This is a genomic window from Variovorax sp. DAIF25 (assembly GCF_050711835.1).
GTDB lineage: Bacteria > Pseudomonadota > Gammaproteobacteria > Burkholderiales > Burkholderiaceae_C > Variovorax.
Map to the genome: position 1 here is coordinate 6,399,265 of NZ_CP136636.1, position 227,398 is coordinate 6,626,662.

Below are 227,398 nucleotides of genomic sequence, written 5' to 3' on the forward strand. Positions count from 1 at the left end.
TCGGGCCGGTCGCTGTGGAAGGTGGCGGCCAGGTTGAACTTGTCGCCGCCCTTGAGCGGGTAGTGCACCAGGTGGCAGTTGGGGCCGACCCAGATGCACGGCGCGGTGAAGCGCAGCGCCTCGGGGAACTCGGCCGTGTCGACCACCGCGCGGAACACCACATGGCCCGACACCCGGATGCCGTCGCCCACGTACTGCTGGCGCACCACCGAGCGCACGCCGTCGCAGCCGATCAGCGCCTGGCCCTCGTGGCGCCCGCCCTGCGCGTCGATCAAGGTCACGCCCTCCGCGTCCTGTTCGATCTTCACGCCTTTGGTCGAGGTCAGGAACTCGATCTGGCCGTCGCGCGCCGATTGAACGCCGTCGAGCAGCGCGCCATGGATGTCGGCGCGATGGATCACCGCATAGGGATTGCCGAAGCGCTCGCGGAAAGCGTCGGCCAGCGAGATGCCCGCCACGCGCCGCGCATCGAGCGCGTCGAACATCACCATCTCGTCGGTGTAGACCGCCTTGGCGCGCAGCTGCGCGCCCACGCCGAGCGCATCGCAGGCCGCGAAGGCGTTCGGGCTCAGCTGGATGCCGGCACCGATCTCGCCGATCTGTCCGGCCTGCTCGATCACCTTGACGCGGAAACCCTCGCGCACCAGCGCGAGCGCCGCTGCCAGCCCGCCGATGCCGCCGCCGGCCACCAGCACCGGCCGCGTGTCTTTCGCAGCGCCCATCTCAGTTCAGCCCGAACAGCCGGCGCGCGTTGTCGCGGCCGATCTTGCGCCGGTCGTTCTCGCTGATCTCGCAGCGGTCGAACCAGCGCGCCGCGTCCTCGTGCTTCTCGAACGGATAGTCGACCGAATACATGATGCGGTCCGATCCCACCTCGAGCAGGGTCGACAGCAGCGTCGGCGTACGGAAGTTGCCGCTGGTCGTGATGTGCACGTTGCTGCGCAGGTAGTCGCCGATCTCCCTGTCACAGGGCATGCCGCGGCGGCCCTTGCGCAGGATGTGGTCGACGCGCCAGATGTTGAACGGAATGCCCTCGCCGAAGTGGCCAAGGATCATCTGCAGTTCGGGATGGCGGTCGAACAGGCCGCTCGACAGCAGGCGCAGCGCATGGATGCCGGTCTCCACCGCGAAGGCCCAGGTCGGGCCGGTGAGCCAGTGCGCGCCTTCGTAGATCGGCTCGCGCGGCAGCAGCGGGTCGCGCGGATGCATGTAGAAGGGCTTGCCGAGCGCCGCGGCGGCACGCCAGAAATCGGCGAAGCGCGGATCGTCGTAGTAGACGACCGTCTGCTCGTCGCCCACCTGCGAGAAGCCGTTGACCAGGAAGCCGTGGAAGCCCAGTTCCTTCACGCAGCGCTCGAGTTCGCGCGCCGCGGCCTCGGGGTCCTGCAGCGGCAACGCCGCGAAGCCGCCGAAGCGCGCGGGATGGCGGCGCACCTGCTCGGCCAGCACGTCGTTGGCGCGCTTCGCGACCTCCACCGCGCGCTTCGCGTCGGGAATGCCCTGCACCGCGGGCGAGTTCAGCGAGAGGATCGAGAAGGCCGTGCCCCACTGGTCCATCTGCTCGAGGCGCTGCTGCTCGAAGTCGAGCAGGTTGCCCTTCAGCGTCTGCCACACCTCAGGCCGTGCGTAGACCTGCGAGTCGGCGATCGTCAGGTCGATCGCGAAATGCTCTTCGAGCGCAATCTTGTCTTTCATGGGGTGTTCACTCCGGTTTGATGTTCAGCTTGTCGAGCACGTCCTGCCAGGTCTTGCGGTCCTCGGCGATGTAGCGCGCCAGTTGTTCGGGCGTACCGGGGCGCGGATAGGTGCCGAGCTCGCGCGACTTGGCGACCACCTCGGGCAGCAGCAGCGCCTCGTTCATGTCCTTGTTGAGCTTCGCGAGCACCTGCGCGTCGACGCCCTTCTTCGCGATCACCGCGAACCAGCCGTGCGCCACCGCGCCGGGCACGGTCTTGCTCGCGAGCGGGAAGGCCTCGAGGCCGGGCTCCACGCGGTCGCCCATGCTGGCCAGGATGCGCATGCGGCCACCCTGCACGTTGCCCGCGACCACGTTGTAGGTCTCGACCATCATCTGGGTCTGGCCGCCGAGCGTGGCCTGCATCGCCTGCGCGCCGCCCGGGTAGTGCACCTCGAGGAACTGCGCGCCCGACTGCAGCCCGAGCAGCGCCGAGGCCAGGTGCGGCGCCGTGCCGCGGCCGTTGTCGGCCACCTCGACGCCCTGCGGCCTGGCGCGCGCGGCCGCGATGAAGTCGGCCAGCGTCTTGTGCGGCGAGTTGCCGGGCACCGCGAGCATGAAGGGCGCGACCGCCGCGAGCGTGACCGGCACGAAGTCGCGGTTGAAGTCGTAGCTCACGCCCTTGATCGTGCTCGGCGCCACCGAGATCGCCGAGCCCTGCACGAAGCCGAAGCTGTAGCCGTCGGCGGGCGCGGCGAGGATGCCGTTCATGCCAATCACGCCGCTGCCGCCGGGCTTGTTGTCGACGATCACGCCCTGCCCCCACTTCTCGCCGAGCTTCGCGCCCACGAGGCGGATCAGCACGTCGGGCGCCGAGCCGGCCGGGAACGGCACGATGAAGCGCACGGCCTGGGCCGGCCATTTCGTGGCCGTCTGCGCCTGCGCCGCCGGCAGCGCCGAGGCAAGGGCCAGCAGGGCCGCGACGGCGTGCCTGCGAGAGTGTCCGAGGCTCATCTTCTTGTCTCCATTTACTTGATTATTCAAATAAGTGGGCGGACTATATACTTGAACAATCAAGCATGTCTAGATGAAAACCCCAACTTCAGAACACGACCTCGAAAAGGCCATTCCCTTCCTGCTGGCACGCGCCGGCGCGCGCATGGGCAATGCCTTCGCCAAGGCCCTCAAGCCCTATGGGCTGAGCCTCAGCGAGTGGCGCGTGTGCGCCTCGCTGCAGCACACGCCGCGCCAGACGCTCTCGGAGCTCGCGACGCACGCCTCGACCGACCTGTCGGCGCTGTCGCGCATCGTCGACCGGCTGGCGGCCAACGAGCTGGTGATGCGGGAGAAGTGCGACACCGACAAGCGCGCGGTGCGCATCGCGCTGACCGAGCGCGGGCTCGCGCTCACGCTCGAGCTGATTCCGCTCGCGCAGCACTACGAGGCGGTCGCGATCTCCGACTTCAGCCCGGCCGAGGTCAAGACCCTGCGCGCGATGCTGCTGCGGCTGTACGCGAACGCGACGCCGCTGGCCTGAGGGGTTGGCTCAGGCCGGTTCGACGCGCACCGTCGAGGCCGCGCGCGCCTGCGCGATCGCGAAGCGCACCGGCAGGAAGCGCTCGATCACCGCGCAGTTGGTGCGCGTGTGCTCGGTCACCTCGCTGCAGGTGAACGCCGCGCCGCGGCCGCTCTGCCAGGTGGCCAGCGCCAGCAGCAGCGCGAGCTGGTCGGCCAGGTGCGGCCCGACGGCCGCCTCGCTCTTGAGGAAGCCGCGCAGCTCCTTCACCAGCGCATGCGCCACCTGCTCGGCGCTCAGCGTCTTCTCGCCGAAGGCCGTGAACACCTCGGTCACCTCGGCATGCACCAGCGTCGCGATCAGCGCATTGCCCGGGCCCTCGTTCTGCCGCGTGGCACCGTAGCGCAGCTGCTCGCCGGTCCAGCCCATCGCCGCGCCCAGGGTCTCGAGTTCGCGCGTCATCACATGGCGCGCGATGCCCGGCGCCAGGCACTCGGCGTGGCGCTCCAGCGCCTCGCCGCGCGAGAGCAGGTCGAAGGGCTGCAGCGCACCGGCCGCCGGCACGATGTCGGCCTCGACCTCGCCACCGCCGGCCGGATAGAAGCCATGGCGGCGCAGCTGCAGTCGCAGGTCGGCACCGAGCCGGCGCACCAGCGGCGCGAAGGCGCGCTCGAGGAAATGGAACGGCGGCGCCATCGGGTTGTGCGTGCCGCCGCTCAGGTGCAGCCGGCTCGCCGCGCCGGCCAGCAGCAGCGGCGGCAGCACGGTCTGCAGCACCAGCATGCAGCTGCCCGCGCCCGAGATCGCGAAGCGGTACTCGCCCGCGTGCACTGGGCCCGGCGCGAAGCGCAGCGACTGCGAACCGAGTTCGGCGCCCTCGACGGCCGCGCCGCTGATGGCGGCCGCCGCATTCACGCACGCGAGGTGCTGGCGCATCAGGCCCGGCTTGGCTCGGCCCGCGCGAATCTTCTCGATGGCCATGGGCCGCCCCGTCACCATCGACAGCGCGAGGCTGGTGCGCAGGATCTGGCCGCCGCCCTCGCCTTGGGAGCCGTCGAGCACGACGGCCTGCAATGGCGCCGCATGCGCCTGTTCTCGTTGGATTTCTTCTTCTTTCATGGCTGTTCTTCTCGTAGTCGGCGCGGTCCTCGCGCGCCCCTGTTCCCCGTTGTCCTTGCTGCGTCCTCAGCCGCAACCCTGCGACTCGTGGCGCACCGCGCTCTTCGCATCGCCGCCCCCGAAACGCAGCACCGTGTCGCTGAGGAAGGCATCGAGCCCCGACGCATCGGCCGGCGGCAGCGCCGTCACGGGCTCGGCCGCATGCGCGGCCAGCTCCGCCTCGATGAAGGCATGGATGCCCGGCCAGCGCGGGCTGGTCGCGGCCTCGCCGGCGCGCATCTTCACCTCGAGCAGCGCGTTGATCTCGTCGATCAGCGCGGCATCGCGCACCGCATCGAGCGTGTGCTGCGCGAGGTCGGCGAAACGCATCGGCGGCACGCCGGGCCGCATGCGGATCCAGCGCGCGGCCAGCAGCGGGCGCAGCACGTAGAGGTACTTCTTGTAGCGCACCGTCTCGGCCTGCAGGTGCTCGCGGAAGTTCTTCTTCGCCATCGAGGCGTAGTGATGCCAGCCGCGCGCATTCGAGAACACCGCCTCCGACAGCGCGCGGAAACGCGGCATCGCCTGCGCGTCCTCGCGGTAGACGATGGGCGAGCGCAGCCACTCGAGCAGCGTCGGGTTCGATTCGCGCATCAGTCCCAATGCCTTGCGCAGGTCCCAGCCGTTGATGTCGAGCTCGCCACTGATCGGCAGCTCGATCACGTCGCGGCGCGGCGTCACCGTGAGGTACCACGGCAGGCGATTCACGTAGATGAAGCGCACGTCGTAGTCGCTGTCGGGCGAGGCGAAGCCCCAGCCGCGGCTGCCCGATTCGCAGGCGAACAGCACCGTGACCTCGTGCCGGGCCTCGATGGCGGCGAGTTCCTCCATGATCTGCGCGCGCATGGCGGGCTCGACCGGGTGGGCCGAGCGGATGCGCTCGTCTTCATGTCGTTGCGGTTCCATCGTTGTACTTTCCCTGTCGTTCATCATTCAATCCGTCGTGCTGGCCATCACCGCGGCCAGCGTGCCGCGCCGCGGATTCCACACGGTGAAGCACCAGATGCCCCACCACTCCTTGCCGTCCTCGAAATACGCGCTCCACAGACTGCGCTCGGGCTCGCGCTCCGGATCGCCGACCCAGTCGATCAGCACGAGGCCCTCGTCCGGCAGCAGCCCGATGGCCTCGCAGAAGCGCGGGAACAGCGAGGCCCGCTCGGCTTCATCGGCCACGGTCAGCGGATAGGGCGGATCGCCGAAGGCCTGGCAGAGCCACTCGAACCAGTCCACCTCGTCGAGGTCGCGCGTGTGCGCGACGCGATGCTTCGGTGGATAGCTGTCGGCCGCGACCACCGCCGCCGCGTCGAGCCGCGTCGCGCGTGCGCTCGCCACGCCGAAGGCCCGTTGCGCATCGAAGCTGGCCGGCTGCAAGGACGGGTTCTTTTCCATGGCCTCGCGCCAGTGGCGTTCGGCCCGCGCCATCGTTTCCTCGCCCAGCCGCCGCAGCACTTCGCGGTGATGCGCTTCACCCACGGCCGTTGCCTCGCCGGCCACGCGGCAGACGATGAACTCGAACACCACGCCCACGCGCTGCAGCATGGCGCGCAGCGCGTCGTGCGCCGCCGCCTCCCCCGATGCCATCGGCACGACCTCGTCCTTCGCTGCGCTCATTCCGGCTTTCTCCCGAATCGTTGGGCCCACTGGCGGACCTCCTTGTCCGCATGGGCGTTCAATGCCGCGACCTGCGCCGGCCCGGGCGCGAGTCCCAGGCAATGCGCCATCGCCAGCCATCGCAACAGCCGATGATGCCCTTCACCGCGCCGCGCGAACTCCGCCTCGCCGCATGCCGCGAGGCGCGCCGGCGGAATGGCGGCCAGGAAGGCACGCCAGTTCCACGGGCTCGCATGGCCGCGCAGGCAGGCTTCGAGCGCCCATGCCTCGTCGGCCGGATGGCGCAGCTTCGCGGCCAAGGCCTCGGCCGCCACCTGCGCGCCCTGCCGCTCCCAGCTGTTCCATGACGGTTGCCAGGCATCGACCAGCGCGCGCAGGCGCGCGAGATCGACCGCCGAACCCCAATGGCCCAGTGCCTCGACCGCCAACGTGCGCAGGCCCCACCACTTGCTCTCGAGCGCGGCATCGACCTCGGCGCGCGCCGCAGGCGTTGCGGGTGCGTCGGCGAACGCACGCAGCCGTTGCGACATCTCGCCGAGCAGGTTCGCGCCCTCGCCGTCGCGCGAGGCGGACCGCGCCGCGCGCAGCGCCCGTCGGCATGGCAGGCAGCGCACCGCGCGGCTGTCGATGCTGGCGTGCATCGTCTCGTACCACCACTTCTGCTGCTTCGCCGTCCACACCTGCTCGGCGCCGCAGTCGCGGCAGGTGAAGGCGCGGTCGACGTAATAGGTGGGCAGCGCGCCATAGGTGTTGTTGTGGCGTGCCAGCACCGCCACGTCGGCAGGCTCGAGGCCCGGCGCGCGCCGCGACAGCAGGTGCCGCTGGTCGGGCAGCCGCAGCTGCGCCTCGATGCGCGCCGCGCGCTCGAGGCGGCGGCCGCGGATCTCGGCGCGGCGTTGCTTGTTGCTCTTCATCTCGTCGTCCTCGTCCGGTCTCTCTGAAAAAGGGAGGCCGATCGAGACGACCTCCTTGCACTAACCCTTCACGCACACCACCTGCTTGAGCGTGTAGACCACCTCCACCAGGTCCTTCTGCGCCTCCATCACCGCGTCGATGTCCTTGTAGGCCATCGGGATCTCGTCGATCACGTCGGCGTCCTTGCGGCATTCCACGCCCTCGGTCGCGGCGATCTGGTCGGCGATCGTGAACAGCCTCTTCGCCTTGGTACGGCTCATCTTTCGACCGGCGCCGTGGCTGCAGCTCATGAAGCTCTCGGGGTTGCCCTTGCCGCGCACGATGTAGCTCTTGGCGCCCATGCTGCCGGGAATGATCCCGAGCTCGCCGGCCTTCGCGCTCACCGCGCCCTTGCGGGTCACGAGCACGTCCTCGCCGAAGTGCGTTTCGCGGCTCACGTAGTTGTGGTGGCAGTTCACCGCTTCCACGTGCGCCTCGAAGGGCTTCGTGATGACCTTGCGCGCGGCCGCGACCACGCGCTGCATCATCACCTCGCGGTTCGCACGTGCGAACTTCTGGGCCCAGCCCACCGCGCGCACGTAGTCGCCGAAGTACTGGGCGCCTTCCTCGAAGTACGCCAGGTCCTGGTCGGGCAGGTTGCGCTGGTGCAGCTCGGCGTCCTTCTTCGCGAGTTCGATGAAGTGCGTGCCGATCGCGTTGCCCACGCCACGCGAACCCGAGTGCAGCATGAACCACACCGAACCCGCCTCGTCGAGGCAGACCTCGATGAAGTGGTTGCCGGTCCCCAGCGTTCCCAGGTGCTTGTGGTTGTTCGTGTTCTCGATGCGCGGGTAGTCCTCGCAGATCGCATCGAACTCATCCACCAGCTTGGCCCAGGCAGCGTCGGTTTCGTCGGGCGGCGTTTCCCACGAGCCCTTGTCGCGGCCCATGCGCTTGGGGTTCGAGCCGTGCGGCACGGCCTTCTCGATCGCCGAACGCAGCGGGCCCAGGTTGTCGGGCAGGTCGTTGGCATGCAGCGTGGTCTTGCACGCCATCATTCCGCAGCCGATGTCCACGCCCACCGCGGCCGGGATGATGGCCTTGAAGGTCGGGATCACCGAACCCACGGTCGCGCCGATGCCGTAGTGCACGTCGGGCATGGCCGCGATGTGCTTGAACACGATCGGCAGGCGGGCCGCGTTCTCGAGTTGCTTCTGCGCCTCGTCTTCCACGGGCACGCCGCGGGTCCACATCTTCACGGGCACGCCGTTGGTCACTTCGTGCAGCTTGTAGTTCTGTTCTTTCATTTTTTTCTCTCTCTGTTTCTCTGTCTATTCTTCAACGGTTCGTCGATGGGCACGAGAACATCGTTCGGATCGCATGGCGCACGCCATCAAAAAAAGAGGTGACAAGGAACGGCAGGTCGTTGACTGAGCTATCTGCCGAAACAGACCGGGAGTCGGACCCGGGACCTTCATGGCCAGGACCATGACGCTCTTACCTGTAGACCTGCCTGCATTCACCCCACAAACACGATGGATGCGTCCTTGGCGACAAGGTGTTGATGAAACATTTTTCTTCCTGCTCTGCCATTGAGCTACGGCTTCTTGCGAAGCCGGCAGGAGTCGAACCCGCGACCTGGAAATTACGATGTAGTTCCATCGGCATTCGCCAAGAACACGCCCAAAACCATTCACAAAAAAAGCAGCGACCAGGGAGTCGGCGAAAAATTTCAAGCTGCTCTGAACCACTTGAGCTACGGCCTCCCGGCCGGCGGGATTCGAACCCGCGGTCACGACGTGCGCGACAGGCTGTATTTCCGCTCGCATTCGCTGCAAAAAACCAATCCACGAAGCAGTGCGACGAGGATGGCAAGACATGGACCACGCCGGAGAACCGGCGCCGGGATTCGAACCCTGGTCACACCTGATGTAGTCCTGCCTGCATTCGCACTTTCAACAAGAGCCTCCGTCCGGCGACAAGAAGATGATGTGAGGCGAACATTTAGGAGATGTACTCACACCTGCATTCGCCGGACGACGGCATCAATCGATTCCTCGGGTGGTGCCACGAGCCGAGCCCGCGGCACCTCCTCTCTTTCAGACCGAGCTTTCCTCGATCACACCCACCCAGTGGTCGGCGCCCAGGCCACCCGCGGCATACACCGCCAGCAGCTTGAACACCTCGTCGCTGAAGCCGCCGATGTTCAGCACATCGTCGCGCTCCTGCGCCTGGGTGGTCGCATAAGGCTGGATGTCGATGCACACCAGCCGCGCCTTCGGGTTGCGCTGCTTGAACGCCTCCCACTCCTGCATCGTCGCGGTGCCACGACCCCGCGCACGGTCGGCCCACGATTCGTTGTCCGACACCAGCACCACCAGATCGGCCTGCGCCTTCTCGCGGTTCAGCCACGCCAGCGGCGCGCTGCACGAGGTACCGCCACCGCCCACCGCCGCCAGCTTGGCCGCGTTGGTCATCACCGAATCGCGCGGATTCAGCTGCAGCGAAACCACCTTCGTCTCGAAGGGCAGCACACGTGCATCCGCATTGCGGCGCAGCACGGCGGCGGCCACCAGCGCGGCCACGTCGATGCAGCGCACCGCCGAGGTCGCCGAACCGCGGTAACCCGTCACCGCCGAGCTCATCGAGCCCGACACGTCGGGGCACACCACCACGCGGCCCTCGAACTGCGGCACGTTGGCCAGCGCGAGTTCCATCGCGTCCTGCAGCGCGTCCTTCACCACGTGCGGCACCTCGGCACCGGTTGCGGTGTAGGCCGCCATCAACTGGTACGGCAGCACACGCGCCTTGGCCACCGCCTGCGGGTCACGCAGCTTGGCGGCCACCGCTTCCGCGAGGCCAGGCAACGCAAACACGCCATGGCGGGCGAAGGTGTTCAGGTTCTGACGCACCATCTGCCACGAACCACGCTCGGCGATGCGAGCCCAGGCCTGCGCGTCCAGCTCCAGCGCGGTCTGCATCTGGAACGGCACGTCGGGCACGTCCTGCGTACGGTCGCGCTTGAAGCGTTCGAAGGCCTGCGTGGCCGCAGGCAGTGCCTCCAGCGCATACGGACGATCGATCAGCCATGCGAACCATGCCGCGCGCCAGGCCTCGGTGGGCTTCGGATGCACCATCTTCACCACGTCGGCCAGCGAAGGCGCGTTGCCCACCGCGGCATTCAGCAGCTGCGCCTCGGTCGCCGACAGCAGCCATTGCTGCACCAGCTTCTTCGGACGCGTACCGAGCGACTTGCGGCCCACCGCGCCCGAACGCAGCATCTGCACGAAGTTGCGCAGCATCTTGCCGTTGTCGATCACCTGCGGGAACACCTTGGCCAGCAGCGACACGTCGCGCACCGCCAGCGTCGCGGCCAGCAGCGCCGGCATGTCCTTCATGTGGCCGGCACGGCGCGCGTACACCGCCGTCTTGGCCACGAACACCGGGTCGACCTGCGCGGCCAGCGCCAGCACCGCATCGAGCTGGTCCTGCGCCTGGGCGTAGAAGGTGTTGTTCAGGCAACCGGTGGCCGCCAGCTGCGCCAGCCGATGCTTGGGCGACAGCTCGTAGGCGGCACCGCCCGCTTCGTTGCGGGCCGTGGCCTGCGGCAGCAGCGCGCCGCGCAGCGTTTGAAAGAGTTGAAGGTTGGCCATGCTGACTTCTCCTTGTGTTCGTTGTCTTCTGGATCGTTTGTCTTCTTGAGTGAGCTTCTTATTGCAACGCGTGTGCCAGCCTTGCCTGCACGGACTCGATGAAGTTTCAACTCGTTGATTTCATTAGATATTTTTTCTTTCCGGCCTGATTTCAGCCTACAAGCACGTGACAGACTTCTGCGGTTTCTTATAATTTTGGCTAGCCATTTATCCAAAAAATGAAGAAACCCATCGTCGTCATCGGCTTCCTCGGCACGCAGCTCGACGCCGGCCAGGGCGCCGGCCGCTGGAGCAAGTGGCGCCCCACCGTCTCGCTCGCGCAGCACGAGGACATGGTGGTGGCGCGCATGGAGCTGCTCTACACGCTCAAGCACAAGACGCTGGCCGAGCTCGTCAAGGCCGACATCGCGGCCGTCTCGCCCGAGACCACGGTCAACCTGGTGCCGATGGACCTGGCCGACCCGTGGGATTTCGGCGAGGTCTACTCGCGCCTGTACGACTGGGCACGCGCCTACCCCTTCGACACCGAGCGCGAGCAGTACTGGTCGCACATCACCACCGGCACCCACGTCGCTCAGATCTGCATGTTCCTGCTGTCCGAGTCGCGCACCATCCCCGGCGTGCTGGCGCAGACCTCGCCGCCGCGGCGCCAGCGCGAGGGCGAGGCCGGCAAGTACGTGCTGATCGACCTCGACCTCTCGCGCTACGACGTCATCGCGCGCCGCTTCGATGCCGAGCAGCGCGACGCGGTCGCCTTCCTCAAGAGCGGCATCGCCACGCGCAATGCGCGCTTCAACGCGCTCATCGACGAGATCGAGCGCGTGGCGGTGCGCTCGCGCGCGCCGATCCTGCTGGTGGGGCCGACGGGCGCGGGCAAGTCCTTCCTCGCGCGGCGCATGTTCGAGCTCAAGCAGTCGCGCCACCAGGCCACGGGCGCCTTCGTCGAGGTCAACTGCGCCACCCTGCGCGGCGACGGCGCCGCCTCCACGCTGTTCGGCCACAAGAAGGGTTCGTTCACCGGCGCCGCGAGCGAGCGCGCCGGCCTGCTGCGCACGGCGCACCAGGGCGTGCTCTTCCTCGACGAGATCGGCGAGCTGGGCCTCGACGAGCAGGCCATGCTGCTCAAGGCGATCGAGGAGAAGCGCTTCTTCCCCGTCGGTGCCGACAAGGAGGTCGAGAGCGACTTCCAGCTCATCGCCGGCACCAACCGCGACCTGCGCAGCGACGTGGCCGAGGGGCGCTTCCGCGAAGACCTGTTCGCGCGCATCAACCTCTGGACCTACGACCTGCCGGGCCTCGCGCAACGCCCCGAGGACATCGAGCCCAACGTCGACCACCTGCTGGCGCTGCATGCGGCCGAGAACCACCGCGTGGTGCGCTTCAACGCCGAGGCGCGCGCCGCCTACCTGCGTTTCGCCCAGAGCCCCGAGGCGCTGTGGAGCGGCAACTTCCGCGACCTCTCGGCCAGCGTCACGCGGCTGGCCACGCTGGCCGATGGCGGGCGCATCCCGGTCGCGCTGGTCGAGGCCGAGATCGCGCGGCTGCGCTGGCTGTGGAAGCGCGCGCAGCCGGCGCTGTTTGCGGGCGAGTCGCAGGCTGCCGACCTCGATGCGTTGCTCGGCGAGGCGCGTGCCGGCTCGCTCGACCTGTTCGACCGACTGCAGCTCGAGGCCGTGCTGCGCGTGTGCCGGAAGTCGCGCAGCCTGTCGGAGGCCGGAAGGCAGCTGTTCCAGGCCTCGCGGGCGCAGCGCAGCGTGGTGAACGATGCGGATCGGTTGCGTAAGTACCTCGCGAAGTTCGGGCTGGATTGGGGCAGCATGGCGAACGCCTGACCAGAAACCATGAGAAAACTCCAACCCTTCCTCAGCTGGGTCGTGTCGAACCGGCACCTCACCGCCTTCGTTCTCCTCGTGATTGCGGCAGGGGCACTCAAGTACCGTGCCGACACGCCGTTGCCGTTGCCCACAGGGCTCCAGCATCAAGCAGTGACGATCACCTATCTCGGCCCGCTCACCCTGAGCCGCAGTCGCTCGGGAAGAAATGCCGGCACGACCCATTTCGACGGTGGGTACGGTGTGGGGATTCCGAACGAACTCGAAAAGAACTCACTGCTACAACGACTCCAGCCGGAAATCTATTTCCAGTTCGCGGAAGCGCTGCGCGTGAACGAGGATGACATCGCGCGCATGCACGAGGCCGGCAACTCCTTCACGCTCAGCACCTGGCAAGGACAGATCGTTGCAGTCGCGGGGCCTCGAGGTCCGCTCATCCCCTATGAGCGCTATGCGGAACAGATCGAGCGTTCGAAGCGCATTGCATTGATCGTGGCCATCTGCATCGCCGCGACTGCCGTGGCGACCTGGATTGCATCGTCGATGGCGGTGCGACGTGCCCGCCACGCCGCGTCTTCGTAATGAAAGCAGAAACCATATGACCGAGATCTACATCAGCACCGACGTCGAATCCGACGGTCCCATCCCCGGCCCGCATTCGATGCTGAGCTTCGGCTCGGCCGCCTACACGGCCGACAAGAAGCTGGTGTCCACCTTCAGCGCCAACCTGCACACCCTGCCCGGCGCCGAGGCCGACCCGAAGACCGCCGCGTGGTGGCAGACGCAACCCGAAGCCTGGGCCGCCTGCCGCAGCGACCTGCAGGAGCCCGCGCATGCGATGAAGAACTACGTGGCCTGGCTCCAGGGCATGAAGGCGCGGCCGGTCTTCGTGGCTTACCCGGCGGGCTTCGACTTCCTGTTCGTCTACTGGTACCTGATGCGCTTCGCGGGCGAGAGCCCGTTCAGCCATTCCGCGCTCGACGTCAAGTCCTTCGCCATGGCCCTGCTGAAGACCGACTACCGCGACAGCACCAAGCGTGCGATGCCGCGGCGCTGGTTCGACCCCGGCCTGCCGCACACCCACGTGGCGCTCGACGATGCGATCGAGCAGGGCGCGCTGTTCTGCAACATGCTGGCGGAAAGCCGCGTCGCCACGCCATGAGCGTTCCACGCCGTCTCGCGCGCCTGGCCGGCCGCGCACTGCTCGCGCTGCCGCTGCTGCTGCTCGGCGGCTGCGTCGAGTCGATGTTCTACTACCCCGACCGCGTGCGCTACGAAACGCCCGACGCACTGGGCCTGCGCTACGAGCGCGTGCACTTCCAGAGCACCGACGGCACCGCGCTCAGCGGCTGGTTCATTCCGGCCGCGGGCCGCGCCGATCCGCGCGAGGCCAAGGGCACGGTGATCCATTTCCACGGCAATGCGCAGAACATGTCCTCGCACTGGCGTTTCGTCGCCTGGCTGCCGAAGCAGGACTTCAACGTGTTCGTGTTCGACTACCGCGGCTACGGCGACTCCGAAGGCAAGCCCGAGCCCCGCGGCGTGTTCGAGGACTCGGGCAGCGCCATCGATCACGTGCGCTCGCGCGCCGACGTCGATCCCGCGCGCTTGCTGGTGTTCGGCCAGAGCCTCGGCGGCACCAATGCGATCGCGGCCGTGGGCGCGGGCAACCGCGCCGGCGTGCGCGCGGTGGCGATCGAGTCGACCTTCTATTCCTACGCGTCGATCGCCAACGACAAGGTCTCGGGCGCCGGCCTGCTCGTGGGCGATCGCTACGCCGCCTCGAAGTACGTGGCCGCCCTCTCGCCGATCCCGCTGCTGCTGATCCACGGCACGGCCGATGCCGTGATCCCCGTCGACCACTCGCGGCGCCTGCTGGCCGATGCGCGCGAGCCCAAGCGGCTGATCGAGGTGCCCGGCGCCGGCCATCTCGAGCCGATGAGCGAGGCCCGCTTCGGCACCACCTACCAGCGCGCGCTCGCCGAGTTCTTCGAAGCCGCGCTGGCGACCGCCCCCATCGCACCCACCCCGCCCGCCCGATGAAGCACTTCGACGCCGCCGCCACCCGTGCCCCGCTGGGCTTCGAGCGCCTCGTGCCCGCGCTGCGCGCCGCCTTCGCGGCCGAGGCCCAGGTGCCCCCGCGCCACGTGCACACCATCGACAACGCGAGCGGCGACAAGGGCACCGTGCTGATCATGCCGGCCTGGAGCGAGGCCGGTTTCCTCGGCATCAAGACCATCAACATCTTTCCGGGCAACGGCGCGCGCGGCCTGCCCGGCCTGCATGCCACCTACGTGCTGTACGACGCGCGCACCGGCGTGCCGCTGGCGCTGATGGACGGCGACGAGCTCACGGCCCACCGCACGGCCGCGGCCTCGGCGCTCGGCGTCTCGTTCCTCGCGCGCGGCGATGCGCGGCGGCTGCTGGTGCTGGGCACCGGCCGCATCGCGCGCATGCTGCCCGCGGCCCATGCGAGCGTGCGCCCCATCGAGGAAGTGACGGTGTGGAACCACCGCCCCGAGGGCGCCGAGGCGCTGGCCGCGCAATGGCGCGCGCAGGGCTGGAGCGGTGCGCGCGCGGCCGCGCCAGGCCCCGAGGGTCTCGAGGCCGCCGTGCGGCAGGCCGACATCGTCAGTTGCGCCACGCTGGCCACCGCGCCGCTGGTGCGCGGCGAATGGCTCGCGCCGGGCTCGCACCTCGATCTGATCGGCAGCTTCACGCCCGCCATGCGCGAGGCCGATGCGCAGTGCTTCGCGCACGCGCGCACCTTCGTCGACACGCCCGAGGCGCTGACGAAGGCCGGCGACCTGCTCGACGCGATCGCGGCCGGCACCCTGCGCGCCGAGGCGGTGCAGGGCACGCTGGCCGCGCTGTGCCGCGGCGAATGCGGCGGCCGCACAAGACCCGACAGCGACGAGCGCACGGTCTTCAAGGCCGTCGGCAGCGCGCTCGAGGACCTGACCGCCGCCACGCTGGTGTGGCAGTCGTCGTCGGCCGCAGGCTCGCTGTAGACCTATGACTGCATGGCACGCCTAGTGCTTATGGCCAGTCGGCGTCTCGCGATGGCGCGCGCATACGTCAAGCGACGGATGGCGCGCCGCGCGAACGGCCGTTAATCTGGCATTGCACACAGGGAGACCCACGCATGCTCACCATCGTTCAGAAAGCCGCCATCCTCGGCAAGGCCGGCATCGACGTGCCCGCGCGCCCCGAGGACGACCTGTCGACCCAAGTGGTCACGGGCTCGCCGGTGAAGGCCGAGGGGATTTCGCAGCAGGCCCACGACTGGGGCCGCGCCATCGAGACGCTGTACGTGAGCTACGTGGCGGCGCGCGCCGCCAAGAGCCTGCGCGACGCCGAGGAGGCGCGGCAGAACGCCATGCTGCGGCGCATGGCCTCGGGCACGCCGCCGCGCACCTCCTTCGCCTGAGGAAACACCGGGCTCTCGGCCCAGTCGTCCCCCGTTTCTTACTTGCCCTGCGCCGCGGTCAGCGCCGGGTTCTGCATCGTCGAGATCACCTTGCTGTTCACGCGCGAACCGCTCACCACGTTCTGGTCGGGCGCCGAGGCGGCCGCCACGGCTTCGTTGTAGACCTTCGCGGGATCGGCCATCGGCTTCACCGTTTCCGGGCCGCGCGAGCCACGGGTCACGTTCTGGTCGGCCGCGTGGGCGGTGGCCACGGCCTGCTGGTACATCGCATCGGGATCGGCCATCGGCTTCACCGTTTCGGGGCCGCGCGAGCCGCGGGTCACGTTCTGGTCGGGCGCGTGGGCCGTGGCAATGGCTTCGGCTTCGACGGCTTCGCGGCTGCGGCCGCCCGTGGTCTGGGCCTGGACGGAGGCCACGGCCATCACGGCGAAAGCGGCCGCGAGGGCGAGTTGGTAAGAGGTCTTCATGTCGGTTGGATGTCAGAGGAGTTGTTTGGACAGGGTTTTCTTCTAGGGGAAACCCTGAATCACGGTAGTCCTCCTGTAAGGCGAATTGATGACGTCCCCGGACGCGTGCAGGTTGCCGGGGAGCGCGCCAGCCGAGTTGGGCGGGTTCTGCTAGTCAGGGCATCGGCGCGGCGACGGGAGCGGAGAATCGGCCGCACCCCGCATCGGAGGCCTCTTCCCCCTTTCCTGGTCCATGAAGCCATCCACCCGCCGCACGCAAGACACCACCCTTGCCCGCAACCCGTGGGCACGCCTGTGCCTCGCTGCCTGCCTGCTCGCTCTTGCCAGTCAGGGCCGCGCCCAACTCTCGGTGCTGTCGCCTGCCCGGGCGCCGTCGACCACCGATCGCAACCTGGGCAGCCTGGCGCGCACGAAAAACATCGGGGACCTGCCGGCACCGTCGTCGCCGATCGCGCTCACGCTGGGCAAGACGACCCGGCAGGAAGCCGAACTCGCCTGGATCGCGCAAGACAGCAGGATCGTCCGATCGGGAACCATGGGCGTCGGCGGCAGCGGTCTGGCCGACTATCACGTGCGCCGCAGCGTGCCCGGGATCGTGCTGGTCGACGTGGCGGGCGTCGACTTCGAGGGCTTCACCGTGGCGCGTTATGCGTTCATCGAAGACCTGCTCTACGCCGTCGAGACCCCGCTGCATGCCAGGACGCCTCGCAGCGAGACCCCGTTCAAGGCACTCGATGCAACGCAGTTGCAGGAACTGGCCAGGACGCTGGAGACACGCCATGGTCCACCCACGCGAAGGACCTTCAGCCGACGCGCCGGCAATGAACCCGATGTGCTGACCTGGGACACGGAGCAAGGCACGCTGGAGCTGGTGACCAACGACTTTCTCGCGCACCTGGGTCAGTGGGATCCCGCACTGGAAAGGAAGGCGAAGGCCTTGCGGCGGGCAGCTTGCGATCAGGCCCCGGCCTGCTGACGGCACAGGCTCGGGAAGATGGCAACGGGCGTCTCGCGGGACGCCCGTTGCCGCTTCAGCAGAGAAGGCCCTTGCAGTCGTACGAGGTGGTGAAGATCATGTAGTAGCGATTGTTTTCCTGGTACTGCTGGAAAGGCCTGCTGCCCAGCGCACCCTCGCGGTTCAGGATCTTCACGAAATCGCTTGCCTGCTCGATGCTGCCCGGTTCCGCCGTCGATGTGTATTCCGTGGCGTAGTACTTGAACGTCGATTTCTGGGAGTCGTCCCGTACGAACAGGCCCAGGGATATGCCATCGATGCCGGCGCCGGTCCCAGCGTATTTCTTGCCGCTCGCGCCCCTTTCGGTTCCCTCCGCGATGAAGCCGGCATAGGTCGTTGTCATGGGAAGGAATTCGAAAGAGCACCGTGCCGTGGTCGGCTTCTCGCGGCCGAGCACCAAAGCCCCCCAAACGTCGCTGCCCGGCACCATGGTGGCGGCGCAGTATCCCTGCTGTCCAAGTCTGTTCACGGACTCCAGGAAGGATGCCATTTCCGCGCGCTCCCGCGGCAGCTTGCCGGCATCGATGTACTCGTACCGGACGTCCTGCCCGACGTCCTTGCTGAAGATGGTCTTGTACGTTCCCGCGTCCAGGGCAAAGGGATTGCCGCTGATCCGATAACCCTCAGCCCCCTGCGACTGGAGGCTGGCCAGCGACAAGGCCTCCGTCGCCGGTACCGTGCGATGCAGATACGCGGCCGTCGTTCCTTGGCGTCGATAGACGGCGCGGCCTTCGATGGTCGGCGATACCCTCAGCGGTATCGTGAGATCGAGAAGATGGCCGGCCATCTCGGAGCCTTGGAGTTCGGTCATGAACGCACTGAAGTCCAGGGCGTTCGCACTCCCGAGCTTGAAGGAATAGGGCGTCGTCACCATCGGACGCTCCGGCGGATTCGTTTCGGGATCGGTCGGACCCGGCTCCGGATCCGAAGGCGCCGGTGCCGGCGCGGGTCCGGCGGCGCTCGGCGGAGGCGCCGCGGGGAGCATCGGGAAGCCACCGCCCCCACCCCCTCCTCCACCACCACACGCCGTGAGCATCACCAACGCGCCGAGCATGATCGGCGACAGCCTGCGAACTTCCTTCATGAGACTCTCCTCGCTCCATTTGAATTTGTAGTCCAAATCTTACAAGGGAGACGATCGAAGCTCGGGAGATGCGCTCATCAGGCTGCGGTGATTTCTCCATGACCGTTGCACCCGCTCCACGCCTCATTCCACCGAAGGATGGTCAGGCCCGCGGTGCTGTAGTAGGCGGTGTCGCGTCACGGCCGCCCTTCCCGTAGGTCGCCCGGCTCCCATACGTCGCCTTCGCCCGATCCACCCCCTTCTGCGGCAGCAGTTGCAGCTTCCTGCAGTTCGCGCACTGGTACAGCCGCATCCAGGGAAAGACCCGCATCCAGGCCGAGCGCTCGACGCGGCCGAGGTGATGGATGCTGCAATCGCAGGCGGAAAAAATGGAGCTCATGGTGGCCTCGGAGGTGCGCGTTCAGGCGGTCGCCCTGTCGCGCACCCTGGAGCGACGAGCGATGGATTCGATGGGACGTCCGGCTTCGCGATGGCGCTGTCTTTTCTGCAGCGTTCGCCAGGCCCGACAACACCGCGGCGATGGTCGAAACGACACCGCTCGCCGCGTGACTTCGATGCTAGGAATCGGGCCTTCGCGACGCACGCGCGATCGCATCGCAACTGTGTGGCGGTTCACAGCTCGCCCCAAACAGGCGGGCGGAAAACAACGGCCACGCACGGTGCGCGCATCGCCTCACTTCGTTCCCGGTCCGCGCTCGCCCGAGGTCCGCAGCAGATCGAGTTCGTCGGGCGCGATGAAAGGCGTGTCGCCCTCGCGCTCGTCGGCCGCCGAGTGCGGCTCGAGCGACTCGAAACTGCCATGGTCGGTCGATGCGAAATCGGCCACCACGTGGATGCCGTGCTCGTCCTTCCACAGCAGGCCGCGGTTCTCCATCTCGCGCATGGTCTTGTTGACGACCTCGCGCGACAGCCCCGCATACGACGCGATCACGGCCTGCGAGATGCGCTTGTCGAAGCCGCCGGTGTCGGCCGGCGCGAGCTGGGTCAGTTCGTAGAGCACGCGCGCGACCAGGGTCTCGGAGGTGAGCGAGGAGATGCGGCGCAGCTGGCTGCGGATGATGGTCATGCGCTTGACGGTGAGCTCGAGCAGCTCGAGCGCCACCGACGGATGCCGGGCGCAGATGTCGTGCAGGGCCGCGGCGGGAATGAGGTAGACCGAACTCGGCAGCGCGGCCACGAGGTTGGCCATCGACTGGTAGCGCGCCTCGTCGAGCGTGGGACTCAGGAACAGGTCGCGCGGGCGCACGAAATCGGTGGTCACGCCCGCGCTGCCGCCGTTGCCGCCGACCACCACGCGCAGCAGTCCCGAGGCGACGAAGTAGACCTTGTCGGTCCACTCGTCCATCCGCAGCACGGTCTCGTTGCGCCGGAAGGATCGCAATTCGCTGCGCGCGACCAGCGCCACGCGCTCCGCCGCCGGGACGTTTCGAAAAAGGGAATGCAGATACATGGTCGGAAACTGGCTCCATCCGATTCGCTTCCCCGGGGCGGGACATGCAAGGTGGCCCGAGCGGGAGGCAGGGGGAATGGCGCGGCCGGGATGGCGGCCGTGTGCGCGGGCGACGGAGGGGGCGCACCGCGCCACGGACGGATGCCGGCGCTAGGCGAAGGAGTCCGGCACGCCACGAGGTCGCGCGCGGTCGGCGTCATCCGAGCCATCGGAGCCCTCCGCGTCCTCCGTGCTTCTCGCGCCATCGGGCAGCGCGTCGTCGGCCTGCGCCCGCGCGCCCGTCGCGCACGCCGCGCACACCGAACGCACGGCGCGCAGCGCGGGCGAATCGCGCAGTTCCTGCTCGCGGATCGCGGCCTCGAGCGCCAGGTACTGGTCGCGCGCCAGCAGCTTCTCGCGCGCACGCTCGCCCTGCAGCAGGACGCCGTGGCGCATGACCTCCTGCAGCGTGTGCTGCAGCACGTCGATCTGCGCGCCCAGCCGCGCGAGCTGCAGATGGAAGTCGGGCGAGGGATTCACGCGCGTCCCCCGGGGCCGCGCGCGAGCGTGCCTTCGTGCAGCGGCGCGCCGGCGGGAATGCCGCAGCCCTGCAACCATTCGGCGCCGGCGTCGAGCGCCATGCGGATGTCCTCCTCGCGCTCGATGCCGTCGACCACGATGGAGGGCGCGAAGCTGCCGCACAGCGCGAGCATCTCCTCGAGCAGCTCGCGGCCGAAGCGGTCCTCGCGCGCGCGCCGGATGAAGACCGGGTCGAGCTTGATGATGTCGGGCCGGCAGACCTTGGCGGCGGCGAGGTTGCCGGAGTCGCCGCCGAAATGCTTGATGGCGACGCGGCAGCCGCAGAGCTGGAGCTGCAGGCAGAAGTCGCGCACCGATTCGAGATCGGGCAGCGTGGGCTCGCCGGCGATCTCGATCACGAGGCGCGCCGCCAGCTCGGGCTCGCGCCGCAGCAGCACCATCAGCGAGGCCCACCAGTGGTCGCGCCGCGCGCTCTGCGCCGAGATGCTCAGGCCCAGGCGCACGGTGCCGCCCAGGCGCAGTTGCCGCACCACGCGGCCGGCCGCGAGGTGGTCGAAGGTGCGCACCAGGCCCAGCCGCTGCAGGCAGGGCATGAAGAGTTCGGAGCGCAGCGCGGCGGCGGCATGCGGCTCGCCCTCGGTGTGGAAGCGCGCCTCGTGATAGAGCGGTGCCGCGAAGGCGGCGGCCTGCGCCGGCGCCCCCACCACGGGATGCCATTCGATCGCGAGGCGCCGCGCATGCAGCGCGTCGCTGACCTGCAGCGCGATGTCCATGTCCTCGCGGTAGAGCCGCTGCCAGCCCTCGGTCTGCGCGAGCTGGAAGTCGGGCGCCGGCTGCGCGGCCCACAGCCGCAGCTCGACCTCGGCCTGGCTCATGCGCCCGGGGCTGGGCGCGTCGCTCCAGCCCACGTGCAGCTGCACCAGCGCGCGCGTGTCGCGCAACTGCACCGGCATGCCGCCGAGGCCCGTGAGCAGGCTCTCGAGCCGGGCCGAGGCGCCCTGCCGCGCCTGCGCGTCCTCGACCGGAAACGCCGGGTTGCTCCACAGCAGGAAGCAGTCGTGCCGCAGCATGGCGAGGTCGGCGTCGGCCACGCTCACGAAGCTCGTCAGCAGGCGGTACTTGATCTCGATGCTGGCGTGCAGCGCGAACTCGGCGCCGTAGACCTCCATGAGCTGCGGCAGGTTCGCGATGAAGACGAAGGCACAGGCCCGCACCGGCGCGCCGGTGCCGGACGGCAGGGGCGCCGACGGAACGGGGAACTGCGCCACGGGCCCTTCGCGCGGCCCGCCACGCGGCGCGAACGGCGGCGCATGGCGCGGCGCGGCCAGGTTCGGACGCCGGATCCCGTCGAAGCCCGCCCGCAGGCGAGCGACCATGGGCGCGACGATGGACCGCACGACATGACCGGGCCTTGGCGTCGGCAAGGCAAGCGCCACGGGGCTGGTGACGCGATCACGTACGGCCATCTGGTTTCCTCCGCTAGGTAAGTTCGCCGAACCGCAACACGCTGGGGTGGTTCCACTGCCGACGCGAGGTCGGCCGTTGCACGTTCGAAAACGGGCCGTTATGCGGATTGCGCATGAGATGCTTAAACCGAAATGAATACTACGGATCCCGGTAGCAACCCGCATTAACTTTCTGGTGACAAATGTGTCCTAGCTCACAGGCGCCGCGGAGCGGGGGCTCAAAAAAACCGCCGGCCGGCCGAAAACACCGGGTCGACGCACGGACCCGGCCCGGCCGGGCCCGCCGGCTGGCGCGATCCGCCGTTCGATTGGCGCAATCGGATTGGCAAGGCCGCGGTGCGCCGCGCACACTCCCGCCCATCGCGGCCGCTCGAAGCCGCACGGAGTCCGCCCCATGCCCGCCCTCAAACGTCGCCATTTCCTGCTCGGCACGGCCGCCACCCTCGGTGCGCTGGTCGTCGGCTGGTCCGCCTCGCCCACGCGCCAGCGGCTGACCACCGCCGAGCCGCTGCCTGCCATGGCCAGCGGCCAGGTGGCTCTGAACGGCTGGGTCAAGGTGTCGCCCGACGACACGGTCACGCTGATGATGGCCGCGGCCGAGATGGGTCAGGGCATCCACACCGGACTGGCGATGCTGCTGGCCGAGGAGATGGATGCCGACCTCGCCCAGCTGCGGCTCGAGCAGGCCGGCTACGACCCGATCTACAACAACCAAGCGGCGCTGCTCGACAACCTGCCGATGTTCAAGCCCGACGACGACGGCGCGCTCAAGCGCGGCACCCGCCACGTGGTCAGCAAGCTGCTGCGCGAGGTGCCCGGGCTCTGGGGCAGCGGCGGATCGTCGGGCATCGTCGACCAGTGGACGCCGCTGCGCGAGGCCGGCGCCTCGGCGCGCGCGATGCTGGTGGGCGCCGCGGCGGCGGCCTGGGGCGTGCCGGCGGCCGAATGCGAGGTGGCGGCCGGCCGGGTGTCGCACCCGGCCTCGCAACGCAGCGCGCGCTTCGGCGAACTGGCGGCACGCGCGGCGACGCAGCCGCTGCCGGCGCAAGTCGTGCTCAAGGATCCCTCGCGCTACACGCTGATCGGCCGGCCGGTGCACCGCCTCGACAGCGCCTCCAAGCTCGACGGCTCGGCGCGGTACGGGCTCGACGCGCTGCCGCCCGACGGCTTGCTCTACGCCACGCTCGCGATGTGCCCCACGCTGGGCGGCCGCGTGGCGCGCTTCGACGACACGGCCGCGCGCGCGATGCCCGGCGTGCGCAAGGTGGTGGCGCTCGCGCCGGTGGGCGGCGGCCTGGGCTCGGGCGGCATGACCTCGGGCGCGGTGGCGGTGATCGCCGACACGCCCTGGCATGCGATGCGCGCGCTCGACAAGGTCGCGATCGACTGGGACCACGGCGCGGCCGCCAGCCTGTCGAGCCGCGCGCTGATCGACCAGCTCGCGCAGAGCCTCGATGCGCCGGACCAGGCCGACGCGCACCTCGAGACCGGCGACGCCGACGCCGCGATGAAGAGCGCCGAGCGCACCATCGAGGCCGAGTACCGCGTGCCCTTCATCGCGCACGCCACCATGGAGCCGATGAACTGCACCGTGCAGTTCAAGGACGGCGCGGCCACCGTCTGGGTCGGCGTGCAGGGGCCGGGCATGCTGCGCGGCGGCATCGCCAAGGTGCTGGGCATCGAGGCCGCGAAGGTCGACATCCGGCTGGCCTACCTCGGCGGCGGCTTCGGGCGCCGCTACCTCGGCGACTTCGTGATGCAGGCGGCGGCGCTGGCGCGCGAAACGGACGGCATGCCGGTGCAGTTGATGTGGTCGCGCGAGCAGGACATGGCGCACGACTACTACCGCCCGGCCTACGTGGCGCGCAGCAAGGCCGGCTTCGATGCGCAGGGCCGGCTGGTGGCCTGGCGCGTCGACACCGCGGGCTCGAGCCTGGGCTCGCCGGCCTTCCTGAGCGCGGCGGCCGAGGGCACGGCCACCACCGCCTACCGCTTCGCCAATGCGCGCGTGGCGCACCGCACGATGGAGTCGGCGGTCACGGTCGGCATCTGGCGCTCGGTCAACCATTCGCAGAACGGCTTCTTCACCGAGAGCTTCATCGACGAATGCGCGCATGCCGCGGGCCAGGACCCGGTGGCGTTTCGCCGCGCGCTGCTGGCGGGCAGCCCGGCCGAGGCGCGGCACCTGGGCGTGCTGCAACGCGTGACGGCGATGTCGGGCTGGGGCACGCCGCTGGCGCCCGAGGCCGACGGCACGCGCCGCGCGCGCGGCCTCGCGCTGCACCGCAGCTTCGGCAGCGTGGTGGCGCAGGTGGCCGAGGTCTCGCTGACGCCCGAGCGGGAGATCCGCGTGCGGCGCATGTACTGCGCGGTCGACTGCGGGCTGGCCGTGAACCCGAACCTGGTGCGCCAGCAGATGGAGAGCGCGATCGTGTTCGGCCTCTCGGCCGCGCTGCACGGCGAGATCACCATCGAGCGCGGCCAGGTGCAGCAGAGCAACTTCCACGACTACGCGCCGCTGCGCATGAACGAATGCCCGCAGATCGAGATCGCGATCGTGCCGAGCAGCGCGTCGCCCACGGGCGTGGGCGAGCCGGGCACGCCGCCGGTGGCGCCGGCCGTGGCCAACGCGGTGTTCGCGCTCACCGGCCAGCGGCTGCGTTCGCTGCCGCTGCGCCTGGCCTGAACGCACGGCACGATAGAAAAGGAAGGAACCCCATGACCACCACGCTCCAGATCAACGGCCGCCCCGTCGCCGTGACGGCCGAGGACGACACGCCCCTCCTGTGGGTGCTGCGCGGCGAGCTGCACATGAACGGCACCAAGTTCGGCTGCGGCAAGGCGCTGTGCGGCGCCTGCACCGTGATGCTCGACGGCGAGGCGGTGCGCTCCTGCGCCACGCCGCTGTCGGCCGTGCAGGGCCGCGCGGTGTCGACCATCGAGGGCGTGAAGGGCCCCGAGATCGACGCGCTGCGCCGCGCCTGGACCGAACTCGACGTGGTGCAGTGCGGCTACTGCCAGAGCGGCCAGCTGATGTCGGCCTGCGCGCTGCTGCGCCACACGCCGAAGCCCAGCGACGCCGACATCGACGCCGCGATGAGCGGCAACATCTGCCGCTGCGGCACCTATCCGCGCATCCGCGCGGCGATCCACCTCGCGGCGGGCGACGACCGGCGATGACCCAGCGCCCGCCCGACCTGATCGTGGTGCCCGCCGTGATGCAGCAGCGGCTGCGGCTGCTGGGCTTCGACACGCAGTCGATGCTGCGCCGCGCGGGCCTGCCGGCCGACCTGTTCGCGAGCGGCAAGGCGCGCATCACGACGCGGCAGATGTTCGCCGTGTGGGACGCGCTGGCCGCGATGAACCCCGATCCCGCGCTGGGCCTGCGCATCGGCGCCGAGGGCGCGACCGAGCACTACGACATCGCCTCGATCGCGGCGCTGCACTCGCCGAACTTCGGCGAGGCACTGCAGCGGCTGTCGCGCTTCAAGCGGCTGACCTGCCCCGAGGTGATCCGCATCGAGCGCGGCGACGGCGAGGTCCGCGTGCGCTTCCACTGGTTCCTGGTCGAGGGCCATTCGCCGCAGCTGCTGACCGACGGCACCTTCGCGTCGGTGCTCGAGCTCGCGCGGCGCGGCACCGGCACCCGCGTGGTGCCGCGCCGGGTGGAGCTGGTGCGCGCGCACACGAGCGCGCAGGCCGCGATGCTGGGCGCGCATTTCGGCTGCGCGCCGCGCTTCGGCGCCGCGGCCGACGTCATCGTGTTCGACGAGGCGCTGCTCGCGCAGCCCTTCGTCACCCACAACCAGGACCTGCTCGCGGTGCTGCTGCCCGGCCTGGAGGCCGCACTGGCCGCGCAGACCCCGGCCGCCTCGCTGCTCGACCAGGCGCGCGCCGTGCTGGGCCGCACCCTGCGCGGCGAGCGCCCGAGCATCCAGACCGTGGCGGCCGAACTCTGCGTGAGCACGCGCACGCTGCAGCGCCGGCTCGAGGAGGCCGGCACCAGCTACCAGCGGCTGCTCGACGAGGTGCGGCACCAGGCCGCGCGGCAACTGCTCGAGGACACGCAGCTCGAAGCCGGCGAGATCGCCTTCGTGCTGGGCTTCGAGGAGCTGAATTCGTTCACGCGCGCGTTCCGCGGCTGGGAGGGGACCACGCCCGCGCGGTGGCGCACGGCGCAGGCGCGTGCGTCCTGAGAAGGGTTGCTAGAACACGCGCCCGCTCTCGCCCGGCGGCGTCACCACGTCCCGCCGCAGGCTCCAGATGCAGGCCGCCAGCTTGAGCAGCCGCTCGACCTTGCTGTCGTGGAGCTCGTCCGCCGGGTCCTCCTGCGCGATCAATTCGGCGATCTGCTCGATCGCGAGCGCCGGCGCGAAGCCCAGCCCCTTTCTCGCCATCTCCATCGCCGTCGCCATCACTTCTGTCTTTTTCATGGGCATGCGTACGCAGCGGCCGCGTGGCCGGATTCGAAAGGTCCGTGTCCCGGGGTGGATCGATGCGGCATCAGGCGCGGCGCTTTCGCACCGCCGTGCCCGAAGGCGTGAGCATCGCGGGTTCGGTGTCGAGGTCGGCCGCGTCGGTCACCCGGCCGTCGCGGTCGTGCTGCACCAGCAGGCGCCGCGCGCGCTGCCACAGCGTGAGGCGCTGCGGCGCCAGCGAAGTGTATTCGGCCAGCTGGGCCACGGTGCTGTCGGGCGAGCGGCCGCGCGTCTCCTCGTCGGCGATGGCGCGCCGGCGCACCGGTGCGAGCAGCAGCATCAGCGCGAAGATGCCGAGCACCGACAGGGCGTAGAGCGTGAGCAGGTTCGAGCCCTCCACCGGCCGCCAGACCTGGAAGAAGTGGCGCCAGGCGTAGAACACCACGCCGACCCAGAACGCGGCCAGCAGCAGCGGCCGCGCGATGCGCAGCCACACGAACATGAACAGCGCGCCCTGCGGCGTCTTGTGGCGCATGAAGGCGCTCAGCGGCATGCGCGCGGCATCGAGCACCGGCACCTCGCCCTGCGGCTCGGCCCATTCGCGCTCGCGCGGCGGCGCCTTGCCGTTGGGCCGGGGCGGCACCGCGCCCAGATCCAGGCCCAGGTCTTCATTCATGCTCGATGGCACGGACGGATGCAGTCGATCGTTCATTCGCTATCACTCCTCTGTCGGGGCTGGTCCACCGGGCGCGCTTGCCCTTGCGCCGCAGGATCGTGGCCGGCAAGGCCACGACCGTGGTGAACATGTTGATCATCCAGAAGGCAAGCGGATACCAGATGGTCCAGACCAGGTAGCGCAGGATGTCGCGGTCGTAGTGGCGGTCGATCCACAGGCTCACGCCCATCTGCAGCATGCAGGTGATGCCCAGCAGCATCCCGTGCCACTCGGGCCAGAAGCCCACGTACTGCCACTCGGGCGGCAGGAAGCGCCGCACCAGCGCGAGCACCAGCACCGCGAACATGGCGTAGGCCCAGACCACGCTGGCCAGGTACTCGAGGAACACCGGCCACATCATGAAGTTGCGCGGCTTGAGAACCTGGCCCGTGTAGCGCAGCAGGGTCTGGATGCCGCCGGTGGCCCAGCGCTGGCGCTGGCGGTAGAGGCCGCGCACGGTCTCGGGCATCAGGATCCAGCACAGCGCGCGCGGCTCGTAGCGCACGCGCCAGTCCTTGAGCTGCAGCTTCCAGCTGATGTCGATGTCCTCGGTCATGACGTCGGGACTCCAGAAGTCGACGTCGAGCAGCGCGTTGCGGCGGAACATCGAGAGCACGCCCGAGACCGTGAACAGCCGCCCGGCCAGCTGCTGGGTGCGCTTGATGAGGCCGATGTTGGAGGAGAACTCGCCCACCTGCATGCGCCCGAGCAGGGTGGTGCGGCCGCGGATGCGCGGGTTGCCGGTGACGGCGCCCACGCGCTCCGAATGAAGCATGTGGGTCAGCATCCAGGCGATGGCATCGGGGTCGACCAGCGCATCGCCGTCCACGCCGAGGATGTACTCGCCGTTGGCCAGCACCGCCGCGGTGTTGAGCGCCACCGCCTTGCCCTGGTTGGTGGCGTGGTGCACCACGCGCAGCTGGCCGTAGCGCGCGGCCAGCGCATCGAGGATGGCGCCGGTGTCGTCGCTGCTGCCGTCGTTGACCGCGATGACCTCGTAGTTCGGGTAGTGGCTGCGCATCAGCTGCTCGATCACCTCCTGCACGCGCTCGCCCTCGTTGAAGCAGGGCACGATCACGCTGACCAGCGGTCGCTCGGGCAGCAGCGGCAGCGGATCGATCCGCCGGTGGCGGCCGCGCTCGAACACCAGCGCATGCGCGATGCCGCCGGCCATCCAGACATAGGCCGCGAGGAAGGGGTAGTAGAAGACGTAGTTGAGCAGGGCCCGCACCACGTCGGAACCGAAGAATTCGGGGTTCATCGCGCGGCTCCCGGTGCGGTCGGCGCGGAGGCCGGGGCCGGCTTGGCGGGCGCGAGCGCCGGCGGCGTCTCGAGGCCGTCGACCTTGCCGCCCGCGAGGTTGGCGCGCACCGAGAGGATGTCGCGCACCGTCACCAGCGGCGGCTCGCCCGCGAGGAAGTCGTCGGGATAGAGCGCGACATGGCGCGCGCCCAGTCGGTGCAGCAGGGTCCACTGCGCGGCCAGCGTGTCCTTGTCGACCATGCGGCCGCTGCGCCAGTCGCGCGCCTGCAGCTCGAACACGGTGCGCGCCAGGCCCTGCGGCTGCGCCGCCACCTGGCGGAACAGCGCCGCCAGCCAGGCCTGCGGATCGGCCGCCTGCTCCATGAAGGGCATCGCCATCACGGCGGTGTAGTCGTAGGCCTGCAGCGACTGCGCGAGGTCCTGCGCGAACCACTCCTGCGCCGCGGGCTCGAGCACCGGGCGTGCATAGAGGTTGCGCGCGGTGAGCAGGCGCGGCTGCCAGTCGCGCGCGCGCTGCGCGAGCTCGAGCGTGAAGTCGGTGAGCTGGCGCGTCTTCCACACGGTCCAGCGCGCGCGCAGCGCGGGATCGGCGCGCACCGCGCTGAGGTCGGCCGGCAGGCCCTGCGCGGCGAGTTCGCGCAATGCCGCGGGGCTGGCGTCCTCGTCGTCGCTGTAGGTGGCGTCGTCGTGGAACAGCAGGCCCGCGATCGGCGTGTTCTTCGCGAGGTCCTCGTAGATGTCGCCGATCAGCGCGCGCACGCGCGCATCGGCCGGCGAGAGCCGGTGGTAGCGCGTCTGGTCGCGCGCCGCGGCCGAGGCGGGTTCGAGGTGCGTCACGCGCACGTCGGCCAGCGGGTGGTTCGCGGGCAGCTGGAACGCGAGCACCGGCATCCAGGCATACACCTCGACCCCGGTGCGCGTGCGCAGCTGCCAGGCGACGCGGTTGAACAGGTCGGCGCGCATCGGCAGGTGGCGGTTCGGGAAGTACAGCGCATCGGCGGCGCCGTCGCCATCGGGATCGGCGAAGGCCTGCAGGTAGACGGCCGAGGGGCCGACGGCCTGCACCCGGTCGAGCAGGCGCGAGAGGTTGGCCTCCTGCTGCGCCGGGTCGGGGTCGTAGATGTGGTCGAGGTCGATGTGCATGGCGCGGTGCAGCGCGCGCGGATCGGGCCGCGCGGGCGCGCGCAGCAGGCTGAAGTCGGGCACGGACATGTCGTAGGTGGCCAGGCCGCGGCGGATGGTCTGCAGCGGCACCTCGGGCGTGTTCGCGCCCTCGTCGAGCGTCAGGGTGATCGGCATGCCGGCGCGGTCGGCCGCGCGCAGCGTCTGCTTGTTGTAGGCGCCGTAGGGCCACACCATGGCGCGCACGCGGGTGCCGGTCTGGGCCTCGATCAGGCCGCGGCTGCGGCGCAGGTCGGCCTCGACGCGCGCGATCCAGGCCGCGTCGTCCTCGTAGCGGCCGGTGGCGCTGTCGTAGCGGTGCGTGACGGCCGCGGGCTGCAGGTTGCCCTGCGGATTGCCGGGCACGCCGGTGTGGATCGCATCGCCATGGCTCGCGAACTCGACCAGGCCCGAGGCGCCCATCTCGCGCGCCTGGCTCCAGGTGATGAAGGCCTCGCGCTTCAACGGGTTGCGCGCGCCGTAGCCCGCGACCACCTGGCCGGGCGGCACCTCGAGCCAGCCCGTGACCAGCGCCATCACGGCCGGATAGCCGAACTGCTTCAGCAGCGGATAGACCTTGGTATAGAAGCTCTCGTAGCCGTCGTCGAAGGTCAGCAGCACGGCCTTCGAGGGCAGCGGCCGGCCGCCGGCGCGCGCGTCGACGATCTGCTGCAGGCTCACCGGATGGTGGCCCGAGCTGCGCAGCCAGGCGAAGAAGTCGGCCACGGTGCGCTCGTCGAGCGCGGTGGGTTCGGGCTCGTCGACGAAGCTCTCGCGCACGTTGTGGCGCACGTCGTGCAGCGCGATGGCGCGGAAGCTCTTGCCGTCGTCTGCATCGGGCGCCGGCAGCGCGGTGGCGCGCGGCAGGCCCTGGGCCAGCGCGGCGCCGGCGAGCAGCGTGGCGAGCAGCAGCGCGAGCAGGCGCAGCGCCATCGGAATGGACGTCTTGTTCTTCATTGGAACGGCACCGACAGGTTGAGGTAGACGAAGCGGCGCCGCTCGCGCACGCCGTCGTAGGGATGGCTCGCGATGCCCAGGCCGTAGGCCAAGGTGGCCGAGCGGCCGAACACCCATTCGTGGCCGTAGCGCAGCGACCAGAGCGCGCCGCCGCCGAAGCCCTGCTGGCGGTAGCTGCCGGCCTCGAGTCCGAACACATGCGAGAAGCGGCGGTCGTCGCGCTTCCAGCCCAGGTACTTGCCGGTCAGGCCGACCTGCAACGCGCTCTCGCTGCGCGGCGCGAAGTAGTCGACGTCCTGGCGGTCGTAGCGCCCGGTCTCGCCGCTCAACGTGCCTTCGAGCTGGAAGCGCGGGCCGCTCACGAGGCGCTCGCGCCAGCGCAGGCCGAAGCCGTCGCGCGCATTGCCGTCGCTGAAGTCCATGCGCTGGTAGCGGGCCTCGAAGGCGCGCGACTCGTTGACCACGTAGGTGGCGCCGAGCTCGGCCGAGCGCGCGCCGACGTTCGCCAGCCGCGCCTTCCATGGCGTGTCGAGGCTGTTCGAGTCGAAGCGCGCCGAGAAGCGCCAGGCATCACTGGCGCGCCAGTCCACGCCGAGCGCGAGGCCGGTGCGGTAGCGGCCCTTGTCGGCCTGGTGCAGCTCGGCGCTGGCGCGCCAGCGGCCCTGCAGGTATTCGACGCCGACGCCGGTGCGCGACAGGTCGATGTTGCCCAGCGAGGTGTCGCCGCGCGCGAACACCTGGCGGAAGAACAGGCGCCAGCGGTCGTCCCACAGCGGCGACGAGAGCTTGGAGTCGACGCGCCAGTCGCGGTCGGCCAGCACGCTGCTGCCGTGGCCCTGGCCGTAGTCGGCCTCGACGTCGAGCCGCGCCGCGTAGAGCGTGTCGCGCTGCGCGACGGCATTGCGCACGGCGATCGATTCGGGCGCCTCGGCCTGCAGGCTCTCGGTCAGTTCGCGGCCGGCGCGCATCTCGCCGGCATCGAACAGCGCGCCCGCGTAGCCGGCACGCGCGGCCACGTCCCACGGATGGTCGACCAGCGTCTCGCGGTAGCGGCCCAGTGCCTCGTCGGGCTTGTCGCGCAGCTTCATGGTCTCGGCCAGGCCCGAGCGGAAGCCCGCGTTGAGCGGCGCGAGCGAGGTCAGGCCGCGGAAGCTGGTCTCGGCCTGCCAGGGCCGCTCGGTGTAGAGCTGGTAGAGCGCGCGCAGGTTGCGCACCTCGGCGTACTCGGGATTGGGCCGGCCCTGCTCGGGCGTGAGCCGCAGCATCGGCGGCGTGGCCTGCTCGAGCTTCTGCAGCAGGGCCTCGGCGTCCTCGAAGCGCGCGGTGTCGAGGTAGGCATAGACCAGGCCGGTATGGGTGTCGCTGGGCACGGGGATGGCATCGCCGCCGCGGCGCAGCGCCTCCTCGTAGATCGGCACGGCGAGGTCGGAGCGGCGCTGCTGCTGGTAGGCGCCGGCCACGTCGGACAGCGCGTAGTAGGGCAGCGGCTGCTGCGGATGCTCGGCCTGCCAGCGCTCGTAGGCCACGGTCACTTCGGGGAAGCGGCCGCGCGCGGAAACGGCGAGCAGATGGTCGGCATAGAGGCGCAGGTACAGCGCCTTCCAGCGTTCGAGCTCGTCGGCCTCACCGGCCTGCGTGGCGCGCTGCACCGCATCGGCCGCGGCCTGCAACTCGTTCGGATAGAGCGGCAACAGCGCATCGATGGCCTCGAAGCGCTCGGGGCCCTCGCCGCCGCGCTGGTCGCGCTCCGCGATGGCCCAGCGCAACCGCTGGCCCAGCGCCTGCTGACGCAGGCTCGCGAGCTCGAAGGCACTGAAGCTGCCGGGCGTGGCGCGCTCGGCGGCCTCGGCCTGCGCCAGGGCCTCGGTCAGCGAGCCCTGGTCCTCGAGCGCGAAGGCGTTCTCGCGCCGCACGATGCGCTGCGTGGGCTGCAGCGCGGTGAGCTGCAGTTGCAGGATGCGGTCGTCGACGCGGCGCGCGGCGATGAACGCGGACTCGAAGGCGTAGTTCGCGAGCCGATCCAGCGGCACGGCGCGCGCCCATCCCACGGATTCCCGTGGGCTGTCGACCTGCAGTGCCCACACCACGCCGTCGGACGCGAGGCGCTCGCGCTGGGCCGCGGTCGCGGCGCGCGGGAACCAGGCCTGCAGCGCATCGAGTGCCTCGCGCGGCGTCGCCTTGCCGGCGCGGATGCGTTCGACGAGCGCGTCGTGCGCGGCGGCGTCATAGCCGGCCGGTCTGTCGGCCCCGGAGAGGGCGGCGGGTGCCGCGGCGCCGGGCCGCTCGACCTGCGCCCTGACCTGCGTGCTCGCACCCGCCCACGCCACGGCGACGAGAAGCGCCGCGGCGGAGAACCTGAAGGTGGAGGGGAAGAAGGTGGCGGGAGGGTTGGAGCGCGCGGGGTGTGTGACAGCGTGGTGGTGGTGGTTTTTTCTCAAGATCGAGGAAAAAGGAGCGATTGGTTATTGGCCGCAACCATATCGCCCGCCCCCGGAACCACGCTGTAGGACGCGCTCAGGAAATAGTCAAAAGACTTCGTTGTTCGGTAAGAGACCGTAAAGCCTTCATCCGGTGAATCCAATCGCTCCCACGCTGCGTACGCCAGGGGCGTACGCAGCGTCACGCAGGCTCAGTCGAGCGATACGTTCGCTTTCCGAATGACATCCGTGAAACGGGTGGTTTCGGCCGCGACGAAGCCATTGAACTGCTCGCGCGTGGTCGGGAAGGGCTCGTAGCCGAAGCTCTTGAACTTCTCGAGCACGTCGGGTTCGGCCAGGCCCTTCTCGATGTCGCGCTTGATCTTGTCGGTGACCGCGGCCGGCAGGCCCTTGGGCACGGCGATCGCGTTCCAGCCGATCACCTCGAAGCCCTTGGGGCCGCCCGACTCGCTCACAGTGGGCACGTCGGGGAAGGCCGCCACGCGCTGCGGCGCCGCGGCCGCCAGGAAGCGCAGCTTGCCGGCGCGCTGCAGCGGGCCGGCGGTGGCGCTGCTGCCCAGCGCGAAGGCCAGCTCGCCGGTGGCGACCGAGGTGTAGAGCTGGGTGGTCTCCTTGTAGATCACGTGCTCCATCTGCGTGCCGGTGGCCGACTCGAACAGCTCCGAGCCCAGGTGCACCGGGTTGCCGACCGACCACGAGCCGTAGTCGAGCTTGCCGGGGTTGGCCTTGGCGTCGGCGATCAGGTCGCCCACGGTCTTGTACTTGCTGTTGGTGGCGACGGTGAAGAAGAAGTAGGTCTTGAACAGCGGCAGCAGCGCGTCGAAGTCCTTGGCCGTGTCGTAGGGCAGCTTCTTGAACAGCGCCGGGTAGGCGGCCAGGTGCACGTTGTCGAGCACGATGATGTCGTGGCCGTCCTTCGCGCCCCGCTTGAAGGCATCGATCGCGATGAAGCCGTTGCCGCCGGGCCGGTTCTCGACCACCACCGGCTGGCCCCAGGCGCGCGACAGCTTGTCGGCCACCAGCCGCGCCACGCCGTCGGGACCGCCGCCGACCGGGAACGGCGTGATGATGCGCACCGGCTTGCTCGGGAAGGCCGCCTGCGCGGTGGCCAGGGACGGCAGCAGGCCGGCCGCGGCCAGCGCGAAGGCGGCCAGGCCGAGGGCGCGGCGCGCCTTGTTCGATGTGGAAACCATGATCCTCTTTCTCCTTTTTGGTTGAAAAAAATGCCATCGGGCCGCGGGTGCGGCAGCCGATGGCTTCAAGTCGATCGATCGCGCGGTTGTTGTTGTCGGGTGTGGCCGATCGATCGACGGGGGTACGGTTCAGGTTGGACGCGGGCTCAGACGCGCTCGAGGATCAGCGCGATGCCCTGGCCGACGCCGATGCACATGGTGCACAGCGCATAGCGGCCGCCACTCTTGTGCAGCTGGTTGACCGCGGTGGTCGCGAGGCGCGCGCCGCTGGCACCGAGCGGATGGCCCAGCGCGATCGCGCCGCCGTTGACGTTGACGCGCGCGTCGTCGTCCGAAAGGCCCAGCAGGCGCAGCACCGCGAGGCCCTGCGCGGCGAAGGCCTCGTTGAGCTCGATCACGTCGATCTGGTCGAGCGTGAGGCCGGTGAGCGCCAGCACCTTCTGCGTGGCGGGCGCCGGGCCGATGCCCATGATGCGCGGCGCGACGCCGGCGGTGGCCATGCCCACGATGCGCGCGCGCGGCGTGAGGCCGTGCTTGGCGGCGCTGGCCTCGTCGGCCAGCAGCAGCGCGCAGGCGCCGTCGTTCACGCCGCTGGCATTGCCGGCGGTGACGGTGCCGTCGGGCCGCACCACGCCCTTGAGCTTGGCCAGCGCTTCGAGGCTGGTCTCGCGCGGATGCTCGTCCTTGTTCACGACGATCGCATCGCCCTTCTTCTGCGGCACGCTCACCGGCACGATCTCGGCGTCGAAGAAGCCGGCCTTCTGCGCGGCCACGGCGCGCAGCTGCGAGTTCAGCGCCATCCGGTCCTGCGCCTCGCGCTCGATCTTGTAGTCGGTGGCCACGTTCTCGGCCGTCTCGGGCATCGAGTCGACGCCGTACTGCGCCTTCATGAGCTTGTTGACGAAGCGCCAGCCGATGGTGGTGTCGTAGACCGCGTTGTTGCGGCTGAAGGCGCTCTCGGCCTTCGGCATCACGAAGGGCGCGCGGCTCATGCTCTCGACGCCGCCCGCGATCATCAGGCCGGCCTCGCCGGCGCGGATGGCGCGCGCCGCGCTGCCCACGGCATCGAGGCCCGAGCCGCACAGGCGGTTGATGGTGGCGCCCGGCACCTCGATCGGCAGGCCGGCCAGCAGCGAGGCCATGCGCGCGACGTTGCGGTTGTCCTCGCCGGCCTGGTTGGCGCAGCCGTACAGCACGTCGGTCACGGCCTGCCAGTCGACGTTCTTGTTGCGCTCGATCAGCGCCTTGAGCGGCACCGCGCCGAGGTCGTCGGTGCGCACGCTCGAGAGCGCGCCGCCGTAGCGGCCGAAGGGAGTGCGCACGGCGTCGCAGATGAAGGCTTGGTTGGTCATGGTGTGTCTCTATGAGGAGTGAATACGGGAGCGGGAACCGAACGCAGAGGTCGCGAAGGTTGCGCAGAAGTCGCAGAAGAAAAACCAAAAATGTTTTTGGATTCTTCTGCGACTTCTGCGTAGTTTTTGTCTTCCTTCTGCGTTCGGCTGCCCGTCTTATACGGCGATCGGCAGGCCCACGAGCTTCTCGAGCTCCGCATGCGCGAGCCCGTCGACCTTGTCGACCAGCTTCAGGCCCTGCGGCGTGCATTCGAGCGTGGCGAGGTCGGAGTACACGCGCTTCACGCAGCCGATGCCGGTCAGCGGGTAGCTGCACTGCGCGACGATCTTGCTCTCGCCCTTCTTGGTCAGCAGGTCCATCATGACCCAGGTCTGCTTGGCGCCGATCGCGAGGTCCATCGCGCCGCCCACCGCGGGAATGGCGCCGGCCTCGCCGGTGCTCCAGTTCGCGAGGTCGCCGGTGGCCGAGACCTGGAAGGCACCGAGCACGCAGATGTCGAGGTGGCCGCCGCGCATCATCGCGAAGCTGTCGGCATGGTGGAAGAAGGCACCGCCGGGCAGCAGCGTCACCGGCTGCTTGCCGGCGTTGATCAGGTCGTAGTCCTCCTCGCCGGCCTCGGGCGCGGGGCCCATGCCGAGGATGCCGTTCTCGCTGTGCAGGATGACCTCGCGGCCGGCCGGCAGGTGGTTGGCCACCAGCGTGGGCTGGCCGATGCCGAGGTTGACGACGGCGCCGTCGAAGATGTCCTGCGCCACGCGGGCGGCCAGCTGGTCCTTGGTGCGACGGGTGTAGCTCATGGTCATGCCTCCTTCTTGAAGCCGCCGGCCTGCGTGGCGACGCGCTCGATGCGCACCACCTTGTGCACGAAGATGCCGGGGGTGACGATGGTTTCGGGGTCCATGGTGCCGAGCTCGGCGATGTCGTGCACCGTGGCGATGGTCTTCTTCGCGGCCATGGCCATCACCGGGCCGAAGTTGCGCGCGGCCTTGCGGTAGACCAGGTTGCCCCAGCGGTCGCCGCGCTCGGCCTTGATCAGCGCCACGTCGCCGTGGATCGGGTACTCGAGCACGTACTGCTTGCCATCGATCTCGCGGGTTTCGCGGTTGCCCGCGAGCTCGGTGCCGTAGCCCGTGGGGCAGAAGAAGGCGCCGATGCCGGCACCGGCCGCGCGGATGCGCTCGGCCAGGTTGCCCTGCGGCACCAGCTCGAGCTCGAGCTGGCCGCTGCGGTAGAGCGCGTCGAAGACGTGGCTGTCGGCCTGGCGCGGGAAGCTGCAGATGATCTTGCGCACGCGGCCGGCCTTGAGCAGCGCGGCGAGGCCGGTGTCGCCGTTGCCGGCGTTGTTGTTGACCACCGTCAGGTCGCGCGCGCCCTGCTCGATGAGGCCGTCGATGAGTTCGCCGGGAATGCCGGCGGTGCCGAAGCCGCCGATGAGAACGGTGGCGCCATCGGCCAGGCCCGCGAGGGCATCGGCGATGGAGGGCGCGATCTTGTCGATCATGGATCTGTCTCCGAAGAAGGATGGTGGAGAGGCGGGAAGACGGGTTGTCGCTGCGCGTCTTGGGGGAAATCTATTTTGTTCGTATATCGAACATCTGTTCGTATAATGAATTCTAGAGAGGATCCACACCCATGGCAACCCGCCCCCTTGCGCCCACCGAGACGCCCGCCCCCGGCGACAGCTACGTGCAGTCCTTCGCGCGCGGCCTGCAGGTGATCCGCTCGTTCAGCGCGAGCGCGCCGCACCAGACGCTCAGCGAGGTGGCCGCCGCCAGCGGCCTCACGCGCGCGGGCGCGCGCCGCATCCTGCTCACGCTGCAGACGCTGGGCTACGTGGTCAGCGACGGCAAGCTGTTCACGCTCACGCCGCGCATCCTCGACCTGGGCTTCGCCTACCTGTCGTCGATGCCGATCTGGAACCGCGCCGAGCCCGTGATGGAAGCGCTGGTGCAGCAAGTGCAGGAGTCGTGCTCGGCCGCGGTGCTCGACGCCACCGACATCGTCTACGTGCTGCGCGTGCCGACGCAGAAGATCATGCGCATCAGCCTCGGCGTGGGCTCGCGGCTGCCGGCCTACTGCACCTCGCTGGGCCGGCTGCTGCTGGCCGACCTGCCCGACGAAGAGGTGCGCGCGCGGCTCGAGGCCTCGGCGATCGAGCCGCTGACCAAGCACACGGTGACCGACATCGACGCGCTGCTGGCCAAGGTGGCGCAGGCGCGGCGCCAGCAGTGGTGCCTGGTGAACCAGGAGCTCGAGGAGGGCCTGATCTCGGTGGCCGCGCCGATCGTCGACCGCGCGGGCCGCATGGTGGCCGCGCTCAACATCAGCGGCCAGGCCAACCGCACCAGCGCGAAGGTGATGCAGGACAGCATGCTGCCCGCGCTGCGCGAGGCGGCGCAGCGGATCTCGAGCCTGCTCTGAGCGAGCGCGCCCGGTGCGCAAGGCCTTCACCGGACTGTCATCGCCGCTCTCTAGATTCCCGCGGCACAACAACCGGGGGATCAGCCATGTCCATCACGTCCGGCCGCTTCGCGCGGTCCGTCCTGTCGCGCCATCTCGCCGCGGCCCTGTCCACGATCGCGCTGCTCGCCGCCTGCGGTGGCGGCGATGGCGGCGGCATCGCCTTCCCGGTGCTGCCGCCCGCGCCGGCACCGGCCCCCGCGCCGCCGGCCCCGCCGCCCGCGGCCGAAGGCAAGGGCCTGCCGCACCAGCTCACGGGCTGGGCCTCGCTGTCCGACACGGCGCGCTGGAGCGGCCCGACCTCGGGCCAGTTCATCACCGCCGCGCTCGGCGTGGCGCCGCCCTTCGTCAACGGCCAGCCGATCCCGGGCTTCTCGGCACTGCTGAAGAACGACGACGGCAGTTGGACCGCCCTGCCCGACAACGGCTATGGCAGCAAGGGCAACTCGGCCGACTTCGTGATCGGCTTCTACAACGTGAGCATCGCGTTGCGCACCACGGCCGACGGCAGCAGCCGCCCGGGCGCGATCACGGTCAACCGCCACGTGGCCTTCAACGATGCCAAGGGCTTCCTCAAGGACGGCAAGGGCGTGGATCTGAAGATCACGGCCGACTTCGCCAACTACCAGACGCTGTCGGGCAACACCCTGGTCGACAGCGGCATCGCGGTCGATGCGCGCATCCGCAGCGGCCGGCTGCTCACGGGCTTCGACCTCGACGTGGAATCGATCGCGCGCGCACCCGACGGCAGCTACTTCGTCGGCGAGGAGTTCGGCCCCTACATCCTGCATTTCGACAAGGACGGCACGCTGATGGCCGACCCGGTGCCGCATCCCTTCCTGCGCAGCCCCTCGCACCCCGAGGTGATGGCCGGCACCGTCAGCTCCACCTCGCTGTCGAGCCGCGGCTTCGAGAGCCTGGCCTTCAACGCCGACCGCAGCCGGCTCTACGCCGTGCCCGAGGCCGCGCCCTCGCTGGCGTCGCTGCGCCCGGTGGCCGACGACGAGCGCTACCTGAACTTCTTCGAGTTCGATCCGGCCGCGATGCTCTACACCGGCAAGACCCTCGTCTACAGGAAGGACGGGCCGGCCAAGGACAACCAGATCGTGATCGGCGACATGACGAACGTCGGCGGCAGCCGCTTCGTGCTGATCGAGCGCGACAGCCTGTTCGGCACCAAGGCGGTGGTCAAGCGCCTCTACCTCGTCGACCTCGACGTGAAGGACGCCGACGGCGCGCTCAAGAAGACGCTGCTGGTGGACCTGCTCGACATCGCCGACCCGAAGGGCATCGGCGGCCCGCTGCCCAACGTGGCGGCCGGCCGCTTCAGCATGCCCTTCGACTCGATCGAGAGCGTGGAGGTGGTGGACGCGCACACGCTCGCGGTGGCGATCGATTCGAACTTCCCGACCGAGGACGGACGCCTGCCGGGCAACCCCGACGACACCGAGGTGATCACGATCCGCTTCGACCAGGCGCTGTTCGACCGCGCCGCGAAGTGAGCCGAGGGACGGTGGCGTCTCAGGCGCCGCCGTCCTCCATCTCGAAGGGCGCGACCTGCCGGCCGTCGATGTCGGTGAAGCCGTACTCGCGCGCGAGGTCGCCCACGCGCAACGCGCGGCCGGTCTTGTGCATCACGTTCGCGTCGCCGGCCAGCGCCACGATGGCACGCCCGATGTAGCGCGGCGATTCGGTGCGCGCGAGCGCGGGCCGCTCGTGCCAGTGCGCCTCGTCGGTCTGGTGGCCGGCCAGCACGAACTCGGTGCGCATCCAGCCCGGCGACACCGCCACCGAGGCCACGCCGTGCGCGCGCAGGTCCTGCGCCATGCCGAAGGCCAGCCGCGTCATCGCGGCCTTGGCGAGGTCGTAGAACAGGCTGCCGCGCAGGTAGCGGTCGCGGTCCCAGAAGGTGGTGGTGGCGATCAGGCCGTGGCCCTGGCGCACCAGCAGCGGCGCGGCGCAGCGGCTGGCCACGAGATGGTTGCGCACGCCGCGGTCGAACATGGCCTCCCAGTTCGACAGCGGATGCTCCCAGAACGGCGCCTCGAACACGCCGTTGAAGCTCTCGTGGCCGCCCCAGGCGTTGTTGACCAGCAGGTCGAGCCGACCGGCCTCGCGCTCGACGCGCGCGAACAGCGCCTGCACCTGCGCTTCGTCGGCATGGTCGCAGCGCACCGCCACGCCCTGGCCGCCGAGGCGCGTGACCTCCTCGGCCGTGTCCTCGATGCTGCCGGGCACGCGCTGCATGCCGGACAGCGCAAGGATCTGGCCGTAGCTGTCCGCGGGCTGCGCGCGCGTGCTGCGGCCCGTGACATAGACGGTGGCGCCGGCCGCGCCGAGTTCGAGCGCGATGCCGCGCCCCGCGCCGCGGCTCGCGCCCGTGACCACGGCCACGCGGCCTTGCAGGGAGGGCAGTGCATTCGCACCCGTGGGCTGGTCGGTCATCGGTCGGCTCGCTGAAAAGGAAAGAAGCGCCGAAGGTAGCGCCGCCTCACGCCGGCGTCTTGGAAGAACCCGCAATCGCGCGGCCCAGGAACTCGGTGGGCGTGACGCCGCACAGCGCGCGGAACTCGTTGACCATGTGCGACTGGTCGTAGAAGCCGCTGTCGACCGCGACCTCGGCCCAGGCCGGCATCGGCGTCGCACGCAGCGCGCGCAGGCAGCCATGCATGCGCGCGAGCCGGCGCCAGGCGCGCGGCGAGAGGCCGACCTGCGCATGGAACAACTGCTGCAGCCGGCGCTCGCCCAGGCCCACCGCCTCGGCCACCTCGCGCAGCGGACGCCGGCCGGCCGAGGCCGCGATCAGCTGCGCGGCCTGCAGCGCGCCCGGATGCAGGCCCAGCCTCGCCTGCGCGCGGCCGTCGGCCTCGGCGAGGCGGCGGCACAGCGCGGCATCGAGCAGCGCGACGCGCGCGGCATCGCTGGGGGCGTCGGCCATGCGTTCGAGCAGTTGCGCACCGGCGCCGCGCCAGAGTTCGTCGAGATGCAGCACGCGGCCCGCGAGCTCGCCCGCGGGCAGGCCGAGCAGCAGGGCCGCGGCACCGGGCCGCAGGGTGATCGACAGGCCTTCCATGCGCTTGCGCAGCCGCACCAGCACGGCTTCGGCCGAGGCGCCGATGGCCTCGACGGCCAGGCCCTCGACGCCGTTGGCCGAGGGCGCGTCGCCGAGGTTGAAGACCAGCCGCGCGGCACCGTCGGGCAGCACGCGCTCGAGCACCTCCTCGCCCTCGGCGAAGCGCTCTCTGTAGACGAGGATGTTGGCGACATGCGGACGCAGCGGCGCGCTGGCGGCGAAGGAGCGCACCGCGCTACCGGGCGCGTCCATCGGCGGCCCGAGCACGGGGCCGTCGTCGAGATGGAGGAAAAGGCGCTCGCTCATGCCGGTCGGTCCGGTATCGGGCCGGCCAGCATGCCACAGGCGACGCTCAACCCTCGGCGTGGATGCCCTTCATCAGGATCACGCCGCCCAGCCGCGCGGTGTCGGCGCGCATGCGGCGCGCCAGCGCGTCGGGCGAACCGGGCTGGGCCTGCCAGCCGGTCTTGAGCAGCGCCTCGCGCACCTCGTCCGTGCTGATGACCTCGACCAGCGCGGCATTGAGCCTGGCCAGCGCGGCCTTGTTCATGCCCGCGGGCGCGGCCAGCGCGGTCCAGATCTCGAGGTCGGCGCCGCGCACGTCGGCATCGCGGATGGTCGGCAGATCGGGCACCAGCGGGCTGCGCTCGGGCGAGGTCACGCCGATGGCCTTGAGCTTGCCCGAACGCACGTGCGGCATCGCGAGCGCGGGCGGCAGCAGCGCGAGCTGGATCTCGCCCGCGAGCAGGCCCGCGATCACCTGCGGATTGCCGGTGTAGGGCTTGTGCTGCGCGGTGATGGCCGAGCGGCTCTTGAGCAGTTCCATGCCCAGGTGGCCCACCGTGCCCACGCCCGGCGTGCCGTACTTGCCGCCGCTGCCGAGGTTGCGCACCCACAGCAGATGGTCGGCCGCGGTCTTGCCGGTGGCATTGCCCGAGACGGCCAGCACCAGCGGCGCGGTGCCGACCATGCCGACCGGCGCGAAGTCCTTCTCGGGATCGAAGGAGAGCTTGGGATTGAGCAGCTTCGCGATCGTGAGGTTGCCGTTGATCAGCGCGCCGATGGTGTGGTCGTCGGTGGCCTTGGCGACCTGGTCGGCCACGATGTTGCCGCTCTCGCCGGGCTTGTTCTCGACCAGCACCGGCTGACGCAGCAGCTTCGAGAGCGGCTCGGCGATGGCGCGCGCCAGCAGGTCGGGCGAGGCGCCGGTCGGGAAGCCGACCAGCAGTTTCACGGGCTTGGTGGGCCAGGCGGCTTCGCCGGCGCGCGGCTTGTCCTGGGCCCAGGCACCCTGGGGAAGAAGGGAGGCGGCCAGCGCTGCGGCGCCACCCTCGAGCAGGCGGCGTTTGGTGATCGTCACGGGAGGAACTCCGGATGTAAGCGGCGGAGCAACAATTGTAAACAGATCGTTACATGAATGCTGCGACGCAACGCGAAATCACGGTTCCCTGGCGACCAGCCTGCGTTGCGTGGGAAACAGCGACCAGCCCCAGCGCTGCTGCGCGAAGCCCCACAGCCCCTGCTTGAAGAACAGCGTGGCCACGATCGCGAGCAGCCCGAGCCCCAGCAGGTACCAGGTGCCGTAGTCGCTGAGGAACTTGTTGAGCGCCCAGAAGACGAGCGCGCCGACCAACGGCCCTTCGATGCGGCCGATGCCGCCGATCACCACCATGAAGATCGCGAACGCGCTCCAGTTGACGCTGAAGGCCGCGTCGGGGCTGATGCGCAGGTTGCCGACGAAGTACAGCGCCCCCGCGAGCCCCGCGCCGAAGGCCGCGACCCCGTACACGGCGAGCTTCATGCGCGCCACCGGCACGCCCTGCGACTCGGCCGCCACTTCGTTGTCGCGGATCGCCAGCAGCGCCAGGCCGCGCTTGCTGCGCAGGAACAGGTAGACCAGCGCCACCGCCGCCACCACGCAGCCCAGCGCCATCCAGTAGGTGACGCTCTCGCGCGTGGCCTTGTCGATGCCGCGCAGCGCCGTCAGCGTGGTGCCCGAGCCGCCGCCCACCGCCGACACGTTGGCGAAGCTCAGCCGGAACACCTCGGCGATGACCCAGGTGCCGATCGCGAAGTAGCCGCCCGAGAGCCGGAACGCGATGAAGGAGACCGGAATCGCGACCAGTCCCGCGGCCAGCGCGCCCAGCGGGATCGCGACGAAGGGATTGAGCCCCGCGAAGTTGCCGAGCACCAGCATCGCGTAGCCGCCGACGCCGAAGAAGGCCTGCTGCCCGATGCTGACCATGCCGCCATAGCCCGCGAGCAGGTTCCACATCATCGCGAAGATGAAGTAGCAGGCGATCTCGACGAACTCGCGCATCCAGCTCGACTCGCCCCACAAGGGCAGGCTGGCGGCGACGAGCACCAGCACGATGCCGACGACGAGGGCGCCGCGGCTCGCGGCGGTGGCGCGCTCGACCGCGACGAAGGAAGGGGTGGCGGGGATCGTCATCGGCGTCATCCGCGTGTCTCGGGAAAAAGGCCCTGCGGCCGGAACACGAGCACCGCGAGGAACACGATGTGCCCGAACCAGATGCCCCAGCCCGGATCGAGGCGGAAGCCCACCTGCTGCGCGATGCCGAGGATCATGGCGCCGGCCAGCGTGCCCCAGAACGAGCCCATGCCGCCGATGATCACGGCCTCGAAGGCGAACAGCAGCAGCAGCGGGCCGTCCGAGGGCGACACCGTGGTGCGCATGCCCTGCAGCGCGCCCGCGATGGCGATCAGCACGAAGGCGATGGCGGTCGCGAGGGCATAGACCTTCTTCGCATCGAGCCCCATGAGCTCGGCGATCTCGCGGTCGTCCGACACGGCGCGGAACGACCGGCCCAGCGCGGTGTGCGCGAACAGCCATTGCAGCGCGCCGGTGGCCACGAGCGCCACGGCCAGCACGATCAGCGGCAGCACGCCGAGCGACAGCGATTCGCCGAGCGCCAGGCCGCGCGTGCCGAGGCCGCCGGTCTCGATGGCGCGCGGATCGGCCGAGAACAGCTCGAGCAGCAGGTTCTGGATCACGATCGACAGGCCGAAGGTGACGACCAGCGAGGGCAGCGGGTCCTTGCCCAGCGTGCCGTTGAGCACCCAGCGCTGCAGCGCGTAGCCGAAGCCGAAGGCCACGGGCAGCACCGCGAGCGCGACCAGCCACGGCGCCGCGGCGCCGGCCAGCGACACGCCCGCGATCACCGCGAAGGCGCCGAGGATGATGAAGTCGCCCTGCGCCGTGTTCGTGAGCCGCATGACGCCGAACATCAGCGACTGGCCGAGCGCGAACAGCGTGTAGAGGCCGCCGAGCAGCACGCCCTGGAGCAGGGTCTCAAGCATGGGCCGCCTCGATGCCGAAATAGGCCTGAGCGATCCGTTCGCGCGTGAGATCGGCCGACAGGCCCTCGAGCGACACGCGACCTTCCTGGAAGCAGTAGACGCGCCGCGAGACCTGGCGCGCCATCGTCACGTCCTGCTCGACGATCACCACCGTCATGCCCTCGGCCGTGATGCCGGGCATGGCCGCGTAGATCTCGCGGATGACGACCGGCGCGAGGCCCAGCGAGAGTTCGTCGCACAGCAGCACGTCGGGATTGCTCATGAGCGCGCGGCCCAGCGCCACCATCTGCTGCTGGCCGCCCGACAGCGAGGTGCCGGGCTGGCGGCGCTTCTCGGCCAGGATGGGGAACAGGCCGTAGAGCCGCTGCAGGTTCCACGGGCCCGAGCGCCCCGCGGTGGCGCCCATCAGCAGGTTCTCTTCCACGCTGAGGCTGGGAAACAGCCGCCGGCCCTCGGGCACCAGCGCCAGGCCGCGCCGCACGATCTCGCCGGGCGGCAGGCCGCCGATGGGCTCGCCCCTGAAACGGATCGCCTCGCGCGGCGCGCGCACCAGGCCCGTGAGGCTCTTGAGGAAGGTCGACTTGCCCGCGCCGTTGGCGCCGATGATCGCGACGAGTTCGCCGGCGGCGAGCGCGAAGTCGATGCCGAAGAGTGCCTGGGCATCGCCGTAGAAGGCCTGCAGGCCATGGGTGGTGAGCAAGGCGGTCATGGTCTTTGCTCCCTCCCCCTCTGGGGGAGGGCCGGGGTGGGGGCAAACGGCGTTGGCTTGGTGGCGCTGTCGTGCCCCCATCCCAGCCTTCCCCCAGAGGGGGAAGGAGCTATGCGGTGCGCGCTCATGCTTCCATCCCCATGTACACGCGCCGCACCTCCGGATCGTTCATCACCACGCGCGGTTCGCCCTCGGCCAGCTTCTGCCCGAAGTTGATGACGAACAGCCGGTCGGCCAGCGACAGCAGCGCATGCACCACGTGCTCGATCCAGATCATGGTCACGCCGCGCGCCTTGATGCGCCGCAGCTCGCCCACCAGCACCGCGGCCTCGGGCTCGGTGAGCCCGCCCGCGATCTCGTCGAGCAGCAGCAGCCGCGGCTTCGTCGCGAGGGCGCGCGCGAGTTCGAGCCGCTTGCGGTCGAGCAGCCGCAGCCCGCCGGCCGGCGCGTTCGCCTGCGCCATCAGCCCGGTCTGCGCCAGCACCTCGTGCGCCGTGCGCCAGGCCTCGCGCTCGGTCTGCTGCCCGCCGAAGCAGGCCGCGGTCACGAGGTTCTCGAACACGCTCATGTTCCCGAAGGGCTGCGGCACCTGGTAGCTGCGGCCGATGCCGGCGCGGCAGCGCTGGTGCGGACGCAGCCGCGTCACGTCGCGACCCGCATAGTCGACCCGGCCCGCATCGGCGCGCACGTCGCCCGAGATCAGGTTGAACAGCGTGGTCTTGCCCGCCCCGTTGGGGCCGAGGATGCCCAGCGTCTCGCCCTCCGCCACCGCAAGCGTGATGCCGTCGGTGACCTTGAGCGCGCCGTAGGACTTGCTCACGCCATGCAATGCCAGCAGCGCCATGGCGGTCAGAGCGCGCGCAGCTTGCCGCCGGTGGGAATGCCCGGCGCGGCCTCGTTGTTCACGAGGGTGAGTTCCACCTTGTACTTCGTGCCCTTGCCCCACTGGCCGAGCACCAGCGGCGTCTTGCTGACATTCTTGAACGGCCCCTGGCCGCCCCACTTGACCGGGCCGACCACCGACTGGATCGAGGTCGCGGCCACGGCATCGCGCACGTCTGCGGCCTTGAGCGACTTCGCGCGGCCCAGCGCGTTGGCCGCCACCTCGAACAGCGCATGCGCGAAGCCGATCGGCTGCGTCCACTGCTTCTTCGTGCCAGCCTCGTACGCCTCGGCCAGCGCCTTCGCGCTCTGCTTCGTGAGGCTCGACGCGAAGGGATGCGAGGGGCTCCACCAGACCTCGGTCGAGAGGCCGTCGCCGAGCTCGCCCAGCGCCTCGATCGCGCCCGGGAACAGCAGCGCCTTGCCGAGCGTGATCACCTTCGGTTTGAAGCCCTGCTGCCGCGCCTGCGTGAGGAAGGTCTTGGCATCGGGCGGGATCACCACGCCGGTGACGATCTCCACGCCCTCCTTCTTGAAGGCCGCGATCTGCGCGCTGAAGTCCTGCGTGCCGTTCTGGAAGCGGCCCGGGTCGGTGAGCGTGAAGCCCATCTGCGCGAGCGGCTTCGGAAAGCCCAGCTCCTTGTCGCCCCAGGCGTTGCCGTCGCCGTCGTTCGGGAACAGCCCGCCCACCTTCTTGTTGGTGACCAGCGTCTTCCAGCCGCTGGTGAAGTTGGCGATGACGTCCTCGAGGCCCCAGAACAGGTGGTAGGTCCAGTCGAAGCCCTTGGCCGGATCGCCCTTGCGGCCGAAGAACCAAGGCTGCCACGGCACCACGCTCGAGATGCAGGGCACCTCGTTGAGCTCGCAGGCATCGCTGACCGGGTTCGCGGTCTCGGGCGTGCCGGCCGTGAGCACCAGCGCCACCTTGTCCTTGAGGATCAGGTCGTTCGCGACCTCGCCCGCGCGGTTGGGGTTCGACTGGCTGTCCTTCAGCACGATCTGCACCGCGTACTTGCGGCCGCCGACCGCGATGCCGTCCTTGAAGGCGGCCTTCATCTGGTCGATGACCCACTTGTCGGCCTCGCCGAAGGGCGCGAGCGGGCCGGTCTGCGGCGACACGTAGCCGATCTTGAGCGTGTCGGCCGCGAACGCCAGCGGTGTCGCGCCCGCGGCGACGAGGGCCGCGGTGGCCTGGGTGAATTGCCTGCGATTGAATGTCATGCCTGTCTCCTGTTCTTGTGTCTGCGGATGCCGCTCTGCCGAAACTCAGCGCGCGAAGTGCGGCGGTATCCGCGCGTCGACGTTGACCCACACGCTCTTGACCTGCGTGTACTCGCGCATCGCGTCGAAGCCCATCTCGCGGCCGTAGCCGCTCTGGCCCACGCCGCCGAAGGGCGAGCCGGGGTTCACGCGCTTGTAGCTGTTGATCCAGACCATGCCGGCGTGCAGCTCGCGCGCCACCTTGTGGGCACGCTGCAGGTCCTTCGTCCACAGGCCCGAGCCCAGGCCGTAGTCGGTGCCGTTGGCGATGCGCATCGCCTCCTCGTCGTCCTTGAAGGTCAGCACGGTGACGAACGGACCGAAGACCTCCTCCTGCGCGACGCGGTCGCGGTACGACTTCGCGCGCATCACGGTGGGCTCGACATAGCAGCCCTTGGCGAGATCGCCGCCCGGCGACCGGCCGCCCGCGAGCAGCTCGCCGCCCTCGCCCTGCGCGACCTCGACGTAGCCCAGCACGCGCTCGCGGTGCTGGGCGCTGGTCAGCGGGCCCATCTCGGTGGTCTCGTCGAGCGGATTGCCGAGGCGGATCGACTTGGCGAGCGGAACGAACTGCGCGAGGAATTCGTCGGCGATCCGCTCGTGCAGCATCAGCCGCGAACCCGCGATGCAGGCCTGGCCCTGGTTGTGGAAGATGGCCCAGGCGCTGCCGTTGACGGCGGCCTGCAGGTTCGCGTCCTCGAACACGATGTTGGGCCCCTTCCCGCCGAGCTCGAGCTGCACCTTCTTGAGGTTGCCCGCGCTGGCCTGCACGATGCGCCGGCCCGTCGCCGTGCTGCCCGTGAAGGCGATCTTCGCGATCTCGGGATGCTCGGCGATGTACTGGCCCGCCACGCTGCCCAGGCCCGGCAGCATGTTGACCACGCCGGGCGGCAGGCCGGCCTCGGCCATCAGCTCGGCGATGCGCAGCGAACTCAGCGGCGTGATCTCGGCCGGCTTCATCACGATGCAGTTGCCGGCCGCGAGCGCGGGCGCCATCTTCCAGCTCGTGAACATCAGCGGGAAGTTCCACGGCACCACCTGGCCGACGATGCCCACGGGCTCGCGCAGCGTGTAGTTGAGGAAGCCTTCCTCGACGGGAATGGTCTCGCCCTGGAACTTGTCGGCCATGCCGCCGAAGTAGCGGAAGCACGCGGCGGTGCGCGGCACGTCGAGCCGGCGCGAATCGCGGATCGGATGGCCGGTGTCCAGCGATTCGAGGCGCGCGAGCTCCTCGGCGTTGGCCTCGATCAGGTCGGCGAGCCTGAGCAGGATGCGGCCGCGGTCGGCGGCGGCCATGCGGCTCCACGCCGGGAACGCGCGCTTCGCGGCGGCGACGGCCTTGTCGACGTCGGCCTTGCCCGCGAGCGCGACATCGACGATCGGCGTGTTGTCGTGCGGGTTCAGGGTGGCGAGGGTCTCGCCCGATTCGGCGTCGACGAAGCGGCCGTCGATGAAGAGCTGGTGGCGGATGGAAGCAATGGGCATGAGCATTCCTCTCCCTCCCCCTTTGGGGGAGGGTTGGGGTGGGGGCTTCTTCGAAGAGGGCGCGGGCTCGCAGAGCCCCCACCCCGGCCCTCCCCCAGTGGGGGAGGGAGACAGGCAGGTCAGAACTGCACGGGAATCTCTGGTGACTCGCCCTTCTGGATCTCGTACACCAGGCTCGGCGAGCCGTTCTCCCACACCAGCAGCATCGAGCGCTTGGGGCTGAAGCCCTGGTGGCGGCAGTAGGCGGGCATGGCGGCCATGTCGCCGGCCTTCATGATCACGCGCGCCATCGGCTTGCCGGTGTTCTTGTCGCCGCAGTCCCAGTGGATCTCGTCGGTCATCTGGAAGAACCACTCGACGCGGTCGTTGCCGTGGATGATCGGCAGGATGTGCTCCTCGGTCGTCGGGCACATGTAGCTGTGCTTGACCACCGAGGTGAAGCTCGGGTTCCAGGTCACCTGCGAGCGGCTCAGGAAGCCGAAGAGATTGAAGGCATGCACCTCGTTCTCGAAGCCGGGCTCGGGATGCAGCTCGGGCTGGTCCTGCGGCACGTCGGCGAAGGCGCGGTTGACCGGCGCGCCGCGCTCGTCGCTGCGCAGGTCGAGGTCGCCCTGGAGGCCCACGCAGCGCGTGGCGAGTTCGCGTGCCCGCGTGATCTTGGCCGTGTTGTTGCCGTTCTTGCGGCCGTAGGGCGAGCCGGTTTCCTGCGGCGCGGCGAAGGGATCGAAGCTCTGGTTGGTCCAGTCGTCGAGCATGGCCTCGAAGGTGGCGCGGATCTGGGCGCTCGGGAAGTTCTCGAGCAGGTCGATGCCCGCATCCTTCATGGTGCCGTTGAAGCTGCCGGCATAGAGGTCGACCGAGTCGTAGTGGTTGACGGTGCCGAACACGCTGTCGAAGTTGACCCAGCCGTAGAAGAAGCCCCAGGCCACGTCGCGCATCAGCGCGCGCAGGTAGTTGCCGGCATCCATGGTGTGGCTCATCGGGCGGCCGTCGCGGGTCTGCCAGCCGATGTGGACGAAATACTCGTCGCGGCGGAAGCGGAAGCTGCCGAGCGAGAAGTCCTTGTAGCCGAGCGTGGCGTCGGGTTGCGAGGCGATGACTCGGGCGAGTTCTGCGGGTGCGTTCATGGCGTGCGTTCCTCTTTCGATGCGATCAATGCGATTGGCAGATCTCGGCCCACTTCTCGACCGACAGCTCGCCCTTGCAGGTCTGCAGCACGATCACGCCGGGGCGTGCGCTGCGGAACTGGTAGGCGGTGTTCTTCGGCAGCAGGCCCTGGTGGCCGCGCGAGAGCTTCATCCAGCCCATCTTCTTGCCGCGCGGCTCGCCCTCGACCTGCACGGCGCCGTTCTTCTCGGGGTCGGCCACCTTCTGGGCCGTGTCGAGCTGCACCAGGTGCACCTCGACCTCGCCGTCCATCACCAGCGCGAACTCGTCGTGCGCACAGGTGAACCAGGGCGAGTGGCCCTCGGCGCGCAGGGTCTCGAGCACGTAGATCTGGTTCTGGCCGAACACCACCTTCTCGTAGGGCCGGCTGTTGTTCGCGATCTCGAAGCAATTGGAGAAGGCGTAGTGGCGCACGTCGTCGGCGATCGGCTCGACGTGGCCTTTCTCGTAGTGGGCGAGCGAACCGAAGCGGGTGCGGTAGGCGGGCCCTTCGTGGACTTGGTGGGTCTGGGCGGTCTGGGTCATGGCGGTCTCCTTGGTTCTGGCTTGGACCGAACTCTAGGAAACAACCGGGGGGGCCGGTAGGGACCAGATTGGAAGAGGATTATTCGCAGACTCCGAATAATCGCTGGGGTTTACCCGGGAACGCGTGCCCTCACTCGATCAGTTCGGCCGGGATCATTCCGCGCTCGATCAGCGTGGCGTCCCAGGGCGGCACGCGCGTGAAGCGGGTCGCGATGTGCTCGATGAACAGCCGCAGCTTGAGCGCGTTGCGCGAGGTGCCCGCATAGACCGCGCTCAGCGAGAACGACGAGAGCTGGTGCTCGGGCAGCACCACGCGCAGCTCGCCACGCGCGATCGCGTCGCCCGCCACCAGCGTGGGCAGGCAGACGATGCCCGCATGCTCGAGCGCGTACTCGCGCAGCAGGTGCACGCTGTTGGTCAGCAGCGCGGCCGCGAGGTAGATGGTGGTCTGCTCGCCCTGGTGATGGAAGGTCCAGCGGTCGCGCGTGGGATAGCCCGAGTACAGGCCCAGCTTGTGGCGGTGCAGCTCGCGCGGGGTCGCGGGCGTGCCGTGGCGCTCGAGGTACTCGGGCGTGGCGCACAGCAGCCGGCGCACCGGGAACAGCGGGCGCGACACCAGTTCCTCGGAGGCGGCCGGGAAGATCTGCAGCGCGCAGTCGACGCCGGCCTTGACCGGATCGACCACCGCGTCGCTCACGATCAGCTCGAGGTGGATGTCGGGATAGGTGGTGTGGAACTCGCGCAGCAGCGAGGCGAAGCGCCCGAGCACCATGCCCGTGAGCGCATGCACGCGCAGCACGCCCGAGGGGGTGCCGCGCGCATCGCGCATCTGGTCGACGATGTCGTTGGCGCGGCCCACGAGCTCCACGCAGTCGCGCAGGAAGGCCTGGCCCACGTCGCTGAGCCGCACCACGCGCGTGCTGCGGTGGAACAGCGGCGCGCCGAGGAACTCCTCGAGCTGCTTGACGCGCGTGGTGACCACCGAGTTCGCCACCCGGAGCTGGCGCGCCGCCTCCGCAAAACTCTGCGTCTGCGCGACGCGCACGAAGGCTTCGATGCTCTGGAGGCGGTCCATGGCGGGACTGTACTGTGCGGGCCCCGCGGCCGTACCCCGGGGCGACGCGGGGGTGCGCGCAGGGCCGCACTTATGATCGCCGCCACCTCGCGCGGGCCTCACGGTCCGCGCGGGCTCATACGGGAGAACACAACGACATGGCAACGGACTCCACCGCGCCCACCCTCGCCTCGCGCACCGCCGCCGAGGAACCCACGCTGCGCCGCGCGCTCGGCACGCGCCACCTGACGATGATCGCCATCGGCGGCTCGATCGGCACCGGCCTGTTCGTGGCCTCGGGCGCCACGGTGTCGCAGGCCGGCCCGGGCGGCGCGCTCGCGGCCTACCTGCTGATCGGCGCGATGGTCTATTTCCTCATGACCAGCCTCGGCGAGCTCGCGGCCTGCATGCCGGTGTCGGGCTCGTTCGCGACCTATGGCGCGCTCTACGTCGACGAGGGCTTCGGCTTCGCGCTCGGCTGGAACTATTGGTACAACTGGGCCGTGACCATCGCGGTCGAGCTCGCGGCCGCGCAGCTGGTGATGCAGTACTGGTTCCCGGGCACGCCGGCCATGCTGTGGAGCGCGCTGTTCCTCGGGCTGATGTTCCTGCTCAACGCGATCTCGGTGCGCGGCTTCGGCGAGGCCGAGTTCTGGTTCGCGCTGGTCAAGGTGGTGACGGTGATCGCCTTCGTGGTGGTCGGCGTGCTGATGATCTTCGGCATCCTGCGCGGCGACCGGCCCGCGGGCTTCGGCAACCTCACGCTCGGCGACGCGCCCTTCGTGGGCGGCCTGCCCGCGATGATCGGCGTGGCGATGATCGCGGGCTTCTCGTTCCAGGGCACCGAGCTGATCGGCGTGGCGGCCGGCGAATCGGCCAACCCCGCGAAGAACATCCCGCGCGCGGTGCGCCAGGTGTTCTGGCGCATCCTGCTGTTCTACGTGCTGGCGATCGGCGTGATCGGCGTGCTGATTCCCTACACCGACCCGAACCTGATCAAGACCGATCTCCACGCCATCGGCGTGAGCCCGTTCACGCTGGTGTTCCGCCACGCCGGGCTGGCCTTCGCGGCCAGCGTGATGAACGCGGTGATCCTCACGGCCGTGCTGTCGGCCGGCAACTCGGGCATGTATGCCTCGACCCGGATGCTGTTCAACCTCGCGAAGGACGGCCGCGCGCCGCGCTGCTTCGCGCGGCTCACGCGCACGGGCGTGCCGCTCAATGCGCTGCTCGCGACCACCGCGGTCGGCGCGCTGTGCTTTTTGACCTCGCTGTCGGAAAGCCAGGGCGTGTACCTGTGGCTGCTGAACCTGTCGGGCATGACCGGCTTCGTGGCCTGGCTCGGCATCGCGGTGAGCCACTACCGCTTCCGCAAGGGAATGATGGCGCAGGGGCTGGACCTGTCGCTGCTGCCCTACCGCTCGCCCTTCTTCCCCTACGGGCCGCTGTTCGCCTTCGGCCTGTGCCTGGTGGTCACGCTGGGCCAGAACTACGCCGCCTTCACGGGCGGGCACATCGACTGGATCGGCGTGTTCTCGACCTACATCGGGCTGGTGCTGTTCGTGGCGGTCTGGTGGGGCTACCGGCTGGCGCGCGGCAGCCGCTTCGTGGCCTACCGCGACATGCATTTCCCGGCCCTGCTGCGGCCGGCGCTGGGCCATGGGCTGGCGCCGACGGACAGCGGGCAGGAACGCGGCGCGGCGTGAAAGGCCCGGCACCACGGTTTTCGGTGGTCGATGCCGCGGGGAATGAAACGGCGTTGCAGGCACGCCGCAGCGGCGCCCTCGGTGTGTCTGAAGGTTAACTGCCCCACTTACAATCCCGGGCGCATCCCCTTTCCTCTCCCTCACGAGGCCTCGTCGCCATGCCCAAGAGCCCCCTGCGCACTCCTTTCAGCCTGACGCCCGTCGTGCGCGCCCTGTTCCTGGCCGCCGCGGTCGGCGCCACGGCCCTGCCCGCGCTGGCGGCGCCCGAGCACGAGGAAGTCGACCGCCTGATGCAGGCCGGCAAGCTCGAGGAAGCCTCGACCAAGGCCGACGCCTTCCTGAAGGACAAGCCGCGCGACCCGCAGATGCGCTTCCTCAAGGGCGTGATCCAGCTCGACACCGGCAAGCGCGCCGAGGCGATCGCGGCCTTCACCCAGCTCACGCAGGACGCCCCCGAGCTGCCCGAGCCCTACAACAACCTCGCGGTCATCTACGCGAGCCAGAACCAGTTCGACAAGGCGCGCAACGCCCTCGAGAGCGCGATCCGCACCAATCCGAGCTACGCCACCGCCCAGGAAAACCTCGGCGATCTCTATGCGCGGCTCGCGAGCCAGGCCTACAGCAAGGCGCTGCAGCTCGACCAGAACAACACCGCGGTCGCGCCCAAGCTGGCGGTGATCCGCACGCTGTTCGTGCCGGCCGTGCCCGGCGCCAAGCCGACCGTGCTGGCGGCAGCACCCGAGGCACCGCGCCCGGCACCGGCGGCCCCGGCCCCCGCCCCGGTCGCGAAGGCACCCGCCCCCGCTCCGGTGCCCGTCGCGGCCCCCGTGCCGGCGCCAGCGCCCGCACCGGTGGCCAAGGCCCCGGCGCCCGCACCTGCACCGGCACCGGCCGTGGTCGCCAAGGCCCCCGAGGCTTCGCCCCCGGCCGCCGCACCGGCCGCGCCCGCTGCTTCGTCGAGTGCCAACGCGGAAGTCGAATCGGCCGTGCGCGGCTGGGCGGCCGCCTGGGCCGGCCAGGACATGGACCGCTACCTCGCCGCCTACGGCAGCGACTTCACGCCCGGCGGCGGCCAGAGCCGCAAGAACTGGGAAGAGGAACGCCGCGCGCGCATCGTCGGCAAGTCCAGCATCAGCGTGAACCTCGAGAACCTCGTGATCCAGGTCAACGGCCAGTCGGCCACCGCCAAGTTCCGCCAGGTCTACCGTGCCGACAACCTCAACATCTCCAGCCGCAAGACGCTGGAACTGCAACGCTCCGGCGGTCAGTGGCACATTCGCAAGGAAAGCGTCGGCGGCTAGTGGCAGACATCGTCCGGCGGGGCCGGCCTCAGATCCCAGAACTCCGGCGCGGCGGGAGCCTCCTTGCCGCGCTGATGGCCGCGTCGGCCCTCGTGCTCGCCATGCCTGCCGGCGCCGCCGGCAGCACGGGCAAGACCGCGCATGCCAAGACGGCCGGCGCCAAGTCGGGCAAGAGCGCTGCCGGCAGCAGCCGCTCGGCGCAGAAGGAAAAGGCCGGCGCCAAGGAAGTGCGCGGCACCCGTGAATCGCGCAGCGTGCGCGAAGCCCGGGAGGCACGCGAAGCCCGTGACGCCAAGGGCGGCAAGGCCCAGGCCCGCCTGAAGAAGGGGGCCGTGGCGACCGCGGCCGCCGCGGCGGCCGGCACCGCCGCCGCTTCCTCCGAAGCCCGCAGCGCGCGCAAGACGCCGCCCGCGGGCGCGATCCAGGAAGCCGGCAACGCCGAGGCGCGACTGATCGCGATCTACGAACTCTTCGGCCGCGGCCAGCCGCGGCCCGCACTGGCCAAGGCGCGCGAACTGGTGCGCGACTACCCGAATTTCCAGCTCGCGCAGCTCGTGTACGGCGACCTGCTCGCCTCGCAGGTGCCGGCCGTGCACAGCCTCTCGGACGCCGCCAGCGTGGCGCGCCTGAAGGGCAATCCGGCCATGGCCGAGCTGCAGGAAGAATCGCGCCGCCGCCTGCAGGCGCTGCGCGAACGGCCGCCGCCGAACACCGTGCCCTCGCAATTCCTCGAGCTGTCCACGCGCAGCCGCTATGCGATCGCCATCGACGCCTCGCGCTCGCGCCTGTACCTGCTCGAGAACGGCGACAAGGGCCTGAAGCTCGTGGCCGACTACTACATCTCGGTCGGCAAGTCGGGCATCGACAAGGCGATCGAGGGCGATGCGCGCACCCCGCTGGGCGTGTACTTCATCACCAGCAGCCTCGATCCGAAGTCGCTCAAGGACTTCTACGGCGCCGGCGCGCTGCCGATCAACTACCCGAACGCCTACGACCAGCGCCGCGGCAAGACCGGCGGCGGCATCTGGCTGCACGGCACGCCCTCGCAGCAGTACGCGCGCGCGCCGCTGGCCAGCGACGGCTGCGTGGTCATGGCCAATCCCGACCTGCGCCAGCTGCTGCGCAAGGTGCAGATCGGCGCCACGCCGGTCGTCACCGCGCGCAGCCTGCAATGGATTTCCCAGCCCCAGGCCGAAAAGGATGCCCAATCCTTTACCAGCGCGATCAATGCCTGGAAAGACGCCCGGACCCAGGGAAATGAAGCGCAATTGAAAAAATTCTATTTGCCGGATTTTCAGCGCCAAGCCAAAAAATCGGCCGACGGAATTTCAATTGTCCGCGACGAAATGGAATACGCCCAGGGCCGGCGTATTCAGTTAAAGGATGTTTCCTACCTCCATTGGCGCGACAGCGACGACACCATGGTTGCCACTTTCGGCGAGGTGTTCGAGGGGGAACGCAGCGGACGCACGCGCCGCCAGTACTGGCTTCGCCAAGGCGGCGAGTGGAAGCTCTTCCACGAGGAAATCCTGGGCTGATCCCCCTTCGCAGGCAGGGTTGAGGCCCTGAACCTGTGATTTTTTGCGCACGGTCCAACCCTTTCTGGACTGTTACATCTGACCGTTTTCGGGTCGTGTCACGTAACACGTAACACGCATGTACCCGTAACGCGCCACTCTCGCGCACCCCTGTTCCGTAACACTCCCTCCCGTCTTCATGGGATGTCGGTGCACGCCTACAGAGGGAAAAATCGTTTCCGAACTGTTACTCAGCGTCTCTGACCGACCGGTCAACCGATGTCCGTGGGAGTTGGCAGCCATCGTGCTAGCAATCCTTGACTAGCACAGCGGAACTCCCTTCCATCGGGTTTGCCTTGTTGATACACAGAGTTACGCCGGATAACATTCGCACCGCCAGCCCTTGTTAACGACTTTTTCTGAAAGGTTAATCATGCTCAACGCTATTACTCGTTTTATTCGTGATGAAGAAGGCGCAACCGCCATCGAATACGGAATCATTGCAGGCCTGATGGCCATGATCCTTCTCGCCGTTTTCGGCAAGGACACCACCAGCGGTGTCGGCGCGATCTTGAAGGGAATTTTCGACAAGATCAAAACCAACGTCACGCCCACCTGATTGCGCAAATCCTGCATGCACCATCTGTGGTTGTTGTGGCTTCTATTTGTCGCGGTCTATGACGCTCGTCAACGGCGCGTTCCCAACTGGCTGGTTCTGGCCGGTGCGGGCGCTGCCGTGGGAGCACTCGCGATGAATCTGCAGCCCTTCAGTACCGGATGGCAGGACGCGTTGGCAGGTGCCGCCGCGGGGTTCGCCTTTCTTCTGCTCTTCTACATCGCCGGTCTCATGGGAGCCGGCGATGTGAAGTTCGCCGGTGCACTCGGCCTGTGGGTGGGCATGTCTCCCCTGCTCCCGATCTGGATCGGTGCCAGCCTGATCGCTGGCGTGCACGGCCTGCTCTGGTTGTTCCTGCAACGCTGGCCCGTATTTCCTCGTCTCGCCCTGATGCTGTCGGCCAACCCCAATGCCAAGAATCAGGGTCCTGGCAAGCGGATCCGACCCATTCCCTACGCGACCTATCTCGCCCTGGCCGCGGCGGTCTGGATGGTCTGGGGGCGACAGAGTTAGACGTTCCGCCTGCTCGTTGCCACAGGCCTTCTTCCCGACATCGATCGCCTGACCACCTTTCCCATTCCGACGCAGCCTCATGATCAACTTCACCAAAATCATTGCCGCCCTTCTGGTGCTCTTGGCGATCCTTCTCGGGGGCTATGCCTGGATGCTGAGCCGCCAGCCCGCGCCGCAGACACCCGCAAGCGCTTCGTCCGCACCCGCGACCGCCAAGCCCTCGGACAAGGCGCAGGCGCCGACTTTTGCCGTGGTCGTTGCCGCCAAGCCGCTCGCGGCCGGACAGGAAATCCCTGCCGACGCGCTGCGCGTCGAACAACTCACGATCAATCCCGCCGGCGCGTTCAAGGAGACGAGCGCGCTGGCCGGCCGGGTGCCGGTGATCGACCTCGGCGAAGGTTCTCCCTTGCTCGAAGCACAGCTCGTCTCGGGCCTGGCGCTGCGCGTCGAGGAAGGCGAGCGCGCCGTGGCGATTCGGGCCGACGAAGTGATGGGCGTGGGCAACAAGGTTCAGCCCGGCGACTTCGTGGACGTCTTCGTGATGCTCAAGTCCGACGGCAAGGACGTGGACCGCAGCCAGGCCCGGCTGCTGATGGCACGCAAGCGTGTGCTCGCCTTCGGCAACGCCTCGGTGGACGGCATGTCTTCCAAGGCGCCGGTGGACAGCCGCAACGGCGGCAATCCCGCCGTGCAACAGCGCAACAACGAGCCGCCGCGCACCGCGGTGCTCGCCGTGCCCGTGCAGGACATCAACCGCCTCACCTCGGCGGAATCCACCGGAAAACTGCTGCTCGCGCTGCGCAATCCGCTCGACACGGCCATGCCCGATCCGGCCCTTTTCGCGGAACTGCCGACGGCGCTTCAACCGCAGCCACCGAAGCGCGGCGAACCGCCGCGTCCGCCGCTCGAGGGCCTGGACCTGGCACAGGCCGGCTTGACGACCTCCGACCTGGTGTCGGGAGGCAGTGCCGGCGCACGCCGTGCAGCCCCGGAAACCCGCGCCGTCGCAAGGACCGCTCCGCGCTCGTCCGGCTCCGGCGCGAGAGCGGGCCTCGAGGTGGAAATGATCCGCGGCGACCGCAGCGAGACCGTTCGCTACTGAATCGAACAGCATCCAACGACCTTGCCCTGAAAGCAGATCCATGCCGGACACCAACCGCTCCCCGACCATCCACACCGCCCGCCGCCTTCCACGTCTGTTGCGGCCTTCGGTGCTGGCTCTCTGCCTGGCGGCACCCGCAGCCTGGCCGCTGGCCGCATCGGCACCGGAAACGACGGCGGGCAACACGACGCCGTTCGTGGTCGCAGCGGGCACGCAGCGGGAGCTCCTGATCGAACGCGGCGTCGACCGGCTCGCCATTGCCGACGAGGCGGTCGCCGGCGTCACCGTCACGCGCAAGACCTCCGGTTCTCCCGCCGCGCGCCTGCTCGTGACGGGCAAGACAGCAGGCCGCACCACGCTGATGGTCTGGGAGAAGGGCCAATCCGCGGCAACCACGTACACCGTGGACGTGCAACGCCGAAGCACCGCACTGGCCGGCTCGATGGAAAGCCTGCCGGACTACCAGCGCGCGCGGGAAACCGCGCTGCTGTCCACGCCGGAGGAAAAGCCCACCGTCATCGACCGTTCGAGCGTCAACGTGCGCAGCCACACGGTACAGGTGGCCGTGAAGGTGGTGGAGTTCAATCGCAGCGTGCTCAAGCAGGCGGGCTTGAACCTCTTCAGCACCCGTACCAATTCGCACGGCTTCAGCTTCGGCGTGTTCACGCCCAGCTCCTTGACCAAGGCCACCTTCGGCGGCGACGGCTCGATCACCAGCGAATACAACCTGCCCCTCGCGCAGGCCTTCGGCCTGTTGCTGAACTTCGGCAAGGCGGGGATCGGCCTCAACGTGGGCTTCCTCGAAGGCAACGGCATGGCCCGCGTCCTGGCCGAACCCACGCTGGTCGCCATGTCGGGCCAGAGCGCGAGCTTCCTCTCGGGCGGCGAGCTGCCGGTCCCGGTTCCCCAGGGCCTGGGCTCCACGGCCATCGAATACAAGCCTTTCGGCATCGGCCTCAAGCTGACGCCCACCGTGCTGTCGAACGATCGCATCGCGCTCAAGGTCGCGCCCGAAGCCAGCGACCTGGACTACACGAACGCCTCGAGCATCAACGGCGTCGCGGTTCCCGCGATCACCACGCGGCGCGCCGACACCACGGTCGAACTCGGCGACGGCGAGAGCTTCATCATCGGCGGCCTCGTCAGCCGTTCGACCACGTCGAACGCGGACAAGGTTCCGCTGCTCGGCGACCTGCCGGTGCTCGGCAGCTTCTTCAAGCAGACCAAGTACCAGATGAACGAGAAGGAACTCGTCATCATCGTGACGCCGCAGCTCGTGAAGCCGATCGCGCGCGACACCGACCTCACCCCCTACCTGCCAGGTACCGCGGAACAGCGCGATGGCGCCGTGTGGCGCTCCTACCTGCTGGGCCCCGCCGGAGGCAACGTCGTCCCCGGTTTCTCGCGCTGACAAGGACGACCACGAGCGTGCCGCCAGACGCCATGAATGCTCCCCGCGACAGCCTCCCCGAGATCGGCGCAGAGACCTACCTCTTCGCTTCGCCGAGCAACAGCCACATCACGTGGCTGACGGATGCGCTTGGACGGCAAGGTACCGTGGTGATGCTGTCGCCCGACGTCAAGTCGATCGACGAACGCATCACCTTGCTCGGACCGGTGGCCGTCTTCATCGATTTCTCCGGCGACAACACGGCGGCGGCCGCCGATCTGCACCAGCACCTGCGGCGCGACTGGCCCACGCTGCCGGTGCTGGCCACCGGTGTCTCGGCCGAGCCGGCCTCGATGCTCGCGGCGTTGCGCGCAGGGGTGGACGACTTCATCGACATGGCGGCACCGCCCGCCGAAGCGGTCAGCACCCTGCGCAAGCTGCTCGATCGTCGCAGCACCCAGCAGAACAACGGCACGCGCGGCTGCACGCTCGCCCTGCTCGGTGCGCGTCCCGGTGTCGGCGTGACCACGCTCGCGACCAGCCTGTCGCTGCTGCTCAACGAGCAACTTGCCCAGCCTGCCGCCCAGCCCGGGCCGCGCAGCGCGCGCCACGGCGTCGCGCTCCTCGACCTCGGCCTGCCGGCGCGCGATGGCCTGCTCTATCTCGGCACCCAGAGCGGTTTCAGCTTCGTGGATGCCGTACGCAACCTGCGCCGGCTCGACCAGACGCTGCTGCACACCGCGCTCGCGCACCACGGCAGCGGCACCGCCGTGTTGCCGCTGCCCGTGAGCCTCGCGCAGATGCGCGAGATCTCCCACTCCGACTCGGTCGCGCTGATCAAGCGGCTCGGCGACTTCTTCGATTTCCAGATCGCCGACCTCGGCGGTTTCTCGACCATCGACTTCGTCGCGCAGACGGTCAAGGAAGCCAACAGCACCTGGATCGTCTGCGACCAGAGCATCGGCGCCATCGTCTCCACCGCGAGCATGCTCAAGGAGCTGCGCACGCGCGGCCTCGAGACCGACCAGATGTCGCTGGTGGTCAACAAGTTCGACAGCCATGTCGGCCTGTCGGCCAAGGACATCGCCGAGCGGCTCGAACTGCCGCTGCGCCATGTGCTGCCCGCGCGCAGCACGCAACTGCTGGCGGCCGCGAGCCGCGGCGAAATGCTGGTGCGCACCGCGCGCAACGACGCGTACTCGCAGGCCATCGCCGGCCTCGCGCGCGGACTGCACCAGGAATACACCTCTGGCTCCAGCCAGCAGCCGGTGAAGGATCCGCGCTGGACGGCGCTGATGTCGAAGGTCACCGGCTTCCGCAAGAGCTCCACCCAAGGTTGAACAGCCCATGTCCACCGATATCGAATTCGCCGACGACGACCAGGCGTTCGTCGGCTCCCAGCAGTTCCAGGACATCAAGAGCTGGACGCACGATCACCTGCTCAGCCGCATCGAGGAGCTGGGCGCGGAGTTCGGCCGCTGGTCGCGCGCCTCGATCCAGCAGTTCGTCGAGCTCGAAGTCGACAGCTTCGTGCGCCTGCGCCGCGTGCCGATCAACGACCGCGAGATGCAGCTCATCTCGGATGCGCTCACCAAGGAACTCGCGGGCTTCGGTCCGCTGGAAGACCTGCTCAACGACCCCGCGGTCGAAGACATCCTGATCAACGGCTACCAGAACGTCTACGTCTCGCGCCACGGCATGCTGGAGCGCGAGACGCTGCGCTTCGCCGATTCCGAGCACGTGATGCGCATCGTTCGCCGCATCCTGGCGCCGCTGGGACGCCGGCTCGACGAAGCCAACCCGATGGTCGACGCGCGCCTGCCCGACGGCGGCCGCATCAACGTGATCATCGAGCCGCTCGCGATCGACGGCCTGTCGGTCTCGATCCGCAAGTTCCGCAAGGAGCCGCTCACGCCGGCCGACCTGGTGAAGCTCGGCACCTTCGACGCCGGCATGGCGCAACTGCTCGAGATCGCGGTGCGCGCGCGCTGCAACGTGCTCGTGAGCGGCGGCACCAGCTCGGGCAAGACCTCGCTGCTCAATGCACTGGCGAGCTTCATCCCGGCGCGCGAACGCGTGATCACCATCGAGGACACGGCCGAACTCTCGCTGAGCACCAGCCACGTGGTGCGGCTCGAGAGCCGTCCCGGCGGCTTCGACGGCCAGGGCGTGGTGTCGATCCGCGACCTGCTGCGCAACAGCCTGCGCATGCGGCCCGACCGCATCATCGTGGGCGAAGTGCGCGGCGCCGAAGTGATCGAGATGCTGCAGGCGATGAACACCGGCCACGAAGGCTCGATGGGCACGATCCACGCGAGCTCGCCGCGCGAATGCCTCTACCGGCTCGAGATGCTCGCAGGCTTCGCGGGCTACCAGGGCAGCGAAGTGAGCCTGCGCAGGCAGATCGCGAGCGCGATCGACTTCATCGTGCAGATCGGTCGGATGTCGAACGGGCAGCGCCGCATCATCTCGCTGAGCGAAGTGACAGGCGTGAACGACAACGTGGTGGCGATGCAGGAGCTGTACCGCTACGAACCCGTCGTCACGCCCGACGGCGAGGAGAAGGACCGCTGGGTGTCGCTGGGCATCGCGCCGCACTCGCCGAAGATCACCCGCTTCCGGCAGGGACTTGCGCGTGCCGCGCAGGGAGAACGCCGTGCGTGAAGGGCTGCTCGTCGTCTTCGTCATCGCGTTGCTGCTGGCCGCGGCCGGCCTGCTGCTCTGGATGTGGGCGGCGAACCGCCAGGTCCGCAAGGTGACGGGCGAGCATCTCAAGCAGCAGATCGCCTCGAGCCTGGCCTCGCCTGCGAACCCGTTGCTCGGACCGCTGCGCGACAGCCACGCATCGAACCTGGCCGGCACACCGTTGTCCGATCCCTGGATGGACGCCGCCACGGCCGAAGCACAGGATACGGCGCCCAAGAAGCACTTCGAACGACTCGTTCCGGGCTGGCTGGAGGGCGTGGTGAGCGGTTCGAAGCTTGCGCTCATCGCCTTCGTCATCGCGGCGCTCGTGATCCTGTCCGGCACGCTCGGCGGCTGGCCGGCGGCATTGGGCGCGCTCGTGTTCCTGCTCGTTCTCGTGACATTCGGGCTGTGGTTCCGCCTGCAAAAGCACCGGCGGCAGATCGTGAGCCAGTTGCCTGCCTTCATCGACGGCATGGTCCGCCTCATCACCATCGGCAATTCGACCCAGGCGGCCTTCCAGCTCGCGATCGCATCGACCCGCGCACCGCTGCGCGGTCACCTCGACCGCGCAGCGACCCTGGTGCGCGCCGGCGTCGATCTGGATCACGCGCTTCACCAGGCGGCTGCACGCGTGCGCATCGAGGAGATGTACCTGCTCGCCTCGATCCTGGGCCTGGGCGTGCGCTATGGCGGTCGTGCCGACCTGCTGCTCGAACGGGTCGCCAACTTCATGCGCGACCGTGAACAGGCCCAGCACGAACTCGTGGCGCTTTCTGCCGAAACCCGGCTCTCGGCCTGGATCCTCGGCCTGCTGCCGGTGTGCGTCGGCGCCGTGATCATCACGCTGAATCCCGCCTACTTCCTGCGCATGTGGGACGACGCCACCGGGCAGTACCTCGTCATCGGCGCGGTGACGCTGCAGGTGTTGGGCGCGCTCCTGCTCTATCGGCTCGCGAGGCTCGCATGACATCGACGCAGATCGCCACCCTGAGTCTGGGACTGCTCGCCCTCGGCATGCTGCTGATCGCGGGCTTGCTGGTTGGACGCGAAGTGCAGCGCACGCGACGCGGCGAGGTGCTGGGACGCGCGATCCGGCGCAGCACCGACGACATCGCGGCACCGGCCGCCGCCACGACCGATGGGGATCCATTCGGCGCGGCACGCAACGAGGCGGAACTGCCCTTTCATTGGCTCGACAGCCGGCTCGGTCGCGCCCTGGTGGCCGACGAAGACCGCAAGCTGATCGACCAATGCGGCTTCTCCTCGCTGCGGGCCCAGCTGATCTTCCTGGTGATCCGCATGACCCTGGCCACCCTGCTGCCGCTCTTGTTCTTCATCGGCTGGAGCAAGGATTTCTCCGTCGGAGAAGACCTGGCCATCGGCATGGCGGCGTTCGTGTTCGGGTTCATGGCCCCCAAATGGGTGCTGTCGCGGATGGCGGCCTCGCGCCGCGAGCGCGTCTCGCAGGAACTCCCGCTCTTCGTGGACCTGCTGCGTCTGCTGCAGGGCGTGGGCCTGAGCCTCGACCAGAGCCTGCAGATCATGGCCACCGATTTTTCCCACGTGCTGCGGGTGCTCGGCTACGAGCTCGCGATCGCGAACCGGCAGTATGCACAGGGGCGAACGCGCGAGCACTCGCTGCTGCGGCTCGCCACCTTGCACGGCAGCGAGAACCTGACCGGCCTGGTCGCGTTGCTCGTGCAGGTGGACAAGCACGGAGGCGCCGTTCAGGAGCCCTTGCGCCAGTACAGCGACCGGCTGCGCGAACACCGCCGCTCGGAACTCAAGGAGCGCATCGGCAAGATCACCGTCAAGATGACCGGCGTGATGGTCGTGACCCTGCTGCCGGCGCTGGTCATCATCACGGCGGGTCCGGGCTTCCTGGCCGTCATTCGTTCGCTAGGAGCACTTGCGAAATGACATCCATCGCCCCCACCTCCCTGCCCCGCCGCCGACAGCGCATCGCCGCCGGTGCCGCCGTGCTGATCCTCGCGCTCGCAGCCGGCGGTTGCGCATCGACGAAAGATGGCTATGCGGGCATCGCCGAGGGCCAACAGCGCCAGGCGGCCGAAGCGGCGGCCCTCTCCAAGGAGAGTGCCAACATCGATACGCAGGCCACCTACCTCGGCCTGGTCGACCAGATGCAGCAGGAAGGGCTGTGGTTCGCATCGCTGGCCCACATCGACGCGCTCGAGCAACGCTGGGGCGTGACGCCGGAAACCACGCGCACGCGCGCCGAGGCCCTGCGCCACTCGGGACAACCACAGGCCAGCGAAGCCGCCTACAAGCGGCTCATGGGCACGAAGCTGGAGGCGGCGGGCTATCGCGGCCAAGGGCTGCTGGCCGGCGAACGCGGCGACTTTCCGGAGGCGGTGCGCCTGCTGAAGGAGGCGCAGCGGCGCACCCCCACCGACGCCCTGCTGCTCAACGACCTCGGCTACGCGAACCTTCGCGCCGGCCTGTTTTCCGATGCGCGACTGCCCCTGATGCAGGCTTTGCAGCTGCGTCCGGACAACGTGCAGGCACAAGCGAACCTGGCGCTCTACTTCGAAGTGACCCAGCAGGCCGATCAAGCCCGGGCCTTCATGGATGCCAGCAAGCTCTCGCCCGCGACGCGCAGTGCGGTTCAGGACAGCGCGCGGCAGTTGATGGCGGCAGCGGCGCCGATCAGCCGCCCGCAGGCACAAGACCTCCAGCCCAGGACCGACACCCCGGCCGTCGACGAGATCTCGACCGCCGACGGAGCCGAACCTCTTTCGTTGAAGGCCTCCCGCTCCACATCGCTGTCATCGACACGATCGACTCCCAGAGGAACACCATGAACACCTTTTCTCTCCGTTACCCATCCTGGCTCGCGCTCGGCCTGGTTGGCGCCTCCATGATCGTGCTTCCAGCCTCCGCACAAGTCGCCGAGTCGAAGGCCGCCGCACCGAGCACAGCGACCTCCGAACCCTCCGCCCAGGCCAAACCCGCCGTCGAGGCCGCGACCTCCGCGCCTGCGGCCGCTGCGAAGCCGGCCATGGAAGTGCCGCCAGCGACCGACACCGCGGAGACCGCCCCCGCCGAGTCCTATGACGAAGCCTTCGACGCGCCGCCGCTCCAGGTCGGCGACGCGACGATGAATCTTCTCGCCTGGCAGAGTTCCGGCGCCATCGCCTCGCAGACGCCGCGGCGGATCCCCGGCGACATCGCTCGCCGCAGCTACGAGCGCTACCTGAAGAGCTTCGAGCACACGATCCCCGAATACATGGGCTCGTCCTTGAACAGCTCGACCGGCGGAGCAGCGTCGGGCCAGGCGAGATAAGCCGCCGGCTTGTCCGCTCCAGGAGTCCGTCATGAGGAAGAACGACCGTCGCCCCCCGGCCAGATTGCAGGCAGGAAACTACGCGATCGAGTTTTCGATCGTCTTCGTCATCCTCTTCACGATGCTGTACGCCATCGTGTGCTATGCCATCTTCTTCACCGTGCGCTTCAGCCTCCAGAACGCGGCGGAGGATGGCGCCCGGGCCGCGCTCGCCTATCAGACGACCTGGCCGAACCGGAAGACCGCGGCGGAAACCCTCACGCGTGCGCGCGTGCCTTCCTGGCTCACGATCGCCAGCGACGGCGTCGTGGCCAAGCGCTGCCAGATCAAGGCCAACGGACAGAGCGACTGCGACTCGCCCACCTGCGGTGCCGTCTGGGAAGCCCGTTGCCAGGTGGTCGTGACCATCACGGCCTCGCAGCTTCGCTCGCTGCTTCCACCGCTGCCCCCATTTGCGGTGCCGGACACCATCGTGGGCCAGGCCAGCATGCTGCTGGACGGGAGAACGCAATGAACCGAGCCGCTCGCACCACCGGTCGCGGTACGCGCAGGAGCCAGCGCGGGGTCGCCGCCATCGAATTCGCGTTCGTCTTCATGATGCTGTTCTTCATCATCTACGGCATCGCGACTTTCGGTGCCGTGCTCTACATCCAGCAGGTGATCTCGCGCGCTGCCGAGGACGGAGCGCGCGCCGTCCCGATGCTGCTGTCCCCGCCGCTCACCGCCAACGACACCCGGGTGCGCGACACCGTCTACGACTCGCTCGCGGCCGCGCTCGTCGCTCCGGTCGGATCGAGCGCCACGCCGCAGAGCCGCCGAATCTGGATCGCGGCGAATGCCACCGTGAACGTGACGATCACCGCGGCGGCTGGCGGCGCAAGTCCCAGCGCCGTCGTTTCGGTGACCTATCCATATTCCGCCAATCGCTTGCTGCCCTCTCTTCCCGTGCTCGACACGAGTCGCTGGATGCCCGACAACCTCAGCAGCCGCGCGACCGCCGCCATTCCTTCGTGAAGGAGCTTCACTTGAACGCGCAACCCATCACGATGCCTCGCCGCCCACGCCGTGGAGGTTCCGTACCGGCACGCCGGCGCGTCCGCGGTAGCGTGATCGTCAATGCGGTGGTCGCCATGCTGCTCGTGCTCGTGGTCCTGATCGGCACCGAACTCGGTTATCTCTTCTACATGAAGCGCGAGCTGCAGAAGGCCGCGGACCTCTCGGCATTGGCCGGCACGCAGATTCTCAAGCCCGCCAATTGCGCGACGGCAACCGATGTCGCGTCCACCAATGCGACCAATAACCTCTCGTTTCTGACCCCCGCCCAATTCCAGTTCAAGGCGACCTGCGGCGTCTGGAATCCGGCCACGCTTCCAGGGCCCAAGTACTTCAGCAGCGGGGCGGGGGCCGGCGCGATCAACGCCCTTCATGTGGAGATCACCGGCAGCACGGCGCTCCTGTTCCCCAACATCGGTGGCAACAGTGTTCGCACGCTCAAGGTCGAGGCTTACGCCGTCAAGGACACGCCGCTGGCCGTCTTCAGCGTCGGCTCCAAGCTCGTGGACATCAATCCCGAGGCACCACTGATCTCGCTGCTGAAGTTCGTGGGCGTCGACCCCAACGGTACCTGCGTCGGCTGCTACACCGGCCTGGCAGGCGTGAAGATCACCCCCGGAGGGCTACTGGAAAAGCTCGGCATCCCCGTGGCGGCGGACATCAGCGTCGCCGACCTCAACACGCTGCTGGCTGCCAACAAGGTCGAGCTCGGCAAGTTGCTCAATGCGATCGTGCAACTGGCCGGTCAGGACTCACTGCTCGGGGTGAATGCGCAACTCATCAATTCGTTGGTGAGGGCAGGTCTCAGCCTGGACAGCCTGCTGGTTCAGCTGGGAAGCAACGCCACGGCGGGCGGGTTGTTCGCGGAAATCAAGGCACCGACCGGCGGCTCGGCACTCAATGTTCAGCTCGATGCCTTTGACTTGATCAAGACCTCACTGGGCGTCGGCACCAAGGAGCACGCCGTAGAACTGGGGACGGGTATAAATATCCTGGGCCTCTCCGTTTCTGTCGAGGCGCGAGTGATCGAACCGCCATCCATCGGTATTGGCGATGTGGGAACAACCGCCTACAACTCGCAGGTTCGAGCATTCATCCAGATCAAGACAAAACCCGACGAACTTCTTGGCGCTCTGCTTGGTGCCCTGAACACGCAGATCAATCTGCCGATCGCGATCGATATCGTGAATGCCTTTGGCAAGCTGACTGCCATCAATTGCGATGTCACTCCCTACCAGGCCACCGTCGAGGTGCAGGCGCCGATTCTTCGTGCATGCATCGGCCAAATCTCGTCCTCGATACTTTGGTCCAAGGCCGACGTCTGCTTGCCATCGAATCTGGGGTCGATGAGCTTCGTGAGACTTCTGGGCATCGACCTCTTGAGCGGCAAGGTTGCGATACCGGCCTTGAATTCGATCAACGAAGTCACCCTCCCCGTGGGCGCCACGAAGACGACGAACAGAAATCCGCTCGTCATCGGTGATACGGTACAAGACTTGGTCGACCAACTGCTCAAGCTGCTGTTGGGGCGGGGAACCAATAACGTCGACCCCGCCGCGCGCGCCTCCACGCCCGATATCGCGGCACAGTTGGCGAACTACTACCTCGGCAAGGCAGGTGGAAGTGTTTCCAGGCTTCGCTCGCTGATGGAGCAGGACAACTTGGTCTGGAATCGTCCCGTGCTCGGTCTCTTTTCCAAAACCATGGCGCAGGAATGGGAGGACAAGGTCAATGCGTCTTCGTTTTTGGGAGGATGTGGCGGGAGCCTGGCTGGCTCCTGCGCTCGCAATGCATTGATTCAGTCCCTTCAGACGCGCAACCAGGACGGCTTGGTCACCGGCCTTCTCAAGGGCCTGCTCGATCTTGTTTCGGGTCTGCTCAATCTTGACGTCGACGGCAACGGCACCCCTCTTCTTTCGGCGGTGCTAGGCCCTATCGTCGAGTTGCTCAAGCCGCTGCTCAACTCGATCGGCTACCTTCTCTCCAACTTGCTGGGCGACACTTTGGGACTGGAACTGGGCCGCACCGATGTGCACCTTCAGTCCGTGAGCTGCCAGAACTCAAGGCTGGTCTACTGACGCAGCAGCGTCCGAAGATGCATACGGGCCATTCAAACCACAGATGAGCGCTTCCCCCAATTTCGACGAACTCGACCTCTTTGTCTGGGAAGGAAAGGCCGACATCCTCGACCGCATCGCCCGCTGCATGGCGAGCTTCGATGTCGAGGTGATCCGGGCCGACGGCATGCCCCCGCCTTCGCAGGACCGCACGGCGGCGATGCGGCCGTCGGTGGCGATCATCAGCGTCACGGTCATCGATGGCGGCGGGCTGCCGCAGGCGACCGAGCTGCTGCAGGGCATGCCGGTGATCTGGGTCGCGGCGGCCTCGCGCGAGCGCGACTCGCGCACCTATCCGCCCGAGTACCTGCACGTGCTGCCCTACGACTTCACCTGCGCCGAGCTGCGCACGATGGTCGCGAAGCTGGTGCGGCAACTGCGCGCGCGCGACGTGGCGCCGCAGCCGCTCGACGAGCTGGTGGCGCACTCCGAAGCGATGAAGTCGCTGCTGGCCGAGGTCAATGCCTTCGCCGATTGCGACCACAGCGTGCTGGTGCGCGGCGAGACCGGCGTGGGCAAGGAACGCATCGCGCAGCAGCTGCACCTGGGCCACCAGAACTACAGCAAGGGCGCGTTCGTGGCGGTGAACTGCGGCGCGATTCCCGACGGGCTGTTCGAGTCGCTGTTCTTCGGCCACGCCAAGGGCTCGTTCACGGGCGCGGTGCATGCGCACCGCGGCTACTTCGAGCAGGCCACGGGCGGCACGCTGTTCCTCGACGAGATCGGCGACCTGCCGAAGTACCAGCAGGTGAAGCTGCTGCGCGTGCTCGAGGACGGCGCGGTCACGCGGCTCGGCGCGACCTCGCCGATCCGGGTCGACTTCCGGCTGGTGGCGGCAACCAACCGCAACCTGCGCGAGATGGTGGCCAGCGGCGAATTCCGCGCCGACCTGTTCTACCGCCTCGCGGTGATCGAGCTGCACGTGCCCAGCCTCGAGGAACGCGGCGAGATCGACAAGATCGCGATCTTCAAGGCGCTGCTGGCCAACGTGCTGGGCGACCAGCTCGAGGTGCTCGGCGAAACGCCGCACTGGCTCAGCGACGCGGTGGCCGAGACCTACTTCCCCGGCAACGTGCGCCAGCTGCGCAACCTCGCGGAACGCGTGGGCGTGATCGCACGGCAGCTGCACAGCTGGGACCAGCACCTGATCCAGCGCGCGATCGCGCTGACTCGCGGCACGCCCGCGGCCACCGGGCCGGGCGGCGGCATGGGCCTGGGCGCGAACGCGGTGGGCACCAGCAGCGCCTTCGATGCCGCCGGCGGCGATCAGCGCAAGGGCTGGAACGGCAGCGAACGCAACCGCATCATCGCGGCGCTCGAGATCAACGACTGGAAGCGCCAGGACACGGCGCAGCACCTGGGCATCAGCCGCAAGGTGCTGTGGGAGAAGATGCGCAAGTACCAGATCCTCGACGGCGAACCGGGCATTCCGGAAGACGCCTGAGCGGCAACGCGGCCGCGCGCCGACGCGCCGGCCGCCCGCCTTTCCTCTTCGTCAGTTGGTGGTCGGCAGGCGCTCGGCGCGCCGCAGGGTCACGGGCTGCGCGTTCTGCGAGCGGTCCACCGACGCCTCGGTCGCGCAGGTCGAATTGCTCGCCAGGCACGGGCCGCTCAACAGGCCGTCCTCGGTCAGCACGGTACGGCTCGGCGCGCCGAAGACGCGGTCGACCCATTCGTTGCTGCCCTCTGCATCGATGCGCAGCTCGCCGGTGGTGCGCGCCAGGCGCAGCTCGTTGACGCGCAGGTCGAACACGGCATCGACGTAGTCGAACAGCAGGTTGTAGTACTCGAGCTGGGCATCGAGCACCTGCGGCAGGGTGTCGCGGCCGAACTCCAGCAGGCGGCGGCGGCCGCGGAAGGCCTGGCCCGAAGTGCTCACGGCCTCCATCAGCTGGCGCTCGCGCTCGCGGCCCGACACGGTGCGCGACCACGAGGCACTGGTGAGCTCGAACAGGTTGAGCTTCACGCCCTCGAGCTTGGCTTCCTGGTTCTCGACCTCGGCCATGGCGGTGCGCACGCGCAGCTGCCGGTCGAAGCCGCTGCCGAAATTCCAGCTCAGCTCGAGCGCGGTGCGCGTGGGATCCTGCGGCGACACGCCGCGCGGGTCCTTGCTCTTCACGATCACGGCATCGACGGTGGGCCAGATGCTGGCCTCCTGCTGCTCGACCAGCGCCTTGGCCTTGTTGATGCGGCCCTGGGCCTCGGCGATCTCGGTGCTGCGTTCCTCGGCGCGGCGCAGCGCCTCGGCCTGCGAATCGATGCGCCACTGCGGCGGCGCGGCCAGCACCGGCAGGTTGCGCGTGATGGGCGTGAACTTGAAGTAGCTGCGGAACTTGGCGATGGCCTCGTCGCGCTGGGCCTCGAAGTCGGCCTCGCGCGCGGCCACGCTGGCGCGGCGCGCGCTGGCCATGTTGAGGTCGTTCTCGCCGGTGGCGCCGAGCGCGACGCGGCGCGCCTCGGCCTTCGAGAGCTCGGCCACGATCTCGGTGGAGCGGTGCGCGATCTCCTTCTTGAGGTCGAAGCGCTGCACCTGCAGGTAGGCGGTCAGGGCATCGAGCACCACCTTCTGCGAGGTGGTGGTGACGGCCTGGCCGTCGGCCTCGTTGCCGGCCTCGGCGGCACGGATCGAGGCGCTGATCGCGCCGCCGTCGAGCAGGCTCATGCGCGCCTCGGCGGTGATCACGTTGTAGCTCTGGGTCTGCGCGTTGGCGGCGCCGCTGTTGTAGTTGCCCGAGGAGGTGCCGACCTTGAAGCGCGGATAGCGCGCCTTCTTCGCCTGGTCGATCTGGAAGCCGCTGGTGTTGGCGGCCGCCTGCGCGGTCTGCACCTCGGGGTATTCCTGCGACAGCACGACCAGCGCCTGCTTCACGCGCTGCACGTAGCCGGCGGTGCCGATCGAGGGCGCGGTCAGGCGCCGCGCGAGCATCAGCGAGGGCGGCGGATCCTGGGGGCCCTGCGTCTCTTGCGCCATCGCGGTGGGCGGCAGCGCGAAGCTGGCGCACAGCGCCGCGCACAGCACGCCGGTGCCCGCCGGGCGCCGGCCGTTGGTCGTGCGGCGCTTCATGGTTCGCGGAAGGCTTCGCGCCGCAGCTTGAGCACCGGACGAAGGATGTACCAGATGAAGGGATCGGTGCCGACCTTGAGGTCGACCTCGGACTCCATGCCGACGGTGATGCGGTTTTCCTTGTGGCCGACGAAGGACTTGTCGGTGCTGATCAGGAGCCGGTAGTACGGCGCGCCGTTGGCGATCGCGGGGTCGCGGTCGGCATCGGCCGCCACCAGCGTGACCTTGCCCTCGACGGCGCCGTAGCGCAGGTAGTCGTAGGCGGTGATCTTGACCGTGGACTGCTGGCCGACCTCGACGAAGCCGCGGTCGTTCGGATTGAGCCGCGCCTCGATCATGATCTCGTCCTTGTCGGGCACCACCTCGAGGATGGCCTCGCCGGGCTTCACCACCCAGCCGGGACTGCCGCTGCGCAGGCCCTTGACGATGCCGTCCGACGGCGCCTTGACCTCGGTGCGCGAACGCTGCGTGCGGGCGCGCGCGAGGTCCTCGCTCAGGCTCGCGAACTGGCGCTCGACGGTGGCGAGCTCGTCCGAGGCGCGGCGCCGGAAGCGTCCCTCGGCCTCGGCCATCTTGGCCTGTGCCTCGGTGATCGCGGCGTTGGCCGAGATCACGCCCTGGCGCGCCACCGCGAGTTCGCTGCGCGCGGCCTCGGCCTGGCGGCGCTTCTCGAGCACCTCGACCTGGCCGACCAGCTTCTCCTTGAGCAGCTGCTCGGACACCTCGAGCTCCTTCTGCATCAGGTCGAGCCGGTCGCTCAGGCCCTTGACCTTGGCCTGCTGCTCGAGCTGCCGGCTGCGCGCGGCCTCGAGGCCGGAGATGGCGCCGGCCATCACGCCGCGTTGCTCGAGCGCGCGCGCGTCGTAGGCGCCGGTCTCGCCGGCGTACACGCCTTCGTCGATGTCCTTGGCGAAGGTGTCGCGCTTGAGCGGCTGGCCGCGGCTCTCGGCCAGCAGGCGCACGCGCGTGGCCTGGGTGGCGGCATAGCGCGCGGTCAGTTCCTCGAGGTTGAGGCCGCTGCCGCCGAGGTCGATCTCGACCAGCGACTGGCCCTGCTTGACGTGGTCGCCTTCCTTCACGAGCACGGCGCTGACGATGCCGCCTTCCAAGTGCTGGATCGACTTCACGCGGTCGGAGGGAATCACGCGCCCGGGCGCGACCACGACGGTCTCCATCGGGAAGCCCAGGCCGACCACCGCGAACACGCCGATCAGGCCGCCGAGCAGCCACTGGCGCCGGCGGCCCTCGGGCGTGATCTGAGCGGCGCGCTTCTGGTCTTCGGTCTGCAGGACCTGCGGCAGATCGGCTTTCAAGATCTCGTCTCCCCTGCGGGCACTCGGTCGTCGCACTCGGTCATCGGTCGATCGGTCCAATCCATAAACAAATTCAGCGCATCAGGCGATCGAGCGGGCGGCGGATTCGCCATCCTCGCCACCGCCTTCGGGCAGCGCCACCAGCGCCTTCTTCACGCCGAACAGCTTCGGCACCATCACCGCGGCCGTGCCCTGTTCGACCGAGCCTTCGCCGGTCACGTGGTAGACATGGCTGGCGGCCGAGACGATGCGCAGCGAGTGCGTGACCACCACCACGGTGCGCACCTTGGCCACCGCCAGCAGCGTGGCCAGCAGCGCGCGCTCGCTCTGGAAGTCGAGGTCGTTGCTGGGCTCGTCGAGCACCAGCACCGAGGGCTTGCGCAGGAAGCTCATGGCCAGCGCGAGCTTGCGGCGTTCGCCCACCGACAGGCCGGTGCCGCCCTCGCCCACCATCGAGCGGTAGCCGTCGGGCAGCCGCGAGATGAAGTCGTGCGCGCCCGAGAGCTTGCAGGCCGCGACGATCTGCTCGTCGCTCTGGCCCGGCGCGGTGCGGCGCATGACGTCGATCAGCGAACCGCCGAACCAGTAGACCTCCTGCGAGAGGTAGCTGATCCAGCGCGACAGCTCCTCGCGGCCGAACTGCGAGAGGTCGTATTCGCCGATGCTGACGACGCCGTGCGTGGGCGTGTACAGGCCCGAGAGCAGCTTGACCAGCGTGGACTTGCCCGCGCCGTTGCGCCCGACGATGACGTGCAGGCCGCCGGGGCCGATGTCGAGGTCGAGGTTCTCGATGACCGCCTTCTGCGCGTTCTCGGTGAAGCTGAAGCTCACGTCCTTGAGCGTGATGCGGCCCAGCGGCTGCGGCAGGGCCATGCCCACCGGCGGCTTCTCCACCGGCTCGCCGAGCACGGTCTCGAGGCGCTTGGCGGCTTCCTTGGCGGTGGCCAGCGAGCGCCAGTTCGACACCAGGCCGGCGATCGGCTGCAGTGCGCGCAGCGCGAGCATGTTGGAGGCCACGAGGCCGCCGACCGTCATCCACTGCTCCATCACCGAGATCGCGCCCACCGTGACCACGATCACCGAGAACACGGTCAGCAGCACCGTGGTGCCGTCGCGCGCGGTCTCGATCTGGCCGTTCTTGGTGAAGCTCTCGGTGAGCCAGTCGTTGTAGGTCTTCTGCCACATCTCGATGATGGGGCCGTCGTTGGCCTGCGACTTGAGCGTCTCGCGCGCATGGCAGATCTCGGCCGTCATGCGGTCGAGGCCGCGGCCGCGCTGCACTTCCTCGACGCGGCCGGCGCGCACCTCGTCGGCCCACCACCAGGCGAGGAACGAGAGGATCGCGAGGAAGGCCACCACCACCGGCAGCACCGGCAGCGCGACGATGCCGATCACCACCAGCCCGAACACCGCCATCGGCAGGTCGAAGATCGATTGCGCGAGGCCGCCGGTGACGGTGCCGCGCACCGAGCCGACGTCGCGGAAGTACAGGTGCCACACCGAGGCCGGCCGCGCCTCGAGCGCGCGCAGCGGACGGCCGAGCATGGAGCCCATCAAGGCGCCCGAGACGCCGTGGTCGATGATCGCGCCCGCGTTGCGCAGCAGGCGCGAACGGCGCGTGCGCAGCCAGAACTCGATGCACAGGAAGAACAGGATGCCGCTGACCAGCGCCGCCAGCGTCGAGACGCCGCTGCGCGAGAGCACGCGGTCGTAGACCTGCAGCAGGAAGATCGAGGGCAGCAGCCCGAACAGGCTGATCGGAATGGAGCGCCAGGCCGCGCTCTTGATCAGCGGGTAGGCATCACGAAACGCGGTGTGGAGGGCGCCCGCATAGGGACTGGCACCGGGCTCCACGGGCCGCTCGGCGACCAGTTGAGTGGGCAGGAGAAACTTGATCATGGGCGAAAGCCGATCCCGTCAGGCGATGACGCAACGGCTTCATTATCAACTGTTACCCGACTGTTACAAGGCAATATTTCACTCTAGAAAGCAGTGCAATTCGAGGCTTTGGTCAGGGGTCGGTCAGACCCTGTCGCGGCTCGATGCGAGACGATGTCGGTGGGCAGGACGACGGTGCTGCAAGCGACCGTCTTCCGAGTATTCGCGGCCTGCGCGGGTTCGCCGTCTCCGGGCAAACCCCGGTCCAGCAGGATCGCGACATTGACGCACAGCAGCATGCAGACGACCCACGCGCACAGCAGTTGGGCCCAGCGGGTCCACCAGCGGCGCGCCGGGGCGGCCTCCTGCTGCGCGGGCAGATGAAGGAGTGCATCCAGTCTGGTCATGGCAGTGCTTTCAAAACCCGGGCCAGCCGGGACAGACCCACGCCCGCGGAGCTTTTCGCGAGCACCCAGTCGCCGGGCTGGAGCAGGCTGCCCAGCGCGGTCGACAAATCGGAGACGTCGACGAACCAGTGCGAACGCACCTTCGAGCTGATGCGCGCATGCAGGGCCCGCATCAGCGGTCCGCACAGCAGCACGCGGTCGGCCTGCGTGGCCAGCAGCTCGGGCTCGAGGTCGAGGTGATGGCGCTGGGCCGCCGGGCCCAGCTCCTGCATGTCGCCGAGGATCGCCACGCGGCGCGCGGGCTCGCACGGCGCCTGCGCCAACAGCTCGAGCGCGGCGCGCATCGAGCTCGGGTTGGCGTCGTAGGTCTCGTCGATCAGCTTGAAGCTGCCGCCGCCGATGTGGATGGTGTGCAGCGCGCCGCGCCCGCCGGGCGGCTCGAACTGCGCGAAGGGTTCGACCGCCGCGGTCAGCGGCAACCGCAGCGCGGTCAGCGCGGCCAGGCCGGCGACGGCGCTCATGCCCATGTGGCGACCGGGCGCGTTCAGCCGCAGCTGCAGCGGCTCGCCGGCCACCATCGCCTTCACCTCGCCATGGTCGAACGAGACCAGCCGCACGTCGGCCGCGCGGTGCTCGCCGTAGCTCACCACCTGCAGCTGGCGCTCGGCCGCGGCTTCGGCGAACACCGGGTACTCGACCATGTCGCGGTTCAGCACCACGCTGTCGCCGGCGGTCATGCCGAGGAAGATGCGCGCGTCCTGCCGCGCGGCGGCCTCGGCCGGGCCGCGGTGCTTCTGCGCCGCGGCCGAGGGACCGGTGATCACCGCGAGCGTCGGGCGCACGAGCTGCGTCGACGCGGGCAGCTGCGACTGGCTCATGTCGAGCACCCAGTAGGCGGCGTGGCGCGGCAGGCAGGTGAGGTTCCAGGCGATGCCCGACGGCAGGCTGATGCTGCCTTCGGGCTGGCCGACCTCGCCCCACACGGTGAGCGCGCTGGCCATCATGGCCGCCACGGTCGCGCCGGCGACGCCCTGCCCCACCACGGCGCAGACGCCGCCGTTGAACTCGGCGCGCGCATGGGTGCCGAGCTGCAGCACGGCCTGCGGCAGGTCGGCCACCTTGAGCACCGGCACGCGCTTGTCGAGGTGCGGCTTGGGATCGACGCACAGCACGGCGGCCGCGGGCTGCAGCACGCCCTTGAGCGCGACGGCCGCGAGCGGCGCCTTGGCGTTGCGCGTCTGGTTCTCGAACACCACGCGGCCCTTGCGCAGGAAGGAGCGCTGCGCGACGCCGCTGGCGCGCCAGCCGTCCTCGGGCTTCACCACCCATTCGCCGCCGGTCACGCGCGCCATCTCGCTCGCGGTCCAGGTGCCGCCGTCGTCGCGCGGTCCGCCCTGGCCGACCGAGATGCCGCCACCGACCACCGCGCCGGCGCCCGCGCCATGCAGCGTGCGGCGCTCCACCAGGTAGCGGTGGAAGGCCACGAAGCCCGAGACGTACTGCTCGACATCGTCGATGCGCACGCGGAACGCGTGGTGGCGGATGAAGAACGAGCCGACGATGGTCGAGGGACGACGGAAGTACATCGCCATCTCGGGCCAGAAGTAGCCGTTGAGCAGGTAGTGCGCGCGGTAGTCGAGCGCGCGGTAGAACTTCTCGACGTCGAGCTCGTCGAGCAGGTGCCGCATCGCGGGCATGCCCTCGAGCCGCTGCAGCATCTGCTGCGCGGCCAGCATCAGCTCGAGCAGCGTCGGGAAGGTGGTCTTGCGGTCGAGCACGAAGTCGAGGTAGCCCGCGACGTTCTGCAGCCCGAAGCGGAAGTAGCGCTCCTGCGGGCTCCAGCGCGCGAGCTCGTTGACGCAGCAGCTCAACCAGTGGTCGTGCGCCTGCCAGTGCTGGCTGGCGATGAAATGGTCGAAGGCCTTCTCCACCACGGCCAGCCACTGGGGATCGCGCGTGAGGCCGTAGAGGCGCAGCAGGCCGTAGGAGGCCTGGCCGTCGTAGTAGATGATCCGCGAGGCCTGCTTGAGCGTCAGGTCGTTCGCATGGATGACGTGGTTGAAGCGGCCCGTCGCCGGGTCCTGCAGCGAGGAGATGCCCAGCGCGAGCTTGTCGAGCAGCGGCAGCCAGCGCCGCGTGTCCATGGCCTCGCAGTACTTCACGAGCGCCAGCACGCAGGCCGCGTTGCCGCCCAGGCGGATCTCGCCGCCGGTGTCGACCAGGAACGAGATGTCGCGGCCGTCGGCGAGCTTGTAGTCGCGGATCAGGTGGTGCACCAGGCGATCGAGCGCGCGCTCGATGGCCGCGCGCAGCGTCTCGTCGCGCGTGATCTCCCACGCCTCGATCATGGCGTAGAGCGCGCTCGCATGGCGCATCGCGTCGTAGGTCGGGATGCGCCGGTCGAAGCAGGGGAAGTAGCCGTAGACGAACAGGCCGTCGGCCTGCACCTGGCGCGCCAGGTACGAGGCGCCGCTGCGCACCAGGTCGAGCGTGGACTGCGGATTGAGCGCGGGCAGCTGGCGCCGACCGGCATCGAGCCCCGTGCCCACGAGCTTGTGCACCACGCCGTCGGGCTGGCAGAACAGGCCCACGGTCGCCAGCAGGAACACCGGCTGGTCGCCCGGCAGGTCGAGCGAGAGCCGGCGGCCGAAGCGCGCATCGGCATAGAGCTCGAAGTTGCGCGGGTTCACCACCGCGTGCGCGATGGTCGAGTCGCCGCTGAGCATCGCGTTCGCATTGAGCTCCTGCTCGGTGAACGCGAGCTCGAAGTCCTTGTCGAAGGCCAGGCCGAGGCGGAAGTAGTTGCGCTTGACCGACGCCAGCTGTCCCTTGAACTGGACCCAGTCGATCGGGCTCGCGCCCTCGACCCAGTCGATGCGCAGCCAGGGCGAGACGATGCCGTGCTCGCGCACCCAGCGCTCGACCTGCTCGGCGCCTTCGCGCCAGGCGGTCTCGAGCACGGCCGCGCGGGTGTGCACCACGTGCGCCCGCTGCGTGCCGTCGCTCACCGAGAAGAACAGCGTGAAGGCCGGGTATGGCGCCGGCAGCGCCGCGCACACCGAGACGAGTCGCTCGTGGCAGGCGTGGAGCTGATCGGAAAAGGACATCATTCGGCCCCGGTCGAAAACGGGCAACCGGCCCTCTTCGTCATGCGTTGCCGCGATGACTCGGAAGACCGGGAGCTGCCATCGAAGGCATCGCAGTTCCCTGGTTCAGCGGTAGCTGAATTCGGCGCGGCGATTGAGCTGGTAGCCCTCCTCGGTGTTGGCAAGCGATGCGGGTTTTTCCATGCCCCAGCTGATGGCTTCGAGCCGTTCGGCGGGCACGCCCAGCTGCGTCAGGGCGCGCTGCACGGCTTCGGCACGGCGCTGGCCCAGCGCGAGGTTGTATTCGCGGCCACCGCGCGAGTCGGTGTGGCCTTCGAGCACGACGCGGCTCGTCGGGCGGTTGCGCAGGAAGCTGGCGTGCGCCTCGACGATGTTGCGGTACTCGGGCTTGATGTCGTATTTGTCGAAGTCGAAGTACACGATCTTCGACACGCCGGCCGGGCCGTTCTGCACCGGCGGCGGGGGCGGCGGCTCGACCTTGGCGACCGCGCTCGCTCCCTTGTTGGAGTAGTAGTAGGTCGCGTCGTCGCGGCCCTGCTTGGGCCCGGTGCCGCAGGCGACCAGGCTGGCGCCCAGTGCCGCGATGGCCAGTATCCGGAAACTCGTCTTCATACCGTTCCTTTCAGAGGACGGACCGTTGCCGGTCCGTCCTTTCTTCTGCTGCTCGTTCTCTTTTTTCCGTCCACTGTCCGTGACCGGATCAGCCCAGCAGGCCGTGCAGGATGTTGGCGACCGGGGTCACCACGTTGCCCACCGTGTGCTCGACCTGGCTGGTGATCGGGGTCACGACCTGGGTCAGGTTGGTACCCAGGGCGTGGTCCACGCCGTCCAGCACGTTGGCCACCGTGTCGACCACCGGCGCCGCGGCACCGGAGGCGCCCGCCAGGATGTCGGTCACCGGGGCCAGCGCGCCGGCGCTGGTGCCGGTCAGCGAATCGACCACCGGCGTCGCGCCACCCGTCAGGCCGCCGAGGATGTCGGTGACCGGCTGCAGGATGTTGGCCAACGGGCCGTCGCCGCCGAGCGAGCCGAGCAGGCTGCCGACGAGGCCATCGTTGCCCAGCAGGCCGCCGACCAGGCCGTCGTTGCCGAGCAGGCCACCGACCAGGCCGTCGTCGCCGAGGACGCCGCCGAGCAGGCCGCCTTCGCCGCCGCCGAGCACGCCACCCAGCACGCCGCCGTCGCCCAGCACACCGCCGAGCAGACCACCGTCACCGCCGAGGACACCGCCCAGCAGGCCGTCGTCACCCAGGATGCCGCCGAGCAGGCCGCCTTCGCCACCGCCGAGCACGCCACCCAGCAGGCCGTCGTCACCCAGCACACCGCCGAGCAGACCACCGTCGCCACCGAGCACGCCGCCCAGCAGGCCGTCGTCGCCGAGGACGCCACCGAGCAGGCCGCCGTCGCCACCGAGCACGCCACCCAGCAGGCCGTCGTCACCCAGGATGCCGCCGAGCAGGCCGCCGTCACCACCGAGCACGCCGCCCAGAAGGCCGTCGTCACCCAGGATGCCGCCGAGCAGGCCGCCGTCACCACCGAGCACGCCGCCCAGAAGGCCGTCGTCACCCAGGATGCCGCCGAGCAGGCCGCCGTCACCGCCGAGCACGCCGCCCAGCAGGCCGTCGTCGCCCAGGATGCCGCCGAGCAGGCCACCGTCGCCACCGAGCAGACCGCCCAGCAGGCCGTCGTCGCCCAGGATGCCGCCGAGCAGGCCGCCGTCACCGCCGAGCACGCCGCCCAGCAGGCCGTCGTCGCCCAGGATGCCGCCGAGCAGGCCACCGTCGCCACCGAGCAGACCGCCCAGCAGGCCGTCGTCGCCCAGGATGCCGCCGAGCAGGCCGCCGTCACCGCCGAGCACGCCGCCCAGAAGTCCGTCGTCACCCAGGATGCCGCCGAGCAGGCCGCCGTCGCCACCGAGCAGACCGCCCAGCAGACCGTCGTCGCCCAGGACACCACCCAGCAGGCCGCCGTCACCGCCGAGCAAGCCGCCCAGCAGACCGTCGTCGCCCAGGACGCCACCCAGCAGGCCACCGTCGCCGCCGAGCAGACCGCCCAGCAAGCCGTCGTCACCCAGGACACCACCCAGCAGGCCACCGTCGCCGCCGAGCAGACCGCCCAGCAAGCCGTCGTCACCCAGGACACCACCCAGCAGGCCACCGTCGCCGCCGAGCAGACCGCCCAGCAGGCCGTCGTCGCCAAGGACGCCACCCAGCAGGCCGCCGTCACCGCCGAGCAAGCCGCCCAGCAGACCGTCGTCGCCCAGCACGCCACCCAGGAGACCACCGTCACCGCCGAGCAAGCCGCCCAGCAGACCGTCGTCACCCAGCACGCCACCCAGGAGGCCACCGTCGCCGCCGAGCAAGCCGCCCAGCAGGCCGTCGTCACCCAGCACGCCACCCAGGAGACCACCGTCACCGCCGAGCAGACCGCCCAGCAGGCCGTCATCGCCTAGCACGCCACCCAGCAGGCCACCGTCGCCGCCGAGCAAACCGCCCAGCAGGCCGTCGTCACCCAGGACGCCACCCAGCAGGCCACCGTCGCCGCCGAGCAGGCCGCCCAGCAGGCCGTCGTCGCCCAGGATGCCGCCGAGCAGACCACCGTCGCCGCCGAGCAGACCGCCCAGCAAGCCGTCGTCGCCAAGGACGCCACCCAGCAGGCCGCCGTCACCGCCGAGCAGGCCGCCCAGCAGACCGTCATCACCCAGGACGCCACCCAGGAGGCCGCCGTCACCGCCGAGCAGACCGCCCAGCAGACCGTCGTCACCCAGCACGCCACCCAGCAGACCACCGTCACCGCCGAGCAAGCCGCCCAGCAGGCCGTCGTCACCCAGGATGCCGCCGAGCAGACCACCGTCGCCGCCGAGCAAGCCGCCCAGCAGACCGTCGTCGCCCAGCACGCCACCCAGCAGCCCATCGCCGCCGATCAGATTCGCCACGCCATCGGTCAGGAAGTCGACCTGCGTGCCCACCGCGCCCAGCAGTGCGTCGGTAGTACCGGCGCCCAGCAGCTGGTCGGTCAGCGGGCTCAGCAGGCCGCCCAGGCCGTCGGTGACCTGGCCCACGAGGTCGTCCACCGGATCCAGCACGTTCGGGTCGTTCGGCGTGAAGGTATCGCCGAGCACCGGGCCCAGCAGGCCGCTCACGGTATCGGTCAGGCTGTCGGTCAGGCCGACCACCGGGGCGAGCACGTCGCCCAGGCCGAGCTCGCCGAGCAGGCCGTCGTTGAGACCGTCGACCAGGCCGCCGACGATGCTGTCGGTCGGGTCGAGCAGTTGGGCACCCGTGCCGCCGCCACCGCCGTCGAGCAGGCCACCGAGCAGACCGCCCAGCAGGCCGTCTTCGCCGATCAGGCCACCGACCAGACCGTCTTCGGCCAGCAGGCCGCCGACCAGGCCGTCCGGACCCAGCAGGCTCGGCACCAGGCCGTCCTCGCCGAGCAGGCCGCCGACGATGCCGTCGTCGCCCAGCAGACCGCCGAGCAGGCCGTCGTCACCGAGCACGCCACCGAGCAGGCCGTCGTCGCCGAGCAGGCCGCCCAGCAGGCCATCGCCGCCGATCAGGCCACCGAGCAGACCGTCGTCGGCCAGCACGCCGCCGAGCAGGCCGTCGTCGCCGAGCAGACCGCCCAGCAGGCCGTCGTCGCCCAGCAGGCCACCGAGCAGGCCGTCGCCACCCAGCAGGCCGCCGAGCGGGCCGCCGGCACCGAGGATGCCGTCGTCGCCGAGCACGCCACCGAGCAGGCCGTCGTCGCCGAGCAGGCCACCCAGCAGGCCGTCGTCGCCCAGCAGGCCGCCGAGCAGACCGTCCTCACCGCCGAGCAGGCCGCCCAGCGGGCCGTCGGCCAGCAGGCCACCGACCAGGCCATCGGGGCCCAGCAGGCTGTCCACGATGCCGCCTTCGCCGAGCAGACCGCCGGCGAGGCCTTCGCTGCCCAGCAGGCCGCCGAGCAGGCCGTCGTCGCCGAGCAGGCCACCGACCAGGCCGTCTTCGCCCAGCAAGCCGCCCAGGGCGCTGTCTTCACCGATCAGGCTGCCCAGCAGGCCGTCGGAACCGAGGGCCGGGCCGAGCAGGCCGCTCAGCAGGCCGCCTTCGCCGCCCACGCCGCCGAGCAGGCCGCCGTCACCCAGCAGGGTGTCGAGCAGGCTGCCGACCGCGGTGCCTTCGCCGATCAGGCCACCGACCAGACCGTCGTCGCCGAGCAGCTGGCCCACGAGGCCGTCTTCGCCGAGCGCGCTGCCCAGCAGGCTGCCTTCGCCGAGCAGGCCATCGACCACCTGGCCGATGGTGCCGTCGGTGCCCAGCAGGCCGTCGACGAGGCCGTCGATGCCCAGGCCGGTGGTCACGCCACCGAGCAGGCCATCGCTGCCCAGCACGTTCTCGAGCGCGTTGCCCAGGGCGTCGGTGACGTAGTCGACCTGGCCGTTGAGCGAGCCGATCAGCGCATCGGTCACGCCGTTGCCCAGCAGGGCATCGACGACCGGAGCGACCGCGCCGCCCACGCCGTTGGTCAGGTTGTCCACGGCCGTGTCGACCGGATCGAACTCGTTCGGATCGTCGGGCGTGAACTCTTCGCCGACGATCGGCGAGAGCACGTCGTCGAGCAGGTCGGTGACGCCATCGACCACCGGCTTCACCGGGTCGAGCGCGCCGCCCAGGCCGAGGGTGTCGTCCACGGCATCGATCACGTGGTTGACGAGGCCGTCGCCCGGATCGAGGAGGTGGTCTGCGTCTGCGTCTGCGTCTGCGTCTGCGTCGGCATCGGCGTCAGCGTCTGCATCGGCGTCAGCGTCAGCGTCAGCGTCTGCATCGGCGTCAGCGTCAGCGTCCGCATCGGCGTCAGCGTCCGCATCCGCATCCGCATCCGCATCGGCATCGGCATCGGCATCAGCGTCCGCATCGGCGTCGGCGTCGGCGTCTGCATCGGCGTCAGCGTCAGCATCAGCGTCTGCATCCGCATCGGCATCGGCATCGGCATCGGCATCGGCATCGGCATCGGCATCGGCATCGGCATCGGCATCGGCATCGGCATCGGCATCAGCGTCCGCATCGGCGTCAGCGTCCGCATCTGCGTCAGCATCCGCATCTGCGTCAGCATCCGCGTCCGCGTCGGCATCAGCATCCGCGTCGGCATCGGCGTCCGCATCGCCATCGGCATCCGCGTCCGCATCGGCGTCCGCGTCGGCATCGGCGTCGGACTCACCCACGCCGGGAATCTGGAAAGGAATGAAGCCACCATCGCCACCACCGCCGCCGCTCAGTGCGGCACCCAGTGCGGCAGCGCCCAGCGCGCCGAGGGCGAACTCGCCCAGGCCGATGCCGCTGCCGGCAGCGAGCTTCTTGGTGACGGCCAGCGCGGCGGCATCCGCATCGCTGTCGGGCGGCGTGACCTGCAGGTCGCCCGAGGCCACGTCGACGTTCACCTGCTCGAGGCCGCCAGGCAGCTTGGTGGAGCCCACGGTGGCATCGGTGCCGCCGGTGAAGACGCCGGCCAGCGGCGCCTTGTTGCCGGCCGAGCCGGGGAACAGGACGTTGGCCTGGCCACCGTCGGGAACGATCACGCGATCGCCGGCCATCAGCGAATGGCCGCCGTCGACGGGAATCGACACGCCATCGCGCATGACGACCGTGCCCGGCGTAGCATTGGATAGCGATCCGATGCTGGCGGGCCCCGTCGCGACAGGCGCGGAGGGTGCGACCACCGGTGCCGAGCCCATGGGGGCGATCGGCGTTGCGGTGGCCTGGGCGATGACCACTGGAGCAACGCCGTTATCGGCAGTTCCCGCGGTCGAAGGGGTCGATGCTTGTGGTGCAGTCATGGCGGCCTCTGTGACAAAAGATGGAACTACAGGGGCAACTTGCGTGCCGCCTTTTCGCGGCCTTGCACCCACTGCCCATCGACCGCCGCAACTCGTTGATCTGCTTGGGTTTTTCTTTCAAATCAGTCCTTCGCGAGACGGCTTGCGAGGGCTTTCACCGAGGTCTTTTCTCGATTCGTTACGTAACGATGTAACGTGTGCGCCCCGGAACGCCGGCCCGACCCCAGGGGTTTTCGGCCGACACGCGCAAGCGCCACGGACCTGCGTTACGCGTCATCGCCGCGCACGTGCCCACGGCCTCGCGGCCTGCGTCCCCTCCGCTTCTTCTCTGCCTATCTATATATGTTCAATCCCTCCCAGGAAGACGTGCGCCGCTTCTTCTGCGACGTGTACGCCAAGCACCGCCAGGGCCTGCCGATGGAAGCACTCGAGACCATCGCCGCCGGCTGGATCGAGGCGCACCCCGAGTACCACGAGGACCTGCTCGATGCCGACGCGGCGGTGGCGCGGGTCTACGACGGCGCGAACGGCCGCGAGAACCCGTTCCTGCATCTGTCGATGCACCTGTCGATCAGCGAGCAGTGCTCGATCGACCAGCCGCGCGGCATCCGCCAGGCGGTCGAGCTGCTGGCCGCGCGTCGCGGTTCGCTGCTCGATGCGCATCACGAGGCGATGGAATGCCTGGGGCAGATGATGTGGGAGAGCCAGCGCGCGGGCCGCCCACCGGATGGCGACGGCTATGTCGCCTGCGTCCAACGCCGCGCCACGAAGGACTGAGGCCGACTACCCCGCCGACGCCCCGCGCCGCCGCGCCGGCAGCGAGCCCTGCGGCTTCGCGGCCTCGCGCAGCAGCCCCGCCATCGCGGTACGCAGTGCCGAGGGCTCGGCATCGCTGCGCTGCAGCAGGCCCACGGGCTCCTCGGTGCCGGCGGTGTCGATGCGCAGCCGCACCATGCGGCCGTCGGCCAGCTCGCCGCGCGCCGCGCCCAGCGGCGTGATCCACACGGCGTCCGACAGCGCGACCAGCGCGCGCGCCAGCGCGACGTCGAGCGTCTGCAGCGTGTTGGCCGGCAGCGCGAGGCCGCGCGCCGACAGGAAGCTCTCGGTGTTGTGGCGCGGGATCGTGCCCTCGCCGTAGACCATCAGCGGATAGTCGAGCACGGCCTGCACCGACACCGGCCGGTACGCGAGCGCATGGCCGGTGCGCACCGCGAACACGAGCGGCTCGGTGTGCAGCAGCTCGAAGCTCAGTCCGCCCATCAGCCGCGGATCGCTCATGCGGCCGACCACCAGGTCGAGCTCGCCGGCGCGCAGCTCGTCGAGCAGCACCGGGTTGGCCGCGCTCTTCGCCACCACCTGCACCGCGGGCCAGAGGCCGCGCAGCCGCGCCAGCGCGGCCGGCAGCAGCGCGGGCGCGACGCTGGGCAGCGCGCCGATGCGCAGCCGCTCGACGCGCCCCGCGGCCGTGGGCGCGATGGCCTCGGCGCTGGCATCGAGCGCCTCGAGCACCTTGAGTGCGTGCGCGAGCAGCTGCTCGCCGGCCGGCGTGAGCCCCTGCACGCCGCGCCGCCCGGCGCTGCTGCGCTCGACCAGCCGCGTGCCGGCGATGCCCTCGAGCTCCGACAGCGTCTTCGACACCGCGGGCTGGCTCAGCGCCAGCCGCTCGGCCGCGCGCGCCAGGTGGCGCTCCTGCGCCACCGCCACCAGGCAGCGCAGGTGGCGCAGCTGCACGTTGCGCACGAAGTCCAGCCGCAGGTCGCTCGTCATCGGCCCCTTGTCCTTTTCTTCTGGATTACCAATGGTTATTGAAACGGAATCAATCTTCAATTTACATCATCGAAGCGGGATTCCAGAATGCGCCCATCCGGACCCGGTCCGTCCCACGACAGGAGACAACAGGCATGTTGACCAAGACCCAGCCCCAGCTCACCCCGCGTGACTGGGACGCCCATCCCAGCTACGTCTACCCCGGCTACAAGTCGACCGTGAAGCGCGGTCCGCAGAAGCCGCTGATCCCGTTCAAGGCCTCGCTCGGCGAGCTGCAGCAGCCGGTCTACGGCCACGAGAGCATCGGCGAGTTCGACCACGACCTCACGCGCAATGCGCGCCGCAACGGCGAGCCGCTGGGCGAACGCATGATCCTCACGGGCCAGGTGCTCGACGAGCGCCGCCGCCCGGTGGCCAACACGCTGGTCGAGCTCTGGCAGGCCAACGCCTCGGGCCGCTACGTGCACAAGGTCGACCAGCACGATGCGCCTCTGGACCCCAACTTCCTCGGCGCGGGCCGCTGCCTGACCGACAGCGAGGGCCGCTACCGCTTCCTCACGATCAAGCCCGGCGCCTATCCCTGGGGCAACCATCCGAACGCCTGGCGCCCGCAGCACATCCACCTGTCGCTGTTCGGCCAGAGCTTCGCGAGCCGCCTGGTCACGCAGATGTACTTCCCGGGCGACCCGCTGCTGCAGTACGACCCGATGGTCACCGGCACGCCCGAGCGCTACCGCAACCGGCTGATCGCCGACTTCAGCCTCGACATCACCGAGGAAGGCTATGCGCTCGGCTACCAGTTCGACATGGTGCTGCGCGGCGCCGACGAAACGCCGTTCGAGAACCGCTGAGCGCAGAAGGAAAGAGACACGCCATGAGCAAACTGATGAGCGCCCAGGAAGCCGACTTCGGCCAGACGCCCTCCCAGACCGTGGGCCCCTACTTCGCCTACGGCCTCACCGCCACGCAGTACGGCTACGACTTCGACCAGCCCTTCGACGCGGTGCTGGCGCTGGACGACGCCGCCGGCGAACGCATCCGCCTCGAGGGCCGGGTGATCGACGGCGACGGCAATGCCATCAACGACGCGCTGGTCGAGATCAGCCAGCCCGACGGCGAGGGCCGCTATCCGCAGACGCCGGCGCAGGCGCGCGAACTGGGCTTTCGCGCCTTCGGCCGCGTGGGCACCGGCACCGACGCGCAGAACCGCTTCGTGTTCCACACCGTGAAGCCCGGCGCCGAGTCGTCCGGCGAGGCGCCGCACATCAACGTGATCGTGCTGATGCGCGGCCTGCTGCTGCATGCCTTCACGCGCGTGTACTTCAGCGACGAGGCCGAGGCCAACGCCAGGGACGCGGTGCTGCAGAGCGTGCCGGCCGAGCGCCGCCACACGCTGGTCGCGCAGCGCATCGAGCGCGGCGGCGCAGTGAGCTACCGCTTCGACATCCGCATGCAGGGGGCGGAGGAAACCGCCTTCTTCGACGTCTGAGCGCCTGAACCCGAAGCCGGCCACCGCGCCGGCTTTTTCGTACCCGGACTTCTTCTCTACAGCGCGGCAGCCGCAAGGCGGCCGCGCGCTCGCCGCTGCGCAACGCAAAACCATTCCAACACGGAGCAACGCATGTCCTCCCCCTCGGCTTCGCTGGACGTCCAGTCCTTCCTCGACCGGCATCCCTTCTCGGCCTTCCAGTGGCGCATCTTCGCGCTGAGCTTCCTCGTGGTGCTGCTCGACGGCTTCGACACCTCGGCGATCGGCTACATCGCGCCCTCGCTCGCGAGCGAATGGGGCGCCAGCAAGATGGCACTCGCGCCGGTGCTCAGCGCGGCGCTGTTCGGGCTCGCGGCCGGCGCGCTGCTGGCCGGGCCGCTGGCCGACCGGCTCGGCCGCAAGCGCGTGCTGGTGGGGGCGGTGCTGGTGTTCGGCCTGGGCTGCCTGGCCTCGGCCTTCTCGCAGAACATGCCGCAGCTGGTGGGGCTGCGCTTCGTCACCGGGCTCGGCCTGGGCGCGGCCATGCCCAACGCGGTGACGCTGATGAGCGAGTACTGCCCGAGCCACCGGCGCGCCACCATCACCAACACCATGTTCTGCGGCTTCCCGCTGGGCGCGGCGCTCGGCGGCTTCCTCGCGGCCTGGATGATCCCGCACCTGGGCTGGCGCAGCGTGCTGGTGCTCGGCGGCATCGCGCCGCTGCTGCTGGTGCTGCTGATGGCGGTGCTGCTGCCCGAGTCGGCGCGCTACATGGTCGCGAAGAAGTACGCCGCCGAGCGCATCCGCGCCGTGCTGCGCCGCATCTCGGAGAGCGCCGCGCAGGCGCGCGCCTTCACCCTCACCGAGGCCGGCCCGGCGCCCGTGGACGGCAGCGGCGGCGGCCTCGCGCTGGTGCTCTCGCCGCGCTACCTCGTGGGCTCGGCCATGCTGTGGATCGCCTACTTCATGGGGCTGGTGATCTTCTACGCCATGATCAACTGGATGCCGATCCTGTTCCGCGAGGCCAACGTGCCGCCGCAGACCGCGACCGTGATCTCGGCGCTGTTCGCGCTCGGCGGCGTGGGCGCCATCTTCTTCGGCTGGCTGATGGACCGCTTCAACGCCAACCTGGTGATCGCCACCGGCTATGCGCTGACCGCCGTCAGCGTCTACCTGATCGGCCAGTCGCTCGGCAGCCTCGCGGCGCTGGTGCTGACGGTGCTGCTGGGCGGCACGCTGATGAACACCGCGCAGTCCTCGATGCCGGCGCTGGCCGCGGCCTTCTACCCGACGCAGGGCCGCGCCACCGGCATCGCCTGGATGCTGGGCCTGGGCCGCTTCGGCGGCATCGCGGGTTCGTTCCTGGTGGCCGAGCTGGCCAGCCGGCAGCTGGGCTTCGCCCAGATCTTCGCGGTGCTGGCGGTGCCGGCGCTGATCGCGACCGTGGCGCTGCTGGTCAAGCAGGTGGTGCACCCGCATGCGGCCGATGCCGGCCGTGGCGCCGGGGCGGTGGCCGGGCACTGAGCACGCCCGCCTTCCGGAAAGCAAAAAGCCCGCGTCCGCGGGCTTTTTGCTTCTTGCGCGGGGCCGGCGGACCGGCTCGCCCGCTGTTACTTCTCGGCGTGGTGGATGCGCGACTCGGGCACCGTCTTGAGCTCGCCCGGCACCGAGGCGATGTAGCTCGCGAGGGTCTTGAGCTCGGCGTTGCTGAACTTCTTCGGCTCGACCTGGCCGGCCATCACGGCGTTCGAGCGGCCGAGGTGGATGTTGTTCTTCACGCGGTAGGACTTCAGCGCCACGAACAGGTAGTCGGCATGCTGGCCGGCCAGCTTGGGCACGGTGCCGTCGTTCGGGGTGTTGAAGTTGGCGCCGTGGCACTTGGTGCAGCTGTTGTCCTCGCCGTTCTTCTTGATCAGCGCCTGGATGTTCTCGGGCATGGCCTTGGCCAGCGCGGCCGGGGGCGCGTCGCCTTCCTTCACGCCGAGCTGGCTGTAGTAGGCGGCGAGGTCGGCGATGTCCTGCTCGGTGAGCGTGTCGGCGATCGCGCGCATGGTCGGGTGCTTGCGGTCGCCGCCCTTGTAGGCGGTGAGCGCCGCCGTGATGTACGTGGCGCTCTGGCCCGCGATCATCGGCACCTTGTGGATTTCAGGAAAGCTGGCCTGGTAGCCGATGATGCCGTGGCAACCCACGCACATCTGGACCTTCTTGGCGCCGTCCTGGGGCTTGCCCGTGACTTGCTGGGCTTGTACCGACACCGTCCCGCAAGCGACAGCAAGGGCAAACATCGTGGTCAACAACTTGTTCATTTTGCGCGCACAATCTCGTGGAGATACCGTTTTTCGAACCAACTTTCGATTATATGCAAGGCTCCCGCGGGCGCCTGTGCGGGCCGACCCGAAGGACGCACGTTGCCGATCGAGTGTGTTCTTTTCTCCACCACAGCCTCCCGTTCACGCATGAAATTCAAGGGCTCAGACAACTACGTCGCGACACAGGACCTGATGCTCGCGGTCAATGCCGCCATCACCCTCAAGCGCCCGCTGCTCGTCAAGGGCGAACCCGGCACCGGCAAGACCATGCTGGCCGAGGAAGTGGCCCAGGCGCTGAACCTGCCGCTGCTGCAGTGGCACATCAAGTCGACCACCAAGGCGCAGCAGGGCCTCTACGAGTATGACGCGGTGAGCCGCCTGCGCGACTCGCAGCTCAAGGACCTGGATGGCGGCGAGCGCGTGCGCGACATCCACAACTACATCGTCAAGGGCGTGCTGTGGCAGGCCTTCACGGCCGAGCAGCCGGTGGCGCTGCTGATCGACGAGATCGACAAGGCCGACATCGAATTCCCGAACGACCTGCTGCGCGAACTCGACCGCATGGAGTTCTACTGCTACGAGACGCGCGAGCTGATCCGGGCCAAGCACCGCCCGCTGGTCTTCATCACCTCGAACAACGAGAAGGAACTGCCCGACGCCTTCCTGCGCCGCTGCTTCTTCCACTACATCAAGTTCCCCGATGCCGAGACCATGCGCAGCATCGTCGACGTGCACTTCCCCGGCCTCAAGCAGGAACTGCTGGCCGCGGCCATGAAGACCTTCTACGACGTGCGCAACCTGCCCGGCCTGAAGAAGAAGCCCTCGACCTCCGAGCTGCTCGACTGGCTCAAGCTGCTGGTGGCCGAGGACATCCCGCTCGAGGCGCTGCAGAGCAAGGAAGACAAGGTCGCCGTGCCGCCGCTGGTGGGCGCGCTGCTCAAGAACGAGCAGGACGTGACCCTGTTCGAGAAGCTGGTCTTCATGCAGCGCAACAACCGCTGAGGCGCCAGTCATGCCTGTGCGGCCATCGCCCCCCGTCGGCCAGCTGCTGGTGCTGGGCGTGGCCCAGGCCGTGCTGTTCGTCGCCGGCGCACTGCTCGGCCGCTGGATCGGCCTGTACTTCGGCCTCGATGCCTTCGGCCCCAACGGCTACGGCAACCGCGAGATCTTCGGCATCCTGCTGATCGGCCTCGGCGGCGGCGCGGGCGTGCAGCTCGCGCGCGCCTGGTACGACCGGCGCTACGGCAAGCCGGCGCCCTGAACGACACGAGACACCGCGCAACCATGGCTTTCGTCGAACCCGTCACCCTGACATCGCGCGGCCTCGCGCTGGTACCGCTCGCGCTCGCGCACGAAGAGGGCCTGCGCGCCGCGGCCGCCGACGGCGAGCTCTGGAAGCTGCGCGTGACCTCGGTGCCCGAGCCGCAAGATACGCGCGCCTACATCGAGACCGCGCTCAAGACCGCCGACCGCTTCGCCTTCGCCGTGACCGAGGAAGCCACCGGCACCGTGCTCGGCAGCACCAGCTTCCACGACATCCTGCCGGCCGTGAAGCGCGTGGAGATCGGCTACACCTGGTACGCCAAGCGCTGCCAGCGCACCCACGTCAACACCACCTGCAAGCTGCTGATGCTCACGCATGCCTTCGACACCCTGGGCTGCAACGTGGTGGGCTGGCGCACCGACAACTTCAACCACGCCTCGCAGCGCGCGATCGAGCGGCTGGGCGCGAAGAAGGACGGCGTGATCCGCGGCCACGCGATGCGCCGCGACGGCACCATCCGCGACACCGTGATGTACAGCCTGCGCGCGGGCGAATGGCCCGAGGTCAAGGCGCAGCTGCTCTACCTGCTGGACAAGCCGCGCGACTGAAACCCCCAAGGAGCGTTCCATGCTCATCGATTTCTTCTACACCCTGCGCTCGGCCAAGCTGCCGGTCTCCGTCAAGGAATACCTGACCCTGCTCGAGGCGCTGCAGGCCGACGTGGTGGGCCCGAATTCCGACGACGCCTATGGCCTCGACGACTTCTACTACCTCTCGCGCACCGCGCTCGTGAAGGACGAGAAGCACTACGACAAGTTCGACCGTGCCTTCGCCGCCTACTTCAAGGGCGTGGAGATGCTGACCGACTTCACCAAGGAAGTGCCGCTCGACTGGCTGCGCAAGACGCTGGAGCGCGAGTTCTCGGCCGAGGAAAAAGCCAAGATCGAGAAGATGGGCTGGGACGAGCTCATGGAGACGCTCAAGAAGCGCTTCGAGGAGCAGAAGGAGCGCCACGAGGGCGGCAGCAAGTGGATCGGCACGGGCGGCACCTCGCCCTTCGGCCACGGCGGCTACAACCCGCAGGGCATCCGCATCGGCGGCGCCGGCAAGAACAAGAGCGCGGTCAAGGTCTGGGACCAGCGCGCCTACAAGGACTACGACGACACGCAGGAACTGGGCACGCGCAACATCAAGGTCGCGCTGCGCCGGCTGCGCAAGTTCGCGCGCGAGGGCCACGAGGAAGAGCTGGACCTCGACGACACCATCCACTCGACCGCGGCCAACGCCGGCTTCCTCGACATCAAGATGCGGCCCGAGCGCCACAACAACGTCAAGGTGCTGCTGCTGATGGACGTGGGCGGCACGATGGACGAGCACATCCAACGCGTGGAGGAACTGTTCTCGGCCGTGAAGACCGAGTTCAAGCACCTGGAGTTCTACTACTTCCACAACTGCGTCTACGACTTCATGTGGAAGAACAACCGTCGCCGCTTCTCGGAGAAGTTCGCGACCTGGGACATCCTGCGCAAGTACAACAAGGACTACAAGCTGATCTTCGTGGGCGACGCGACCATGAGCCCCTACGAGATCCTGCAGCCCGGCGGCAGCGTCGAATACAACAACGAGGAAGCCGGCGCCGAGTGGATCCAGCGCCTCACGCACGCCTTCCCCAAGTTCGCCTGGATCAACCCCGAGCCCCAGGGCGTGTGGCAGTACCGCCAGAGCATCTCGGTGATGCAGCAGCTGATGTCCAACCGCATGTACCCACTGACCCTGCGCGGCCTCGAAGAGGCGATGCGGCTGCTGTCGAAGTAGCCCGAAAGACCTGCCGGAATATCCGGCCTTGACGGCCTCCTAGCCCCGGCCACGCGGGCCTGGCGGCCCGCACATCCATGTATCCGAACGCGTCCGACACGGACGCGCCGGATCATGCTGTCAGAATCGTCGCCCATGTTCAGGGTGGTTCGTGTCGTTTTGCCGGCGTGTTGGCCGGCATTGCTTTTTTCCGGCGTCCTGCTTTTGCAAGGCTGCAGCCTGCTGCCGAAAAAGGACGCGGGCGACTCGGCCGCGTCCACCCCCGCGCTGGTGAGCGACGGCGGCGACCGCGCGGCCGCGTCGTCCACGGACGGCGAGAAGGAGGACAAGGACGGCAAGCGCCGCGATGCCTTCTCGGTCGACGTGCGCGGCCCCGACAGCGTGCGCGAGTACCTCTCGCTGCACCTCGAGATCCAGCGCTACAAGACACTCGACGACCTCGGCGCCACCGAGATCTCGCGCCTGATGGTCGCGGCCGAGGCCAATGCGCGCGAGCTGCTCGCCACGCTGGGCTACTTCACGCCCGCGCTCACGCTCGAGCTGCACGAGACGCCCGCGAGCGACAAGGCGCCGCGCGAGATCGTGGTCACCGTCGAGCCCGGCGAGATCACGACCGTGAGCAACGTGCAGCTCAGCTATGCCGGCCCGATCGCCGACGACCCGAGCGCCGAATCGCAGCGCGACACCATCCGCACCGCCTGGGCGCTGCGCGCGGGCCAGCCCTTCACCCAGCAGGCCTGGGACGACGCCAAGGCGGTTGCGCTGCGCAGCCTCACGGCCAAGCGCTTCCCCACCGGCAACATCGAGATCAGCCGCGCCGAGGTCGACGCCGACCGCCACGAGGCCCGCCTGAGCGCCACCTACCAGTCGGGCCCGGCCTACAAGTTCGGCCCGCTGCTCTTGCGCGGCAACCAGCGCTACAGCGCCGACGGCATCCGCCGCATCGCGCAACTGCCCAGCGGCGCCGACTACGACCAGCAGAAGCTGCTCGACGCCCAGCAGCGCCTGGCCAGCAGCGGCTACTTCGATTCGGTGTTCCTCACGCTCGACACCGAGAGCGGCACGCCGCTGGCCGCGCCCGTGATCGCGCAGTTGCGCGAGGCGCCGCTGCAGAAGGTGGTGCTGGGCGTGGGCTTCACCACAGACAACGGCCCGCGCCTGTCGATCGACCACATCCACAACCAGCTGCCGCTGCTGGGCTGGCGCGCGGTGTCGCGGCTGTCGGTGGACCGCGACATCCAGTCGCTGGGCACCGAGTGGAAGGCGATCCCCGGTGACGACGGATGGCGCTGGTTCTCGGGCGCCGAGCTCAAGAGCGAGCAGTCGGGCAGCTACGTGGTCGACAGCGGCCGGCTGCGCGGCGGGCGCAACAAGACCAGCGACCACATCGACCGCAGCTATTTCCTGCAGTACGACTACGCGACCAACCGCGGCACCGATGCCCCGCCCTCGGCCTCGGCCGTGACCGCCAACTGGGGCTGGACCGGGCGCTACTTCGACGACAACGGCTCGCCGCGACGCGGCTACGGCCTCGCGCTCGAACTGGCCGCCGGCTACACGCTGACCGGCCAGCAACTGCCGTTCACGCGCACCTACGTTCGCTGGCTCGGCATCGTGCCGGTCGGCTGGGCCGACGGCAAGGACGCCGCCACGCTGGCGCGCCGCAGCCGGCTGCAATTGCGTGCCGAGGCCGGCGCGGTGGTCGGCAAGGACTCGGCGCAGATCCCGTCCACCCTGATGTTCCTGACCGGCGGCGACACCACGGTGCGCGGCTACGCCTACCGCGACATCGGCACGGTGCGCGCCGACGGCCAGACCGTGGCGGGCCGCTACCTCGGTGTGCTGAGCCTCGAGTGGCAGCGCCCCTTCGTCTACAAGGACAAGCTCACCGACTTCGAGAGCGTGGTGTTCGTCGACGCCGGCGCGGTGGCCGACAAGCCCAGCGAGCTCAAGCCCAAGGTCGGCGTGGGCGTGGGCACGCGCTGGCGCAGCCCGGTCGGGCCGGTGCAGGCCGACCTGGCCTATGGCGTGGACACGCGCAAGTTCCGGCTGCACGTGCGGCTGGGCTTCACCTTCTGAGCACGATGGCGAACGCAGCGACCGAGACCTCCACCCCGCCCACGCCGCCGGCCCGGCGCTCGCGCACCCGCCGCGCCCTGCGCGCGCTGGCCTGGACCGTCGCCGGCCTGTTCGTCGCGCTGCTGCTGGTGCTCGGCGCCGCCTGGTGGTGGCTGGGCTCGAACCAGTCGCTGGCCTTCGCGCTCGCCAAGGCCGCGGCCTACCTGCCGGCCGGCCAGACGCTCGAGAGCCGCGAGGTCACGGGCTCGCTGCGCACCGGCGGGCGCATCGGCTGGCTGCGCTGGCAGAGCGAGAGCCTCGCGGTCGAGGTGCACGAGGCGAAGATCGGCTGGCAGCTCGCGCCGCTGTTCGAGCGCAAGGTGCAGCTCGGCGAGGTGCATGCGGCGCAGTTGCTGATCGAGCGGCGCGGTGCGCCCAGCGACAAGCCCGCCGAGCCGCTCGAGAAGATCGTGCTGCCGGTCGAGGTCGACCTGCCGTTCCGCATCGACGACCTGCGCTGGGCCGGCCCGCCCGCGCTGCAGGCGCAACGGCTCGCGGGCCACTACCGCTACACCGGCGGCGAGCACAAGCTCGACGTCGACGGCGTCGACATCGCCGAAGGCCACTACAGCGCGCGCGTGAAGCTGCAGGGCGCGGCGCCGATGGCGATCGAGGCGACGCTCGACGGCCGCGTGAAGGCGCCGCTGCCCGAGGAACGCAGCCTCGAGGTGCTGGCCAAGGCCGGCATCCAGGGCACGCTCGCGGGCGCCGACGCGCGCCTGAACGTCCAGGCCGAACTGGCGCCGGCCGAACCCGATGCCGACGCCCCGATGGAGGCCAAGCTCGAGGCCACCATCGCGCCCTGGCAGCCGCAGCCCGTGATCGCGGCCAAGGCCGACCTGCGCAACGTCGATGCCGCGAGCCTGTGGCCCGGCGCGCCGCAGACGCTGCTCACGGGCAGCGTCGCGCTCGAACCCGATGCCGCCACCGGCCCCGCCGCCTGGAAGGCCCAGGCCGACCTGCGCAACGCGCGGCCCGGCCCATGGGACCAGGGCAAGCTGCCGCTCGAGCAGCTGCAGGCCCAGGTCGGCTACGACGGCACCCACTGGGACATCCCGCAGGCCACGCTGCGCGCGGGCGGCGGCCGCATCGAGGCCGCGGGCCGCTGGAGCCCCGCGCCCGCGCCCTGGCAGGCGCGCGCCGAGGTGCAGGGCGTGCGGCTGGGCGCGCTGTACAGCGAACTCTCGGGCGCGCCGATCAGCGGCCGCGTCACCGCGCAGCAGCGCGATGACGACAACGGCGGCATCGGCTTCGACCTCGCGCTGCGCGCCGAGGGCGGTGCCGGCAGCAAGGCGCTGCCGGGCTTCGGGCTCGACCGCGTGCTGGCCCAGGGCCAGTGGAAGGACCAGGTGCTGGACCTGCGCACGCTGCGCATCGATGCGCAGCGCGCCAGCGTCGAGGGCAAGCTGCAGGTGCGCGTGGCCGAGCAGGCCGGCAGCGGCAACCTGAAGCTCGTGATGCCCGGCGCCGAAGCCCAGGTCGACGCCCGCATGGCGCCCGCGCAGGGCACGGGCGAGCTCAAGGCCCGCATCGACGACACCGAGGCCGTGCAGCGATGGATCGAGAGCCTGCCCGAGATGGCGGGCCTGTTCGCGGGCCGCAGCGCGAAGGGCTCGGCCCGACTCGACGCGAGCTGGCAGGGCGGCTGGCAGAACTTCCAGCGCCGGCTGCAGAACCCCGCCGCGCCGCTCGCGCGCGGCAACGCCGAACCCAGCCTGAAGGCCAGCCTCGCGGTGCCCAGGCTCGACCTGCAGCTGCCCGCGGCCCAGGCCGGCGCCGCTGCAACCCAGGTGCAATTGAGCGCGCTGCGCGCCGAGCTCGCGGGCAGCATCGCGCAGGCCACGCTGTCGCTGCAGGGCGAGGCCGCCACCGGCACGCAGAAGCTGGTGCTCGACACGCGCGCCAGCGGCGGCCTCGCGGGCGCCGGCCAATGGCGCGCCGCGCTCGCCAGCCTGCGGCTGCAGGCGCAGGACAGCGCCCAGCCCGCCACGCAGAAATCGCCCTGGGTGCTCGAGCTCGGCCGCGAGGTCACGGCCACGGTGCGCACCGGCACCGACCGCCTCGAGGTCGAGGCCTCGGCCGCCGGCGCCACCCTGCGCGGGCCCGTGCCCGGCACGGTGCGCATCGACTGGCAGCCGCTGCGCTTCAGCCAGAGCGGCGCCGCCGCCAACCGCGTGTTCCGCGTGCAGTCGAAGGGCGAGCTCAAGGGCCTGCCGATGGCCTGGGCCGAGGCCTTCGGCGCCAGCACCACCTTCGGCGAACTCGGCATCAGCGGCGACCTGGTCTTCGACGGCGACTGGGACATCGATGCCGGCGACACGCTGCGCGCCCAGGCCCGGCTCGCGCGCCAGAGCGGCGACATCCGCGTGCAGGCCGGCGAGGCCGCGCTGATCACGCGCATCGAGAGCCGCGGCACCGGTACCGCGAGCGAACGCAAGATGAATTCCAGCGAGGCCGGCCTGAGCCCCAGCACGCCGGCCGGACTGCGCCGCGCCGAGCTGCGGCTCGACGCCCAGGGCGAGGCGGTGCGCGCCACGCTGGCCTGGGACAGCGAACGCGCGGGCCAGATCGATGCCGAGGCCGGCACGCGCTTCCAGCAGCGCGCCGGCGGCTGGCAATGGGTACCCGACGCGCCACTCACCGGCCGCATCGCCGCCAGGCTGCCGAACCTCGGCGTGTGGTCGATGCTCGCGCCGCCGGGCTGGCGCGTGGCCGGCACGCTCGACGCCAATGCCACGCTCTCGGGCAGCCGCGCGGCGCCGCGCTGGAACGGCACGCTGGGCGCCGACAAGCTGGCGCTGCGCGCGCCGGTCGAGGGCCTGGACCTGCGCGACGGCCGGCTGCGCGCCAAACTGTCCGGCGACCGCGTCGAGATCGCCGAGTTCACGCTCAAGGGCGGCGCCGGCAGCACGGCGCGCATCGCGGGCCAGAGCGGCAACCGCAGCACCGCGGCCAGCGAGGCCGGCACCGATGGCGGCACCCTGAGCGCGCGCGGCGAACTCAACTGGTCGGGCGCGGGCACGGCCGCCGGCGCGCCCGGCATCCGCATGGCGCTGCAGGCCGAGCTGCGCGCGCTGCGCGTGCTGGTGCGCACCGACCGCCAAGTCACGCTCTCGGGCGACCTGCAGGCGCGGCTCGAGAACCGGCAGTTCATCGTGCGCGGCAAGCTCAAGACCGACCGCGCCGTGATCATCCTGCCCGACGAAACCGCGCCCAGCCTCGGCAGCGACGTGGTGGTGCGCTCGGCCGCCAAGGACCGCGAGGCGGCCGAGGCGCGCGAGCGCGAGGCCGCGCGCAGCGATGCGCAGGCGGCCCAGGCCGCGAAGCCGCAGACCGCGAAGCCGCCCGACATCGCGGTCGAGTTCGACCTCGGCGACGACTTCGCGGTGCAGGGCCGCGGCATCACGACCCGGCTCGAGGGCCAGCTCGACATCCGCAGCACGCGGCTCGATGCGCCGCCGCGCATCACCGGCGAGGTGAAGACCGTGAAGGGCCAGTACCGCGCCTACGGCCAGCAGCTCGACGTGGAGACCGGCATCGCGCGCTTCAACGGCCCCTACGACAACCCGCAGCTCGACATCCTCGCGATCCGGCCCAACATCACGCAGCGCGCCGGCGTGCAGATCAGCGGCAGCGCGCAGTCGCCGCGCGTGAAGCTCTATTCGGAGCCCGCGCTGTCCGACGCCGAGACGCTGTCGTGGGTGGTGCTGGGCCGCGCCTCGGCCACCAGCGGCGGCGAGTCGGCGCTGCTGCAGCAGGCCGCGCTCTCGCTGCTCGGGCGCATCAGCAAGGGCGCCAGCGGCGGCAGCCTGGCCAGCCGCTTCGGCCTCGACGAACTGGGCTTCAAGGGCCCGGGCAGCGGCGGCGACGTGCGCGATTCGGCCGTCACCTTCGGCAAGCGGCTGTCGAAGGACTTCTACGTCACCTACGAGCGCAGCATCGGCGGCACCTTCGGCACGCTGTTCATCTTCTACGACCTCACGCAGCGCCTCACCCTGCGCGGCCAGGCCGGGCAGACCAGCGGCCTCGACCTGATCTACACCGTGAAGTACGACTGAGGTACGCATGCGGCACATGCCGCATGCGCGAAGCCGCGTTTCGTACGGGACTTCGATCTTGACCCCGCGATGGCGCGTGATAAGAATCATCGAAGACGCCTTCCAAGGAGCCGACGATGAACGAGCACGGAGACAAAGGCGGGAGGAACACGGCATCAGACCGTCTGGCAGACGATGCACCGCAGGGCGACGAGACCCGCATCGCCTGGTTGCGCGGCGCTTTCCGCGCCACGATCGCGATCGTCGCCGCCATCGCGGCGGCGGCTTCCGTTCCCCATTGGGGCGGCGACAGCTTCCCCATCACCAGCCTCGTCATCTACGTCGCGGGCATGGTGTTCGTGGCGATGCCGCTGGGCCTCTACTACGAATCGCTGCTGCAGGCGCACGAGCGGCGCCGCGCGCGCAATGCCGAGCGGCGCGAGGCGAAGGCCTTGTCGCACGCGGCGGTTTAGCGGGGTTTCAACCGGCGTCGCCGCCGCCTTGCGGATAGAGCAGCTTCGCCTCGGCCACCATGTGCCCGCCATCGGGCAGGAGCCGGGCGCGGTGGTCGCGCACGGCCGTGGCCACGATCGGCAGCATCGCCTGCGCCTTGCCCTGGTCGAAGCTCTCCACCAGCGCCAGCCGCATGCTCGGCGCCCAGAAGGACTTGAGGTGCGCCGCGATGGCCTGCGTGGCCGCCCCGGCATCCGACGGGGTCTGGGCCTCGAAGAAGGTGCCGATCTGGTTGGCCATCTTGATCAATTGCACCGACTGGTCATGCATGCGCTGTGTCTCCGCTCGTTGTCGTCGTGAGGTTGTTCGTCATCAATGCGGGCGCTGCCCGTAGGCTCCGGCCGCCGCCGGCACCGAGTCGGCCGGCAGCCGCTGCGGGTGGCTGTAGACCCCCAGGTCCTCGCGCCGCGCGAAGCCCACCAGCGTGAGCCCGGCGCGCTGCGCGGTCTCGACCGCGAAGGAGGTCGGCGCCGACACCGCCGCCAGCAGCGAGACGCCGGCCATCGCGGCCTTCTGCACCATCTCGAAGCTCGCGCGGCTGGTCACGGCGATGAAGCCCGCCGCGGCATCGACCTCGTTGGCCGCGAGCGCGCCCACCAGCTTGTCGAGCGCGTTGTGGCGGCCCACGTCCTCGCGCAGCCACACCACCTCGCCGTCGGCCGAGCACCAGGCCGCGGCATGCACCGCGCCCGTGGCTTCCTGCAGGGTCTGCAGCGACTGGAACTGCGCCATCGCGCGGCCGATCGCGGCGCGCTCGAACGACGGCCCCGCGGCCAGCACCGGCAGTTCGCGCGCCACCTGCGCCAGGCTCTCGGTGCCGCACAGGCCGCAGCCGGTGCGCCCGGCCAGCGAGCGGCGCCGCTGCTTGAGGCGCGCGAACGCGGCCGCCGAGACCTCGAGCCGCACCGTGATGCCGCGCTCGGCGCTCTCGATCTCGCTGCCGTAGAGCTCGTGCGCCGCGTCGAGGATGCCCTCGCTCAGCGAGAAGCCGAGCGCGAAGTCTTCCAGGTCGAGCGGCGTGGCCAGCATCACCGCGTGCGAGATGCCGTTGTATTCGAGCGCCACCGGCACTTCCTCGGCCACCCAGTCCTGCACCGCGAACGGCTGGCCGCCGCGCACGCCGCGCACCGGCAGCAGCCGCGCGCCTTCGCAGAAGGCGGCCGTGTCGGCGCTCGCGAGCGGCAGGGTGGCGATGTTCATGGCGCAGCGCTCCCGTGCCCTACTTGGCCGGCACCGTCTCGTTGGACGGCGAAGGCGCCGAAGCCGCGTTGAGCAGCTCGTTCTGCACCCGGTTGAAGCGGCTGTACTCCTGCTGCCAGGCCGAGGGCTGCATCACCGGCATCACCTGCACCGCCGTCACCTTGTACTCGGGGCAGTTGGTGGCCCAGTCGGAGTTGTCGGTGGTGATCACGTTGGCGCCCGACTCGGGGAAGTGGAAGGTGGTGTAGACCACGCCCGGCTGCATGCGCTCGGACACCGTCGCGCGCAGCACCGTCTCGCCCGCGCGGCTCTGGATGCCGACCCAGTCGCCGTCCTTCACGCCGCGCTCCTCGGCGTCGTGCGGATGCAGCTCGAGCCGGTCCTCGCCATGCCACATGTTGTTGTCGGTGCGCCGCGTCTGCGCGCCCACGTTGTACTGCGACAGGATCCGCCCGGTGGTCAGCAGCAGCGGGAAGCGGCGCGTGACCTTCTCGTCGGTCGGCACGTACTGCGTGACGATGAAGCGTCCCTTACCGCGCACGAACGTGTCGATGTGCATGGTCGGCGTGCCCTCGGGCGCCGCGTCGTTGCAGGGCCACTGGATGCTGCCGAGCTCGTCGATGCGCTTGTAGCTCACGCCATGGAAGCTCGGCGTCAGCGCGGCGATCTCGTCCATGATCGCCTCGGGGTTCTTGTAGCTCATCGGGTAGCCGAGCGCGTTCGCCAGCTTCACCGTGACTTCCCAGTCGGCCAGGCCGGCCTTCGGCGGCATCACCTTGCGCACGCGCGAGATGCGGCGCTCGGCGTTGGTGAAGGTGCCGTCCTTCTCGAGGAAGGAGGAGCCCGGCAGGAACACGTGCGCGTACTTGGCGGTCTCGTTGAGGAAGATGTCCTGCACCACCACGCATTCCATCGCCATCATGGCGGCGGCCACGTGCTGGGTGTTGGGGTCGGACTGCACGATGTCCTCGCCCTCGCAGTACAGGCCCTTGAAGCTGCCGCCGATCGCGGCGTCGAACATGTTGGGAATGCGCAGGCCCGGCTCGGGATCGAGCTGCACGCCCCAGGCGGCCTCGAAGGAACCGCGCGTGGTGCTGTCCGACACATGGCGGTAGCCCGGCAGCTCGTGCGGGAACGAGCCCATGTCGCACGACCCCTGCACGTTGTTCTGCCCGCGCAGCGGGTTCACGCCCACGCCCTCGCGGCCCACGTTGCCGGTGACCATCGCGAGGTTGGCGATGCCCATCACGGTGGTCGAGCCCTGGCTGTGCTCGGTCACGCCCAGGCCGTAGTAGATGGCGCCGTTGCCGGCGGTGGCGAACAGCCGCGCGGCGGCGCGCATCTCGGCGGCCGGCACGCCGGTGAAGGCTTCCGTGGCCTCGGGCGACTGCTCGGGGCGCTCGACGTAGGCCTTCCATTCGGCGAACGAGGCCGTGTCGCAGCGCTCGGCCACGAACTGGTCGGCCATCAGGCCTTCGGTGACGATCACGTGCGCCAGCGCCGTGACCACCGCCACGTTGGTGCCGGGGCGCAGCTGCAGGTGGTGCGCAGCGCGGATGTGCGGCGACTTCACGATGTCGATGCGGCGCGGGTCGACCACGATCAGCTTCGCGCCCTGGCGCAGCCGCTTCTTCATGCGCGAGGCGAACACCGGGTGGCCGTCGGTCGGGTTGGCGCCGATGACCATGATCACGTCGGACTTCTCGACCGACTGGAAGGTCTGCGTGCCGGCCGATTCGCCCAGCGTCTGCTTCAGGCCGTAGCCCGTGGGCGAATGGCACACGCGGGCGCAGGTGTCGACGTTGTTGTTGCCGAAGCCCGCGCGCACCAGCTTCTGCACCAGGTAGGTTTCCTCGTTGGTGCAGCGCGAGGAGGTGATGCCGCCGATGGCGTTGCGTCCGTACTTCTCCTGCAGGCGCTTGAACTCGCCGGCCGCGTAGTTGATGGCCTCGTCCCAGCTCACTTCCTGCCACGGGTCGGTGATCTTCTGGCGGATCATGGGCTTGAGCATGCGGTCCTGGTGCGAGGCATAGCCCCAGGCGAAGCGGCCCTTGACGCAGGAGTGGCCGTCGTTGGCCTTGCCGTCCTTCCACGGCACCATGCGCACCACCTCGTTGCCCTTCATCTCGGCCTTGAAGGCGCAGCCCACGCCGCAGTAGGCGCAGGTGGTGATCACGCTGTGCTCGGGCTGGCCGAGCCAGATCACCGACTTCTCCTGCAGGGTGGCGGTGGGGCAGGCCTCGACGCAGGCGCCGCAACTCACGCACTCCGATTCCATGAAGGGCTGGTCCTGGCCCGGCGACACGCGCGACTCGAAGCCGCGGCCGCTGATGGTCAGCGCGAAGGTGCCCTGGGTTTCCTCGCAGGCGCGCACGCAGCGATTGCACACGATGCACTTGGAGGGGTCGTAGGTGAAGTACGGGTTCGACTCGTCCTTCTCGCTCTTGATGTGGTTGGCGCCGTCGAAGCCGTAGCGCACGTTGCGCAGGCCGGTCACGCCCGCCATGTCCTGCAGCTCGCAGTTGCCGTTGGCCGAGCAGGTCAGGCAGTCGAGCGGATGGTCGGAGATGTAGAGCTCCATCACGCCCTTGCGCAGGTCCTGCAGCTTCGGCGTCTGGGTGCGCACCTTCATGCCGGCCTCGGCCGGCGTGGTGCACGAGGCCGGGAAGCCGCGGCGGCCCTCGATCTCGACCAGGCACAGCCGGCACGAGCCGAAGGGCTCGAGGCTGTCGGTGGCGCACAGCTTGGGCACCTGGATGCCGGCGTCGACGGCCGCGCGCATCAGCGAGGTGCCGGCCGGCACGGTGACCTCGGTGCCGTCGATCTCCAGCGTGACCTCGCGCTCGGATTCGCGCTTGGGCGTGCCGTAGTCGGTTTCCTTGAGATGGTTCAACATGTCTTTGCTTTCTCTGGGGGCTCAGGCGGCCTTGCGGTCGGGTGCCTCGATGCCGAAGTCCTGCGGGAAGTGGTCGAGCGCGGAGAGCACCGGGAACGGCGTCATGCCGCCCATCGCGCACAGCGAGCCATGGACCATGGTGTTGCACAGGTCGCGCAGCAGGATCACCTGCTGCGGCCGGTTCTGGTTGCCGCGGATCTTGTCGATGACCTCGACGCCGCGCGTCGAGCCGATGCGGCAGGGCGTGCACTTGCCGCACGACTCGAGCGCGCAGAACTCCATCGCGTAGCGCGCCAGCTTCGAGAGGTCGGCCGTGTCGTCGTGCACCACGATGCCGCCGTGGCCCACGGTGCCGCCGACGGCCGCGTAGGCCTCGTAGTCCAGCGGCAGGTCCCACTGCGACTCGGGCAGGTAGGCGCCCAGCGGGCCGCCGACCTGCACCGCCTTGATCGGCCGGCCCGAGGCCGAGCCGCCGCCGTAGTCGTAGAGCAGTTCGCGCAAGGTGACGCCGAAGGCCTTCTCGACCAGCCCGCCGTGCTTGATATTGCCGGCCAGCTGCATCGGCAAGGTGCCGCGCGAGCGGCCCACGCCGTAGTCGCGGTAGAAGGTGGCGCCGCGCGCCAGGATGATCGGCACGCTGGCCAGCGTGATCACGTTGTTGATCAGCGTGGGCTGGCCGAAAAGCCCCTCGATGGCCGGCAGCGGCGGCTTGGCGCGCACGATGCCGCGCTTGCCCTCGAGGCTCTCGAGCAGCGCAGTTTCCTCGCCGCAGACATAGGAGCCGGCGCCCTTGCGCACCGCGAGCCGGAAGCGCTTGCCCGAGCGCAGCACGTTGTCGCCGAGGAAGCCCGCGGCCTCCGCATGGCGGATCGCCTCGTTGAGCGCGGCGATCGCGTGCGGGTACTCGGAGCGCACGTAGATGTAGCCCTGCGTCGCGCCGGTGGCGATGCCCGCGATGGTCATGCCCTCGATCAGCACGAAGGGGTCGCCCTCCATCGTCATGCGGTCGGAGAAGGTGCCCGAGTCGCCCTCGTCGGCGTTGCAGACGATGTACTTCTGCTCCGACGGCGTGTTGAGCACCGTCTTCCACTTGATGCCGGCCGGAAACGCCGCGCCGCCACGGCCGCGCAGGCCCGAATCGAGCACCTGTTGCACGATGTCGGCCGGCGCCATCGCGAGCGCGGCGCGCAGGCCCGCGTAGCCCTCGTGCGCCTGGTAGTCGGTCAGCGACACGGGGTCGGTGATGCCGACGCGCGCGAAGGTCAGGCGCTCCTGCTTCTTGAGGTAGGGAATCTGGTCGGTGGGACCGAGCGACAGCGGATGCGAACGCGCGCCCGTGCCCAGCCCGGCATCGAACAGCGCCGGCACCTCGTCGACCGTGACCGGGCCGTAGGCCATGCGGCCCGCGGGCGTCTCGACCTCGACCAGCGGCTCGAGCCACAGCATGCCGCGCGAGCCGTTGCGCACCAACTCGATCGCGAGGCCGCGCGCGGCGGCCTCCTGCGCGATGCGCTGGGCCACGGCATTGGCGCCGACCGCGAGCGCCGCGGAGTCGCGCGGCACGTAGATCTTCACCGTCGCGTTCATGCGCAATCTCCCGCCTGTGCGACCAAGGTCTCGAAGCGATGCGGCGTGACGCGCGCATGCGGCTCGTCGTCGAGCGTCATCGCGGGCGAGGAGGCGCACAGGCCGAGGCAGAACGCCGGCTCGAGCGTGAAGCCGCCGTCCTTCGTGGTGCCGTGCACCGCGCAACCCAGGTGCTTCTCGGCATGCGCGAGCAGCGCATCGGCGCCCATGGCCTGGCAGGCCTCGGCGCGGCAGATCTGGATCACGTGCCGGCCCGGCGGCTCGGCGCGGAAGTGGTGGTAGTAGGTGATCACGCCATGCACCTCGGCGCGCGAGAGGTTCTGTGCGTCGGCGATGGTCTGCACCGCATGCGAGGGCACGTAGCCCAGCGTGTCCTGCACCTCGTGCAGGATCGGCAGCAGCGCACCCTGTTCGTCCGCATGCGCGGCGAGCACGCGGCGCACCTCGGCCAGTTCGTCGGCGGCGGAAAGTCGCAGGGCCTCGCTCATTGGCCGGCCTCCACGCATGCCGCGGGTGCGGCCAGGTGCGGTGCTGCGTACGCGTTCAGCGCTTCTGTTGTCATGGTCCCGTCCGATCTGGTGCCGTTGCCGGTCCGCCGCTGTCTGCCTGCCGGCGGATCCGTTGTCATCGTGGCGTCGATTCGCGCTCGCCTCCCTGTGCGGGGACCGGGAGCCGCGCGCGGTCATCTGCCTCGGGATTCACTGTCGAGGAATCGCGCGCGGATGACCTTGACGCAGGTCAATTTCCATCGAAACAGGGGGGATGCGAATGCGAGCGAGCCCTGTGAAAAGGACCCTGTCGCTGGGCCGCGGCCGGAATATCCGGAGGCCTCGTGGGGACGCGTGCGAACCGTTCGCAACACCGAGGTATTCCGCGCGCGAATCCGTCGCGGCGTGCGGGAACACAAGGAGAAGAAAGAACGCGGGGCCGTTAGCGCCGGCGGCCCCGCGCGGATCAGCGCGCGGCCAGTTCGCGCGCGCGCTGCACGAGGCGCGCGGCCTCGGCATCGTCGACCTGGCCCGTGACCTTGGCCGGGCGGCCCGAGATCAGCGAGCGGTCGGGAAAGACCTTGCCCTCGGTCAGCAGCGCGCCGGTGGCGACGATGCATTCGCGCCCCACCACCGCGCCGTTGAGCGCCACGGTGTCCTCGCCGACCACCGAGCCGTCGCCGATGGTGCAGCCATGCAGCATCACGTGCCGCTCGACCGTCACGTCGGCGCCGATGGTCATCGGGAAGCCGGGGTCGGCATGCAGCATCACGCCGTCCTCGAGGTGACTGCCCGGGCCCACCGTGATGGGCTCGTTGTCGCCGCGCAGCACGCAGCGCGGCCCGATGCTGCTGCGCGCGCCGAGCACGACCTGACCGATCACGCTCGCCGTGTCCGCCACGCGCGCGCTGGCGTCGATGGACGGTTCATGTTCGTCGAGTCTGTAGAGGGTCACGCCGTTCTCCTGGACAAAGGCGTCGATGGTAGCGGCTCGCGACCCGTCGGCGCTCAGTGCGGGAGTTCGCTGCGTTCGATGTGCTTGCGGCGCATCGGCCGCAGCACGAACCAGGCCATCAGCGCGGCAACGGCATTGACGCCGCTCGCGACGAAGAACACCGCCTCCCAGCTGCCGGTGCTCGCGGCCAGCACGCTCGACAGCGGCACCAGCAGCGAGGCCGTGCCCTTGGCGGTGTAGAGCATGCCCGCGTTCGAAGCCGCGTACTTGCCGCCGAAGGTGTCGGCGCAGGTCGAGGGGAACAGGCTGTAGATCTCGCCCCAGGCGAAGAACACCATGCCGGTCAGCACCACGAACAGCAGCGGGTTGTGGCCGTACTTGTAGAGCATCAGGATGCCGACTGCCTCGATCGCGAAGGCGATGAACATGGTCTGCTCGCGGCCGATCTTGTCCGACACCCAGCCGAAGAACGGGCGCGTCAGGCCGTTGAGCACGCGGTCGATCGCCAGCGCGAAGGTCAGCGCGGGCAGCACCAGGCCCATGATGTTCACCGGCACGTCGATGATCTTGAAGTCCTTGGCGATCGGCGCGAGCTGCGCGGTTGCCATCAGGCCGCCGGCGGCCACCATCACGAACATCGCGTACATCACCCAGAACACGGGCGAGCGCAGCACCTCGGAGGGCGCGTAGTCGCGCCGCGACTGCTGCACGTTGCGGGTGTTCACGGCCTTCGAATGCTCGGGCGCGCGCGTCAGCATCCATGCGAGCAGGAACACGATCAGTCCCTGCCCGATCCCAAAATACAGGAAGGCGGCCTCGTAGCCGCTGTTCTTGATCATGGCCGAGATCGGGATGATGGTGAGCGCCGAGCCCGCGCCGAAGCCGGCCGCGGTCAGGCCCGCCGCGAGGCCGCGCCGGTCGGGGAACCACTTGAGCGCATTGCCCACGCAGGTGCCGTAGACCGCGCCCGCGCCGATGCCGCCGATGGCCGCCGCGATGTAGAGCACCGGCAGCGAGGCCGCGAAGGAGTTGATCACCCAGCCGATGCCGCAGAGCACGCCGCCCACCAGCACCACGGGACGCGGGCCGAAGCGGTCGACGAGGTAGCCCTCGATCGGCACCAGCCAGGTCTCGGTGAGCACGAAGATGGTGAAGGCCACCTGGATCGCGGCGCGGCTCCAGCCGTGCTTCTCCGCGATCGGGTTGACGAACAGGGTCCAGCCGTATTGGAGGTTGGCGATCATCGCCATGCACACGATGCCGATCAGGAGCTGCCCCCATCGGTAACTGTGCGAGCGCTGCGCCGCCGCGGCGCCAGAGTGTCCCGAGGGGGAATAGATCGCGGGGTTCGCACCCGCGATCGTGGTCGTTTGCCGAGTCATTGAATGTCCTTCATCTTTGTGTTTGAGTTGAAGTCCGGCGGATCGCATCGAGGCGCCGCCGGTTTCGTTCCGAGTCACCGGTCCCCGAAGCAGAGATGCGAACAAGTACGGCGTCGCATCACGCAATCGACACGCTTCGGCTGATCCTCCGGTCCCGTCGGCCCCGCTTCGCGACACCGTCGACCCGCAGCCTCCTGCGTGCGGATGACTGTCGGGTGCAGCGACCCAAAAACTCTTGATCCTCGTCAAGTTCCCTCGAAGGGACCCGGTCGCGGACCCCCGTGGATTCCCTAGCATGGTCGTCTTAGCATGCGATGAGAACGCGCGCGACGGCGCACGGGTCGCGCGACGCGAGGCGCGGCTTGATGCAAGTCGGTGGCGTCTTCGGCAGGTTCCTCGCGATCACCTCGACCGCGTCGCAGCCCACTCTGGAGTGCCTCCGCGCGCCCTGCTCGCGAAAAGGGCATGTCACTCGTGGTTTGCCCTAATCCAGGGTAAACCCTATAATTCGGAGGTTCGCATTCCCACCCACCCGTATTCGGAGCACATCCATGAACAACACCGCACTGAATTCCGCCGCCCTCAAGGCCCCCTCCTTCGCCTCGAACGGCGTGCTGCGCGACCTGATCGCCGCGCTGCCGATCGTGATCTTCGCCAAGGCCGTGCGCGCCGCGCTGCAACAGCGTTGATGCCCGGAGCCCTCGAGGCTCCACCCCGAAGAGAGAGCGCCGCGAGCGCTCTTTTTTTCGCCTTCAGATCGCCGGATCGAAGGGCACGATCTGCGAGATCAGCGCGGTGCCGTCGTTCAGCAGGAAGTCCTTGAAGGCCTGCGCCACCGGCGGCAGCCGCTTGCCGCGGCGGTGCACCACGTACCAGTTGAGCATCAGCGGAAAGCCCTGCACGTCGAGCACCCGCACGCTGCCCGCGCGCAGCTCCTGGCTGATGGTGTGGGCCGACACGAAGCTCACGCCCATGCCCGCGATCACCGCCTGCTTGATGGTCTCGGTGCTGCGGATCTCCATCGCGATGTTGATCTCGGACAGCGCAGCGCCGAAGCCCTCCTCCATCGAATGCCAGGTGTCGGACGCGCGCTCGCGCACCACGAAGGGCTCGCGGATCAGCCGCTTGAGCGGCACGCCCTTCACGCCCACCAGCGGATGCGTGGGCGCCGCGATGATCACGTAGGGATGCGGCGCGAACGGCTGGTTCAGCGTGTCGAGGTCGGTGGGCGGCCGCACCATGATCGCGAGGTCCGTGAGGTTCTCGGCGATGTGCGTGAGCAGGCCCTCGCGGTTGTGCACCGTGAAGTTCAGGGTCACGCCGCGATGCCGGCCCGCGAACTCCACCAGCAGGCGCGGAAAGAAGTAGTCGCCCGCGCTGATCACGCCCACGTTGAGCTTGCCGCCCGAGATGCCCTTGAACTGCAGCATCGCGTTCTCGGCCGCCTCGAACTGCTGGATGATCGCGCGGCTGAGCTGCAGCAGCTCGGTGCCCGCGGCCGTGAGGTAGACCTTCTTGCCGAACTGTTCGAACAGCGTGTTGCCGGCGTGGTCCTCGAGCTTGCGCACCTGGGTCGACACCGCGGGCTGCGTGAGGTGCAGCTCCTCGGCCGCGCGCGAAAAACTCAGGAGCCGCGCCACCGCCTCGAAGACCTTCAACTGGCGCAGGGTCGCGTGCTTCATGGGGATTCCTGGAGAACTGCTTCGTTCGGAAGTCCCATGCTATGGCCGGCGGCGCGCGCGCCGCATGACCGCGGTCAAGTATTCGCGATCAGGAATGGTTTGGAATACGCGCGACGTGCAGCAGGTTGGTGGTGCCCGACTGGCCGAAGGGCAGGCCCGCCACCACCACCACCTTCTGGCCGGGCTGCGCGAAGCCCTCGGCATGCGCGGTGCGGCAGGCGCACTCGATCATCTCGCCCACGTCGTGCACGTCGTCCACCAGCACCGCATGCACGCCCCACACCATCGCCATGCGGCGCGCGGTCGCGATGTCGGGCGTGAGGCTCAGGATCGGCACCGCGGGCCGCTCGCGCGCCGCGCGCAGGCTGGTGAAGCCCGAGGAGGTGTAGGTCACGGTGGCGGCCGGCGCGAGCAGCGCGGCCACCTGGCGCATCGAGGTGCAGACCGCGTCGGCGGTGGTCGACTGCGCGCTCTCGTGCGTGGCGTCGATGCCGGCGCGGTACGAGGGATCGGCCTCCACGCGCGCGACGATGCGGTCCATCATCGCCACCGCCTCGAGCGGGTACTTGCCCGAGGCCGACTCGGCCGAGAGCATCACCGCGTCGACGCCGTCGTAAACGGCGGTCGCCACGTCCGACACCTCGGCGCGCGTGGGCACCGGCGCGGCGATCATCGACTCGAGCATCTGCGTGGCCACCACCACCGGCTTGCCGCGCAGCCGGCAGGCGTGCACGATCTGGCGCTGCAGCTCGGGCACGCGCTCGGGCGGCAACTCGACGCCGAGGTCGCCGCGCGCGACCATGATGCCGTCGCAGCGCTCAACGATGGCATCGAGGTGCTCGATCGCCGCGGGCTTCTCGAGCTTGGCCATGATGGCCGCGCGCGTGCCGATGATCTCGCGCGCCTCGTCGATGTCCTCGGGGCGCTGCACGAACGAGAGCGCCACCCAGTCCACGCCCATCGCGAGGCCGACGTCGAGGTCGTCGCGGTCCTTCGGCGTCAGCGGCGAGATCGGCAGCAGCACGCTGGGCACGTTGACGCCCTTGCGGTCGGAGATCGGGCCGCCCACCAGCACGGTGGTCTCGGCGAAGTCGGCGCCGTGGCGGTCGACGCGCAGCCGCAGCTTGCCGTCGTCGAGCAGCAGCTCGGTGCCTTCCTGCAGCGCCGCGAAGATCTCGGGATGCGGCAGCGGCGCGCGGCGGCCGTTGCCGCTCGCGCGGTCCATGTCGAGCCGGAAGCGTGCGCCCGCCTCGAGCTGCGCGCGGCCGCCCTCGAAGGTGCCCAGGCGCAGCTTCGGCCCCTGCAAATCGAGCAGCACGCCGATGGGCCGGCCGAATTCCTTCTCGAGCCGGCGGATGGTCTCGAGGCGGCGCGCATGGTCGTGCTGCGTGCCGTGGCTGAAGTTGAGGCGGAACACGTCCACGCCACGCTCGAACAGCGCGCGGATCGCGGGCTCGTCGGAAGTGGCGGGACCGAGCGTGGCCACGATCTTGGCGCTGCGAAGGCGTCGCATGGTGTGGGTGTCCTCAGGCGAGTTCGCGCAGCCGGACCTGGCCGCGCTGTTCTTCCATGGTCCGCGCGAGCAGCTTCACGAGCGAATACACGGTGTCGATGTGGGGAGTCGAGGTCTCGGTGAGCCGCGCGAGTTCGACCACCGCGCCGACCAGTGCGTCGATCTCGGGCGCGCGGCCGGCCTCCACGTCCTGCAGCATCGAGGTCTTGTGCTTGCCGACCTTCTCGGCGCCGGCGATGCGCTTCTCGAGCGTCACGCGGAACTCGATGCCGAGCTTGTGCGCCACGGCCTGGGCCTCGCGCATCATCGCGGCCGCGAGTTCGCGCGAGGGCGGGTATTGGCAGATGTCGACCAGGGTCGAGTGCGAGAGGCTGCTGATCGGGTTGAAGGTCAGGTTGCCCCAGAGCTTGAGCCAGATCTCGGCGCGGATGTTGTCGAGCACCGGCGCCTTGAAGCCCGCGTTGGCGAAGCAGGCCGCGATGCGCTCGACGCGCTCGGTGGTCGCGCCGTCGAGCTCGCCGACCGGGAAGCGGTCGCCCTCGATGTGCTTGATGACGCCGGGCGCGATCAGCTCGGAGGCCGGATAGACCACGCAGCCGATCACGCGCCGCGGCGGGATCTTGGTGTTGAGCACGCCCTGCGGGTCGACGCTGCGCACGGTGGTGCCCTCGAGCACGCCGCCGTGCTTCTGGAAGTACCAGTAGGGAATGCCGTTCTGCATGGTCACGACCGCGGTCTCGGGCCCGAAGAGCTTGGCCACGTCGTCGGCCACGGCCTCGACCTGGTGCGCCTTCATCGCGAGGATCACGAGGTCCTGCGGCCCGGCCTCGTCGTAGCGGTCGGTGGCCCGCACGTTGCGCGCCACCTGCTCCTCGCCCTCGGCCGACACCAGCTTGATGCCGTTGGCGCCGATGGCCTGGAGGTTGGCGCCGCGCACGATGAAGGTCACGTCCTCCCCGGCCAGCGCGAGTTTGGCGCCCACCAGGCCGCCGATGGCCCCCGCGCCGATGATTGCTATCTTCATGTCGATCCCCAAGAGTTGAAATTCTTCGCGTCAGCCGAAACGATTGGATAGACGACCAATGCCGTCGATCTCCACTTCGACCAGGCTGCCGGGCTTCATCGAGCCCACGCCCACGGACGTGCCGCACAGGATCACGTCGCCGGGATGCAGGCTCATGTCCTGCGAGATGAGGCTGACCAGCCGCTGCACGGAGAAGCGCATGTCGCTGATCGGATAGTTCTGCCGCTCCTCGCCGTTCAATACGGTGCGCACCACCAGCGTGGCGGGATCGAGGCCGGTGGCGATGACCGGGCCCATGGGGCAGAAGGTGTCGAAGCCCTTGGCGCGCACCCACTGCGCGAACGAGGCATCGCGATTGAGGATGTCGGCCACGGTGACGTCGTTGGCGCAGGTGTAGCCGAACACGTGCTCGAGCGCGCGTTCCTCGGAGACGGCGGTGGCGGTCTTGCCGATCACGATGCCGAGCTCGCCCTCGAACACCACCTTGCCGTCGCACAGCGGCTTGCGGATCGGCGCCTCGTGCGCCGAGAAGGAGTTCGGGGCCTTCAGCAGGTAGAGCGGCTCCTCGGGCACGGCGAGCTTGAGCTTCTCGCCGAGCGCGTGGAAGTTGTTCCACAGTGCGATGACCTTGGTCGGCTCGCTCGGCGACAGCAGGCGCAGGCCGGCCAGCGCGAACACGCGGCCGGTGGGCTCGGGCGTGCCGTACATGTCGCCGCGGTACTCGCGCACGGCGTCGTCCTCCAGGGTGCCGAAGGCGGCTTCTCCGGCGTGTTCGAAACGGACCCAACGTTGTGGCATGTTGTGCTTTCTTTTGATGCTGTGAATGCGGGTGGGCCGACAGGCGCTGCGCGAGTGCGGGGCCTAGTCGAACGGCAGGTAGTCGGGGACGACCAGCGAGGCCAGCAGCTTCCCCATCTCGGCCGGGTTGTCGGTCACGTGGATGCCGCAGGCCTTCATGACGGCGAGCTTCTCCTGCGCCGTGCCCTTGCCGCCGGAAATGATGGCGCCCGCATGGCCCATGCGCTTGCCGGGCGGCGCGCTGGCGCCGGCGATGAAGCCGACCACGGGCTTGCGCATGTGGGCATGGATCCAGCGCGCGCACTCTTCCTCGGCATCGCCGCCGATCTCGCCGACCATGATGACGGCGTCGGTGCGCGGGTCGTCGTTGAACATCTTCAGCACGTCGATGTGCCGCAGCCCGCCGACCGGATCGCCGCCGATGCCGACCACGGTCGACTGGCCGATGCCGAAGCGCCCGAGCTGGCTCGCGGCCTCGTAGGTCAGGGTGCCCGAGCGCGAGACCACGCCAATGCGGCCGCGCTGGTGGATGTGGCCCGGCATGATGCCGATCTTGATCTCGTCGGGCACGATGAGGCCGGGGCAGTTGGGCCCGAGCAGCAGGGTCTTGCGCCCTTCCATGCGGCGGCGGGTACGGATCATGTCGCGCACCGGAATGCCCTCGGTGATGCAGATCACGAGGTCGAGCTCGGCATCCACCGCTTCATCGATGGCCGCGGCGGCGAAGGCCGGCGGCACGTAGATCACCGAGACGGTGGCGCCGGTGCGGGCCTTGGCTTCCTTGACGGTGCCGTAGATGGGAATGCCGGCCATGGCCTGGCCGGCCTTCATCGGATTGACGCCGGCGACGAAGCAGTGGCGTCCGTGGCCGTACTCGAGGCAGGCCTGGGTATGGAACTGGCCGGTCTTGCCGGTGATGCCCTGCGTGATGACGCGGGTGTGGCGGTTGATGAGGATCGACATCTTTTTCCTTTACCGCTCTGTGAGGTCCGCTCTTGTTTTGTTGGAGCTGCTGTTCGGGGCGCGTGCACAGGACAGCGGGTACTTCCCTCCGCGAATGTCCCCCGCCTTCGGCTCCTCCTTTATTTCGCTGCGGGAAGCACCCACTGCCCTGTGCACGGAGACGCTGCGGTGGTGCCGGCCGATCAACTGCTGCGCGTCTGGCGCGCGTCGGCGGGGTACTCCCCGCAGCGAAATCAAGGAGGAGGCCGAAGGCCGGGGGACATTCGCGGAGGGGAGTACCCCGTCGGCGCGTGCCCGCAACGAACGACAAAAAGCTCGCCCCAAAAAACAGCGCCAATTCATCGCTGCCCCTTAGGAACCCGAGCCACGACAACCGCCTGCCGAGCCGCCTCGCCGATATCCTCGGCCCCGATGATCTGAAGCTCCGACTGCGCGAGGATGGTCCGCCCCAGGTCCTCGTTCGTGCCCTTCATGCGCACCACCAGCGGCACCGACAGGGCCGTCTCGCGTGCCGCGGCGACGATGCCGTGGGCGATCACGTCGCAGCGCATGATGCCGCCGAAGATGTTGACCAGCACCGCCTTCAGGCGCGGGTTGCGCAGCATCAGCTGGAAGGCCGCGGTGACCTTCTCCACGCTTGCGCCGCCACCCACGTCGAGGAAATTGGCCGGCGATCCGCCATAGAGCTTGATCGCGTCCATCGTCGCCATCGCGAGGCCCGCGCCATTGACCAGGCAGCCGATGTCGCCATCGAGCGAGATGTACGACAGGTCGAACTTCGAGGCTTCGATCTCCGTCGGATCCTCCTCGTCGAGGTCACGCATCGCGGCGATCTCGGGCTGGCGGAACAGCGCGTTCGGGTCGAAGCTGAGCTTGGCATCGAGCGCCATCAACCGGCCGTCGCGCGTGCGCACCAGCGGGTTGATCTCGGCCAGCGAGGCGTCGCTCGCATCGAAGGCCTGGTAGAGCTTTTGCATGAACTCGCGCGCCTGCACCACGTCGCGGCCCGCGAGGCCGATCGAGCGTGCGAGCGCATCGGCCTCGGTTGCCTTGATCCCCGTCTCGGGGTCGATGAACAGCGTGTGGATCTTCTCGGGCGAGCGCGCGGCCACCTCCTCGATGTCCATCCCGCCTTCGCTCGACGCCATCAGCGCCACGCGCCGCGCACCGCGGTCGACCACCATGCCGAGGTAGAACTCCTGGTCGATCTCCACCCCCTCCTCGACCAGCAGCTGCCTCACCACCCGGCCCTCGGGTCCCGTCTGGTGCGTGCGCAGCGTCATGCCGAGCAGCGCCTGCGCATGGCGGCGTACCTCCACGCCCGACCAGGCCAGCTTCACCCCGCCGCCCTTGCCGCGTCCGCCCGCATGGATCTGCGCCTTCACCACCCACGAACGCCCACCGAGCCGGGCGGCGGCATCGGCCGCCTCGTCGCTCGTGCGGCAGACGAAACCGCGCGGCGTCGCCACGCCATGGCGGCGCAGCACTTCCTTGCCCTGGTATTCGTGGATGTTCATCGGATCAGCCGTGATTTGATTTATTCAATTGCAATTCAGGCGCCGAGTTCGGCACCGCGGCATTCGGCCCAATTGAAATGGCGCTTCGACAGCGGCGCGGAACCTTCGCCTTCGCGCCGCTTGTAGGCTTCCTTCTTCTGCTCGATCGCATCGGCCAGGAATGCCGCGTCGTAGGCGCGCAGCAGATGCGGATGATTCGCCTCGAGATAATGGCCAATGCGCTTTTCCGGTTCCTGCGCCGTGCCCATCAGGTCGCAATAGGTTTGACGGTCCCAGTGCCAGCGCAAGCCCAGTTCGTAGAAGGCGGCGTTGTAGGCATTGCGTTCGGTTTCATCGAGCCAGTATTGAACGGGCGTGAGGTTCTGCATGGTCTGCTCCTTTCGAATGACTGCCGTGCGGTGAATTGAATGACTTGCCGGCATGTTCAAACTGTAGAAGTGCAGAACGATAAATAACAGTCAAACTATTTTATTGAGAGCATTCATTTGGAGTTATGCATGACTCCAATTCAATTCAAAGAAAGAAGACGAACGAATCCCTTCGCCGCCGGCCATGCCATTGGCGAATCAATTGCGGATTCTTTCGAATTGGCGCGGAATTACCGCGCCGCGTTCTTCGTCGTCAGATCACGCGTTCGGCGCGCAGCGCCGCCACGTCTTCCAGGCCGTAGCCCAGCTGCATCAGCACTTCCTCGGTGTGCTCGCCCAGGAGCGGCGAGCGCTTCACCTCGGTGGGGCTGTCCGACAGCTTGATCGGATTGCCCACCGTCAGGTACTTGCCGCGCGTGGGATGGTCGACCTCGACGATGGTCCCGGTCTCGCGCAGCGATTCGTCGGCGGCGATCTCCTTCATCGAGAGGATCGGCCCGCACGGAATGTCGTACTGGTTCAGGATGTCCATGGCCTCGAACTTGTCCTTGGTCATGGTCCATTGCTCGATGCGCGCGAAGATCGGCTTCAGGTGCAGCAGGCGCGCGGCCGGCGTGGCGTAGGCCTCGTCGGTGATCCAGCCTTCCTCGCCGATCACCTTGCACACCGCCGGCCACACGGCCGCCTGCGTGATGAAGTAGATGTAGGCGTTGGGGTCGGTCTCCCAGCCCTTGCACTTGAGGATCGAGCCGGGCTGGCCGCCGCCCGAGGCATTGCCCGCGCGCGGCACCGCGTCGCCGAACTTGCCGTCGGGGTACTGCGGGTATTCGTGCATGGTGCCCGTGCGTTCCAGCCGCTGCTGGTCGCGCATCTTCACGCGGCACAGGTTGAGCACCGCGTCCTGCATCGGCGCCAGCACCTTCTGGCCGCGGCCGGTGCTGTTGCGCTGGAACAGCGCCGCCAGGATGCCGAGCGCGAGGTGCAGGCCGGTGCCGCTGTCGCCGATCTGGGCGCCGGTCACCATCGGCGGGCCGTCCTCGAAGCCGGTGGTCGATGCCGCGCCGCCGGCGCACTGCGCCACGTTCTCGTAGACCTTGCAGTCGGCGTACTTGCCGGGGCCGAAGCCCTTGACCGAGGCCACGATCATGCGCGGGTTGAGCTTCTGGATGTGTTCCCAGGTGATGCCCATGCGGTCGAGCGCGCCAGGCGCGAAGTTCTCGACCAGCACGTCGCAGGTCTTGATCAGCTCGTCGAGCACCTGGCGACCCTTGGGGTTCTTGGTGTCGAGCGTGATCGAGCGCTTGTTGTGGTTCAGCATCGTGAAGTAGAGGCTGTCCACACCGGGAATGTCGCGCAGCTGGCCACGCGTGGCATCGCCTTCGCCGGCGCGCTCGACCTTGATGACGTCGGCGCCGAACCAGGCCAGCAGCTGCGTGCAGGTGGGGCCGGATTGCACGTGGGTGAAATCGAGGATGCGGACACCCTCCAGCGCTTGACTCATCGACTGTCTCCTTCTTTGATCGTGGTTTCCGCTTCTAGCAGACGAGCGCGCAGTTTGCGCTCTTCCGCGAATCGAGCTGTCTCGTCGCGGACGATGGCGACGATGCCCGAGACCTCGCGTTGTGGCGAAAACAGCATCGACACCGTGAAGGCGATCGACAAGGTGCGGCCGTCCTTGTGCAGGGCCGGCACGCGCAGCAGATCGGCACCGTACTTGGTGATGCCGGTGTCCATGGTCTTGTGGTAGCCGTCCCAGTGGCGCTGCCGCTGGCGCTCGGGAATGATGAGGTCGAGCGAGCGACCCAGCGCCTCGGCCTCGGTGAAGCCGAAGATGCGTTCGGCCGCGGGGTTCCACAGAACGATGGCCCCGGCCGCATCGCACACCATGATGGCATCGCCCGCCCCTTCGACGAGCTGCCTGAAATCCACTGAAGCTTGCATGCTGGCCTCCCGCCTCGACGCATCCGAAATACCGCGCCCCCCCGGCGCTTCGTGGACTGGAAAAGCCCCGGGGGAACGCCTGGGTCAGACTGCCTTCGCTTCGTGCAGCGCGGCGATCTGCTGTTGGCTGTAGCCGAGCTCGGCCAGCACGTCGTCGGTGTGTTCGCCCAAGAGCGGCGAACCGGTGATCTCGGGCTTGAGGTCCGAGAACTTGATCGGGCTGCCCACGGTGAAGTAGGTGCCGCGTTCCTTGTGCGGCACTTCCACGATCGAGCCGCTCTTGCGCAGCGATTCGTCGTTCAGCAGTTCCTTCATCGTCAGCACCGGCGCGCAGGGGATGTCGAACTTGCGCAGGATGTCGACCGCCTCGAACTTGGTCTTGTCGGCCAGCCAGCCCTCGATGGTCGCGAAGATGTCGGTGATGTGCGGCTGGCGTGCCTTGGCGGTCATGTAGTCGGGATCGGTCTTCCACTCGGGCTTGCCGATGGCGTCGCAGATCGGTGCCCAGGCATGGCCCTGCACGGTGAAGTAGATGTAGGCGTTCGGGTCGGTCTCCCAGCCCTTGCACTTGAGCACCCAGCCCGGCTGGCCGCCGCCGCCGGCATTGCCGCCGCGCGGCACCACGTCGCTGAAGGTGCCGTGCGGGTACTGCGGGTATTCCTCGAGGTAGCCCAGGCGATCGAGGCGCTGCTGGTCGCGCATCTTCACGCGGCACAGGTTGAGCACGGCGTCCTGCATCGAGCAGGCCACGCGCTGGCCCTTGCCCGTCTGCTCGCGGCCGATGATGGCCGTGAGGATGCCGATCGCCAGGTGCATGCCGGTGTTGCTGTCGCCCAGCGCCGCGGCGCTCACGGTCGGCGGGCCGTCCCAGAAGCCGGTGGTGGAGGCGGCGCCGCCCGCGCACTGCGCGACGTTCTCGTAGACCTTCAGGTCGTCGTAGTGGTGGCCGTCGCTGAAGCCCTTGACCGAGGCGACGATCATCTTCGGGTTCAGTTCCTGGATGCGTTCCCAGCTGAAGCCCATGCGGTCGAGCGCACCGGGGCCGAAGTTCTCGACCAGCACGTCCGATTCCTTGATCAGCTTCTCGAGCACCACCTTGCCCTCGGGCTGCTTGGTGTCCAGCGTCAGCGAGCGCTTGTTGCTGTTGAGCATGGTGAAGTACAGCGCGTCCACGTCGGGGATGTCGCGCAGCTGCGAGCGCGTGACGTCGCCAGCGCCGGGGCGCTCGACCTTGATCACGTCGGCGCCGAACCAGGCCAGCAGCTGGGTGCAGGCCGGACCGGCTTGCACGTGCGTGAAGTCGATGATCTTGATGCCGTTGAGAGGTTTGTTGCTCATGTCGAATCTCCTGGAATGAAAGGAATCACTTCTTCTTCGCCGTGGCCGGATTGAGGCTGGTGATGCGGCCGCTCTCGGTGCCCGCGGTCTCGTCGATGACGGCATTGATCAGGGTCGGGCGGCCCGTGGCGACGGCCTCGGTCAGGGCCGCCTGCAGCTCGTCGGCGGTGGTCGCATGGACGCCCACGCCGCCGAAGGCTTCCATCAGCTTGTCGTAGCGCGCGTTCTTCACGAACACGGTGGGCGCCACGTCGGGCGTGCCGCTGGGGTTCACGTCGGTGCCGCGATAGACGCCGTTGTTGTTGAACACGATCACGCAGATCGGCAGGTTGTAGCGGCAGATGGTCTCGACCTCCATGCCGCTGAAGCCGAAGGCGCTGTCGCCCTCGATCGCGATCACCGGCTTGCCCGTGACCACGGCCGCGGCCACCGCGAAGCCCATGCCGATGCCCATGATCCCCCAGGTGCCCACGTCGAGGCGCTTGCGCGGCTCGTACATGTCGACGATGCTGCGCGCGAAGTCCAGCGTGTTGGCGCCTTCGTTGACGACGATCGCATCGGGCCGGGCCTTGACCTGGTCGCGGATCACGCTGAGCGCGCTCTGGAAGTTCATCGGCGAGGGACGCGCGGCGAGCGTGGCGGCCATCTTCGACAGGTTCTTGTCCTTGCGCTCGGCGATGGCGCCGGTCCACTCGGTCGGCGGCTTGGCCCACTTGGCGTCGATGCCCGCGAGCAGCGCGGCCACGCAGGAGCCGATGTCGCCGATCACCGGCGCGGCGATCGCCACGTTGCTGTCGATCTCGGTCGGCGCGATGTCGATCTGGATGAACTGCTTGGCACCCTTCTCCTGCGCCCAGGTCTTGCCCTTGCCGTGCGAGAGCAGCCAGTTCAGGCGCGCGCCCACCAGCAGCACCACGTCGGCTTCCTGCAGCACGTAGGAGCGCGCGGCGGCGGCCGATTGCGCATGCGTGTCGGGCAAGAGGCCCTTGGCCATCGACATCGGCAGGTAGGGAATGCCGGTCTTCTCGACCAGCGCGCGGATGTCGGCATCGGCCTGGGCGTAGGCGGCGCCCTTGCCCAGCAGGATCAGCGGGCGCTTCGCGCCCTTGAGCAGGTCGAGCGCGCGCTGCACGGCGTCGGCGGCCGGGATCTGGCGCGGCGCGGGGTCGATGACCTTGATCAGCGAGTTCTTGCCCTTGATGGCGTCCATCGTCTGCGCGAACAGCTTGGCCGGCAGGTCGAGGTACACGCCGCCGGGGCGGCCCGAGACGGCCGAGCGGATGGCGCGCGCGATGCCCACGCCGATGTCCTCGGCGTGCAGCACGCGGAACGCGGCCTTGCACAGCGGCTTGGCGATCGCCAGCTGGTCCATCTCCTCGTAGTCGCCCTGCTGCAGGTCGACGATCTCGCGCTCGCTGGAGCCGCTGATCAGGATCATCGGGAAGCAGTTGGTGGTGGCGTTGGCCAGCGCGGTCAGGCCGTTGAGGAAGCCGGGCGCCGACACCGTGAGGCAGATGCCGGGCTTCTGCGTGAGGAAGCCGGCCGCAGCGGCGGCATTGCCGGCGTGCTGCTCGTGGCGGAACGAGATCACGCGCATGCCCTCGGCCTGCGCCATGCGGGTCAGGTCGGTGATCGGGATGCCCGGCAGCGCGAAGATGGTGTCGATGTCGTTCAGCTTCAGCGCATCGATCACCAGGTGGAAACCATCGGTGGTTTCCGCCTCCGGCGCTTCCTGCGTCATCTGCTGGAGGGCGCGCGCGACGAGTTGCTGATCGTCGGCGGCGCCGTTGGCTGGCCGACTCTTGGGCTTGATCGCCTCATCGAGCGTCGTGGCCGCCTCTTTGGCTGTGCTAACTGAAGACATGTCTCTCCTTCTGCTGGGGTGAATGGCCGAGGCCCGAGCCGCGACTATGATTCGGGCCATCCTTTCGGCCGTTGACCTCGGTCAACTTTCCCGAAAACGGCGCCGACCCCCGATGAAGCGGCGCCGCAGGCGACGAAATCGAGCAAGACGGTGACCATGACGTTGTTGGAAAACCACCCGGAGAAGAACATCATTCGCGCCCAGCTCCGGCAGAACATCCTGCTCAAGGACCTGAACGAGGGCGAGCGCGCCGAGCTCGAGGCTCACCTGGTGATCGTCGACGGCAACAAGGGCGATTTCCTGCTGCACCAGGGGGTGCGGGAGATGGAGCAGTACTTCATCCTCGACGGCATCCTCAAGCGGGTGGTGAGCAACCCGGAGGGCAAGGAGATGATCCTGCGCTTCGCCGACGAGAACGACATGGAGACCAGCTACGCGGCCATGCGCCTGGGCACGCCCACGCCCTACGGCATCGTCTGCGTCACCAAGGCCCGCGTGGCGAGCCTGCCGCTGAAGGAATGGACTGCCTTCCTGGCGAGCCACCCCCAGACCAAGGAACTGTTCGAGTTCCTCGTGATGCGCGGCATGAGCGAGATCATGGCGCACACCATCACGCTGCACCTGCTGGACGCGCCCGGCCGGGTGCACCGTTTCCTGCGCAAGCACCCCGAGCTCGTGGACCGCATCCCGAGCAAGGAGCTCGCGTCCTACCTCAATCTCTCCGCGGAAACCCTGAGTCGGCTGCGCAAGCGCGGGAAGATCTGAGGCCGTCCAAGACCCCCTAGGTCTGCTTCGCCGACGCGAAGCGCCGGGTCGTCGCCATCAGCCGCAGCTGGTTGTCCACCGCGCCCACGCCCTCCACCGCGGCCGTGACGGCCTCGGTCTGCGCGCGCTCGTCCGCGTCGAGCACGATGCCGCGCAAGCTCACGCGGCCGTGGTCGGCCTCCACCGTGACCCGGATGTCGGCCGTGGCTGCGCCGTCCTTGAGCGCCGCCTTCACGCGCGCCGCCAGCGCCATGTTGGCCAGCAGCGCACGCGAACGCGCGGTCTCTGCAAACTCGGGCCGCGCCGCCAGCGCGCGGATCTGCGCCACGCAGCTGTCGACCGTGAGCCGGTCGGTGTTGAGCACCAGGTCGTAGAGCACCGGGTCGCCCCAGGTCACGCCGAACTGCGCATGCATGCGCGCGGCGTGCGCCTCGTCGCTGCGCCGGATCTCGGCCTCGGCGAACTCGGCGTCGTCGGTCTCCAGGTGCGTCATCAGCCAGTCGATGCGCTTCTTCAGCGAACGCGTGATGCGCACGCACACCACGTGCGGCACCGGCCGCAGCAGGCAGGTGGCGCCCCAGCCGCGCAGCACCACGTTGCCGCGGTCGGCCAGCGCGAACAGTTCCTCGGCCGTGTAGAGCGCGAGGCTGCGTCGGTCGGTGGTGAGCCGCTCGACGAAACCGGCCTTGCCGCCGCGCAGGCGGCCGATCAGGCTGGTCGAGACCTGCATGCGGTCGGCGACGCGCTCGATGACCTCGTGGCGCATCGATTCCAGCCCCATCTCCTCGGCGAGCTGAACCGACACGTCCTTGGCGAGCGATCCCATTTCCTGGGTCAGTGCGATGACGGGCATGGCGTGGCCTCCGGGTTCAATCGACCGGCCGCTCGACGGCGAACTCGTCGGGCTTCTTCGGCTTGAAGAGCGCCAGCAGCTTGGAGATCAGCGGCCAGAACAGCAGCGTGAGCGCCAGGGTGGTGATGCCGCCGACCAGCGGGTTCGAGAACATGATCATCACGTCGCCCTGCGACACCAGCATGGCCTGGCGGAACGAGTCCTCGGCCTTGTCGCCGAGCACCAGCGCCAGCACCAGCGGCGCGAGCGGGAAGTCGAGCTTCTTGAACAGGTAGCCGATGACGCCGAAGCCCAGCATGAACCAGATGTCGAGCATCGCGTTGTGCACGGTGTAGGCACCGATCGCGCAGATCACGATGATCACCGGCGCGATGATCGAGAACGGGATGCGCAGGATCGAGGCGAACAGCGGCACCGTGCTCAGCACCACGATCAGGCCGACGATGTTGCCCAGGTACATGCTGGCGATCAGGCCCCAGACGAAGTCCTTCTGCTCGACGAACAGCAGCGGCCCGGGCTGCAGGCCCCAGATCAAGAGGCCGCCCAACAGCACCGCCGCGGTCGGCGAGCCCGGGATGCCGAGCGCCAGCATCGGCAGCAGCGCGCTGGTGCCGGCCGCGTGCGCCGCGGTCTCGGGCGCGACCACGCCCTCGGCCTCGCCGGTGCCGAACTTCGAGCCGCGCTTGGACATCTTCTTGGCCAGGCCGTAGGCCATGAACGAGGCCGGCGTGGCGCCGCCCGGCGTGATGCCCATCCAGATGCCGATCAGCGAGCTGCGCAGCGAGGTCATCCAGTACTGCGGCAGCTGCTTCCAGGTCTGCAGCACCACCTTCGGATCGATCTTCGCGCTCTTGCCCGAGAACTTCAGGCCCTCTTCCATCGACAGCAGGATCTCGCCGATGCCGAACAGGCCGATCACCGCGATCAGGAAGTCGAAGCCGCGCATCAGCTCGGGCTGGCCGAAGGTCAGGCGCAGCTGGCCCGTGACCGTGTCCATGCCCACGCTGGCGAGCGCGAAGCCCAGCGCCATCGAGGCCAGGATCTTGAACGGCGAGCCCTTGCCCATGCCCACGAAGCTGCAGAAGGTCAGCAGGTAGACCGCGAAGAATTCGGGCGAGCCGAACTTCAGCGCGAACTTCGCGACCAGCGGCGCGAGGAAGGTGATCATCACCACCGCGAGGAAGGCGCCCACGAACGACGAGGTGAAGGCCGTGGTGAGCGCCGCGCCCGCGCGGCCCTGCTGCGCCATCGGATAGCCGTCGAAGGTGGTGGCGACCGACCACGGCTCGCCCGGGATGTTGAACAGCACCGAGGTGATGGCGCCGCCGAACAGCGCCCCCCAGTAGATGCACGACAGCATGATGATCGCCGAGGTCGGCGACATCGTGAACGTGAGCGGCAGCAGGATCGCGACGCCGTTGGCGCCGCCCAGTCCGGGCAGCACGCCGATCAGCACGCCCAGGATGATCCCGACGAACATCAGGCCGATGTTGGTCGGTGTCAGGATCACCGAAAAGCCCTGCATCAAGGCACCGATTTCTTCCATTTCGCTTGTGCTCCGTGAGGTGTCAGTAGCCGAGGAACGAGAGCGGATCCAGCGCGCCCTTGAACAGCGGCACCTTGAACCAGACCTCGAACATGAAGAAGAACAGCGTGTTCACGGCCAGCGCCGCGAGCGCGGCCTTGGCCCAGGAGTACTTGCCCAGGATCACCATGAACAGCGCGATGTAGACCGCCGAGGCCACGTACAGGCCCAGCAGCGCGATGCCCAGCACGTAGACCAGCGCCGGCAGCAGCACCGAGAGCACGCGCCGCAGTTGCTCGCGGTCGACGAAGACCTCGGTGTTGCGGTTCTTGCCCAGCAGCGACTGGTAGAGGATGCCGATGCCCGAGATCGTGATGATCAGGCCGATGAAGAACGGGAAGTAGCCCGCGCCCGGACCGTCGCTGGTCCAGCCCGCGCCGAGCCGGCGGCTTTCGAAGATCACCACCAGGCCGGCCACCAGCAGCAGCAATGCCACCACCGCCTCGACCTTGTTCGTGGCCACGCCCGTGCGCGCGGCCGTGTCGGATACGTTGTCGTCGTGCTCCATGGAGCCCCCATCGTGTTGTTGTCGAGAGAGAGAAAACCGGGCGCGACGCCACGCGCCCGCGCGGGCGCATGCTCACGTCGTCCGATGCATCGCGGCGGCGCGCCCGGCCGCCGGTGCCTTCTTGCGTCCTACTTGCTCGCGGCCAGGAAGCCGGCCTCGGTCATCAGCGTCTTGTGCGTGATTTCCGCGCTGGCGAGCCACTTCTCGAAATCGGGGCCGGTCATGAAGGTCGGGTTGAAGGCACCCTTCTCCATGTATTCCTTCCACTCGGGCGTGGCGGCCACCTTGGTCAGCAGGTCCTTGTAGAAGGCCAGCTGCTCGGGCTTGACGCCCGGTGCCATGAAGATGCCGCGCAGCATCGTGTACTTGGCCGGTACGCCAGCTTCCTTGCAGGTGGGCACGTCGTTCCACGACTGCGTGTCGGTGACCTTGGCCTTGAAGGGCATGCGCTCGTCGTCGAACACGCACAGCGGGCGCAGCTTGCCCGCGCGCCATTGGGCCACCGCCTCGATCGGGTTGTTCACGGTGGAGTTCACGTGGCCGCCCACCAGCTGCACCGCGACTTCGCCGCCGCCCTTGAAGGGCACGTAGATGAACTTGGTGCCCGTGGCCTTCTCGAGCGCGACCGTGATGATCTGGTCTTCCTGCTTCGAGCCGGTGCCGGCCATCTTGAACTTGTTCGGGCCCGCCGCCTTCACCGCGGCGATGTACTCGCCCGCCGTCTTGTAGGGCTGCTCGGCGTTGGTCCACAGCACGAACTGGTCGAGCGCCAGCATCGCCACCGGCGTCATGTCCTTCCAGTTGAAGGGCACGCCCGTGGCCATCGGCGTGGTGAAGAGGTTCGACAGCGAGATGATGATCTTGTGCGGATCGCCCTTGGCTTCCTTCACCGAGAGAAAGCCTTCGGCACCCGCGCCGCCCGACTTGTTGACGACGATCAGCGGCTCCTTCATCAGCTTGTACTTGATGACGATGCCTTGCAGCAGCCGGCCCATCTGGTCGGCGCCGCCGCCGGTGCCGGCGGGGATCACGAACTCGACGGGCTTGGCGGGTTCCCAGGCCCATGCGGGGGTGGCGGCTGCCATGACCGCGGCGGCGGCGGTGGCGACCAGGACTCGTGCGCGACACGCGCCGAAGCGCGCAATGAAATGCTTCATCTGTTGTCTCCTGCTGTAGAGGGTGCGCTCTTTTTTTTCGTGAGTCTGAGCCGGATCCGAACAGCGCAGATGGTGCGCGTGCGCGAAACGCGCCGGCTTGATCGCGGTCAATTTTTTGAAGATTCCGTATCGGGGTAAGCCCACCCCGCGATCGGTCGCGGCGATGCGCGCGCGGGCCCTGCGCAACGCCTCGCGCGCCGCTCGCGCGATGCGTTCGGCGCGCTGGCGAGAGGCGCTTTCGCAGGCCCGACCCCGCCTTCTCAGGGGATTCGGGTTAACCCTATAAAATCGACGCCCCCGTCCACTTTCCATGCCCAGGAGCTTCCCGCCATGCCCAGCCTCGACCGATCGTCCGCCCCCGCGAAGCTGCTGCGTCGCGCCACGGTCGTCCTCAAGAGGCTGGCCTTCGAGGCCGACATGCTGCTGGGCACCCTGCTGAGCCCCAACAAGGTCATCGCCGAGGTCGAGCAGATGCGTGCCCTGCAACGCCGCGCCGACCGCATCGAGGCCACCGACCCGGCCCGCGCCGCCGCCCTGCGCTGGCACGCCTCGCGCGTCGGGCTGCGCTGAGCGCGGGCGCGCTGTCGCAGGAAAGACCGGACGAACTGGTAAAGTCCAGCCGCCCACCGTCTTCGTAGTTCAATGGATAGAACGGGGTCCTCCTAAGACTCAGATACAGGTTCGATTCCTGTCGAAGGCACCATGTTGATGTCCCAGAAGATCCATCAGCGTACTGCTGAACCGCAGCCTCCCCCGAAAATACAGGGCAACCTGTCCAGCACGTCCACGGAGGTAGAACGCCATCCGAAACACTTGGGGCATCGTGGGGGCAGAAGGCTAGGCCTGGGGCCATCAATTTTTGAGACGAGCTCTTCGCAAGGACAGCAGATGTGGGCCTGTCCCTCGTTGGCCGGCCGGTGCTGCCGCTAGCGACGGCAAGTCAATTGCGGCCCTTGCCATGCACGTAGCCCTCAGACGTGCAGAGCACTGCATCGATATCGTCAGCTCAACTTGCTGCCGTGCAACTTCACGGAGAACGATCGGGACATGCTTTTTCCGCCGATTCCACCTGGCTTGGCGGCCCATAACGGGGCGAACCACCAGAGTCCTTGATGCAAGAGACTCCGGGAATGCCTGGGTGTTGTTTTTCCTCAGAATCTCGGCGATTGCGACGGGCTCGGGCAGCGCTCGGCGCGACGGACGACACCTTATGCGATACGGGCCTTGGATCTGCCTCAGGACATGGGATGACGCCCGTCCGTCGTGCCTGGGAGGCATCGGTTGTTGCTCGCACCGCAACGCGCCACTTCTTTGCCGTCATCTCCGGTTTGGACAGATTTCTCAGGCATCAGGCGCGGCTACGACATCGCCGTTGACTGTATGTGTGTTTTTCTTCATTTTTCCATTTCCTCCTTGGTTAGAAACTTGCATTGAGATTGAAGCCGAGCGTGACCTTCGCGGTGCGATAGCCTTCTGGCTTGCTGATCGGCGCGCCGATGAAGAAGTCGTAGCTCAGCTTGCTCCACTGGCCGCGCATGCCGATGACGGCGCCGGCAAGGCTGCGACCGAGCAGGTCGCCCGTCGAGCGGCCGCCGATGTGGCCATAGTCGGCACCGACGTACAGCTCAGCCCCGCTTTGCCCCACCGCCCATCCGATGTCGCTACGGATGAGCCAGCCGCGCTCGCCCATCAGACTCGTCTCGCCATCGAAGCCGCGCACCGTGTAGCGTCCGCCGATGGCGAAGCGGTCCTGCGGCGTCAACGACGTACGGTTCCATTGGGCGCGGATCAGTCCTGAGTAGCGCAGCTTCTGTTCACCGACTTTGAATGGCGCGTTGAGGCTGATGTCGGCGGTGTAGAGCTTCAGCCGCGAAGTGCCCTCGCCGAACTCCTCTTCCGGCGCGGTACGCGAGCCGAAGCCGCCTGTGCCGCGCTTGTAGGCCAGCGTGCCCTCGAGCGTCGCCTCTCCGACGTACTCCTTGTGGCTAAGGCTGAGCTCCCAGCCTCCGACCACGCGGTGTTGAACCTCGACCTCGGTGTCGTCGACGAAGTTACGAGATTCGCGCCGCCAACCCTTGATCGACACGCTCGTCTTGCGGCTCTGGTCGCGATAGAGCAAGCGCGAGAGCTTGATCTCGGCGTTGTTGGTCTTGCCGGCGTAGACGTAGTCCTGGTTCAGGCCGGCCACGCTCTGGCGATACCGACCGTTGGAGGCGGTGAAACCCAGGAGCCAGTAGCCGTAGGGCAGCGAGTAGTGAATGGTCTGGCCTTCGGTGCCCTTGGCCGGGTCGCCGAACAGGTGACCGTTGATGCTGTGGTTGGCGCTGACGTAGAGCAGGTCGTTCAGGCCGAAGGGGCTGTCAAGGGACAAGGTTGCGCTGGTCTGGTAGCGGCCAGTAGCTTCAGTGCCGCTGTCGTCCAGGCTCAGGGTGACGCGCCACTTCTTGGATTGGACGTACTTGACGACGAGATCGCTGTCGCCGGGCTTGGCGCCTGCGGCTGTGGAGGGTTCGATCTGGATGTCGGCTTCGGCGGTGGGGGAACGCTTGAGGTTTTCCAGGCCTTGCTCGATGTCGCGCAGGTTCAGCAGATCGCCGGGGCGTGCGGGGATGGCGGTGGCGAGCAAGGCTGAGCTGCCGAGCAAGGTCAGTGAGGAGTCCGCGGTCGTGCGGATGGCTGCGATGCGGCCTGGCACCAGGGAGAGGGTCAGCGTACCGGTCGACAGGTCCTGTGGGGCGGCGAGGATTCGGGTGCTGACAAAGCCGCGAGCGATGGCGGCTTGCTGGGCGCGGGCGAGAACTACGTTAACGCCGGCTGTGCCGAGGCATCGGCCGATGGGCGAATCGTTGCCATCGGGACCGGACAAGTCGGCAACAACCCATTGGAAGGACTCGGACTGCTCGCCGACCAACAGCACGCGGTCGATGCGAAAGCATGGAGCCTCGACCTCAGGGATGCGCTGGGTCGGAGCTGGGAGCGCTGCTCGCGGACGCTGGTCGACGGTGCGTTCGTTCTGTTCGCGCAAGGCGCGTTCACGCTCTTGCTGGCGTTGCTGCTCGATAAAGGGTTGCGGCGTGCTGGGCGCTTGCGCGAACGCAAACAACGGCAACGCGACGGCGACCGCCGCCACTGTTTGATTCTTCATTGCGACAACGCTCAACGCGCGGGTGCAGGGCAACCAGGGATGCTATTGGCCATCACCGGCTGCGGCGCATCAGGATCGGTTGCATCCATGACTGCGAGGTGGCATGACATCTTTTCCCCCCAAATGAACTCGACGGTATAGGCGTGGTTCACCACCGGCGTGAAGCGCACGGTCATCGGACCGCAACTGCCGGTGTGGAAGGCCACACCCGCTCCGCTCTTGTTCCAGTTTCCGATGCTGCGGACCTGAATCGGTTGCCCTGGCGTTGCTTCATGAACCAGATAGGGACTGGCGCGCGTGCCAGCGCGCAAGGCGCTTGCAATCCAAGGGTAGACAACGCCACTTCCCGTGTAGGCGGCCACACCCAAGTGCTGAAAACTCTGGCAAGGCACCTCGGAAGTGCTCACGTCGAACAGGGCGTTGGCCGAAGTCCCAAAGGTGCGCATGACCAACTTGGAAGTACCGGGCTCGATGTCCTTCAACTCGTTATAGCCGCTATTGGCGCGTACATCTTCCGCTGCAGCGTCCGGGTTGATTTGCGAGTAGGTGCAGCCGGCAATCGCAATTGCGACGAAGCATGGTATCGCTGCGATGTGCCAAGTGTGGTTCTTGGATGACCTCATTCCGCTCCCTGAAAAAGTAGAAAACCCTTCTTTGATCGCACTGCGCGCTGTGTCAGCAGTGCACTTCCCAAGTAGGTCTGAACTTGACACTTAGTTCGTGGGTGGGCGACTCTCCGGATCGCCGTGCTGTTTGATCGTTCTTAGCGCAGCACCAAAATCTGTGATTGCATTGAGGAGTTCCGCCATTTCAAGATGTGTTCCCGCAAGACAGTCATCCCGCATTCCAAAGAAAAATTGGGGTCTTGGAAGGTCTTCGGGTAACTCGTCGATCTTTTTCTCCAAAGCCAGAGAAACCAATGGAGACAAGACGGAGCGTGTCTCCCTCAAAATTGCATCTTCATCAGAGAGCAACAAGAGTTCTTGCTGAAGCCTTCGTGCCGAAGAAATTAGATTTTCAGTACTCATGATCGATTATCAAAGCGCGCCCAGCGTGTATGGATTAACCTGAACAGGCGGACTCCACGCCGATCGATTGGGAACAAGCACTTGAAGTGCATTTGGTGCGGTTGTGACGCCGCCTTGTGTGGTTGGGGCGATTTCAGAAACGAACACACGTGCAGGAGATCCGGGACGTGCCGCGATCGCATAAAAGTCCATGCCATCTTTGAAGATTTTGGCAGCTTGAGCCGCAGGCAGCCCAAGTGCAATACCCGCATCTGCCGCTCCCATAGATGCAATCGCGCGTGCTTGTTCAGCAGACATCCAGTAGGGGCTATACGCGCTGACAGCATCCCCTCTAGGCACAACCTTCACCAATACACTCCCAGGTGCAGCAGTGCTGACGATTGGCAGCGACTTTCCCGAAGCAATCATGCCCGCTGCGATCTCTTTTACCGTTGCATCGCTTAAGCTGGGCGAAGCCGCTTTGATTTCTGCAACGAGAGCTTGTGCTGGGGGAGACCCCATGGTTGCGGCGTTGATTGGAACTCCGTTTGTCGCAAAGTCCGCATAGCTCGCACGAGCAAGTGAGTTGTACTGCGACGCGGCGCTTGCTGCTCGCATCAGGGCGATCCCTTCCAACGCAACTGGTGCAACTCCCAAGGCTGCATATGTGTAGGCAGCCGCAGTTGACGACAGGCCAAGCGATTCAAAAACCTGCTGACCATACGGAGTTTGGCCCTGACCAATTGCAGCCTGTTTGACGCCAGCTTGAGCGTAATCCGCGCTCACTGTTGCACCAAGCGCTCCAACCACACACCCTAACCCAGTGCTGCAGAGCGCGGAGCTTCCGACAAGCCCTATCGATCCCGCCAACCCCTGTGCTGCCCCTACAGCTCGGGTTGCAAGCGCATTTCTTCCAGCCCAATCTTTGGCGGAATCAATCTTGTCGTAACCAAAAAGTCGTTCACTGCCGTTGATCGTTTGTTGGCTTAGCAATGAGAGTTCGTCCACCATGGAACGTCCCGCAGATTGCAGCTGCGACAAGTAGGCGTACTCTGGCGCTGAACGAGGAACGCCGTCGGCACATCGCACAAGAGCACATGCGGCCGCCGTCAGGCGCGCTTCTTTTATTGGATCTTCTCCTGCCAAATCCTTAATGCGCTTGACTTCACTTGGATGCAGTTGCCTGTTATTGATGTCAACGCTGTATGCGCTGGCAGCCCCCGCCGGACCTCCTGCAACATTGCCAATAGCTGAAGCGGCCACAGCCTCCAAGGCCTGCACAACTGGCAAGGGCAACCCCATCGCACCGATTGCATCGCCCAGTCGGGGCATCAATGCAGCGCTGGCTCCTGCACCTAGCGCCCCCGCCACGCCACCACTCAAGGAGCCCGCGGCCGCATGAAGCGCGACCCGGTAATCGCCACCTTCCTTCCAATGATCGTAGGCTTCCTGTTCCGCACCCATGGTCTGGCGCGCAGCGCTCAACTGAGTCCGTGCGGCGCTCTTGTCCTGCTCACTTGCCGCAGCATCGTTCAAGACCTTTTGCGCGCCTTGGGCTAACGACTGGGCAACTTCGTACTTGCGGACTTGATTGTTTGCATAGGTTCCTACTTCGCGTGCGGCGTTCTGATTGAATTGCTGGGTGATTTGCGCTTGTGCCTGGACATTCTTGACGACGATCTGGGTATTCCAGTCCTTGATCAACGTGCCGGCACTTCTGTTGTCCCCCGTTCGCACACTCTGATCGCCCACAATGCCCGAGATGCCGGATTTCGTGACGCTGGCCTGGTTGTTGCCGCTGTAACTACCCACGCCCGCAGCCCCGCTGGGGCGATTGCTCGGCCCATTCCACGATGCCGTCATGTCCCTGGCGGGCGCCGTATCCGCGGCGACGGTCGGCGCCGTGGTGTAGCCCACACTCAGTCCTCCAGTGACCGAGTAGCTGCTGCCGCTTGACTGGCTCACGTTCTGCAAGTCGGTCATGGTGAGCGTACCGCCCGTGCTGAAGTTGTTCTTCTTGGCGTCGATGGCTGCCTGCGTGCTCTCGATCACCGCACCCTTCAGGTCGGTATTGCCCGCGACCTTCACATCAAAGCCGCCATCTCCGGCCTTGATGCCCGATTGCACGGTCGGGCTGATGAAAATCCCGTCCGCTTTCGCTCCCGCCGCGCTGCCGCTGACAGAGGCCGCCGCGCCGTAGCAGATCGGCGGAATGCACAAACTCACTCCAGAACCGCCGCTGGACTGCCGGCTCTGGCCCACACTCACATCCTGCAAGGTGGTGATCTTCAGGTCGCCTCCGACATCCGCCGTCACGCGGTTGCCTTCGATCGTCGCTCCATCGAGCGTCAGGTTGCGCCCCGTGGAGACGTTCACTGCCTTGCCACCGGAAACCTGGGTGGCGTTGTACTTGGTGTCGTTCTGGTTGTTGCTGCCTTTGCCGCTGTTCACGCCCAACTGGATGCTGAAGCCGTTCTGTGCACCCGCGCCGAAGGTCACGCCTACATTGGCGCCACGACTGGAGTTCTGGCCTAACGTCACGCTCGCGCTCTTGCTGGCCTCCAGGGTGATGTCGTTGTCCGCCGCCATGTTGACGCTGTTGCCCGCAGCGATGGTGGAGCCGACCGCGTGGATGTTCGAGTCCTTGTCACCACCCGTAGCCACGATGTTGACGTTGTTCGCCCCCACCACACTGGAACCCACCGCCTCACTGCTGTTGGTGAAGCTTGTGCTCTGGCTGGTGTTGCGGCTCACGTTGACGCTGACGCCATAGCTCAGCGGACCTGTGCCGCCAATCGCCTGCACGGCGTCATAGGCCTGCTTGCCACTCATAGCCAGGTTGATGGCACCCAGGGCCTGCATGCGACCGTCGCTGCCGATATCACCCATGGCCTTGATCGTGCTGGAGCCTCCCTTGAGGGTGTCGGTTCCCACGCCCATGAAGTTGGCGCTGCCGCCCACAATGGTGCTGGAACTCTTGTTCAACGTGACCGACTGCGTGGTGTTGTACGCCTCGTTGATGACGACGTTCTTGGCGAGGATGTTGACGTCGCCGCCGACCAATGGGCCGGCCTGTCCTGCCGCCAATACGCTACTGGCCGTCTGGCGGTACTCATTGCCCGCCACCAGTGTCACGTTGCCTTGCAGGCTGGCCACCTGGCTGGCTTGCTGCGTCGTGCTGGTGGTCGCATTCGCCTGCGAGCCCTTGACGTTGCCAATGGCCGGGTTGTACCACTGGCCGATCATCCCTGACTTGCTGCTGGCGTCGTAACTGCTCTCGACACGGGTGTTCTGCGCGCTCTCGATGATCAGATTTCGCCCGGCCATCAGGGTGATGTTGTTGTCTGCAACGACCGTGGCGCCTTGCAAGGTGGTGTCGCTTCCGCTCACGGCCTGCAGGCTGCCGGCCGAGATGCTGGTGCCGATGGCCTGGTTTTCGATGCTGGCGCTGGCGTTGTTGCTGGACTTCTTGTTGCCGGCAATGGCAACGGCTGTGACGTCGCCAGCGAAGGTCGCGGCGGCAAGCGCCTGCCCCAGGACGGTACCGCTACTGCGGCTCTGCGCCGCATGCAACTCCTGGGTAGTCCGATTGGCGGTAGTGAGGTTGATGTCGCGCCCCGCCGACAGGCTCATCGCATCGTCGGAGCGAAGCTGCGAAGCCTGGAGGTTGATGTCATTGCCCGCCACCAGCGCCACGCTCTTGCCACTCAGGCTGCTGGAGAGAACATCCGTCGTCGTGGTGCTGTCGAAGGTGCTGGAGCTGCTCTTCTTGAACAGGCTCTTGGAAGACCTCTGGGTCGCTGCCGAAACGCTGGTGGTGGCCTGGCCCGCCGTGACATTGATGTCGTTCTTGGCTGTTGCGACCAAGGCCCCATCCACGCTGGCGACCGCCCCCGCGCGGATGTTCAGGTCATTGCCAGCCGCAAGGCGCACATTGTCCTGCCCCTGAATGACCGAACCCACCTCCCGGCGCTCCGACGAGATGCCAGCCCCGTTCTTGCTTGCAAACGAGATGGTGTATCCCTCGGTCACGGTGCCCAGGTTGACGTTGCGCCCAGCACCCACCGCCGCGCTGCCGGCACTGACCAGGGCAGCGGCCACGAGATTCGCATCACGGCCCGCGGAGGCGATCAGCGTGCCGCCCGGATTGGTCACGTAGATACCGGCCACGCGGTCGATGGCGGTACTGCTGCCGGCTGTCGATGTCGTCGTCTGAATGTTGATGTCGCGTCCGGCGGTCAGGACCGCGGCATCCCGGGCAGTAATGCTGCCGCCGATGTTGTTCAGGTCGTTGCGAGCGTTGACACCGACGGCGCCTCCGGCAATGCGACCGCCCAGATTGCTGACGTTCTCGGCATCGATCTTGACCAGGCTGCGACCGGCGATGGTGCCGGTGTTCACGAGATCGCCAGAACTCTTGATGACCGTGGCATCTGCGCTCAGAAGTGCCCCTGCGCCGTCGATGTCGCCGGGCCGCACGCGCACATAGACCTGTGGCACAAGTACCTTCTGCGTGGAGCCATCCGGTAAGGTGATCGTCTGCTCGACCAGCCAGACGATGTCGCTGGTCAGTTGAGCCATCTGCGCCGCGCTCAGTGCGACACCGGGGCGCAAGCCGTATTGCTTCGCAAAGGTCGCGCCAGCATTCATCAGCGCGATGTACTGATCGTCGTCGTTGTTGTACCCCTCCAGGTAGCGATAGCCCGTGAGCTTGGCGACCTGCTCGCAGATGAGCTTCTGCTCGTAGAAGCCATCTCCCAGGCGCTTGAGGGTATTGCTTGGGTCGAGCCCGAGGCTGTTGAGCAGGTAGTCGCTGCTGAGCCAGCTGCGGTAGTTGGCGAAGCGTGGATCGGTCTCGACCAGGTAGCTGCCGCCCGTGCGAACGTTGAAGAGGCTTGCATTGGGAATGCGCGTGTTCGGCGTGCTGGTGCGCACGACCGTGGGGACGGTCTGGCTCGCGTCCGTACTTCCGACCCTGTTGGCACCTCCAGTTTCACCGGCCGTATTTCCCGAGGTCTTGACGACCGCCCCGACATTGGCCGGCACTTGCACGATGACGTCGGGACGATTGCCGCCGTTCACGCCTCCTGCACTGCCTGCACTTCCCGTCGTGCCACCGACCGGCGCCGTGCCCGCGTCGTAGCCATTGGTAGCGTTGATGTACTCCTGGTACTTGAACGCGCCGAGATTGATCGACTTGGGCGCTATGACGAGCGGGATGTTGGGCGGCCCCTGCGCCTGTCCTTTGTTGTCGACCACATTCGCAAAGCCGATGACCGAGACTTGGCCGGTCATTTGGTCTGGCACGTAGGCCGACGCCGTGATGGTCCCGCCGGCGAGCACCTGGCTGTCCTGGCTGTACAGACGGCCGTTGATGTTCATGTTGCCGCCTGCGACGAGACGGGCGGGCTCGACGTTGGTTGCGGTGTCTTCGGTGGTGATGATCTGGTTGGTCCAATAGGCGAAGCCGCCCATCCCCACCAGTTCGCCTGTCTTCTTGAGAAAGACCAGGCCGTTGACGTAGTCGAGCGTGACTTCGTAGGGCAGGTACATGGAGGTCCTGCCGACGCCGCTGCCCATGGGGGTTATCGGCGCAATGCCTACCGCGGCGCTGGGCGTCACCCTGGGCGCCCCCTTCTGGATATGCACATCCCGGTTGTTGACCTGTCCCATGGAGATGGCCATGTCGCCGATGGATTCGATGTCGGCGCTCAGGTTGTTCAACACGCCACCTTGGCCGGTGGCTTTGCGGTGGGCGTCGAGCGCTCCACCGATGGACATGCTGCCCTGGCTGAAGATCAGTGCGTGCTCGCGGTTGGTGATGGTGTTCACGCCAATGACAAGGTCGCCGCGCGAGGCAATGGTTCCTGCCTTGGCCTGGCTTACCCCATCGGCGCTCGTGATGGTTTCGGCGCCGTTCTCGACGGTGATCGCACCGATGGAAATCGCATCGCCGTAGATACGGCCGGTACCGATGTTCTTCAGCGTGTCCGCATTGATCTGGGTCTGGCCCTTGCTGTCGATCAAACCGCGATTGGTCAGCGTGCCGCTGGCGTTGACGGTGGTGTTCGTCCCCGACATTTCTGCATTGGCGGTGTTCTCAATGTTGTTGCCGCCCACCGTGAGCGTCTGGCCCGTCAGCAGCCTGCCGTTGTTCGTGAAGTTGCCGGCGGTGGTGTAGCTCAGATTGCCGTTGGCGGCGACCTCGCCGTTGTTGACGATGTCTTGAGTGAGCGCGATGCTCAGATCCTTGCCCGAGACGGTCTTGCCGTCGCCGCTGAACCTGGCGGCATCGAGCTTGAGGCTTCTGTCGGCCACCAGGGTGCCGCCGGTGTTGACGACATTGAGTGTCTTGGCGCCGGGATTGGCGCGATTCGGGTCGCGGATGCTCAGCTCGTTGCCAGCCGAGATCAGGCCCTTGGTGTTGGTCAGGGTGCCGCTGGCGGTGATGGTCGTATCGGCATCGGCACGGATGGCGCCAGAGGTGCTGTTCAGGTCACCGGTATCGATGACAACGGACTTTCCTTCGATGCCTTGATCGGTGCCGGATGTATCGTGGTTGGCGATGCTGCTGGCATTGATCGTGGTCGTGGCGGCCGAGCGGATCAGGCCGCTCGCATTGGTCAGGGCTGCGGCGCTGATGCTCAGGTCGCTCGCGGCCACGGTCTGGCCACTGCTGTTGTCATAGCCTTGGCCGTGGGTGTCGATGCTCAGCGTCTTCCTTGCACCAATGTAGCCGTCCGTGTTGTCGACTTCGCCCGTCTTCAGCACGAGTGTGTCCGCGCTGGCGATGCCGCCTTGCTTGGTGGTGTAGTCCCCCGCGTGGGTGTTGGTGAGCTTCTTGCCATCGGTGTCGATGGTCATGGCACCATCAGACTGGATCAGTCCGCTGTCGTTGTTCAACGCTCCCGACTTGATGTCGACGGTGGTGGTGGCCGAGAGCGTGCCCTTCTTGCTGTTGTCCAGGGCATTGCCGTGCGTATCGATGGACAGGCTATTGCCGAAGACCTTGCCGCCCTGGTTGCTCAAGCCTCCATTGCTCAGCGTGGCTTTGCCGCCCGCTTGCAGGGCGCCGGCATCGTTGATGGTCTTGCCCGTGGTTGTGACACTCAGATCGCCTTTGACGGCCCCTATGGTCCCGCCGCTGTTGTCCAGCGTGTCAGCCGCAAGGGTGGTGTTGCCGTTGGCCGCAAGCATTCCACCTGCGTTGGTGGCAGCCTTGTCGATGGTGGCCTTCAGATCGCCGACAGCTGTCACGCTGCCGACATCGTTGTTCAGGCTGCCTGCAGTGACGGTGACGTTGCCGCCTGCGCCAATCGTTCCCCTCTTGCTGTTGTCCAGGCCCGTGCTGACTTTGAGGTCCAGGTTGGCGGTGCCGGCTGCCTGGGTCGAACCGCCCTGGTTTGCGAAGCTACCGGCCGTGATGCTCGTGTCGCCATTGCTGACGAGGGTTCCGGTACTGTTGTCGATGGCGCCGACCACGTTGATGCGGGTGGCCTCGGTACCGGTCTGGATGATCTTGCCGCCGCGATTGCTCAGGGAACCTGCGTCAACGGTGATCTGCTTGGCGCTGGTCTGAGCATTGTCGCCATCTTGGTTGAAGACGCCCGACATGGTGACCACCAGTGCGCTGTTCGTGGTGATCTGCCCGTTGGCACCCGTGTAGCCACCGCCGGATATCTTCAAGGTGCCGGTGCCGGCATGCTCGATCTTGCCCGCGTTGTTGGTGACGGTCCTTCCATTCAAGATCAGATCCTGCCCGTTGCTGGCGATGCGAGCGCCGTCATTGTTCAGGGTGCCGGCCACGGCGATGGTGGTCGCGCCCGTACCAGTCTGCACGATCTCGCCGCCGTTCGTGTTGGCGAGGTTCGAGGCATTGATCTGCAACTGGCCGGCGTTGAGTTGGCCCGCGTCGTTGACGAGGGTTTGAGCTGCGTTGCTGTTGGCGGTGATCGCCAGCGTACCGGGGGTGACCAGCGTTGCCTTGCTGCCGGTGGTGACATTGCCTTGTGTGGCCGTGACCGCGATGTTCGCGGCGCTGGTCTGGCTCGCCGACAAATCGACGTTCGCGCCTTGCAGAGTGGCATTGCCTGCTGCGAGATTCGTGCCGTTGACGACCAATGCGCCGGCGGTGATCACGCGCAGGCCGCCAGTTCCACCAAACTGGCCGTCGTTCCGGATGCCCGCGCCAAGCACACTTGACGTCCCGCCCTGCACGCTGCCAGCCGTGATCGTGGTGTTGCGGTTCGCCGTGATACTGCCGTCATTTGCAAGCACGCCGCCAACCGCGATGCTGGCATCGATGCCACCTCGCAGGCTGCCACCGTTGGCAAGCGAACCAGCCTGAATGCCCAAGTCGGTAGCTGCGCTGATGCTGCCGCCGGTGCCGGTGGTCAAGGCGTTGGTCACCCCGAGCTGCACGCCGGCCTGTGCCGATTGGATGTTTCCTCTGGTGTTTTGTAACGAACCCGTGTTCAGCGTCAGCGCCTGATTGGAAGCCAGGGTGCCGTTGTTGTTGGCGGTGGCCTCGGACACGTTCGCCGTCAGTGCGCCCGCTGCCGAGATCGATCCGCGCGTGTTCTCGATCTTGCCGCCGACAGTGAGGTTGGCATCGGTGGCACTGCTCAATACGCCGTCGGTGTTGATCATGTCGGCGCCGGTGGCGATGTTCAACGAGCCGGCAGTCAGCTTGCCACCCGCGTTGTCCAATTGGCCGACGTTGGCGCTAAAGCTGTTGCTGACGTTGAGGGTCCCGCCTGCGTTGCTGAAGCTTGATCCGGTGACCGCCATGGTGGCCACCGAAAGAGTCCCACCAGTGTTGTTGATCTGTGGCGTTTGCAACGCGATGGGGCCGCCAGCAAGTATCTTCCCTCCGTCGTTCAAGATGGCGCCCGTCGCCATGATGGTGCCAGGTGATGTCGGAATGAATGGGGCTGGTGCCGGTGCGGCGGTAGAGCCGTTGGGGCTGGAACCAGTTCCAGCGGCGGATGCGGCCGGGGCGGAGGTCGTACCACCTGTGCCGCTACCCGAGCCGCCTCCAGTGCTCGTGCCGGTTCCACCGCTTGCGCCGACCGCAGGCTCGACACCGATCACCCCGCCATTCGTGTTCGATAACGTCGGTGACGTGATCGTAAGTCCGGCGCTGCTGGTCTGGCGGATCATTCCGCCGCGGTTGTCGATACCGCCTGCGCTGACGAGTTCGACGCGCGTGCCTTCGAGCGTGCCGGTGTTCTCGAGCCTTCCCGCTGCGGTCACGATGAGATTTCCGTTGCTGGCGCCGAGATTCCCCGCGTTGCGCACCCCGAGGCCCGCCTCGGTCCCGATCATCGTGATCTTGTTTGCGTACATGCCTCCCAAAGCAGCGGTATCGAGTGCAAAGGTCGGTGCAGCGCCAGTACCTGTCGTCGGGGTGATCTGCGTGTGATCGGCGCTGATCTGGTTTGCGCCTGTGACCACCTCGAGATCGGTGGCGTAGATCGCCGCATTGAGTTGCACGGCGCGCGCGAGGATGGCCGCGTAGTCCGTTTTGCTGGCATCGAGGCCCGCACCGCCGATGGTGACTGTGCCACCGCGAACGAGAAAGCGATCGAGGCCGCCGATGGCGTTGTACTGTGGGGTACCCGTGGTCACCGTTGCGCGAGACGCGTTGATGAAACCGCCACCATCGATGCTGATGCCTGCCGGGTTCGCGATGATGATCTCGGCGCGTTGGCCGGCAACTTCCAGATAGCCGCGAATCTGGCTCGGATTCCCGCCGTTGATTTCGTTGACGATGATGCGCGCGGGTCCTGTGGCCAGGAATGGGTTGCCCTGTATGTAGCCCCCGAGCTGCGACTGCACATTGACCCGGCTGTTGTTGAGGATAGCGCCGTTGGCACCAATGTTGAACTGGTTGTAGACGTTGCGCGATACACCTGCGGCTGAGGGCGTTTGAACGTTGACGTATGGAACGCCGTTGGGTGCGACCAGCACGGTCGGACGCAGGTTGCCAGGAACGTTGGGCGCGCCAACGATCTGCGCTTGGGCTGATGTCGGCCAGAACATGCTCCCCAAGGCAGCACCGATCAGCACGGGAGTCAAAGCGGCAGCCCCAGCCAATACGGCAGCGGCCGTCGCTCTGGTCGAGCCCCTGCCCGTAGCCGCGGCGGTTTCTTGAACCACCATCCGCATGCCTCTGGCGGCGTTGAAAATGACGCGGTGAAGCTGGCGATTCATGCCTTGGACTCCCTGAGATCTTCTGAATACGTGCGACGGTTCTGCGTCGAAACACGTCAGATCTTTATTCTCGGGGGTCTAAACGTCTAAATGAGAAGCGGGCACATGTCAGCCGTGCGCACAAGATCACAAATACGGATTCGGCAAATCTTAATTATTCTTGGCAATTATTGAATTTAATCCTTGGGTACTCACCACCCAATCTCAGCTGCTCAACATTGAGCAGTGAGATTGGACGTCGCGAAAGCGGTAGCCCTGAATTGATTCAGGCAGCGACCACCGCGGTCAAATTTCGATAACGGCGTTTTCGCATCGATTGAACGACCGCGGTGCTCGGCATCGATTGACTCATCGACCCGGAATTAACGCAACGAACTCACGCGACATAGCGGACATGTACATGCAGAAATTAGCTTTCTGATCCTCTTGAATTGGAACCGAACGCTGTGCAGATGCTTGCCCGTGGCCTTGACCATTTCCAGCTTGGTGCGCGCCGGTACGAGCTTGGTGACCGCTTGCTTGAGGTTGACATTGGCATCTCGTTGGAGCTGAGTTCCGGGCTATAGCAGGGCAGCTAGGAGGCCTCGATGGCGTGTTGATGCCCAGCCAGCTAAGCCTTCACGGACTCGCTGTGATGAGTCCGCAGGTTGCCCCCGATCAGATAGCCCTTGCGCGCGGCATCCTTGATAGCCCGAGCCCAAAAAAGTCGATCGAGATGTCGGAGTGGAGCGCCCCGCTGAAGGCCTTCCATCGCATCGGCCCCTTGTTCATAACCGTGGAGATGATCGACAGACCGTCGCGCTTGTTGTTCGGCCGAATCACTGGCGTCTGGCCTTGTCCAGAAGAACTCGGTGTTTGGCGACTTCCGGTCTCTCCAACCCAATCCAGACGAACTCGGATGCAAGCGATCAACGCTTCAACTCTGGTGAGCGTCCCAGCCCCGCATGCGCTCCCACGCCCCCTGCATGCTCTCGACCAGCGCATCCATCTGCTCGCCCACCGTGGTCTCCCGCTCGATGCCGAACACGCTCTGGCCGGCCGCTTCGTAGATCAGCCGCGCGTCGTCGAACTCGTGCATCGAGGCGAACACATCGCCCGTGAGCGCCTGCTGCAGCGGCATGCCCAGCGGCGCCGGCGCGCCGGGCTCGTTCCAGGCGTCGATCCAGTCGCTGCGCACCACGCGGCAGGGCTTGCCGCTGTGGGCTCGCGTGATCAGGGTGTCCTCGCTACCGCTGGCGATGAGCCGTTGCAGCAGCGCGGGCGGCGTGTGGTTCTCCTTCGCGCCCATCCACAAGGTGCCGAGCCACGCGCCCTGCGCGCCCATGCCCAGCACGCCCAGCACCTGCGCGCCGGTGGCGATGCCGCCGGCCGCCAGCACCGGCACCTCGCCGGCTTCGGCGATGACCTGCGGCAGCAGCGACAGCGTGCCGACCGTGCCGGTGTGGCCGCCCGCGTCGTAGCCCTGCGCCACCAGCACCTCCACGCCCATGTCGAGCGCCTTGCGCGCATGCCGCACCGAGCCGACCAGCGAGAAGGTGAGCTTGCCGCGCGCCTTCGCGCGCTCGATGAGGTCGGCGCGCAGGCCGATGGCCGTGGCCACGCCGCGCGCATCGGAGTCGAGCACGGCCTCGATCTGCGCGTCGAACAGCGCCCGGGTGCGCACCTGGCTCGTGAAGAAGCTGGGCCGCTGCGGCGGCTTCACCTGGAAGCGGTCGCGCAGGCCGTCGACGAAAGCCACGTGTGGCGCGGGCAATTGCGCGCGCACGCTCTCGATGCTCGCGGCCTCGTCGGGCACCTGCGAGGGCAGCATCAGGTCGATGCCGTAGGGCAGGCCCGCCATGCGTTCGCTCGCCTCGGCCAGGATGTGCGGGATCTCGTGCGGCAGTTCGCGCGCGAGTCCCAGCACCGGAAAGCCGCCCGCCCGCGCAATGGCCGCGCAGACGTCCACCGAGTGCGAGAAGCCGAAGATCGGATGACGGATGCCCAGCCGGTCGCACAACGGCGGCCGCACGGGCGATTCGCTTGCGATGTTCATTGCGCCTCGATGCCCGCCGTCTTGATGACCTTGCTCCACTTGTCGTATTCGCTCGCGATGAAGGCGTCGAACTGCTTGGGGCCCTGCGGCGCCACCTCGAGGCCGAGCACGTCGAGCTTGGGCTTCATCGCCGGATCGGCCAGGATCTCGGCCACGTCGGCCGACAGCTTGGCGATGATGGCATCGGGCGTCTTCACCGGCGCGACGAAGCCGAACCACGTGCCCACGTCGTAGCCCTTCAGGCCCGCGGTCTCCGCCACGGTGGGCGTGTCGGGCAAGGCGCTGGAGCGCTTGCTCGTGGTCACGGCCAGCGGCCGCAGCTTGCCGGCCTTGATGTGCGGCACGGCCAGCGCGACGGTGAGCGGCATCATCGTCACGCGGCCCGCGAGCAGATCGCCGAGCGCATCGGGCTGGCCGCGATAGGGCACGTGCGTGAGCTTGATCTCCGCGCTCTGCGCCAGCAGTTCGCCCGACAGATGGTTCGACGTGCCCACGCCGGCCGTCGCATAGGTCAGCGGCGGATTGGCCTTCTTCGCCATCGCGACCAGCTCCGCCATGGTCTTCGCCGGCACCTCTGTCGGCACCACGAACACGTTGGGGATCACGCCGAAGCCCTCGATGGCGCGGAAGTCGCGCACGGGATTCCACGCCACGCCCTTGATGAGGCTCGGCGTGACCGCGTGGCCGGGGCTCACGCACAGCAGCGTGTAGCCGTCGGGCGCGGCCTTGGCCACGTAGTCGGTGCCGATCGAGCCGCCGGCACCGGTCCTGTTCTCGACGATGACGGGCTGGCCGTACTTGGCCGACAGCCGCTCGCCCACCAGCCGCGCGATCGAGTCGACCACGCCCCCGGCGGTGAACGGCACGATGATGCGGATCGGCTTGCTCGGGTAGTTGCCCTGCGCGAATGCGGGCGCGGTCATTGCGAGGGACTGGACGGCGAAGAGCGCGGCCAGCAGGGTGCCTTTGAGGGTCATGGGTTGTCTCCGTTGATGATGGCTGGCGCGCGCCGCCCGCTCAGGTCTGGTGCCCGGCTCGTGCCATGGTGCGGCGCGCGATGTTGGTGAGGTGGATCTGGCTCGTGCCTTCGTAGAGGCGGAACAGCCGCACGTCGCGGTAGAAGCGCTCGGCCACGTTGTCGTTGATGTAGCCGCCGCCGCCGAAGACCTGCACCGCACGGTCGGCCACGCGGCCGCACATCTCGGAGGCGAACAGCTTGCACATCGAGGCCTCCATGGTCACGTCGGCGCCGTCGTCGCGCTTGCGCGCCGTCTCCAGCAGCAGCGCGCGAGCGGCGTGCACTTCGGTGTTGCTCTCGGCGATCATCTGCTGCACCAGCTGGAACTCGCCGATGGCCTGGCCGAACTGCCGGCGCGATGCGGCGCGCGCCACCATCTCGTCGACCAGCCGGATGGCCGGCCCGATGCACAGCCCCGCGAGGTTGATGCGCTGCTTGTTCAGCGCCTTCATCGCCGTCTTGAAGCCCAGGCCCGGCACGCCACCGACGATGGCCGATGCGTGCACGCGGCAGCCTTCGAGGATCACCTCGCCGACCGGCGAGCCGTGCTGGCCCATCTTGCGATAGCCCGCGGGCGCCGAGAGGCCGGGCGTGTCGCGCTCGACCAGGAAGGCCGTGATGCCGGCCGCGCCCCTGGCCTGCGGGTCGGTGCGCGCGAACACGGTGAACAGGCCGGCGATGGGCGCGTTGGTGATGAAGCACTTGCGGCCCGTGATGCGGTAGTGGTCGCCGTCGCGCAAGGCCACGGTCTGCTGCGCGGTGGCGTCGGAACCGGCCTCGGGCTCGGTGAGCGCGAAGCAGCCCGTGAGGCGGCCGCTGGCCAGCTCGGGCAGCCAGCGCTGCTTCTGCTCGGGCGTGCCGTCGACCACCAGCGACTCGGACGCGATGCCCGTGTTGCCGCCGAAGCGCGCGCGGAAGGTGGTGGCGGCCTGCGAGACCTCCATGTTCACCAGCGACAGCTCCTCGCTCGTGAGCCCCGCGCCGCCGTACTGTTCGGGAATGCTGTGGCCGAACAGGCCCAGCGCGCGCATGCGCTCGACCACGGGCTCGGGGATGAGGTCGTCGCGGTCGACCTCGGCCTCGATGGGCATGCACTCGTTGCGGATGAAGTCGCGGACTTCGGCGAGCAGGGCATTGAACTTGTCGGGGCTGCGGATCATGGGTTCGGGGTTCCGGTTTCTGGTTCAGCGCAGGCCTTGCGCGGTTTCGAGCTGGCGCACGGCATCGAGCAGCAGCGGCGCGACCTTGCGCTCCATGCGCTCGCCGGGCGAGCGGTAGGTGGCGAGCGTGCAGTTCATCGCCAGCGGCGTTTCGCGCGGCGGCACGCGCACGGGCACGGCGACGGCGTGGATGTCTTTCTTCCAGTCGCCGCGCGAGTGGCAGAAGCCGCGCGCGGCAAAGAGCTTCTGGTCGGCTTCCCACGCGGGGCGCAATTGCTGGAACAGGGCCGAGTCCTGCAGCCGCAGCCGGTTGAGGATGGCCGAGCGCTCCGGCGCGGTGCAGGCCAGCATCAGCGCGCGACCGATCGCCGCGGCCAGCAGCGGGCGCGTGCTGCCGATGTCGGGCATGTGGGTGTTGGTGTTGTCGGTGCGGATGGTGTCGACGTACACCACGTCGGAACGGTCGCGCATGCCTAGGTTCACCGAGCAGCCCGTCTCGCGCGCCAGCCTTTCCATGATGGGCCGCGCGACCTGGCGCACCTGCATGCTGGCCAGCAGCGGGTAGCCCAGCGACAGCACGCCGGGCCCGAGCCTGTATTTCTGCGTGGCGCCGTCGCGGCTCAGGTAGCCCAGCAAGGTGAGCGTGTAGGTGATGCGCGAGACCGTGGGCTTGGGCAGGCCGCTGCGGTCCGAGATCTCGCGGTTGCCGAGCACCGGATCGGCGCTGGTGAACACGCGCAGCACTTCCATGCCGCGTGCCAGGTTCATCGAGAACTGGCGGTCGGCGGTGAGGTCGTGCGGATCGACGAGACCCGGGAGCGCGATGCTTGTCATGCGTGAGGAGGAGCGCGGTGGTGTGGGCATGATTGGCCGTTCGAAATGGGGCGTCAATGAAACGCGGAGGGTGTTTCGCTGTGCGAAACAGCGATTGTTGGCCCGCGCGGCGTCTGGCAAAACCGGCTCGTACCCGGAGCCCTTCGCCCCGGCTTGGAGCCACGCTTGCATTCCCCCGACGACACCCCACGACGACCCGCGCGCGGCGCCCTTTCGGGCGTGCGCATCCTCGACATGGCCACCGTGCTGGCCGCGCCGTTGGGCGCCACGCTGTGCGCCGACCAGGGTGCCGAGGTGGTGAAGCTCGAGCTGCCCGGCGGCGGCGACGCACTGCGCGGCCTGCAGCCCGTGAAGGACGGCAAGGCGCTGTGGTGGAAGATCGCCAACCGCGGCAAGCGCGGCATCACGCTCGATGTGCGCCAGCCTGCAGGCCGCGCGCTGCTGCTCCGGCTGGTGACGCAGTTCGACGTGCTGGTGGAGAACTTCCGCACTGGCACACTCGACCGCTGGGGGCTGGACCTGGCCACGCTGCATCGCGCCAACCCGCGGCTCGTGGTGGTTCGGCTCACGGGCTTCGGCCAGACCGGGCCCTACAAGTCGCGGCCGGGCTTCGCGCGCATCTTCGAGGCCATGAGCGGCTTCACCAACCTCACGGGCGAAGCGGGCGGCTCGCCGCTGCACAGCAATTTCCCGGTGGGCGATGCGGTGGCGGGGCTGTTCTGCGCCTTCTCCATCGCCTCGGAAATGGCGCGGCTGCGCGGCGACCCGCAGGCGCTGGGCTGCGAAGTGGACCTGGCCGCCACCGAGGCGCTGTTCCGCCTGCTCGACCCGCTGCCCGTGGAGCATGAGCAGCTCGGCACGGTCCGCATGCCCGCGGGCAACTGCGCGAGCTACACCGCGCCCTCGAACATGTACCGCAGCCGCGACGGCATTTATGTCTCGGTGGTCGCGTCGTCGGACCCGATCTTCCAGCGGCTGTGCGCGGCCGTCGACAAACCCGAGTGGGCGAACGACCCGCGCTTTGCCAGCAACCCCGCGCGCGTGCTGAACCTCGTGGCGCTCGACGAAGGGCTCGGCGCGTGGTTCGCCGCGCACGACTACGACACCATCGAGCGCCGGCTCGAGGACGCCGGCATTCCCTTCAGCAAGATCTTCACCATCGCCGACATCGAGCAGGACCCGCACTACCGCGCGCGCGAGGCGATCATCCGGCTGCCCGACCCCGACTACGGCAGCTTGCCCGCGCCCTGCGTGGTGCCGCGCGTGCCGGGCCGCGAACTGCCGATCCCGCGCACGGGGCCCGACACCGGCGAGCACAACGCCGAGGTCTATGGCGAGTTCGGCCTCGACGCCGCGGCGCTGGCCGCGCTGCGTGCGGAGAAGGTGATCTGAGCCTTCAGTAGTCGGTGAGCGGCCCGTCGCGCAGGCACGGGTTGCGCTCGGCCAGCGGCGCGCGGCGCATCACATCACGGCCGATGACGGTCTTGTGCACCTCGCTCGCGCCCTCCCCGATCTGGTTGAGCTTGGCATCGCGGAAGAAGCGCTCGAGCGGAAAGTCGCGCAGGTAGCCGCGCCCGCCCGTGAGCTGCAGCGCATCGGTCACGACCTTCATGCACAGGTCGGTGGCCTGCAGCTTGGCCATGGACGCGAAGATCGACACGTCGCTCGCGCCCGTGTCGTACTTGTCGGCCGTGAGCGCGAGCAGGGCGCGGCTGGCCTCGATCTGCGTGACCATGTCGGCCAGCATCCACTGCACGCCCTGGTGCTCGCCTTCGCGCTTGCCGAACACGGTGCGGTCGCTCGCATAGCGGCTCGCGATCTCGACCGCGCCGATGGCACGGCCCAGCGCCATCGCCGCGTGCCCGATGCGCGCGCGCAGCAGCGCGTCCTGCGCGAGCGAGAAGCCATCGCCCTCCGCGCCGAGGCGGTGCGAGGCGGGCACCTCGACCGCGTCGAATTCGAGCGAGGAGATCGGCACGCCGAACCAGCCGAGCTTGCCGACCTCCGCGCCGATGCGAAAGCCCTGGGCGTCGCGCGGCATCAGCACCGCGATGAACACCGAGGGATCGTCCTCGGCGCGCCCCACCACCGCGAACCAGTCGGCCGTGCTCGCGCGCGTGATGAACTTCTTGCGGCCCGTGACGAGGTAGCGCCCGCCCTCGCGGCGGATCGTCGTCGAGAGGCCGCGCACGTCGGAGCCCGCGCCGGGCTCGGTCAGCGCGAAGGCTGCCTGCAGCTCGCCGGTGCAAAGCCCGGGCACGATCTCGCGGCGCAGCGCCTCGCTCGCGCCCGCGACGATGGCGCGGCTCGACAGGTCGGTGCCCGTGATCATCGAGGCCGAGGTGCTGCACACGCGGCCCAGCTCCTCGATGAGGCGGATGCGCAGCGCCTGGCGCGCATCGGTGCCGCCGTACTCGCGCGGGAATGCGGTGGCGATCACGCCTTCGCGCGCAAGCGTGCGGAAGGTGTCCCAGGCGAACAGGTCCTCGCGCGAGACGGCGTCGGCCTGCGGCCCGAGCGTGTCGCGGCACAGGTCGCGCACGCGTTGAACGGTGGCCTGCTCGTCGGGCTGCAGGCGTTCGAGAAAGTGATCGCCGAACAGTCGGGCGGCGCGGGTGCCTGTGGTCATCGGGTGGGTCTCCTGTTGAGGGCACGCATGGTGGCGCCGCGCGGCACGCGCGGTCGAGCCGTGTTTCGACAGGCGAAACACCGGCTTGCGGATGCGGTCCGGGGCTGGTCAGATGGCCCCATGCCCATTCCTCAGACATTCGAAGCCCTTCGCACGCACCTGACCGCCAAAGGCCAGGTCCAGAGCCGGCTGGAGACCCTGCGGCTCGACGACCTGTCGGCCGGCGAGGTCGTGGTGCGCACTCGCTATGCGGGTGTGAACTACAAGGACTGCCTCTCGCTGCACGGCCGCGCGAAGATCATCGCGTCGTACCCGCGCGTGGCGGGCATCGAGCTGGTCGGCGAGGTGCTCGCGTCATCGGTGGCGTCCTTCGAGCCCGGCCAGGCCGTGCTCGTGCATGGCTTCCAGACCGGCATCGCGTTCGACGGCGGCTTCTCCGCCTGCGTGCGCGTGCCCGCCGCGCACGTGCAGGCCGTGCCGCCGGGGCTCACGCCACACGAGGCGGCCGTCATCGGCGTGCCCGGCTTCACGGCCGCGATGGCGCTCGAGCGCTTCATCGAGCTCGGCATCGCCCCCGGCACGGGCAGCGTGGCGATGAGCGGCGCAGGCGGTGCGGTCGGCCTGCTGGGCACGGCCATCCTCGCGCGCGCCGGCTATCGCGTGGCAGCCATCACGCGCCGCATGGCGCAGGAAGAGCGGCTGCGCGCCATCGGCGCGCACGAGGTGATCGATGCCGCCGTGCTCGAGGCGCCGCAACGCCCGCTGGAGAAGCCGCGCTTCGCCGCCGCCATCGACAACGTCGGCGGGCCGATGCTGTCGTGGCTGCTGCGCTCGATGGCCGACGGCGGCGCCGTGGCATCGGTGGGCAATGCGGCCGGCAACAGCTACGAGGGCAGCGTGCTGCCCTTCATCATGCGGCGCGCGCAACTGTTCGGCATCGTGGCGAATGCGCCGGTCGCGCAGCGCAAGCGACTGTGGACGAAGCTCGCGGCCGAATGGAAACCCGACATGGCGGCCGTGCTGCCGCATGTGCGGCACATCCCGCTGGGCGCATTGATGGAGCACAGCGCGCGGCAGCTCGACGGCGCGAGCTCGGGCCGCGTGCTCGTCGATTTCTCGCGCTGAAGGAGTCCGGCCATGGGACCGCTGCACGGTCTTCGCGTGCTGGAGTTCGACGCCATCGGCCCGGTGCCCTGGGCCGCGATGATGCTCGCGGACATGGGCGCCGACGTGCTGCGCATCGCGCGGCCCGTACCGGCCGGCATGGGCATCGCGCGCGACGCGCGGCACGAGACGGTGCTGCGCGGCCGGCGCAGCGTGACGGCCGACCTCAAGGACCCGGCCGCGCGCGATGCCGTGCTCGCGCTGGCGCGCAACGCGCACGTGCTGCTCGAAGGCCACCGCCCCGGCGTGATGGAGCGGCTGGGCCTCGGGCCCGAGGCCTGCCTCGCGGCATCGCCCGCGCTGGTCTACGCACGCATGACCGGCTGGGGGCAGCACGGGCCGCTCGCACGGGCCGTGGGCCACGACATCAACTACATCGGCCTCACGGGTGCGCTGCATGCCACCGGCACGGCGGACAAGCCGGTGCCGCCGCTCAACCTCGTCGGCGACTTCGGCGGCGGCGCGATGCTGCTGGCGCTCGGTGTCATGGCTGCCGTGCTGGAGGCGCGCGGCAGCGGCCAGGGACAGGTCGTCGACGCGGCGATGGTCGACGGTTCGCTGCTGCTGATGGCGCCGATCCTGGGTCGCGTGGCCACGGGCGAATGGCTGGACCGGCGCGAGGCCAACCTGCTCGACGGCGGCGCCCCGTTCTACGGCGTGTACGAGACGAGCGACCGCCGGCACCTGGCGGTCGGCGCCATCGAGCCCGCGTTCTACGCGGCGCTGCTCGCGGGGCTGGGCCTGGCGCCCGATGCGCTGCCGCCGCAGCACGACCGCGCTGCCTGGCCCGAAACGCGGCGCCGGTTCGCCGCCCTCTTCGCCACGCGCACGCGCGATGCGTGGTGCGCGGTCTTCGACGGCACCGAGGCCTGCGTGACGCCCGTGCTGTCGCTCGGCGAAGTGCCGGGCCATGCGCACCACGTGGCGCGCGAGAGCTTCGTGCCGGTCGGTGGCGTGCAGCAGCCCGCGCCGGCGCCGCGCTTCTCGCGTACCGCGAGCGTCGCGGGCCGCGCGCCGGCCGATGCCCACGGCGGTGGCGACGAGGCCTTGCGCGACTGGGGTTTCGATCCCGCGGATCCGTGCCTGTCGGCCCTCGGCCGGCGCTGAGCGCGGGCGGCCCCGTTCACTTGGGCTCGTAGGTGATCTGCGTCGGCGCGAAGGTCGCGAGGACGTCGCCGGTGCGCGCCGTGAGCTTGAGGTCCTGGCCGCGGTAGGGCCCCTCGGCAGCGATCCAGGTTTCCTGGCTCTGCGTCAGTTCCGAACCGTCGACCTGCCGGAAGCGGACGGTGGCCGAGAACTTGCACGTCTGGAAAGTCCCCACGGCCGTCTCGAGGCTCTCGCGCCCGACATAGGTCCGCGTGCCAGAGACCTGCTGTTCGTTGCGGATCTCGCCCTCCACGCTCCGAACCACGTAGTTCTCGTCGATGGTCTGGCCCGGCGTCATCACGGGCGTGCGGATCGTCGGATCGTTGTAGGTGTAGGCGCTCGTGCCCGTGCCCCCGTTGCGGGTGCCGTAGCGCACGATGTGGCCGTCGACGAAGTCCAGGTACTGCCGGTCCTGCGCCTCGCTGCTGTTGAAGTAGTTGAAGACGGTGCGCAGGTGCTCCACCGCGCTGACGTCGCGGAAGGCTTCGCGGCCGCGGGTCAGCCGGGTCACGCGCTGCTTCTGGGTCTGGTCACCGGAAGTGATGGTCTGCTCCACCACCAGCTTCGTGCCTTCGCGCAGGTCGGCCTCGTTGAAGCAGGCGGCCGAGCTGTTCGCGGGATTGGGTTCCGGGTTCGGCTCGGGGGGATTGGGTTCGGGGTTCGGTTCCGGATTGGGCTGTGGATTCGGCTCCTGCCCGGGAAGCGGCGTGGCGATGAACGGCAGCGCGGCACCGCCGCCTCCTCCACCACCACCGCACGCGGCCAAGCTCGCCAATGCCACCGCGGCCCACAGAAATTTCGTCTTCATTGCGTTCTCTCCCTTTGTTAACAAGCGATCCTGGCTTTCGCCAGAGCGCGGGAAGTTAACGAAGGCCGACCGAGGGAACCAGTGCCTTAAGTCATGGCCCCGCCATCGGGAGGAGGACCCGGCCGCGACGAACTCAGGCCACCGTGTATTCCTCCACGACGAAGGCCGTGATCTCCGCCAGGAAACTCTTCGCATGCGCCATCGTGCGCTGCCCCTGCGCCGAGCCGAAGGCGGCGTTCAAGGTGTCGGTGTTCTCGAACCATAGCTCGACGATGCCGTCGATCGGCAAGGTCTCGTAGCCGCAGGGCGTGCCCTTGTCGAACTCGCGCGCGGTCACGACGTTCTGCCGGTAGCCGCCCACGCCGGGCATCTGGCGCACATGGTCGGCGTGCACCTTCCACTCGCGGCGGAAGTCGTCCTCCGAGATGTCGGTGCGGCGGCGCAGGGTGGAGATGCGCTTGAGCAGGCGGTGCGGCCCGGCCGGCGGCGCGATGACGGTGCTCTGCGCGACGCCCACGATGTGCAGGCCGCCGAGGAAATGGCGCTCGTCCTCGCGGATGCGCGCGGCGAGCTCGCCGTCGGTGAAGGCGGCATTCGCCTGCGCCGCTGCGTCGAAGCCGAGTTGCGAGAAGCCGTCGAAATCCCACGGGCCGCGCGCGAAGTCGATGCCGCGCTGCAGCCGGTCGGTCACGAGGTTCTGGCGATAGCTGCGCAAGGTGGGCAGTTGCGCGACCAGCGGGCCGTGGCTGTGGCGCCAGTGATGGCGGAAGGCCTCGTCGGTCCAGTCGGCCTTCTTGCGGATCAGGCCCATGCGCAAAGGAATCGTGGCGTCGGTCATGGTGCGGGTGTCTCCTTGTCGTTGGATGCGGCGGCCGCCTCGGCCCGCGCGCGTGCGAGGCCCGGCGCGCGCTTGGCGAGCCACACGCCGTGGCGCACGGGCCAGCGCCGGTAGGCGGGGTCGACGCCGAGTTCGGCGGCGGCGTGATGGGCCCAGTAGGGATCGAACAGCGCCTCGCGGCCCAGCGCGATCAGGTCGGCATCGCCGGCGGCGAGCACGGCCTCGGCCTGGTGCGCGTCGACGATCATTCCCACGGCCTGCGTGGTCACGCCGGCCTCGCGCCGGATGCGCGCCGAGAACGGCACCTGGAAGCCCAGGCCGCGCGGCACGGGCAGGGCACGCGTCTCCTCGGTGAGGCCGCCCGAGGAGCAGTCGATGACGTCGACGCCGCAGTCCTCGAGCGCGCGCGCGAGCACCACCGAGTCGTCGAGGTTCCAGCCGTCGAGCGTGCCGTCGACCGCCGACAGCCGGCAGAACAGCGGCTTGTGTTCGGGCCAGGCGGCGCGCACGCGGCGCGCGATCTCGAGCGCGAGCGCCATGCGCTTCTCGCGGCTGCCGCCATAGGCATCGTCGCGCCGGTTGGCATTGGGCGAGAGGAAGCTCGCGACCAGATAGCCGTGGCCGAAGTGCAGCTCGACCACGTCGAAGCCCGCCTCGTCGGCGCGCCGCGCGGCATCGACGAAGCGCTGCACCACGGCCTCGATCTCGTCGAGGCCGAGCGCGCGCGGCGCCGACCAGCCCGGGCCGGCCGCGAGCGCGCTCGGGCCCAGACGCTCCCAGGGCTCCTCGTCGTCCGCCATGGTCTGCGCGCTCAATGCCGCGCCGCCTTCCCACAGCGGCTCGCTGCCCGACTTGCGGCCCGCATGCGCGAGCTGCACGCCGATGGCGCCGCCCTGCGCATGCACGAAGTCGACCACGGCCTTGAGCGGCGCGACCTGGCTGTCCTTCCACAGGCCGAGGTCGGCGGTGCCGATGCGCCCGCGCGGATCGACCGCCGTGCTCTCGGTGAGGATCAGCGCGGCGCCGCCGAGCGCGAACTTGCCCAGGTGCACCAGGCGCCAGGGCGTGGCATGGCCGCGCTCGGCCGCGTGCTGGCACATGGGCGAGATCACGACGCGATTGGACAGCTCGAGCCCGCGCAGGCGCAGGGGCTGGAACAGCAGGGGAAGCGGATCGGACATGGGTGACTCAGGAAGAAGGCCTGGCCGGCCGCGTGCCGAGCCAGGTGCCGCCCATCACGGCGGCGAAGCCGAACAGGTGCCAGACGGTCAGCGTCTCGCCCAGCAGCAGCGCCGCGAAGCCGACGCCGAACACCGGCACCCAGTAGAGGAACACGGCGGTGCGCGCGATGCCGATGACGGAGATCGACCGGTTCCAGATCAGGTTGCCGGCCGCGGTGGCGGCCACGCCCGAGAACAGCACCAGCACCCAGGGCCACGCACCCGGAAAGAGCTGCGCCGCGCCCAGCGGCGAGGGCCCGAGCGCGGCATGCACGATCAGCATCGCGGTGCCGATCAGGTAGATGACCCAGCTCATCGACAGCGGATCGAGCTGCCGCGCGAGCCGCTGCACGCCGACGCCGCCGACCGCGAAGCTGATGACCGACAGCGCGAGCATCAGGTCGCCGAGGCCGGCATGCGAGAGCGTCGCGCCCGGATGGCTCAGCACCACGGCCGCCACGCCCGCGAAGCCCAGCGCCACGCCGAGCAGGCGGCGCGGCGTGAGCGGCTCGCCGAACACCAGCGCGGCCATCAGCGCCGACACCAGCGGGCTCAGCGCCATGATCAGCGCGCCGTTGGTGGCGGTGGAGCGCTGCAGCCCGTGCGCGAACAGGATCTGGTTGGCATACACCATGAGGAAGGCGCAGCCGGCCATCGCGGCCAGCTGGCGCGCGCCGAGCAGCGGCAGCCCGCCGCGCCGCCACAGCACGACGGCACTGAGCGCGACGCAGGCCACCGCCATGCGCAGCGCCGCCAGCGGCAGCGCCTCGAAGGAGGCGGTGAGCGCCTTCACGGCCGAGACGTTGACGCCCCACAGCACCATGGCCAGCAGCATCCAGCCCTGCACCGAGGCCGGCGTGGCGACCGGCGCGGCCGCGCTGCGCTTCACCTCAGCTTTCCAGCGCGTTCCACATCTCGATGTCGCGCTCCGCGGTCCAGATGCGCGGATGCACGTGGCCGGTGGCCTCGTCGTAGGCGCGCGTCACGTCGAAGGGCATGCAGTGGTCGAAGATCACCCAGTGGCCGTAGGTCGGGCGCAGCGCGGCCACGGTCTCCTTGTAGATGACGTTGAGCGTCTTGCCCTGCGCCACGCCGTTGTTGACCAGCGTGTAGACGTCGGAGATGAAGGCACGCGTGGAGGCGATGGCCTTGCGCACGTCGGTGGCGTTCTCGAGCGCGGCGCCGCGGCCCGGCACCAGCTTCTCGAAGCCGAAGCCGGCCAGGCGGTCGAGCGTGGTGGGCCAGTCGCGGAAGTAGCAGTCGCCCGCGTAGGCGGTGCTCTGGTATTCGACCAGGTCGCCCGCGAAGCAGATCTTCTGGTCTTCCAGGTAGGCGATGGTGTCGCCCTTGGTGTGGCCGCGGCCGACCTGTGCGATCTTCACCTCGAGCTTCTTGCCGAGCCACACGCTCATGGTGCCGCCGAAGGTCATGGTGGGCCAGGTCAGGCCCGGCGGCACCGACTCGACGTTGCGGAACAGGCGCGGGAAGCGGCCGATCTCGCTGGCCTTGTCCTGCTCGCCGCGCTCGACGATCAGGTCGTAGGTGTCGCGGCTGGCGATGATCTGCTCGGCGCCTTCCTTGAAATAGGCCGAGGCGCCGAGCACGCGCACCGCGTGGTAGTGCGACAGCAGCACGTACTTGATCGGCAGCGGCGTGACCTCGCGGATGCGGCGGATCACGTCCTGCGCCATCGCGGGCGTGGCCTGGGTGTCGACCACCATCACGGCCTCGTCGCCGATGAAGATGCCGGTGTTCGGATCGCCCTCGGCCGTGTAGGCATAGGCGTTCTCCGAGAGGCGCGTGAACGAGACCTTCTTCTCCTCGAGGTCGGCCTGGCTGGCGAATTTCTTGGTGGCGGGTGCGGTCATTGGGTTTCCTTTGAAGGGTTGGGCGTTGGGGTCAGTGCGTGCCGAGGTAGGCCGACTTCACCTTGGGGTTGTCGAGCAGCTCGCGGCCGGAGCCCTCGAGCGTGATGCAGCCGGTCTCGAGCACGTAGGCGCGGTCGGCCACGCCGAGCGCCTGCTTGGCCATCTGCTCCACCAGCAGGATGGTGAGGCCCGAGCTGCGCAGCTGGCGGATGGCATCGAAGATGTCCTTGATGATCAGCGGCGCGAGGCCCAGCGAGGGCTCGTCGAGCAGCAGCAGCCGCGGATCGCTCATGAGCGCGCGTGCAATGGCCAGCATCTGCTGCTCGCCGCCCGACAGGGTGCCCGCGGGCTGGTGCTGGCGTTCCTTCAGGCGCGGGAAGCGCGTGAACTCGCGCTCGATGGCGTTCTCGACGAAGGCCTTGTCGGCGCGGCGCGAGTAGGCGCCGAGCATCAGGTTCTCGCGCACGGTCTGATCGGGGAACACGCCGCGGCCCTCGGGCGACAGCGCCACGCCCAGGCCCACGCGCTGGTGCGGCGGCACCTGCGTGCAGTCCTTGCCGTCGATCAGCACGCGGCCCTGGGCCACGGGCTCGAGGCCGACGATGCTCTTGAGCAGGGTGCTCTTGCCGGCGCCATTGGCGCCGATGATGGTGACGACCTCGCCCGCGCGCACTTCGAGGCTCACGCCCTTGACGGCCTCGATGGCGCCGTACGAGACCTTCACCGATTCGATCTTCAACATGATGGTGGGGGTCCTTTCGCTCAGGCGGGCTGCGGCTGCAGGCCGTGCGGCGCGTGATCGGCCTCGTCGTCGACGCCCAGGTAGGCCTCGACCACGCGCGGATTGGCCTGCACCTCGGCCGGCCGGCCCTCGGCGATCTTGATGCCGTAGTCGAGCACGATGACGTGGTCCGAGATCGACATCACCAGGTCCATGTGGTGCTCGACCATCAGGATCGAGACGCCGCACTTGCCGATGCGCAGCAGCAGCTCGCCGAGCTCGGCGGTCTCCTGCGGGTTGAGGCCGGCCGCCGGTTCGTCGAGCAGCAGCAGCTGCGGCTCGGTGGCCAGCGCGCGCGCCAGCTCCACGCGCCGCTGCAGGCCGTAGGGCAGGCTGCCCGCGGGCCAGTGCGCGAGGTGGCCGAGGCCGACCAGGTCGAGCAGCTGCAGCGCGCGCTCGCGCGTCTCGCGTTCCTGCTTGCCGGCCGTGGGCCAGGCCAGCAGCGAGGACAGGAAACCGTTGCTCATGCGGCTGTGCCGGCCCAGCATCACGTTGTCGAGCACCGAGAGCTCGGCGAACAGCCGCAGGTTCTGGAAGGTGCGGCCCATGCCGAGGCAGCAGATGGTGTGCGCGGGCCGGCCCACGATGTTCTCGCCGAGGAAGCGGATCGCGCCGGCATCGGGCTGGATCACGCCCGTGAGCATGTTGATCATGGTGCTCTTGCCCGCGCCGTTGGGCCCGATCAGCGCATGGATGTGGCCGCGCTGCAGGCTGAACGACACGTCCTGCGCCGGCTTCACGCCGCCATAGGACTTGGTCACGCCCTGCACCACCAGCAGCTCGCCCTCGCCGCCCGGGCCGATCTGCCCGGGCACGCCCTGGCCGCCGGCGCCCTCGCCGCGGTGGCGCGAGCGGCTCACCCACTTGTCGACCAGCCCCACCACGCCACCGGGCATCACGTAGAGCGCGAACAGCAGCAGGAAGCCGTAGAGGAAGTGCTGCGCCGAGGGCCAGCGCGCGAGCAGCGCGTCGGTCAGCGTGAGCAGCACCGCGCCCACGATCGGTCCGTACATCGAGCCCGCGCCGCCGAACAGCACCAGCAGCAGGATGAAGATCGACAGGTGGAAGGTGATGAAGTCGGAGTTGATGTACTGGTTCTGCTGCGCCACCAGCGCGCCCGCGATGCCGCAGGTGACGGCCGCGACCACGAAGGCCATGACCTTGGCGCGGTAGACGCGCACGCCCACCGACGAGGAGGCGATCTCGTCGGCCTGCAACGACAGCAGCGCGCGGCCGAAGCGGCCCTGCAGCAGGTTGCGCAACAGCAGGTGCAGCGCGGCGCTCAGCACGATGCCCAGCACCACCCACTGCGTGGTGTCGAGCGGCGCGCCCTTCCAGGTCAGCGGGCGGATGCCGTAGATGCCCTGCGCGCCGCCGAACACCTCGGTCCATTCGCCGACCAGCTTCTCGACCACGATGCCGAAGGCCAGCGTGACCATCGCGAGGTAGGGGCCCTTCACGCGCAGCGAGGGCAGCGCGATCAGCACGCCGCACAGGCCCGAGATCACGGCCGCGAGCAGCAGCGCGAGCCAGGGGTCCATGTCGGTGCGCGAGGTCAGCAGCGCGACGCCGTAGGCGCCGGCCGCGAACAGGCCGGCCTGGCCCAGCGATTTCTGCCCCGCGTAGCCCACCAGCACGTTCATGCCGGCCGCGCACAGGTAGTAGACGCACATCATGAAGGCGATGCGCAGGTAGTAGTCGTTGCCGAACAGCGAGACGATGCCGATCAGCGCCGCGGCGACCGCGACCACGGCCAGGGGATGGACCAGGCGCTTCATACCTTCTCCACCGCGCGGCTGCCGAACAGGCCCGTGGGCCGGAAGGCCAGCACCAGGATCACGAGCGCGAACACCGCCACCTCGCGCCACTGCGCCTGCCAGAGATTGACCATCGACTCGAGCACGCCGAGCAGGAAGCCGCCGATGACGCAGCCGCGCGGATTGCTGAGGCCCCCGATCATCGCGCCCGAGAAGCCCTTGAGGCCGACCGTGAGCCCCATGAACAGCGAGGCCTGCGCGATCGGCGCGAGCAGGAAGCCCGACAGGCCCGCCAGCGCCGAGCTGACGACGAAGGCGCCGATCATCATGGCGTTGGTGTTGATGCCCATGAGGCTGGCCACGTTGCCGTTCTGTGCCACCGCGCGCATGGCCTTGCCGACCATGGTGCGGTTCATCACGCGGTCGAAGCCGAGCATCACGACCACGGCCACGCCCAGGGTCAGCAGCTCCTGCGGTCGCACGCCGACGCCGAACATCCGGATCACGGTGTCGCCCACGGGCGCGGGCACCACCACCGGCTTCGGGCCCCAGATCGCGAGCCCCACGCTCTGCAGGATCACGCCGAAGCCCAGCGTGCTCATCACCCAGGCCATGCCCGGGCGGCCCGCGAACGGGCGCACGCCGAGCACGTAGAGCAGCCAGCCCAAGAGGCCCATCACGCCGAGCGCCGCCAGCAGCGCGAACAGCTGCGCGCCGGCGCCGGGCACGGCGTCGCCGAAGGTGGTGGAGGCCAGCGGCTTGCCCAGGACCAGGAACAGGGCGCTCATGCCGATGAAGGCGCCGGCCGAGACGAACTCGCCGTGCGAGAAGTTCAGCGTCTTGGTGGTGGTGAACGTGATGCTGAATCCCAGTGCCACCAGCGCATAGGCACCGCCGACGGCGAGCCCGCTGATGAGCGCCTGCAGGAGCGCTTCAACCATGTGTGTATCTCCGTTGCGAGGCGAGGCCGGGCACCGCGCGGGCGCGCCGGCCTCGCTTCCTTTTTTGCTCTTACTGCTTGAAGTCGGCTGCGTTCAGGCCCTGGATCAGCGCGTCGCTGTAGGGCAGCAGCTTGCCGTCCTTCCAGCGGATCCAGACCAGGTCCTTGGCGGTCAGCGCCTCGTGGTTGGTCTTGCTGAAGGGCTTCTCGTAGGTCTTGAGCACGCCCTGCACCGGGGTCTTGAGGTCTTCCAGCGCGGCGCGCACGGCGGCGCCGTCGGTGCCGTTGGCCTGCTTCATCGCCTGCGCCAGCAGCAGCACCGAGTCGTAGCCATGCAGCGCGAACGAGAACGAACCCGGCGCCTTGAGCTTGCTGCCGATGCGATCGAAGAGCTTCTGCTGCGCGGGCGTGCGGGTCTCGCTCACGGTGCGCATGAAGATCGGCTTCTCGGCCAGCGCCTTGCCGGCCGCGTCGTAGAAGGTGATGTTGTCGGCGGCCCAGGAGGTCAGCGTCAGCGGGAAGTAGTTGATCTTCTCCATGCTGCGCACCAGCTGCGCGATCGGCGTGCCCTGCGCCCACACCACCACGGTGTCGACGTTGGCGGCCTTCATCTTCGACAGCTGCGAGGTCATGTCGGTGTCGCCGACGCCGAAGCGCTCGGTGGCCGCGATCCTGATGTCCTGCAGCTTGGCGATCTCCTCCATGTCCTTGAGGCCGCCCTGGCCGTAGCCGGTGGTCTCGGCCATCAGGCCCACCACCTTCGAGGCGGCGGTGTTCTTCTTCACGTAGGCCATCAGCGCCGCGACCTGCTCGCGGTCGACCATCGAGACGCGGAACATGTAGTTGTCGGCGCCCGCGCTCATCGGCTTGGTGATGTCGGTGCCCGAGCCCACGTTGCCCAGCACCGGGATCTTCTTCTGGTTAGCGATGTGCTTCCAGGCCATGGCGTTGCCCGAGTTGGTGGGGCCGAACACCGCCACCACCTTCTCGTTGTCGATCAGGTCGCTCATGTTCTGGATCGACTTGGGCGGCGCCGACACGTCGTCGCGCGTGACCAGCGTGAACTTGCGGCCGAGCACGCCGCCGGCGGCGTTGAGGTCGGCAATCGCGGCTTCCATGCCGAGCACCGCGGCCTGGCCGCTCTGCGCCGAGGGCGAGGCCGAGAGGTCGCCGTTGTAGCCGAGCTTGATGTCCTGCGCCGAGGCACCGGCGGCGAACGCGCAGAAGGCGGCGCTCGCGAGCAAGGTCTTGTACAGACGGAAGGTCTTCATTCTTTGTCTCCTGGAGGATTGACGGTCGGGAAAGCGAAAAAGCGGCGGAAGGCTCAGACCGCGAGGAAGCCGCCGTCCACCGGCAGGGTGATGCCGGTGACGTAGCGCGACATGTCGCTCGCGAGGAAGATCGCTGGGCCCACGAGGTCCTCGGTCTGGCCGACGCGGCCCATCGGGATGCGCGTCATGAAGGATTCGAGGCGCTGCGGGTTCTCGCGCGTGGCGGCGGTCATCGGCGTCTCGATCACGCCGGGCGCGAGCGCGTTGACGCGCACGCCGAAGGGCGCGAGCTCCTGCGCGAGCGACTGGGTGAACATCTTGATCGCGCCCTTCGAGGGCGAATAGCCGAGGCTCGCGCCCTGCCCCGCGTAGGCGGCGATCGAGGCGATGTTGATCACCGCGCCCTGGGTGGACTTGATCGCGCCGAGCCAGGCGTGGGTGACGTTGAAGGTGCCGTGCACGTTGACGTCGAGCGTCTTCTTCCAGTTGGCCGCGGCATTGGGGCTGGCCGTGCCCTCGCGGATGATGATGCCGGCGTTGTTCACCAGCAGGTCGATGGCGCCGATCTCGTCGCCCACGCGCACCGCCAGCGCATGGCAGGCCTCGGGCGAGGTCACGTCGAGCACGAAGGACCAGGCCTGGCCGCCTTCGTCGCGCACCAGCTGCGCGGTCTCGCCCACGGTGGCCTCGTTCATGTCGGTGACGACGACGCGCGCGCCGGCCTGCGCCAGGCCCAGCGCGAGCGCGCGGCCGTTGCCCTGGCCGGCGCCGGTGATCAGCGCGAGGCGGCCTTCGAGCAGGCGCGGCGCGACGTGGGGAGGAAAGGCCATCGGGAGGGTTCCTTCTGTGATGAATGCGTGGTTGAAGGGAGGAGGACTCAGGCGGTGCGGCGCACGGGCACGGCCTCGCGCTGTTCGACCTGCAGCGTGGCGGCGGCCGTGGCGCCCTGCGCCACCTGCAGGCCCGCGACGTAGCCGAAGGTCAGCGCCGGGCCGAGCGTGATGCCGGCGCCCGGGTAGTTGCCGCCCATCACGCTGGCCGCGTCGTTGCCGACCGCATAGAGGCCCTTGATCGGCTGGCGGTTGACGTCGAGCACGCGGGTCTTCTCGTCGACCACCAGGCCGGCGAAAGTGCCGATGTCGCCGACCACGAGCTTGATCGCGTAGTAGGGGCCGTGCTCCAGCGGCGCGACGCAGGGGTTGGGCGTGACGTTGGCGTCGCCCTGGTAGCGGTTGTAGGCCTTGCTGCCCTTGCCGAACAGCGGGTCCTCGCCGGTGCGCGCGCTGTCGTTGAACTCCTTCACCGTGGCCTCGAGCACCTCAGGCGCGATGCCGATCTGCTGCGCGAGTTCGCCGATGCTGGCGCCGTGCTTGAGGTAGCCGCTCTTCAGGTGCCGGCCGATCGGCAGCGGCGCTGGTGCCACGCAGCCCAGGCCGTAGTCGCGCAGCGCCTTGTGGTCGCACAGCAGCCAGGCCGTGACCTCGGGCTCGCCGGCGCAGGCCTTGACCATGGCCTGCACGAAGTCGTGGTACGAGTTGCCTTCGTTGGCGAAGCGCTTGCCCTTGGGCGTGACCGCGATCACGCCGGGCTTGGCGCGGTCGATGAAGTGCGGCATCACCCCCTTGGTGCCGTCGGGCCGCGTGGTGACCGAGGCCGGCACCCAGGCCGCGGCATGCGGGATGGTGCCGTCGACGCGACCGCCGACCGCCTCGGCCAGCCGCAGGCCGTCGCCGGTGTTGGTCGAGGGCGAGGGCGAGTAGTGCTCCTGGCCCGTGGGCGCGTGCGGGAACAGCTGCTTGCGCCGCTCGACGTCGTAGGGGAAACCGCCGCAGGCCAGCACCACCCCGCGCTTCGCGACCACGCGCACGGCCTTGCCTTCGTGCTGCACCACCGCGCCCGAGACGCCGTCGTACTCGACCACGAGCTTCTTCACGGGCGAGGAGAGCCACACGGGAATGTTCTGGTCCATCGCGGCCTTGGCGAGCCGGCCCGCGAGCGCGTTGCCGTTGGTCAGGGTCATGCCGCGGCCGTGGCGCAGCACGTCGAGGAAGTGCCGGCTCAGCCGCTTGGTCACGTACCAGAACGAGGTCGGCGACTTGAAGGCCCGCATGAAGTGTTTGATCTCGGGGCCCGAGCCCAACATCATCCCGAACACCGTGAGCTCGGGCAGCGGCGGCGCGAGCTGCTTGATGCGCGGACCGAGCTCGCGGCCGTCGAAGGGGCGCGTGACCATCGAGCGCCCGCCCGGCTGGCCGCCGGGCGCCTCGGCGTGGTAGTCGGGGAACACCGGCGGCATGTCGAACTGCACGCAGGTGTTGCGCGTGAAGAAGTCGATCGCCTTCGGGCCCATCTCGAGGAAGGCGCTCACGCGCGCCGCGTCGAAGTGGGTGGTGGTCTCGTGCTTCATGTAGTCGAGCGCGGCGCCGGCCGGCTCGTGGATGCCCTGCTCCGTGGCCAGGCGCGTGCCCGGGATCCACAGCCAGCCGCCCGAACGCGCGGTGGTGCCGCCGAAGCGCGGTTCCTTCTCGACCACCAGCACCTTCAAACCCTGCGACGCCGCCGTGATCGCGGTCGCCATGCCCGAGGCGCCGCTGCCGACGACGAGCACATCGCATTCCAACGTGTTCTGTTCCATCTCTGCCTGTCTGCCTTGTTTCTGTAGGACTTAAGTTGCCGCGAAGTTTAGGCAGCGACATTGATATGGTCAAGTCGTTTAGTTACTATCAGATGATCAGTCATCGTCGATTTAACACGACAATATCAGTAGAAACCCTGATGGCTATACTCGCCCCCACTCTCAACCCCCACGCCGGGCGCCCCATGGAAAAGCCGAGACGTGGCATCCAATCCGTCGAAATAGGAACGCAGCTGCTCGTCGCCCTCGGGCGGCATGTCGCGCCCATGGCCTTGCGCGACCTCGGCAAGGCCGCCGGCGTGCCGGTGGGCAAGGCCCATCCGTACCTGGTGAGCTTTCTCAAGGTCGGCTTCGTGGTGCAGGACAGCGCGGGCCGCTACGAGCTGGGCCCGCTGGCGCTGCAGCTCGGGCTGGCCAAGCTGCAAAGGCTCGATCCGATCAAGGAGGCCTCGCCGCTGATCGAGGCGCTGGCCTCGGAAACCGAGCAGAGCATCGCGGTCGCCGTCTGGGGCAACTTCGGGCCGACCGTGGTGCGGCTCGAGGAACCGATCCATCCGCTGCACGTGAACCTGCGCACCGGCACCGTGATGTCGCTGGCCTACACGGCCACGGGCCGGCTGTTCGCGGCCTACCTGCCGCCCAAGGTGGTCGAGAAGATGATGGTGGACGACCTCGCGCGCCTGCGCGGCCCGGCCGGCGGCCGCGGCACCGAGGAGCTGTCGCAGTCGCAGCTCGAGGCGCTGCTGGTGGAGACGCGCATGCACGGCATGTCGCGCACCTTGGGCCAGCCGATCCCGGGCATCGACGCCTTCTGCGCGCCGGTGTTCGACTCGACCCACAACATCGTGCTGGGCATCACCGCGATGGGCCCCGAGGCCACCTTCGACAGCGACTGGGAAGGCCGCGTGGCGGTGCCGCTGCGCGCCTGCGCGCTCGAGATCTCGCGCCGGCTCGGTTACGTGCCGCCCGAGGCGCCTGCCGCGCGCGGCTGAAGATGTAGGCACCTGCCCACGCACGGTGCACCGGTTCTCTTGCAATGCGCGGCCCTCGCCGCGTGTGAATCTGCAAGCCACTCACAACACAGGAGAACCTTCATGAAAAGCCTCATCCTCTGGGCCTGCGGCGTGCCGATCACCGTGATCATCGGTCTCAAGATCTTCGGGATTCTCTGACCCGCGCTCGTCTCTTTTACGTTTGCTCTTCCTCTACTCCTCCGGTGCCTCGTGCACCGATGCGCGTCCCTCGGGGCGCGCTTTTTTTTGGGAGGGTCTCGGCGCCTCCCTCAATCTGGCAAAGGCCGTGCGGGTACTGAGCGGGTGCCGGCCGCATCCGGCCTAGACTCCGCCGCATGCACGCTCACTCGCTGTTCCACACCCCGGCGTTCCGCTTCGGCGGCTGCACGCTGGCGCGTGCGTGGATGACGGCGGCGGCTCGGCCAACGCCCGCACATTCCTGAGCCCGGCGGTCCACCTCCTTCCCTTCACCTTCAACGCAGACCATCGACCGCCGGGCCCTCGCCCTGCGTGACTGCGCCCCGTCATCAGGGGGCGCTTCGAATGGAGTGCGTCATGCATCACCCCCAGGTTCAGCGGGAGCACGTGCGTCCCGGCGGCGATACCGCATCCGGCACGCCATCCTTTCAATCCATCCTCGCCGTCACCGATCTGTCGGCACGCGGCCAGCACGCGGTCGAACGCGCCGCCCGGCTCGCGGCGGACCATGGCGCGCTGCTCAAGCTCATGTACGCGCCCGCGAGCCTCGCACCGCTCGCGCACGCCGAAGCGGCCACCGCGCTCGCGGCCCTGGCCCGCGCCATGGGCGCGCGCTTCGATGTGCTGGTCAAGCAGGTGGCGATCTCGAGCGGCGGCCTCGCGCAGATCTTGGACGAGGCGCGTCATGCCGACCTCGTGGTGCTGCGGCACGAACGCGACCGTTCGCCCGGCGCCTTCTTCACGGGCCAGCCCGTGGAGCGCCTGCTGCGGCAATTGCGCTGCCCGGTGCTCGTGACGCGGCTGGCCGCGCGGCCGCGCTATGGCCGCATCCTGGTGGCCGTGGACTTCACGCCCGCGTCGCACGAACTCGTGAGCCTGGCCCATGGCCTCGACGCCGACGCCGCGCTCGAGCTGTTCCATGCGCTCAACACCATGCACGAAAGCAAGCTGCGCTATGCCGAGGTCTCGGACCACGCCATCAGGACCTACCGCCACGACTGCCAGCGACAGGCGCGCGAGCGGCTGTTCTCGCTGACCGATTCATCGAGCGCGCGGCGCAACCGCGTGCTGTCGACCATCGGTCGCGGCGACCCGGCGCAGCAGGCCACGGTGCAGCAGCAGCACGCGCGCGCCGAGCTGCTCGTGGTCGGCAAGCGGCGCGCCCATCCGCTCGCCGATTTCTTCTTCGGCAGCGTCGCGCAGCGCGTGCTGTGCTGGGCCACGGGCGACGTGCTGGTGGTGCCCACCGATCGGCGCGGCTACAGCGCGTCGGCCGTCATGCCGCGGAAGCTGCAGCCGGCTCGCTGAAGACCCGCTCAGTGCGTGTCGCGACGCAGTTGCTGCACGTCCTCGTGCAGCGTCTGCGCCCAGGTGCGGCGCTCGCGGCTGTACGAGGACTGCGGCTCGCCGAAACGCACGATGGCCAAGAGCGGCGGCGCGCGCAGCGTGTTCCACAGCGAGGTGGCGAGGTTGTCGTCGTCGATGTAGCGCGGCGCCTGGCTGGTCTCGCCGGTGGCGGCATCGGCGAAGCGCAGCGCGGCCGGCACCACGGGCGCGCCCGAGGAGATCGCGGCCTGCAGCAGGTTGGCGTGGAACGGCAGCAGGCCGCGGCCGTCGCTGGTGGTGCCCTCGGGGAACACCGCGATCATGTCGCCGTTGCGCAGCGCGTCGGTCATGTGGTGCACCACGCGCAGCGCGTCGCGGCGGCGTTCGCGCTCGATGTAGAGCGTGCCCGCGCCACTCGACAGCGTGCCGATCAGTGGCCAGTGCTTGACGTCGGACTTCGACACGAAACGCACGTGGCGCGCCGCGTGGATCACCGTGATATCGAGCCACGAGAGGTGGTTGCAGATCAGCAGCACCGGCCCGTGCGCGGGCGGCGTGCCCTGCACGCGCAGGGTGATGCCCATGATCTCGAGCATGCGCGCAGCCCAGGCCTGCACGCGCGCGTTGCGCTCGGCCTGGTCGAGGCCCGGGAAGGTGAAGCGGATGGTCCACCAGCCGGCGACGGCATGCGCGATCGCATGCAGCAGCCGGCGCAGTGCCTTGAGTGAATGCAGCATCGGCCCGACCGCCTTCTTCCTGTTGTTGTCGTCGTCGTCGCGCGCCGGAACGCGGCTCAGCCGTGCACCACGCGTCCGGCCACGAGGGTGTGGCGCGCGCGGCCCTGCATGGCGTAGCCGCCGAACGGCGTGTACTTGCCCTGGCTGCGCAGCGCCTCGGGCGTGACCTGCCATTCGAGGGACGGATCGAAGACGCACAGGTCGGCCGGCCCGCCGACGGCGAGGCGGCCGATGCCGGCACAGGCTTCGGTCGCGGGCAGCAGCCGCGCGGGCGCGCTCGTGATCGCCTCGAGCGCGCGCACGAGGCCCGCGCCACTGCGCTCGCCCCATTGCAGCGCCAGCGGCAGCAGCAGCTCGAGGCCGGTGGCGCCAGGCTCGCTCTCGGCGAACGGCAGGTTCTTGGCATCGGCCTCGACCGGCGTGTGGTCGGACACCAGCGCGTCGATGGTGCCGTCGGCCAGCGCGGCCGAGAGCGCGTCGCGGTCGCCCTGCTGGCGCAGCGGCGGGCTCAGGCGCGCGCGGCTGTCGAAGTAGCCGATGTCGGTGTCGGCCAGGTGCAGCGAGTTGATGCTGACGTCGCAGCTCAGCGGCAGGCCCTCGGCCTTGGCGGCGCGCACCAGCGCGAGCCCCGCGGCGCTCGAGAGGCGGCACAGGTGCACGCGCGCCTTGGTGCTGCGCATCAGCTCGACGATGGTGAAGATCGCGATGGTCTCGGCCGCCACCGGCACGCCGGCGAGGCCGAGCCGGGTGGCGAGCGCGCCGCTGGCGGCCACGCCCTTGCCGAGGTCGCGGTCCTGCGGGCGCAGCCACACGGTGTAGCCGAAGGTGCTCGCATAGAGCATCGCGCGCTGCAGCACCTGCGTGTCGGCCAGCGGCACGTCGGCCTGGCTGAAGCCGACGCAGCCGCGCTCGGTGAGCTCGGCCATCTCGGTCAGCACGCCACCGGCCAGGCCGCGCGTGAGCGCGCCGAGCGGGAACAGGCGCGCGCCCGGCAGCTTGCCGGCGCGGAAGGTCAGCATCTCGACCAGGCCGGGCTCGTCGAGCACGGGGTCGGTGTCGGGCGGACACACCAGGCTGGTGACGCCGCCGGCCACGGCCGCGGCCATCTCGCTGCCGAGCATGCCTTCGTGCTCGTAGCCGGGCTCGCGCAGCCGCGCGGCGAGGTCGACCAGGCCGGGCGCGACGATGCAGCCCGTGGCGTCGATGGTGCGCTCGGCGGTGAAGCCCGCGGGAATGGCGCCGATGCCGGCGATGCGGCCGTCGGCGATGGCGATGTCGGCCTGCTTGTCGGTGCCCGAGGCGGGGTCGACCACGCGACCGTTGGTGATGTGGATGTTCATGCGTCTGTACTTCCGGTGACGGTCATGGCCTTTTCGGGAAACACCGTGGAACCGGCTTCGCCGGGCCACTGGTGTTGCCCCCGGTAGGGGGTTGGCGAAGCGACACGAAGTGCGCGAAGACTGGGGGCGAGCAACATGTCTATGCTTCGTTACCTGCCACGATGCTCATCACGGCCATCCGCACGGCGATGCCGAAGGTGACCTGCGGGAGGATGACGCTCTGCCGGCCGTCGACCACGGCCGAGTCGATCTCGACGCCGCGATTGATCGGGCCCGGGTGCATCACGATGGCGTCGGGCTTCGCGAGCTGCAGCTTCTCGGGCGTGAGGCCGTAGGTCTTGAAGAACTCCTGCGACGAAGGCAGCAGCGCGCCGCTCATGCGCTCGTTCTGCAGCCGCAGCATGATGACCACGTCGCAGTCCTTGATGCCTTCCTCGAGCGTGTGGCACACGCGCACGCCCATGCCGGCCATGTCGCCGGGCACCAGGGTCTTGGGGCCGACCACGCGCACCTCGGCGCAGCCCAGCGTGGTGAGCGCATGGATGTCGGAGCGCGCCACGCGCGAATGCAGCACGTCGCCGACGATCGCCACCGTGAGGTTGGCGAAGTCCTTCTTGTAGTGGCGGATGGTGTACATGTCGAGCAGCCCCTGCGTCGGGTGCGCGTGGCGGCCGTCGCCGGCATTCACCACGTGCACGTGCGGCGCGACGTGCTGCGCGATCAGGTAGGGCGCGCCCGACTCGCTGTGGCGCACCACGAACAGGTCGGCCGCCATCGCGCTCAGGTTGGCGATGGTGTCGAGCAGCGACTCGCCCTTGCTCGCCGAGGAACGCGCGATGTCGAGGTTGATGACGTCGGCCGACAGCCGCTTGGCCGCGATCTCGAAGGTGGTGCGGGTGCGGGTGCTGTTCTCGAAGAACAGGTTGAACACGCTCTTGCCGCGCAACAGCGGCACCTTCTTCACTTCGCGGTCGCTCACGCTCGTGAAGTTGGCGGCGGTGTCGAGGATGTGGGTGAGGATGTCCTTGGGCAGGCCCTCGATCGACAGCAGGTGGATGAGCTCGCCGTTCTTGTTGAGCTGGGGATTGCGCTTGTAGAGCATGGCTTACTTGCTTTCCTCGACCTGGAGGCTGAAGGCGCCGTCGTCCGCGCGCGCCAGCGCCAGCGACTGCGAATGGGGCAGCGCGAGCGTGGTGGCGGCGAAGTCGGCCGCCACCGGCAGCTCGCGCCCGCCGCGGTCGACCAGCACGGCCAGGCGCACGCAGCCCGGGCGGCCGAAGTCGAACAGCTCGTTGAGCACGGCGCGGATGGTGCGGCCGGTGTAGAGCACGTCGTCGAGCAGCAGCACGTCGGCGCCGTTGACATCGAAGGGCAGCGCGGTCTGCGCGCTGGCCGCGAGGCCGCGGCGCGCGAAGTCGTCGCGGTGCATGGCCGAGGAGATCACGCCGGGCGCGCCGGCCAGGCCCAGGTCCTTCTGCAGCCGCTCGACCAGCCAGGCGCCGCCCGAGGTGACGCCCACCAGCCGGGTGTCGGGGCGCAGCAGCGCGCGGACGCCGGCCAGCAGTTGCGTGTAGAGCGCCTCGGCGTCGGGAATGGCGGGGGTGGAACTCACGGAAGACTCCTCAAGAATTGCTCCAGGATGATGCAGGCCGAGGCGGCATCGGCATCGCGCGCGCCCTGGGAGAGCGCCTCGGTGGTGCTGTAGCGCTCGTCGACCTCGAACACCTGCAGGTTGAAACGGCCGCGCAGCTGGCGCGCGAACTTCTGCGCGCGCCGGGTGTTCTCGTGCGCGGCGCCGTCGGGATGGAAGGGCACGCCCACCACCAGCGCATCGGGCTGCCACTCGCGGATGCGCGCCTCGACCTGCGCGAAGCGGGCATCGGCGCCCTCGGCCTTGATGGTGGCCTGCGGCGTGGCGCTGCGCAGCAGCCGGTTGCCGCTCGCCACGCCGGTGCGCTTCTGGCCGAAATCGAAGGCCAGGAAGCTCTGGAAATGGGCGGGAACGGGAAGGGAAGCGGGGCTGGAAACGGAAGCTGGCGCGTCAGGCATGGCCGTGGCGTTCACGCATGCCCCGCGTCGGGCGAGAGCTTCCAGGCCTCCAGGCCCAGCAGCAGCAGCGCCTTGTCGTAGCGCTGGTCGATGGGGGTGTCGAAGATCACGGCCGGGTCGGCGCCCACCGTGAGCCAGCTGTTCTCGGCCAGTTCGGACTCGAGCTGGCCCTCGCCCCAGGCCGCGTAGCCCAGCGAGACCAGCACCTTGCGCGGGCCGGCGCCGGTGGCCAGGGCCTCCAGCACGTCCTTCGAGGTGGTCATCTCGAGGCCGCCGGGAATGGTCATGGTCGAGGCGTAGACCGATTCCTCGGGTTTGTCGGCCTCGGTGAAGACCGGCTCGTGCAGCACGAAGCCGCGCTCGGTCTGCATCGGGCCGCCCTGGAAGACCGGGGCCTCGCCGAGCTCGGGGCGCGCGAGGTGCAGCTCGATCTTCTCGAACAGCACCTTGAGGTTGATGTCGCTGGGTTTGTTGATGACCAGGCCCAGGGCGCCGCGCTCGCTGTGCTCGCACAGGTAGACGACGCTGCGGTTGAAGGTCTTGTCTTCCAGGCCCGGCATCGCTATCAAAAAGTGATGCGTCAGGTTCATCGGGGCAGAATCGGAAGCCATATGCCTCCGATTTTACTGGCCGTCGACAAGACCTACCCCAAAGGGCTCATGTGGTTCCGCCGCGACCTGCGCGTGGACGACAACGCGGCCCTCTACCACGCCCTGCGAAGCTGCCGCCAGCTGGTCTGCGTGTTCGTGTTCGACACGGCGATCCTCGACCCCCTGCCGCGGGTCGACCGGCGGGTGGAATTCATCCGCGAATCGCTGCTGGAGCTCGACGAGGAGCTGCGCGCGCTCGGCGGCGGGCTGATCGTGCGGCATGCGGCGGCGGCCGAGGAGATCCCGGCGCTGGCGCGCGCGCTCGAGGTGCAGGCGGTGTTCGCCAACCGCGACGACGAGCCCGAGGCGCTGGCGCGCGACGCCGGCGTGTTCGGCGCGCTGGCCAATGCGGGCGTGAGCTTCCACACCCACAAGGACTCGACGGTCTTCGAGCGCGACGAGCTGATGACCAAGACCGGCCAGCCCTACACGGTCTTCACGCCCTACAAGCGGGCCTGGCTGGCCAAGGTCGACGACTTCTTCCTCAAGTCCTACCCGAGCCGCGGCCATGCCGACGCCCTGGTGCCGCCGCCCGAGGGCTGGCGCGCGCCGGTGCCCTCGCTCGAGGCGCTGGGCTTCGCCAAGAGCAACCTCGGAACGCTCGAGATCCCCACCGGCACGCGCGGCGCGGCGATCCTGTTCGAGGACTTCTTCGAGCGCATCGAGCGCTACGAGGCGGCGCGCAACTACCCGGCGGTGCGCGGGCCCAGCTACCTGGGCGTGCACCTGCGCTTCGGCACGGTGTCGATCCGGCAGGTGGCGGGCGTGGCGCGCCAGCTCTCGCTGCGGGGCGACGCGGGCGCCGCGACCTGGCTCAGCGAGCTGATCTGGCGCGACTTCTACTTCCAGATCCTGGCCCACTTCCCGCACGTGCACGCCAAGGGCGAATCGAAGAGCTTCCGCCCCGAGTACGACAAGATCCAGTGGCACCACGGCAAGCATGCCGACCAGCTGTTCGAGGCCTGGTGCCAGGGCCGCACCGGCTATCCGCTGGTCGACGCGGCCATGCTGCAGATCAACCAGAGCGGCTACATGCACAACCGGCTGCGCATGGTGGTGGCGAGCTTCCTGTGCAAGGACCTGGGACTCGACTGGCGCCGCGGCGAGGCCTACTTCGCGCTGCACCTCAACGACTTCGAGCTGGCGTCGAACAACGGCGGCTGGCAATGGGCGAGCTCGAGCGGCTGCGACGCGCAGCCCTACTTCCGCATCTTCAACCCGGTGACGCAGAGCGAGCGCTTCGACCCCGACGGCAAGTTCATCCGGCGCTACCTGCCGCAGCTCGCGGGGCTGTCGAACGGCGCGATCCATTCGCCGTGGACGGCGACGCCGGTGGAACTCGAGGCCGCCGGCGTGAAGCTCGGCGAGAACTACCCGGTGCCGGTGGTCGACCATGCCGAGGCGCGCGAGCGCACGCTGCAGCGCTACGCGGTGGCGCGCAGCAAGACGCTGGCGAAGAAGTAGCCCGGCCATCCCCCAAAGAAAAAGCCCGGAGGCGCGTCGCCGTCCGGGCTTTTTCGCAGGCGCGCGCCTCAGGCGGCCGCGAGCGTCGCCGTGTCGCTGGTGTAGGCGCGCACCAGCCGCAGCAGCTCTTCTTCGGAGTAGGGCTTGCCGAGGTAGTGGTTCACGCCGAGGTCGCGCGCATAGTCGCGGTGCTTCTCGGCGATGCGCGAGGTGATCATGATGATCGGCAGCTCGGCCAGCGCCGCGTCGCCGCGGATGTTGCGCGCGAGGTCGAAGCCGTCCATGCGCGGCATCTCGATGTCGGACAGCACGACCGCCGGGCGTTCCTGCTGCAGCCGTTCGAGCGCCTGCAGGCCGTCGGCCGCCAGCGAGACCCGGTAGCCTTCGCGCTGCAGCAGGCGCTGCGTGACGCGGCGCACGGTGATGGAGTCGTCGACCACCAGCACCAGCGGGATCTGCGGCACCACGGGCGCCAGCGCCGCGGCCGGGTCCTGGCCATGCGGGCCGCGCGGCTCGTCGGCCGCCGCCACCGGCTGCGCCAGCGCCGCGGCCTGGCGCGCGCGCGCCTGCTCGCCATGCACCGCGGCCAATGCCACCGGGTTGTAGATCAGCGCCACCGCGCCCGAGGCCAGCACCGAGATGCCCGCCAGGCCCGGCAGCCGCGCCAGTTGCGGCCCGAGGTTCTTGACCACCACTTCCTGGTTGCCCAGCACTTCGTCGACGTGCAGCGCCACGCGCTGCGCCGCGCTGCGCACGATCACGAGGGTGTTGGTGCGGCCCGCGATGTGCTCGCTGCGCGGCGAGGCCTGCAGCAGCGCGCCGCCCCAGTAGAACGGCACCTGTTCGCTGCCGAACGGATGGGTGTCGTGCAGGTAGGCCGACTCGAGGTCGGTGGCGTTCACGCGCTGCACCAGCTCGACCAGGTTCGACGGCACGCCGATCGACACCTCGCCGAAGCGCAGCATGACCACGTGCGTCACCGCGGTGGTCAGCGGCAGCACCAGCTTGAAGGTGGTGCCCTGGCCCGGCTGGCTGCGCGTCTCGATGCGGCCGCCGAGCGCGGCGACCTGCGCGCGCACCACGTCCATGCCGATGCCGCGGCCCGCGAGTTCCGACACCTGGCCGGCCGTGGAGAAGCCGGGCCGGAAGATCAGCTCGGTGGCCTCCTCGGGCGTGAGCGGCTGGTCGGCCGCGAGCAGGCCCAGCGAGCGGGCCCGCTCGGCGATGCGCTCGTGGTCGAGGCCGGCGCCGTCGTCGCGGAAGCTCACCGACACGTCGTTGCCCTCGTGCGCGAGGTCGATCACGATCAGGCCGCTGGCGTCCTTGCCCGAGGCCTCGCGCCGCGCGGCGTCCTCGATGCCGTGAGCCACGCAGTTGCGCAGCAGGTGCTCGAAGGCCGGCGTCATCCGGTCGAGCACGCCGCGGTCCATTTCGATCGAGCCGCCGGTGATGTCGAGGCGCACCTGCTTGCCGGTGTCCTTCGAGGCCTGGCGCACCACGCGGTAGAGGCGGTCGGAAATGCCTTCGAACTCCACCATGCGCGTGCGCAGCAGGCCGCGCTGCAGTTCGCGCGTCTGGCGCGCCTGCACGCTGAGGTCGTCTTCCGTCGCCTGCACCGTCTTCTGCAGCGTGCGCTGCACGGTCGCCACGTCGTTCACCGACTCGGCCATCATGCGCGTGAGTTCCTGCACGCGGGTGAAGCGGTCGAACTCCAGCGGGTCGAAGCCCTGCTGCGAATCCTTGGCCTGGGCCAGCCGCGACTGCATCTGGCTCTCGGCCTGCACCTCGATGTCGCGCAGCTGCTGGCGCAGGCGGTCGAGGTTGCCCGTGAGGTCGGCCAGCGAGCCGCGCAGCGAGCCGATCTCGGCCTCGAGCCGCGAGCGCGTGATGATGACCTCGCCGGTCTGCGCCATCAGGCGGTCGAGCAGCTGGGTGCGGATGCGCACGGCCTGGCCGACCGGCGCGCGCAGCGGCGCGAGCGTGGCGGGGGCCGGGCGCACCGGTGCGGGCACGGCGGCCGTCGGTTCGGCGTCGGTGTCGGCATCGACCGCGGCGATGGCGTCGTTGGCGGGCTCGGCGCGCAGCTCCGGGTGTTCCACGGGCGTGGGCGCAGATGCCGCGGTGGCTTCCGCCACGCGCTGCGCCAGTTCGACCTGGGTCGCATCGTCGGCCGCGCGCAGCGCGTCGAAGGTGGCCTGCAGCGTGTCGAGGCGCGCCAGCAGCTTCTCGATGTCGGAACGGTCGACGTGGCCTTGCGTGCCCAGCAGTTCGATCTCGGATTCCATGCGGTGCGCGCGCTCGCCCAGGCGCATGGCGCCGGCCAGCCGGGCACTGCCCTTGAGCGTGTGCAGCGTGCGCAGCACCGAGGTGCGCGGCGCGCCGTCGTCGGGATGGTGCGACCACTGGCGCAGCGCCTCGCCGAGCTGCGGCAGCAGTTCGGCCGCCTCTTCCTCGAAGATCGGGAACAGGTCGACGTCGACCGCGTCGGCCAGGTCGATGGCGTCCTCGGAGTCGTCGAGCGCCACGTCGGCGCCGCCCTGCGGCGACACCACCTGCAGCGGCGCGCGCGGCTCGTCGCGTGCCAGCTCCTCGGCATAGGGCGAGGGCATCGGCGAGGCCGCGATGTCGCGCAGCGCCTGCAGCGTCTGCTGCGAGGGGTCGCGCAGCAGGCCGACCGCGAACTGGTGCAGCAGGCGGCGCAGCTCGTCGGCCGCGGCGACCAGCACCATGCCCTGCTCGCGCGTGCCGCTGCCCTGCATCTGCAGGTGCTGCAGCGCGGCCTCGAAGTAGCGCGCCATGCCCGACAGGCTGTGGAAGCCGACCGTGGCCGAGCTGCCGGCCAGCGAATGGGCCAGCGCGATGGTCGAGTCGGCCACGCGTTCGTAGGGCTGCAGCGCCCACTCGCCGACCTCGGTGGCGAGCTGGCGCGACCATTCGTCGGCCTCGTTGAGGTAGACGTTGTAGAGCGCGATGCCGATGCGCAGCGGGCCGATCACCTTGACCTGGTCGTCGGCGTTGCCGGCGGCGGTCACCTCGACGGATTCGGGCTGCGGCTCGGCAACGGCCGGCGCCTCGGCGGCGGGCGCGGCCTCGGGCTGCACCGTTTCCTCGGGCTCGGCCGGTGCCTCCAGCGGCAGGGCCTGGGCCGCGACATCGAGCAGCGCGGCGGTCTCGGGCGCGGCCGGTTCGGGCGCGACCGTGGCGGCCTGGGCGAACTCGGCCGGGGCCTCCACGGGCTCGAGCTGGATCTCGGGGAAGTCGATCGGCACGGCCGTGCCGGCATCGCTGGCTTCGCGCAGCGGCAGCGGCTCGGGCGTCCAGTCGAGGTCGGGCAGCGCGGGCGCGGTGGCCTCGGCGCGCTCGGCCGAGGCTTGCGCGGCGTCGATCGACAGCGCGGAGGACGGCAGCTCGGCCAGGCCGGCGGCCTCGATCGCGGCCTCCTCGGCCGGCTGGCTCGCCTTCGCGGCGGCGCCGATCGGCGCCAGGAAATCGAAGTCGATGCCGTCGCTCAGCGCGGTCGGCAGCGGTGCCGGCGCGGTGGACGAAGGCTCGCGGGTCTCGAAGTCGAGGAAGTCGGTGGAGACGAAGTCGTCGTCCTCCGGGCCCACGGTGCGCGACGCGGCCTGCGGCACGTCGGAGGTGTCGGAGGCGTCGGCCGGTTCGAGCGACAGGTCCGGCAGCTCGGGCAACTCGGGCAGCGCCTGCGCGGCCGCGGCCGGCAGCGCGAACTGCGGCGGCAGCTCCTCGAGCGGGGCCGGCGAGGTGGGCAGGGGATCGGCGGCGATCTGGCGCGCCGCGATCGCGAGCGCCTCGGCATCGGCCACGCGCGGCGGCGCGGTCGGCACCGGCTCGCCGGCCAGCAGGGCTTCGGCGAGGCGGCTGAACGGGGCGGACTGCCAGCCGTGCGGGGCCGAGGCCGCGATGTCCTCGACCCACAGGCCGAAGTCGCGCAGCGCCTGCTGCGTGCCGGCCAGCAGTTCGGGGGTGGCGGGGCGCTGGTCGGCCAGCCAGGTGTTGACCACCTGTTCGAGCGACCAGGCGGCGTCGCCGAAGTCGGTGAGGCCGACCATGCGCGAGCTGCCCTTGAGCGTGTGGAACGCGCGGCGCAGGATCGTGAGCTCGTCGGTGTCCTCGGGGCGGCTGCCGAGCGCGACGATCGCGTTCTGGCCGTTGTGCACCACCTCGCGCGCCTCGTCGAGGAAGATGTTCTGCAGGTCGTCTTCCTCGAGCTCGGTGACCTCGGTGTCGGGCAGCGCGCCGGGGCCGACGATCTTGGCGGTCCAGCTGTCGGCCTTGCGGCTGAATTCCTCGATCGGCGAGGGCTTGGCCTTGCGCGCCGGCGTGGCCAGCGCGGCCAGCTTCGACGCGATCTGGGCATCGACTTCCTCGATGCTGAGCAGCGGCTCGGCGGCCGGCGCGGCCACGCTCTCGGCGTCCTCGGCATCGGCGGCCTGGCGGCCCATCAGCGGCTTGAGCTCGCCGACCTCGGCGTCGAAGACGAACAGGCGCTTGGCCAGCGCCGGCTGGTAGCCCAGCATGTCGATCAGGAAACCGAGCGCGCCGAGGTTGTTGCCCAGCGCGTCGAAGCCGGCCATCTCGTCGGCCGGCGAGGCGCTGCCCACCATGGCCTCCACGTCGTCGCGCATGCGCTGCACGGTGTGGGCGGCCTGGTCGAGGCCGAGCACCGAGAACACGCCGCGCATCTGCTGCAGCTGGCTCGGCACGGTGCGCAGCAGGCCCTTTTCGCCCGGGCGGCGGAAATACTGGTCGAGCGACTTCTCGAGTTCGCTCAGGTGGCTGCGCAGCTCGTCGACCACGGTGCCCATGGTCTGGCGGTCGCTGACGCGGCGGTACAGGTCCTCCATCCAGGGCTCGAGCGGCTCGGAATGGCCGCCCGCGCGCACGCGCTCGATGCGCCCGGCGAGCTTGAGCATGCGCTGGGTGAGCTGCGGGTCGCTGGGGTCGAGGTCTTCGAGCGCGGCCTCGAGGTAGAGCACCGAGGTCGCGACTTCCATCGCGAGCTCGGTGTCGGGCGGCTGGCCGCTGCGCACCGAGGCGTCGACCGCGTGCGCGAGCGCCTGCACCATCGGCTCGCTCGGCGGATGCAGCCGGTGCAGCGATTCGCCGAGCTGGGCGAAGGTGTCGGCCACCTGGCGCGTGCGCGTGATGTCGCCGCCCGAGAGGCCGGACCACATCTCCTTGGCGGTCTCGATGCGCTTGCGGGCCTGGGCCAGCACCAGCGGATCGAAGCGGCCGAACTGCTCGACCGTGTAGTCGACGCGTTGTTCATGCGCGATGCCCCAGGCCGTGCGCACGCTGCGCAGGGTGGTGGCTTCGTCGCGCGCGGTGGGCATGGCCTGGGCGCAGAAGAACAGCAGGTCCTGGCCGAGCCGGTCGGACACCACGCTGTCGCCGCGCGCGAGCGTGGCGTACTGCAGCAGCACGCGCGAGGCGGCGCGCTTGACGTAGCTGTCGGCGGGCACGAGGCCCAGCGCCAGCGCCTCGAAGAAGCCGGCCGCCAGGGTCCAGAAGCTGGCCACGCGCGGCAGCAGCGCACCGCGGCCGAGCCCCAGGCACAGCGCCTGCAGGCGGCGCGCGGCCTGCGTGTCGCCGGTCTTGACCAACTGCAGCACCTCGCGGTCGAGCCGCGAGCGCACCGAGGGGTCGTAGGCCAGCGAGGCCTGCGTGAGCGCGGGACGGATCTCGACCCAGCGCCAGCTGGCGCTCCAGAGATCGGCCGGATGCACGCGCTCGTTGCCGACCAGTTCGAGCACGTCGCGGTACTGCGGGAACAGCGCGATCGAGGACACGTTCTTGCCGGCCAGCAGGGCCTGCAGGAAATCGGTGACGGCGAAGCCGGCGCGCTCGATCTTGAGCGCGGCACTGTCGGTGCAGCGCTGCGGTTCGGCCACGAAGCCCTGCACCGCGAACTCGATCGAGCCGAGCACCAGCGCGGGCGCGTTGTGGCCCACCATCTGCAGCGCGCCGACGGCCTGGTGCAGTTGCTGGCGCGCCATCTGCAGCGGGCCGCTCTCGATCTCGGCCGCATTGCCGACGTCACGCGCGAAGCGGCGCAGCGACTTGCCGACGTTCTCGAGCGACTTCTGGATTTCTCCGAGCACCCAGGCCAGCGGCCCGAGGTCTTCGGTGGCCGGCGGATTGCCGGCGAGGGGGGCCGCGACGGGGGATTGGATAGCCACCTTGGATGCTCGCCGTTCTTCTGTGTCAGGCAATCTTGAAACGGGCCACCGAACGACGCAGTTCCTCGGCCATCTGCGACAGTTCGCGCACCTGCTGCGCGGTGGTCCGCGTGCCTTCGCCGGTCTGCTCGGTCACGGCGAAGATGTGCTGGATGTTGGCCGCCACCACGTTGGCCGAATCGGCCTCGCGGGAGGCGGACTGCGAGATCTGCTCGATCAGCTCGGCGAGGCGGCGCGACACGCGGTCGATCTCGGACAGCGCGGTACCCGCGTTGTCGGACAGCTTGGCCCCCTCGACCACGCCCTGCGTGGAACGCTCCATGGCGCCCACCGCATCCTGCGTGTCGGTCTGAATCGCCTTCACCAGCGCCGAGATCTGGCGCGTGGCGTCCGCGGAGCGTTCGGCCAGCCGCTGCACTTCTTCCGCCACCACCGAGAAGCCGCGACCGGCTTCACCGGCCGACGCGGCCTGGATGGCGGCGTTCAGTGCCAGCACGTTGGTCTGTTCGGTAATGTCCGAGATCAGCTCGGTGATTTCGCCGATCTCCTGCGAGGATTCGCCCAGCCGCTTGATCCGCTTGGAGGTTTCCTGGATCTGGTCGCGGATGGCGTTCATGCCGCCGATGGCGTTCTGCACGGCCTGCAGGCCCGAGGACGCGGCCTGCAGCGACTGGCGCGCCACCGTGGCGGACTCCTGCGCTTGCGAGGACACGCCGTTGATTCGCTCCGCCATGGTCAGCACCGACTGGCCGGTTTCGCGAATCTCGCGCAGCTGTTCGGTCGAGGCCGCCAGCAGCTCGGTCGAGGTGCTTTCCACCTGCGAGGTGGTCAGCGCCACGCGCGTGGCCGTGTTCTGCACGTTGCCCACCAGCAGCCGCAGTTCTTCCACCGTGTAGTTCACCGAGTCGGCGATGGCGCCCGTGATGTCCTCGGTCACGGTGGCTTCCTGCGTCAGGTCGCCTTCGGCCACCGTCTGCAGTTCGTTCATCAGCCGAAGAATGGCGGCCTGGTTGGCGTTGTTGATGCGGCTGGCTTCCTCCGAAGCCTGCTCGGCCGAGAGACGTTCGCGCTCGGCGTTGGCGGCGCGTTCGCGGCCTTCGCGCACCTGCACGAAACCGATGGCGCCGGCCAGTGCCAGGGCGGCCAACGAGAGCACGAACAGCAGCACGATGGTGCCGGCGCCCAGGCCGGTGCGCGCCGACAGCTTGTCCTGCAGCTCGCCCAGCGATTTGCGCAGCGGTTCGCTGTCGGTCAGGATCGACGCCTGCGCTTCGCGCGCCGCCACCAGGCCCTGCAGGTTGCCCAGAATGGCCGATGCCTGCGTGCGCATCTGCTCGTAGGTCTTCAGGATGGCTTCGAGCTGCTGGCGCGTCTGCGGGTCCTTCGAGCCGGGGAAGCGCTGCTGCGCATTGCCGTCGAGCAGACCGCGCGTGGTTTCCTGGAAGGTGTTCAGGTCCTTGCCGAGCAGGAACACGGCGTCGGGGTTCACGCCCTCGACGGTGAAGAACTCGTTGGTCGACTTGCCGATGCGCTGCGTCAGCATCACGAGCTGGCCGGCGGCCGAGATCTCGGGCAGCGTGGCGTTCTGCTGCATCTTGAGCGAGGCGACGGTCTCGGTCATCTCGAGCAGCGTGGACGACTGCTGGTTGATGTCGCGCAAAGCGGCACCCACCTGGGTCAGGATCTGGCGCTGGGCCAGCACGGCCTTGGCGCTCGCGTCGGCGCGCGCGACCAGCGGGCCGATCTTGCCCATGTCCTCGCCGTAGGCCTCGCCCACGGCCTCGAGGCGCAGCGCCTCGTCGCCGTTGGTCAGGCCGTTGACGCGGCGCGTGAGGTCGTCGGCGCTGTCCTTCACTTCGGTGAAGGCCGGCGCGCTGCCCACCAGGGCCTGCGAGATCGACTTGGCGAGGCGCTGCGACTGCATCAGCGACTGGCCGGTGGCCGCCACCTGCTGCGCCAGCCGTTCGGCGCGCAGGATGGCGAGGCCGGCGACCAGCAGCAGCGCCAGCACCACCACCGCCAGCAGGATCGCGAGCACGCGCTGCTGGCGCGCGGGGCTCTGGCCGGCACGGCCGTCGTCCGCGAGCAGGTCGGCGGCATCGGGCCGGCCCGGTTCGTTGGCGGCCTCGCCGCCATCGACCAGCGCACCGCCTTCGCTGAACGAGCCGGCGGCCGGCGCGCCGCCGAACGAAGCGTCGCCCGGCGCGCGCGCGATGCGCACGGTTTTCTCGTCGGGGACCTGCACCGTGTCGACGTTGTCGATCGCGAGCGAACCCGAACCATCGACGCGGGCCTTGTCGTTGCCGCTGGCGGGCAGTAATTTCTTGAACTTGTCGGCGATCGAGCTCACGGTCGGTCCTTCAGGTGGTGGTCGGGTGCAGAGGCGCCTGTGACAGCTAGGCGCCGATACTCAGAAACTGGGGCTGCTGCGACAGCGCCTGCAGGTTGACTTCCTGCCAGCGTTCGCCGGCGGCGTCGATGTAGAGGTGCCCGGCCCAGGGCGGCGCATCGGCGCCCGGGGGCTCGGAGGCCGCGAAGGCCTCGACGCCGCGCAGCCCCGCCAGCCGGTCGACCAGCAGCGCGCAGTTGACGTCGAGCAGCTCGTTGAGCGCAACCAGCCGCGACTGGATGCGGGCCGCTTCGCTGGCGGCCGGACCGCTGGGCGCGCCGCTGGCGAAGGCCGACAGCTGCACCACGCCGTAGAGGCCGCCGCGCAGGTTGGCCACGCCGAGGAACCACGGCGCCGTGTAGGGCACGGGCTGCGGCGGCGTCCAGGGAAAGATTTCGCCGGCATGGCCGAGCGGGAACAGGTACTTGCCCTCGCCCGCCTCGACCGCGAGCCAGGTCGCGGCCACGCCGGTGGTGCGCGCGGCCTGCAGGCGGCTCGCCAGCCGGGACTGGAAGGCTCTCAGTGCGTCGCGATTCGCCATGGACTCGGCAGATCCGCGCTCAGTTCAGCGCGCTGATCTTCGACATCAGCTCCTGCGCGTTCACCGGCTTCACGATGTAGTCGCGCGCGCCCTGGCGCATGCCCCAGACGCGGTCGGTTTCCTGGTTCTTGCTCGTGCACAGGATGATCGGGATCGCGGCGTACTGCGGATCGCGGGCGATCGCGCGCGTGAGCTGGAAGCCGTTCTGGCCCGGCATGACCACGTCCATGAGGATCAGGTCGGGCTGGTCTTCCTCGAGGCGGCGCATGGCGTCCTCGGCGTTCTCGGCGGTCTTCACGGCGAAGCCGTTCTTGTGGAGCAGGTCGGACAGGAACACCAATTCAGTCTTGGAGTCGTCGACGACGAGGATTTTTCGAATGGGCATTTACTGCACTTCCTGTGAAACGTTGCCGAACTGCTGCACGGCCTGCAGCAGCTGGTCTTTGGTGAATGGCTTGGTCAGGTAGTCTTGCGATCCGACCATGCGGCCGCGCGCCTTGTCGAACACGCCGTCCTTCGACGACAGCATCACGACCGGGACCTTGGAGAAATGAGCGTTGCGCTTGATGATGGCGCACGTCTGGTAGCCGTCCAGCCGCGGCATCAGGATGTCGCAGAAAATGAGGTGCGGCTTGTGGTCGTTAACCTTGGAGAGCGCGTCGAAGCCGTCTTCGGCGAGGAGAACCTCGTGACCACCCTGCTTCAGAAAAATCTCGGCACTGCGCCGGATGGTGTTGCTGTCGTCGATGACCAGCACCTTGTAACCTGATCCATTCGGGCCCATTGCAAAAGCTCCTGCTCATGAGACTTGGATGCCCGCCGCGCCGTACCCCGGCGCAGATCGCGTAGCTCTATGCCATGCTTTTCAGATTTCAACCATTTCGAAGTCTTCCTTGCGCGCACCGCACTCGGGACAGGTCCAGTTCATCGGGACGTCGGCCCAGGCCGTGCCTGCCGCAATCCCGTCCTCCGGTACACCTACAGCTTCGTCATAGATCCACCCACAAATCAGGCACATCCAAGTTTTCGTATTCATCGGAGCTTAAAGTCCTTGTTCATTAAATGCAACGAGTGTATCTATGCGTATCTCACTGGCGCCGTGTAAACGTCGCGCCCATGCCACCATCCAGCGGATTCCGCCCGGCGTATGACCTTCCACTTACATCCAGCAGACAGCGTTGACAAACCGGGCGATCTTAACGATCCGCTGCCCGACGACGATGCATTGGCGGATCAGGACCTGAATCCCCCTTGCGTCCTGGTGTTCAATGCCAGCGACCCGAGCGGCGCCGGCGGCCTGGCCGGCGACGGGCTGGCCATGGGATCGGTGGGCGCCCACATGCTGCCGGTGGTGACCGGCGCCTACGCGCGCGACACGGCCGAGATCTTCGACCACTTCGCGTTCGACGAGGAGGCCATCGCCGAGCAGACCCGCGCCATCCTCGAGGACGTCGAGGTGCAGCTGATCAAGGTCGGCTTCGCCGGCACGCCCGAGGCGCTGAGCACCATCGCCGAGACCGCCGCCGACTACCCCGAGGTGCCGGTGGTGGCGTACATGCCCAACCTCTCTTGGTGGGACGAGAACGAGATCGACGCCTACCTCGACGCCTTCCGCGACCTGGTGCTGCCCCAGACCACGGTGCTGGTCGGCAACCACAGCACGCTGTGGCGCTGGCTGCTGCCCGACTGGAGCGGCGAGCGCCCGCCCGGCGCGCGCGACATCGCGATGGCGGCCGGCGAGTTCGGCGTGCCCTACACCCTGGTCACCGGCCTGGTGCTGCCCGACCAGTTCATCGACAACGTGCTGGCCTCGCCGCAGTCGGTGCTGACCAGCGAGAAGTACGAGCGCCTCGAGGCCGTGTTCTCGGGCGCCGGCGACACGCTGTCGGCCGCGCTGGCCGCGCTTTTGGCCAGCGGCACCGACCTGGTGGCCGCCACCACCGAGGCGCTGGCCTACATGGACCGCTGCCTCGACGCGGGCTTCCGCCCCGGCATGGGCCACGTGCTGCCCGACCGCCTGTTCTGGGCCGAACCCGAGCCCGAGGAGGACGATGGCGAGCCCGGCGACGACGTGCCCGACTTCGCCCTGCCGCCCCACGACACCCGTCACTGATTCCACTTTCCCCGTTCCAGATGCCCAACTCCGATCGCAACGACATCCTCTTCGAGCGCGCCCGCGCCGTGATTCCCGGCGGCGTGAACTCGCCCGTGCGCGCCTTCAAGGCCGTCGGCGGCACGCCCCGCTTCATCCAGCGCGCCCAGGGCGCTTATTTCTGGGACGCCAACGACAAGCGCTACATCGACTACATCGGCTCCTGGGGCCCGATGATCCTGGGCCACGGCCATCCGGCGGTGGTCGAGGCGGTGCAGAAGGCCGTGCTCGAGGGCTTCTCGTACGGCGCGCCGACCGAGCGCGAGATCGAGCTGGCCGAGGCCATCCTGGCGCTGGTGCCGTCGATGGAGATGGTGCGCCTCGTGAGCTCGGGCACCGAGGCCGCGATGAGCGCGCTGCGGCTGGCACGCGGCGCCACCGGCCGCAAGACCATCGTCAAGTTCGAGGGCTGCTACCACGGCCACGCCGACGCATTGCTCGTCAAGGCTGGCTCGGGCCTCGCCACCTTCGGCAACCCGACCTCGGCCGGCGTGCCGCCCGAGGTGGTGCAGCACACGCTGGTGCTCGAGTACAACAACCTGCAGCAGCTCGAGGAGGCCTTCGCGCTGCACGGCAGCGACATCGCCTGCCTGATGATCGAGGCCATCGCCGGCAACATGAACTTCGTGCGCGCCACGCCCGAGTTCGCCCAGCGCTGCCGCGCGCTGTGCACGCAGCACGGCGCGCTCCTGATCTTCGACGAGGTGATGACGGGCTTTCGCGTCGGCCTGCACGGCGCGCAGGGCGTGCTGGGCATCCAGCCCGACCTCACGGTGCTCGGCAAGGTCATCGGCGGCGGCATGCCGCTGGCGGCGTTCGGCGGACCGCGCGCCATCATGGAACAGCTCGCGCCGCTGGGCCCGGTCTACCAGGCCGGCACGCTCTCGGGCAACCCGGTGGCCACGGCCTGCGGCCTGGCCACGCTCAAGGAGATCGCCAAGCCCGGCTTCTACGAGGCGCTGGGCCGCAAGACCCGCGCGCTGGTCGACGGCCTGAAGGCCGCGGCCGCCGCCGAGGGCCAGCCCTTCAGCGCCGACAGCGAGGGCGGCATGTTCGGCTTCTTCCTGATGAACGAGCTGCCGCAGAACTACGCCAAGGTGATGACCACCGACAACGCGCAGTTCAACGCGCTGTTCCACGGCCTGCTCGAGCGCGGCGTGTACATCGCGCCCGCGCTCTACGAAGCCGGCTTCGTGAGCGCCGCGCACAGCGACGCGGACATCGCGGCCACCGTCGAGGCGGCGCGCGAGATCTTCAGCAAGCGCTGAGCGGGAGGCTCAGGCCGGGTCGATGGCCGCTATGGGCCCGGTCTCGGCCTCGAGCACCTCGGCCGCCGCCAGGCACAGGTCCTCGCGGAAGCGATCGCTCACGAGCTGCACGCCCGTGGGCAGGCCCTGGCGCAACCCCATCGGCACCGACAGCCCAGGCAGGCCCAGGATCGCGGTCGCCAGCAGCGGGCTCTGCGCATCGAGCAGGTCGCGCATCGCGTCCGCGCCGCGCTGGTCGGCATCGACCGGGAACGGGTGGCGCCACGACACCGGCATCAGCAGCAGCGGATGGCGCTGCAGGAACAGCGCCCAGTCGCGCATCAGCCCCGTGCGCGCGGCCAGCGCGCGCATGTAGGCCTCGGTGTCGAACGACGGCGCATGCGCGTCCATCGCGCGGTAGGCCTGGCGGATGGTCTGGTCGCCGTCGCGCAGCAGCGCCGGTTCCACCAGCAGCCGGCTGTCGGCCATGGTCAGTGCGAGCCACAGCTCGGCCGCCTCGCGCAGCCGCGGCGGCTCCACCGGCTCGACGCGGTAGCCAGCGCTCTCGAGCCGGCGCGCGGCGCGCTGCAGGGCATCGGCCACCTCGGGATCGCAGGCGTAGCCGGGCAGCGCGGTGCACAGCGCCACACGCAGCGGGCCGGCCGGCAGCGTGCCCTCGAGCGGCGCGGGCACCCACCACGGATCGCGCGCGTCGCGCGCGGCCATCGCGGCGAAGGCCAGCCGCAGGTCGCGCACGCTGCGCGCCAGCGGCCCCTGGACCGAGCTGAGCTGCACCACCGGCGGCCGTTCGCCGGTGCCCGACGGGTTGAAGGCCGGCACGCGGCCGAAGCTCGGGCGCAGGCCGTAGACGCCGCAGGCATAGGCCGGGTAGCGGATCGAGCCGCCCTGGTCGTTGCCATGCGCGATGGCGCCGATGCCGACCGCGACCGCGGCCGCCGCGCCGCCGCTCGAGCCGCCGGGCGTCACCGCCGCATCGTGCGGATTGAGGGTGCGCCCATGGGCCGCGTTGTCGGTGAACCAGCGCATCGAGAACGCGGGCGTGTTGGTGCGGCCGATCAGGATCGCGCCCACGCGCCGCAGGTTCGCGACCACCGGGCTGTCCTCGGCGGCCACGACCTTGCGGTAGGCCGCCACGCCGTTGGTGGTGGCATGCCCGCGCTGGTCGACGTTGACCTTGATGGTGACCGGCACGCCGTGCAACGGCCCGGTCGCTTCGCCGCCGGCCAGCGCGGCGTCGGCCTGCCGCGCGGCCTGCAGCGCTTCCTCGGCGCCGCCGTCGACCACGGCGTTGATGCGCGGATTGACGGCCTCGAGCCGTTCCAGGCTGCTGCGTACCGCCTCCACGCACGAGAGCTCGCGTGCCGCGATGCGCCGCGCGAGTTCGGCGGCTTCCAGTTGCCAGGGATGCATGGCTTGTCTCCTCGAAAAAGATGGATGGATCAGTCGCCCTTGACGCCCGCGCGCCGCACCGCCTCGGCCCAGCGCGGCTTCTCGCGCTTCATCAGCGCGCTGAGCTCCTCGGGGCTCGAGGGCAAGGCCTCGATCGACAGCGCGGCATTGGCGCGCACCACGGCCGGGTCGGCCAGCGCGGCGCGCAGCGCGGTGTTGAGCCGGTCGACGGTCTTGCGCGAGGTGCCCGCGGGCGCCATCAGCGCGCCCCAGGCCACCACCTCGAAGCCCGGCACGCCGCTCTCGGCCACGGTCGGCACCTCGGGCAGCACCGCGGCGCGCTTCGCGCTGGTCACGGCGATCGCCTTGACCCGGCCCTGCTGCACGAAGGGCAGCACCGCCGAGATGTTCTCGATGGTCACGTCGAGCTGGCCGTTGACCATGTCGGCGACCGCCTGGGTGCCGGTCTTGTAGGGCACCTGCACCATCGTGAGCCCGGTCTCGGTCTTCAGCAACTCGCCGGTCAGGTGGCCCGCGCTGCCGATGCCGGGCGTGCCGACCGACAGCTTGCCCGGATGCTCGCGGCCGTAGGCGACCAGCTCCTGCAGGCTGCGCACCGGCAGGTCCTTGCGCACGATCAGCACGTAGGCATTGCTCGAGATCAGGCCGACCGGCACCAGGTCCTTCTCGGGCACGTACGACAGCTTCGAGAAGAAGGCCGGGTTGATGCTCAGGGTCACGAGGTTGCCGTAGCCGACCGTGTAGCCGTCGTTCGCCGAGCTCACCAGGGCCTGCGTGCCGACGATGCCGCCCGCGCTGGGCCGGTTGTCGACGATCATGGCCTGCCCCAGTTCGCGCGCCATCGCGTCGGCCACCGGGCGCATCGCGACGTCGACGCCGGAGCCGGCGGCATAGGGCACGATGAATTTCACCGGGCGCTCGGGGTACTGGGCCGAGGCGGCCAGCGCGGCGGCGGCCAGGGCGGCCAGGGCGGCCACCGCGGCGCGGCGGGTCCATGCGAATGACAGGGCGGGCACGAAGCATCTCCTCTTGGGGAATCCCGCCGTTCACCACGAGCCGGCTGGTGGCCGAAGTCTAGGAACCGGGCCCGCGCCGCAAAAGACAATCGCTTGTCGCGATGACAACCTGCGTTTGTCGGTAGATTCCCGCGCACGGCCGGGCGGCAGAATGCCCGCATGAAGGATCACCAGCTCAAGGCCTGGCTGCGGCTGGCCGACACCGGCAGCATCCGCGCCGCCGCGCGCAGCCTGCACCTGAGCCAGGCGGCGGTGACCAAGGCGATCCGCGAGCTCGAGGCCGAGGTCGATGCGCAGCTGGTGCTGCGCAGCTCGCGCGGCATCGAGTTCACCGAGTCCGGCCGCCAGCTCACGGTGCGCGCGCGGCTCGCGCACCAGCAGCTCGAGCTCGCGCGCCAGGACATCCGCATCCTGCAGGGCAGCCAGCACGGCCGCGTGGCGGTGGCGGTCACGCCGATGGTGTTCCTCGGCGTGCTGCCCGAGGTGGTGCGCGCCTTCCGCAAGGCCATGCCGCAGGCGCAGCTCAAGCTCTTCGACGGCCTGATCCCGCAGGTGCTGCCGCTGCTGCGAGAGGGCGCGGTCGACTTCGCGGTGGCGGGGCCGGTGGCCTCGGCCCTCGATGCCGACTTCGCGTTCGAGCGGCTCGACATGATCGAGATGGCCGTGCTGTGCCGGCGCGGCCATCCGCTGCGCCATGCCACGCGCTGGGAGGAGATCGCGGGCGCCGAATGGCTGATGCACCTGGCGCCCGGCAGCCAGCACAGCTTCCTGCTCGAGCAGTACGCAGCGCAGGGCCTGCCGCTGCCCGAGCACCGCATCGAGGTCGCCTCCTTCGGCGTGAGCTGGGGCCTGTTGACGCGCAGCGACGCGCTGATGGTGGGCCCGGCCGGCATGCTCACGATGCCGCCCTATGACGCGCTGGTGGAGCGCGTGCCGCTCGCGATGCCGGTGCCGCCGCTCGAACTGGGCATCGTCTCGCCGCGCGGCAAGCCGCTGTCGCTGGCCGCGCTGCGGCTGGCCGAGCTGTTTCGCAAGTACCTGGCGCGGCCGGCCTGAGCAGCGGCCCCCCCGCTTGCGCACGGCCGTGTGCCACGGCGATGACAGCATGCCCAGAAAAATCGTCGCGTGCGCTCGCGCTTCGGACCGTGCCCGCGTGTATATTGCGCCCGCGTCCGGCAAAGCCGGCGCCAACGATCACAGGGTAGAAGCCATCGCGGCCAGACTCGAGCCGCACGAGATCTCCAGAACATCCAGCCATGAAATCCCTGCGCCTGCTGCCGGTCCTGAGTGCCGCCCTCCTCCTCTGTGGTCCGGCGCTCGCGCAGTCGGTGGACTTCACGCTGCCGACCTTCGACCAGCCCTTCGAGATCCAGAAGACCTGGATCAACGTCGGCTTCTACTCGGCCCACTTCGACCGCGACAAGGGCCTCGAGAACAAGAACCCCGGCCTGGGCTTCGAGTACCCGCTCAACGACGTCTACCGCGTCACGCTCGGCACCTTCCACAACAGCGACCGGCGCCAGTCGCACTACCTCGGCCTCTACGTGCTGCCCTTCGAATTCCACGGCGTGCGCTTCGGCGCCGTGGTCGGCGGCTTCGACGGCTACCCCAACTACCGCAACGGCAACTGGTTCCCGGCACTGATCCCCACCGCGGCGATCGAGGGCAAGAACTGGGGCCTCAACATCGCCTACGTGCCGACGATCAAGAACCGGCTCTATGGCGCGCTGAGCTTCCAGCTCAAGTACCGCTTCGAATGAGCGGCCGCCGGGGCCCATGAAAAAAGGCGGCCACGGCCGCCTTTGTTTTTTTTGGAACCGCGCCCGGCTCAGTGCCGGAAGTGGCGCACGCCCGACAGCACCATCACCACGCCGCGCTCGTCGGCCGCGTCGATCACTTCCTGGTCGCGCATCGAGCCGCCCGGCTGGATCACGCAGCCCGCGCCCGCGTCGACCACCACGTCGAGGCCGTCGCGGAACGGGAAGAAGGCATCGCTGGCCACCGCCGTGCCCTGCAGCGACAGGCCCGCATGCTCGGCCTTGATGCTCGCGATGCGCGCCGAATCGAGGCGGCTCATCTGGCCCGCGCCCACGCCCATGGTCATGCCGTCGGCGCAGAACACGATCGCGTTGCTCTTCACGTACTTGGCGACCTTCCAGGCGAACAGCAGGTCCTGCAGCTGCTGCGGCGTGGGCTGCTTCCTGCTCACGACCTTGAGGTCGGACAGGGCGAGCTCGTGGTTGTCGGCGGTCTGGATCAGCAGGCCCGAGCCGACACGCTTCACGTCCGTCGCATTGCGGCCGTTGTCCCAGTCGGTGGCGCCACCCGGCGGCAGCGCGATCTCGAGCACGCGCACGTTGAGCTTGGCCTTGCTGGCCTGGAACACCTCGAGCGCCTCGTGCGTGTAGCCCGGGGCCATCAGCACCTCGACGAACTGCTTGGCCACAGCCTGTGCGGTGGCGGCGTCGACCGTGCGGTTGAAGGCGATGATGCCGCCGAAGGCCGAGGTCGGGTCGGTCTTGAAGGCCTTGGCATAGGCCTCGGCCGCGTCCTTGCCGACCGCCACGCCGCAGGGGTTGGCGTGCTTGACGATCACGCAGGCCGGCACGTCGAAGCTCTTCACGCATTCCCACGCCGCATCGGCGTCGGCGATGTTGTTGTAGCTGAGCTCCTTGCCCTGCAGCTGCTTCGCCGACACCAGCGAACCGGGCGCCGGATGCAGGTCGCGGTAGAACGCGGCCTGCTGGTGCGGGTTCTCGCCGTAGCGCAGGTCCTGCACCTTCACGAAGCGGCCGTTGCTCTGCGCCGGGAACAGCGAGCGCGTGGGCGTCGACTGACCCTGGCTGGTCTCGAAGTCGATCGCCGAGAGGTAGTCGCTGATCGCGCCGTCGTAGTCGGCGATGCGGTTGAAGGCGGCCACCGAGAACGCGAACTTGGTCTTGTCGCTGAGCTTGCCGTCGGCCTTGAGCTCGGCCAGTGCCGTCGCGTACTGCGAGGCATCGGTCAGCACGCCCACGTCCTTCCAGTTCTTGGCGGCGCTGCGCACCATGGCCGGGCCGCCGATGTCGATGTTCTCGATCGCGTCCTCGAGCGAGCAGCCGGGCTTGGCCACGGTGGCTTCGAACGGATAGAGGTTGACGATCAGCAGGTCGATGGTGTCGATGCCGTGCTGCTCGATGGCCGCCACGTGCGCCGGCAGGTCGCGCCGCGCGAGCAGGCCACCGTGGATCTTCGGATGCAGCGTCTTCACGCGGCCGTCGAGCATCTCGGGAAAGCCGGTGTGGTCGGCCACCTCGGTCACCGGCAAGCCGGCATCGGCCAGCAGCTTGGCGGTGCCGCCGGTGGACAGCAGCTTGATGCCCAGCGCATGCAGCGCCTGCGCGAATTCGAGGATGCCGGTCTTGTCGGAGACGGAAATCAGTGCGGTCTTGGCCATGGTGTCGTTACGCCGTGCGTTCTCGTTCATTTCAAAAGTTTGTGTTCGACCAGCTTCTTGCGCAGCGTGTTGCGGTTCAGGCCCAGCCACTGGGCGGCCTTCGACTGGTTGCCCTCGGCGCGCGTCATCACGACATCGAGCAGGGGTTTCTCGACCACGCGCACGAGCATCTCGTACATGCCGTCGGGTTCGGTGCCGCGCAGGTCGCGGAAGTAGCTCTCCAGACTGGTGCGCACGCAGTCCTCGATGTGTTTCTTGCTCATGCTTTTCTTCTCTTCTCTCAATCGGCGGCGCAGGCCGCCTCCTCTTCGCCGGACAGCTCTTCGGCCGCCTGGTGCTGCGGGATGCGGTCCATCTGGTCCGCGAGCCCGTCGAAATACTCGCCGACCGCGCGCAGCTGCGCCTCGCAGTCCTCGATGGCGTTCATGCGCGAACGGAATTCCTCGCCGCCGGGCAGCGCGCGCACGTACCAGCCGATGTGCTTGCGCGCGGTGCGCACGCCGCTGTAGTCGCCGTACAGCGCGTAGTGCTCCACCAGGTGGTCGAGCAGCAGCCGGCGCACCTCGGCCACCAGCGGCGGCGCGCGGTGCGTGCCGGTGTCGAGGAAGTGGGCGATCTCGCGGAAGATCCACGGCCGGCCCTGGGCCGCGCGGCCGATCATCACCGCGTCGGCGCCGGTGGCCGCGAGCACCTCGCGCGCCTTCTCGGGCGAACGCACGTCGCCGTTGGCCACCACCGGCACGCGCACCGCGGCCTTCACGGCGGCGATGGTGTCGTACTCGGCCTGGCCCTTGTAACCCTGCTCGCGCGTGCGGCCGTGCACCGTGAGCATCTGCACGCCGGCCGATTCGAAATCGCGCGCGAGCTTCACCGCATTGCGGTGCTCCATGCTCCAGCCGGTGCGCATCTTGAGCGTGACCGGCACGCCATGCGGCTGCGCGGCATCGACCACCGCGCTCACGATCTCGAGCGCCAGCGGCTCGTCGCGCATCAGCGCCGAACCGGCCCACTTGTTGCAGACCTTCTTGGCCGGGCAACCCATGTTGATGTCGATGATCTGCGCGCCGCGCTCGATGTTGTAGACCGCGGCCTCGGCCATCATGGCCGCGTCGGTGCCCGCGATCTGCACCGCGATGGGGCCTGGCTCGCCGTCGTGGTTGGCACGGCGCGAGGTCTTGAGCGAATTCCAGAGGTCCTTGCGCGAGGTCACCATCTCGCTGACCGCGTAGCCCGCGCCGAGCGCGCGGCACAGCATGCGGAAGGGCCGGTCCGTCACGCCGGCCATGGGCGCGACGAACAGGCGGTTCTCCAGCGTGTGGTTGCCGATCTGCAAGGTCATGACGGAGGAAGGCTGTGCGCGTCGGCTGCTGAAAAATGAGGCACGATTGTAGCCACCTGCCATTTCAGTGACTGAAACGATTTGCGCCGATTCGCGCCGCTGGTACGGGTGTAAACACGGGTGGAAATCCCATGCGCGGCGGCGCCTTTTCCGACTCGGCATCGCGAACCCGCTGCCTATACTGCGCCGACCTTATGCAAGCCTGGCTCGACGCACTCCTCGCGCTTCTCGCGCTGCCGCAATACGGCCTCTCCACGCTGTTCATCGCCGCCTTCATCTCGGCGACGCTGCTGCCCGTGGGCTCGGAGCCGGTGCTGTTCGGCCTGCTCAAGCTCAATCCCGAACTGTTCTGGCCCGCGATCGCGGTCGCCACCGTGGGCAACACGCTCGGCGGCGCGGTCGACTGGTGGATGGGCTACGGTGCGCACAAGGTGGCCGACAAGTACTCGCACTCGAAGCACCACGTGCGCGTGCTCGGCTGGCTCGAGCGGCTCGGCCCGAAGGCCTGCCTGCTGAGCTGGCTGCCGCTGGTCGGCGATCCGCTGTGCGCGGTCGCGGGCTGGCTGCGGCTGCCGTTCTGGCCCTGCCTGGCCTACATGGCGATCGGCAAGTTCCTGCGCTACGTCACGATGACGGTGGCGCTGCTCTACATCTTTCCGTCCTGAACCGACGGCTCGCGCCTTGTCAGTTCAGCAGTTCGTACGGGCCACCGCGCTCGAGGGCCTGCTGGTAGGCGGGACGCGCATGGATGCGCGCGAGCCAGTCCATGAGCTTCGGGCGTTTCGCATCGAGCCCGCCGCGCGCATGCGCGGCCTCGACCACGAAGCTCATCTGGATGTCGGCGCCGCTGAACGCATCGCCCGCGAACCATTCGCTCTTGCCGAGTTCGGCTTCCATGTAGTTGAGGTGGCTCGCGATGTTCGGCAGGATGAATGCCGACTTGGCCTTGGCGGCGATGGCCTTGGCCACCGGCTTGGCGAAGAAGGGCATCTTGCTGCTCTCGATGCGGTCGAACACCAGCTTGAGCAACAGCGGCGACATCGCCGTGCCCTCGGCGAAGTGCAGCCAGTAGCGGTAGCGCAGCGCCTCGGGCGTGAGCGGCGCGGGCGCGAGGCGGCCCTGGCCGTAGCGCTCGATCACGGTCTCGATGATCGCGCCCGATTCCGCGAGCACCAGTCCATCGTCGGTGGTCACCACCGGCGACTTGCCCAGCGGATGCACCGCGCGCAGCGAAGCGGGCGCCAACATGGTGTTCGGATCGCGCTGGTAGTGGACGATCTCGTAGGGCAGGCCCAGTTCTTCGAGCAGCCAGAGCACGCGCTGCGAGCGCGAGTTGTTGAGATGGTGGACGGTGAGCATGGCGGGGTTGGAATGAAGCGAGGGCGACGGGGCGCGGCAGTCTAGCGTGACGCGCGGCAAAGCGCAGCCCTGTCAGCGCGGTCGCCTACAGGCGCGGGCGAAGCCGCTTCCTACACTGGCCGCATGACACCGACCACCACGCCGACCCCGCCGCGCCGCATGCACGGGGGCTGGCGCGGCGCGATGTTCGCGCTGTTCTTCACTGCGGCCGCCGTGGCCCACCGTCCCGCGCAGGCCGCGCTCGATCCCGAGGCGCTCTACCAGCATGCCTCGCCCGCGGTCTGGACCGTCAAGGGCGACCGCGGCGACAACCAGGTGACCGTGGGCAGCGCCGTGGCGGTCACGCCCACCGCGCTGGCCACCGCCTGCCACGTGGTCGACGGTGCCGCGGCCGTGACCGTGATGCAGGGGCAGACCACGATCAAGATCGGCAGCATCCTGCGCGACCCCGATGCGACGCGCGACCTCTGCGTGCTGATGACCGAGACACCGTTGCAATTGCACGCCGTCGAGATCGCACCGGCCGACAGCCTGCGCGTGGGCCAGCGCGTGTTCGCCATCGGCAGCCCGCACGGCCTCGAGCGCACGCTCAGCGAGGGCCTGATCTCGGCGCTGCGGCCGCGCGCACCGGGGCAGTTGCCGATCGTCCAGACCTCGGCGCCCGTGTCCTCGGGCTCGAGCGGCGGCGGCCTCTTCGATACCGACGGCCGGCTGATCGGCGTCACCGACCGCATCTCGCCCGGCGGCTCGAACCTGGGCTTCGCCTATCCGGCGCAATGGGTGATGGAACTGCCGCAGCGCGTGATGGCCGAGCGCGAGACCTGGCGCGAGCTGCTCAAGACCGTGGGCGTGGTGCTGCAGTCGAACGGCGAGCCCACGCCCTCGGGCCACGCCGACATCGCCGACGAATCCGCGCTGCCGGTGGTCGGCGCCGATCCGCAGCAGATCCGCGTCGCCTACCGCCAGTTCCTGCTGCAGGCGCGGCCGCGCGCCTTCCTGATCACCAGCGACAGCCGCTTCGGCACCGCCACCAGTTCGGCCGCGCTGACCGAGCATCTCAAGGGCTGCACGCAACGCAAGGTGGTGTGCGCGGCCTATGCGGTGGACAACACGGTGGTGTGGGGCAAGCAGCAGGCAGCGCGCTGAGATCAGCGCGCAAGGACGGGCGCCGCGATGCGGTAGGGGAACGGCTCCCAGCTGTCCGAGACGGTCCACACGCCATTCACCCTCGCCACGGGAAAGGCCAGCGGCTGCAGCACCGCGTCGGGAAGCTCGACCTGAATATGGACCCGTCCCCGGTCCCGCCGGTACAGGAGGGTCGAGACGGCGACGACATCGTCGCGCTGCCCGGCGATGGCGCAAAGACGCCGATGCACGCGCTCCCGCAGCCGCTCGCCATCGAGGTGTTGCGCTCCCTCCTCTTCGAGCGGGTTGACCACCTGGCCCTCGACGGCCTCGCCGAGGAACGCGATACCCAGTGGCGGGAGCACGCCGTTCCTGCGCATGATCCGTTCGCTCGCCTGGATCGAGGCAAGCACGACCCGGGCGAAGAGCTCGTCGTTGAAGGTCGAGGCCATGCAGCGCGCGCCGACGTCAGCCGCCGGTGCTTTCCTTGCGGATCAGCCACTGGTTGCCCGAGCGTTGCAGCTCCAGCACCTTGCGGCTCACTTCCTTGAGCTTGTCCGCGCGGTAGTTCTGCCGGAACCGGGCCGTCGCGGTCCGGTCGTTGATGCTGATCACCAGGTCCTCGAGGGTGACGCCGATGTTCGATTTGCCGGTGATGCGGGCACGGCGCTCTTCTTCCCATTTCCCGCGGCTCTGGCCGCGGGCCGGCGTGAACTCCGGCGCATAGGCCGCCAGGTAGCGGTCCATGTCCTGGGCCGACCAGGCCGAGGCCCAGCCGCGCACCGCGGCTTCGACCTCGGCAACGGCGGCAGCTGGCGCCGAAGGCATGGAGGGCGCCGAAGGCACGGAGGGTGCTGGCGGCTGCGATGGCCGGATCGCGGGCTTGGCCGGCATCGTGTACATGTCCGGCGCCTCGCGCGCGATCGCATACCCCGTGAAGATCCAGTGGTTGTTCTCCATCGCGAAGCTGATTCTTTCGGAGGCTTTCCTGCCGCTGTCCAGTTCGGTGGAGAACACCACATTGGCATAGAGACCCGCGGGAAAACCGTCCTCGTTGTCCTTGCGGTACTTGAGACGCGTCACGCTCGACCAGTCACGGCTGGCCACCGGCCCCATCGACTGCCGCGCCTTTCTCGTGGCCTGCATGAAGGCGGTCTTGCTCATGCGCGCCTTCAGCACGTTGGAGCCCGAATCCCAGAGCTCGCTCACCCGGTCGGCGTCGGTTTTCCGAAGCACTTCGGCCGCGACGCCGAGCAATTCGTCGGACACCGCATCCGACGCCGCCGGCGCCGCGGCGGCGATCTGCAAGCCCGCGGCCATGACGCACGCGGCGGGCAGCCGCGCGAAGATTTGATTCATTGAATTCCCCCTGTTTATTCCCGGATGCTTGTTCAGCCGGTTTATTCGGCATCCGCCTTTGCGCGCAGCCGGTTGCCTTGCGTGGCGGGGATCTCCCAGCCGCGCCGACCGAATAATTCCCGAGGAATCCCCCATCGATCCGAATTAAAAACAATGGAAAGATTCGGCTTCGATTTCAATCAGAAATCGTTGATTTCCAAGGGAAATTCATCCGACCAGACGCAAAAGCGCCCGGATAATACACAAACAGGATTTCATGATTTCCCGATCAATTCGGAGATGCCCGAATTTCCGAGAAGCAAATCACGCTCGCTCGTCGAACCGGCTTTGAATCAATGGGAATTGGCCAGAGAAGTTGGCGCGATCGCAAGGATGCGCCACTGGCAAGCGTGAACTGGGGGAGGCGTCGACGGGATCGAACCCGTGACGCGGCGGCCCGGCCTCGCGAACCGCGGGCACCGGGGCCGGTCGGCCCCGATGCCGAAGCTGCCGCTGCTGCGGCTTCTTCTCAGGAACTGAACAGGAAGTTCATCACGTCGCCATCCTTGACGACGTATTCCTTGCCTTCCGAGCGCATCTTTCCCGCGTCCTTCGCGCCCTGCTCGCCCTTCAGCGCGATGTAGTCGTCGAAGCCGATGGTCTGGGCGCGGATGTAGCCCTTCTCGAAATCGGTGTGGATCACGCCGGCCGCCTGCGGGCCGGTGTCGCCGACGTGGATGGTCCAGGCGCGCACTTCCTTCACGCCGGCGGTGAAGTAGGTCTGCAGGCCCAGCAGCTTGAAGGCGGCGCGGATCAGGCGGTTGAGGCCCGGCTCGTCCTGGCCGATCTCGGCCAGGAACATCTTCTTGTCCTCGTCGTCCATCTCGGACAGGTCGGCCTCGATCTTGGCGCAGATCGCCACCACGGGCGCGTTCTGCCTGGCGGCGTACTCGCGCAGGCGGTCGAGGTAGGGGTTGTTCTCGAAGCCGTCCTCCGCCACGTTGCCCACGAACATCGCGGGCTTGGCGGTGATCAGCGTGAAGCTCTTGACCAGCGGCAGCTCTTCCTTGGTGAACTCGAGCGCGCGCACGGGCTTGTTCTCGTTGAGCGCGGCCTGGCAGCGCTCGAGCAGGCCGACCAGCTTCTGCGCGTCCTTGTCGCCCGAGCGGGCCACCTTGGTGTGGCGCTGCAGTGCCTTCTCGACCGTCGACAGGTCGGCCAGGCACAGCTCGGTCTGGATCACCTCGATGTCGGAGATCGGGTCGACCTTGCCGGCCACGTGGATCACGTTGTCGTCGTCGAAGCAGCGCACCACGTTCACCGTGGCGTCGGTCTCGCGGATGTGGGCCAGGAACTTGTTGCCCAGGCCTTCGCCGGTGCTGGCGCCGGCCACCAGGCCCGCGATGTCCACGAACTCGACGATGGCGGGCACCACGCGCTCCGGCTTGACGATGTCGGCGAGCTGGGCGAGCCGCGGATCGGGCACCTCGACGATGCCCACGTTGGGCTCGATGGTGCAGAAGGGATAGTTTTCCGCTGCGATGCCGGCCTTGGTCAGCGCATTGAAAAGGGTGGATTTACCGACGTTGGGCAGGCCGACGATGCCGCACTTCAAGCTCATGGGGGGTCCTCAGGTGAACCGGCGATTTTAGGCGAGGCGCCCCGCCCGGCGGTTCGGGCAGGCCGCTAAACAGGGCCGGCGGGTCAGGGTAAAACCCGATGAAAACCCGATAAGCAAACGTTTGCGCAAACGTTTTCGTCCATTACCATCGGCGCCGGGCCGCCAGATCGGTCATCGTTCGTTCCAACACACCTCAGGAGACACGCACCATGAAGTTCACCCGCCGCACCGTGCAGACCGCCGCCGCTCTCGCCCTGCTGGGCACCTTCGCCGCCACGCCGGCGCTCGCGCAGGACAAGCCCAAGGTCGCGCTGGTGATGAAGTCGCTGGCCAACGAGTTCTTCCGCACCATGGAAGACGGGGCCAAGGCGCACCAGAAGGCGAATTCGGGCAAGTACACGCTGGTGACCAACGGCATCAAGGACGAGACCGACACCGCCGCGCAGATCAAGATGGTCGAGCAGATGGTGGCGCAGAAGGTCAATGCGCTGGTGATCGCGCCGGCCGATTCGAAGGCGCTGGTGCCGGTGGTCAAGGCCGCCATCGACAAGGGCATCCTGGTGGTCAACATCGACAACCGCCTCGACGCGGCCGCGCTGAAGGAGAAGAACATCCAGGTGCCCTTCGTCGGCCCCGACAACCGCGCCGGCGCCAAGCTGGTGGGCGACTACCTGGCCAAGAGCCTGAAGTCGGGCGACAAGGTCGGGATCATCGAAGGCGTGTCGACCACCTTCAATGCGCAGCAGCGCACCCTCGGCTACCAGGACGCGATGAAGGCCGCCGGCATCAACGTCGCGGGCGTGCAGTCGGGCCAGTGGGAAATCGACAAGGGCAACACGGTGGCGGCCGGCATGATGCGCGAGAACCCCGACCTCAAGGCCCTGCTGGCCGGCAACGACAGCATGGCGCTGGGCGCGGTGGCGGCGGTGAAGGCCGCAGGCAAGGCCGGCAAGGTGCAGGTGGTGGGCTACGACAACATCGGCGCCATCAAGCCGATGCTGGCCGACGGCCGCGTGCTCGCCACGGCCGACCAGTTCGCCGACAAGCAGGCCGTGTTCGGCATCGAGACCGCGCTGAAGGCGATCGCCGACAAGAAGAGCCAGGCCGACATGCCGGCCGAGATCAAGACCGACGTGGTGCTGGTGACCAAGGACTCGAAGAAGTAAGCACCGCGCCGCTTCCACCGCTGTCACACACCTCGAGAACCCACCCTTGCCGGCGCCCATGTCCGCACCCCCCGCCACGCCGCTCTTCGCGCTCCACGACATCGGCAAGGACTACGCCGCGCCCGTGCTCGACGGCGTGAGCCTCACGCTGGAGGCCGGCGAGGTGCTCGCACTGACCGGAGAGAACGGTGCCGGCAAGAGCACCCTCTCCAAGATCGTCTGCGGACTCGTCACGCCGACGCGCGGCACGATGCTGCTGGGCGGCGCGCCGTTCCAGCCGGGCTCGCGCCGCGACGCCGAGGCGCACGGCGTGCGCATGGTGATGCAGGAGCTGGGGCTGGTGCCCACGCTCACGGTGGCCGAGAACCTGCTGCTCGACCGGCTGCCGCAACGTATGGGCTGGCTGCAGCGCACCGAGCTGCACGCGGCCGCGCGGCTGCAGTTGGCCAAGATCGGCCTCTCGCACATCGATCCGGCCGTGCCGGTCTCGCGCCTGGGCATCGGCCAGCAGCAGATGGTGGAGATCGCGCGCAACCTGCTCGACGACACCCGCGTGCTGATCCTCGACGAGCCGACCGCGATGCTGACGCCGCGCGAGACCGAACACCTGTTCGAGCAGATCGCGCTGCTGAAGGCGCGCGGCGTGGGCATCGTCTACGTCTCGCACCGGCTCGAGGAATTGCAGCGCATCGCCGACCGCGTGGCGGTGCTGCGCGACGGCCGCCTGGTCGACGTGCGGCCGATGGCCGGCGTGCGCGAATCCGAACTGGTCGAGCGCATGGTCGGCCGCGCGGTGCACGAGCACGACGGCCGCCCGCGCCGCGTGGCCGGCGCGCCGATGCTGAGCGCGCACGGCATCGGCCGCGGCAGCGCGGTGCGCGACGTCGACCTGCAACTGCGCGCGGGCGAGGTGATGGGCATCGCCGGGCTCGTGGGCTCGGGCCGCACCGAGCTCGTGCGGCTGCTGTTCGGCGCCGACAAGGCCGAGCGCGGCACGATCGAACTCCACTGGCCCGGCGCGCAGCAACCGGCCGCGGGCCGCTGGCGCTCGCCGATGCAGGCGATCCGCGCCGGCATCGGCCTGGTCACCGAGGACCGCAAGTCGCAGGGCCTGCTGATGACGCAATCGATCCGCGTCAACGCCACGCTCAGCGACCTCGGCGCGGTCTCGCGCCTGGGCTGGCTGCGCGCGGCCGCCGAGCGCGGCATCGCGCGCCGGCTGGTGCAGACGCTGCGCATCCGCTCGCGCAGCGAGGAGCAGAGCGTGGCCACGCTCAGCGGCGGCAACCAGCAGAAGGTGGTGTTCGCGCGCTGGCTGCACCGCGAATGCAAGGTGCTGCTGCTCGACGAGCCGACGCGTGGCGTCGACGTGGGCGCGCGCGCCGACCTCTATGCCGAGCTCGATCGCATGGCCGAGGCCGGCAAGGCGCTGCTGATGGTGTCGAGCGACCTGCGCGAACTCATGGCCATGTGCGACCGCATCGGCGTGATGCACGCCGGCCGCCTGGTGGCGGTGTTCGAGCGCGGCGCCTGGGACCAGCAGTCGATCCTGGCCGCGGCCTTCGGCGACACCGGCCGCGCCACCTCCGCAGCCCCCACCGCTCACGCTCTCGCGGCCGCCGCCTGAGCCTCATCCTCCTTCGCCCCATGACGACCACCACCGCTTCCGCTCCCCCCGCCTCCGGCGCCGGCTCCCTCAAGGGCCAGCTCGGCACCTACATCGGCCTGGCCGTGGTGCTGCTCGGCATGATCGCGCTGTTCGGCAGCCTCAGCGAATACTTCCTCACGGTGGAGACCTTCGTCACCATCGCCAACGAGATCCCCGCGCTGGCCGTGATGGCCGTGGGCATGACCTTCGTGCTGATCATCGCGGGCATCGACCTCTCGGTGGGCTCGGTGCTGGCGCTCAGCGCGGCGGTGGCCGCCGCGGCCATCCTGCAATGGCAACTGCCGGTGCCGCTGGCCGCGCTGCTGGGCCTGGCCACGGGCCTGATCTGCGGCGCGATCACCGGCGCCGTGTCGGTGGCCTGGCGGCTGCCGAGCTTCATCGTCTCGCTCGGCATGCTCGAGGCCGTGCGCGGCGGCGCCTACCTCGTGACCGACTCGCGCACCCAGTACGTGGGCGATGCCATCTCGGGCCTGGCGGCGCCGTGGATCGGCGGCATCTCGGCGGCCTTCGTGCTCGCGGTGGTGCTGGTGATCGTGGGCCAGCTGGTGCTGTCGCGCACCGTGTTCGGCCGCTACGTGGTGGGCATCGGCACCAACGAGGAAGCGATGCGCCTCGCGGGCATCGACCCGCGGCCGATCCGCATCGTGGTGTTCGCGGTCACGGGCCTGCTGGCCGGCCTGGCGGGGCTGATGCAATCGGCGCGCCTTGAGGCGGCCGACCCGAACTCGGGCGTGGGCATCGAGCTGCAGGTGATCGCCGCGGTGGTGATCGGCGGCACCAGCCTGATGGGCGGGCGCGGCTCGGTGGTCAACACCTTCTTCGGCGTGCTGATCATCGCGGTGCTCGAGGCCGGCCTGGCGCAGGTCGGCGCCAGCGAGCCGAGCAAGCGCATCATCACCGGCGCGGTGATCGTGGTTGCGGTGATCATCGACACCCTGCGCCAGCGCCGCGCCGACCGCCGGCTGGCCTGACGCTCCCCCCTCCCCACGAAGCAGCACCCCGCAACAGGAACACCCAGGCCATGGCCACCATCAAGGACGTCGCACTGCGCGCGGGCGTGTCGGTCACCACCGTCTCGCACGTGGTCAACGACACGCGCCACGTCAGCGCCAAGGGCCGCGAGCGCGTCGAGCTCGCGATCCGCGAACTCGGCTACGTGCCCAACGCGATGGCGCGCAGCCTCAAGAGCAACACAACCTCGACGCTCGGGATGCTGATCCCGAACAGCTCGAACCCCTACTTCGCCGAGATCGTGCGCATCATCGAGGACCGCTGCTTCGGCGCCGGCTACACGCTGATCCTGTGCAACACCGACGACGAGCCGCACCGCCAGAGCGTGTACCTGCAGGTGCTGGCCGAGCGCCGCATCGACGGGCTGATCGTGGTGTCGACCGGCGACGACGACTCGCTGGCCAGGCAGCTCAACGGCCTCAAGGTGCCGACCGTGCTGCTCGACCGCGAGATCGCCGACCCGCACTGCGACCTGGTCGAGACCGCCCACATGCAGGGCGGCCTGCTCGCGGTGCGCCACCTGCTGTCGCTGGGCCATCGCCGCATCGCCTGCATCGGCGGGCCGCAGGGCGTGTCGCCGAGCGAGCAGCGCATCGCGGGCTGGCGCATGGCGCTGGCCGAGAGCGGCAACAGCACGGGCGCGGCCGACGCCGACGCGCTGCTGTGGCGCGGCGGCTTCACCAGCCAGGGCGGCTACGAGGCGATGCACGCCATCCTGCGCGCCGGCACCAACGACATTCCCTCGGCGGTCTTCGTCTGCAACGACCTGATGGCGATCGGCGCGCTGCGCGCCGCGCACGAGAGCGGCGTGCGGGTGCCCGACGAGCTCTCGATCGTCGGCTTCGACGACATCGAACTCTCGGCCTACACCAGCCCCGCGCTCACCACCGTCGCCCAGCCCAAGGAGCGCATCGGCGCGCTGGCCGTCGACATGCTGCTCGAGCGCGTGGGCGGCCGCCGCCGCGATGCGCGCAAGGTGGTGCTGCAGCCCGAGCTGCACGTGCGCGCCTCCACCGCGCGCTATTCCGGAGCGCCCGCGACCGCACCGGTATCCGTCCCCTCTTCCGCCGACACCCGAAAGTCCCGCACCCCGTGAGCCCGACGTCTTCCTCCCGCCCCGCGGCACCGCGCATCGTGGTGCTCGGCAGCCTCAACATGGACCTGGTGCTGCGCGTGCCGCACGCGCCCGCCGCGGGCGAGACCCTGCTGGGCCGCTCCTTCGCCACCATCCCCGGCGGCAAGGGCGCCAACCAGGCCGTCAGCTGCGCGCGCGAGGGCGCGCAGGTGCGGATGATCGGCTGCGTGGGCGACGACGACCACGGCCGCGCGCTGCGCCAGGCGCTCGAACGCGACGGCATCGACACCGAGGCGCTGCGCACCGATGCCGCCGAACCGACCGGCACCGCGCTGATCATGGTCGAGGACAGTGGCCAGAACCGCATCGTGATGATCGCGGGCGCGAATGCCGGCGTCGACCTCGACGCGGCGGACCTGCGCACCCGGCTCGAGGGCGCGGCCTTCCTCGTGACCCAGTTCGAGACCCCGATGGCGCAGGTCGAGCGCGCGATCGCGGTGGCGCACGAGGCCGGCTGCAAGGTGCTGCTCAATCCCTCGCCGGTGCAGGCCATCGCCGAGCCCCTGTGGCCGAAGATCGACACGCTGGTGGTCAACGAGATCGAGGCGCGCACGCTCAGCGGCCTGGGCGCCGACAGCCCGCTCGAGGCCGCGGCCGCCGGGCAGGCGATGCGCGCGCGCGGCATCGCGCGCGTGGTGGTCACGCTCGGCGCGCGCGGCGCGGTGGCGGTCGATGCCGACGGCGCGCGTCACCATGCGGCGCTGGTGGTGCAGGCGGTCGATACCACGGCCGCCGGCGACACCTTCCTCGGCGCGCTCGCCACCGCGCTCGGCGAGGGCCAGTCCTTCGACGAGGCCGTGCGCCTGGGCATCCGCGCCGCCGCGCTGTGCATCCAGCAGCCCGGCGCCCAGCCTTCCATCCCGCAGCGCGAAGCCGTGCTGCGCAGCCCCCTGCCTCCCGACTGGATTCCGCTGTGAAACGTACCGCCCTGCTGCACTCCGAACTGTCCCAGGTCATCGCCACCATGGGCCATGGCGACATGCTGGTGATCGGCGATGCCGGCCTGCCGATTCCCGACGGCCCGCGCCGCATCGACCTCGCGCTCACGCCCGGCGTGCCGCGCGTGGCCGAGGTGCTGAAGGCGGTGCTCAGCGAACTGCAGGTCGAGCGCGCGCTGCTCGCGCGCGAGGCGGTCGAGGGCCGGGCCACGGGCGAGCTGCCCGAATGGTGCGCGGGGCAGCTCGCGGTCGTGCCCGAGACGGTGTCGCACGAGGAACTGAAACGCCTGAGCGCGCGCGCCAGGGCAGTCGTGCGCACGGGCGAATGCACGCCCTACGCGAACATCATTCTGTGCGCGGGCGTGACCTTCTAGGGCCTGTTGTGAACAGGCCCTAGCCGTTCATTCGAACTTGTAGTTCGCCCCCACCGGCTGCCCGACCTTGAGCATCTGCTCCACGCCCTGGATCACGATGCAGTTCATGCCGAAGGTGATGCCGCCGTCCACGCGCGGATCGGCGCGGTAGGTGCGCAGCGTGTCGTTGACCTCGGGGCTGCTGAGCGCGGTGGCCGGGTCGATGTCGGGAATGGGGCAGCGGGTGCAGGGCTTGACCGGCTGCAGCTGCGCGCCGTCCTCCGAGCCCTCGGCGCCGCTGGCCACGTGCAGCATCTCGACGCGGTCCTCGTCGTGCGACTCGATGCCGGCCAGCACGATGTTGGGGCGGAAGCGCTCGATGCCCACCGGGCCATGGCCGTCGCGCGCCAGCCGCTCGTTGAGCTCGGCCAGCGAGCCCTCGCTGGCCACCAGCAGCGCGAAGCCGTCGGCGAACTGGGTCTGCGCCTCGATGCCGCCGGTCCACTTGAGGCTCGACAGCCGCTTGACCTCGGGATCGAAGCGCACCAGGCGCAGCTTCTGCGGCTTGCCGGGCTCGGAGAGGAAGTCGCTGAACCACTGGGCGGCGATGTCGCCCATGTCGTAGGCATCGACCTCGTCCTTCCAGACCCGCACCCGCATCGGCTGCTCGACCCGGTCGAAGGCCAGGTGCAGCGCCAGCATGCCGGGCGCACGCAGCACCACCTCGGTGTGCTTCATCTGCGGCTTGATCAGTGCCATGCGCGGCAGCTGCCGCTGCGTGACGAACTCGCCCTGTGCGTCGACCACCATCCAGGCCCGGTCGAATTCGAGGCCGGTCTCGGTCAGCAGCGCTTCGGGCAGCTCGACGCCGGCGCACGACTTGACGGGGTACACGAACAGGCGCGCGATGGTGGCCTGGAGATCGAAATCTGTCACGGGGGCTCCTCGGATGGGGGCTCGATTGTCCTCGCTCCCGGCATACCCCCAATGGCCGGTTTCCCCACGGGGTCGGCCACAAGAGCGTCCTCCTACAATGCCGCGATGGCCCTCCCCCCCGAAGTCTGTATCCGCGGCGCCGGCATCGTCGGCCGCACGCTGGCCCTGCTGCTCGCGCGCGAACGCGTGCGCGTGGCGCTGGTGGCGCCGCCCGCCGCCGCCGAGCGGGAAGACGTCCGCGCTTATGCGCTCAATGCCGCCTCGCGCGAACTGCTGGCCTCGCTGCGCGCCTGGCCCGAAGGCATCAGCGCCACGCCGGTGCGCGAGATGGTGGTCGATGGCGACGAGGGCGGCCGCGTGCAGTTCAGCGCCGCGCGCCAGAAGGTCGAGGCGCTGGCCTGGATCGTCGACGTGCCGGCGCTCGAGAAGCAGTTGGTCGATGCGGTGCGCTTCCAGCCCCAGATCGAGGTGGTGAGCGAACCGGTCGCCGCGCCGCTCACCGTGGTCTGCGAAGGCAAGGCCAGCGCCACGCGCGAAGCGCTCGGCGTGAGCTACGCGGTCACGCGCTATCCGCAGCATGCGATCGCGGCGCGGCTCGAGGCCGAGCAGTCGCACGACGGCACGGCACGTCAGTGGTTCAACGACAAGGGCGAGGTGTTCGCGCTGCTGCCGCTCGACGGCGTGCACGGCCGCCGGCTGGCGCTGGTGTGGTCGGTCGACCAGCTGCGCGCGCCGGCGCTGCTCGCGCAATCGGCCGAGGAATTCAATGCCGCCGTGACCGAGGCCAGCCACCAGGCCTTCGGCGCGCTGCGGCTGGTGAGCGAGCGCGCCGCCTGGCCGCTCTCGCGCGCCATCGCCGACCGCTGGACCGGCACCCTGCCCGCCACCGAGCAGACCGCCGGCCAGGCGCCGCGCACCTGGGCCTTGGCCGGCGACGCGGCCCACACCGTGCATCCGCTCGCGGGCCAGGGCCTGAACCTCGGCCTGGCCGACGCGGCCGCGCTGGCCGCCGTCGTCAAGGAGCGCGACTACTGGCGCAGCGTGGGCGACCCGCGCCTGCTGCGCCGCTACGAACGCGCGCGCCGCACCGAGGTGCTGCAGATGAGCCTCGCCACCGACGGGCTGCAGCAACTCTTCTCGCACAGCCTGGGCCCGCTGCCCGCGCTGCGCAACTGGGGCATGCGCGGTTTCGACCGCACGCGCCTGGTCAAGCACTGGGTCACGCGGCAGGCCATGGGCCTGAAGACCTGATCCCGGACGAACCGAAACACGACTCCCTCGAACCCATGAAGACACTCGCACGCCACCTGCTTCCCGCCGCCTTCGCGTCGCTCGCGCTCTTCGCGGCCTTCGGCGCCCATGCCGGCGAAGCCGAGATCCGCAAGAACCTCAAGGAACGCATCCCGCAGTTCCCGACCATCGACGAAGTCAGCAAGTCGCCGATGCCCGGCCTCTACGAGGTGCGCGTCAACGGCGCGCAGATCTACTACACCGACGAGCAGGGCAACTACCTGCTCGAGGGCAACATGATCGACGTGAACGCGCGCCGCAACCTCACCGAGGAACGCGTGGCGAAGCTGTCGGAGGTGGCCTTCGACAAGCTGCCCGTGAAGGACGCGATCAAGATCGTGCGCGGCAACGGCAAGCGCAAGCTCGCGGTCTTCGAGGACCCGAACTGCGGCTACTGCAAGCGCTTCGAGAAGGACATGAAGTCGGTCGACAACGTCACCGTCTACCTGTTCCTCTACCCGGTGCTGGGACCCGATTCGACCGTCAAGTCGCGCGACATCTGGTGCAGCAAGGACAAGGGCAAGGCCTGGAGCGACTGGATGGAAGCGGGCACGCGCCCGGCCACCGCGCCCGGCAGCTGCGACGTGACCGCGCTGCAGCGCAACGTCGAGTTCGGCCGCCGCTACAACATCACCGGCACGCCCACCCTGATCTACAGCAACGGCACCCGCACCCCGGGCGCCGTGCCCGCCGAGCAGGTCGAGAAGCAACTCGCCGCCTCCGCCAGCTGATGGCGACGAAGTCCCCCTCGCGGCGCGCGGCCGCTGCGCCCGCGGCCGTGGCCGCGCCCGGCGTGCACTACCGCGTGGAATGCGCCGACCTGCATGCGCGCCTGTTCGAGGTCACGCTCACCATCGATCGCCCCGCGGCCGAGCAGCAGCTGACGCTGCCGGTGTGGATCCCGGGCAGCTATCTGGTGCGCGAGTTCGCCAAGAACCTGCAGGGGCTGCAGGCCTCGCAGGGCCGGCGCAAGGCACCGGTGCTGACGCAGCTCGACAAGTGCAGCTGGCGCGTCGAATGCACGGCCGGCCAGCCGCTGGTGCTGCGCTACAAGGTCTGCGCCTACGACAACTCGGTGCGCACCGCCTGGCTCGACGCCGAGCGCGGCTTCTTCAACGGCACCAGCCTGTGCCTGCGGGTCGAGGGCCAGACCGATGCGCCGCATGCGCTCGAGATCGTCGCGCCCGCCGCCTCGGCGCTGCCCGAGGGCGCCGCGCCCTGGTCCTGCGCCACCGCGCTGCCGCCGCTGAAGACCGACCGCCATGGCTTCGGCCGCTACCTCGCGGCCGACTACGACGAACTGGCCGACAGCCCGGTCGAGCTCGGCGCCTTCTGGAGCGGCGAGTTCGAAGCCGGCGGCGTGCCGCACCGCTTCGTGGTCGCGGGTGCCGCGGCCTCGTTCGACGGCGATCGGCTGCTGGCCGACACGAAGGCCATCTGCGAAGCCGAGATGCGCTTCTGGCACGGCGACAAGGTCGGCAAGCGCGGCGGTCCGAAGCCGCCGATCGACCGCTATGTGTTCATGCTCAACGCGGTCGACGACGGCTACGGCGGCCTCGAGCACCGCCATTCGACGGCGCTGATCTGCAACCGGCGCGACCTGCCGCAGCTCGGCATGAAGAAGTCTGCAGACGGCTACGTCACGCTGCTGGGCCTGATCAGCCACGAGTACTTCCACACCTGGAACGTGAAGCGGCTGCGGCCGGCCGAGTTCGCGCGCTACGACTACGGCCGCGAGAACTACACGCGGCTGCTGTGGTTCTTCGAGGGCTTCACCAGCTACTACGACGACCTGCTGCTGCGCCGCGCCGAACTGATCGACGACGCGGCCTACCTGCGGCTGGTCAACAAGACCATCAACCAGGTGCAGCAGACGCCGGGCCGGCAGGTGCAGTCGGTGGCCGACGCGAGCTTCGACGCCTGGGTCAAGTACTACCGGCAGGACGAGCAGACGCCCAATGGCACGGTCAGCTACTACACCAAGGGTGCGCTGGTCGCGCTGTGCCTCGACCTCAAGCTGCGCGCCGAAGGCCGCGGCACGCTCGACGACGCGATGCGCCACCTGTGGAACGCGAGCGGCGGCGGGCCGGTGAGCGAGGCCGATATCGCGGCCGCGCTCGAGGCCGCGGGCGGCCGCTCGTACGCGGCCGAGCTCGCGGCCTGGGTGCATTCGACCGCCGAGCTGCCGCTGTCCGAGCTGCTGCGCCTGCACGGCGTGGCCACGCTCGACGATCCCTCGCAGCCCGCGCAGACGCTGGGCCTGCGCGTGGCGGAGAGCGGCGGCAGCGTGCAGGTCAAGGTGGTGCTGCGCGGCGGCGCGGCCGAGAAGGCCGGCTTCGCGGCCGGCGACGAATGGATCGGCATCGAGCTGCCGGCCGCGGGACGCAAGAGCGCGCAGGGCTGGCGCATCGGCCGGCTCGACGATCTCGCGCTCTACCTCGGCGCGGGCAAGCGCTGCACCGCGCTGGTCGCGCGCGACCGCAAGCTGGTGAAGCTGCCGCTGGTGCTGCCCACGGGCGTCACGACCTGGCGCCTGCTGGCGCAGGACACGGGCCGGGTCTCGAAGTGGCTGGCGCCGGTGGCGATCGCGGCGACGAAGGCTTAGCAGGCTGTTGAAATTCGACGTTGCAAACGTCGATTGGTTAGCTTGATCAGGCGGTTGAAGCCGAATTGGCCAGGGCTTGGCTGTCGGTTTGGACCGATGAGGCTTTGCGCACGTGCGCCACACGTCGGGCAGGGGGCCGTTCGTGGGCTCATTGCACAGCCCTTTGAGGCCCAATGCACAGCATTCGAGCCATCCGCACGATATTGCTGGCCGTCATGGTGAGCTTGAACTGCTGGTCGACACGCTGGAGTCCGCGGTACATCGTCTGTCGTATCCTCCCGACCGTCTTCGCCCAGCCGAAGTGCTCTTCGATGCGCTTGCGCACGACCTGGCTGGCAGCGTAGCCGGCGTGACGAGTCGTTCGTCCATCGACGGCGCTGCCACCCCAACGCGTCGTGTGGCTGGCCACGTGCGGCGTCACGCCGCGCTTGCGGCAGTCGGCGATGAAGTCTCGCGTGTCGTAGCCCTTGTCGGCTGCGACCGTCTTACGGTGTGCTCCGGGGACGGTGTCGAGCATCGCCAATGCTGCCGAGCGCTCGCCGTAGCCGTCGGCGTACGTAACCACCGCGCCAACAACCAGACCGTTGCGGTTCTCCATCAGCACATGGCCTTGATACGCCAGGATCGCTGCAGTGCTGGCGCCCTTGCGGAACAGTCTGGCATCCGGATCTGTCTTGCTCTGGTGCGTATCGTTGCTGCGTGGTCGGCCCTTCCAATCGCGCTCCTGGTTGCGACCTGCGGGGCCGCCACCCGCCCCGGGCCCGTCGCCGTCCTTGGGCAAGAAGCTCTTGTGACTGGCCCAAGCCTGGATGAGCGTGCCGTCCACCGAGAAGTGCTCCTTGCTCAGCAGCTTGCGCTTGTCAGCCAGTCGCATCACCTGGGCGAAGAAGCTCTCGACGACAGCGTGCTCCAGCAGGCGATCACGGTTCTTGGAAAAGACTGAGTGGTCCCAGACCTCGTCATCGATGGCCAGCCCGATGAACCAACGAAATAGCAGGTTGTAGCGAACCTGCTCCATCAGTTGCCGTTCGCTGCGCACGGAGAAGAACACCTGGATCAGCATTGCCCGTAGCAACTTCTCGGGGGCAATCGACGCTCGCCCAGTCTCGGCGTAGATCGTGTTGAACAGACCGTTCAAGCCGACCAGTGCCTCATTGACCAGCCCGTGGATGGCTCGCAGCGGATGGTCTGGCGGCACGAAGTCATCAAGTTTGGCCAGCGTGAACAGGCCTTCCTGCATCCCATCTGATCCGCGCATCGGTATCACCCCACGTCGTTGCGTCACTTCAACCGTACCAGCATCAGTCTCTTCCCGAACCAGCAGTTCCCCGGAGAAATTCAACAGCCTGTTAGGCCGGCGAGCTACGCAGCATGAACAACGGGCCGTCATCGGCCCGTTTTTCTTTTGGTGCTTTCAGCCCGCAGGCAAGGCCCGTTCGGCCGCGGCCTCCTCGGCCGTCTCGCGCCGCACGAAATGAATCGGCTGCGGCTCGCCCACCATCACGCAGGGCTTGCCGGTGCGGCGGCAATGGTCCTGCACGCGCCAACAGGCGTCGTGGCTCAGGCAGCCGGTCTGGCAGATGACGAGGTCGGCCGCGCGCAGGCTGGCCTCGAACGCGGGATCGTCGGTGCCGTCCGCGCCTTCGAGGTGCAGGAAGCGGCCGCCCGCGATCTCGACCAGTTGGCGCGCGAGCGAGGGCGTGCGCTCGTCGCCGCCCACGCAGAGCACGGCCTTCTCGCGCAGGTCGGAGGGCACCGGCGCCTGCGCCGGCATGGCCAGGCGGCGCGCGGTGCCCGGCGCGAGCAGCGCATGCAGCCGCTTGGGCAGGGCCGCGCCGACGGCCGCGCGCGCGGCCAGTTCCTCGCGCACCATCGCCATCGCCGAATCGCGCGCCACCAGCGCGCCACGCAGGCGCACGATCTGCGCCTCCAGCCGCTCCACCAGCGCGGCCTGCTCGGCCAGCAGCTGCGAGCAGCGCTCCTGCACGCGGGCATAGGCCCGCAGCAACACGGCATGTTCTTGCATCGGGAACTCCATGGCCGCGGATTCTAGTTGAGAACAATTCTCAACAAAGCCATGCAGCGGGAAGGGCGAAGGCCGCGGCCAGCAGCCCCGTGCCACGGTGGCGCACGGCACCGTGGGTATAGTGAAGCGCGTTTTTCTTCCCTTCCCCGGAGACACCATGAGCTACGAGAACATCGAAGTGCGGACCGAAGCTGGCAAGGTCGGCATCATCACCCTCAACCGACCGAAGGCGCTCAACGCGCTCAACGACGCGCTGATGACCGAGCTGGGCCAGGCCCTGAAGGCCTTCGACGCCGACGACGCCATCGGCTGCATCATCCTCACCGGCAGCGAGCGCGCCTTCGCGGCTGGCGCCGACATCGCGGCGATGGCCAAGTACAGCTTCATCGACACCTACCGGGGCGACTACATCACGCGCAACTGGGAGACCATCCGCTCGATCCGCAAGCCGGTGATCGGCGCCGTGGCCGGCTTCGCGCTCGGCGGCGGCTGCGAGCTCGCGATGATGTGCGACTTCATCATCGCGGCCGACAACGCCAAGTTCGGCCAGCCCGAGATCAAGATCGGCGTGATCCCCGGCGCCGGCGGCACGCAGCGCCTGCCGCGCGCGGTGGGCAAGAGCAAGGCCATGGACATGGTGCTGACCGCCCGCATGATGGACGCCGCCGAAGCCGAGCGCGCGGGCCTCGTGAGCCGCGTGGTGCCGTTCGAGAAGCTGGCCGACGAGGCGCTGGGCGCCGCGCTGGTGATCTGCGGCTTCTCGCAGATCTCGGTGATCGCGGCCAAGGAGTCGGTCAACCGCGCCTTCGAGAGCGGCCTGAGCGACGGCGTGATGTTCGAGCGCCGGCTGTTCCATGCGCTGTTCGCGACGCAGGACCAGAAGGAAGGCATGGACGCCTTCCTGACCAAGCGCCAGCCGGACTTCAAGAACGCCTGATGGCGAGCGGGCCGAGAGGCCCGCTTTTTTTGCCCTGGAACTCGATGCCTTCAGCGCTGCGGCGTCGAAGGCGTTTCGCGTGCGCGCTCGAGCGCGGCGCGCAGCGAGGCCAGTGCCTGCGCGGGCGGCGTGCCGATGAAGGCCGAAGCACCGGGCTGCGGCGACCAGCGCACCTGCTCGCCCGCGATCTCGAGCACGGCGACCACGGTGCGGCCGCGGTAGAGCGCGATGCGCGCTTCGACCGGCGCGGCCAGTGCCGCATCGGGCTGGGTGGCCGAGCGCGCCACCGCGCCCAGCAATGCGGGGAAGGCTTCGATGTCGGCGCGGCCATGGCGCGGCGCCGTGTCGCCCGCGGCCGACCAGGCGGTCCAGCGATCGAGCGCGGCGAAGGACGGCGCGCGCTCGACGGCGGGCGCCGGCGCGCCGGCCAGCCGGGCACGCGATGGTGGCGGGTGCGCGGCGGACTCGGCCTGCGAGAGCTGCGCGGACGGCGCGGCGGCCGATGGCTGCGGCGCATGCGCAAGGGCCGGCGGGACGGACTGCAAGGCGGACGCGGCGCCGCGGACCGAGGCCCGTTCGCTTTCGCTCTTCTTGTACGACTGTTCGGCCGCCAGCGGCGCGGCGCCGGGTGCGGCATCGGCGACGGGCGGCGCTGCGCCGGGTGCGGGTGGTGCAGCGGCGATCACGGGCGCGGGCGCCGAAGGCGGTGGTGGTGCCACGGCTGCGGGCGGCGGGGCTACGGCTGCCGGAGGCGGAGGCGCCGGCGCCACGGGTGCTGCGGCGATTTCGGGCGGTGGCGGCGCGACGGCCGCGGCCGGTGGCGGTGTCGCGGGCACCGGCGCGGCCCGCTCCAGCGAGGCCGACTCGCGCGACTTGGCAATCGGCTCGGCCGGGGCCTGCCGCCGCTCGGCCTGCGGTGCCGGCGCGCGTTGCGCAGCCGCGGCGGGCGCGGACGGTCGACGCACCGTGTCGGCATTGCCGGCCGCCTCGGCCGCCGCACCAGAAGGCGCAGCGGGCGCAACGGGCGCGGCAGCTTCGGGCCGCGCCTCCGGCACCACCGCGGGCGCCTCGCGCGGTGCCGACGGCGCTTCCGCCACCGCGCCCCCCACGCGCGCCTCGCCATCGAGCCGCGCATCGGGCACCGGCTCCTGCCGCCACAGCACGGTGACGAAGCCGACCACCAGCAGGGTCGCGAAGGCCGCGTTCCACGGCATGCGGGCGCGCGCTTCGCCGCCGCCGAACAGGCGCCGCCACCACGGCTGCGCGGCCGGCACAGTGGCGGCGGCCGGCGGCGTGGCGGCCGCGAGGTTGTGCGCCATCTTGAGAATGGCCTCGCGCGTGCGCGCCTCGGGCAGCGCCTCGTTGTCGGGCGCATGCTCGAGCGCGCGGCGCAGGCGCGCGTCGCGCAGGTCGTCGTCGAACCCGGCGCTCATCGCGCGCCCTCCAGCACCGCGAGGTAGCGTTCCATGCAGCCGCGCAGCTTCTGCAGCCCGTAGCGCAGCCGGCTGCGCACGGTCTCGAAACCGATCTGCAGGCTGGACGCCAGCGCCTCGACCGTCAGGCCGTCCTCGTGGTGCAGCAGGAAGGCCGCGCGCTGCTCGGTGGGCAGCTCGTCGAGGCAGGTCAGCAGGCGCCGGCCCGCGGCGCGCCAGAACGCGAGCTCCTCGGCCGAGGGATGGGTGGCGACGTCGTCCGAGGCACCGTGCACGCCACGCTCGAGCGCGGGAATGGCCTCGTCGTCCTCGCCCGCGTGGCCGTCGAGCGCCACTTCGCGCCCGCTCACGCGCAGCCGGTCCATCGCGAGGTTGTGCGCGATCGTGAAGGCCCAGGTGCGCCAGGCCGCGCCCTGTGGCGAGAAGCTCTCGCGCGCCGTGATGATCCGCACCCAGGTGTCCTGGAACACCTCGTCGGCCTGCGATGCGAGCCGCGCGCCCAGCAGCCGCCGCACGAAGCGGAACAGCCCGCCCTCGTGGCGCGCATAGAGCACGTCGAAGGCGGCGGCGTCGCCGCGCGCGTAGGCCAGCATCAGCTGATCGTCGGGCATGGCGTCGCGGCCGGTCGCTTCGGGCGCGGCCGGGCTGGCAGTGGCGGAACGGGCGCGGGGCAGCGCGGACATCGGTGGATTCTCACCTCAGCTGGTACGCGGGACGGCGCCGGTCGGGGTTGGCGCGGCGCAAAAAAAGACGCATCGACTTAACCCCGTTGGCGGCAGCGGGCCGTAACAGCCTGCACCGATTCACTTCACGGAGCCGTTCCATGATCCCGTCACCGGCCTTTCGCCCTCGCCGCCCGCTCGTCGCGCTGCTGTGCGCTTCCCTGGTCCTGAGCGCCTGCGGCGCCACCGAGCCGCAAGCGGCGGGCCGCAACGATGCCGCCGTCGCCACCCCGGCCACGCGCTGGCCCGCGCCGGCGCTGCAGACCACCGACACCGCCACGCCCGCGCGCAGGATCGAGCCGGCGATGCCGAACTTCGAGGCGCCGTCCGCCAAGCATTGCGCGCGGCCGATCCGGACCAGCGAGACCCCGGGCAGCGGCGGGAGCGCGCGGCACCGGTCCGCCCTGGCCGCCGTCGGCGCGCCCCACGCGATGCCCGCGCCCGTCGCGCCGGGCATGGCACCGCCGGCCATGCCTACCCCGCCCCTCGCGTCGATGGCGGCGCCGATGGCCCCGGCACCCAGCGCCGCCCCCATGGCCGAAGCCCGCGCCAGCGCGAAGATGGCGCGCTCGGCGGTCGTGGAATCGGCCGCGGCGCCGGTCCCGGCCCCCATCGCGGCCGCCGTCGCCCAGCGTCCCGCGAGCGAACCCGTCACCGCCGGCATGGTCGACGACAACGCCGACTTCGGCGAGTACCTTGCCTTCCGCAACCGCACCCAGGTCGCGCACCGCGAGCGCGACATCAGCGAGCGCTACCTGCTGCAGGTGCGCGATGCCCAGGGCAGCGTCGTGCCCGATGCCGAGGTCGCCGTGCAGGCCGCGAACGGCGCCGCGATGTGGGCCCGCACCGACGCGGGCGGACGCGCCTGGCTGCATCCCAAGGCCTTCGATGCCGAGCCGAGCCCGGTCTATGAAGTGACCGTGCGCAAGAACGGCCGCCAGACGACCTCGTTCCTGCGCCGTGGCCAGAAGAACGCGGTCGACGTCGTGCTCGAGCGTCCCGGCGCCCGGCCCGCGCGGGCGCAGCTCGACCTGGTGTTCCTGATCGACGCCACCGGCTCGATGGGCGACGAGATCGCCCGCCTGCGCAGTACGCTGCGCGACATCGCCGACCAGGTCGCGCGCCTGCCGAGCCGTCCCGACACCTGCTTCGGCCTCGTCGCCTACCGCGACCTCAGCGACGAGTTCGTGGTGCGCCGGCACGACTTCACCAACGACCTCGATGCCTTCCAGGGCGTGCTCGACGCGCTGCAGGCCGCGGGCGGCGGCGACTATCCCGAGGCGATGAACGAGGCCCTGCACGAGACGGTGCAGCGCCTGAGCTGGCGCGGCGACGACACCACGCGGCTCGTCATGCTGCTGGCCGACGCACCGCCGCACCTGGACTACCCCGGTCCGCAGTACGACGACAGCATGGCCGCCGCGCTCGGCAAGGGCATCAAGGTGCTGAGCGTGGGCGCCTCGGGGCTCGACAAGCAGGGCGAATACATCCAGCGCCAGATCGCGCAATACACCGGCGGTCGCTTCGTGTTCCTGACCTACCGGAACGCCGCCGATCCCGCGAGCGGCCCGGGCACGCAGACCGTGCACGACGTGGGCAACTACTCGGTGCAGACGCTCGACAAGCTGGTGGTGCGGCTGGTGTCCGAGGAACTCGGCAAGCTGCCCGGTGCGCAAGCTTCGCGCGGTGGTTGAACTGTGCCAAAAGCCTGGGCTATAATCGCGGGCTCGGCTCTTTAGCTCAGTCGGTTAGAGCGATGGAATCATAATCCACAGGTCCGCGGTTCGAGTCCGTGAAGAGCCACCACACAAAAGAGAAGCCCGCTGTCCATCGGACAGCGGGCTTTTTCTTTGGTCCTGCCAGCAGTGGGCGGGCTGGCGGTTGGCTGGTGCCTCAGTTCACATCGGGACTGCGCTTCGGCGCATCGTTGAGCACGGGAGACTTCCGCTCGGCCGTCCGAGTCCCCGGATAGCGCGCGGCCCTCGACGCATGGGCCGCCAGCGCCTCATTGACCGCGCGCGGCGACAGCAGCTGCACCTTGCGGCAGTTGCTGCACTGGTAGGCGCGCAGCCAGGGAAAGAACCGCATCCAGGTGCTTCGCTCGATCCGGTTCAGATGGGTCACGCTGCATTGACAGCAGGTAAAAACCGACATTGTGTTGATACCTGAGTATTAATGGTGAACCCTTATTATTGCGCTCCAATGTGACAAAAGTCACGGCGTGAATGCCATCAAGACGTAAAGTCTGTTTCGTGACGCTCGAGTCTCTTTTCGGGCGTCCAGTCTGCGCGGCAGGTGCGCGCAGCAGCCTTGGAGACGTGAAATGCCCATGGACTTTCTTCGCCGCATCGAAGACGCCTCGTTCCCGCTGGTCATCGCCGACGAAAAAGACGTCCGCAGCGCGATCGTTCTGGAAGCCGCCGGGATGATCAAGGCGCAGTTGCCGAACCCGGAGCGGCCGGACGCCCGTCCGGCGGTGATCTTTGCCATCACGCCGCTGGGACGTCGACGCCTCGACGAGGGTGCCGCCCCACCCTGAGCGCGGCGCATCGCCTCACCACGCCACCGTGCGCCCCCGGTAGTCCAGGTACTCGAGCCCGGGCCGCCCGCGCTTCGCGAGCATCACTTCGACCAGGCTCGGCACGCTCTGTTCGATCGTCAGCCGGCCCTCGGGTCCGCCCAGTTCGGTGCGCACCCAGCCGGGCGCCATCGCCAGCAGGGCACGCGGCGTTCCGGCCTGCCGCGCGGCGAAACTGCGCAGCAACTGGTTCAGCGCCGCCTTGCTGCCGCGATAGACCTCGCGCTGGCCCGTCTCGTTGTCGGCGATGCTGCCCTGCCCCGACGACATGACGCCGATCAGGCCGTCCGACGGGACATTGCCCGCGAGGCTTTCCACCACCCGCATCGGGCTCAGCGCATTGGCGACCATGAGGTTCACGAAGTCCTCGGTCGAGACCTCGCCGATGGTCTGGGTCGGATCGGGGTTGGTGGTGCCGGCATTGACGAACAGGATGTCGAACCGGCGGCCCGACAGTCGCTCGCGCAGGGCCTGGATCTGCCCGGGGTGCGTGATGTCGAGCGACTCGATCTCCACGCGGCCGGGATGCGCGTCGGCCAGGTCGTGCAGCAGGGTGCGGGCCGTTCCGCGGACCGTGCCCATGACCTTCCAGCCCTTGTTCAGGAATTCGGCCGCGATGGCATGGCCGAGGCCGCGCGAGGCGCCGACGACGAGGATGTTGTGTTGCGGATGGGACATGAGGCGTGCTCCTTTTCTCGGGGACTGCGATGCCACGAATTCTGGGGACGCCCTCTTCCTTGCACCAGACGCCTGGCCTGCAACCAACGATTGCATTGGACGCCATGCCTGGCCGCTCCTGCCCTATGCTGGCGCCATGCCCCGCGTCGACCTCAACCTGCTGCCCGCCCTCGATGCCCTGTTGACCGAGGGCAGCGTGACCGGCGCCGCGCGGCGGCTCGAGCTCAGCGTGTCCGCCATGAGCCGCACGCTCACGCGTCTGCGCGAGGCCACGGGCGACCGGCTGCTGCTGCAGGCCGGCCGCGGCCTGGTGCTCACGCCCTATGCGATGCAGCTGCGCGAACGCATCCCGGCCCTGGCGCGCGAGGCGCAGGCCGCGCTGGCCCCGGCCGACCACGTGCTGCAGATCGCCACGCTCGACCAGTGCTTCACGCTGCGCGCCGGCGAGGGCTTCATCGACCTGCTCGCCGCGCCCTTGCTGGAACGGATCCGCCAGGCCGCGCCTCGGGTCCGGCTGCGCTTCGCGCCCAAGCCCGACTGGGACGCCCGGCCGCTGCGCGAGGGCGGGATCGACCTGGAGATCGGCACCCTCAGGACCACGGCGCCCGAACTGCGCACGCGCCGGCTGTTCCGCGACCGCTACGTGGGCGTGTGCCGCAGCGGCCATCCGCTGCTCGACGAGACGGAGATCGGCGCCGAACGCTATGCGGCCTGCGGCCACGTGGTGGCCTCGCGCGCCGGCGAGATGGACCACCCGGTCGACGAAGCGCTGGCCGCGCGGGGCCTGTCACGGCAGGTGACGATGGTGGTGCCGGCCTACACCCACGCGATGCAGGTCGCGCGGCAGTCGGACCTGCTGGCCGTCATCCCGCACTCCTGCCTCGGCAATTCCTTCACGCCCGGCCACGCCGCGGCCCTGGGCCTGCGGCACTTCGAGCTGCCCGTGCCCACGCCGCCCTTCAACGTCTCGGCGATCTGGCATCCGCGGCTCGACCAGGATGCCTCGCATCGCTGGCTGCGCGGCGAGGTGCTGGCGCTGTGCGAAGCCGCCTATCCCTGAGCGGCCAGCGGCTCAGGCCGCCACGGCCTCGCGCGCCGGCGCGACCTTCGACGGCACCGGCATGTGCGCCGACCACTCGATGATCTCGAGCCGCCCGTCCGCATGCTCGGCCAGCGCCGTGAGGCTCTCGACCCAGTCGCCGTCGTTGCAGTAGAGGATGCCGTCGATGTCGCGCATCTCGGCATGGTGGATGTGGCCGCAGACCACGCCCTGCGCGCCGCGGTTGCGGGCCTCGCGGGCCACGGCGTTCTCGAAGTCGCCGACGTAGCTCACGGCGCGCTTGACCTTGCCCTTGAGGTACTTCGACAGCGACCAGTACGGCAGCCCCAGCCGCGCGCGCAGCGAGTTGAGGTGGCGGTTGAGCTTGAGCGTGAATTCGTAGAGCGAGTCGCCCACGTAGGCCAGCCACTTGGCGCACTGGATCACGCCGTCGAACAGATCGCCGTGGATGATCCAGAGCTTGCGGCCGTCGGCGGTCTCATGGATCCATTCCTCGGCCACGTCGATGCCGCCGAAGTTGTGGTTCAGGTACTTGCGCGCGAACTCGTCGTGGTTGCCCGGGATGAAGATCACGCGCGTGCCCTTGCGCGCCTTGCGCAGCAGCTTCTGGATCACGTCGTTGTGCGCCTGCGGCCAGTACCAGTGCCGCTTGAGCTGCCAGCCGTCGATGATGTCGCCGACCAGGAACAGGGTCTCGCACTCGGTGTGCTTGAGGAAGTCGAGCAACGCCCGCGCCTGGCAGCCTGGCGTTCCGAGGTGCAGGTCGGAGATCCACAGCGTTCGAAAACGCTGCATCGGCCGCGAAACGTCCTCGTCCTCCGCCTCGGGGGGGCGGGCATCGGTGTCGCGCCATGCGCGCAGAAAAGCATCGTCGCGTTGCATGGACCGATAGGTTGGCTGTCTTGCGTGACCTGGCCATGGCAAGTGCGTGACATCCCGATGACGTCCCCACGCGCGCGCGGCCCACAATCGCGCGATGCGCCCTGGCCAGATCATCGTCCTCGCGACCCCCGTCTTCTTCCTGCTGATCGCGATCGAGTTCGCGGTCGGCCGCGTGCGCGCGCGCCGCGGCACGGGGCAGGACACCTACCGCCTCGCCGACGCGGTCAACAGCATCGGCCTGGGCATGCTGAGCCAGATCAGCGCGGTGCTCACCGGCCTGCTGCGCATCGGCATCTACACCGCGGTGTACTCGGCCGTGGCGCTGTTCCCCGACACCGACTTCTGGACCACCTGGTACGGCTGGCTGCTGGCGCTGGTGTTCTACGACTTCTGCTACTACTGGCTGCACCGCATGGGCCACGAGTCGGCCGTGCTGTGGGCCGCGCACGTGGTGCACCACCAGAGCCAGCACTACAACCTCTCGACCGCGCTGCGCCAGACCTCGAGCGGCGCGCTGCTGGGCTGGATCTTCTACCTGCCGATGGCGGCCGCGGGCGTGCCGCCGCTGGTGTTCGCCGTGGTGTCGCTGGTCGACCTGCTCTACCAGTTCTGGGTCCACACCGAGCAGGTCGGCAAGCTCGGCTGGTTCGACCGCTGGTTCTGCTCGCCCTCGAACCACCGCGTGCACCACGCGGTCAACGACCGCTACCTCGACCGCAACTACGGCGGCATCCTGATCGTCTGGGACCGGCTGTTCGGCAGCTTCAAGGAAGAGGACGAGCGCTGCGTCTACGGCACGCGCAGCCCGCTCGCGAGTTGGGACCCGCTGTGGGCCAACGCCGAGGTCTACTGGGGCCTGGCCAAGGATTCGTGGCATGCGCGCAGCTGGGGCGACAAGCTGCGCGTGTGGCTCAAGCCGCCGGGCTGGCGGCCGGCCGACGTGGCGGCGCGCTTTCCGAAGCCGGCCTTCGACATCGCGCAGGTGCGGCGCTACGAGCCCGAAGTGGGCCGCGGCGCGCAATGGTTCGCGGGCGTGCAGTTCCTGCTGCTGCTCGCGGCCGTGGCGGTGTTCCTCTGGTTCTCCGACGGCATGCCGCTCTCGCGCTCGAGCGTGTGGCTGGCCGCGCTCACCGCCGCGCTGTGGGCCATCGGCGGCGTGCTGCAGGGGCGGCTCTCGATCGCCGAGGCCCTGCTGGTGGAAGCCGCCGCGCTGGCCACCGCGAGCGCCGCGCTCGGCCTGCCCTGGCTGCACCACGCGACCAAGCCGCTGGCGCTCGCGATCGCGGTCTTCATCGCCGCGCGGCGCGCGCTGGCGCGGCCCGGCGGCATGACGCGCTTCGACCTGCTGCTGGTCGCCGGCCTGGTCGGCTCGCTCGCGGGCGACGTGCTGCTGATGGGCCCGGCCTCGCTGTTCGTGCCCGGCCTCGTGTGCTTCCTGCTCGCGCACCTGGCCTACATCGGCGTGTTCCGCATCGGCGTGGGCTTCTTCCCGCGGCCCGCGGCGCTGGCGGTCACGCTGGCGATCGGCACGGCGATGTACGCCTTCCTGTGGCAGGGCGGGCTGCCGGCCGCGCTGCGCATCCCGGTCGCGCTCTACGTGGGGGTGATCGCCTGCATGGCGGCCCAGGCGCTGGGCCGGGCCTTCGTGCTGCGCGACACAACGGCTGGATGGGGCGCGGGCTGGGTGGCGGCGGGCGCCTGCTGCTTCATGCTGAGCGATGCGCTGCTCGCGACCAACCGCTTCGTGGCGCCGCTGCCGCTGGCGCAGCTGTGGGTGCTGGCGACCTACTACGTGGCGCAGACGCTGATCGTGCGGCACGCGCGGCCGCCGGGCTGACGCCGTGCGCCAGCGGTCGCGTCAGTCGTGGCAGCGCTGGATCTCGACCGTCGAATGCCGGATCTCCTCGTGCATCGAGAAGCAGGCCCGCACCTGGTCGGCCGTGAGCGTGGCCGAATGGGTCACCACCGTGAGCGCGCAGGCATAGGCCTCGCGGCCCACGCGCCACACATGCAGGTCGGCCACGCGGGTCAGCGAATCGGCCAGGCCGGCCTCGATGCCCTCGCGGATCTCCTCGGCCACCGGGTGGTCCATCTCGCGGTCGAGCAGCACCTTGCCGGTTTCCTTCAGCAGCCCCTTGGCCCAGACCGCGACCAGCACCGCGCCGACGATGCCCATCGCCGGGTCGAGCCAGGCCCAGCCGTAGAACCAGCCGCCGAGCAGCGCCGCGATCGCGAGCACCGAGGTCGCGGCATCGGCCACGACGTGGATGTAGGCCGAGCGCAGGTTCAGGTCGTGGCCGTGCTCGCCGTGCGCGTGGTGATGGTCGTGATCGTGGTCGTGCGCATGGCCGTGGTCATGGTGGTGATGCGCCCCGCCCAGCAGCCGCGCGCAGACCAGGTTGACCACCAGCCCCAGCACCGCCACCGAGATCGCCTCGGGATAGTGGATCGCCGACGGCGACCACAGCCGCTCGAGCGAGCCCACCACCATCAGCGCCGCGATGCCCAGCAGCACCAGCGCGCTCGCGAAGCCGCCGAGCACCTCGATCTTCCAGGTGCCGAAGGCGAAGCGCGGGTCGCGCGCATAGCGCCGCGCGGCCGCATAGGCGAAGGCGCTGAGGCCGATGGCCAGCGCATGCGAGCTCATGTGCCAGCCGTCGGCCAGCAGCGCCATCGAGTTGAACCACCAGCCGGCGCCGATCTCGATCGCCATCATCGCGGCGGTGATCCACATCACGAGCCGCGTGCTGCGCTCGGCGCGTTCGTTGTCGCTGCCGAAGTGGTGCTCGTGCTGCCACGCGCTCAGGTCATGGGTGTGCATGGTGAAGAGTCTCTCAGCTGCCGAACAGGTCCTGGCCCTCGGCGCGGCTCGACGGCGGCGTCACGCCGAGGTGGCGGTAGGCGGCCAGCGTGGCGATGCGCCCGCGCGGCGTGCGCTGCAGGTAGCCCTGCTGGATCAGGTAGGGCTCGATCACGTCCTCGATGGTGTCGCGCTCCTCGCCGATGCTGGCCGCGACGTTGTCGAGTCCCACCGGGCCGCCGTCGAAGCGGTGCACCACGGCCTCGAGCAGCTTGCGGTCCATCAGGTCGAAGCCCTGCGGATCGACGTCGAGCATGGCCAGCGCCTTGTGCGCGATCTCCTCGGTGATGCGGCCGTCGCCCTTGACCTCGGCGTAGTCGCGCACGCGGCGCAGCAGCCGGTTGGCGATGCGCGGCGTGCCGCGCGAGCGGCGCGCGATCTCGAAGCCGCCGGTCTCGTCGGTCTCGACCTTGAGCAGGCCGGCGCTGCGGCGCACGATCAGCGCCAGTTCCTCGGGCGTGTAGAACTCCAGCCGCGCGACGATGCCGAAGCGGTCGCGCAGCGGATTGGTGAGCATGCCCGCGCGCGTGGTGGCGCCCACCAGCGTGAAGGGCTGCAGGTCGAGCTTGATGCTGCGCGCGGCCGGGCCCTCGCCGATCATGATGTCGATCTGGTAGTCCTCGAGCGCCGGGTAGAGGATTTCCTCGACCACCGGACTGAGCCGGTGGATCTCGTCGATGAACAGCACGTCGTTGGGCTCGAGGTTGGTCAGCAGCGCCGCCAGGTCCTTGGGCTTCTCGAGCACCGGGCCCGAGGTCTGGCGCAGGTTCACGCCGAGCTCGGCCGCGATGATGTGCGACAGCGTGGTCTTGCCCAGGCCCGGCGGGCCGAACAGCAGCACGTGGTCGAGCGCCTCGCGGCGCTTGCGCGCGGCGCCGATGAAGATCTCGAGCTGCTCGCGCACCTTGGCCTGGCCGACGTACTCGTCGAGCAGCTTGGGGCGCAGGGCCCGTTCGATCGCCTCCTCGTTGGGCGAGGCGGGCGCGGCGGACACCACGCGTTGCGGGGCGGGGGCGAAGTCGTCGGTCTGGATGGTCATGGGCGCGGGGGGTGCGGCGAGTTTAGTGGCTGCATCGCCGCCGCGGACGGCCCGCGGCCCCGGCGCCACGAGGGCCTTTCGCGGGTTTTCGCGGGCTTTTGCAGGCGGGACCTGCGCCTACAGGAGCGCTCGCCTGCACTGGCAGAATGCCCCGACCAGAATGAAGAGGGGATCACGACAGTGTCGATCTACGAACTGAAGCCGCGTTTCCAGGCCCTGCTTCGGCCGCTCGTGGTCGGACTGCATGTACGGGGCGTCACCGCCAACCAGGTCACGCTGAGCGCCTGCGTGGTCTCGGTGGCCATCGGGCTGTGGCTCTACCTGGCCGCGCCCTCGCTCGCGGCCTTCGGGCTGATCCCGGCCTGGATGTTCCTGCGCATGGCCTTCAATGCCATCGACGGCATGCTGGCGCGCGAGCACCACCAGCAAAGCCGCCTCGGCGCCTTCCTCAACGAACTCACCGACGTGGTCTCCGACGCCGCGCTGTACTTGCCCTTCGTGCTGGTGCAGCCCTTCAGCCCGTTCTGGGTCGGCACCGTGATCGTGCTGGCCGGCCTCAGCGAATTCGCCGGCGCGCTCGGCCCCACGGTCGGCGCCTCGCGCCGCTACGATGGGCCGCTCGGCAAGAGCGACCGCGCCTTCGTGTTCGGCGCGCTCGGCCTCTACGTGGCGCTCGGCGGCCCGCTGCCGGGCTGGACCGCGGTGCTGATGCCGCTGCTGGCGCTGCTGGTGGCCTGGACCGTGGTCAACCGCGTGCGCCGCGCACTCGCCGAAGCCGAGGCCGAGGCCGCGGACGGCACCACACCAAAACAAACAACAGGGATTCAATGAACGACAACACCACCGACACCGGCGCCTCGCCGTCTCCCCTCACGCAACGGCCGCTGGCCGAGCGCCAGTTCCGCACCCACGACGGCGAATCGCTGTTCTACCGCCACTGGCCGGCCACCGGCCCCGCGCGGCGCGGCGCCATCGTGCTGTTCCACCGCGGCCACGAGCATGGCGCGCGCATGGCGCGCGCATGGCGCACCTGGTCGACGAGCTCGACCTGCCCGATTTCGACGTCTTCGCCTGGGACGCGCGCGGCCACGGCCGCTCGCCGGGCCAGCGCGGCTACAGCCCCAGCTTCGGCACCTCGGTGCGCGACGTGCAGACCTTCGTGCAGCACATCGTCGGCGCGCACGGCGTGGCCGAGCACGACATCCACGTGATCGCGCAGAGCGTGGGCGCGGTGCTGGTCGCGACCTGGGCCCACGACTACGCGCCCAAGGTGCGCGGCCTCACGCTGGCCTCGCCGGCCTTCAAGGTCAAGCTCTACGTGCCGTTCGCGCGGCCGGGCCTGGCGCTGATGCACAAGCTGCGCGGCCTGTTCTTCGTCAACAGCTACGTGAAGGCCAAGTTCCTCACGCACGACCCCGCGCGCATCGCGAGCTACGAGAGCGACCCGCTGATCACGCGACCGATCGCGGTCAACATCCTGCTGGGCCTGTACGAGGCGGCCGACCGCGTGGTGGCCGACGCGAACGCGATCACGCTGCCGGTGCAGCTCCTGATCTCGGGCGCCGACTGGGTGGTGCACCACAAGCCGCAGCACCAGTTCTTCGAACGGCTGGGCAGCGCGGTCAAGACCAAGACGGTGCTGCCGGGCTTCTTCCACGACACGCTGGGCGAGAAGGACCGCGCACCCGCGGTGCAGGCCATCCGCGAATTCGTGCTGCGCCTGTTCGACGAGGCGCCCGCGCCGGTCGACCGCCGCGGCGCCCACCTCGAGGGCGAGACCGCCGAGGAATCGCGCGCGCTGGCCGCGCCGCTGCCGGCGCTGTCGCCGCGCGGCCTCTACTGGTCGCTCACGCGCGCCGGGCTGCGCTTCGGTGGCGGCCTGTCCGAGGGCGTGAAGCTGGGCCACGACACCGGCTTCGACTCGGGCAGCACGCTCGACTACGTCTACCGCAACGTCGCGCAGGGCAAGGGCGCGCTGGGCCGCGCGATCGACCGCAACTACCTCGAGGCCATCGGCTGGCGCGGCATCCGGCAGCGCAAGATCCACGTCGAGGAGCTGCTGCGCATCGCGATGGAGCGGCTGGCCGAGATGCACCGCGAGGTGCGGCTGATGGACATCGCGGCCGGCCATGGCCGCTACGTGCTCGACGCGGTGCTCGCGAGCCCGGTCAAGGCCAGCTCGATCCTGCTGCGCGACTACAGCGAGATCAACGTGCGCGACGGCCGCGCGCTGATCGCCGAGAAGGGCCTGGAGGACGTCGCCCAGTTCGTGCAGGCCGACGCCTTCGACCGCATGAGCCTCGCGAGCGTCACGCCGCGGCCCACGCTGGCGGTGGTGTCGGGGCTGTACGAGCTGTTCCCCGACAACGAGATGGTGCGGCGCTCGCTCGCGGGCGTGGGCGACGCGGTGGAGGACGGCGGCTACCTGGTCTACACCGGCCAGCCCTGGCATCCGCAGCTCGAGATGATCGCGCGCGCGCTCACCAGCCACCGCCAGGGCGAGGCCTGGGTGATGCGGCGCCGCACGCAGGTCGAGATGGACCAGTTGGTGGAGGAGGCGGGCTTCCGCAAGATCGACCAGCGCAGCGACGAGTGGGGCATCTTCACCGTCTCGCTGGCCCGGCGCACCGAGCACTGAGCGGGCCCGCAACGCCATGCGCGCCTGGTTCGCGGCAAGACCCTGGAAGCGAGCCGCCGGCTGGCTGGTGCTGCTGGGGCCGCTGTTCTACCTGACCTACGGCCTCGCCAACTGGTGGGCCACCACGCGCGCGCAGGTGCCCTCGATGGCCTTCGCGTGGGAACGCCAGGTGCCGTTCTGGCCCTGGACCATCTTTCCCTACTGGACCATCAACGTCTTCTACGCGCTGTCGCTGTTCCTCGCGCGCGACCGCCACACGCTCGACCGCCACGGCGCGCGGCTGGTCAGCGCCACGCTGATCGCCTGCAGCTGCTTCGTGATCTGGCCGCTGCACTTCAGCTTCGGCCAGCCCGCGGTCGAGGGCGCGCCGGCCTTCCTGTTCGCGGCGCTGCGCGGCTTCGACCAGCCCTACAACCAGGCGCCCTCGCTGCACATCGCGCTGGCGGTGATCCTGTGGGACTGGTATCGGCAGTTCATCCGGCCGCGCTGGGCGCGCCTCGTGCTGCACCTGTGGGCCTTCGCGATCTGCGCCTCGGTGCTGACCACCTGGCAGCACCATTTCATCGACATCCCGACCGGCGCGCTGCTGGGCCTGGTCTGCATCTGGCTGTGGCCGCTGCAGCGCACGGTCTCGCTGCCGCGCGCCTGGCGGCTCGCGCGCGATCCGCAGCGCTGGAAGCTCGCGGCCTGCTATGCGCTGGGCGCGCTGGCCTGCCTCGCGCTCGCGCTGTGGGGCGGCGGCTGGGCGCTGTGGCTGGCCTGGCCCGCGGCCTCGCTGGCGCTGGTGGCGCTCAACTACGCGGGCTTCGGCGCGCGCGGCTTCCAGATGGACGGCCAGGGCCGCATGGGCTGGGCCGCGCGCTGGCTGTTCGCGCCCTACCGCCTCGGCGCGGCGCTCAACGCACGGCTGTGGACGCGCGGACTGCCGCCGGCGGCCGAGGTGGTGCCCGGGCTCTGGCTCGGCCGCCTGCCCACGCCGGCCGAATGGCAGGCCGCGGGCCGGCCGCGGCTGGTGAGCTTGTGTGCCGAGCTGCAGGTGCCGAGCGGCACCATCGGCGCGCGCTGCGTGCCGCTGCTCGACCTCGTGGTGCCGCCCTCGCAGCGGCTGCGACGCGCGGCCGCGGTGATCGAGGGCCAGCGGCGCGCCGCGCGCGGCGGCCCGGTCTGGGTCTGCTGCGCGCTCGGCTTCTCGCGCAGCGCGGCCGCGACCATCGCCTGGCTCGGCACGCACGGCGTGGCCAGTGCCGCCGACGGGCTGGCGACGGCCGAGGCCGCGGTGCGCCGCGCGCGGCCGCAGATCGTGCTGCGGCCGGCCTGGTTCGCCGCGCTCGCGCCGCTCGGCGCCCCCAGCGTCACCACCGGAGCAGCGCTCCATGAATGACACCGACCGCGCCACCTGCGCCGCGCTCGCCGGCCTGCTGCGCGCGGCCGGCGTGCTGGCCCTCTGGGGTTTCGCGCTCAGCGCGATCGCGGCACTCGTGCTCGCGCTCACCTTGCGCTCGCTGCCCACCACGCCGAGCATGGCCTTCGGTGCCGTCGCCATCCTCGGCGTGCTCGAGCGCTATTTCGCGTTCCGGCTGCGGCTCGACCAGGCGCTGTTCGACGACCTCGCGCGCGGCACCATCGCCTCGCTCGAAGCGCTCGACCAGGCGCTGGCCCGGCTCGGGCTGCGCGCCGACGACGCTTCTTCCACCGCGCGGCCGCTGGCCGACCGCGCGCAGGGCACCCGCCAGCTGCTGCAGCGCCACGCCATCGTGGTCGCCTGCCAGAGCGCGATGTTCCTGCTCGCCCTCATGACACAGGACCTCACTTGAACGACGTCTCTCCTCCCCCAGAAGAAAAGCGCCCCGACAGCAGCATCGTGCGCCGCGCGCTCGCCGTGGTCGCTGGCAAGCTGATCATCGGCGCCGCGGGCCTCCTGACCGGCGTGCGCGCCATCTGGTCGGGCACCAGCCCCAAGGCCGAGCAGACGCTCTACTTCGCCAACCACACCAGCCACGGCGACTTCGTGCTGCTGTGGGCCACGCTGCCACCCGACCTGCGCGCGCTCACGCGGCCGGTGGCGGGGCTGGACTACTGGATGGCCTCGAAGCTGCGTCAGTTCATCGGCGCCGACGTGTTCAACGCGCTGATGATCCGGCGCGACGGCTCGGGCCAGGGCGACAACCCGGTCGAGCAGATGAAGGCCGCGCTCGAGGCCGGCGACTCGCTGATCATGTTCCCCGAGGGCACGCGCAACACCGGCGACGAGATCCTGCTGCCGCTCAAGAGCGGGCTGTTCCACCTCGCGCGCGCCTGCCCCAACGTGCGGCTGGTGCCGGTGTGGATCGAGAACCTCAAGCGCGTGCTGCCCAAGGGCACGCTGGTGCCGATCCCGCTGGCCTGCACGGTGCGCTTCGGCACGCCGATCGTGCTGGCCGAGGGCGAGGACAAGGCCGGCTTCCTGGCGCGTGCGCGCACCGCCATGCTCGACCTGCGACCCGAGTACGACCGCCTCGACGAGAAGCCCAAGGCGGCATCCGGGAGCGCCGCATGATCGAGCTCTCGCCCTTCGCGCAGACCACCCTGCAGCTGTTCGGCGGCGTGCTCGGCGTGCTGCTGCTGGCCTCGGGCATCGGCGCCGTGCTCAAGTGGCGCGTGGCGCACGGCCAGCCGCATTCGGTGATCGACAACCTCAATGCGCGCGTCAATGCCTGGTGGGTGATGGTGGCGGCGATCGGCCTGGCCTTCGCCTTCGGCAAGGGCGGCGTGATCGTGCTGTTCTACCTGATCTCGTTCTACGCGCTGCGCGAGTTCATCAGCCTGGCCTACACCCGGCGCGGCGACCACCACGCGATCGCGGCCGCCTTCTACATCGGCCTGCCGGTGCAGTACTTCCTGGTCTGGATCGACTGGTACGGCCTCTATTCGATCTTCATCCCGGTCTATGCCTTCCTGGTGCTGCCGATCCTCGCGGCCGTGGGCGGCGACACGCAGCGCTTCCTCGAGCGCACCTCGAAGATCCAGTGGGGCCTGATGATCTGCGTGTTCTGCATCAGCCACGTGCCGGCGCTGCTCACCCTGCAGATCCCGGGCTTCGAGGGCCGCAACCTGCTGCTGATCGCCTTCCTCGTGATCGTGGTGCAGGGCAGCGACGTGCTGCAGTACATCTGGGGCAAGCTGTTCGGCAAGCGCAAGGTGGCGCCCGAGCTCTCGCCCTCGAAGACCTGGGAGGGCCTGATCGGCGGCAT

194 protein-coding genes, 2 tRNA genes and 1 pseudogene (2 of these 197 running past the window's edge) are annotated in these 227,398 nt (G+C 69.1%); 79 read left to right on the forward strand and 118 right to left on the reverse strand.

Features of this window, described 5'->3' with window-relative positions:
• The 3 genes in view from R0232_RS29700 to R0232_RS29710 are tightly spaced (at most 7 nt apart) and all read right to left on the reverse strand, a layout consistent with a single transcriptional unit that may run on beyond the window.
• Positions 1–722: the 5' portion of a 3-hydroxybenzoate 6-monooxygenase gene (locus R0232_RS29700; RefSeq protein ID WP_431510379.1), read on the reverse strand. It extends 499 nt beyond the left edge of the window; 722 of the gene's 1,221 nt are visible here — the first part of the coding sequence; its start codon is at positions 720–722; its stop codon lies off the left edge, out of view.
• 1 nt (position 723) lies between these two features.
• A complete protein-coding gene (locus tag R0232_RS29705) occupies positions 724–1,695 on the reverse strand; it encodes an amidohydrolase family protein (protein ID WP_208508077.1) in 972 nt (323 codons plus the stop codon).
• 7 nt (positions 1,696–1,702) lie between these two features.
• A complete protein-coding gene (locus R0232_RS29710; RefSeq protein ID WP_431510380.1) occupies positions 1,703–2,689 on the reverse strand; it encodes a Bug family tripartite tricarboxylate transporter substrate binding protein in 987 nt (328 codons plus the stop codon).
• A 73-nt stretch (positions 2,690–2,762) separates the two neighbouring features.
• Between R0232_RS29710 and R0232_RS29715 the strand changes: the two genes are divergently transcribed.
• Complete coding sequence (locus R0232_RS29715; RefSeq protein ID WP_093347531.1) at positions 2,763–3,212, forward strand: MarR family winged helix-turn-helix transcriptional regulator; 450 nt, start codon at positions 2,763–2,765, stop codon at positions 3,210–3,212.
• 9 nt (positions 3,213–3,221) lie between these two features.
• Here the strand turns inward: R0232_RS29715 and rtcA are convergent, their stop codons facing one another.
• From rtcA to R0232_RS29745, 6 genes are all read right to left on the reverse strand, one after another.
• Complete coding sequence (gene rtcA / locus R0232_RS29720; RefSeq protein ID WP_431510381.1) at positions 3,222–4,310, reverse strand: RNA 3'-terminal phosphate cyclase; 1,089 nt, start codon at positions 4,308–4,310, stop codon at positions 3,222–3,224.
• Positions 4,311–4,376: 66 nt separating this feature from the next.
• Entirely contained in the window at positions 4,377–5,255 is an 879-nt protein-coding gene (locus tag R0232_RS29725; RefSeq protein ID WP_431510382.1) for a nucleotidyltransferase domain-containing protein, read from the reverse strand.
• Positions 5,256–5,282: 27 nt separating this feature from the next.
• Positions 5,283–5,960: a hypothetical protein gene (locus tag R0232_RS29730; protein ID WP_431510383.1), complete on the reverse strand. Its 678-nt coding sequence runs from the start codon at positions 5,958–5,960 to the stop codon at positions 5,283–5,285.
• The gene (locus R0232_RS29735; protein ID WP_431510384.1) at positions 5,957–6,874 is read right to left on the reverse strand and encodes a zinc-ribbon domain containing protein; all 918 of its coding nucleotides are present in this window, start codon (positions 6,872–6,874) and stop codon (positions 5,957–5,959) included. The genes R0232_RS29730 and R0232_RS29735 overlap by 4 nt, the downstream gene beginning before the upstream one ends.
• A 60-nt stretch (positions 6,875–6,934) precedes the next feature.
• Positions 6,935–8,161 carry an RtcB family protein gene (locus R0232_RS29740; RefSeq protein ID WP_431510385.1) on the reverse strand — a complete coding sequence of 409 codons (1,227 nt, stop codon included), beginning with the start codon at positions 8,159–8,161 and terminating at the stop codon, positions 6,935–6,937.
• Between the two features lie 792 nt (positions 8,162–8,953).
• Positions 8,954–10,507, reverse strand: a complete 1,554-nt coding sequence (locus R0232_RS29745) for a vWA domain-containing protein (protein WP_431510386.1) — start codon at positions 10,505–10,507, stop codon at positions 8,954–8,956.
• A 218-nt stretch (positions 10,508–10,725) separates the two neighbouring features.
• Here R0232_RS29745 and rtcR point away from each other — a divergent pair, with 218 nt between their 5' ends.
• The 6 genes from rtcR to R0232_RS29775 all read left to right on the forward strand — a co-directional run bounded on the left by rtcR (position 10,726) and on the right by R0232_RS29775 (position 15,769).
• Positions 10,726–12,339 (forward strand): RNA repair transcriptional activator RtcR, encoded by a 1,614-nt coding sequence (gene rtcR, locus R0232_RS29750; protein ID WP_431510387.1) that lies wholly within the window; start codon positions 10,726–10,728, stop codon positions 12,337–12,339.
• Between the two features lie 9 nt (positions 12,340–12,348).
• On the forward strand, positions 12,349–12,921 hold the full coding sequence (locus R0232_RS29755; RefSeq protein ID WP_431510388.1) for a hypothetical protein: 573 nt from the start codon (positions 12,349–12,351) through the stop codon (positions 12,919–12,921).
• 16 nt (positions 12,922–12,937) lie between these two features.
• On the forward strand, positions 12,938–13,501 hold the full coding sequence (locus R0232_RS29760; RefSeq protein WP_431510389.1) for an exonuclease: 564 nt from the start codon (positions 12,938–12,940) through the stop codon (positions 13,499–13,501).
• Positions 13,498–14,382, forward strand: a complete 885-nt coding sequence (locus R0232_RS29765; protein WP_431510390.1) for an alpha/beta hydrolase — start codon at positions 13,498–13,500, stop codon at positions 14,380–14,382. The genes R0232_RS29760 and R0232_RS29765 overlap by 4 nt, the downstream gene beginning before the upstream one ends.
• A complete protein-coding gene (locus R0232_RS29770; protein ID WP_431510391.1) occupies positions 14,379–15,350 on the forward strand; it encodes an ornithine cyclodeaminase family protein in 972 nt (323 codons plus the stop codon). Before R0232_RS29765 ends, R0232_RS29770 begins: the two co-directional genes overlap by 4 nt.
• Positions 15,351–15,484: 134 nt before the next feature.
• Positions 15,485–15,769 carry a hypothetical protein gene (locus tag R0232_RS29775; RefSeq protein WP_431510392.1) on the forward strand — a complete coding sequence of 95 codons (285 nt, stop codon included), beginning with the start codon at positions 15,485–15,487 and terminating at the stop codon, positions 15,767–15,769.
• A 38-nt stretch (positions 15,770–15,807) separates the two neighbouring features.
• Here the strand turns inward: R0232_RS29775 and R0232_RS29780 are convergent, their stop codons facing one another.
• Positions 15,808–16,236, reverse strand: a complete 429-nt coding sequence (locus R0232_RS29780) for a hypothetical protein (RefSeq protein WP_093347567.1) — start codon at positions 16,234–16,236, stop codon at positions 15,808–15,810.
• A 232-nt stretch (positions 16,237–16,468) separates the two neighbouring features.
• On the opposite strand from R0232_RS29780, the gene R0232_RS29785 reads away from it, so the two are divergent.
• Positions 16,469–17,212, forward strand: a complete 744-nt coding sequence (locus R0232_RS29785; RefSeq protein WP_431510393.1) for a hypothetical protein — start codon at positions 16,469–16,471, stop codon at positions 17,210–17,212.
• Between the two features lie 55 nt (positions 17,213–17,267).
• Here the strand turns inward: R0232_RS29785 and R0232_RS29790 are convergent, their stop codons facing one another.
• The 5 genes from R0232_RS29790 to R0232_RS29810 form a co-directional block, all read right to left on the reverse strand.
• Positions 17,268–18,335 carry a hypothetical protein gene (locus R0232_RS29790; RefSeq protein WP_431510394.1) on the reverse strand — a complete coding sequence of 356 codons (1,068 nt, stop codon included), beginning with the start codon at positions 18,333–18,335 and terminating at the stop codon, positions 17,268–17,270.
• A gap of 142 nt (positions 18,336–18,477) precedes the next feature.
• Positions 18,478–18,714 (reverse strand): hypothetical protein, encoded by a 237-nt coding sequence (locus R0232_RS29795; RefSeq protein ID WP_431510395.1) that lies wholly within the window; start codon positions 18,712–18,714, stop codon positions 18,478–18,480.
• 294 nt (positions 18,715–19,008) lie between these two features.
• Positions 19,009–19,785: a Crp/Fnr family transcriptional regulator gene (locus R0232_RS29800; protein ID WP_431510396.1), complete on the reverse strand. Its 777-nt coding sequence runs from the start codon at positions 19,783–19,785 to the stop codon at positions 19,009–19,011.
• 150 nt (positions 19,786–19,935) lie between these two features.
• Positions 19,936–20,304, reverse strand: coding sequence for a hypothetical protein (locus R0232_RS29805; protein ID WP_431510397.1), 369 nt, complete (start codon positions 20,302–20,304; stop codon positions 19,936–19,938).
• Complete coding sequence (locus R0232_RS29810) at positions 20,301–21,680, reverse strand: EAL domain-containing protein (RefSeq protein ID WP_431510398.1); 1,380 nt, start codon at positions 21,678–21,680, stop codon at positions 20,301–20,303. The genes R0232_RS29805 and R0232_RS29810 overlap by 4 nt, the downstream gene beginning before the upstream one ends.
• A 484-nt stretch (positions 21,681–22,164) precedes the next feature.
• On the opposite strand from R0232_RS29810, the gene R0232_RS29815 reads away from it, so the two are divergent.
• Genes R0232_RS29815 through R0232_RS29825 form a run of 3 tightly spaced genes read left to right on the forward strand, consistent with a single transcriptional unit; the run spans position 22,165 to position 25,966 of the window.
• Complete coding sequence (locus R0232_RS29815; RefSeq protein ID WP_431510399.1) at positions 22,165–24,456, forward strand: molybdopterin cofactor-binding domain-containing protein; 2,292 nt, start codon at positions 22,165–22,167, stop codon at positions 24,454–24,456.
• A gap of 32 nt (positions 24,457–24,488) precedes the next feature.
• Positions 24,489–24,950 (forward strand): (2Fe-2S)-binding protein, encoded by a 462-nt coding sequence (locus R0232_RS29820; protein WP_093347584.1) that lies wholly within the window; start codon positions 24,489–24,491, stop codon positions 24,948–24,950.
• A complete protein-coding gene (locus R0232_RS29825) occupies positions 24,947–25,966 on the forward strand; it encodes an AraC family transcriptional regulator (RefSeq protein ID WP_431510400.1) in 1,020 nt (339 codons plus the stop codon). Before R0232_RS29820 ends, R0232_RS29825 begins: the two co-directional genes overlap by 4 nt.
• Before the next feature lie 9 nt (positions 25,967–25,975).
• Here R0232_RS29825 and R0232_RS29830 read toward each other — a convergent pair whose 3' ends face one another.
• From R0232_RS29830 to R0232_RS29870, 9 genes are all read right to left on the reverse strand, one after another.
• Positions 25,976–26,203, reverse strand: a complete 228-nt coding sequence (locus R0232_RS29830) for a hypothetical protein (RefSeq protein ID WP_431510401.1) — start codon at positions 26,201–26,203, stop codon at positions 25,976–25,978.
• Positions 26,204–26,273: 70 nt separating this feature from the next.
• Positions 26,274–26,900, reverse strand: coding sequence for a poly-beta-1,6-N-acetyl-D-glucosamine biosynthesis protein PgaD (gene pgaD / locus R0232_RS29835; RefSeq protein ID WP_431510402.1), 627 nt, complete (start codon positions 26,898–26,900; stop codon positions 26,274–26,276).
• Positions 26,857–28,164: a poly-beta-1,6-N-acetyl-D-glucosamine synthase gene (pgaC, locus tag R0232_RS29840; protein WP_431510403.1), complete on the reverse strand. Its 1,308-nt coding sequence runs from the start codon at positions 28,162–28,164 to the stop codon at positions 26,857–26,859. The genes pgaD and pgaC overlap by 44 nt, the downstream gene beginning before the upstream one ends.
• Positions 28,161–30,284 (reverse strand): poly-beta-1,6-N-acetyl-D-glucosamine N-deacetylase PgaB, encoded by a 2,124-nt coding sequence (pgaB, locus tag R0232_RS29845; RefSeq protein WP_431510404.1) that lies wholly within the window; start codon positions 30,282–30,284, stop codon positions 28,161–28,163. Before pgaB ends, pgaC begins: the two co-directional genes overlap by 4 nt.
• Positions 30,281–32,611, reverse strand: coding sequence for a poly-beta-1,6 N-acetyl-D-glucosamine export porin PgaA (pgaA, locus tag R0232_RS29850; protein ID WP_431510405.1), 2,331 nt, complete (start codon positions 32,609–32,611; stop codon positions 30,281–30,283). Before pgaA ends, pgaB begins: the two co-directional genes overlap by 4 nt.
• A 302-nt stretch (positions 32,612–32,913) precedes the next feature.
• Positions 32,914–33,915, reverse strand: a complete 1,002-nt coding sequence (locus tag R0232_RS29855) for a Bug family tripartite tricarboxylate transporter substrate binding protein (RefSeq protein ID WP_431510406.1) — start codon at positions 33,913–33,915, stop codon at positions 32,914–32,916.
• A gap of 146 nt (positions 33,916–34,061) precedes the next feature.
• Positions 34,062–35,267 carry a 3-oxoadipyl-CoA thiolase gene (gene pcaF / locus R0232_RS29860; protein WP_431510407.1) on the reverse strand — a complete coding sequence of 402 codons (1,206 nt, stop codon included), beginning with the start codon at positions 35,265–35,267 and terminating at the stop codon, positions 34,062–34,064.
• A gap of 156 nt (positions 35,268–35,423) precedes the next feature.
• Positions 35,424–36,071: a 3-oxoacid CoA-transferase subunit B gene (locus tag R0232_RS29865; protein ID WP_431510408.1), complete on the reverse strand. Its 648-nt coding sequence runs from the start codon at positions 36,069–36,071 to the stop codon at positions 35,424–35,426.
• Complete coding sequence (locus tag R0232_RS29870; protein ID WP_208510979.1) at positions 36,068–36,769, reverse strand: 3-oxoacid CoA-transferase subunit A; 702 nt, start codon at positions 36,767–36,769, stop codon at positions 36,068–36,070. Before R0232_RS29870 ends, R0232_RS29865 begins: the two co-directional genes overlap by 4 nt.
• A 131-nt stretch (positions 36,770–36,900) precedes the next feature.
• Here R0232_RS29870 and R0232_RS29875 point away from each other — a divergent pair, with 131 nt between their 5' ends.
• Both R0232_RS29875 and R0232_RS29880 read left to right on the forward strand, forming a co-directional pair.
• Positions 36,901–37,689, forward strand: coding sequence for an IclR family transcriptional regulator domain-containing protein (locus R0232_RS29875; protein WP_093347615.1), 789 nt, complete (start codon positions 36,901–36,903; stop codon positions 37,687–37,689).
• A gap of 86 nt (positions 37,690–37,775) precedes the next feature.
• Complete coding sequence (locus R0232_RS29880; RefSeq protein WP_431510409.1) at positions 37,776–39,230, forward strand: esterase-like activity of phytase family protein; 1,455 nt, start codon at positions 37,776–37,778, stop codon at positions 39,228–39,230.
• A 19-nt stretch (positions 39,231–39,249) separates the two neighbouring features.
• Here the strand turns inward: R0232_RS29880 and R0232_RS29885 are convergent, their stop codons facing one another.
• The 12 genes from R0232_RS29885 to R0232_RS29940 all read right to left on the reverse strand — a co-directional run bounded on the left by R0232_RS29885 (position 39,250) and on the right by R0232_RS29940 (position 51,225).
• On the reverse strand, positions 39,250–40,173 hold the full coding sequence (locus R0232_RS29885) for an SDR family oxidoreductase (RefSeq protein ID WP_431510410.1): 924 nt from the start codon (positions 40,171–40,173) through the stop codon (positions 39,250–39,252).
• Between the two features lie 46 nt (positions 40,174–40,219).
• Positions 40,220–41,107 (reverse strand): helix-turn-helix domain-containing protein, encoded by an 888-nt coding sequence (locus R0232_RS29890; protein ID WP_431510411.1) that lies wholly within the window; start codon positions 41,105–41,107, stop codon positions 40,220–40,222.
• 46 nt (positions 41,108–41,153) lie between these two features.
• Positions 41,154–42,161: a Bug family tripartite tricarboxylate transporter substrate binding protein gene (locus tag R0232_RS29895; protein WP_431510412.1), complete on the reverse strand. Its 1,008-nt coding sequence runs from the start codon at positions 42,159–42,161 to the stop codon at positions 41,154–41,156.
• 78 nt (positions 42,162–42,239) lie between these two features.
• Positions 42,240–43,253, reverse strand: coding sequence for a branched-chain amino acid ABC transporter permease (locus R0232_RS29900; RefSeq protein WP_431510413.1), 1,014 nt, complete (start codon positions 43,251–43,253; stop codon positions 42,240–42,242).
• A 5-nt stretch (positions 43,254–43,258) separates the two neighbouring features.
• Positions 43,259–44,122 carry a branched-chain amino acid ABC transporter permease gene (locus tag R0232_RS29905; protein ID WP_431510414.1) on the reverse strand — a complete coding sequence of 288 codons (864 nt, stop codon included), beginning with the start codon at positions 44,120–44,122 and terminating at the stop codon, positions 43,259–43,261.
• On the reverse strand, positions 44,115–44,831 hold the full coding sequence (locus tag R0232_RS29910; RefSeq protein WP_431510415.1) for an ABC transporter ATP-binding protein: 717 nt from the start codon (positions 44,829–44,831) through the stop codon (positions 44,115–44,117). The genes R0232_RS29905 and R0232_RS29910 overlap by 8 nt, the downstream gene beginning before the upstream one ends.
• 124 nt (positions 44,832–44,955) lie before the next feature.
• Positions 44,956–45,675, reverse strand: coding sequence for an ABC transporter ATP-binding protein (locus R0232_RS29915; protein WP_431510416.1), 720 nt, complete (start codon positions 45,673–45,675; stop codon positions 44,956–44,958).
• Positions 45,676–45,680: 5 nt separating this feature from the next.
• Positions 45,681–46,934: an ABC transporter substrate-binding protein gene (locus tag R0232_RS29920; RefSeq protein ID WP_431510417.1), complete on the reverse strand. Its 1,254-nt coding sequence runs from the start codon at positions 46,932–46,934 to the stop codon at positions 45,681–45,683.
• A gap of 45 nt (positions 46,935–46,979) precedes the next feature.
• On the reverse strand, positions 46,980–48,443 hold the full coding sequence (locus R0232_RS29925; protein ID WP_431512937.1) for an aldehyde dehydrogenase family protein: 1,464 nt from the start codon (positions 48,441–48,443) through the stop codon (positions 46,980–46,982).
• Between the two features lie 134 nt (positions 48,444–48,577).
• On the reverse strand, positions 48,578–49,585 hold the full coding sequence (locus R0232_RS29930) for a hydroxyquinol 1,2-dioxygenase (RefSeq protein WP_208511259.1): 1,008 nt from the start codon (positions 49,583–49,585) through the stop codon (positions 48,578–48,580).
• Positions 49,586–49,610: 25 nt separating this feature from the next.
• Positions 49,611–50,150 (reverse strand): hydroxyquinol 1,2-dioxygenase, encoded by a 540-nt coding sequence (locus R0232_RS29935; RefSeq protein WP_431510418.1) that lies wholly within the window; start codon positions 50,148–50,150, stop codon positions 49,611–49,613.
• A gap of 130 nt (positions 50,151–50,280) precedes the next feature.
• Positions 50,281–51,225 carry a LysR family transcriptional regulator gene (locus R0232_RS29940; RefSeq protein ID WP_093347648.1) on the reverse strand — a complete coding sequence of 315 codons (945 nt, stop codon included), beginning with the start codon at positions 51,223–51,225 and terminating at the stop codon, positions 50,281–50,283.
• Positions 51,226–51,362: 137 nt separating this feature from the next.
• On the opposite strand from R0232_RS29940, the gene R0232_RS29945 reads away from it, so the two are divergent.
• The 17 genes from R0232_RS29945 (at position 51,363) to R0232_RS30025 (ending at position 69,955) form a co-directional block, all read left to right on the forward strand.
• The gene (locus tag R0232_RS29945) at positions 51,363–52,910 is read left to right on the forward strand and encodes an amino acid permease (RefSeq protein ID WP_431510419.1); all 1,548 of its coding nucleotides are present in this window, start codon (positions 51,363–51,365) and stop codon (positions 52,908–52,910) included.
• 158 nt (positions 52,911–53,068) lie between these two features.
• Complete coding sequence (locus R0232_RS29950; protein WP_431510420.1) at positions 53,069–54,211, forward strand: tetratricopeptide repeat protein; 1,143 nt, start codon at positions 53,069–53,071, stop codon at positions 54,209–54,211.
• Between the two features lie 101 nt (positions 54,212–54,312).
• Positions 54,313–55,749, forward strand: a complete 1,437-nt coding sequence (locus R0232_RS29955) for a L,D-transpeptidase family protein (protein ID WP_431510421.1) — start codon at positions 54,313–54,315, stop codon at positions 55,747–55,749.
• Between the two features lie 412 nt (positions 55,750–56,161).
• Positions 56,162–56,347 carry a Flp family type IVb pilin gene (locus R0232_RS29960; protein ID WP_208511253.1) on the forward strand — a complete coding sequence of 62 codons (186 nt, stop codon included), beginning with the start codon at positions 56,162–56,164 and terminating at the stop codon, positions 56,345–56,347.
• 15 nt (positions 56,348–56,362) lie between these two features.
• Positions 56,363–56,857 carry an A24 family peptidase gene (locus R0232_RS29965; protein WP_208511252.1) on the forward strand — a complete coding sequence of 165 codons (495 nt, stop codon included), beginning with the start codon at positions 56,363–56,365 and terminating at the stop codon, positions 56,855–56,857.
• A 79-nt stretch (positions 56,858–56,936) separates the two neighbouring features.
• On the forward strand, positions 56,937–57,959 hold the full coding sequence (gene cpaB / locus R0232_RS29970; protein ID WP_208511251.1) for a Flp pilus assembly protein CpaB: 1,023 nt from the start codon (positions 56,937–56,939) through the stop codon (positions 57,957–57,959).
• A 97-nt stretch (positions 57,960–58,056) separates the two neighbouring features.
• Entirely contained in the window at positions 58,057–59,370 is a 1,314-nt protein-coding gene (locus R0232_RS29975) for a type II and III secretion system protein family protein (RefSeq protein ID WP_408908387.1), read from the forward strand.
• A gap of 32 nt (positions 59,371–59,402) precedes the next feature.
• The gene (locus R0232_RS29980; protein ID WP_208511249.1) at positions 59,403–60,689 is read left to right on the forward strand and encodes an AAA family ATPase; all 1,287 of its coding nucleotides are present in this window, start codon (positions 59,403–59,405) and stop codon (positions 60,687–60,689) included.
• Between the two features lie 7 nt (positions 60,690–60,696).
• Positions 60,697–62,013 (forward strand): CpaF family protein, encoded by a 1,317-nt coding sequence (locus R0232_RS29985; RefSeq protein ID WP_208511248.1) that lies wholly within the window; start codon positions 60,697–60,699, stop codon positions 62,011–62,013.
• Positions 62,006–63,004 (forward strand): type II secretion system F family protein, encoded by a 999-nt coding sequence (locus tag R0232_RS29990; protein ID WP_296797745.1) that lies wholly within the window; start codon positions 62,006–62,008, stop codon positions 63,002–63,004. Before R0232_RS29985 ends, R0232_RS29990 begins: the two co-directional genes overlap by 8 nt.
• A gap of 47 nt (positions 63,005–63,051) precedes the next feature.
• Positions 63,052–63,957 carry a type II secretion system F family protein gene (locus tag R0232_RS29995; protein WP_431510422.1) on the forward strand — a complete coding sequence of 302 codons (906 nt, stop codon included), beginning with the start codon at positions 63,052–63,054 and terminating at the stop codon, positions 63,955–63,957.
• Entirely contained in the window at positions 63,954–64,859 is a 906-nt protein-coding gene (locus tag R0232_RS30000) for a hypothetical protein (RefSeq protein WP_431510423.1), read from the forward strand. Before R0232_RS29995 ends, R0232_RS30000 begins: the two co-directional genes overlap by 4 nt.
• The gene (locus R0232_RS30005; protein ID WP_431510424.1) at positions 64,856–65,341 is read left to right on the forward strand and encodes a DUF3613 domain-containing protein; all 486 of its coding nucleotides are present in this window, start codon (positions 64,856–64,858) and stop codon (positions 65,339–65,341) included. The genes R0232_RS30000 and R0232_RS30005 overlap by 4 nt, the downstream gene beginning before the upstream one ends.
• Positions 65,342–65,372: 31 nt before the next feature.
• Positions 65,373–65,855, forward strand: a complete 483-nt coding sequence (locus R0232_RS30010) for a TadE/TadG family type IV pilus assembly protein (RefSeq protein ID WP_431510425.1) — start codon at positions 65,373–65,375, stop codon at positions 65,853–65,855.
• Entirely contained in the window at positions 65,852–66,355 is a 504-nt protein-coding gene (locus R0232_RS30015) for a TadE/TadG family type IV pilus assembly protein (protein ID WP_296797758.1), read from the forward strand. Before R0232_RS30010 ends, R0232_RS30015 begins: the two co-directional genes overlap by 4 nt.
• Positions 66,356–66,366: 11 nt before the next feature.
• Positions 66,367–68,472, forward strand: coding sequence for a TadG family pilus assembly protein (locus R0232_RS30020; RefSeq protein ID WP_431510426.1), 2,106 nt, complete (start codon positions 66,367–66,369; stop codon positions 68,470–68,472).
• A 43-nt stretch (positions 68,473–68,515) separates the two neighbouring features.
• Positions 68,516–69,955 (forward strand): sigma 54-interacting transcriptional regulator, encoded by a 1,440-nt coding sequence (locus tag R0232_RS30025; RefSeq protein ID WP_208511241.1) that lies wholly within the window; start codon positions 68,516–68,518, stop codon positions 69,953–69,955.
• Positions 69,956–70,006: 51 nt separating this feature from the next.
• Here R0232_RS30025 and R0232_RS30030 read toward each other — a convergent pair whose 3' ends face one another.
• The 7 genes from R0232_RS30030 to R0232_RS30060 all read right to left on the reverse strand — a co-directional run bounded on the left by R0232_RS30030 (position 70,007) and on the right by R0232_RS30060 (position 84,095).
• Positions 70,007–71,575, reverse strand: coding sequence for a TolC family protein (locus tag R0232_RS30030; protein WP_208511240.1), 1,569 nt, complete (start codon positions 71,573–71,575; stop codon positions 70,007–70,009).
• Entirely contained in the window at positions 71,572–72,888 is a 1,317-nt protein-coding gene (locus R0232_RS30035) for an HlyD family type I secretion periplasmic adaptor subunit (RefSeq protein ID WP_093347724.1), read from the reverse strand. The genes R0232_RS30030 and R0232_RS30035 overlap by 4 nt, the downstream gene beginning before the upstream one ends.
• 81 nt (positions 72,889–72,969) lie before the next feature.
• Entirely contained in the window at positions 72,970–74,787 is a 1,818-nt protein-coding gene (locus R0232_RS30040) for a peptidase domain-containing ABC transporter (RefSeq protein WP_208511239.1), read from the reverse strand.
• Positions 74,788–74,870: 83 nt separating this feature from the next.
• Positions 74,871–75,173 (reverse strand): hypothetical protein, encoded by a 303-nt coding sequence (locus R0232_RS30045; protein ID WP_431510427.1) that lies wholly within the window; start codon positions 75,171–75,173, stop codon positions 74,871–74,873.
• The gene (locus tag R0232_RS30050) at positions 75,170–78,280 is read right to left on the reverse strand and encodes a glutamate ligase domain-containing protein (protein WP_431510428.1); all 3,111 of its coding nucleotides are present in this window, start codon (positions 78,278–78,280) and stop codon (positions 75,170–75,172) included. The genes R0232_RS30045 and R0232_RS30050 overlap by 4 nt, the downstream gene beginning before the upstream one ends.
• A gap of 105 nt (positions 78,281–78,385) precedes the next feature.
• Positions 78,386–78,892: a peptidoglycan-associated lipoprotein Pal gene (pal, locus tag R0232_RS30055; RefSeq protein WP_398497638.1), complete on the reverse strand. Its 507-nt coding sequence runs from the start codon at positions 78,890–78,892 to the stop codon at positions 78,386–78,388.
• An 88-nt stretch (positions 78,893–78,980) separates the two neighbouring features.
• Entirely contained in the window at positions 78,981–84,095 is a 5,115-nt protein-coding gene (locus R0232_RS30060) for a hypothetical protein (protein WP_431510429.1), read from the reverse strand.
• Between the two features lie 342 nt (positions 84,096–84,437).
• On the opposite strand from R0232_RS30060, the gene R0232_RS30065 reads away from it, so the two are divergent.
• A complete protein-coding gene (locus R0232_RS30065) occupies positions 84,438–84,872 on the forward strand; it encodes a DUF1841 family protein (protein ID WP_208511236.1) in 435 nt (144 codons plus the stop codon).
• A 6-nt stretch (positions 84,873–84,878) separates the two neighbouring features.
• On the opposite strand, the gene R0232_RS30070 is transcribed toward R0232_RS30065, so the two are convergent.
• A complete protein-coding gene (locus tag R0232_RS30070; protein WP_431510430.1) occupies positions 84,879–85,862 on the reverse strand; it encodes a LysR substrate-binding domain-containing protein in 984 nt (327 codons plus the stop codon).
• Positions 85,863–85,996: 134 nt separating this feature from the next.
• Between R0232_RS30070 and pcaH the strand changes: the two genes are divergently transcribed.
• The 3 genes from pcaH (at position 85,997) to R0232_RS30085 (ending at position 88,854) form a co-directional block, all read left to right on the forward strand.
• Positions 85,997–86,713 carry a protocatechuate 3,4-dioxygenase subunit beta gene (gene pcaH, locus R0232_RS30075; protein WP_431510431.1) on the forward strand — a complete coding sequence of 239 codons (717 nt, stop codon included), beginning with the start codon at positions 85,997–85,999 and terminating at the stop codon, positions 86,711–86,713.
• 23 nt (positions 86,714–86,736) lie between these two features.
• Positions 86,737–87,351: a protocatechuate 3,4-dioxygenase subunit alpha gene (gene pcaG / locus R0232_RS30080; protein WP_431510432.1), complete on the forward strand. Its 615-nt coding sequence runs from the start codon at positions 86,737–86,739 to the stop codon at positions 87,349–87,351.
• Between the two features lie 132 nt (positions 87,352–87,483).
• Positions 87,484–88,854 carry an MFS transporter gene (locus tag R0232_RS30085; RefSeq protein ID WP_431510433.1) on the forward strand — a complete coding sequence of 457 codons (1,371 nt, stop codon included), beginning with the start codon at positions 87,484–87,486 and terminating at the stop codon, positions 88,852–88,854.
• Between the two features lie 86 nt (positions 88,855–88,940).
• Here R0232_RS30085 and R0232_RS30090 read toward each other — a convergent pair whose 3' ends face one another.
• On the reverse strand, positions 88,941–89,636 hold the full coding sequence (locus tag R0232_RS30090; RefSeq protein ID WP_093347749.1) for a c-type cytochrome: 696 nt from the start codon (positions 89,634–89,636) through the stop codon (positions 88,941–88,943).
• A gap of 150 nt (positions 89,637–89,786) precedes the next feature.
• On the opposite strand from R0232_RS30090, the gene R0232_RS30095 reads away from it, so the two are divergent.
• The 7 genes from R0232_RS30095 (at position 89,787) to R0232_RS30125 (ending at position 99,346) form a co-directional block, all read left to right on the forward strand.
• Positions 89,787–90,641 (forward strand): AAA family ATPase, encoded by an 855-nt coding sequence (locus tag R0232_RS30095; RefSeq protein WP_093347752.1) that lies wholly within the window; start codon positions 89,787–89,789, stop codon positions 90,639–90,641.
• A 10-nt stretch (positions 90,642–90,651) separates the two neighbouring features.
• Positions 90,652–90,900: a hypothetical protein gene (locus R0232_RS30100; RefSeq protein ID WP_057590877.1), complete on the forward strand. Its 249-nt coding sequence runs from the start codon at positions 90,652–90,654 to the stop codon at positions 90,898–90,900.
• Between the two features lie 23 nt (positions 90,901–90,923).
• Complete coding sequence (locus tag R0232_RS30105) at positions 90,924–91,511, forward strand: GNAT family N-acetyltransferase (protein WP_398500003.1); 588 nt, start codon at positions 90,924–90,926, stop codon at positions 91,509–91,511.
• 19 nt (positions 91,512–91,530) lie between these two features.
• Complete coding sequence (locus R0232_RS30110; protein ID WP_057590875.1) at positions 91,531–92,718, forward strand: vWA domain-containing protein; 1,188 nt, start codon at positions 91,531–91,533, stop codon at positions 92,716–92,718.
• Positions 92,719–92,853: 135 nt separating this feature from the next.
• Complete coding sequence (locus R0232_RS30115; protein ID WP_431510434.1) at positions 92,854–94,797, forward strand: autotransporter assembly complex protein TamA; 1,944 nt, start codon at positions 92,854–92,856, stop codon at positions 94,795–94,797.
• A gap of 5 nt (positions 94,798–94,802) precedes the next feature.
• Positions 94,803–98,894: a translocation/assembly module TamB domain-containing protein gene (locus R0232_RS30120; protein WP_431510435.1), complete on the forward strand. Its 4,092-nt coding sequence runs from the start codon at positions 94,803–94,805 to the stop codon at positions 98,892–98,894.
• 116 nt (positions 98,895–99,010) lie between these two features.
• A complete protein-coding gene (locus R0232_RS30125; protein WP_208513471.1) occupies positions 99,011–99,346 on the forward strand; it encodes a hypothetical protein in 336 nt (111 codons plus the stop codon).
• Positions 99,347–99,353: 7 nt separating this feature from the next.
• Here R0232_RS30125 and R0232_RS30130 read toward each other — a convergent pair whose 3' ends face one another.
• The 7 genes from R0232_RS30130 to oxlT form a co-directional block, all read right to left on the reverse strand.
• Entirely contained in the window at positions 99,354–99,656 is a 303-nt protein-coding gene (locus R0232_RS30130) for a formate dehydrogenase subunit delta (RefSeq protein WP_203202872.1), read from the reverse strand.
• 42 nt (positions 99,657–99,698) lie between these two features.
• The gene (gene fdhD / locus R0232_RS30135; RefSeq protein ID WP_431510436.1) at positions 99,699–100,586 is read right to left on the reverse strand and encodes a formate dehydrogenase accessory sulfurtransferase FdhD; all 888 of its coding nucleotides are present in this window, start codon (positions 100,584–100,586) and stop codon (positions 99,699–99,701) included.
• Positions 100,587–100,605: 19 nt separating this feature from the next.
• Positions 100,606–103,482: a formate dehydrogenase subunit alpha gene (gene fdhF, locus R0232_RS30140; RefSeq protein WP_208513473.1), complete on the reverse strand. Its 2,877-nt coding sequence runs from the start codon at positions 103,480–103,482 to the stop codon at positions 100,606–100,608.
• Positions 103,483–103,503: 21 nt separating this feature from the next.
• The gene (locus R0232_RS30145; RefSeq protein WP_431510437.1) at positions 103,504–105,069 is read right to left on the reverse strand and encodes a formate dehydrogenase beta subunit; all 1,566 of its coding nucleotides are present in this window, start codon (positions 105,067–105,069) and stop codon (positions 103,504–103,506) included.
• Positions 105,066–105,557 (reverse strand): formate dehydrogenase subunit gamma, encoded by a 492-nt coding sequence (locus tag R0232_RS30150; RefSeq protein ID WP_431510438.1) that lies wholly within the window; start codon positions 105,555–105,557, stop codon positions 105,066–105,068. The genes R0232_RS30145 and R0232_RS30150 overlap by 4 nt, the downstream gene beginning before the upstream one ends.
• Positions 105,558–106,023: 466 nt before the next feature.
• Complete coding sequence (locus R0232_RS30155) at positions 106,024–106,512, reverse strand: gamma carbonic anhydrase family protein (protein WP_431510439.1); 489 nt, start codon at positions 106,510–106,512, stop codon at positions 106,024–106,026.
• A 53-nt stretch (positions 106,513–106,565) separates the two neighbouring features.
• Entirely contained in the window at positions 106,566–107,894 is a 1,329-nt protein-coding gene (gene oxlT / locus R0232_RS30160; protein ID WP_208513477.1) for an oxalate/formate MFS antiporter, read from the reverse strand.
• A gap of 551 nt (positions 107,895–108,445) precedes the next feature.
• Here oxlT and R0232_RS30165 point away from each other — a divergent pair.
• Positions 108,446–108,583: a hypothetical protein gene (locus R0232_RS30165; protein WP_177239439.1), complete on the forward strand. Its 138-nt coding sequence runs from the start codon at positions 108,446–108,448 to the stop codon at positions 108,581–108,583.
• Positions 108,584–108,646: 63 nt separating this feature from the next.
• Here R0232_RS30165 and R0232_RS30170 read toward each other — a convergent pair whose 3' ends face one another.
• From R0232_RS30170 to oxc, 11 genes are all read right to left on the reverse strand, one after another.
• Complete coding sequence (locus R0232_RS30170; RefSeq protein WP_093347794.1) at positions 108,647–109,576, reverse strand: LysR family transcriptional regulator; 930 nt, start codon at positions 109,574–109,576, stop codon at positions 108,647–108,649.
• 88 nt (positions 109,577–109,664) lie between these two features.
• Positions 109,665–111,089 carry a pyruvate kinase gene (gene pyk, locus R0232_RS30175; RefSeq protein WP_431510440.1) on the reverse strand — a complete coding sequence of 475 codons (1,425 nt, stop codon included), beginning with the start codon at positions 111,087–111,089 and terminating at the stop codon, positions 109,665–109,667.
• A 13-nt stretch (positions 111,090–111,102) separates the two neighbouring features.
• The gene (locus R0232_RS30180; RefSeq protein WP_296796832.1) at positions 111,103–112,113 is read right to left on the reverse strand and encodes a 2-dehydropantoate 2-reductase; all 1,011 of its coding nucleotides are present in this window, start codon (positions 112,111–112,113) and stop codon (positions 111,103–111,105) included.
• 30 nt (positions 112,114–112,143) lie between these two features.
• Positions 112,144–112,911, reverse strand: coding sequence for a fumarylacetoacetate hydrolase family protein (locus R0232_RS30185; protein ID WP_431510441.1), 768 nt, complete (start codon positions 112,909–112,911; stop codon positions 112,144–112,146).
• A 63-nt stretch (positions 112,912–112,974) separates the two neighbouring features.
• A complete protein-coding gene (sucD, locus tag R0232_RS30190) occupies positions 112,975–113,874 on the reverse strand; it encodes a succinate--CoA ligase subunit alpha (protein WP_093347806.1) in 900 nt (299 codons plus the stop codon).
• 338 nt (positions 113,875–114,212) lie between these two features.
• Positions 114,213–115,391, reverse strand: a complete 1,179-nt coding sequence (gene sucC, locus R0232_RS30195) for an ADP-forming succinate--CoA ligase subunit beta (RefSeq protein ID WP_431510442.1) — start codon at positions 115,389–115,391, stop codon at positions 114,213–114,215.
• Between the two features lie 35 nt (positions 115,392–115,426).
• On the reverse strand, positions 115,427–115,759 hold the full coding sequence (locus R0232_RS30200; RefSeq protein ID WP_057590858.1) for a hypothetical protein: 333 nt from the start codon (positions 115,757–115,759) through the stop codon (positions 115,427–115,429).
• 253 nt (positions 115,760–116,012) lie between these two features.
• Entirely contained in the window at positions 116,013–117,260 is a 1,248-nt protein-coding gene (gene frc / locus R0232_RS30205) for a formyl-CoA transferase (RefSeq protein ID WP_057590857.1), read from the reverse strand.
• Entirely contained in the window at positions 117,257–117,700 is a 444-nt protein-coding gene (locus R0232_RS30210) for a PAS domain S-box protein (protein ID WP_203202883.1), read from the reverse strand. The genes frc (R0232_RS30205) and R0232_RS30210 overlap by 4 nt, the downstream gene beginning before the upstream one ends.
• Before the next feature lie 84 nt (positions 117,701–117,784).
• Positions 117,785–119,038: a formyl-CoA transferase gene (frc, locus tag R0232_RS30215; RefSeq protein WP_057590855.1), complete on the reverse strand. Its 1,254-nt coding sequence runs from the start codon at positions 119,036–119,038 to the stop codon at positions 117,785–117,787.
• Between the two features lie 25 nt (positions 119,039–119,063).
• Positions 119,064–120,902 carry an oxalyl-CoA decarboxylase gene (gene oxc, locus R0232_RS30220; RefSeq protein WP_093347815.1) on the reverse strand — a complete coding sequence of 613 codons (1,839 nt, stop codon included), beginning with the start codon at positions 120,900–120,902 and terminating at the stop codon, positions 119,064–119,066.
• A 156-nt stretch (positions 120,903–121,058) separates the two neighbouring features.
• Between oxc and R0232_RS30225 the strand changes: the two genes are divergently transcribed.
• Entirely contained in the window at positions 121,059–121,667 is a 609-nt protein-coding gene (locus tag R0232_RS30225; protein WP_093347817.1) for a Crp/Fnr family transcriptional regulator, read from the forward strand.
• Between the two features lie 16 nt (positions 121,668–121,683).
• On the opposite strand, the gene R0232_RS30230 is transcribed toward R0232_RS30225, so the two are convergent.
• The 4 genes from R0232_RS30230 to R0232_RS30245 all read right to left on the reverse strand — a co-directional run bounded on the left by R0232_RS30230 (position 121,684) and on the right by R0232_RS30245 (position 125,770).
• Positions 121,684–122,520, reverse strand: a complete 837-nt coding sequence (locus R0232_RS30230) for a cytidylate kinase family protein (protein ID WP_431510443.1) — start codon at positions 122,518–122,520, stop codon at positions 121,684–121,686.
• Between the two features lie 16 nt (positions 122,521–122,536).
• Positions 122,537–124,066, reverse strand: coding sequence for a tripartite tricarboxylate transporter permease (locus R0232_RS30235; protein ID WP_093347823.1), 1,530 nt, complete (start codon positions 124,064–124,066; stop codon positions 122,537–122,539).
• A 22-nt stretch (positions 124,067–124,088) separates the two neighbouring features.
• Positions 124,089–124,613, reverse strand: coding sequence for a tripartite tricarboxylate transporter TctB family protein (locus tag R0232_RS30240; protein WP_431510444.1), 525 nt, complete (start codon positions 124,611–124,613; stop codon positions 124,089–124,091).
• Positions 124,614–124,741: 128 nt separating this feature from the next.
• On the reverse strand, positions 124,742–125,770 hold the full coding sequence (locus R0232_RS30245) for a Bug family tripartite tricarboxylate transporter substrate binding protein (RefSeq protein ID WP_431510445.1): 1,029 nt from the start codon (positions 125,768–125,770) through the stop codon (positions 124,742–124,744).
• A 330-nt stretch (positions 125,771–126,100) separates the two neighbouring features.
• Here R0232_RS30245 and R0232_RS30250 point away from each other — a divergent pair, with 330 nt between their 5' ends.
• Together R0232_RS30250 and R0232_RS30255 are read left to right on the forward strand one after the other, a co-directional pair.
• On the forward strand, positions 126,101–126,340 hold the full coding sequence (locus tag R0232_RS30250; RefSeq protein ID WP_093347832.1) for a hypothetical protein: 240 nt from the start codon (positions 126,101–126,103) through the stop codon (positions 126,338–126,340).
• Between the two features lie 58 nt (positions 126,341–126,398).
• Positions 126,399–126,473: transfer RNA gene (locus R0232_RS30255), tRNA-Arg, on the forward strand.
• A gap of 714 nt (positions 126,474–127,187) precedes the next feature.
• Here the strand turns inward: R0232_RS30255 and R0232_RS30260 are convergent.
• The 8 genes from R0232_RS30260 to R0232_RS30295 all read right to left on the reverse strand — a co-directional run bounded on the left by R0232_RS30260 (position 127,188) and on the right by R0232_RS30295 (position 145,184).
• Positions 127,188–128,915, reverse strand: coding sequence for a ShlB/FhaC/HecB family hemolysin secretion/activation protein (locus tag R0232_RS30260; protein WP_431510446.1), 1,728 nt, complete (start codon positions 128,913–128,915; stop codon positions 127,188–127,190).
• 11 nt (positions 128,916–128,926) lie between these two features.
• Positions 128,927–129,538, reverse strand: coding sequence for a hypothetical protein (locus R0232_RS30265; RefSeq protein WP_431510447.1), 612 nt, complete (start codon positions 129,536–129,538; stop codon positions 128,927–128,929).
• Between the two features lie 90 nt (positions 129,539–129,628).
• Positions 129,629–129,943, reverse strand: coding sequence for a hypothetical protein (locus R0232_RS30270; RefSeq protein WP_431510448.1), 315 nt, complete (start codon positions 129,941–129,943; stop codon positions 129,629–129,631).
• 9 nt (positions 129,944–129,952) lie between these two features.
• Complete coding sequence (locus R0232_RS30275) at positions 129,953–140,137, reverse strand: hemagglutinin repeat-containing protein (protein ID WP_431510449.1); 10,185 nt, start codon at positions 140,135–140,137, stop codon at positions 129,953–129,955.
• Between the two features lie 916 nt (positions 140,138–141,053).
• Entirely contained in the window at positions 141,054–142,172 is a 1,119-nt protein-coding gene (locus R0232_RS30280) for an NAD(P)H-dependent flavin oxidoreductase (RefSeq protein ID WP_431510450.1), read from the reverse strand.
• Positions 142,169–143,149, reverse strand: a complete 981-nt coding sequence (locus R0232_RS30285; RefSeq protein WP_431510451.1) for a tripartite tricarboxylate transporter substrate binding protein — start codon at positions 143,147–143,149, stop codon at positions 142,169–142,171. The genes R0232_RS30280 and R0232_RS30285 overlap by 4 nt, the downstream gene beginning before the upstream one ends.
• 40 nt (positions 143,150–143,189) lie before the next feature.
• Positions 143,190–144,350, reverse strand: a complete 1,161-nt coding sequence (locus R0232_RS30290; protein WP_431510452.1) for an acyl-CoA dehydrogenase family protein — start codon at positions 144,348–144,350, stop codon at positions 143,190–143,192.
• Positions 144,351–144,374: 24 nt separating this feature from the next.
• Positions 144,375–145,184, reverse strand: a complete 810-nt coding sequence (locus R0232_RS30295) for an IclR family transcriptional regulator (protein WP_431510453.1) — start codon at positions 145,182–145,184, stop codon at positions 144,375–144,377.
• A gap of 234 nt (positions 145,185–145,418) precedes the next feature.
• On the opposite strand from R0232_RS30295, the gene R0232_RS30300 reads away from it, so the two are divergent.
• On the forward strand, positions 145,419–146,576 hold the full coding sequence (locus tag R0232_RS30300; protein WP_431512938.1) for a CaiB/BaiF CoA transferase family protein: 1,158 nt from the start codon (positions 145,419–145,421) through the stop codon (positions 146,574–146,576).
• Between the two features lie 4 nt (positions 146,577–146,580).
• On the opposite strand, the gene R0232_RS30305 is transcribed toward R0232_RS30300, so the two are convergent.
• Positions 146,581–147,813, reverse strand: coding sequence for an acyl-CoA dehydrogenase family protein (locus tag R0232_RS30305; protein WP_431510454.1), 1,233 nt, complete (start codon positions 147,811–147,813; stop codon positions 146,581–146,583).
• 120 nt (positions 147,814–147,933) lie between these two features.
• Here R0232_RS30305 and R0232_RS30310 point away from each other — a divergent pair, with 120 nt between their 5' ends.
• Both R0232_RS30310 and R0232_RS30315 read left to right on the forward strand, forming a co-directional pair.
• Complete coding sequence (locus R0232_RS30310; protein ID WP_431510455.1) at positions 147,934–148,938, forward strand: YhdH/YhfP family quinone oxidoreductase; 1,005 nt, start codon at positions 147,934–147,936, stop codon at positions 148,936–148,938.
• A 12-nt stretch (positions 148,939–148,950) separates the two neighbouring features.
• Positions 148,951–150,084 carry a CaiB/BaiF CoA transferase family protein gene (locus R0232_RS30315; RefSeq protein WP_431510456.1) on the forward strand — a complete coding sequence of 378 codons (1,134 nt, stop codon included), beginning with the start codon at positions 148,951–148,953 and terminating at the stop codon, positions 150,082–150,084.
• Positions 150,085–150,100: 16 nt separating this feature from the next.
• Here R0232_RS30315 and R0232_RS30320 read toward each other — a convergent pair whose 3' ends face one another.
• The 11 genes from R0232_RS30320 to R0232_RS30370 all read right to left on the reverse strand — a co-directional run bounded on the left by R0232_RS30320 (position 150,101) and on the right by R0232_RS30370 (position 162,241).
• On the reverse strand, positions 150,101–150,931 hold the full coding sequence (locus tag R0232_RS30320; protein ID WP_431510457.1) for a hypothetical protein: 831 nt from the start codon (positions 150,929–150,931) through the stop codon (positions 150,101–150,103).
• A 133-nt stretch (positions 150,932–151,064) separates the two neighbouring features.
• Entirely contained in the window at positions 151,065–151,769 is a 705-nt protein-coding gene (locus R0232_RS30325; RefSeq protein WP_431510458.1) for an EthD family reductase, read from the reverse strand.
• On the reverse strand, positions 151,766–152,950 hold the full coding sequence (locus R0232_RS30330; RefSeq protein ID WP_431510459.1) for an NADH:flavin oxidoreductase/NADH oxidase: 1,185 nt from the start codon (positions 152,948–152,950) through the stop codon (positions 151,766–151,768). Before R0232_RS30330 ends, R0232_RS30325 begins: the two co-directional genes overlap by 4 nt.
• Before the next feature lie 7 nt (positions 152,951–152,957).
• Positions 152,958–153,878: a DMT family transporter gene (locus R0232_RS30335; RefSeq protein WP_431510460.1), complete on the reverse strand. Its 921-nt coding sequence runs from the start codon at positions 153,876–153,878 to the stop codon at positions 152,958–152,960.
• A 1-nt stretch (position 153,879) separates the two neighbouring features.
• Positions 153,880–154,857 (reverse strand): MBL fold metallo-hydrolase, encoded by a 978-nt coding sequence (locus R0232_RS30340; protein ID WP_431510461.1) that lies wholly within the window; start codon positions 154,855–154,857, stop codon positions 153,880–153,882.
• A 31-nt stretch (positions 154,858–154,888) separates the two neighbouring features.
• The gene (locus tag R0232_RS30345; RefSeq protein WP_431510462.1) at positions 154,889–155,599 is read right to left on the reverse strand and encodes an ABC transporter ATP-binding protein; all 711 of its coding nucleotides are present in this window, start codon (positions 155,597–155,599) and stop codon (positions 154,889–154,891) included.
• Positions 155,600–155,619: 20 nt separating this feature from the next.
• Positions 155,620–157,416 (reverse strand): branched-chain amino acid ABC transporter ATP-binding protein/permease, encoded by a 1,797-nt coding sequence (locus tag R0232_RS30350; protein ID WP_431510463.1) that lies wholly within the window; start codon positions 157,414–157,416, stop codon positions 155,620–155,622.
• The gene (locus R0232_RS30355) at positions 157,413–158,336 is read right to left on the reverse strand and encodes a branched-chain amino acid ABC transporter permease (RefSeq protein WP_296797079.1); all 924 of its coding nucleotides are present in this window, start codon (positions 158,334–158,336) and stop codon (positions 157,413–157,415) included. The genes R0232_RS30350 and R0232_RS30355 overlap by 4 nt, the downstream gene beginning before the upstream one ends.
• 70 nt (positions 158,337–158,406) lie before the next feature.
• Positions 158,407–159,606, reverse strand: coding sequence for an ABC transporter substrate-binding protein (locus R0232_RS30360; protein WP_431510464.1), 1,200 nt, complete (start codon positions 159,604–159,606; stop codon positions 158,407–158,409).
• Between the two features lie 53 nt (positions 159,607–159,659).
• Positions 159,660–160,436, reverse strand: a complete 777-nt coding sequence (locus R0232_RS30365; RefSeq protein ID WP_431510465.1) for an SDR family NAD(P)-dependent oxidoreductase — start codon at positions 160,434–160,436, stop codon at positions 159,660–159,662.
• Positions 160,437–160,483: 47 nt separating this feature from the next.
• Positions 160,484–162,241 carry an FAD-dependent oxidoreductase gene (locus R0232_RS30370; RefSeq protein ID WP_431510466.1) on the reverse strand — a complete coding sequence of 586 codons (1,758 nt, stop codon included), beginning with the start codon at positions 162,239–162,241 and terminating at the stop codon, positions 160,484–160,486.
• Between the two features lie 185 nt (positions 162,242–162,426).
• On the opposite strand from R0232_RS30370, the gene R0232_RS30375 reads away from it, so the two are divergent.
• Together R0232_RS30375 and R0232_RS30380 are read left to right on the forward strand one after the other, a co-directional pair.
• Positions 162,427–163,233 (forward strand): IclR family transcriptional regulator, encoded by an 807-nt coding sequence (locus R0232_RS30375; RefSeq protein WP_093347885.1) that lies wholly within the window; start codon positions 162,427–162,429, stop codon positions 163,231–163,233.
• A gap of 576 nt (positions 163,234–163,809) precedes the next feature.
• The gene (locus tag R0232_RS30380; RefSeq protein WP_431510467.1) at positions 163,810–164,760 is read left to right on the forward strand and encodes a universal stress protein; all 951 of its coding nucleotides are present in this window, start codon (positions 163,810–163,812) and stop codon (positions 164,758–164,760) included.
• Between the two features lie 8 nt (positions 164,761–164,768).
• On the opposite strand, the gene R0232_RS30385 is transcribed toward R0232_RS30380, so the two are convergent.
• The 6 genes from R0232_RS30385 to R0232_RS30410 form a co-directional block, all read right to left on the reverse strand.
• Positions 164,769–165,515 carry a lysophospholipid acyltransferase family protein gene (locus tag R0232_RS30385; RefSeq protein ID WP_208508680.1) on the reverse strand — a complete coding sequence of 249 codons (747 nt, stop codon included), beginning with the start codon at positions 165,513–165,515 and terminating at the stop codon, positions 164,769–164,771.
• A 56-nt stretch (positions 165,516–165,571) separates the two neighbouring features.
• Positions 165,572–166,855 carry a dihydroorotase gene (locus R0232_RS30390; RefSeq protein WP_431510468.1) on the reverse strand — a complete coding sequence of 428 codons (1,284 nt, stop codon included), beginning with the start codon at positions 166,853–166,855 and terminating at the stop codon, positions 165,572–165,574.
• 139 nt (positions 166,856–166,994) lie between these two features.
• Positions 166,995–167,957, reverse strand: a complete 963-nt coding sequence (locus R0232_RS30395) for an aspartate carbamoyltransferase catalytic subunit (protein ID WP_209543667.1) — start codon at positions 167,955–167,957, stop codon at positions 166,995–166,997.
• A gap of 3 nt (positions 167,958–167,960) precedes the next feature.
• Positions 167,961–168,467 (reverse strand): bifunctional pyr operon transcriptional regulator/uracil phosphoribosyltransferase PyrR, encoded by a 507-nt coding sequence (pyrR, locus tag R0232_RS30400; RefSeq protein WP_093347898.1) that lies wholly within the window; start codon positions 168,465–168,467, stop codon positions 167,961–167,963.
• The gene (gene ruvX / locus R0232_RS30405) at positions 168,464–168,904 is read right to left on the reverse strand and encodes a Holliday junction resolvase RuvX (RefSeq protein WP_093348366.1); all 441 of its coding nucleotides are present in this window, start codon (positions 168,902–168,904) and stop codon (positions 168,464–168,466) included. Before ruvX ends, pyrR begins: the two co-directional genes overlap by 4 nt.
• Before the next feature lie 11 nt (positions 168,905–168,915).
• Positions 168,916–169,515, reverse strand: a complete 600-nt coding sequence (locus R0232_RS30410; RefSeq protein ID WP_093347901.1) for a YqgE/AlgH family protein — start codon at positions 169,513–169,515, stop codon at positions 168,916–168,918.
• Between R0232_RS30410 and R0232_RS30415 the strand changes: the two genes are divergently transcribed.
• Positions 169,516–171,018, forward strand: coding sequence for a cryptochrome/photolyase family protein (locus R0232_RS30415; protein WP_431510469.1), 1,503 nt, complete (start codon positions 169,516–169,518; stop codon positions 171,016–171,018).
• 68 nt (positions 171,019–171,086) lie between these two features.
• Here the strand turns inward: R0232_RS30415 and R0232_RS30420 are convergent, their stop codons facing one another.
• From R0232_RS30420 to R0232_RS30445, 6 genes are all read right to left on the reverse strand, one after another.
• Positions 171,087–177,218 (reverse strand): Hpt domain-containing protein, encoded by a 6,132-nt coding sequence (locus tag R0232_RS30420; RefSeq protein ID WP_431510470.1) that lies wholly within the window; start codon positions 177,216–177,218, stop codon positions 171,087–171,089.
• Positions 177,219–177,243: 25 nt separating this feature from the next.
• On the reverse strand, positions 177,244–179,568 hold the full coding sequence (locus R0232_RS30425; RefSeq protein ID WP_431510471.1) for a methyl-accepting chemotaxis protein: 2,325 nt from the start codon (positions 179,566–179,568) through the stop codon (positions 177,244–177,246).
• Positions 179,569–179,614: 46 nt separating this feature from the next.
• Complete coding sequence (locus R0232_RS30430; protein ID WP_093347913.1) at positions 179,615–180,148, reverse strand: chemotaxis protein CheW; 534 nt, start codon at positions 180,146–180,148, stop codon at positions 179,615–179,617.
• Positions 180,149–180,167: 19 nt separating this feature from the next.
• The gene (locus R0232_RS30435) at positions 180,168–180,533 is read right to left on the reverse strand and encodes a response regulator (protein ID WP_057590818.1); all 366 of its coding nucleotides are present in this window, start codon (positions 180,531–180,533) and stop codon (positions 180,168–180,170) included.
• The gene (locus R0232_RS30440; RefSeq protein ID WP_057590817.1) at positions 180,534–180,932 is read right to left on the reverse strand and encodes a response regulator; all 399 of its coding nucleotides are present in this window, start codon (positions 180,930–180,932) and stop codon (positions 180,534–180,536) included.
• 81 nt (positions 180,933–181,013) lie between these two features.
• Positions 181,014–181,184, reverse strand: a complete 171-nt coding sequence (locus tag R0232_RS30445; RefSeq protein ID WP_007838397.1) for a rubredoxin — start codon at positions 181,182–181,184, stop codon at positions 181,014–181,016.
• A 111-nt stretch (positions 181,185–181,295) separates the two neighbouring features.
• On the opposite strand from R0232_RS30445, the gene thiD reads away from it, so the two are divergent.
• Together thiD and hemL are read left to right on the forward strand one after the other, a co-directional pair.
• A complete protein-coding gene (thiD, locus tag R0232_RS30450) occupies positions 181,296–182,261 on the forward strand; it encodes a bifunctional hydroxymethylpyrimidine kinase/phosphomethylpyrimidine kinase (protein ID WP_093347915.1) in 966 nt (321 codons plus the stop codon).
• A gap of 20 nt (positions 182,262–182,281) precedes the next feature.
• On the forward strand, positions 182,282–183,568 hold the full coding sequence (hemL, locus tag R0232_RS30455) for a glutamate-1-semialdehyde 2,1-aminomutase (protein WP_431510472.1): 1,287 nt from the start codon (positions 182,282–182,284) through the stop codon (positions 183,566–183,568).
• A 9-nt stretch (positions 183,569–183,577) separates the two neighbouring features.
• On the opposite strand, the gene R0232_RS30460 is transcribed toward hemL, so the two are convergent.
• Entirely contained in the window at positions 183,578–184,978 is a 1,401-nt protein-coding gene (locus tag R0232_RS30460; protein ID WP_431510473.1) for an amidase family protein, read from the reverse strand.
• A 29-nt stretch (positions 184,979–185,007) separates the two neighbouring features.
• The gene (locus R0232_RS30465; RefSeq protein WP_431510474.1) at positions 185,008–185,994 is read right to left on the reverse strand and encodes a Bug family tripartite tricarboxylate transporter substrate binding protein; all 987 of its coding nucleotides are present in this window, start codon (positions 185,992–185,994) and stop codon (positions 185,008–185,010) included.
• Positions 185,995–186,153: 159 nt separating this feature from the next.
• Between R0232_RS30465 and R0232_RS30470 the strand changes: the two genes are divergently transcribed.
• Positions 186,154–187,050 carry a LysR substrate-binding domain-containing protein gene (locus tag R0232_RS30470; protein ID WP_093347924.1) on the forward strand — a complete coding sequence of 299 codons (897 nt, stop codon included), beginning with the start codon at positions 186,154–186,156 and terminating at the stop codon, positions 187,048–187,050.
• Positions 187,051–187,250: 200 nt separating this feature from the next.
• A complete protein-coding gene (locus R0232_RS30475) occupies positions 187,251–187,754 on the forward strand; it encodes a hypothetical protein (protein WP_208513914.1) in 504 nt (167 codons plus the stop codon).
• Between the two features lie 68 nt (positions 187,755–187,822).
• Here R0232_RS30475 and purH read toward each other — a convergent pair whose 3' ends face one another.
• The 3 genes from purH to dusB are packed head-to-tail and all read right to left on the reverse strand — an operon-like array spanning position 187,823 to position 190,769.
• Entirely contained in the window at positions 187,823–189,430 is a 1,608-nt protein-coding gene (gene purH, locus R0232_RS30480) for a bifunctional phosphoribosylaminoimidazolecarboxamide formyltransferase/IMP cyclohydrolase (protein WP_208513920.1), read from the reverse strand.
• 26 nt (positions 189,431–189,456) lie between these two features.
• Positions 189,457–189,693 carry a Fis family transcriptional regulator gene (locus R0232_RS30485; protein WP_057590811.1) on the reverse strand — a complete coding sequence of 79 codons (237 nt, stop codon included), beginning with the start codon at positions 189,691–189,693 and terminating at the stop codon, positions 189,457–189,459.
• 17 nt (positions 189,694–189,710) lie between these two features.
• A complete protein-coding gene (dusB, locus tag R0232_RS30490; protein WP_093347929.1) occupies positions 189,711–190,769 on the reverse strand; it encodes a tRNA dihydrouridine synthase DusB in 1,059 nt (352 codons plus the stop codon).
• Between the two features lie 194 nt (positions 190,770–190,963).
• Between dusB and R0232_RS30495 the strand changes: the two genes are divergently transcribed.
• A complete protein-coding gene (locus R0232_RS30495; RefSeq protein WP_093347931.1) occupies positions 190,964–191,434 on the forward strand; it encodes a YqaA family protein in 471 nt (156 codons plus the stop codon).
• Positions 191,435–191,453: 19 nt separating this feature from the next.
• On the opposite strand, the gene R0232_RS30500 is transcribed toward R0232_RS30495, so the two are convergent.
• Positions 191,454–192,128 carry a glutathione S-transferase family protein gene (locus R0232_RS30500; RefSeq protein WP_093347934.1) on the reverse strand — a complete coding sequence of 225 codons (675 nt, stop codon included), beginning with the start codon at positions 192,126–192,128 and terminating at the stop codon, positions 191,454–191,456.
• A gap of 123 nt (positions 192,129–192,251) precedes the next feature.
• On the opposite strand from R0232_RS30500, the gene R0232_RS30505 reads away from it, so the two are divergent.
• The gene (locus R0232_RS30505; RefSeq protein WP_431510475.1) at positions 192,252–193,274 is read left to right on the forward strand and encodes a trypsin-like peptidase domain-containing protein; all 1,023 of its coding nucleotides are present in this window, start codon (positions 192,252–192,254) and stop codon (positions 193,272–193,274) included.
• 2 nt (positions 193,275–193,276) lie between these two features.
• Here R0232_RS30505 and R0232_RS30510 read toward each other — a convergent pair whose 3' ends face one another.
• On the reverse strand, positions 193,277–193,705 hold the full coding sequence (locus R0232_RS30510; protein WP_431510476.1) for a hypothetical protein: 429 nt from the start codon (positions 193,703–193,705) through the stop codon (positions 193,277–193,279).
• Between the two features lie 16 nt (positions 193,706–193,721).
• A complete protein-coding gene (locus tag R0232_RS30515; protein ID WP_431510477.1) occupies positions 193,722–194,561 on the reverse strand; it encodes a DUF4019 domain-containing protein in 840 nt (279 codons plus the stop codon).
• 75 nt (positions 194,562–194,636) lie between these two features.
• Between R0232_RS30515 and R0232_RS30520 the strand changes: the two genes are divergently transcribed.
• Entirely contained in the window at positions 194,637–195,005 is a 369-nt protein-coding gene (locus R0232_RS30520) for a hypothetical protein (protein ID WP_431510478.1), read from the forward strand.
• 115 nt (positions 195,006–195,120) lie between these two features.
• On the opposite strand, the gene ychF is transcribed toward R0232_RS30520, so the two are convergent.
• A complete protein-coding gene (gene ychF / locus R0232_RS30525) occupies positions 195,121–196,212 on the reverse strand; it encodes a redox-regulated ATPase YchF (protein WP_093347939.1) in 1,092 nt (363 codons plus the stop codon).
• A 209-nt stretch (positions 196,213–196,421) separates the two neighbouring features.
• Between ychF and R0232_RS30530 the strand changes: the two genes are divergently transcribed.
• The 6 genes from R0232_RS30530 to rbsD are packed head-to-tail and all read left to right on the forward strand — an operon-like array spanning position 196,422 to position 202,505.
• Positions 196,422–197,378 carry a sugar ABC transporter substrate-binding protein gene (locus R0232_RS30530; RefSeq protein WP_208513906.1) on the forward strand — a complete coding sequence of 319 codons (957 nt, stop codon included), beginning with the start codon at positions 196,422–196,424 and terminating at the stop codon, positions 197,376–197,378.
• A gap of 58 nt (positions 197,379–197,436) precedes the next feature.
• Positions 197,437–199,005, forward strand: coding sequence for a sugar ABC transporter ATP-binding protein (locus tag R0232_RS30535; protein WP_431510479.1), 1,569 nt, complete (start codon positions 197,437–197,439; stop codon positions 199,003–199,005).
• Positions 199,006–199,025: 20 nt separating this feature from the next.
• Positions 199,026–200,018, forward strand: a complete 993-nt coding sequence (locus tag R0232_RS30540; RefSeq protein ID WP_431510480.1) for an ABC transporter permease — start codon at positions 199,026–199,028, stop codon at positions 200,016–200,018.
• A gap of 50 nt (positions 200,019–200,068) precedes the next feature.
• Positions 200,069–201,154 (forward strand): LacI family DNA-binding transcriptional regulator, encoded by a 1,086-nt coding sequence (locus R0232_RS30545; RefSeq protein ID WP_431510481.1) that lies wholly within the window; start codon positions 200,069–200,071, stop codon positions 201,152–201,154.
• Positions 201,151–202,110 carry a ribokinase gene (gene rbsK / locus R0232_RS30550; RefSeq protein ID WP_431510482.1) on the forward strand — a complete coding sequence of 320 codons (960 nt, stop codon included), beginning with the start codon at positions 201,151–201,153 and terminating at the stop codon, positions 202,108–202,110. Before R0232_RS30545 ends, rbsK begins: the two co-directional genes overlap by 4 nt.
• Positions 202,107–202,505 (forward strand): D-ribose pyranase, encoded by a 399-nt coding sequence (gene rbsD, locus R0232_RS30555; RefSeq protein ID WP_093347953.1) that lies wholly within the window; start codon positions 202,107–202,109, stop codon positions 202,503–202,505. The genes rbsK and rbsD overlap by 4 nt, the downstream gene beginning before the upstream one ends.
• Positions 202,506–202,532: 27 nt before the next feature.
• Here the strand turns inward: rbsD and R0232_RS30560 are convergent, their stop codons facing one another.
• Positions 202,533–203,420 (reverse strand): MOSC domain-containing protein, encoded by an 888-nt coding sequence (locus tag R0232_RS30560; protein ID WP_431510483.1) that lies wholly within the window; start codon positions 203,418–203,420, stop codon positions 202,533–202,535.
• A 105-nt stretch (positions 203,421–203,525) separates the two neighbouring features.
• On the opposite strand from R0232_RS30560, the gene R0232_RS30565 reads away from it, so the two are divergent.
• Genes R0232_RS30565 through R0232_RS30575 form a run of 3 tightly spaced genes read left to right on the forward strand, consistent with a single transcriptional unit; the run spans position 203,526 to position 207,315 of the window.
• Positions 203,526–204,671 carry an FAD-dependent monooxygenase gene (locus R0232_RS30565; RefSeq protein WP_093347957.1) on the forward strand — a complete coding sequence of 382 codons (1,146 nt, stop codon included), beginning with the start codon at positions 203,526–203,528 and terminating at the stop codon, positions 204,669–204,671.
• A 35-nt stretch (positions 204,672–204,706) separates the two neighbouring features.
• Complete coding sequence (locus R0232_RS30570) at positions 204,707–205,441, forward strand: DsbC family protein (protein WP_093347960.1); 735 nt, start codon at positions 204,707–204,709, stop codon at positions 205,439–205,441.
• Positions 205,441–207,315 carry a M61 family metallopeptidase gene (locus R0232_RS30575; protein WP_431510484.1) on the forward strand — a complete coding sequence of 625 codons (1,875 nt, stop codon included), beginning with the start codon at positions 205,441–205,443 and terminating at the stop codon, positions 207,313–207,315. The genes R0232_RS30570 and R0232_RS30575 overlap by 1 nt, the downstream gene beginning before the upstream one ends.
• 148 nt (positions 207,316–207,463) lie before the next feature.
• On the opposite strand, the gene R0232_RS30580 is transcribed toward R0232_RS30575, so the two are convergent.
• Both R0232_RS30580 and R0232_RS30585 read right to left on the reverse strand, forming a co-directional pair.
• Positions 207,464–208,573, reverse strand: a complete 1,110-nt coding sequence (locus R0232_RS30580) for an IS5 family transposase (RefSeq protein ID WP_431512875.1) — start codon at positions 208,571–208,573, stop codon at positions 207,464–207,466.
• Positions 208,574–208,729: 156 nt separating this feature from the next.
• Complete coding sequence (locus R0232_RS30585; protein WP_431510485.1) at positions 208,730–209,341, reverse strand: DUF2325 domain-containing protein; 612 nt, start codon at positions 209,339–209,341, stop codon at positions 208,730–208,732.
• Between the two features lie 157 nt (positions 209,342–209,498).
• Here R0232_RS30585 and R0232_RS30590 point away from each other — a divergent pair, with 157 nt between their 5' ends.
• Positions 209,499–210,278 carry an enoyl-CoA hydratase gene (locus tag R0232_RS30590; protein ID WP_203202937.1) on the forward strand — a complete coding sequence of 260 codons (780 nt, stop codon included), beginning with the start codon at positions 209,499–209,501 and terminating at the stop codon, positions 210,276–210,278.
• Between the two features lie 50 nt (positions 210,279–210,328).
• On the opposite strand, the gene R0232_RS30595 is transcribed toward R0232_RS30590, so the two are convergent.
• Together R0232_RS30595 and R0232_RS30600 are read right to left on the reverse strand one after the other, a co-directional pair.
• Complete coding sequence (locus R0232_RS30595; protein ID WP_431510486.1) at positions 210,329–211,711, reverse strand: hypothetical protein; 1,383 nt, start codon at positions 211,709–211,711, stop codon at positions 210,329–210,331.
• The gene (locus R0232_RS30600; RefSeq protein WP_431510487.1) at positions 211,708–212,394 is read right to left on the reverse strand and encodes a sigma-70 family RNA polymerase sigma factor; all 687 of its coding nucleotides are present in this window, start codon (positions 212,392–212,394) and stop codon (positions 211,708–211,710) included. The genes R0232_RS30595 and R0232_RS30600 overlap by 4 nt, the downstream gene beginning before the upstream one ends.
• Positions 212,395–212,534: 140 nt before the next feature.
• Here R0232_RS30600 and R0232_RS30605 point away from each other — a divergent pair, with 140 nt between their 5' ends.
• Both R0232_RS30605 and R0232_RS30610 read left to right on the forward strand, forming a co-directional pair.
• A complete protein-coding gene (locus R0232_RS30605) occupies positions 212,535–214,127 on the forward strand; it encodes a vWA domain-containing protein (RefSeq protein ID WP_431510488.1) in 1,593 nt (530 codons plus the stop codon).
• 35 nt (positions 214,128–214,162) lie between these two features.
• Positions 214,163–214,239, forward strand: a tRNA-Met gene (locus R0232_RS30610).
• A gap of 87 nt (positions 214,240–214,326) precedes the next feature.
• Here R0232_RS30610 and R0232_RS30615 read toward each other — a convergent pair.
• Positions 214,327–214,557 carry a hypothetical protein gene (locus R0232_RS30615; RefSeq protein WP_208513883.1) on the reverse strand — a complete coding sequence of 77 codons (231 nt, stop codon included), beginning with the start codon at positions 214,555–214,557 and terminating at the stop codon, positions 214,327–214,329.
• Between the two features lie 205 nt (positions 214,558–214,762).
• Here R0232_RS30615 and R0232_RS30620 point away from each other — a divergent pair, with 205 nt between their 5' ends.
• A complete protein-coding gene (locus R0232_RS30620) occupies positions 214,763–214,972 on the forward strand; it encodes a hypothetical protein (protein ID WP_431510489.1) in 210 nt (69 codons plus the stop codon).
• A gap of 15 nt (positions 214,973–214,987) precedes the next feature.
• On the opposite strand, the gene R0232_RS30625 is transcribed toward R0232_RS30620, so the two are convergent.
• On the reverse strand, positions 214,988–215,689 hold the full coding sequence (locus R0232_RS30625; protein WP_431510490.1) for an SDR family NAD(P)-dependent oxidoreductase: 702 nt from the start codon (positions 215,687–215,689) through the stop codon (positions 214,988–214,990).
• Positions 215,690–215,825: 136 nt separating this feature from the next.
• Here R0232_RS30625 and R0232_RS30630 point away from each other — a divergent pair, with 136 nt between their 5' ends.
• Entirely contained in the window at positions 215,826–216,749 is a 924-nt protein-coding gene (locus R0232_RS30630; protein WP_431510491.1) for a LysR family transcriptional regulator, read from the forward strand.
• A gap of 12 nt (positions 216,750–216,761) precedes the next feature.
• Here the strand turns inward: R0232_RS30630 and R0232_RS30635 are convergent, their stop codons facing one another.
• Complete coding sequence (locus R0232_RS30635; RefSeq protein ID WP_093347983.1) at positions 216,762–217,631, reverse strand: UDP-2,3-diacylglucosamine diphosphatase; 870 nt, start codon at positions 217,629–217,631, stop codon at positions 216,762–216,764.
• 94 nt (positions 217,632–217,725) lie between these two features.
• Between R0232_RS30635 and R0232_RS30640 the strand changes: the two genes are divergently transcribed.
• Positions 217,726–219,468 (forward strand): lysoplasmalogenase family protein, encoded by a 1,743-nt coding sequence (locus tag R0232_RS30640; protein WP_431510492.1) that lies wholly within the window; start codon positions 217,726–217,728, stop codon positions 219,466–219,468.
• Positions 219,469–219,489: 21 nt separating this feature from the next.
• Here R0232_RS30640 and dmeF read toward each other — a convergent pair whose 3' ends face one another.
• Both dmeF and ruvB read right to left on the reverse strand, forming a co-directional pair.
• On the reverse strand, positions 219,490–220,452 hold the full coding sequence (gene dmeF / locus R0232_RS30645) for a CDF family Co(II)/Ni(II) efflux transporter DmeF (RefSeq protein ID WP_431510493.1): 963 nt from the start codon (positions 220,450–220,452) through the stop codon (positions 219,490–219,492).
• A 13-nt stretch (positions 220,453–220,465) separates the two neighbouring features.
• A complete protein-coding gene (gene ruvB, locus R0232_RS30650; RefSeq protein WP_208513869.1) occupies positions 220,466–221,530 on the reverse strand; it encodes a Holliday junction branch migration DNA helicase RuvB in 1,065 nt (354 codons plus the stop codon).
• 180 nt (positions 221,531–221,710) lie between these two features.
• Between ruvB and R0232_RS30655 the strand changes: the two genes are divergently transcribed.
• The 6 genes and pseudogenes from R0232_RS30655 to R0232_RS30680 form a co-directional block, all read left to right on the forward strand.
• Positions 221,711–222,361: a CDP-alcohol phosphatidyltransferase family protein gene (locus R0232_RS30655; RefSeq protein WP_431510494.1), complete on the forward strand. Its 651-nt coding sequence runs from the start codon at positions 221,711–221,713 to the stop codon at positions 222,359–222,361.
• Positions 222,358–224,168 (forward strand): annotated as a pseudogene (locus tag R0232_RS30660) (bifunctional alpha/beta hydrolase/class I SAM-dependent methyltransferase). Before R0232_RS30655 ends, R0232_RS30660 begins: the two are co-directional and overlap by 4 nt.
• A 16-nt stretch (positions 224,169–224,184) precedes the next feature.
• On the forward strand, positions 224,185–225,549 hold the full coding sequence (locus tag R0232_RS30665; RefSeq protein ID WP_431510495.1) for a phosphatase PAP2/dual specificity phosphatase family protein: 1,365 nt from the start codon (positions 224,185–224,187) through the stop codon (positions 225,547–225,549).
• Entirely contained in the window at positions 225,542–225,982 is a 441-nt protein-coding gene (locus R0232_RS30670; protein ID WP_431510496.1) for a hypothetical protein, read from the forward strand. The genes R0232_RS30665 and R0232_RS30670 overlap by 8 nt, the downstream gene beginning before the upstream one ends.
• Positions 225,983–226,026: 44 nt before the next feature.
• Entirely contained in the window at positions 226,027–226,704 is a 678-nt protein-coding gene (locus tag R0232_RS30675) for a lysophospholipid acyltransferase family protein (RefSeq protein ID WP_208513889.1), read from the forward strand.
• Positions 226,701–227,398, forward strand: partial view of a phosphatidate cytidylyltransferase gene (locus R0232_RS30680; RefSeq protein ID WP_093348006.1) — the 5' portion only. Its footprint extends 259 nt past the window's final position; 698 of the gene's 957 nt are visible here — the first part of the coding sequence; the start codon lies at positions 226,701–226,703; its stop codon lies off the right edge, out of view. Before R0232_RS30675 ends, R0232_RS30680 begins: the two co-directional genes overlap by 4 nt.

What these genes read in the sequence shown, in the direction of transcription:
- R0232_RS29705 (WP_208508077.1), bottom strand. Translation starts at nt 1,695, where the DNA reads ATGAAAGACAAGATTGCGCTCGAAGAGCATTTCGCGATCGACCTGACG.
- R0232_RS29710 (WP_431510380.1), bottom strand. Translation starts at nt 2,689, where the DNA reads ATGAGCCTCGGACACTCTCGCAGGCACGCCGTCGCGGCCCTGCTGGCC.
- R0232_RS29715 (WP_093347531.1), top strand. Translation starts at nt 2,763, where the DNA reads ATGAAAACCCCAACTTCAGAACACGACCTCGAAAAGGCCATTCCCTTC.
- rtcA (WP_431510381.1), bottom strand. Translation starts at nt 4,310, where the DNA reads ATGAAAGAAGAAGAAATCCAACGAGAACAGGCGCATGCGGCGCCATTG.
- R0232_RS29725 (WP_431510382.1), bottom strand. Translation starts at nt 5,255, where the DNA reads ATGGAACCGCAACGACATGAAGACGAGCGCATCCGCTCGGCCCACCCG.
- R0232_RS29730 (WP_431510383.1), bottom strand. Translation starts at nt 5,960, where the DNA reads ATGAGCGCAGCGAAGGACGAGGTCGTGCCGATGGCATCGGGGGAGGCG.
- R0232_RS29735 (WP_431510384.1), bottom strand. Translation starts at nt 6,874, where the DNA reads ATGAAGAGCAACAAGCAACGCCGCGCCGAGATCCGCGGCCGCCGCCTC.
- R0232_RS29740 (WP_431510385.1), bottom strand. Translation starts at nt 8,161, where the DNA reads ATGAAAGAACAGAACTACAAGCTGCACGAAGTGACCAACGGCGTGCCC.
- R0232_RS29745 (WP_431510386.1), bottom strand. Translation starts at nt 10,507, where the DNA reads ATGGCCAACCTTCAACTCTTTCAAACGCTGCGCGGCGCGCTGCTGCCG.
- rtcR (WP_431510387.1), top strand. Translation starts at nt 10,726, where the DNA reads ATGAAGAAACCCATCGTCGTCATCGGCTTCCTCGGCACGCAGCTCGAC.
- R0232_RS29755 (WP_431510388.1), top strand. Translation starts at nt 12,349, where the DNA reads ATGAGAAAACTCCAACCCTTCCTCAGCTGGGTCGTGTCGAACCGGCAC.
- R0232_RS29760 (WP_431510389.1), top strand. Translation starts at nt 12,938, where the DNA reads ATGACCGAGATCTACATCAGCACCGACGTCGAATCCGACGGTCCCATC.
- R0232_RS29765 (WP_431510390.1), top strand. Translation starts at nt 13,498, where the DNA reads ATGAGCGTTCCACGCCGTCTCGCGCGCCTGGCCGGCCGCGCACTGCTC.
- R0232_RS29770 (WP_431510391.1), top strand. Translation starts at nt 14,379, where the DNA reads ATGAAGCACTTCGACGCCGCCGCCACCCGTGCCCCGCTGGGCTTCGAG.
- R0232_RS29775 (WP_431510392.1), top strand. Translation starts at nt 15,485, where the DNA reads ATGCTCACCATCGTTCAGAAAGCCGCCATCCTCGGCAAGGCCGGCATC.
- R0232_RS29780 (WP_093347567.1), bottom strand. Translation starts at nt 16,236, where the DNA reads ATGAAGACCTCTTACCAACTCGCCCTCGCGGCCGCTTTCGCCGTGATG.
- R0232_RS29785 (WP_431510393.1), top strand. Translation starts at nt 16,469, where the DNA reads ATGAAGCCATCCACCCGCCGCACGCAAGACACCACCCTTGCCCGCAAC.
- R0232_RS29790 (WP_431510394.1), bottom strand. Translation starts at nt 18,335, where the DNA reads ATGAAGGAAGTTCGCAGGCTGTCGCCGATCATGCTCGGCGCGTTGGTG.
- R0232_RS29795 (WP_431510395.1), bottom strand. Translation starts at nt 18,714, where the DNA reads ATGAGCTCCATTTTTTCCGCCTGCGATTGCAGCATCCATCACCTCGGC.
- R0232_RS29800 (WP_431510396.1), bottom strand. Translation starts at nt 19,785, where the DNA reads ATGTATCTGCATTCCCTTTTTCGAAACGTCCCGGCGGCGGAGCGCGTG.
- R0232_RS29810 (WP_431510398.1), bottom strand. Translation starts at nt 21,680, where the DNA reads ATGGTCGCTCGCCTGCGGGCGGGCTTCGACGGGATCCGGCGTCCGAAC.
- R0232_RS29815 (WP_431510399.1), top strand. Translation starts at nt 22,165, where the DNA reads ATGCCCGCCCTCAAACGTCGCCATTTCCTGCTCGGCACGGCCGCCACC.
- R0232_RS29820 (WP_093347584.1), top strand. Translation starts at nt 24,489, where the DNA reads ATGACCACCACGCTCCAGATCAACGGCCGCCCCGTCGCCGTGACGGCC.
- R0232_RS29825 (WP_431510400.1), top strand. Translation starts at nt 24,947, where the DNA reads ATGACCCAGCGCCCGCCCGACCTGATCGTGGTGCCCGCCGTGATGCAG.
- R0232_RS29830 (WP_431510401.1), bottom strand. Translation starts at nt 26,203, where the DNA reads ATGAAAAAGACAGAAGTGATGGCGACGGCGATGGAGATGGCGAGAAAG.
- pgaD (WP_431510402.1), bottom strand. Translation starts at nt 26,900, where the DNA reads ATGAACGATCGACTGCATCCGTCCGTGCCATCGAGCATGAATGAAGAC.
- pgaC (WP_431510403.1), bottom strand. Translation starts at nt 28,164, where the DNA reads ATGAACCCCGAATTCTTCGGTTCCGACGTGGTGCGGGCCCTGCTCAAC.
- pgaB (WP_431510404.1), bottom strand. Translation starts at nt 30,284, where the DNA reads ATGAAGAACAAGACGTCCATTCCGATGGCGCTGCGCCTGCTCGCGCTG.
- R0232_RS29855 (WP_431510406.1), bottom strand. Translation starts at nt 33,915, where the DNA reads ATGGTTTCCACATCGAACAAGGCGCGCCGCGCCCTCGGCCTGGCCGCC.
- pcaF (WP_431510407.1), bottom strand. Translation starts at nt 35,267, where the DNA reads ATGACCAACCAAGCCTTCATCTGCGACGCCGTGCGCACTCCCTTCGGC.
- R0232_RS29865 (WP_431510408.1), bottom strand. Translation starts at nt 36,071, where the DNA reads ATGACCATGAGCTACACCCGTCGCACCAAGGACCAGCTGGCCGCCCGC.
- R0232_RS29870 (WP_208510979.1), bottom strand. Translation starts at nt 36,769, where the DNA reads ATGATCGACAAGATCGCGCCCTCCATCGCCGATGCCCTCGCGGGCCTG.
- R0232_RS29875 (WP_093347615.1), top strand. Translation starts at nt 36,901, where the DNA reads ATGGCAACCCGCCCCCTTGCGCCCACCGAGACGCCCGCCCCCGGCGAC.
- R0232_RS29880 (WP_431510409.1), top strand. Translation starts at nt 37,776, where the DNA reads ATGTCCATCACGTCCGGCCGCTTCGCGCGGTCCGTCCTGTCGCGCCAT.
- R0232_RS29885 (WP_431510410.1), bottom strand. Translation starts at nt 40,173, where the DNA reads ATGACCGACCAGCCCACGGGTGCGAATGCACTGCCCTCCCTGCAAGGC.
- R0232_RS29890 (WP_431510411.1), bottom strand. Translation starts at nt 41,107, where the DNA reads ATGAGCGAGCGCCTTTTCCTCCATCTCGACGACGGCCCCGTGCTCGGG.
- R0232_RS29900 (WP_431510413.1), bottom strand. Translation starts at nt 43,253, where the DNA reads ATGACGATCCCCGCCACCCCTTCCTTCGTCGCGGTCGAGCGCGCCACC.
- R0232_RS29905 (WP_431510414.1), bottom strand. Translation starts at nt 44,122, where the DNA reads ATGCTTGAGACCCTGCTCCAGGGCGTGCTGCTCGGCGGCCTCTACACG.
- R0232_RS29910 (WP_431510415.1), bottom strand. Translation starts at nt 44,831, where the DNA reads ATGACCGCCTTGCTCACCACCCATGGCCTGCAGGCCTTCTACGGCGAT.
- R0232_RS29915 (WP_431510416.1), bottom strand. Translation starts at nt 45,675, where the DNA reads ATGGCGCTGCTGGCATTGCATGGCGTGAGCAAGTCCTACGGCGCGCTC.
- R0232_RS29920 (WP_431510417.1), bottom strand. Translation starts at nt 46,934, where the DNA reads ATGACATTCAATCGCAGGCAATTCACCCAGGCCACCGCGGCCCTCGTC.
- R0232_RS29930 (WP_208511259.1), bottom strand. Translation starts at nt 49,585, where the DNA reads ATGAACGCACCCGCAGAACTCGCCCGAGTCATCGCCTCGCAACCCGAC.
- R0232_RS29935 (WP_431510418.1), bottom strand. Translation starts at nt 50,150, where the DNA reads ATGACCCAGACCGCCCAGACCCACCAAGTCCACGAAGGGCCCGCCTAC.
- R0232_RS29940 (WP_093347648.1), bottom strand. Translation starts at nt 51,225, where the DNA reads ATGGACCGCCTCCAGAGCATCGAAGCCTTCGTGCGCGTCGCGCAGACG.
- R0232_RS29945 (WP_431510419.1), top strand. Translation starts at nt 51,363, where the DNA reads ATGGCAACGGACTCCACCGCGCCCACCCTCGCCTCGCGCACCGCCGCC.
- R0232_RS29950 (WP_431510420.1), top strand. Translation starts at nt 53,069, where the DNA reads ATGCCCAAGAGCCCCCTGCGCACTCCTTTCAGCCTGACGCCCGTCGTG.
- R0232_RS29955 (WP_431510421.1), top strand. Translation starts at nt 54,313, where the DNA reads ATGCCTGCCGGCGCCGCCGGCAGCACGGGCAAGACCGCGCATGCCAAG.
- R0232_RS29960 (WP_208511253.1), top strand. Translation starts at nt 56,162, where the DNA reads ATGCTCAACGCTATTACTCGTTTTATTCGTGATGAAGAAGGCGCAACC.
- R0232_RS29965 (WP_208511252.1), top strand. Translation starts at nt 56,363, where the DNA reads ATGCACCATCTGTGGTTGTTGTGGCTTCTATTTGTCGCGGTCTATGAC.
- cpaB (WP_208511251.1), top strand. Translation starts at nt 56,937, where the DNA reads ATGATCAACTTCACCAAAATCATTGCCGCCCTTCTGGTGCTCTTGGCG.
- R0232_RS29980 (WP_208511249.1), top strand. Translation starts at nt 59,403, where the DNA reads ATGAATGCTCCCCGCGACAGCCTCCCCGAGATCGGCGCAGAGACCTAC.
- R0232_RS29985 (WP_208511248.1), top strand. Translation starts at nt 60,697, where the DNA reads ATGTCCACCGATATCGAATTCGCCGACGACGACCAGGCGTTCGTCGGC.
- R0232_RS29995 (WP_431510422.1), top strand. Translation starts at nt 63,052, where the DNA reads ATGCTGCTGATCGCGGGCTTGCTGGTTGGACGCGAAGTGCAGCGCACG.
- R0232_RS30000 (WP_431510423.1), top strand. Translation starts at nt 63,954, where the DNA reads ATGACATCCATCGCCCCCACCTCCCTGCCCCGCCGCCGACAGCGCATC.
- R0232_RS30005 (WP_431510424.1), top strand. Translation starts at nt 64,856, where the DNA reads ATGAACACCTTTTCTCTCCGTTACCCATCCTGGCTCGCGCTCGGCCTG.
- R0232_RS30010 (WP_431510425.1), top strand. Translation starts at nt 65,373, where the DNA reads ATGAGGAAGAACGACCGTCGCCCCCCGGCCAGATTGCAGGCAGGAAAC.
- R0232_RS30015 (WP_296797758.1), top strand. Translation starts at nt 65,852, where the DNA reads ATGAACCGAGCCGCTCGCACCACCGGTCGCGGTACGCGCAGGAGCCAG.
- R0232_RS30025 (WP_208511241.1), top strand. Translation starts at nt 68,516, where the DNA reads ATGAGCGCTTCCCCCAATTTCGACGAACTCGACCTCTTTGTCTGGGAA.
- R0232_RS30030 (WP_208511240.1), bottom strand. Translation starts at nt 71,575, where the DNA reads ATGAAGCGCCGCACGACCAACGGCCGGCGCCCGGCGGGCACCGGCGTG.
- R0232_RS30040 (WP_208511239.1), bottom strand. Translation starts at nt 74,787, where the DNA reads ATGATCAAGTTTCTCCTGCCCACTCAACTGGTCGCCGAGCGGCCCGTG.
- R0232_RS30045 (WP_431510427.1), bottom strand. Translation starts at nt 75,173, where the DNA reads ATGACCAGACTGGATGCACTCCTTCATCTGCCCGCGCAGCAGGAGGCC.
- R0232_RS30050 (WP_431510428.1), bottom strand. Translation starts at nt 78,280, where the DNA reads ATGTCCTTTTCCGATCAGCTCCACGCCTGCCACGAGCGACTCGTCTCG.
- pal (WP_398497638.1), bottom strand. Translation starts at nt 78,892, where the DNA reads ATGAAGACGAGTTTCCGGATACTGGCCATCGCGGCACTGGGCGCCAGC.
- R0232_RS30060 (WP_431510429.1), bottom strand. Translation starts at nt 84,095, where the DNA reads ATGACTGCACCACAAGCATCGACCCCTTCGACCGCGGGAACTGCCGAT.
- R0232_RS30065 (WP_208511236.1), top strand. Translation starts at nt 84,438, where the DNA reads ATGTTCAATCCCTCCCAGGAAGACGTGCGCCGCTTCTTCTGCGACGTG.
- R0232_RS30070 (WP_431510430.1), bottom strand. Translation starts at nt 85,862, where the DNA reads ATGACGAGCGACCTGCGGCTGGACTTCGTGCGCAACGTGCAGCTGCGC.
- pcaH (WP_431510431.1), top strand. Translation starts at nt 85,997, where the DNA reads ATGTTGACCAAGACCCAGCCCCAGCTCACCCCGCGTGACTGGGACGCC.
- pcaG (WP_431510432.1), top strand. Translation starts at nt 86,737, where the DNA reads ATGAGCAAACTGATGAGCGCCCAGGAAGCCGACTTCGGCCAGACGCCC.
- R0232_RS30085 (WP_431510433.1), top strand. Translation starts at nt 87,484, where the DNA reads ATGTCCTCCCCCTCGGCTTCGCTGGACGTCCAGTCCTTCCTCGACCGG.
- R0232_RS30090 (WP_093347749.1), bottom strand. Translation starts at nt 89,636, where the DNA reads ATGAACAAGTTGTTGACCACGATGTTTGCCCTTGCTGTCGCTTGCGGG.
- R0232_RS30095 (WP_093347752.1), top strand. Translation starts at nt 89,787, where the DNA reads ATGAAATTCAAGGGCTCAGACAACTACGTCGCGACACAGGACCTGATG.
- R0232_RS30100 (WP_057590877.1), top strand. Translation starts at nt 90,652, where the DNA reads ATGCCTGTGCGGCCATCGCCCCCCGTCGGCCAGCTGCTGGTGCTGGGC.
- R0232_RS30105 (WP_398500003.1), top strand. Translation starts at nt 90,924, where the DNA reads ATGGCTTTCGTCGAACCCGTCACCCTGACATCGCGCGGCCTCGCGCTG.
- R0232_RS30110 (WP_057590875.1), top strand. Translation starts at nt 91,531, where the DNA reads ATGCTCATCGATTTCTTCTACACCCTGCGCTCGGCCAAGCTGCCGGTC.
- R0232_RS30115 (WP_431510434.1), top strand. Translation starts at nt 92,854, where the DNA reads ATGTTCAGGGTGGTTCGTGTCGTTTTGCCGGCGTGTTGGCCGGCATTG.
- R0232_RS30120 (WP_431510435.1), top strand. Translation starts at nt 94,803, where the DNA reads ATGGCGAACGCAGCGACCGAGACCTCCACCCCGCCCACGCCGCCGGCC.
- R0232_RS30125 (WP_208513471.1), top strand. Translation starts at nt 99,011, where the DNA reads ATGAACGAGCACGGAGACAAAGGCGGGAGGAACACGGCATCAGACCGT.
- R0232_RS30130 (WP_203202872.1), bottom strand. Translation starts at nt 99,656, where the DNA reads ATGCATGACCAGTCGGTGCAATTGATCAAGATGGCCAACCAGATCGGC.
- fdhD (WP_431510436.1), bottom strand. Translation starts at nt 100,586, where the DNA reads ATGAACATCGCCACCCTGCCGCTCGCGAGCGCCGACACGGCCGCCTTC.
- fdhF (WP_208513473.1), bottom strand. Translation starts at nt 103,482, where the DNA reads ATGTTGAACCATCTCAAGGAAACCGACTACGGCACGCCCAAGCGCGAA.
- R0232_RS30145 (WP_431510437.1), bottom strand. Translation starts at nt 105,069, where the DNA reads ATGAACGCGACGGTGAAGATCTACGTGCCGCGCGACTCCGCGGCGCTC.
- R0232_RS30150 (WP_431510438.1), bottom strand. Translation starts at nt 105,557, where the DNA reads ATGAGCGAGGCCCTGCGACTTTCCGCCGCCGACGAACTGGCCGAGGTG.
- oxlT (WP_208513477.1), bottom strand. Translation starts at nt 107,894, where the DNA reads ATGACTCGGCAAACGACCACGATCGCGGGTGCGAACCCCGCGATCTAT.
- R0232_RS30165 (WP_177239439.1), top strand. Translation starts at nt 108,446, where the DNA reads ATGAACAACACCGCACTGAATTCCGCCGCCCTCAAGGCCCCCTCCTTC.
- R0232_RS30170 (WP_093347794.1), bottom strand. Translation starts at nt 109,576, where the DNA reads ATGAAGCACGCGACCCTGCGCCAGTTGAAGGTCTTCGAGGCGGTGGCG.
- pyk (WP_431510440.1), bottom strand. Translation starts at nt 111,089, where the DNA reads ATGCGACGCCTTCGCAGCGCCAAGATCGTGGCCACGCTCGGTCCCGCC.
- R0232_RS30180 (WP_296796832.1), bottom strand. Translation starts at nt 112,113, where the DNA reads ATGAAGATAGCAATCATCGGCGCGGGGGCCATCGGCGGCCTGGTGGGC.
- R0232_RS30185 (WP_431510441.1), bottom strand. Translation starts at nt 112,911, where the DNA reads ATGCCACAACGTTGGGTCCGTTTCGAACACGCCGGAGAAGCCGCCTTC.
- sucD (WP_093347806.1), bottom strand. Translation starts at nt 113,874, where the DNA reads ATGTCGATCCTCATCAACCGCCACACCCGCGTCATCACGCAGGGCATC.
- sucC (WP_431510442.1), bottom strand. Translation starts at nt 115,391, where the DNA reads ATGAACATCCACGAATACCAGGGCAAGGAAGTGCTGCGCCGCCATGGC.
- R0232_RS30200 (WP_057590858.1), bottom strand. Translation starts at nt 115,759, where the DNA reads ATGCAGAACCTCACGCCCGTTCAATACTGGCTCGATGAAACCGAACGC.
- frc (WP_057590857.1), bottom strand. Translation starts at nt 117,260, where the DNA reads ATGAGTCAAGCGCTGGAGGGTGTCCGCATCCTCGATTTCACCCACGTG.
- R0232_RS30210 (WP_203202883.1), bottom strand. Translation starts at nt 117,700, where the DNA reads ATGCAAGCTTCAGTGGATTTCAGGCAGCTCGTCGAAGGGGCGGGCGAT.
- frc (WP_057590855.1), bottom strand. Translation starts at nt 119,038, where the DNA reads ATGAGCAACAAACCTCTCAACGGCATCAAGATCATCGACTTCACGCAC.
- oxc (WP_093347815.1), bottom strand. Translation starts at nt 120,902, where the DNA reads ATGTCTTCAGTTAGCACAGCCAAAGAGGCGGCCACGACGCTCGATGAG.
- R0232_RS30225 (WP_093347817.1), top strand. Translation starts at nt 121,059, where the DNA reads ATGACGTTGTTGGAAAACCACCCGGAGAAGAACATCATTCGCGCCCAG.
- R0232_RS30230 (WP_431510443.1), bottom strand. Translation starts at nt 122,520, where the DNA reads ATGCCCGTCATCGCACTGACCCAGGAAATGGGATCGCTCGCCAAGGAC.
- R0232_RS30235 (WP_093347823.1), bottom strand. Translation starts at nt 124,066, where the DNA reads ATGGAAGAAATCGGTGCCTTGATGCAGGGCTTTTCGGTGATCCTGACA.
- R0232_RS30240 (WP_431510444.1), bottom strand. Translation starts at nt 124,613, where the DNA reads ATGGAGCACGACGACAACGTATCCGACACGGCCGCGCGCACGGGCGTG.
- R0232_RS30245 (WP_431510445.1), bottom strand. Translation starts at nt 125,770, where the DNA reads ATGAAGCATTTCATTGCGCGCTTCGGCGCGTGTCGCGCACGAGTCCTG.
- R0232_RS30250 (WP_093347832.1), top strand. Translation starts at nt 126,101, where the DNA reads ATGCCCAGCCTCGACCGATCGTCCGCCCCCGCGAAGCTGCTGCGTCGC.
- R0232_RS30260 (WP_431510446.1), bottom strand. Translation starts at nt 128,915, where the DNA reads ATGAAGAATCAAACAGTGGCGGCGGTCGCCGTCGCGTTGCCGTTGTTT.
- R0232_RS30265 (WP_431510447.1), bottom strand. Translation starts at nt 129,538, where the DNA reads ATGAGGTCATCCAAGAACCACACTTGGCACATCGCAGCGATACCATGC.
- R0232_RS30270 (WP_431510448.1), bottom strand. Translation starts at nt 129,943, where the DNA reads ATGAGTACTGAAAATCTAATTTCTTCGGCACGAAGGCTTCAGCAAGAA.
- R0232_RS30275 (WP_431510449.1), bottom strand. Translation starts at nt 140,137, where the DNA reads ATGAATCGCCAGCTTCACCGCGTCATTTTCAACGCCGCCAGAGGCATG.
- R0232_RS30280 (WP_431510450.1), bottom strand. Translation starts at nt 142,172, where the DNA reads ATGAACATCGCAAGCGAATCGCCCGTGCGGCCGCCGTTGTGCGACCGG.
- R0232_RS30285 (WP_431510451.1), bottom strand. Translation starts at nt 143,149, where the DNA reads ATGACCCTCAAAGGCACCCTGCTGGCCGCGCTCTTCGCCGTCCAGTCC.
- R0232_RS30290 (WP_431510452.1), bottom strand. Translation starts at nt 144,350, where the DNA reads ATGATCCGCAGCCCCGACAAGTTCAATGCCCTGCTCGCCGAAGTCCGC.
- R0232_RS30295 (WP_431510453.1), bottom strand. Translation starts at nt 145,184, where the DNA reads ATGACAAGCATCGCGCTCCCGGGTCTCGTCGATCCGCACGACCTCACC.
- R0232_RS30300 (WP_431512938.1), top strand. Translation starts at nt 145,419, where the DNA reads ATGGCCACCGTGCTGGCCGCGCCGTTGGGCGCCACGCTGTGCGCCGAC.
- R0232_RS30305 (WP_431510454.1), bottom strand. Translation starts at nt 147,813, where the DNA reads ATGACCACAGGCACCCGCGCCGCCCGACTGTTCGGCGATCACTTTCTC.
- R0232_RS30310 (WP_431510455.1), top strand. Translation starts at nt 147,934, where the DNA reads ATGCCCATTCCTCAGACATTCGAAGCCCTTCGCACGCACCTGACCGCC.
- R0232_RS30315 (WP_431510456.1), top strand. Translation starts at nt 148,951, where the DNA reads ATGGGACCGCTGCACGGTCTTCGCGTGCTGGAGTTCGACGCCATCGGC.
- R0232_RS30320 (WP_431510457.1), bottom strand. Translation starts at nt 150,931, where the DNA reads ATGAAGACGAAATTTCTGTGGGCCGCGGTGGCATTGGCGAGCTTGGCC.
- R0232_RS30325 (WP_431510458.1), bottom strand. Translation starts at nt 151,769, where the DNA reads ATGACCGACGCCACGATTCCTTTGCGCATGGGCCTGATCCGCAAGAAG.
- R0232_RS30330 (WP_431510459.1), bottom strand. Translation starts at nt 152,950, where the DNA reads ATGTCCGATCCGCTTCCCCTGCTGTTCCAGCCCCTGCGCCTGCGCGGG.
- R0232_RS30340 (WP_431510461.1), bottom strand. Translation starts at nt 154,857, where the DNA reads ATGACCGCACCCGCCACCAAGAAATTCGCCAGCCAGGCCGACCTCGAG.
- R0232_RS30345 (WP_431510462.1), bottom strand. Translation starts at nt 155,599, where the DNA reads ATGTTGAAGATCGAATCGGTGAAGGTCTCGTACGGCGCCATCGAGGCC.
- R0232_RS30350 (WP_431510463.1), bottom strand. Translation starts at nt 157,416, where the DNA reads ATGAAGCGCCTGGTCCATCCCCTGGCCGTGGTCGCGGTCGCCGCGGCG.
- R0232_RS30355 (WP_296797079.1), bottom strand. Translation starts at nt 158,336, where the DNA reads ATGGTTGAAGCGCTCCTGCAGGCGCTCATCAGCGGGCTCGCCGTCGGC.
- R0232_RS30360 (WP_431510464.1), bottom strand. Translation starts at nt 159,606, where the DNA reads ATGAAGACCTTCCGTCTGTACAAGACCTTGCTCGCGAGCGCCGCCTTC.
- R0232_RS30365 (WP_431510465.1), bottom strand. Translation starts at nt 160,436, where the DNA reads ATGGCCTTTCCTCCCCACGTCGCGCCGCGCCTGCTCGAAGGCCGCCTC.
- R0232_RS30370 (WP_431510466.1), bottom strand. Translation starts at nt 162,241, where the DNA reads ATGGAACAGAACACGTTGGAATGCGATGTGCTCGTCGTCGGCAGCGGC.
- R0232_RS30375 (WP_093347885.1), top strand. Translation starts at nt 162,427, where the DNA reads ATGGAAAAGCCGAGACGTGGCATCCAATCCGTCGAAATAGGAACGCAG.
- R0232_RS30380 (WP_431510467.1), top strand. Translation starts at nt 163,810, where the DNA reads ATGCATCACCCCCAGGTTCAGCGGGAGCACGTGCGTCCCGGCGGCGAT.
- R0232_RS30385 (WP_208508680.1), bottom strand. Translation starts at nt 165,515, where the DNA reads ATGCTGCATTCACTCAAGGCACTGCGCCGGCTGCTGCATGCGATCGCG.
- R0232_RS30390 (WP_431510468.1), bottom strand. Translation starts at nt 166,855, where the DNA reads ATGAACATCCACATCACCAACGGTCGCGTGGTCGACCCCGCCTCGGGC.
- R0232_RS30395 (WP_209543667.1), bottom strand. Translation starts at nt 167,957, where the DNA reads ATGCTCTACAAGCGCAATCCCCAGCTCAACAAGAACGGCGAGCTCATC.
- ruvX (WP_093348366.1), bottom strand. Translation starts at nt 168,904, where the DNA reads ATGCCTGACGCGCCAGCTTCCGTTTCCAGCCCCGCTTCCCTTCCCGTT.
- R0232_RS30410 (WP_093347901.1), bottom strand. Translation starts at nt 169,515, where the DNA reads ATGGCTTCCGATTCTGCCCCGATGAACCTGACGCATCACTTTTTGATA.
- R0232_RS30415 (WP_431510469.1), top strand. Translation starts at nt 169,516, where the DNA reads ATGCCTCCGATTTTACTGGCCGTCGACAAGACCTACCCCAAAGGGCTC.
- R0232_RS30430 (WP_093347913.1), bottom strand. Translation starts at nt 180,148, where the DNA reads ATGGCGAATCGCGACGCACTGAGAGCCTTCCAGTCCCGGCTGGCGAGC.
- R0232_RS30435 (WP_057590818.1), bottom strand. Translation starts at nt 180,533, where the DNA reads ATGCCCATTCGAAAAATCCTCGTCGTCGACGACTCCAAGACTGAATTG.
- R0232_RS30440 (WP_057590817.1), bottom strand. Translation starts at nt 180,932, where the DNA reads ATGGGCCCGAATGGATCAGGTTACAAGGTGCTGGTCATCGACGACAGC.
- R0232_RS30445 (WP_007838397.1), bottom strand. Translation starts at nt 181,184, where the DNA reads ATGAATACGAAAACTTGGATGTGCCTGATTTGTGGGTGGATCTATGAC.
- thiD (WP_093347915.1), top strand. Translation starts at nt 181,296, where the DNA reads ATGACCTTCCACTTACATCCAGCAGACAGCGTTGACAAACCGGGCGAT.
- hemL (WP_431510472.1), top strand. Translation starts at nt 182,282, where the DNA reads ATGCCCAACTCCGATCGCAACGACATCCTCTTCGAGCGCGCCCGCGCC.
- R0232_RS30460 (WP_431510473.1), bottom strand. Translation starts at nt 184,978, where the DNA reads ATGCATCCCTGGCAACTGGAAGCCGCCGAACTCGCGCGGCGCATCGCG.
- R0232_RS30470 (WP_093347924.1), top strand. Translation starts at nt 186,154, where the DNA reads ATGAAGGATCACCAGCTCAAGGCCTGGCTGCGGCTGGCCGACACCGGC.
- R0232_RS30475 (WP_208513914.1), top strand. Translation starts at nt 187,251, where the DNA reads ATGAAATCCCTGCGCCTGCTGCCGGTCCTGAGTGCCGCCCTCCTCCTC.
- purH (WP_208513920.1), bottom strand. Translation starts at nt 189,430, where the DNA reads ATGGCCAAGACCGCACTGATTTCCGTCTCCGACAAGACCGGCATCCTC.
- R0232_RS30485 (WP_057590811.1), bottom strand. Translation starts at nt 189,693, where the DNA reads ATGAGCAAGAAACACATCGAGGACTGCGTGCGCACCAGTCTGGAGAGC.
- dusB (WP_093347929.1), bottom strand. Translation starts at nt 190,769, where the DNA reads ATGACCTTGCAGATCGGCAACCACACGCTGGAGAACCGCCTGTTCGTC.
- R0232_RS30495 (WP_093347931.1), top strand. Translation starts at nt 190,964, where the DNA reads ATGCAAGCCTGGCTCGACGCACTCCTCGCGCTTCTCGCGCTGCCGCAA.
- R0232_RS30500 (WP_093347934.1), bottom strand. Translation starts at nt 192,128, where the DNA reads ATGCTCACCGTCCACCATCTCAACAACTCGCGCTCGCAGCGCGTGCTC.
- R0232_RS30505 (WP_431510475.1), top strand. Translation starts at nt 192,252, where the DNA reads ATGACACCGACCACCACGCCGACCCCGCCGCGCCGCATGCACGGGGGC.
- R0232_RS30510 (WP_431510476.1), bottom strand. Translation starts at nt 193,705, where the DNA reads ATGGCCTCGACCTTCAACGACGAGCTCTTCGCCCGGGTCGTGCTTGCC.
- R0232_RS30520 (WP_431510478.1), top strand. Translation starts at nt 194,637, where the DNA reads ATGCTTGTTCAGCCGGTTTATTCGGCATCCGCCTTTGCGCGCAGCCGG.
- ychF (WP_093347939.1), bottom strand. Translation starts at nt 196,212, where the DNA reads ATGAGCTTGAAGTGCGGCATCGTCGGCCTGCCCAACGTCGGTAAATCC.
- R0232_RS30530 (WP_208513906.1), top strand. Translation starts at nt 196,422, where the DNA reads ATGAAGTTCACCCGCCGCACCGTGCAGACCGCCGCCGCTCTCGCCCTG.
- R0232_RS30535 (WP_431510479.1), top strand. Translation starts at nt 197,437, where the DNA reads ATGTCCGCACCCCCCGCCACGCCGCTCTTCGCGCTCCACGACATCGGC.
- R0232_RS30540 (WP_431510480.1), top strand. Translation starts at nt 199,026, where the DNA reads ATGACGACCACCACCGCTTCCGCTCCCCCCGCCTCCGGCGCCGGCTCC.
- R0232_RS30545 (WP_431510481.1), top strand. Translation starts at nt 200,069, where the DNA reads ATGGCCACCATCAAGGACGTCGCACTGCGCGCGGGCGTGTCGGTCACC.
- R0232_RS30565 (WP_093347957.1), top strand. Translation starts at nt 203,526, where the DNA reads ATGGCCCTCCCCCCCGAAGTCTGTATCCGCGGCGCCGGCATCGTCGGC.
- R0232_RS30570 (WP_093347960.1), top strand. Translation starts at nt 204,707, where the DNA reads ATGAAGACACTCGCACGCCACCTGCTTCCCGCCGCCTTCGCGTCGCTC.
- R0232_RS30575 (WP_431510484.1), top strand. Translation starts at nt 205,441, where the DNA reads ATGGCGACGAAGTCCCCCTCGCGGCGCGCGGCCGCTGCGCCCGCGGCC.
- R0232_RS30580 (WP_431512875.1), bottom strand. Translation starts at nt 208,573, where the DNA reads ATGCGCGGATCAGATGGGATGCAGGAAGGCCTGTTCACGCTGGCCAAA.
- R0232_RS30585 (WP_431510485.1), bottom strand. Translation starts at nt 209,341, where the DNA reads ATGCAAGAACATGCCGTGTTGCTGCGGGCCTATGCCCGCGTGCAGGAG.
- R0232_RS30590 (WP_203202937.1), top strand. Translation starts at nt 209,499, where the DNA reads ATGAGCTACGAGAACATCGAAGTGCGGACCGAAGCTGGCAAGGTCGGC.
- R0232_RS30595 (WP_431510486.1), bottom strand. Translation starts at nt 211,711, where the DNA reads ATGAGCGCCGGGTTCGACGACGACCTGCGCGACGCGCGCCTGCGCCGC.
- R0232_RS30600 (WP_431510487.1), bottom strand. Translation starts at nt 212,394, where the DNA reads ATGTCCGCGCTGCCCCGCGCCCGTTCCGCCACTGCCAGCCCGGCCGCG.
- R0232_RS30605 (WP_431510488.1), top strand. Translation starts at nt 212,535, where the DNA reads ATGATCCCGTCACCGGCCTTTCGCCCTCGCCGCCCGCTCGTCGCGCTG.
- R0232_RS30620 (WP_431510489.1), top strand. Translation starts at nt 214,763, where the DNA reads ATGGACTTTCTTCGCCGCATCGAAGACGCCTCGTTCCCGCTGGTCATC.
- R0232_RS30625 (WP_431510490.1), bottom strand. Translation starts at nt 215,689, where the DNA reads ATGTCCCATCCGCAACACAACATCCTCGTCGTCGGCGCCTCGCGCGGC.
- R0232_RS30630 (WP_431510491.1), top strand. Translation starts at nt 215,826, where the DNA reads ATGCCCCGCGTCGACCTCAACCTGCTGCCCGCCCTCGATGCCCTGTTG.
- R0232_RS30635 (WP_093347983.1), bottom strand. Translation starts at nt 217,631, where the DNA reads ATGCAACGCGACGATGCTTTTCTGCGCGCATGGCGCGACACCGATGCC.
- R0232_RS30640 (WP_431510492.1), top strand. Translation starts at nt 217,726, where the DNA reads ATGCGCCCTGGCCAGATCATCGTCCTCGCGACCCCCGTCTTCTTCCTG.
- dmeF (WP_431510493.1), bottom strand. Translation starts at nt 220,452, where the DNA reads ATGCACACCCATGACCTGAGCGCGTGGCAGCACGAGCACCACTTCGGC.
- ruvB (WP_208513869.1), bottom strand. Translation starts at nt 221,530, where the DNA reads ATGACCATCCAGACCGACGACTTCGCCCCCGCCCCGCAACGCGTGGTG.
- R0232_RS30665 (WP_431510495.1), top strand. Translation starts at nt 224,185, where the DNA reads ATGCGCGCCTGGTTCGCGGCAAGACCCTGGAAGCGAGCCGCCGGCTGG.
- R0232_RS30670 (WP_431510496.1), top strand. Translation starts at nt 225,542, where the DNA reads ATGAATGACACCGACCGCGCCACCTGCGCCGCGCTCGCCGGCCTGCTG.